A 230,686-nucleotide genomic window follows, 5' to 3' on the forward strand; every position below is an offset into this window, starting at 1 on the left:
TACATTCACCCGTGGTACCACCCACATTCCGGAAGCCTGAGCCTGTAGCCGTTCAGGTTATTGCTATTACGTCAGGATGTTTTCAATGCTACATCCAGATCAACAGCTCTTCCGCTCTACGTTTAACGCACGTCATGCGCAGGCCGGCTACTAAGATCCGCAGATTCTCTCTGCCTTGTTCGCCGTCTGTTCTCGGGGAAGTCATTCGTCCGCTCATCAAGAGAATCCTTACAGCCTTGGGGATTCCTCTCTGGTCATGTGGGTACGGAGTACTTGGTCCCGTCATCAAATCAGTCATATGTTTCAAAAAAACGACTTTTGTTGACTACAGTCAACGTATTATTTTCTGATTGTAATGAACCGCAGTACTAAAGTCAAGGGCTAACATCCTAAGATAGAAAAAAAACAGAAAAAAATAACCTGCACACGGTGTGCAGGTTCAAAGGATATATAAAAAAAGGGGGTCATGTCTGTTATTATAAACGCACATTGTTAAAGGCTTGTGTTACTAATATTACAGGAATATTACAAAAATGATAGCGCTTTAATATTGGTTTTTCCCACAACATCTTTTCTTTTTCGCCAGCACATTTGCAGTATGCAACAAATCTTCGCATATAATTAAAAGCCCTTACGTCTTCCCGGCAATTGAAGACCGGGCAACGTAAGAGCTAGCTTAATATCTATTGATTTAATCGAGTTCTTCCACATAGGCATGGTTAGAGCGAAGCTTATGAACAATCGCATCATAATCCTCATCTCTTACTTTGGCAGACAGAACATAATGCAGGTCACTATAATCGGCCGAAGTCACATCTGAGGCATCCAGCATATCTCCGTCCTCGTTCACTCTGTTGCGGGGATCGCGTTCAGTGTCACGATTAACATCAGTGACAACTGGAATTACATTTTCGCTAGCTGGAACCCCAGGAGCTGCCCCTACACCCATAGCACCGTTCGTGCCTACACCACCAGCCGTATTATAAGGAACCAGTGGAACCATAACTCGTGTATCCCTACCAATGGCAGCATCCAGTTGACCTACTTCAAGCTGCTCGGTATGGAACGTCAATAGTGAAGTTCTTGCACCCTCTGCTTCGTCCTCGGTTCGAAAATACGCCTGAATATGTTTTGCCATGTCAAACCCTCCTTTATGGAATGAAATATATCATTAGAATGCCATCAACGTATTCAGTTTACCCTTTAATGCTTATATTACTTTCATCAATTCACGAACAAATGCTGGTTCATCTTCAGGTGTACGGGAAGTAATGTAGTTCCCATCGACAACCGCTTCATGATCCTTGAAGTCGGCTCCTGCATTGACCATGTCATCCTTGAGTGGAGGATAAGATGTAATTGTTCGTCCCTTGAGCAGATCTGCGCTAGCCAAAATTTGCGGACCATGGCAGATTGCAGCGATTGGTTTGTTAGCCGCATTGATTTCCGTAACAAATTTCAGGATATTTGCGTCTGTTCGCAAATTTTCCGGCGAAGACCCACCCGGAATAACGACAGCATCATAATCTGATGCGTTAACCTCTGAGATCGCTTTGTCCGTCGTATAGGAAGCCTTGCCGCCCTTGCCTTGAAGCGTCTCACCCGCTTTTAATCCGATAATGTGTACCTCATGTCCGGCCTTCTTCACCTCATCGTACGGAACCTTCATTTCTGAATCCTCAAACTCATTCGCAAGCAAAAAAGCAACTTTACTCATGATCTATGGTCTCCTTTCCGTATTCAAATGTGATTAAACCTGAGAGATTAATTCTATCCTTGGCACTTCTTTTGTGCCTCGTTTTGTTATTACCCCAAGGAGTGCCTTTTATAACAATCCATACATTTTGAATTGATTTTGCGGCCTGCCTCCGAGATGAAATGTGAATCATACAGCAAAAAAACCCGGATTGTCAGACAACCGGGGTTTTGAGCATAACTATTTTGTTTTATTACATGGTTAAGCTATAGTCGTGGATGATGCTCCTGCCTGTCTTTATCTGATGTTTCCAACATCCACAATGTGGACACATGAGCAGCGGCAGAGCGGGCAAGTTGAAGTGACTCCGCCAGATTGCCAGGCATCATTAGCGGCTCGTTCTGGTTCTTGGTTACTTTTGCAGATTGGCGCATAATTAAGAGAAACTCCTTTGGTCAACAAAGTTACAAGTACAATGTAATACCAACGTTTACTTCTCTCTCATTATGACCCCTTCACTGCGCATTTATGCGAACCTCAGTCTCGCGAAGGACTTTCTAACATAAGCGTAACCGGTCCCCAGTTCGTAAACGTAACATCCATCATCGCTCCGAAACGTCCCGTTTCCACCTGAATCCCTTTATCCCGCAACAACTGATTAAACGTTTCATACAAACGTTCAGCTGCTTCTGGACGAGCCGCCGCAACAAAGCTTGGGCGTTTGCCTTTACGACAATCACCATACAGCGTAAACTGTGAAACGGACAGAACCGCACCACCTACATCTAGCAAGCTGAGATTCATCTTTTCCTGTTCATCCTCGAAAATGCGAAGCCCGCTAATTTTATCTGCCAAGTAAATCGCATCTTTCTCCGTGTCATCATGAGTTATGCCTACAAGCAGCATTAAACCGGATTCGATTCTGCCTGTCAATTCATCTCCCACGGTTACCTGAGCCTCTTTACAGCGTTGTACCAGCACTCTCATCTTACGGACTCCTTACTGCATAATTCGGTGTACAGAATAAACATCCTTCACCCGTTTGATTCGTTCCACAACGGCATGCAAATGATCTGTATTACGAATCAGAATGGTGACGTGCACCAATGCTAATTTATTTTTATCCGTCCGTCCGGTGACAGCAGATATATTTGTTTTACTTTCGGAAACAGCCTGAAGCACCTCGTTGAGCAGTCCATTGCGATCATGACCTGTAATCTCAATATCGACACTGTAGCTCGATTCGATATTCTCTTCCCACTCGACTTCAATTACCCGTGCTGCCTCTTCTCCATCCGCACTTGTAGGGATATTTGGACAGTCACTGCGGTGCACAGAAACGCCGCGGCCGCGTGTAACATAACCGATAATGTCATCTCCAGGCACAGGGTTGCAGCACCTCGCAAAGCGAACCAGCAGGTTATCAATGCCTTTGACACGAATACCGTTGGTTGGTCTGTTTCTGCGTTCAGGAGCCGGCTTCAGTTCACGCATCTCGGAATTCAGTTCCAGCAGATTGGATTCTTCCTGCTCTTTACGGAGCTTCTCCGTTGCTTTTGTGACGATCTGAGCGGCTGTAATCCCGCCAAAACCAACCGCCGCTAACATATCATCGATATCATTAAACGCAAATTTCTTGGCCGCTTCCATTAGCTTGTCATCAGTCATCCACGCAGAAGGATCAAGTCCCATACGTTTCAGCTCTCGCTCGCAGCTCTCCCGGCCTTTTTCTACGTTCTCTTCACGACGTTCCTTCTTGAACCATTGTTTGATCTTCGCCCGTGCATGGGAAGATTTCGCAATTTTCAACCAGTCCTGACTTGGACCATAAGAATGCTTGGAAGTTAAAATTTCGATAATATCGCCCGTTTTGAGATGATAGTCGAGCGGAACAATTCGGCCGTTTACTTTGGCACCAATGGTTCGATTTCCCACCTCGGTATGAATGCGGTAGGCAAAATCTAGCGGTACGGAGCCACTTGGCAATTCAATGACTTCCCCTTTTGGCGTAAATACAAACACCAGATCGGAGAAGAAATCCATTTTGAGCGATTCGACAAATTCGGAAGCATCCTGCGCTTCATTTTGAAGTTCAAGAATTTCCCGGAAAAAGGTGATTTTATCTTCAAACTGAGGCCCTGCCGCAGTTCCTTCTTTATAAGCCCAGTGTGCCGCGATACCAAACTCAGCTGTACGGTGCATATCCCAGGTACGAATCTGTACTTCGGTTGGCTCCCCGTTAGGCCCCACCACGGTTGTGTGCAAGGACTGATACATATTGGCTTTTGGCATGGCAATATAATCCTTGAATCGTCCAGGCATCGGCTTCCATAGTGTGTGGATAATGCCGAGCGTAGCATAACAATCCTTGATATTATCCACAATAATACGAATCGCAAGCAGGTCATAAATCTCGTTAAACTGCTTGTTCTTGGTCGTCATTTTTTTGAACACACTATAGATATGTTTCGGGCGGCCAGACAAGTCTGCTTGAATGCCCATCTCTTCGAGCTTACTTGTAATGCCGTCCATTACCGTGTCGATGTACTGCTCACGTTCTGCACGTTTCTTGTGCATCAGATTTGCAATACGGTAGTATTGTTGCGGATTCAAATAACGGAGGGCGATGTCCTCCATTTCCCATTTGATCGCAGAGATCCCCAAACGGTTTGCAATCGGACAGAAAATCTCCAGTGTCTCATACGAGATCCGGCGCTGGCTTTCTTCCGACTGAAATTTGAGGGTCCGCATATTATGCAAACGGTCAGCCAATTTAATCACGATGACACGGATGTCCTGCGCCATGGCGATGAACATTTTGCGGTAGTTCTCGTTCTGCTGTTCTTCCTTGGAGCGAAACTGGATGCGTTCCAGCTTCGTCAAGCCGTCAACAAGCATGGCACACGTATTGCCGAAATGAGTGCGGATCTCTTCAAGCGACACCGTAGTGTCCTCTACTACATCATGAAGAAGTGCTGCAATAATGGAGATGGTGTCCATCTGCATATTCACAACAATGTCGGCAACCGCAAGCGGATGCAGAATATACGGTTCTCCCGATTTTCGCGTCTGTCCGTGGTGAGCCTGATCAGCAAATTCGTAAGCTTCTCGTATGCGCACCAGATCGGGTTCTTTGATATACGCCCCGGCCTTCTCGAGTAATTGCTCTATGCCCATTCTGATCTGTTCCGTGTCCTTTCTATACAAAATGGAACCCGTGACAATACATCAACACAGGTTCCCCGTAAAAGTAATTTCCTATAATTATGACGCCTTGCCCGTTTCCCGTCAACTGCTGACGAATAAGAGCATTTATCCAATTTTTTAAAAGTCTCAGTTGTTATCCATTATTGCCGATATTTGCTGAAATAGAAGGGAAATTTGAGAAAATAAGTGATTTACAGTCCAATCCTGAAAATTGTTATTGCTAATTTGAAAGAAACTCTGTAATCTATTGAAAGTTTGTGTATCGGAAAAGGAGATGAGATTCGTTGCAACGCGAAATTCAAGTTAATCAGAAGATGCCTTTTGGCCCAGGTGCATTATTGAGTTTGCAACATTTGTTCGCTATGTTTGGCAGTACAGTACTTGTACCTAACTTGTTCGGAGTGGACCCTAGCATGATTCTGTTGATGAACGGAATTGGTACGCTACTGTACATTCTGATGTGTAAAGGAAAAATCCCCGCCTATCTCGGATCAAGCTTTGCTTTTATTGCACCGGTTATGGCTGTTTTGAAAGGCCATCCAGAGAATGGTTACTCCATGGCTCTCGCAGCTTTTATCGTAACAGGTGTTGTGTTCTGCCTCGTAGCACTCATCATTAAATATGCCGGCACAAGCTGGATTAATGTTGTATTTCCTCCAGCAGTAATGGGCGCGATCGTTGCCTTGATTGGTCTGGAGCTTGTACCTGTCGCCGCCGGAATGGCGGGTCTCATTAATTCTGACCCTGTGAACAACCCCGGTTGGGTTCCTCAAGCCAAACCTATTATTTTATCCATGGTCACGTTAGGAATTACCGTCATCGGTGCTGTAACCTTCCGCGGCTTTCCTAAAATTATTCATATCCTGATCGGTATTGTATCCGGTTATGCCCTCGGGTACTTTTTAAAAGAAGTGAACACAGATAAAATTGCTAACGCAGATTTCCTCTCTCTGCCAACCATAACTACACCTACATTTGATTGGTCCGTCATCTTCACGATTTTACCGGTAGCACTCGTCGTTATCGTCGAACATATCGGGCATCTACTTGTCACCAGTAGCATTGTGGGCAAAGATTTGTCCAAAGACCCTGGACTGCATCGTTCCTTGCTTGGTAATGGTGTGTCTACAATTCTATCCGGTTTCGTGGGGTCCACACCGAATACAACATATGGCGAAAACATCGGTGTTATGGCTCTGACTCGTGTCTACTCCATTTATGTTATCGGTGGTGCAGCGGTCATTGCCATCCTACTCTCTTTCTCCGGCACGTTCTCAGCACTTATTGCGAACATTCCAGTACCGGTTATGGGTGGTGTCTCCCTGCTTCTGTTCGGAGTCATTGCGGCTTCCGGTCTACGCATCTTGGTTGAACAAAAAGTGGATTTCGCCAAACCAACAAATCTGCTTCTGACTACACTCGTATTAGTTATCGGACTTAGCGGTACGGAAGTTTCCTTCTATGGTGTGCATCTGAAAGGCATGGCGCTGGCTACGATTGCCGGAATGCTTCTCAGTCTGTTGTTCAAATTGTTTGAGGTACTTGGTTTATTGAACGAAGACAGTAAGAAACAACCAATTATCGAAAAAACACCTGACTAAGCATCACATGAAAAGAATGCAAGTTCGCGTTTGCTTTATCTCAATATAGAGAACGTATTTCTTCTTCAAAAAAAGTAAATTCAAAAAGCCTGCCTCCCCAACTTAAGACGTTGGAGAAGCAGGCTTTTTGCTAATCATTAATGCTGTATATTATTTCCCGGGAAACTTGGGAAGTCAACTTTCATAACTCACAGCAACTCATAAGTTTTGATTTACGTTTAGTAGTTCATCAACGTAAATACACTCATATTCTCAGGCAATTTGCCGCGGCCATTCAGATCTGTCAATTCAATCAGGAATGCAGCACCTACCACATTACCGCCCAATTGTTCAATCAGATTAATGGAAGTTGCAATGGTTCCACCCGTTGCGAGCAGATCATCTGCGATCAGGACATTTTGCCCTTTCTCGATTGCATCTGTATGCATTGCAAGTGTATCCTTGCCATATTCGAGATCATACCCTGCTTCGATTGTCGCTCCAGGCAATTTTCCACTTTTGCGAATTGGAGCAAAACCAACGCCAAGAGCGTATGCCAGTGGGGCGCCCACAACGAAACCGCGTGCTTCAGGTCCAGCAATGACATCAATTTTCAGTTCAGATACCATCTGTTTCAGTTCATTGATCGCATTGCGGTACATTTCTCCATCTTTCAACAATGTTGTAATGTCCTTGAAGCTGATTCCCGGTTGTGGAAAGTCAGGAATGACACGAATATACTCTTTAAAATCCAAAATAATCTCCTCCTAAAATAAATACACAAACTTCCATCTAAGATACGCCCTTCATCCGGGATACCATCCATTGTGTCAGTTGAGGTGTAGCTGCATCTAGCATCACCTGTTCTGTCTCGGCCATGTTTTCCAGCGCCTGATAATGACGTGCTGAAGTTAAATCACGTTTTGGCGGGCTTTCCGCAACCACGATTTTGCCGTCCTTCCGAGTAATGAAGGCCAGCTCTTCAAAAACATCAAGCATCATCGTGATCATACGCGTAGAACAACCACACTGACGACTGAGCACAGGAGTTATCTCTTGTTCCTCCACAGGTTCCGCTTTCCATTTGAACACCAGCATATAAAATCGCTTAAACAGTTCTCTGGAAGGCATCTGAAGTCGGTCTCGACGGTTGCCTGATCCATGCAGAAGGATGATATTCTCGGCTCCGCTGAACAAAGCCAGCATTGCATCAAGTTGTTCCGGAGTTTCCGGCGTATCAAACACAAATAACGTCCGGACTTCTTCCTGCCCATACTGCTCTGCGGCAGCATTACACGGAAATAACCCGACCTTTCTATCATATACCCAAAGGCACGGTTCATACAATGAATTTCCCTCAGAAACATTGGTTTCTTTTCGAACAATGGCCCCAATCGACCCCGCTTTATATCGCAGATGTACATCAAGCGCACTCAGGAAGTGCTTCATTGCGATCTGCGGCTCAGCATGTCCACGCATATCAAACACTTGTGACCCAGGAACGTGGATGTCCTGAAGCATCATCTGTGGCTTTCTCATGCCATTCCATTCATTGATCGACAGTTCCCCCATCACATCGATGACAGAACCGGGGGAGAGAAATTCAGCCAGTGCTCCCTTACCAAAAGCAACAGTTTCCAACTGCTGACCGTCTTGTTCAAGAACCAGCTTCAAATGGCGCTTTTCCCGCCCCATGGTTCTGGTTTCCTTGACAGTCACCTTTCTCAATACAAAACGTGGCGATGGATTACTCATACCAAACGGCTGTAATCGGTCAATCTCCTGAATCACCTTGAGGGGCACATCACTAATTCTGCATTCATCATCAGCCAAGCGCTGAGGTACAAAGTCTTCTTCTGTTAGTACCGTCGCGGCATATTCATTTAAACCCGCCTCAAGCTCTTCCAATTGATCACGATGCAACGTCATTCCTGCAGCCGCAGGATGTCCACCATAATGATCCATACTATTTTTGTTCACGGTAAGTGCCTCATAAATATCCAGACCCTCAATGGAACGCGCGGATCCTTTGCAGATGCCACTCTCGGGATCAATTCCCAGAATTAGTGTTGGACGATAGTATCGCTCCAGCAACTTGGAAGCCACAATGCCGACTACACCGACATTCCACCCTTCACCCGCCAGTACGATAACATCCGGCACAGCTCCGGAACGTTGCTCAATTTTCTGCTCCAGTTGTGCTGTCGCTTCCTGTAGAATACCCTCCACGACTTGTTGCCGCTCTCGATTGAGTAGATCCAGCTGTCCCGCAAGGGTATGAGCTTCATCCAAATCTTCCGTCGTGAGCAGCGATACCGCTCTTCCCGCATGATCTAATCGGCCGCTAGCATTAATACGTGGAGCCATGGCAAAAGCAATGTTAATGGATGTCACCTGGCTTTGATCCACACCACTAATCTCAAGTAAGGCACTAACTCCAGGAAGTTTGGAACCTCTCATAGATTCAATCCCGTAACTGACGATCACCCGATTCTCGCCCTCAAGCGGCATCAAATCAGCTACCGTTCCAATCGCCGCAATCTCCATCCATTCACCTGGCACCTCACCGATCAATGCCTGAGCAACCTTCAACGCTACACCAGCCCCAGCCAGGCCCTTGAACGGATACGGACACCCCGGTAGTTTCGGATTTATCAGTGCGTACGCCTCTGGCAAAATCTCAGGGGGTTCGTGATGATCCGTGACAATCACTTCGATCCCCAGTGTCGCAGCATAAGCAATCTGTTCTACAGCACTGATTCCCGTATCGACAGTAATAATTAATGTAACCCCTTGCTGTTGAGCCCAGTCCAAAGCATGATTATGAAGACCGTAACCTTCATTCGAGCGATGAGGAATATAGATATCGTATGAGGCCCCCAAATGACGCATCAGATGGATCATGAGCGATGTACTGGATACTCCATCGGCATCATAATCTCCATAAATTAAAATATGTTCTTCTCGCTCCAATGCCAGCTTGATTCGAGGAATGGCCTCACTCATGCCTAGTAGCAGATAAGGATCGTGCATCTGATTCAAATCAGGATGTAAAAAACGTTCTGCCCCCTCTTCATTGTGCACACCTCGGCTTACAAGCAAACGTCCTACTAGAGGGGAAACGGAAAGCGCCTGCGATAGTGCCGCAGCCGCCTCCAGATTGATATGTGGTGTATTCCACCGATATTGCGAATATAGCAACGCTAACGCTCCTTTCCTGATCTACGAGATCCCAGCGCCATCACTGAATTAATGTCGCTTCATGATCAGGCAGTTCATGATTGGATTTATAAGGATATCCAGGGTCATAGGGTATAGCCTGGATCTGAACTTCTTTTACATGACTAAAACGTGTTAACAGCAATGTCTTGGCTCGGTTTGCAATTTCTTGCGCCTCCAATATGGAGATTCTGGGATTCACACTAATAACTAACTCAATGGTAACATCATGTTCCTGCTCCCGTGCAACCAAATGTTCAATTGTGATAATACCGTATACCCGTTGTACTGTTTCTTTGTAGTCCGTAGCATCCTCCTGCTCAAGTTCTTGAACAAGTGAACCGTAGACCGTGTCTACAATCATTCGATACCCTTTATACAAAATGAAACCGGAAGCAATAAGAGCAGCGGTTGGATCAAGATACAACAGCAGACTCAAACCGGTTTCTTCCCCTGCCATCGCGCCGATAATACCTATTAAAACCGCTAGTGAACAATATAATGCACGTCGGTGTTGCAAGGCATACGACATAGCTTGGGACTGATTTCGTTTACGGAAATATCGGTACTGAAATTGAAATATAGCTTCTTTCACAGCTAACGCAGCAACAGCTACCAAAAGAACAGACTTTCCAGGTGCTTCGAGTTCACCACTCGATAGACTGCTTAATGCGGAGATAGCCAGCTGTAGGCCTCCCATCAAAATAAGCACCGCTAGCAGAACCGTCATGCCCGGTTTCGCAGCCCTTGCATGTTCTCTTAGCCGCTCCTTTTGTATCTTGCCTTTGGGTTGTACAGATCGTGAGGGAAAAAGAGCAACCAGAGAAGAGGCAGCTTCAGAAGCAGAATACAAACCATCGGCCAATAAAGATTTGCTATTCGCCATGTACCCTACTCCTGTTTTGATGACTGCAAGTGCCAAGTTTCCGACGATCCCGCTCCATGTTGCCGCTTGTGCGGACCGACCAGCTTCTCTTGTCATGTTGATTCCCCCTTAATTCTGTACTTAACGTTGCAAAACCGCGCCTGGCAGACGCGGCTTTACATTCCGATGTTTAGTTAGAAGCTTTAGCCGCTGTTTTTGGCTTGTTGACCTGTTTACTTTTAAGTGTGAACCATAGCGGAGCCGCGATGAAGATGGAAGAATACGCTCCAAAAAATGTTCCGATCACCATCGCAAGAGAGAACATGCGAATGGACTCACCACCAAAGATAAACAAACAGAGTGAAGCGATAAACACAGTAAACGTTGTGTTTAGGGAACGAGTCATCGTTTGAGCCAAACTATGATTCACTACTTCACGAAGATCAGCTTTCGTTGATTTTTTAGCAAAACGAAGATTCTCACGAATCCGGTCAAAGATAACGATGGTATCGTTGATCGAGAAGCCGACAATTGTCAGAACCGCCGTAATAAATGTCAGATTAACTTCAAGTCTGAAGATGGAAAATACACTGATAACGACAAAAGCATCATGGAAAATGGAAATGACAGCAGCAACTGCAAATCTCCATTCAAAACGAATCGCAACATAGATCATAATCCCAATACTTGCTATAAGCACTGCGTAGATTGCGTTGCGTTCCAGTTCCTTCGCCATCTCAGGATCAACTGTATTGACCTCATAAGATGCTTTTGGATCAAGTTTACTAAATTCCTGCTTGAACTTACTTTCCTGATCTTCAACCAGAACATTGGAGAAACGAACATTTACCCGATCTGCGCCCGGCGTGATGTGCACATCACCCTCCTTGACACCCATGTCCTTGATGATCGGATTAATCTGCTCCGTTGTGATTGCTTTGGATACTGTGATATCCACATTGGAGCCTGATTTGAAGTCAACCGCATAGTTCAGTCCTAACCAGAGCACACTGACTATCCCCGCCACGGTTAGAATAATCGAAAAGATATAGGCAAGTTTACTACCTTTTATATAATCATAGTTCCAATTAAAGCGCACGAATTTCACTCTCCTTCACTCCGAAATACTTAGGCTTCTTGATCACGTTACCCCGTACAAGCAGGGTTAACAGGAAGCGAGAGAAGAAAATATTCGTGATAATACTCGTCACAATATCGAAAATCAGTACGAGTGCAAAACCTTTAACTGCACCAGTACCCAAGAAGAACATTACAGCTGCTGCGATAATGGTTGTGATATTGGAGTCAATAATCGTACGGAAGGAGTGTTTACCGCCAGCTTTAACGGATGACAAGATAGACTTGCCGCTGCGCATCTCTTCCTTAATCCGTTCGTACGTAATGATGTTTGCATCAACCGCCATACCTATACCCAGAATGAAGGCCGCGATCCCTGGGAGGGTCAGTACAAACTCTCCAAGATAGAAAATCGCAAGGACTAGCCAAGTATGGGTGATTAGTGCAAAACTCGCGATGATACCTGGTACGCGATACAATCCAATCATGAAGATCAGAATGATGATTGAGCCAATAAAACCGGCTTTGATCGTCTGATCCAAAGACAATTTACCAAGAGTTGCGCCTACGCTTTGGGAGTATTTCTCCGTAAGTTTCAGTGGCAGTGCACCCAGGTTAATAGTATCACGAAGCTGATTCGCTTCTTCACGTGTATAGGAACCTGAGATTTGAGCAGATCCGTCAGTCAATTGCTGTCTAACTTCTGGTGCCGAAAGCAATTGATCATCCAAATAGATCGCAAGAGGTTTATTGATCAGACGTTTTGTGATTTCAGAAAACTTGGCTTTGTCTTTTACTTTAATGTCGATCATCGGCTCATTTAATTGAGTGAAGACAACTTTGGCCGCATTTTCGACAAACTCATTACCGCGAAGCTCAATTTTGGAGTACTCGCCTTCTTTGTCATCCGGTGCTTTACTTCGGAATGTCAGAACAGCGGGTTCTTTCATTTTGGCTCTAACCTCAGCCTCATCTGTAACCCCTGCCAGTTTCAACCGAATCCGGTTGGTTCCTTCTGTAGTTACTTCCGGCTCACTTGTTCCGAGCGCATTGGCACGGCTTTCGAGGCTTTTGGCTGTTTGCACCAAAGAGGCTTTGCTAACTTGCTGCCCTGCTTCGAGCGGCTCTGCTTCATATAAGATCTCGTAGCCTCCCTTTAAATCAAGGCCCAAGCGTATATTTTTGAGCAGCTCCGGGCTTGTACCCACCATAACCCCTGTGGTGACAAGCACGACCAGAATGAAACTGATAATTCTTTTCATGCCGTTCCTAGATCCCCTTTCGTTCTCAATATTCCTATTATAGCGATGCCGTAAAAAGCAGTCAATTTTCAACAAAAAAGATCCCTTTCGATTAGAAAGTGGACCCCCGGTATGCAGACACCGTCATAAAGTTCATAAAGCTTGTTGCTTTCAGTGACAATATGTCGTTCACCAGTTGGTGAAGCGGTGGAATACCCTGTTTTTCGTATTTATGACTGACACAATTCCAGACATCTTGGCTGGTGACATATTCGTAACCGACAAGCCTTAATTCCTCCGCCTTACTTCGGCAGAGTATCTCTATTGACTGTTCCAACTCCACATCATTCATTTCTTCCAACGGGGAGCCTCCCTTCTTACATCCGAGCCTTTATGCGGCACCAATACTACATCATTCGACCTCACCCTTTCATATTCCTTCTTCTCGTTTATGGTTCTTTTTGTTAATCGTGTCCAAGTTGTCATGAGATGATGAAAGACCGGCATAGGATGAAGTACAACGGCTTTGTCCCATTAATGAGATAACCAGTACCTTCAATGAGGATAACCTGTACCTTCAACCGGGAAAGAGGGGTAGTTTTGAAGAAACAGACATTTATTCAGGGGGCCATGATCCTGCTCGCGGCAGGCATTATCAACCGGATTCTCGGCTTCATTCCACGAATCGCACTGCCACGAGTAATCGGTGCAGAGGGTGTAGGTATCTATCAACTGAGCTATCCCTTTTTCATCGTGCTGGTGACACTGATTACCGGAGGTATTCCTTTAGCTGTGGCCAAGCTTGTCGCCGAAGCCGAGACGGGTGCTAACCGTTATTCGCCACAACGTATTTTGCAGATCAGCCTTAGCTTCACGCTTACTCTCGGTGTCGTTTTTATGTTTTTATGCATCCTGTTTGCCCCTTGGATCACCCAATATGTCCTCACAGATGAGCGCGTATATCATACGTTTGTCAGTATGAGCCCCATGATTGCTATAATCGCAGTTTCAGCGGTGTACAGGGGGTATTTCCAAGGTAAGCAAAATATGATGCCTACAGCGATTTCATCCATTACTGAAACCATCATCCGTATCATGTTTGTGATCTGGTTTGCATGGCTTTTGTTACCTAAAGGGATTGAACATGCAGCCGCTGGGGCAATGCTCGGTGCTATGGTTGGGGAACTCGCCGGTATGCTGGTTCTGCTGTGGAATTATGCAAAGTTTAAAAAAGAATTGCCCCTTTCTCGTCGTAGTCGTATAAAGCAGGCTCCTTCTCCTTCATCAGAGTCTTTACAAGATGACCATTCCAAAGTGGTAGAGAAAGATGAGTTTTCTACAGCGTCTGCCCCTTCCCAGAGAGGATTGATCCGCCGTTTGCTGGCTATATCTGTCCCTGTTACAGCAGGTCGTCTTGTCGGTTCTTTATCCTATCTCGCTGAAACGATCGTGACAGCCCAGAGTCTCGCCATTGCCGGTATTGCTAAAGGGCTAGCTACAGCTCAATATGGTGCATTACAAGGAATGGTAATCCCACTGTTGCTACTTCCGGGAGCACTGACTTCTTCTCTCGCAACATCACTCGTGCCCTCTCTGTCAGAAGCTTCAGCCAATGGTGACCGTGCGCTCATTCATAAAAGAATGCACCAGGCTCTGCGGCTAGCTCTAGTCACTGGTGCACCCTTTTCTGTTTTTATGTATGTGCTTGCCGAACCGATGTGTCTGCTGCTCTATGATGATGCATCGATTGGAAGCATGCTAAAGCTGATGGCTCCTTTTGCCTTGTTTATCTATATTCAAGCTCCACTACAGGCTGCGCTGCAGGCGCTCGACCGTCCGGGTAAAGCATTATTAAACACGTTTATCGGTGCTGTCATCAAAATTTCATTAATTCTGATGCTGGCTTCGCAGCCCGAATACGGTATATTCGGTGCCGTTATTGCCATCTGTATTAATTCGATGGTTGTAACTTTGCTACACGCGGGCAGTGTGCGCCGGTTATTAAATTTTCGTTTCAAGCTGATGGATTGGGTCAAAACCGGAGCTGGCATGTTCATCATGGGTGCTGCAACCTTGCTTATCTATGAACACACAGCTGCGCTATTTCCGTTCTGGTTTCGAATGATCCTTGCGACTTCCGCCGGTCTGCTTGTTTACTTTATGGTCATGGGTTTGACCAAAATGATCGACTTTCATGATCTATCACGCGCTCCCCTCATTGGCTCATGGTTCAAACGTCGCTCTGGAAAAAAATAATTTTATTTTTTGTCTTCACGAGCACTTATATATAACTTGCCATTGTGATCAATTGAGCATATAAACACATCTTTAAAATCGTTAATGCCTTTTTGTTGAATTTGATTTTTTAACCAGAAACGTGTTTTCTCGATCATTTCCAAATTCTCATCCTGTACTTTCCCATCCATAATCAGGGGCACGGGTAAACCCTCATATTTGATGTTGGGGAAACCTTTCAGCTTAACATTTTCTTTTTGCCGTGCAGATGAATTGGAAGAACCGGAACCGGAACTGGAAGTAGAGCCATCAGAGCTCTGATCTTTCGGAAATACAGTCAATTTCCCGGTTGTTTCAAGGAGCGCAAAATCTACATCACCGATGCTGTCAATATTTTGTTCCCGAAGCTGCAGCAACAGATCATCCAGATTGTAACGTTGCTTGCGCATTTCATCACGATGAAGCTTGCCTTTGGAGATTAAAACCGTAGGTTTTCCATCGATCATCAGACGAAGCTTGCGGCTTTTCAACCCGACATAAGCCATCCCGATTTGCATAACAATGACGGTCAGCATCGGAGCAATACCATGAGATAGCGGTTTTTTGATATCCTCAATCACAAAAGCAGCCATCTCAGCAAGCATGATGGATACGACCAGATCAAACATAGATAACTTGCCGATCTCACGTTTACCCATCACACGAATAGCGCAATACACCAGGAAATACATGAGTATGGTTCGATATATGTGAGGGCCAAAATCAGTGAAATTCATAACAGGAACCTCCTTCGAATTTCAGCATTGTACAGAGATCTGAAGTGCAATCCCTATTTTGACCTGAACCTCACATGCTCATGCAGAAATAATCCGTTCATTTAATGGAAATCGGTTCATAAGTAAGAAGGCTTGACCATACACTGTAATAATTTCAAACTTGTACAAGGGGGTTGCTTTATGCAATTGATTCGCCGCTTATTCTCATTTCGGATGTCCAACCCAATTCTGTCTGGCCTCTGTCACGCTTTTGTCTGGATGTTTATCGGAGCATTAATACTTTCTTTCTTCCTGTGGATGAGCGGCATGCGAGAACAGGATCTTTCCACCTATACCTATGTTGTTCACGTTTTGTCATTGCTCATCGGTGGTTTCATTGCGGGAAAACGTTCGGGTGAGAAAGGATGGTATTACGGTGGCTTCACAGGGATCGTTTATGGGCTTCTCGTGTTGCTCATCGGATTCTTGGCACTCGACGCTTCATTTAACTGGAAAGACAGCTTGCAGCTCCTTAGCGCATTCTTTATATCGGCTCTTGGCGGCATCTTTGGAGTCAACACACAACGCTCATAATCAACTCACAAAAAAAAGAGAACCGGATCTACTTCAGATCCGATTCTCTGTTCGGGAATATGCCCGCGCATATTCTCATCATGTATACCATTATTCAGCCGTTTCACGACTTACAGCGCTGCTAATCGCATTACGGTCAAACGTAAGCTTGGTAACGTCATTTACACGCAATACCACCACGTCGTCTGTAATTTCAGCAATCGTACCGTGAAGACCACCGATCGTTACAATTTTATCGCCCTTTTTCAACTGGCCCAACATCGCATTACGTGCTTTTTGCTTTTTGTTCTGTGGGCGAATCATCAGGAAGTAGAAAATCGCGACCATCAATACCAAAGGTACGATCAACGAAAAAATTCCACCACCAGGATTTGCAGCTTGAGCAGTCATTGCTTGAAACATCAAAACTCCCCCTTATCGACTATACGTACAGTTACTGCTTGTTGCATAGGCTCCGCAAAAACCTCAATTAGAAACCTTTGTCATTGTCATGCAGACCATATTGATCGAAAAATTCATCCCGGAAATCAAGCAAACGATCTTCCATTATGGCTTTACGCACATTGCGCATCAAGTTCTGTAGGAAATGAAGATTATGGATCGTTGTGAGACGCAAGCCAAACGTTTCATCTGCTTTGATCAGATGGCGCAAGTACGCTCTGGAATAGTTGCGGCAAGTGTAGCAATCACATTCCGGGTCAAGCGGCCCAAAATCGGTTGCAAACTTGGCATTGCGAACGACCAGACGTCCCTGACTTGTCATCGTTGTTCCGTTACGGGCAATCCGGGTTGGCAACACGCAGTCAAACATGTCCACTCCACGAATCGATCCCTCAATCAATGCATCGGGTGAACCTACCCCCATCAAATATCTTGGTTTATTGGAAGGTAGCAAAGGCACCGTGTAATCCAATACGCCATACATCAAATGTTTCGGTTCTCCAACACTCAGTCCACCAATAGCATACCCCGGGAAATCCATGGAAGTCAAATCAGCCGCGCTTTGACGACGGAGATCCTCGTGCATGCCACCCTGTACGATAGCAAACAATCCTTGATCATGCGGACGGGCATGACTTTCAATACAACGCTCCGCCCAGCGAGTTGTTCTTTCGAGTGATTTCTTAACGTATTCGTATTCAGCTGGATATGGAGGACATTCATCAAATGCCATCATAATATCTGATCCCAGAGCATTCTGGATTTCCATAGCCACTTCCGGGGAAAGGAATTTTTTGTCACCGTTCAGATGGGAGCGGAAATGTACGCCCTCTTCGGTAATTTTACGCATCTCACTAAGGGAGAACACCTGAAAACCACCGCTATCTGTCAAAATAGGCCGATCCCAGTTCATGAACTTGTGCAGACCGCCAGCTTGACGGATAATTTCATGACCCGGTCTCAGGAACAAATGATACGTATTACTCAGAATAATCTGAGCATCCATTTCCTTCAGTTCTTCGGGACTCATCGTTTTTACCGTTGCTTGAGTGCCGACCGGCATGAACGTTGGAGTTTCAATAACACCATGAGGTGTATGCACACGTCCCAGACGCGCACCTGATTGTTTACACGTTTTGATATGTTCGTACGTAATTGCTGCCATTGGTTATAATCATCCTCTAAAAGTTAATCGGTTTATTAATAAATCAACATTGCATCGCCAAAGCTAAAGAAACGATATTTCTCCTTGATGGCTTCCTCATAAGCATGCATAATGTGTTCTCGGCCTGCAAGAGCACTAACAAGCATCACCAGTGTTGATTTGGGCAAATGAAAATTCGTTAGCATTCCGTCAATCACCTTGAAGGAGTAGCCAGGATAAATGAAAATGCTCGTCCAGCCGCTACTTTCCTGCAATACACCATCTTCAAATTTACTTCCTACCGTCTCCAGCGTTCTGCAACTGGTGGTGCCCACTGCAAAAACCTTATTACCACGCTCTTTCGTCTGATTAATCAGTTCAGCCGTTTCCTGTGATAAAGAATAATACTCCTCATGCATAACATGATCCTCAACCATATCAACAGACATCGGTCTAAATGTACCAAGCCCAACATGTAGGGTAATAAATCCAACATTCACACCTTTAGCCCGAATCTGTTCCAGCAACTCATCCGTAAAGTGTAAACCTGCTGTCGGTGCAGCTGCAGAACCTTCGTGTTTGGCATATACCGTCTGGTAACGCTCTCGATCATCCAGCGTTTCCTTGATATAGGGTGGTAGTGGCATCTCACCAAGGCGATCCAAAATCTCTTGGAAAATACCATTGTACTCAAACGTTAACGTACGTGCGCCCATCTCGCCTACTTCATTAATGACAGCCTTTAATTCATCGCTAAACACAATGACAGAGCCAGCTCTCAGCTTTTTGCCCGGCTTGACGAGTGCCTCCCACTTATCACCTTCGACGTTTTTAAGCAAAAGCACCTCGGCTTTTGCCCCTGTGTCCGCTTTAGTACCAAACAGGCGGGCAGGCAATACACGTGTATCATTCAGAATCAGTGTATCTCCAGGCTGCAGTACATCGATAATATGAGGGAAATGGTGATGGGCAACCTCCCCTGTCTCTTTGTTCAACGTAAGCAAACGAGAAGCGGTACGATCCAGCAACGGTGTCTGTGCGATTAATTCCTCTGGTAACTCAAAATCATATAAGTTCACATTCATGTTCTATTCATTCCTTAAGGCTTTGATATTCTTTTTCACTTTAATATAAGCTAAACTAAAGATTTTCACACGGAACACTACGATGACAGAACAACCTTCCCATCGCTGTTATCCCCGGATTTGTTTATCTCCCTTTCCCAAGGGGAAAATCCAGTGATAAAGGCGACCGCTTCGCTTTCTCAGTTTTTTTTCTGTCTTCTCCGTTTATGTGTAAATAAATATAGTCGAGCTTTATAAATCATTGTCTTTTATTCCTTAACAATAGTTGCGTTCTGATAATAGTGTTTCAATATCGTCTGGTAATCATACCCTTCGTCAGCCATACCCTTGGCGCCCCATTGAGATAAGCCAAGTCCATGTCCATTCCCTTGACCAATAAACATAAAGGTCTGACCTTGTGTAACGGCTCTCGCTTGACCATTTGCACTCATCACAACAAGTGCGTTGCTGGATGAGGTGCCCGTGCCTGAGGCAGACAATATTGAAGCCCCCTGTGATCCGGTTTTGCTGACTTTTTGACCGTCAGCGCCTAATACAGTATAACTTCCGGTCCCTGCAATATCAAATAAAGTGCTTGGTAATCCGCCGAGTGCAGAGCGGTACGTATCCGCATATTTAACAGTCAACGGTTGCCCGTTGGCCGTAACTTCCAGTGCTCGTCCGGAAGGTCCTCGCTTGGTTACTTCCAACGTTGATATGGAAGCTGGAGCGGCTACAGTTGTCTTACCTTGCAATGTCTTGACCAGTTGTGCCGAAGTAAACGGCCCTCTGACCCATGCATAATCATTGGATTGAGCCACTTTTGCCAATACAACAACTTCCGTTCCAGGATTGATTTTGGCAACTGGCTCAACATTGGATTGAATGAGCGGGATCGGTCTAAGATTTGTATTTTGAGCCGTTACGGTTGCTTTGGAGAGTCCAGCATCCGTCTTCGTTGTTAATTCTTTTACATTGTCCTCACGGATATATCCGCTCACACCTGAACTCATCAGCACATGATACCATGTATGCAGTCCAGCCTGCGCAGACAGATCGCCACGACTGTCCACATTTGTAAATACGCCTGCCCCACCGTTCCACACTTCAGAAGGATGAGCCGTTTGTCCTCCAGCATTAGATGAAAATACAGCTTCTACAATTTTGCCTTCGCTTTTGAGCACTTCTCCAGCCGTTGCATCCACCGCACTCGTTACTTTGTCGTTCTCAGAGTTCATTCCATTGTATGCCTGACTCAGTGTGGTATCCACAACATTGGCGATCTTGAAACGCTCGCCCTGCTGGAGCGCATAGGAACGGGCAGCCACCGCCTGCACTTTAAGTGCTTCCGTTGGCCAAGAAGAATACACTTCTGCGCCAACAACCGAGTACAAGTACTGTTCCAGTGGCACGACGTTAACTAAAGCTAGATCCCCATTAACGATGCTGATCTCCATATCTCCGCGATATGTACGCTGGGAGCGCTCTACAACTTTTATACCGTTGCCACTTCCTTGTATCATTACCTTGGAGTCATTGCCTGCAATCGTGTAATGTGGGGCCGTTTTAAAGGCATCCATACTCAATCCTGCGTCCTGACGAATAATCAAACCTGGACTGTTACCTACAGGAGAGAGGCTAATGCCAGATACACTGGATTCTACACGTTGCTTCAACGTAGATAACTCCGTCGCAGATATCGCTTCACCGACCCATACGGTATAGGTTTGATTGCTTCCATCTAGTTGCAATACAGGATAAGCTGTAAATCCCGCTGCAAGCAAACTTGACTGTGCTGCTTCTGCTTCCTGAAGAGAAGTGTAGTTCCCCGAAGACAGACGTTCGCTTCCGGTTACAACCGGTTTCTGTCCCGCTAATTGAGTCGCAGCTGTCTTTTGAACCCGAGCAACGGCTTGTCCTGCAAGTGCTGCTGTACCGTAATTGCCGGTGTATAGCTGATACAGTATTTTTCCATTAAATGTCACCGTATACAGCAAAGGTTTATCAGCCGTAGCCTGAAGCAATTTTGCTGCCGCTGCGGCTGTTGTGAAATCAGCAGTCTCCAATACTTTTACGCGGAATCCATCCGCACTAAAACGGGTTTGCCCCGATGGAAGAGTCACATTGGTACCACCACCAGACTGAATACTCCATGAACCTGCTGATTCAAGTGTAATTAGAGGTGTTGTTGATTTATATGTGCTCCCTAAATTCGCAAACATAGCTACTCGAATCAATTGCTCATTATCACCAGCCGCATAAGCTGGCACATGCAAGCACCCTACTGTCAACAGAGCAGCCGCCAGTACCTTCAATCGACGACTCCACTTCTTCGTGCGTATTGCTTTTCCCACAATCAGGCTCCTCTCCATACAGGTTCTTCACTTTATATCGGTCAGTTTTCACGGGAATTTCAACTTCCTGTTTAATATCTAGGAATTCCGTTCACTGTTTATAAACGGGTAATGTCGTCTTCTTCATCTATTCTCTCAAGGTTTTCGCATAGACGACGTGCAAAAGCCGAGTCTTACTTACCGTCTCTTGGCGGAACAGGCAAACCAAGATGATGATAGGCTAGATCAGTAACTACACGCCCCCTTGGCGTACGCTGAATCATACCGATCTGCAGCAGATAAGGTTCATACACATCCTCAATCGTCTGAGATTCTTCCCCAATTGTAGCCGCTATCGTATCCAGTCCAACAGGACCTCCCCGGAAGCTGTTAATCATAGACTTGAGCATCTTGTGGTCGATATCGTCTAACCCACGCGGATCAATCTGCAGGCGTTGCAACGCCTCTTCTGCCAGGGCTTGTGTAATAATGCCATCACCGCGTACTTGTGCAAAATCACGTACTCTTTTTAATAATCGGTTTGCAATCCGCGGTGTCCCTCGTGAACGCAAAGCAATTTCCTCCGCAGCATCCCCAACAATCTCTACACCCAGAATATCAGTGGATCGTGAAACGATATACGCAAGTTCATCAACCGTATAGAACTCCAAACGACTAATCACACCAAAACGGTCTCGAAGCGGAGCTGACAAAAGTCCTGCGCGTGTCGTAGCTCCTATTAACGTAAATGGAGGCAGGTCCAAGCGAACAGAACGTGCACTTGGCCCTTTGCCGATCATAATATCCAGAGCAGAATCCTCCATCGCCGGATACATCACCTCTTCAACGGTACGATGAAGTCGATGGATCTCGTCAATGAATAACACGTCTCCCTCTTGCAAATTCGTCAGCAGCGCTGCCAGATCACCTGGACGTTCAATTGCAGGGCCTGAAGTGGTTCTCAAGTTTACGCCAAGTTCATTTGCAATAATATTAGCGAGTGTTGTTTTACCTAGACCCGGAGGTCCGTATAATAGCACATGATCCAATGCTTCATTCCGCAATTTAGCGGCTTCAATATATATTTTAAGATTTTCCTTCACCTGATTCTGCCCGATGTATTCATTTAGATATCGGGGACGAAGGCTTAATTCGACGTTCTGATCTTCCATCATCAGGTTAGCGGATATAATCCGTTCATCCATGTTCTTCCCACCCTTTTCTTGCAGGTTACAACTCTAGTACGACGATACAAATGAATATAAATTAACCCGTAAATAACATTTGCAGTGCCCGTTTCATCAACACATCTACAGAATCTGCGGTCGTCACATCTTTTTTCAGCTTGAGCCATACTTTGTCCAGTTCACTATCCGTATATCCAAGCGCCTTCAGACCTTCACGCGCCTCATCCCATGAGGACCCACTTCCAACCTCCTCGGATGGTGGTGCAAAGAGACCCGTTTCATAGGCTGCTGTACCGAAACCATCCAATTTGTCCTTCAGGTCCAGAATCATACGTTGCGCTGTTTTTTTTCCGATACCTGGTAGTTTCGTCAAGAATGTCAGATTCTCCTGATAAATGGCTGTAACCACATGATCAGGTGTGCCACCGGCAAGAATACCTAACGCCACTTTTGGCCCAATTCCAGATACTTCAATCAATTTACGGAACAAACGCTGTTCCTCTCTCGTCACAAATCCAAATAACAGCATTGCATCTTCACGCACATGATGATGGGTGTACACGATGATCTCGCCTTCCTGCTTGGCAAACGCATAGGGGTTCGGACAGAACACACGATAACCCACCCCATGCACATCTAAAACAATATAATCACTCTCGACATGTATGAACTGTCCTCTTAGAAAATCAATCATTTTCGCAATACCTCATTCAACTTGGAATTTAATGTATAAGAATGTGCATGACAAACAGCAACAGCCAGCGCATCTGCAACGTCATCGGGTTTAGGCACAACCTGCAGACGAAGGAACATTTTGACCATCTCCTGCACTTGTTTCTTCTCCGCCTTGCCATAGCCTACAATCGCCTGTTTGATCTGCATCGGGGTATATTCCGCAATAGGCAGACCTTTTTGAGCAGCAGCAAGAATCATGACCCCTCGGGCCTGGCTGACAGACATCGCTGTTGTTACGTTACGGTTAAAAAAGAGTTTCTCCAGTGCGACCGCATCTGGCTTATACTTATCAATCAGTTGCACCATGCCTTCATATACGTGAAGAAGCCGATCCTCATCTGGTGTATGTGCCTCCGTCTGAATACATCCATATTGTACGGGCACAACCTTGTTCCCGATTTTATCTACAAAACCAAACCCCACAATCGCAATACCCGGGTCAATTCCCAAAAAACGCAAAACCATCTCTCCCTTACAAAAGCGAACATATGTATCGTTCATTTCATTATAACAAAAGATAGGCCTTGCGGCAGGAAAAACTTTGTCTATGCCAAAGCCTATCGTATTTCGTGACTTTTCTTCAAAATTTTCATTTTTATAGAAGAGTTAACTTATAAAAACGACAAAAAGGACATCCGCACGATGTCCTTCCGTAGCCATCTCTTCTATCCACTTATCTTCATACACGTTTCCCGAAGGTAACTCTACACCTTTGACTTAAAGGTTGTATTCCTTATACGGGTTGGCTTATCCGCCATTCCGAAGTAAATGATGCGTTTCATCCACAGCAAAGTCACTAAACGTCGAAATTACACTGTCATATTCATCTTTATCCTGTATTCGGATGCCTTCTTGCAATTGCTCCAGCACTCCTTCAGGCAATGAACTTTCCAATGTACCTACATCGAGTTGAAAAAACGTACGAATAACATTCTCTTCAGTGGGTTTGCCCTCATACAGATTGAGATGACCTGTAGCATCGATACTGATGTAGGCTTCTTGTTTACAAACAGGTGAAAGATCATCCACGCTTTGATTCAAATGTAACGTATCCGAGGAAGTAACCTTTGCTTCCCACTCTGGATGTTGAGCAAGCAGCACTTTTAATTGAGGGATATCCATTCTCCCCAGCTGTTCAGTTTCAACACCACAAATATATTTGGTTTGTAAAACAACACGTATTAATTGGTCTGCACCCGTTTCAAGTTGCTCTACAATCACCTGAATCTCATGTGCCGATCGTTGATCCTGCTTAACTGGGCCCATAACATTTACGGCTTCACCAAAATCGGTTGTTAGTAAACGCTCAACTGCTGCTGATATAGATAAACCACGGTATGCTAATATCGTAACGGCACATATAGCGGCAACCATCCAAAACGTTCGTTTCCATCGTCGCCAGCGTCTCTTTAATTGTTTTCGTAAGGTGAACCTGTTCACATAAACCCCTTCAATCACTTTTTTTAAACCTATTGTGACCTAATGGAGGAACCTTTATGCAAACCCACCTCTTTAAACTCTTGAAAGCCTTGACCTTGACAAGTTGCGGTAATCGAGAGATCAAGAGATCCAAATTTATGAAGTAAATATCTATTAAAATCAAAAAATCACCATCTGATTAGATAGTGATTTTTAGAAATCGGGATGACACGATTTGAACATGCGACCCCCTGGTCCCAAACCAGGTGCTCTACCAAGCTGAGCTACATCCCGTTATATATACCGGCGAGAGGACTCGAACCTCCACGGTTTCCCACTCGATTTTGAGTCGAGCGCGTCTGCCATTCCGCCACGCCGGCAAACTATGAAAATAATGGCGCGCCCTGAGAGATTCGAACTCCCGGCCTTTTGATTCGTAGTCAAACGCTCTATCCAGCTGAGCTAAGGGCGCAAAATATTGGAGCGGAAGACGGGAATCGAACCCGCGACCCTCGCCTTGGCAAGGCGATGCTCTACCGCTGAGCCACTTCCGCATGATAAAATTGTAAAGATGGCGGAACCGACGGGATTCGAACCCGCGATCTCCTGCGTGACAGGCAGGCATGTTAGGCCAACTACACCACGGTTCCAGATCACTTTCGGTTAGGAAAGCTACAATAATTGCGGGGGCAGGATTTGAACCTGCGGCCTTCGGGTTATGAGCCCGACGAGCTACCGGGCTGCTCCACCCCGCGTCATTATAAAAGATATATGGTGGAGGCTGAGGGGATCGAACCCCCGACCCTCTGCTTGTAAGGCAGATGCTCTCCCAGCTGAGCTAAGCCTCCGAAAATATGACCCGTAGGGGATACTCTCACTTCGTTCGAGACTGCGAAGCAGTTCCTAACGATGCTAATCCTCCGACGAACCTTTGGGATTCTCATCCCACTCTTTAGTTATTAAAAATAACTATGACCCGTAGGGGATTCGAACCCCTGTTACCTCCGTGAAAGGGAGGTGTCTTAACCCCTTGACCAACGGGCCTTAATGGCTCCCCGAACAGGACTCGAACCTGTGACAACTCGATTAACAGTCGAGTGCTCTACCAACTGAGCTATCAGGGAATAATATGCATTTGTGCTACAAATGCAACTCATCGTACAACGTCTACATGCAGAGCCTGTTTTCTATGTAAGATGAAAAAGTTCGCTTGGCGGCGTCCTACTCTCCCAGGACCCTGCGGTCCAAGTACCATCGGCGCTAGAGGGCTTAACGGTCGTGTTCGGGATGGGTACGTGTGGAACCCCTCCGCCATCGCCACCAAACGCGATTGGTCGAAGCATAGCTTCTTCCATATCAATCAGAACTGAAAATCATACACACATTCCGTGATGTACCGATTTTCACTTCATTCAGAGTGTTGTTCTCTGAAAACTAGATTCGAAACGAAACGCACGCGATCAAAACTTGCATATTGGATAAGCCCTCGACCGATTAGTACTGGTCAGCTCCATGCATTGCTGCACTTCCACCCCCAGCCTATCTACCTCGTCGTCTTCAAGGGGTCTTACATACTGGGAAATCTCATCTTGAGGGGGGCTTCACGCTTAGATGCTTTCAGCGCTTATCCCGTCCGTACATAGCTACCCAGCGGTGCTCCTGGCGGAACAACTGGTACACCAGCGGTACGTCCATCCCGGTCCTCTCGTACTAAGGACAGCTCCTCTCAAATTTCCTACGCCCACGACAGATAGGGACCGAACTGTCTCACGACGTTCTGAACCCAGCTCGCGTACCGCTTTAATGGGCGAACAGCCCAACCCTTGGGACCTACTTCAGCCCCAGGATGCGATGAGCCGACATCGAGGTGCCAAACCTCCCCGTCGATGTGGACTCTTGGGGGAGATAAGCCTGTTATCCCCAGGGTAGCTTTTATCCGTTGAGCGATGGCCCTTCCATGCGGTACCACCGGATCACTAAGCCCGACTTTCGTCCCTGCTCGACTTGTAGGTCTCGCAGTCAAGCTCCCTTATGCCTTTGCACTCTTCGAATGATTTCCAACCATTCTGAGGGAACCTTTGGGCGCCTCCGTTACTCTTTAGGAGGCGACCGCCCCAGTCAAACTGCCCACCTGACACTGTCCCCGCACCGGTTTACGGTACCAGGTTAGAACCTAGATACGATCAGGGTGGTATCCCAACGGTGCCTCCACGCAAGCTGGCGCTCACGCTTCAAAGGCTCCCACCTATCCTGTACAGATCGTACCCAAATTCAATATCAAGCTGCAGTAAAGCTCCATGGGGTCTTTCCGTCTTGTCGCGGGTAACCTGCATCTTCACAGGTATTAAAATTTCACCGGATCTCTCGTTGAGACAGCGCCCAAGTCGTTACGCCATTCGTGCGGGTCAGAATTTACCTGACAAGGAATTTCGCTACCTTAGGACCGTTATAGTTACGGCCGCCGTTTACTGGGGCTTCGGTTCACAGCTTCGGGATTACTCCCTAACCACTCCCCTTAACCTTCCAGCACCGGGCAGGCGTCAGCCCGTATACTTCGCCTTACGGCTTCGCACAGACCTGTGTTTTTGCTAAACAGTCGCTTGGGCCTTTTCACTGCGGCCCCCTCGTGCTATTCACACTACCGGGGCACCCCTTCTCCCGAAGTTACGGGGTCATTTTGCCGAGTTCCTTAACGAGAGTTCTTCCGCGCGCCTTAGAATTCTCTTCTCGCCTACCTGTGTCGGTTTGCGGTACGGGCACCTTCATCTGGCTAGAGGCTTTTCTTGGCAGTGTGAGATCATGACCTTCGCTACTGTAATTTTCACTCCCCATCACAGCTCAGCCTTACGGTTAGCGGATTTGCCTACTAACCAGCCTCACTGCTTGGACAGACATCCATCAGTCTGCGTCACTACCCTACTGCGTCCCCCCATCGCTCGTAACGATTTACGGTGGTACAGGAATTTCGACCTGTTGTCCTTCGACTACGCCTTTCGGCCTCGCCTTAGGTCCCGACTTACCCTGAGCGGACGAGCCTTCCTCAGGAACCCTTAGGCTTTCGGCGGATCAGATTCTCACTGATCTTTTCGTTACTCATACCGGCATTCTCACTTGTATAATGTCCAGCGCTCCTTACGGTACACCTTCAACCCTTATACAACGCTCCCCTACCCCTGATGCAAGCATCAAGCCATAGCTTCGGTGGTGTGTTTAGCCCCGTTACATTTTCGGCGCAGAGTCACTCGACCAGTGAGCTATTACGCACTCTTTCAATGGTGGCTGCTTCTAAGCCAACATCCTGGTTGTCTGTGCAACTCCACATCCTTTCCCACTTAACACACACTTGGGGACCTTAGCTGATGGTCTGGGCTGTTTCCCTTTTGACAATGGATCTTAGCACTCACTGTCTGACTCCCGGAAGTAAGTCTATGGCATTCGGAGTTTGACTGAGCTTGGTAACCCTTGCGGGCCCCGCACCCAATCAGTGCTCTACCTCCACGACTCTGTTTTCCGAGGCTAGCCCTAAAGCTATTTCGGGGAGAACCAGCTATCTCCGAGTTCGATTGGAATTTCTCCGCTACCCCCACCTCATCCCCGCATTTTTCAACATGCGTGGGTTCGGGCCTCCAGTGCGTGTTACCGCACCTTCACCCTGGACAGGGGTAGATCACCCGGTTTCGGGTCTACGTCCACGTACTATAGTCGCCCTATTCAGACTCGCTTTCGCTGCGGCTCCGGCTCTTCACCTTAACCTTGCACGGGAACGTAACTCGCCGGTTCATTCTACAAAAGGCACGCCATCACCCCTAAAACGGGCTCTGACTTTTTGTAAGCACACGGTTTCAGGTTCTATTTCACTCCCCTTCCGGGGTGCTTTTCACCTTTCCCTCACGGTACTGCTTCACTATCGGTCGCTAGGAAGTATTTAGCCTTGGCAGATGGTCCTGCCGGATTCATACGGGGTTTCACGTGCCCCGCACTACTCGGGATCCGTCTCGGAGGGAACAGACTTTCAATTACAGGGCTTTTACCTTCTTTGGCGGGCCTTTCCAGACCTCTTCGCTTAACCGGTTCCTTTGTAACTCCATGTGAGACGTCCCACAACCCCAAAGAGCAAGCTCTTTGGTTTGGGCTTCTCCGCGTTCGCTCGCCGCTACTGACGGAATCACTATTGTTTTCTCTTCCTCAGGGTACTTAGATGTTTCAGTTCCCCTGGTATGCCTCTACTTGCCCTATGTATTCAGACAAGAGTAACTGGATATTACCCCAGCTGGGTTTCCCCATTCGGACATCCCCGGATCAAAGCTTGCTTACAGCTCCCCGAGGCAGTTTCGTTGTTCGCCACGTCCTTCATCGGCTCCTAGCGCCTAGGCATCCTCCGTGTGCTCTTAGTAGCTTAACCATATGCTCCGGTTTCGTTCGCTCGCTTCCCTTGGTTTGGACTACGTCCAAAGCCAAAAGTCGCTCCCACCCGATACCATCGCAATTGCATTATCTACCGTTTTTATTGAAACTTGTTATACACAAGTTCAGCTAAAAAGGAATGTTCTAATTCGCGTTTGTTTCGTTTCGATATCTAGTTTTCAAAGAACAAGCTCCATAACTAGCAAGCTGTTTGAGAGTTTGAGCTCTCAAAACTGAGCAACGAGTGAGTAACTAGCCGACCTGGCTAGATTTTAGTTTTGAATGTCTTCATTGCAGAAGACGATTCTCCATAGAAAGGAGGTGATCCAGCCGCACCTTCCGATACGGCTACCTTGTTACGACTTCACCCCAATCATCTATCCCACCTTCGGCGGCTGGCTCCTTGCGGTTACCCCACCGACTTCGGGTGTTATAAACTCTCGTGGTGTGACGGGCGGTGTGTACAAGACCCGGGAACGTATTCACCGCGGCATGCTGATCCGCGATTACTAGCAATTCCGACTTCATGCAGGCGAGTTGCAGCCTGCAATCCGAACTGAGACCGGCTTTGTTGGGATTGGCTCCATCTCGCGATTTCGCAGCCCGTTGTACCGGCCATTGTAGTACGTGTGTAGCCCAGGTCATAAGGGGCATGATGATTTGACGTCATCCCCACCTTCCTCCGGTTTGTCACCGGCAGTCTATCTAGAGTGCCCACCCGAAGTGCTGGCAACTAAATATAAGGGTTGCGCTCGTTGCGGGACTTAACCCAACATCTCACGACACGAGCTGACGACAACCATGCACCACCTGTCTCAACTTTCCCCGAAGGGCACCTAACGCATCTCTGCCTCGTTAGTTGGATGTCAAGACCTGGTAAGGTTCTTCGCGTTGCTTCGAATTAAACCACATACTCCACTGCTTGTGCGGGTCCCCGTCAATTCCTTTGAGTTTCAGTCTTGCGACCGTACTCCCCAGGCGGAGTGCTTAATGTGTTAACTTCGGCACCAAGGGTATCGAAACCCCTAACACCTAGCACTCATCGTTTACGGCGTGGACTACCAGGGTATCTAATCCTGTTTGCTCCCCACGCTTTCGCGCCTCAGCGTCAGTTACAGCCCAGAGAGTCGCCTTCGCCACTGGTGTTCCTCCACATCTCTACGCATTTCACCGCTACACGTGGAATTCCACTCTCCTCTTCTGCACTCAAGTCACACAGTTTCCAGTGCGATCCGGGGTTGAGCCCCGGGATTAAACACCAGACTTACATGACCGCCTGCGCGCGCTTTACGCCCAATAATTCCGGACAACGCTTGCCCCCTACGTATTACCGCGGCTGCTGGCACGTAGTTAGCCGGGGCTTTCTTCTCAGGTACCGTCACCTTGAGAGCAGTTACTCTCCCAAGCGTTCTTCCCTGGCAACAGAGCTTTACGATCCGAAAACCTTCATCACTCACGCGGCATTGCTCCGTCAGGCTTTCGCCCATTGCGGAAGATTCCCTACTGCTGCCTCCCGTAGGAGTCTGGGCCGTGTCTCAGTCCCAGTGTGGCCGATCACCCTCTCAGGTCGGCTACGCATCGTCGCCTTGGTGAGCCGTTACCTCACCAACTAGCTAATGCGCCGCAGGCCCATCCCCAAGTGACAGATTGCTCCGTCTTTCCAGTTCTCTTCAGGCGAAGAAAACAAGTATTCGGTATTAGCTACCGTTTCCGGTAGTTGTCCCAAGCTTGAGGGCAGGTTGCCTACGTGTTACTCACCCGTCCGCCGCTAAGCATCAGGAAAGCAAGCTTTCCATCAACTCCGCTCGACTTGCATGTATTAGGCATGCCGCCAGCGTTCGTCCTGAGCCAGGATCAAACTCTCCAATAAAGATGAAATTCGTCAGCGTCGTTAAACGCTGTGAAACTCATCGGGGTATTGAAAAGAGCGATAAGCTCATTTTGAATCTGACGAGATCAAAATCTCATTTGTGTTCCAGTTTCCATACAGCCAGATGGCATGTATCAAAAACCTTCACGACATTCTGCAAGCAGAATGTTTACTCACTCGTTGTTCAGTTTTCAAAGATCAAACTTCTTTTTTTCGTCACCATCGTGTTTCAGCGGCGACTTAAATAATGTAACACATGGCCAAAATTAATGCAAGAGTTTTTTAATTATAGTTTTATTTCTACATAGCCTTGCATGTACACTTCAATTCAAAGCTAGTTTCAACCTGAAATTAAAGCGCATACATATTGTAACATATTTTTGAACGGGCTTTCAAACGTTATCTGCAATATTTTGTTTTTTTTCGACATCTCCATCATTTCAAACACATCGTCTATTCTCGTTGTAACTGCTCAAGCGAAAAGGCCAGTTCTAATTTATTAAACTGACCTTTTCGCAACAACCATCATTCTATTTCAGATTACCCTTAATGTTGAATCCAGGGATTACGACGTTTCTTGGCTGGTTTTTGTGAATTCGTGGACGTCTTGTGTTCTCTAGTAGATTTTCCAGATACAGATACCTTTGATTTACTTTTCGCAGGTGTCTTACTTGTTCTTCGTTTTGCCGTTCCATTTTTAGACGGCGTTGATTTCGGTTTCGCGTCAGACTCCAGATCAACCTCTTCAAAAGCGGCCTGACTTAAGTTCGCATTGTCACGCCCTCCTTTTTTCCCACTGTTGGCATCATGGACTTGAGAAGGGTACATCTCTCCAAAAGCACCAAGCGGAGATGGCGGAACCATATTTTGAGCCGGATACGGATTTTGATAAGCATATTCCATCGGATGATTTGGCATAACAGATGTGGACATTTCAGGCGGCATACCATTCGGGTGACCATACATTCCCCAAGCTGGTTCCTGATAACCATACGCAGGATAAGTATATTGAGGAGCATGTGTATGCGATCCACATCCGCATGGAGGGTACGGAAGCATGGAGTACGGAGAAATAAATGGCGGTTGATTGTTCATCTGGTTCGTTGCAGCTGCAATACTTGGGAAAGGACTGTTTATTTGAGCTGCTGGCGAAATTGGAAATGCATTATTCGTCATCTCAGGAGATATATTTGGCATTACGTTATTATGATTAAAAGTCTGTTCTGCTCCCATCCATGGGCTATTTGGCATGCTACCCATATTATATGCACCAACATCCTGAACACCAGGGAAAGGAGAGTTGTTGGCCATCCCTGCCGTATACATGTTGTTTTGCTGAACAGCGTATACCTCTTGTGTAGGTACAGGCACCTGCATATAAGGATGTTCCATCGGAGCATGGAGCATTTTTTGACCACAGCCACACGGCGCCTTAACCGACGGCTCGACATTCACAGCCGGTTCGATGTTAGGCATCACAGGCAAAGGCATCACTTCAGGTGAAAGATTAGGCTTTTGAGGTTTTATTGCTTCGTTTATAGGTTGGACTTGAACTTCAGGCTTCATCTCTTCTTTTTTGTCTGGTTTCTTCTCAGGCTTCATTTCGGGCATTACAGGTAATTGAGGCAAAGCCTCCAATTCAGGCTTGATATTAGGCTTAGCCGGTGTAACAGGCACTGGTGCCGGAACAGGTACTGGCGTTTCAACTGCCTGCGGCGGAGGAGCTGGTACAACAGGTGCCGTTTCTTCTTTTACACCCGTATACTCTTTCCCTTCAGGTGATAACTTTTCTTGCGCGCCCATATTCCCCATTTGAGTATTTGCTGCCTGATTACCTTGTGCATGCATGGAAGGAATATAGACGGTTTCTCCAACCAGAAGAGCATTTGGATTCTTTAATTGCGGATTCGCATTGATCATGTCTTTCAACGGAACTCCCCAAGCTTGTGACAGCTTCCATAACGAATCGCCTTGTACTACCTTGTGACTGTGCAGCACGCCCTCTGGCTTTGGTGTTACCGGCTGTGCAGGAATTTTGACCTTCATGCCAATATCCAACTTGTCGGGATCTGCAATCTGCGGGTTGGCCGCAATCAATTTGTCCAGCGCGACATTGTATTTTTGGGACAGCAGATATAAGGTGTCGCCTTTTTTCACCATGTGTATTTTCACAGGGAACTAACCTCCTAGACGTCATACTTGGGCAGTACATTCGCCCATACCGTTACTACATCCTATGCAGCAACCGGGCTAATGACATCATCTGAACAAAAAAAATCCTCCCGCCTTCTAAAATCCCACATACACGAGGCATGTTACATTTTATCGGACAAGGAGAATTCCTGTTATTTATTCAATTCGACGCAGTGATTTATTCCCACACCTTGTAGCCGTCTTTGTCGACAATTTGGCGGAAAGCTTCAAGCAATTGCAATGTAACCGGACCCGCTACACCCGAACCAATCGTTCTTCCGTCTACTTCGCACGCCGCAATAACTTCCGCAGCCGTGCCTGTGAAAAACACTTCGTCTGCAATGTACACATCATGAAGCGTGAAAGGCACTTCTTTTAACTCAATACCTAACTCCCCGCACAGATCAATAATCGCTTGACGGGTGATGCCTTCGAGTGCTCCAAGGTAACAAGGCGGAGTATACACCACACCATTTTTGATAATGAAAATGTTATCGCTTGAGCCCTCGGTTACGTAGCCTTGCGAGTTTAGCATAATAGCCTCACCTGCACCCGAAAAGTTCGATTGCAATTTGACAAGGATGTTGTTCAGATAGTTGAGGGATTTAATTTTCGGATTCAACGCATCCGGGATGTTACGACGCTGGGATACGGAGACGGCCTTCAATCCAGTAAGATACGCTTCTTCCGGATAGATTGCTAGCTGTTCTACAATAATGATCACGGAAGCTTTAGGGCAACGCGTCGGGTCAAGGCCCAGGTTCCCTGGTCCGCGTGAAACGATCAGACGAATATAACCGTTACGCATATCATTGCGGCGTACCGTTTCAGCCATCACTTCAAGCATCTCATCGTAGGACAGCGGAATGTTCAAACTGATGGATTTTGCCGAATCATACAAGCGATCCAAGTGAGCCTTACATCTGAAAATATTTCCATTGTAAATCCGAATACCTTCGAAGATCCCATCTCCGTACAAGAATCCATGGTCATACACCGAAACTTTTGCATTTTCCTTGGTTACATACTGACCATCCAAATAGATCCATTGTTCTGCCATGACTAACTGCACCTCCATTAAATATGCATTTCCTATATTTCCGGAACATAATGAACCTGTCCATTTTACAACAAAAATAACGGAAAAACTCTCTTATTTCACATAGACGCCGAATGATCTCTTTGCATTCATTATCCAACCACTACCGGTTATTTCCGTGAAGGGTATGTATAACATGGATAACTACCAAGAACACGAACCTGACAATTCAAAGCCTCGATTTCGGCCATGGCTGCCGTGAGCAATACGGAATCGACCGTTTCAATCACATCAATGTAAAAATAGTAACTGCCCAAACGTTTCTTCGTTGGACGAGATTCAAGACGGGTCAGATTCAGCTTTCTCCATGCAAAAGCCGACAACACCTGATGGAGTGCACCCGGTGCATCCTCAGGCAATGTAACAAGCAAGCTTGTCTTCACATGATCCGGTTCACGCGGAATATCGACCGGTTCATGGCCAATTAGTACAAAACGGGTGTAGTTATTGTCATGATCCGTCACACGTTCAGCCATAATATCGAGACCATGCTTTTGCGCAGCCAGCTTCGTGCCGATTGCTACCCAGCCCTTACCTGGATTTTTTTTCACGATCTCCACCGCTTCAGCTGTGCTGTTCACGCCTTCAAGATCTGCATCAGGTGAATGTTGCCGAATAAAATTCTGACACTGCGGGATGGCCACAGGATGGGATAGAATCTTGGTAATTTTACCAAAATCATATGTGCCATCGTCCGTGACAAATTCATTCCCATGTCCGATAACATTCTGGATGGAGGGATACACCCACTCCGCCTGCATTGGGATATCCACTTCATTGACAAGCCAGTCCATATGCAGACTAACGGAGCCTTCAATTGTATTTTCAATCGGAATCACACTGTACTGCACACTCCCGCTATCAACCGCACGAAAAATGTCCGAAATGAGTTTGGAGTGCTGCAAATCGAGGGCTTCCCCATCGAAAAGAAAATCGATTGCTTCGTGTGAGACTGATCCTTCTGGTAAAACTGCAATTCGTTTCATGCGTTAACTTCCCCTTTGATCCTGTCCAAAAAAGGACGTTCATCTTGATCCGGCAGTATGAGGGCGCCGTCCAGGTCCGGGTCCAGCCATAAGGCAGAGGCCGCGATTCCCTCCTGCTTCATAATACCCAGCAAGTACTGTTCCAGTTCTTCCTTCCGGGTATCGTGACGATCTACCAGTGTAAGAACAGTTGGTCCAGCTCCGCTTAGCGCAGCACCCAGTGCACCATGTTCAGTAGCATGATCTAAAATCTCCGTCATGCCGGGTACCAACGAGGCACGATAAGGCTGGTGAATCCGGTCCGACATCGCCTTTTGGATCATATCGAGTCGCCCGCTGGCTAATGCAGCAACGAGCAATGAAGAACGACTCACATTGTGTACGACATCAGGCATGCCAAACTGCTTGGGAACGATATCCCTCGCTTTAGATGTGGACAACTGGAAGTCTGGCACGATAACCAAAGCCTGCAAATCCTGGTGAGGCTCAATGCGAAGATAGTCGACGCGTTGACCATCCCAAGCTGCTGTAATGATACCCCCATATAACGATGCACCAACGTTGTCTGGATGTTTCTCCAGTGCTGTAGCCATGTCTAGCAGCTTATCATTAGATAACGGACTGCCGATCAATGCATTGGCACCAACAAGCGCACCAACAATTGCTGATGCACTGCTTCCAAGGCCTCGAGTGAGGGGGATGTCGGAATACATCGAAAATTCAAGCTCAGGCACAGAGACTCCTGCCTCACCAAATACCATTTGTGCAACTTCATAAAGGAGATTTGATTTATCTACAGGCAGACCTGTCAGATGTTCTCCAAAAAGATGGAATGTTGTCTGTGTTGCCGGTTTGATCTCAAGCCAGGCATACAGAGACAAGGCCATACCCAGGGTATCAAACCCTGGACCCAGATTGGCTGTGCTTGCCGGGATTTTTACGGTTACTTTATCACGCAAGCTCATACAGACTGTTGTTCCAGTTGGGCAATAGCTGCCATAACTGCCTCTTCTGTATCTTCAACGACCAGCGGCTCCACAGCAGCCGTTTTAATTGCTACATTCGGATCTTTCAGGCCGTTACCTGTTAACACGCATACAACCGTTTCTCCGCCTTTGAAGTAGCCCTCACTATGCAATTTGTACACACCAGCCACGGATGCAGCAGAAGCCGGTTCAGCAAATACCCCTTCACGTGCCGCAATGGTGCGGTATGCCGCCAAAATTTCGTCATCCGTAACGTAGTTAATCTGACCATTTGACTCTTCAGCTGCAGCCACTGCTGTTTTCCAGCTGGCAGGGTTACCGATTCGAATCGCTGTAGCTACAGTTTCTGGCTCAAGAATGGGTTCTCCCTTAACAATTGCCATAGCTCCTTCTGCCTCAAACCCGACCATACGCGGCAATGTGTTCGATTTCCCTGCCTCTTTATACTCTTTAAATCCTTTCCAGTATGCTGAAATATTACCCGCATTACCAACCGGAATAGCCAGAACATCCGGTGCATCTCCCAATTGCTCAACCAATTCAAAAGCAGCTGTCTTCTGTCCTTCAATCCGGTATGGATTCACAGAGTTTACGAGTGTAATCGGGTGTTTAGCCGTAATTTCACGTACAATCTCAAGGGCACGGTCAAAGTTACCATTGATCGCGATGACTTTGGCACCATAGATCATCGCTTGAGCGAGTTTACCCAATGCAATATTGTTATTTGGAATCAATACGATACAATTCAACCCACCACGTGCGGCATAGGCTGCAGCAGCTGCGGATGTATTACCAGTAGATGCACACATAATCGTACGGCTGCCTTCTTCCATTGCTTTGGCAACAGCCATAACCATTCCGCGGTCCTTGAAAGAACCTGTAGGATTCAAGCCTTCATATTTGAAATACAGATTCAATCCGAGTTCCTTCGACAGATTCTCTGCATGAATCAGCGGCGTATTTCCTTCCTGAAGTGTAAGCTGTGGCGTATTTTCATTGACTGGAAGGTGTTCTTTGTAAGTTTGCAGTAATCCTTGATATCTCATTGTAGGTAAACTCCTTTAGGTTTAATGATCTAGATTCATGAAATGACGATTTGCTTGCAAAACAAAAATATAAACTAATTATATTTTAAAATGACTCAACAACTAACCTTCTACACGATAAACACTCTTAATGCGGCGAATCACGTTGAGTGATTCAAAATGCTTAAGCACCTTGTCCATGCTCGCCTTACTTGCATTATGTGTAACGATAATGATCTCAGCGTCTGGATTGTGCTCATTCGGCTGTTGCACAACGGAAGCGAGACTGACTTCATATTCGGCAAAAATCTGCGTAATCTGCGCCAGCACCCCTGCTTTGTCGTCCACGTGCAGTAATATAAAATTTTTCGAAAAAATTTGCTCATCACTCTGCAGTCTCTTCTGTTTATACGGCACGATTGCTTTTACTCCGTTTACACCAAGCTTGAGGTTTTTCGTTACGGCAACAATGTCAGCAACTACGGAAGTAGCTGTTGGCAATTCACCCGCCCCTGCTCCGTAAAACATCGTCTCGCCTACCGCCTCACCGTGTACATACACTGCATTGAACACACCGTTTACCGATGCGATTGGGTGGTTCTTTCTCACCATCGTTGGTTGCACACTAATCGTAATCTCATCATCGATGCGATCTGCGATGCCAAGTAACTTCAACTCATATCCCAGTCTTTTCGCATACGTTATATCTTCACGCGTGACGGAGGAGATCCCCTTAACGGTAACATCCTTCAATTCCACATTCGTCCGGAAACCGAGGGTACCCAAGATTGCCATTTTTCGAGCAGCATCGAGTCCTTCTACATCTGAGGTCGGGTCTGTTTCCGCGTACCCTAAAGCTTGAGCTTCCGCTAGCACCTCTTCATAGGATGCGCCTTCCTGACTCATTTTCGTCAAAATATAGTTCGTTGTGCCGTTCACAATCCCCATAATCCGCGTGATCCGGTCCGAAGAGAAACCTTCAATCAGCGTGCGGATGATCGGGATACCTCCAGCCACACTGGCCTCATAAAACACATCACATTGCTTTTCCTGCGCTTTAGCCAGAATCTCTGAACCATGCAATGCCATAAGATCCTTGTTCGCTGTTACAATATGTTTCCCACGTTCCAGTGCTTCAAGAATATATTCTTTCGTCTGATCGATGCCGCCCATCACTTCAACGATAATATCAATGTCCGGGTGACGAATGACATCCCAAGGGTTCTCTGTTAGCTTCGCCCGGTCAATAGGAATAACACGATCCTTCTCCGTGTTCTTCACCGCTATCTTCTCAATGATAATTGGCGACCCCACCTGGCTGCTCAGATCCTCCTGATTCCCTTCCACAATTCGGACAACGCCCGTTCCAACCGTGCCCAGGCCCAACAATCCGACTTTTACCGGTTTCACTAACGACCTACCCCCTATTGTCTAATCCTATATTCTCTAAGCCCGATTAACCTTGGCCTACGATCCGTGTACGCTTCACCCCAGGCATATCTTGCATTCGATCCAGCATTTCTCCAATCTCTCCATGCAGATGCGTCGTTTCCACGGAAATGACAACATTGGCTCTGCCCTGAAGTGGAATACTCTGATTAATCGTAAGCACGTTGGCTCCATAACCTGCAAAATGTCCAAGCACACGAGACAGAATACCAGACTGATGCTCCAGGTCAATCGAGATCGTTACGATTCGCTCACGCTCCAGCTGATTGATCAGATGGATTCCATCTTTGTACTTGTAAAAGGCACTTCGGCTTAATCCAACCTGCTCGACGGCCTCATGCACTGTTTTAACATCACCGGAAGCAAGCAACTCTTTCACCTGCATCGTTTTTACCACAGCTTCAGGCAAAATATCTTCCCGTACTAAGTAATAGCGTTCATTCACAGAACGTCCTCTCCTCAAAGACTCATGTATTCATATAGTGGACATTATATAGGATGAATCACAAAAGGGCAATACGTGACATGTCTATTTTTCAAAAACTGTTTCTCACATTATACAGACTTCTCTCTCTCATGTCAGAAAACAAACAAAAAAAACGCAGCCTCACGGTAACTTCCCGCTTCACTGCGTTTCTCATTTTTATTAAGCAATCGTCAGCCGATGATGTTCACAATTTTTTTTGGCCTAGCGGCTTAGTAGTAACTGCTGCTTTCCACAAATTCAAACTCGAAATCTCCAATACGCACAATCGTACCTTCCACGGCACCGCGTTTACGAAGCTCATCATCCACACCCATGTGACGAAGTGTACGAGCCAACTTCAGAATAGCCTCGTGTGAATTCAACTGCATCCGTTTCATCATGCGATCAATCTTGACACTCTCCACAATGAATGTATCGTTCTCACGCACAATACGGAAACCTTCGTCCTCTTTTTTCTCCAAACTGTATACTTTACGCTCGGAAAGATCGGCTACTTCTTCTACCTCAGGCTCATCCGGAATCTGATCCAGCAGATCAGCCGCTCGGTACAACAGTTCCTGAATACCTTGACGAGTCAGCGACGAAATAGGCATGATTTCAATATCTGGCTTCACTTCACGAACCTGTTGCAAAAATTGCTCCAGATTAGCTTCGGAATCCGGCATATCCATTTTGTTCGCAGCTACAACCTGCGGTCTCTCGGCAAGCACCGGATTGTATAGTCGCAGCTCATCATTAATTTTCTGCCAGTCTTCGAAAGGATCACGCCCTTCAGAACCCGACATATCCACAACATGAATAATAACTCGTGTCCGCTCAACATGTCGCAGGAACTCATGTCCCAGTCCGACACCCTCATGTGCCCCTTCAATCAGACCCGGCAAATCGGCCATAACAAAACCGCGGCCCTCACCCACATCAACGACACCCAAGTTAGGGGTAATGGTTGTGAAGTGGTATGCCCCAATCTTCGGCTTAGCAGCAGATACAACGGACAGTAACGTAGATTTACCCACACTCGGGAACCCGACTAGTCCCACATCCGCCATGACTTTAAGCTCAAGCACGATATAACGCTCTTCGCCTTCCTCACCGTTCTCGGCAAGTTCAGGTGCCGGGTTTCTTGGCGTTGCAAAGCGGATGTTACCACGCCCGCCGCGGCCACCTTTGGCTACAACCACCTGCTGACCATGACGCGTTAGATCAGCTAACACTTCGCCACTGTCTTCATCCACGATCGTCGTGCCCGGCGGGATACGCACAATCATGTTCTCTGCATTCGCACCATGCTGGCTTTTGTTACGTCCCTTCTCACCACGTGGGGCTTTGAAGTGACGCTGATAACGAAAGTCCATCAATGTCCGCAGACCTTCATCTACCCGGAAAATAATATCGGCTCCCCGGCCGCCATCGCCGCCGGCAGGGCCACCCTCCGGTACATATTTCTCACGACGGAAAGAGACGATACCGTCTCCTCCATCTCCTGCTTTTACATAAATCTTCGCTTTATCAACAAACATTGGTTACCCCTTCTTCCTATATTCCACAAGGCATTCTGAATTGTACAAACGTATCCCCAGACGGAAGCTGCTCCGTTCTGACTTTTTTACCTTTGAGTACAGCTGTTAATTGCCGCAGCGTTTCTGGATCCGGGGTTTGATCTCCGTCCAACCGGACGACGACATCTCCGTGATCCTGTCCGAAGTTCAAGGTCAGTTTGCGTACCTCTCCCCAAGACGACCGGCCACCGCCATACTGATAGGCCCGAATTGCATCCGCAATCGCCCCCGTAAGCGACTCGCCATCCTCGGGAGAGACCAGAGCACTGAGCTGCAGCTCTTCTTCTACTTCCACATGCAATTCCAGTGCAGCTCCACTGGCCCGAAAAGATTGCAAATAAAAGACGAGAGAAGGTATACCTAATTTAGATATACGGCTTTCTTCCGTTACCCGCTCTTTTATTCTTTCCACACATTGCAGGGATTTATCAAGTTTGCCCAGCCTAAGATATCCATATAACACTTGGAGATCGTTCATCCAGTCATGCCGATGATGATTTAATGAAGCTATTGCTGTTTTTTCCATGGATTGAATGATGATTCTGCGTTCCGCCTCCGCCTGCTTTTTCATCGCATATCCTGATACTAACATCACTGCGACGGACCAAAATGCGCACACAACGCTCGCAAAAGACGCTGGATACAACATAACGAAAACCAAAGGAATCACAAGTGAACATGCCGCAATCCACGGCACTCTTTTCCAGGATTTCATGGCTTCTCCCCGTTCTACCAAACTAGGTTGGTTTCAACCCACCGTAACCAAGTATAACATGTCTTTTCTGCCAGTTCATTATCGAATAGTCGCAGAATGCAAAAAACCTCCGGCAAAAATGCCGAAGGCTCCTTAGGCGGAATGCCGATATTAAGCTTCTACTGCAGCTGCTACTGGAGCAACGTTTACAGGGTAGATGCTTACTTTTTTGCGATCGCGACCCCAACGTTCGAATTTAACAACGCCGTCGATTTTCGCGAACAAAGTGTCATCTTTACCGATACCTACGTTTGTTCCTGGGTGAATTTTCGTTCCGCGTTGGCGAACGAGAATGCTACCACCAGTTACAGTTTGGCCATCTGCACGTTTAACACCCAGACGTTGTGCATTACTGTCACGTCCGTTCTTCGTGGAACCTACACCTTTTTTCGATGCGAACAACTGAAGATTTAATTTCAACATGATTGGTTTTCCTCCTTCTTTGCTTATTGGTGTTGCTGTATTTGAATATACTTCCCGTATGACTCTGCAATATTAGAGAGCATAACTACCATGGATTCGAGCAACAACTGTACCTGAGAAAAAGTTTCCCCTTTTGCCAGCACCGGTAAAGAACCGCTTAAAAAACCATTCTTCATCTTGGCATCCATCTCGATACCAGTTAATGCTTCAATCGAGTTCACTGTACCTACTGTAACAGCAGATACCCCGGCACATACGATATCTTCTCCACGCTTGGCAAAATTGGCATGCCCTTCGATAGAAAAGCGTTCGATGTTCCCGTCCTCATCACGAAAGATTTGAACGATAATCACTTATCGCACCTTCTTACGCTTTGATTTTTTCGATAGTTACTTTAGTGTACGGTTGACGGTGACCTTGCTTCACATGGTAGTTCTTTTTCGGTTTGTATTTGTATACAACAACCTTTTGACCTTTGCCATGTTTCTCAACCTTAGCCGTTACAGTAGCTCCGGAAACCAATGGTGTACCTGCTGTCAAACCTTGATCGTTAGATACAGCCAGGACACGGTCGAACGTTACGCTTTCGCCGTCGTTCGCATTCAATTTCTCGATGAACAGAACATCGCCCTCTTGGACTTTGTACTGTTTGCCGCCTGTTTCAATAATTGCGTACATTTGCCTTGCACCTCCTCATGTCTCAGACTCGCCCGTTCTCAGGTGACAGTACCTTGCGGAACTGTTCTTAAACCTGGTCAGTGCGGTTACAGCATGTGCAAGACCAATAGGCTTAAACACATACTTGATGATTATATCACGCAGTATATTAAAAATCAATGCAAAGGTGAAATATATCTTTTCCCCGTGCCATGACAGGAAGAACAAGCTTCCACGTAGGGCAAGGTACTTTCTTCTCTTACTTTTTTGCGAGTCAGTTCAAGCAACCCGAGTTTCGTCCATCCCATTACAAAAGCTTTGGTCCGATCCTTACGTAGCTCCTGCTCCAGCACAGACGCTACATCATGCCGATTCGATGCCTCTTCCATATCGATGAAGTCAACGATAATCATGCCGCCAATGTCCCGTAGTCGCATTAACCGAGCAATCTCCACTGCAGCCTGCATGTTGGTTTCGGTTACCGTCTCTTCCAGACTATCTCCACCTGCTCCGGTATACTTGCCTGTATTCACATCAATCACGGTCAGCGCTTCGGTATGATCAATAACGATATACCCACCTCCGGGTAGCCAAACTTTGCGGGCAAAATCTTTGTTCAGCTGTTCCTGTACACCGTAAGCATCAAAGATAGATTCCGTTCCGGAATACACCTGAACTCGAGGCTCATGCCCTGGACAGATCTCTTCAAGCAACGTCCGTATTACGCGAGCCTGTCCTTCACTATCCGTGATCACCTCGTCACTACCAGGAGTATACACATCTCTAATCACTCGCTGAATCATGCTTTGGTCTTGGTGCAACAAGCTTGGAGAAGGCAAACTGTCTGCTTTTTCTCGAATCAGAAGCCACTGAGCTCGTAATGCCTCCAAATCAGTCTGAATCGCCTCATTCGCTTCTTCCGCAGATACGGTACGAATAATCAGCCCTTCTTCGTCCCGAAGCAACCGCTCTCCCATCCCTTTGAGGCGGGAACGATCCCCCTCCCGGGCAATCTTTTTGGAAACAGCCACATAACCCGCTACAGGCATGTAGACAAGCCAGCGGCCCGGAAGTGAATAATGAGTCGTCACCCGGGCTCCTTTGCTTCCTACCGGTTCCTTCAGAACCTGTACAATTAATTCCTGACCCGGACGCAGCAACTCCGAGATGGAAGGTTTTATTTTAGGTTGCTTCTCCAGATGGGGGTGGAGCACATCATCCACATACAGAAACGCATTCTTTCTCTGACCAATATCCACAAAGGCAGCCTGCATACCCGGTAACACATTCACTACCCGTCCCTTGAAAAAGGAACCTAGCAACCCGCGCTCGCGTGTACGCTCTGCCGTGAACTCCACAGCTTTGCCTTCTTCCAGAAGCGCCATTTGCATGAGGTTATGTTCATTATGTACAATCATTTGTTTCATGGCTTCACCTCTAGAAGACCCTTCAATTTATCCACATCCATTTCATATTATAGGCAATAACGATCATAAATGTATTACCCCGTTTGAGAGCAGGTTCATCAGTAGGCTTCACAATTTGTCGGTATTTTGTTGAAAGTACGAGCCAATCACTCTCTGTTCAGGCAAAACCGCCAGGATACGTCCCTGCTTATTCATCACGTATACCATATGGTACTGTTCCCTTTTTAATAGACGCAAAATAGTGTCCAAAGGTTTCGCTGGGAACGAGATTATCGGTTGGGCCAAGCCACCTGTAGTTGCATACCGGACAAAAACAGCTTCCCGGTTCATCAGAAAACGGATAAAACGATAAGGCACGTTCCGATAATCGGTAAAATTGGAGTAAAACAAAAAAAGGCCTATTAATAAAAGGTTCAACGGTAGCCCGTAATCGCCGGAAAGCCACCGGCTAATCGCAACCAAAATAACCCCTGCGCTACACAGGATACTGATGCGATAAGTCCACATGAGTGTAGTATAGTAAGGAGCCCACAGGCTGACAATCGCCTGAACGATCTTTCCCCCGTCCAAAGGCAGTACTGGCAACAGATTAAACAAAGCAATGAGCAGGTTGGCTTGGATGATATAATCCAGAAACAGTGGGTCCCCCAACTGAAATCGGCTTAGAAGCAGTACTATGCCAACCATCAGAATGTTCTGCAACGGTCCAGCCAAGGCAATGACAATCTCGCGGTAAGCCGTCAGTTTGCCTCCATCTTCAATAACAGCCACTCCCCCAAAGGGAAGCATCTGTATAGACAATACACGGCAGCCCAGAAGGGCCGCCGCGGCAGCATGTCCGCATTCATGAATAAATACGATGGCAAACAGCGTGATCAGTTCGATAAAATGTCCAGTTAGCAGGGAGGTCATCATGATGATGACAAAAAACGGATGAAGCGAGATTCGCACTCCCCACACCCTAATCAAGGGCAACGACTTCCGCAGGGTCTACGTACTCTTCTCCTTCTTTTATCGCAAAATAAAGCGTAGCAGGCTGATCCGTGCTTCCACCCTTTAAGCGTCCCACCACATTCCCCGCTTCGACCCAATCATTCACCTGAACGTCACTCTCGTTCATCCGGCCGTATATGGCGGTCACCTTACCAGCGTGCTGGATAACGACGGTATACCCGCTGGTTGCATCCCCCAGAACCTCAAGCACACGCCCGGCACCTGAGCTGACGACTTGCACGAGCCCTCCTGTAGTAGCGGCATCTGGAACAATCTCAATTCCCTTCATACTTAAAGCAAATGGCTGAACGACCGTACCTGAAATTGGTTTACCGAGAAGCTGCCGGATTCCTGAGCCGTTTACTACATCAGTGGTATGTCCAAGTACCGGCAGGAAAGAAGGTGTCCCACCGAAATTCCGTTCATACCATGCCGTAGCCGCAGCAAAATCCATGTCGTTATGAAGTACTTCAGCAATAACAGTTTTAGGTGCTATCGTCCATGATGCATTTAATTGAAACAGTCCCCACACGCCTGCAAATAGTACTGCACTGACTACCGTACGCCGTAGGAACGATCGAATCAAATTAAAACCAGAACGCCCTGTAGGGCCGAAATGTCCATTTTCCTTCTTCCACAACCATTCCGGGTCTCTTTCCGCTGGTTCCTCTACAAAAACAAACGGCTTCTGCCGGTTCGTTTCATCATACTCGCTATTTCTACCTTGATCTTTACTTCCGTCTATGCTTATGTCTGCGTTTCTCTCTCTTTCACTGCCCTGATCGCTTTCTCTTCCACGATCCCATCGAAAAACCGGCTTTTGTTCTTGCAACACTTCATGCACTGCCCCATCCATAAGCCGCCGTATCCGCTCTTCTCGTCTCTGTTTGATTCTCCGTTTTGTATTCATGCCATGTCCTCCCGCCGAGGCTTGTTTACTACATCCTATGAATCAACAGCAAAGAATATGAACAAGCCTCCATACTAACTGAACCGAAAATAAGCTTTAGCTTTAAATTACGAATGTTGTGTGTGGGAGTGTCACTACGGCAGTTTACCAAATAGCTGACCACGTAATTACACGTAATAAAGCAAAGCAATGCCTGTGAGCAGTGAGTAAACGAGGCATACACAAAAAAAACAGCCGGACACGCTGCCCCGGCTGTTACTTGAAGTTCAATTTAACGAAATTTATTTCACGCTCTACATACCCTTTAACCCATCCCGAAAAATTTCTTGAAACGGGAAAATGCGCCCTTCTTCTGCTCCATCTGCATTAATGGCACGGTATCCCCCAAAATTCGTCTTGCAATATTGCGATAAGCAATGGCTGCAAGTGAATCTGGGTTCATCACTGTAGGTTCGCCAGAATTGGCAGCCTTGATGACAAGTTCATCATCTGGCACGATGCCAATCAGGTCGATGTTAAGTACTTGTAAAATACCATCGATATCAAGCATGTCACCTGACTTCACCATATTGTTGCGAATCCGGTTCACTACCAGCTTAGGAGACTGAATGTGTGAACTCTCCAGCAAGCCGATGACACGGTCCGCATCACGCACTGCTGCATTTTCCGGTGTAGTGACCACGATGGCCTGATCTGCTCCTGCTACCGCATTTTTGAATCCCTGCTCAATCCCTGCCGGGCAGTCAATAATGACGTATTCAAAATCTTTTTTGAGTTCCAGGATGATATCTTTCACCTGTTCTGGCGATACAGAGTTTTTGTCTCTCGTCTGCGCTGCAGGCAACATGTATAATTCTTCGAAACGCTTGTCTTTTACCAAAGCCTGATTCAAACGGCAACGGCCGTCCGCAACATCGCACAGATCGTAAATAATGCGGTTCTCGAGTCCCATCACAACATCCAGATTACGAAGGCCGATATCGGTATCGACCAAACAAACCTTTTTGCCTAGCAGCGCCAGGGCTGTCCCGATGTTTGCCGAGGTGGTCGTCTTACCCACGCCGCCTTTACCCGAAGTGATCACGATCGCCTCTCCCATGAGCTACACTCCTTTAAACACATTAAAATCTCGGCGCAACCGAACGATATTGCTCATCTTGTCGATCTGCATCTGATTGTCCTGCAAATAAGCAAATTCCATTCCGGTTTCATGACTCTCCCATTCATCTGGAGGACGACTGATTACATCAGCAATACGCAACTGTGTTGGCGCAAATACCGATGCTGCGATAATAGCCTCTTCGTCCCCGCTGATTCCAGCATGAGCCATACCTCTGAGTGAACCCAAAACATATATATCCCCAGTACACGTCACCGTGCCCCCTGGATTGATATCTCCGAGAAACAGGAGATTCCCCTCATGATGAAGCACCTGACCTGATCGTACCATGCCGCACATCGTCACAATCGGCGGGGGACCTTTGACCTCCTGTACAAGTGCAGGCGAGTCAAAGGATCGGATCAGTAGATTCCCTTTTTGCTTCAATATATCCAGAATCTCTTCTTTCTGATCTTCCGTAATTTCTCGCGCTCCAAGCTTGATATCCACATGAACAATCGGTCCGGTCAAAATGTTTTGATGGCTGTGTTCCAGCTTATAGCGGAGCTCATAGAGCAATTCCTCGAATTCACATTGATCGTCCAACAGGAAAACCAAGCCGTCTCGGATGCCTTTAATCGTTACGTGATTCGATTTTACCGTCATAAGCCTGTCCCTCCCATCTCATTACATTTCGTGCCCCGGTTCCCAAGTTCCTGCTTCTCGCTCCATAAATGTCATCAGGAAGCTTCATCTGCTTTACTTTTAGGTGTGCCGATCTTCTCCAGCTGTTTGCGTAGAGGCACATAAATGATCAGGGTAAACACAAAGTGAACAAACAGATTAGGGATCATGTATTCAATCAGTGCCCAGTCAAAGGTCACATGATTGAGCTGGAAGAGCTTGTATAAGAAAAATAACATCGTATCATTCAGCAAACTTCCAAGCAGGACAACTGAAACCATGATGGGCATCGGTGCACGCGGTGCTTGAAATATAAGTCCCATCATATAAGCAGATAATCCCATGGAGAATCCGTAAGGGCCAATCATCTCCCCGTAGAAGACGACATCATGCAAGAGTCCAAATAATATGCCGAGCACAAGGGCTGTATGCCTGTGATAATACACAGCAAAAAATAAAATAACGATATAAACCAGGTTGGCTGATATACGCATTTGCCAGGCTGAAGGAATGATCTGCGGCAGAATCGTATCTTCAGCAATGAACAGAATGAACAGTAACAGAAACAGAACCTGTTTGCGCGTAACCATTATTGTTTAACCTCAGGCGGAATGATCACAATCAGTTCTTTCCAATCGAGGAAGTTGGCATAGGGTTTAATTGTAGCCGTCTGTGTTAAACCGTATTCGCTCTTCTCGACGCTTTTCACTTCTCCAATACGCATGTACTTTGGAAAATTGTTGATGATACCAGATGAGATAATTTCATCACCTTTTGCGATATTGGAATCCTCTGCAATCTTGGTCATCTTTAACATACCGCTCTTCGGATCATAACTCTCGATCATACCAAACACTTTCTCTTTGCCTACAGCCGTAGCCGCAATCGCATTCGATGTTGGGTCATTAGCATCCATTGAAGTTAGCAAGTTCACCGTTGATGTATACGAACTGACATGGCTGATCACCCCAACCAAACCTTCCTGTGATGTAACAGCCATACCTGGTTTGATGCCTGCATTCTCCCCGATGTCTATGTTAATCGTTCTACTGTTTGGATCGGAATTGGCACTTATTACTTGGGCAATTCGAGAACCATAGTTGTATCGATTCTGTTGTTCTTTTGTAAAATTGAGCGCTTGCTCGAGTTGCTTGTTTTTTTGCTCTAAGTCATTGTATTTCAATCGGTCACGCGTATAGTGTCCCATCGCGATGCGAAGCTCTTCATTTTCCTCGTATACCGCACGCATGTTCGCTACATCTTTGAAAAAGCCCGCTACATAAGAAGCGGGCTTGTAAAATACGTATTGTACAAATCCAACTGAATCCTTGAGGAATTTCTCCGGCCAGGATAAATTGGCTCGCGGACTAAGCGTAAAGCCCATCAGCGCGATAAATGTAACAAGGCCCACCAGCAAAACAAAAAGTCTTTTGTTGCCAAGCAGTTTAAACAGTTCCAACACCCTCTAACATCCATTATTCTCTTCCGAGCCCAGCCCGGCGGGGAGATATCAGACCTGAAGTCCCTGCGAGAATATCAATCGATCCTCCCCTGTTAAGCGGGTTATAGCTCTCCCGGGATATCCGGGTACTCTACATTGAAGTGTTGCCGCCCAATCAAGGATCAGACGGCAAGCAATCCATTAACGCTTGGAACGAACTGCTGAACTGCTTCTGCTCTTGAACATATGAATATTTTCCAGTGCTTTACCTGTGCCGATCGCTACGCAATCTAGCGGATTCTCCGCAACAATGACAGGCATTCCTGTCTCTCCAGCCAGCAGCTTATCCAGATTGCGAAGCAGAGCTCCGCCGCCTGTCAGGACAATTCCCCGATCCATAATGTCTGCTGCAAGCTCAGGAGGGCACTTCTCAAGTGTTACTTTTACCGCTTCAACAATAGCATTCACGGTGTCTGCCAGAGCTTCGCTGATCTCATCAGAAGTAATGGTAATCGTCTTCGGCAGACCTGTTACCAGATCACGTCCGCGAATTTCCATCGTTTCCACTTGTTCCAGCGGCATAGCTGAACCGATATCCATCTTCAACTGTTCGGATGTACGTTCACCGATCATCAGATTGTATTGGCGTTTGATGTACTGAATCACGGATTCATCCATCTCGTCACCTGCTACACGCACCGAACGGCTGGTTACGATACCACCTAGAGAAATGACTGCCACTTCAGTTGTACCGCCACCAATATCAACGACCATACTGCCTGTCGGTTCCCATACGGGCAGATCTGCACCAATAGCGGCTGCAAATGGTTCTTCGATCGTGTAAGCCTCACGTGCTCCTGCCTGTTTGGTCGCATCTTCAACTGCACGTTGTTCCACGGCCGTAATTCCGGATGGTACACATACCATCACGTTAGGATGACGCTGAAACATAGAGCGTTGCTTCTGTGCCTGACGAATAAAGTATTTGATCATCGTTGCAGTAGTATCGAAGTCAGCAATTACGCCATCTTTCATTGGACGAATAGCGCGGATATTGCCAGGTGTACGTCCAATCATTTTTTTAGCGGACTCACCCACAGCCTCGATACTTTTTGTATCCGTACGCAGTGCGACAACCGAAGGCTCGCGCACCACAATTCCTTTTCCACGTACATAAACCAGCGTATTCGCTGTCCCCAAATCAATACCCAAATCTTTCGTAAAACCACCAAACATGACGTATTCTCCTTTTCTGCCTCATATTGCTGCTCCTGTTTCATTACAAGAGCATAACTTTCATTCCCACGAAACCGTGGAGCTAATATTCGCATGTAGTATTTTGAATCTGAATCTGCAAAGTAAAGTGAACCTATCTTTGACGGACACGTCCGTTATCATTCATAGGAAAACATCAACGCCAACCATTATATTATACCAAGCCCTTCTCCTTCAAACTTACGTATGTTCCATCACCAATAACAAGGTGGTCCAGAACGTCAATGCCCACGATTGCGCCGGCTTCAATCAGTCTTTTGGTTATCTGAATATCTTCCGGACTAGGCGTTGGATCACCGCTGGGATGGTTATGTGCGCACACAATTGAGGCACTGCTACATTTGATGGCGGCACGAAATACTTCACGCGGATGTACAATTGAAGCATTCAGGCTGCCCATGGAGAGTGTTTCCTGAGCTATGATATGATTTTTGCTATTCAAAAAAAGACACACAAAATGTTCTTTCTGCAAATAACGCAGTTGTTCCATTAGAATATCCGCAGCATCACGCGGTGTACGGATCGATGTCGATGGAGCAAGCCGACTCTTGGCAATCCGATGGCCCAGTTCAATACCTGCTTTAAGCTGAACCGCTTTGGCTTGTCCAATGCCCTTCATAGCTGTCATCTCTTCAAGGCTCAGATCCATCAACGAACGGATGCCACCTGCTTGATTCAGTATCCGCTGTGCCATATGCATGGCGGATTCCTTTCTCGTTCCTGTTCGAAGTAATATAGCAAGCAATTCGGTATGACTCAAGGCGCCCGCCCCATATTCCATCATGCGTTCTCTCGGGCGATCTTCCTGGGGGATGTCGCGCATCATGTATTGAGGCGACTCCATACGTTCCCTCTTTTCACAGCATCCGTTTTGATTATGTTTGTGGCAACACGTACACGCCAAATCCCTCCAGCATGTCACTGAGCAGAGATAGTGGCAAGCCTACCACATTAAAATAACATCCTTCAATGCGGTCGATCAGTGAAGCGCCAATGCCTTGAATAGCATATGACCCTGCTTTGTCTGAAGGTTCTCCCGTCTTCACGTACGCACGAATCGTAGCTTCAGACAGTTCCTTCATCGTTACATCCGTCTGACGATAATGCACCACCGAATGTCCGGTAGCTGCATCGATACAAGCAACACCCGTAAACACACGATGTTCCCGTCCTTGCAGACGTGACAACATCTGCTCAGCATCAGACTCATCCACAGGCTTGCCCAGAATCTCATTGTCAAGCACAACAACGGTATCACTGCCGACGATAATGGCATCCTTACTGCTACCTTCCAGTCCACGATACACAGCAAGCGCCTTGCGAAGAGCCAATTCTTGCACGGTCTGTTCTGGGGTCCAGTCTGATGGTGTATTCTCATCGGCATAACTCGGTATAACTTCAAACGCTAAATGGAGTGACGCGATCAGTTCCTTGCGCCGCGGCGATGTGGAGGCCAGAATAATCGGGCGCTGTTCTGTGTTATTCGACATTAACGGCTCCTTATACTACGGCAACATCTGTCCGAATCACAATAATAGATGTCACTAGTTTATTTTTTTGGTCAACATTCGTCATTCTCCTACAGTCTGCGATACAGCCACACAGCCGCAATAATACCAATCAGACTCAGGAGGCTCATTTGAAATTGAAATGAAAGGTCATAACTGAAAATATCGAGATCAGCCTGGGGCGACCAGCGAATCGTCGTGACCTTGGTTAAAAAGGCTACAGCTTTAACAGGCTGCAGTGCCTTGGCGATCCACGCTCCGGCCATCCAGCCAAGCAGCAGAAACAATAATAACACGCCGAAGTTTTTTTTCATCGGTTAATCTTCCCTCGCCATTTTTTGACACCCACATTATTATACGGGGTTTTGTACGTCAATACAAACACAAATCCGGCAGGGGGAACTATTTCCAGTTCCTTGCCGGATAGGAGTTTTGAGGCGTTGTTATGGGAATAGGAGCTTTATTGCTTTATAGACTCAAGCCACTTTTTCTGTTGGAGCACATACTCCATCAAATCTGACTGTACCGCCCACATGTGAACAGCGTCCGGATTTTTATTATACTCTGCAATGGCTGTTATCGCACTGTTCATCGATTTCTCCATGCTGGTCACAACCGGTTGAACGTCTACCGCCATTCCAGGCGCAAGGCTTTTTATGCCGGTCAACCACGTTTGATGCTGCGTCTGTAGTGCTTCCATCATCTCTGGTGAAATGGCTGCTTGTACTGACTGACCCAATTGCTGGATCGAGAGTGTTGATAACTGATCGACAAGCGCGGAGCTGTTTTTGAAGAAAAGAGCAACGTCCTCCTGCTTATTACCAAAGATCGCCGGATCCACCGCCGGATTGACGATCTCTTTGACATATAATTCCACTCCCTGAGACTTTAGTCTGGTACTGAGGAGCTTGGCCTCCTCACGATCCGCTGAGATGCCGGCATATACGCGATTGCCATCTTCAGGGTCCGAACTCGCAGCCAAGCCCGTTTGGGTGAGTTCAAGCTTCGCTTGCTCCGCTCGTTCCGGGGAACTGAATACCCCGTATTGCAGGGCATAGTATGTACCACCTGCAGATGATACTTCAAGTTGCCCTGCAGTTCCAGCAACTCCGTCCTGACCTGACACAGTAGAAACACTCTGATTCACAGGTAGCATTTCATCCGGTTTTACCACGTTCTCCTTGTTAAAAAGGGACAAAATAACCATACCGAACAGAGCTCCGGTTACTAATGCCCCTGAAACAGAGCCGATCATCTTCCAGCCTCTGGGAGGACGATTTCGTTTATATGAATAGTTCTCCGATTCAACCATCCAGTTATGGCCCTGATCCAGATCTTGACTTCTTTCCGAATCAAATTCATATTTATCATCCTGCATATTCCGATCTGAGGCGTAGTTTGTATGGGGTGAACGGGAAGCATCTGCCAGAATCGTCCCTCCCCAATCCATAGGCATGTCCTCTACTGCCATTGATGAACCAGAGGTGTTGTTTGTGTCTGGTTCAGGCTTCGGCAACGACTGTACTGTATTAGGCAAATTTTCGTTCATTGTGACCAGTGTACTGGATGCCGTCATCCCCTGCTTTTCCAGCTTGTCCGACTCCTGATCTCCGAAGCGAAACGTCATTCTGGCGTTGCTCACCCGTACCCTCTCCTTTGTCCCATTTATATCATCTATATGTTGAGATGGAGGATAACATTCCACGGAATGATTAAATCTTCAGACTTTCTAATCATATGAATCCCAAGCCAAAAACGCCTGGCTCCATGAAGAAGACAGACGTTTTAAGTACGGTACCCGTTGATCAAAAGGTCCATGGAACATATACTCCGATGAGAAATCACAAGAATAGTAGCGATTGTTCCCCAATTTGTTGATCCCTAAGTTCAACTTGCATCATTTTGAAATCACAAAATTATTTCAAACCTTTGGCGAGTATATCGCCCACTTTCCAAATATCCCCTGCGCCCATCGTAAGCACAAGATCTCCTGGCTGTAGCCGCGGCTCTAGATCAGCCACAACTTCCTCTTTGGTCGGCAGGTATCTTGCTGATGCATTGCTGTTCTGTACGATCAGTTCAACGAGTCTTGCGGAGTGGACACCTTCAATCTGCTTTTCACCGGCAGGAGAATAGATATCGGTAATCAGCACCTCATCCGCCTCGGCAAAAGCCCGGCTGAACGCATCCAGCAGGAAAAATGTCCTTGTATAACGCTGAGGCTGAAATACAGCAATAATCCGTTTACCTGTCGCTTTCGCCGCACTGATTGTAGCTTCAATTTCTGTAGGGTGGTGAGCGTAATCGTCGATAATGAGCATATCACGCGCCTCACCCAACACCTGAAATCTGCGTTTCGCCCCATGGAATTGCACGATCGCTGCTGTAATCTTCTCAAACGGAATGCCTGCTTCAAGACAAGTAATAACCGTAGCCATCGCATTGTAGACGTTGTGTTTACCAGGTACTGACAACTCCACTGTTCCCATCGCTGTACCTCGATGATTCATGGTGAACGAGATACGGCGATCCCCGAGAACGATATCTGTTGCTGTGTAATCAGCAACCTGCTCGATGCCGTAAGTTGTAATGCGAGACTTGAGATGCGGCAAAATAGCCTGCACATTTTCATCATCAGCGCATACAATGGCTGTGCCCTCTGGACGAATCTGACTGAGGAACTGTACATAAGCTTTCTTTAGTTCCTCGAAGTCACTGTTATAATTCTCTAGATGGTCAGCTTCAATGTTCGTTACGATGCCAAGCCAAGGATGGTACTGTAAAAAAGAGCCATCGCTCTCGTCCGCTTCCGCGACAACCCACTCGCCTTGACCTGCTTTGGCATTGGTTCCCAAATTCATGATTTCTCCACCTATAATATAGGTAGGATCTATTTCACATTGCTCCATAACCAGTGCGATCATGGAAGAAGTTGTCGTTTTGCCATGCGCACCTGCAACGGCCACGCCTTTGCGCTCGTTTAACAAACGTGCCAGCATTTGAGCGCGATGAAGGATAGGTATGTTTAGCTGCTCCGCAGCTACACGTTCCACATTATCCGCAGGAGCTGCTGTAGAATAAACGACAAGATCCGCTCCGTTCACATGCTCCGCGGTATGTCCAATATATATTTTCGCCCCTTTGGCTGCCAACTTCTCTGTCAACTCCTGTGAAGCGACATCCGATCCGGTAACGGTATATCCCATCTCCAGCATAACCCGGGCGATGGCACTCATGCCATAACCGCCAATCCCTATAAAATGAACATGTTCCGATGTGTTTAACAAAACTTTCACCAACCTTTTTCAGAATCGGTTTGATGCAAAAGGGCCGCCCGCACGTCCGCAATCAGATAAAGCGTGCCGGAAACCACCCCCAGATCCTCCGCTTCCGTCCGTGACTTCAATAGATCAAGTGCCTTTGCCCAGTTCGGCTCGACGATGATATCCAGTTCCTGCTTCGCAATGGCGGGACGTACCCGTTCGACAATCTGCAACAATTCGGTTGCAGCCATTTTACGGCGGAAATCTGGCTCGGTCAGGATCAGCGTATCCACTAGTGGCAGTATATGCTGCAAATATGCTTCGTGATGCTTATTCGCCAGCATACCCATCATCAAAATTAACTTTTTTTGAGGATAACCGTCGATAATGCTCTTGGCAAGCGATTCTGCCCCTTCAGGATTATGCGCTCCATCGAGTACAATCAGTGGATTGTCACTGACTTTCTCAAATCTTCCCGCCCAGAAGGCATTCTCAAAACCAAGTTTAATATTGTCTTCATCCAGCATAAATGCCATATATTGTCTTAGTAATTCAAGAGACATTAATGCAGCAACAGCATTATCACATTGATATACACCTTGCATACGAATGTGAATATTCAGATCACGGAATGGACCGGAGAACTGAAGCGTTTGTCCATCCTTGCTACTTTCAAGCCTTTGGTATGAAAATTGGTCCCCAGCCAAGTACACCGTTGATCGCAATCGCTTCGCTCTCTCCTGAATGACCTTTACGGCTTCAGGTTGTACGGCACAGGTTACAACGGGTACACCCGGCTTAATGATGCCCGCCTTTTCATGTGCAATCTGCTCAACGGTATCTCCAAGGATATCCGTATGATCCATACCGATATTGGTGATGACGGACACAACGGGAGTAACAATATTCGTTACGTCCATCCTTCCCCCAAGCCCAGTCTCCCATACTACAATATCGGGGTAACACTCTTCCGCGTAATATAGCAGTGCCAGTGCCGTCGATACTTCAAACATCGTCGGTGAGCCGAGCGGTGTTGACGCCATTTCTTTTACGAGAGGAAGCAAACGATTCGACAGCTTTAACAATGTCTCTTCTGGGATGTCTTCACCGTTATATTGAAAACGGTTTGTAAACTTGGTGATATAAGGTGATGTAAACGTTCCAACGTCATATCCCGCTTGAAGCAGTACTGACGTCAAAAAAGCGCAAGTCGAACCTTTACCGTTCGTTCCCGCGACATGAATGAATTTGAGCCGTTGGTGCGGATTGCCAAGCTGTGACATCAGGCTTTCAATACGTTCAAGCCCAGGCCTGATACCAAAAGGAATAAGGCCATTGATCCAATCCACGGCCTCGTCATACGTCTGTAAAGGAGTAGCTTTATCTGTCCCGTTTAATTCCGTCATCTGATTCACCTTCAGTTCCCTGTTTGATTGAAGATTGAAAAAAGCAGCCGGATGGCGCCAAAAGCGTTCCATCCGACCCTTTTTGATATTAACCTTTGAGCTCTTTGATTCGTGCGATGACTTTATCCCGTTTATCCGAATAATCCGCTTGTTTGGCGCGTTCTTCCTCGATAACTTTAGCAGGAGCCTTCGCTACGAATCCCTCATTCGCCAGTTTTTTCTCCACACGGAGTACTTCACCTTCAAGGTTCTGAAGTTCTTTCTCCAGACGAGCTACTTCCTGCTCAATATCAATCAGACCTGCGAGCGGCAAGTACAATTCCGCTCCCGTGATGATCGCTGTCATGGCTTTGTCTGGTGAACTCAGATCCAATCCGCTCTCGAATTCGGATGTATTACAGAAGCGTTTGATGTAATGACTGTTGCGTTCGATAATACTAGATGCTTCCTCACTGTTCGCTTTGACCATTAATTCGATCTTTTTGCTCATCGGCACATTCACTTCGGCACGGATGTTCCGAACAGCACGAATGGTATCCATCAGCAAGTTCATCTCCGCAACAGCTCCCGGATTCTCCAGCGCAGGGTCGTATACTGGCCAGGAAGCAAGTGTAATGGTCTCTCCCTCATGAGGCAGATGTTGCCAGATCTCTTCAGAGATGTATGGCATAAACGGATGAATCAGGCGCATGGTCTGATCCAGCACGTAGGCCAGCACCGATTGTGTTTTCTTTTTCGCAACCGGATCTTCTCCGTAGAATGACAGCTTGGCGAATTCGATGTACCAGTCACACAGATCATCCCAGATAAAGTTGTACAATACACGCCCTGTTTCCCCAAACTCATACGCATCGATTAGACGCGTAATATCTCGGGAAGTTTCGTTGAGGCGGTGCAAAATCCAATAATCCGCTGTTCCGAGCTCACCGCTGATGTCACGATCTTCATAAGTGAAACCTTCCAGATTCATCAACGCAAAGCGGGAAGCATTCCAGATTTTGTTGGCGAAGTTACGAGCCTGCTCGACCCGCTCCCAGCGGAAACGCAAATCCTGTCCCGGAGTACTGCTGGTCGAGATCATGTAACGCATCGCATCTGCACCGTACTTCTCGATAACATCCAGCGGGTCTACACCGTTCCCAAGAGACTTGGACATCTTACGTCCATCAGCGTCACGTACAAGACCATGCATCAGTACATCCTTGAACGGAATTTCATCCGTAAATTCCAGGGCAGTGAAAATCATACGCGCCACCCAGAAATAAATGATGTCATAACCTGTAACGAGTACATTTGTTGGATAATAACGCTTCAGATCATCTGTATTTTCAGGCCAGCCCAATGTAGAGAACGGCCATAGTGCCGAGCTAAACCACGTATCCAGAACGTCCTCATCCTGTTTCAACTTGCGCCCTGCATATTCAGGCAATGTTGTTGGATCTTCTGCGGATACAATCACTTCACCTGTTTCTTCGTCGTACCAAGCAGGAATACGATGTCCCCACCACAGTTGACGGGAAATACACCAGTCACGAACGTTTTCAATCCAGTTCAGATACGTTTTCTCAAAACGATCCGGAACAAAGTTAACCCCTTCGCCGCTTTGCTGCTTTTTGATTGCTCTCTCCGCGAGTGGTTTCATCTCTACGAACCATTGTGTGGACAAGTAAGGCTCCACTACTGCTCCGGTGCGCTCACTGTGTCCAACCTGGTGCATATGATCTTCAATATTAATCAGGACACCTTGTTCTTTCAGATCAGCCACGATCTGTTTGCGGCATTCGCTACGATCCAGCCCCTGATATTTGCCAGCTTCCGCATTCATTGTTCCACTTTCATCCATAACGGTAATTTGAGGCAAGTCATGACGTAAACCTACTTCAAAGTCATTCGGATCATGCGCAGGTGTGATTTTCACTGCACCGCTACCGAACTCTTTGTCTACGTAGTCATCCGCAATGACTGGAATCTCACGACCGATGATAGGCAATACGAGTGTTTTACCGATCATGTCTGCATAACGTTCATCTTTAGGATGAACGGCAACAGCAGAATCACCCAGCATCGTTTCCGGACGTGTCGTTGCCACAGTAATGTGACCACTCCCGTCTTTGAGCGGATAACGCAGATGATAGAGATGACCCTGAACTTCCTTATATTCAACCTCAATATCCGAGAGCGCAGTACGATTCACCGGATCCCAGTTAATGATACGTTTACCGCGATAAATAAGTCCTTTCTCATATAACTGCACAAATACTTTACGCACCGCTTTGGATAGACCTTCATCCAGCGTAAAACGTTCACGGGAGTAGTCGAGAGACAGACCCATTTTGCCCCATTGCTGACGAATGGTTGTAGCGTACTGGTCTTTCCAATCCCAGACTTTCTCCAGAAACTTCTCACGTCCCAGATCATAACGCGTTAATCCATCTTCACGCAGCTTCTGTTCCACTTTCGTCTGGGTCGCAATACCTGCGTGGTCGGAACCTGGCAACCAAAGTGCGTCATATCCCTGCATCCGTTTTGTACGAATAAGGATATCCTGTAGGGTAAAGTCAAGTGCATGACCGATGTGAAGCATCCCCGTTACGTTCGGAGGTGGAATTACAATGGTATATGGCTCGGCATCCTTGCGTTTACCCGCTTGGAAATACCCGCGCTCCGTCCAGGTGGAGTACCATTTATCTTCTGCCGCCTTCGGGTCGTAAGTCGTCGGCATTTCAGTTGTTGCTTTTTTTTGTTCAGACATGTTTCATTCCTCCGTTACGTCATCTTCATCGCTAAAAAAACAAAAAAACCTTTCATCCATCAAAGGACGAAAGGTTAGCTTTCGCGGTACCACCTTTGTTTCACGCTGATAACAGAGATCATGGTTCATGCTCTCAATCGGACGGCGTGACACTTCAAGCAGATAACGGCTGCAACCGGCCTATCCTACCTCCGAGGTTAATGAATGTATTACATCCACCTCCAGTACTCAAACAGGCAACTCCCGGGCGACTTCGATCAGTTGGTTCCTGCGGAATCTCACAGCGCATCGATCCCACTCTCTGAAAGGTCATACTGTCTACTACTCCCGATCCACGTCATTATTCAAAAAATCCTAAACACATCATACCTTGCTCGTGCGTGATAGTCAACCTGACAACAGCGGAACGAGGTTATTAGACAACCAAAATGTTCAAAAACAGGTACAACCCGCAATTCCTATGAGGAATTACGGGCTGTTTTATAGGATACGGTATCCTGAACCGAGTGACTAAGGAATATATAGAATCTGTCCTTCTTCAACAACCTGTTCAGTTAATCGATTATATAACTGAAGCTCCCTGGTGCTAAGCTGATATCTGTCTGCAATGGCATCGAGTGTTTCTTCGCGCTGTACGATGCACAGCTTGACTTTGCGGAATGGCGTCTGATCCACAATCGTACCCAGGAACAGATTTTTCCATTCTACATCTTCTGCCTGACGATCCTCTTCCGAAACAACTCCATCTGAAACCTCCTCACTGCGTTCACCCTCAACTCCACGGACTGCCCGGCCGGATGATAACAGAGAAGAAATGCCCACGCCTTCTTCTTCTCTTCGTGACGATTCTTTCTTGCTACCAAAAGCAACCTTAAGCTCTGGCTTGTCTTCCGCCTCAGCTATTGCCTCAGGGAGGAATTCCTCATTCTGTAACAGCGAGGCTTCCTCTGCCACTTCCAGTGAAGGCCGATCTTCTTCGGGCTGAGCCGGTTCAGATCCAGCAAATACATCTTGCCAGTTCTCTGTCTGCGGCTGTGCCACAGCATTCGAAATGAACTGCTCTCCTTGCGAACCACCTGACCGCGCTTCTTCAAAGTGCCATACCTCAGGCGTAGTTTCTTCAAGAGGTTTCCATGCTGCTTCAGAACGCGCCTGCTCAGAAGCCTCTGAACTCCATAATCCTGAATTTTCGGATACACTATTTACCGAAGGTTCAGACCATGCTGAGGCTTCATCTTCTATCGGAAGCAATGGCTCCGCTTCAGGATAAGAAGCTAGTCTGTCAGCCGTTTCAGCCATGAATGACGAGATTGGAGAAGGGACTTCATGCATTTCATGTGATGCCTGTGATGGTACAATCCCCTCATCTGAATCAGGCAATCTATTTTCATCCGATTCATCCGTTGAAGCAACATCAGATGGTAGTGGCTCGGCAGATGACTGGTTCCAGTAGGCTTGCGATAGTTCTTCATACCCTGATTGCTGTTCTATTCTTGGCAACAAATCAGCAGATTCCGGAGAACCATATGCAACAAGCTCAGCCGCATTCGCCAGCTCTTGCTCTTCGTTACGCAACCCGGCTTGTTCCGACAGCTCCAACAGCTCGGACTGCTCTGTCTGACTCAATTCGTTCTCTCTGCTGTCAGGCTGAGCCTCGGGGGAATGAACAACCGTGAATTCATCTGCCGACCACACTTGTGGCTCTTCTACCGGGAAACCTTCAATCCCTCGCAGGGACAATACACCTGTAATGTTCAGACTTCGGCTAGATAACAGGTCTACATCGAAATTTTCAATCTCGATTGAAATATCATCAATGGATCTAACCCGGTTCAATGGCACGGTAATTTCGACTGGAATAAAATGCTTTAATTCCTCCGAATCCTCGCTCTCCCCCCGGTATGTTCCTGTAAGTAGCAGATGCCCCCTCAAGGTGGCATGGTCGTCCTGTCCAATCACCTGAATACGCGGATAGAGTTCAATTTCCTCCAATTCCTCAATGGCAGGCACTCCCTCAGACAAATGAACGCGCTCATAAATATCGAACCGCAAACCGTATGGTTGATTCAACAAAGGTGGCGTCCTCCTTTCGGCATATGTTCACCATGATCCTTCTCATGGGACTGATCCATGGTCCAATCCTTCGTTACCCATCTATATGCCTGAACTAGGGTGGGCATGCCACCTTTGTTAAAAAAGCCCGTTCTGTTTGCTACACTTTTTAAACACCTTAGAAAGCCAAAAACAAAAAAACAGACCCAGTAAATCAGGTCTGTCCTTCTACGCTATGACTCTCCCTCGCTGCCAATTGTTCAAAATCCGCTGGCCAGGGGTCTTGTACTTCAATTAAGGCTCCGGTTAAAGGATGGTTAAAGCTCAGCACTTCGCCATGCAATGCCTGCCTGCCTATGATGTCCGAACGCCCCCCGTACAGTTTGTCACCGACAAGAGGGTAGCCAGCATAGCTGAGATGCACGCGAATCTGATGTGTACGCCCTGTTTCCAGCTTCAGACGTACCAGCGTTGCCCTCTCCCATACATGCACGATGTCCACATGAGTAATTGCATCCTGGCCTCCTTCGGAGACACGTCTGCGTTGCTTGTGGTGCCTGTCCTTACCAATCGGCGCATCAATCTTGCGGAGATCACTGGGTACTTGTCCGCCTGTGATAGCAACATACTGACGATCAATTGCTTTGAGACGCATCGCTTCATCCAGTTTCGCGAGCGCAAAAGCATTTTTGGCATATAAAACAGGACCGGTCGTATCTTCATCCAGACGATGAACATGACGTACACTGGTCTCGATCCCATTGATCTCATAATACGAAGCTACCGCATGATCCAGCGTAACGACCTGTTCTTCACGACTTCCATCCGGATGAAGCTTCATACCGGCCGGTTTGTGCACGACGAGACAGAAATCATCCTCATACAATACATCCAGATCAGCCCAGCGTGTCTCCACACCCAGCGGTTGCACAGCAAAAAGGGCCAGCCGAAGCCGGTCCCCTGCTAGCTGTACTCCCTGGGTTGCCTTGAGCTGACGCAGCAACTTCTCCGGGAACTTGAGTTCAGACAGGAGCCACTGTTCAGCAGCAGCTTGTCTGTCCTCTTTTCCAGTCACCGCCTTGCCTGGCATCAGCTCAAGCCATTGACCGCGACGTTTCCAGCTTTTTATACTCATAGCGACTGCAAAGCCTTACGGTTGGCCTCAATGGTATCCTCGATATCCTGCTCCGTATGCACACCGGACACAAACATCCCTTCATACTGGGACGGCGCCACGCTAACGCCTTGATCAATCATCGCTGCAAAATAACGGCGGAACTGATCCAGGTTGCTTTCTTTGGCAATATCATAATTCGTTACCGGTACAGCACTGAAGAATGGGCACACCATTGAACCGACACGGTTAATTGTTACCGCCACACCTGCTTCTGTTGCATTTTTCTCGAATCCAGCCTGCAAACGTGCAGACAACATCTCCAAACGATCATAAACTTCCGGTGTCAAAAGTTTCAACGTCGTATAACCTGCAGCCATAGCCAGCGGATTACCACTTAGTGTACCCGCCTGATAGATTGGGCCTGTCGGCGCAATCTGTTCCATCAGATCCCGGCGACCGCCATATGCTCCTACAGGAAGACCGCCGCCGATAACTTTACCCAGACACGTTAAATCCGGTGTAACGCCAAAACGACCTTGTGCACAGTGAAGTCCTACACGGAAACCCGTCATCACCTCATCAAAGATGAGCAGGCTTCCATACTCCGTAGTCACACTACGCAATCCTTCCAGAAAACCGGCAGCTGGAGGTACGACACCCATATTGCCAGCAACTGGCTCCACGATTACACCCGCAATTTCTTCTCCGTATCGTTCAAAGGCAAGACGCACGGACTGCAAATCATTGTAAGGAACCGTAATTGTATTCACGGCCACACCTTCGGGCACTCCAGGACTGTCCGGCAGTCCAAGGGTGGCTACCCCTGATCCAGCTTTGATCAGCAAACTGTCGGCATGGCCATGGTAGGAACCTTCAAATTTCAAAATTTTACTACGTCCCGTTGACCCGCGCGCCAATCGAATGGCACTCATCGTTGCTTCCGTACCGGAATTCACCATGCGCACGATATCGATGGAAGGCACACGCTCGCACACCAGCTTTGCCATCTCTGTCTCAAGCAGGGTTGGTGCACCGAAACTTGTGCCCTTAAGAGCTGTCTCCCGGAGTGCTTCCACAACTTCAGGATGAGCATGTCCCATAATCAGCGGGCCCCATGAACCTACGTAATCAATGAACACATTGCCATCAATATCGTAGATTTTGGAGCCCTCACCGCGTTCGACATAGATCGGTGTGAGTCCGACAGATTTGAATGCCCGAACCGGACTATTCACTCCTCCAGGTATGTACTGCTTGGCTTCCTCAAATGCGCTGCGTGAGCGCTCATCATTGCGACGATTGCCTTGTTGTGCAGTCAATGAACATCCTCCTTATTGTAAAGGCCTCGCTTGCAGAGAGACTGATGCATTTAATGACTAGATAAGTTGAACTAAAGATGTTTACACAGACACTCCGATGACAGAATAACCTTACAATCGCTGTTATCCCCAGATTTTTTGATTTTATTTTTCATAAGGGGAAAATCCGGTGATAAAGACTGAGCCAATGCTTCCGAAGTAGCTTTCTTTCAGAAAGCTTTCAGCTCCGCTTTTCCAGGTTTTTTCTGTCCTCTCCGTTTCAGTGTAAATGATCTGTTCAACTTATATAGTCTGCCGCACCACTCTCTTAAAAAAGCAAGGCCTATGGGTTTTATTGGCATAGATAAAGAACATATATGGTTACTCGTTGGTAGTCATTGGTTTACTTTTCAGCCAGCCATCTTGATGCATCTTTGGCGTAATACGTAATAATCATATCTGCCCCGGCACGTTTCATGCTGAGCAAGATTTCCATGGCCACCTTTTTCTCATCAATCCATCCTTGAATTGCGGCCGCCTTCACCATTGCATACTCCCCGCTTACATTATAAGCAACGAGCGGAAGATCAAACTGATCCTTGATGGTACGCATAATATCGAGATAGGAAAGTGATGGTTTCACCATCAGCATGTCCGCTCCCTCCAGCACATCCGTTTCCGCTTCGCGCAACGCTTCTCGAGCATTCGCCGGGTCCATCTGATAGGATTTCCGGTCTCCGAATTGCGGTGTGGAATCTGCTGCTTCACGGAACGGGCCATAAAATGCTGAAGCGTATTTGACGGAATAAGACATAATCGGAATATGATTAAATCCATTCTCATCCAGCCCTGCACGAATAGCCTGTACAAATCCATCCATCATATTAGACGGTGCGATAATATCTGCGCCTGCCTTCGCTTGCGATACGGCCGTTTTCACCAGCAGTTCCAAGGACTCGTCATTCAGAACATCGCCGCAGATATGTCCATCAATCTCCGTAGTGTGCACCATTCCGCAGTGACCATGATCGGTGAATTCACATAGACAAGTGTCTGCAATCACCAGCAATTCGGGGTACCAGGATTTGATCAATCTCGTCGCTTCCTGCACAATGCCATCCTCTGCAAAACCAGATGAACCTACACTGTCTTTTGTTTCCGGAATCCCGAACAGCAGTACAGCCGGAATGCCAAGCTCTGCGATTTCCGTGACTTCTTCCTGCAGACGGTCCAGCGAGAAACGGAATACACCCGGCATCGATTTAATCTCGGACTTTACATTTTCACCGTATGTGACATAGATCGGTTGAATAAAATCATCCACAGTCAAGTGTGTCTCTCTTACCATGTTGCGAATACCTGCCGATTGACGTAAACGGCGATGACGTACGATTGGAAAACCCATCTATCTTTTACCTCCTAGAATTTCATTTTGTAAAAAGGGAAGCGCGCTGGTTCTTCTCGAATTCAGCACGCTTCATATGTTCAGCCGAAGCTAGTCCAACTTAATTGTTGACAATACCGACACTGCCAGCACGTTTCCACTCACACAAAACATCGATCAAGCTAGTCATTGTCGCTTCTTTCGCCATAAGAGTAACCTCCAGTCCGGCAGCCTCCGCAGTCTTCGCGGTAACCGGACCAATACAAGCAACCTCTACTCCCTTCAGCAACGGCAACGGATCTTCCACACCCATTCGTTTCAGCATCTTCATGAAGTTTTTCACGGTGGATGAGCTTGTAAAGGTCACTGCATGAATACCGCCCTCTTCAAGAAGCTTAAGTAATTCATCATCATCCTCACCTGCAAGAATGGTGTCATAGATGATCGCCTCGGTAACGTGCAGTCCGCGTGCTGACAATTGCTCCGGCAACCACGACCGTGCGAGATCACCGTGTGGAATCAGCACGTTCTGGCCTGCCTTCAACTCACTTTCAAATGCTTCGAGCATGCCTTCTGCCTGAAAAGGCCCTTTGACAACTTCGGGTGCAATACCGTGCTTGCGCAGTGCTTCTGCCGTAGATGGTCCTACTGCTGCAATTCTCGCCTGATGAAGCGAGCGAATGTCCTTACCTTCGTTTTCCAGATGACGGAAGAAAAACTCCACGCCATTGACACTTGTGAAAAAGACCCAATCAAACGTATTTAACGCATGTAGTGCATCTTTGACACTTTGTTTGGAGGATTCGCTGGACGGCATAACCGTCTCAATGACTGGGAACTCATAGGGTTCACCACCGAGTTCTTCAATGCGATTCACCAGTTCACTCGCCTGACTGCGAGCACGGGTAACCAGAATTCGTTTGCCAAACAGCGGCAGCACCTCTGCCCATTTCAATTGCTCCCGCTGGTTGACCACATCTCCAACAACGATGACAGCTGGTGGCTGAAAATTCGCCGCAATGACTTTGGCTTCGATATCTTCCAGCGTACCCGTGATGGTATCCTGTTCTGCCCGAGTTCCCCAACGTACAAGCGCCACAGGTGTGCTAGCCGGACGGCCATGACGAATGAGCTGTTCGCTAATATAGCCGATCTTGGCAACCCCCATCATAAACACCAGTGTGCCCGTAGCGTTGGTTACTTTATCCCATTGAATACTGCGATCCAGCTTGTCCGGGCTTTCATGTCCGGTAATGATCGAGATGGAGGAAGCATAATCCCGGTGCGTCACCGGAATACCCGCATATGCCGGCACGCTGATGGCTGCGGTTACTCCAGGTACAATCTCAAACGGAATACCGTTTTTGTGCAGCAACTCTGCCTCTTCCCCTACCCGTCCGAATATGGTCGGATCTCCGCCTTTCAAACGCACGACCACTTTGCCTTCAAGCGCCAAATCCACAAGTAGCTGGTTAATCTCTTCCTGTTTCATCGTATGTCGATCCGGTCGTTTCCCCACATAAATTTTGACCGCACCGGGTTTCATCAGTTTCAACAATCGCGGACTCGCGAGTCGATCATAAACCACGGCGTCAGCCTTGCCTATGCTTTCCCAACCTTTTACCGTAATCAGCCTTGCATCCCCAGGACCCGCACCTACCAAAAAGACTTTCCCCGCCATGCCTTCATCCCCTAACTTCTGCCAGTATCTGTTCAGCCCCGCGATCAATTAACTTCCAAGCCACTTCTTCTCCCAGGCGAACCGGATCTTTGCCGCTCAATGTTTCTTTCAAAATCAGCCTGCCATCCGGCATCCCAACCATTCCCGTTAATTGTAACTTGTTTTCACTGTTCAGGGAATCATCTCCTGGCATCCACACCGCATGTGCGCCAATCGGCACCTGACACCCTCCGTTTAACACACTCAGGAAACGACGCTCTGCCATGACCGGCGCAGCTGTTGCTGGATCGTTATAGAGGTTGAGCAAATGTAGTAGCTCCTCGTCATCCTCACGGCACTCAATGCCAAGAGCTCCTTGGCCTACAGCAGGAAGGCAGGCTTCCTCAGACAAATATTCGGTAATTCGATCCTCCCAGCCCATCCGATACAAGCCTGCTGCTGCCAAAATAATGGCGTCCAGGCCTTCGGTTTCAAGCTTCCGCAGACGTGAGTCGATATTGCCACGAATCGATTCCAGCTGAAGATCAGGTCGGTACGCCTTCAACTGACTTGATCTCCGCAGACTGCTTGTTCCAACCCGGGCACCCTCTGGCAGTTGATCCAGCGTAAGTCCGCCGCGAGAGACTAACGCATCCCGAGGATCAGCTCGACGGGGAACGGCACCGTTAACAAGCCCTTCAGGAAGCTCGGAAGGCATGTCCTTCATACTGTGCACGGCCATATCGATGGTGTGATCAAGCATTGCCTGTTCAATCTCTTTAACAAACAAACCTTTACCACCTACTTTGGACAAAGTCACATCCAGAATGAGATCTCCCTTTGTCACGATCTTATGTACCTCAAAGTCAAAAGCTAAACCTTCCCGCTCACAAATATTGCGTAAGTCCTGAATCACATAGCCGGTCTGGGTTAGTGCCAGAGCGCTTTGTCTGCTGCCCACTTTAATTGTCCGCATATCTACATTTCCTCCTGATTACGGGATATCCAGTTCCCGATTTTTTCTTCGCTCCACCACTCAAACTGACCCGTTCGTATCGTATCCAAAATGTCCATTTCCGTTAGACGGCGCAGTAGCGTACTTCTTACAGTTGGAGGCAGCCCGCGAGATTTAATCTCCATTCTCATCTGATGTAAAAAATCAAGATACGTCTCGTATTCATCTCCAAACTGTTGTTCAAGCAAAGCACGAATCTCGGCCGCCGCGGCAGGTCCTGCACCGGCAGTCGAGATGGCAATGCTTAACCGCCCTCGTCTAACCACACTCGGCGTAATAAAACTGCTATTACCGGAAGACATCGCATCGTTCACCAGTATTGCCCCAGCTTCAGCTTCTTGAACTACTGCTTGATTAACATGAGGATCGTCCGTTGCTGCATATACGAGAAAGGCCCCCCGCAAATCTCCATTGCGGTAGGACCGGGCTATCCATTCGATTCGGGATTCCTGATGCAATTGTTCGAGAGTGGGCGTAAGCAGAGGGCTGACGACCGTAATTCGGGCCTCAGTCTGCAACAATCCTCTTACTTTACGCTCAGCAACACGTCCTCCACCGATCACGAGAACAGATTTGTCTGAAGTATTTACATAAATCGGCGTGTAGTGTTCCATATCCTTCACTCTCCCGTCCAGCGATGAAACGCCGAATACGCATTGGATAAAAAGCTCATGATGACAAGTGCATATCCAATCAATGTCCATCTGGACATGATCATCATCGAAAATTGCTTTCTTCTCTTGACTACGAAATAACCAACATAGATGGCAATCGCGAGACCCGTCGCAATCACCTTCAGATCAAGCAACAGATGCCACCGTCGTTCCGCAACGATGGACAATACAGCCAGTACAACGGATACTCCCAGAAGCGGAGTACCAATCAATGTGGCACCATCCATATATTTTCCAATGACCTCCAAGCTGGGTAAACGCCGTACCGTATCATTCCATTTTTTGTTTTTCAACTTATGGTGCAAGAACAGGTACAACAACGCAAAGACCGAAGCAACCGTTAAAGCTGCAAAGCCCAGATTAGCCAGTGTAATGTGCATAATTAACAAACCGTGAACCGTCTGCCAGTTGTGCAACGAGATTTCGCCCGCTGTAAACCACAACCGGTTCAAAACCGTTACCGAGAATCCAACGATATTGAGTAGCAGGATAACAAACTCTGAGCGTTGAACCCGGGTCATAATCAATGACATCAGCACAATGCTGAACGAAAAAATAAACAAAAAATCAAATGTAGTATAGATCGGGAAGTGACCTTCAGCCCACATTCGCATGATAACATGGGTCACTTGCAGTCCCCAAACAACAACAAGAAACCCTGTGCCTGTCCGCTTCGCCCCCGCATTGCGTCGAATGCAGTCCGAGAAATAGAACAGTAGGCTCAGGGCATACATATAAATTAAAGCTTCATAGACTTGTTCAGCAAGGGTCAAGTTGCCCACCTGCCTTATACGCCTGCCGGGACATAAGCCGGCACGGGGTCTTGCCGGTTTTCGTTCAGGTGAATCGCTGGTTTGCCCAGAGCTGTTGCATCGCTCTGATTCACTTTTTCTGCAGCCATTTCCACTGCATCCTCCAGCGCGAAAATCTGCGTAAACATGCGCAGTGCTTCATCACCTTGCTTCGTACCTGCCATTTCCTTGATCCGATTAATCGGATCGGTTGTCATTTGGTTGACAATGCTTTTGGTCAAACGACGAATGACTTTACGCTGATGCTCATCCAGCTCCGGAAGCTTGTTGAACAGACTATCCATTGTTTCTTCATGAATGGATACGCCTTTCTCTTGCAACGCCCGAATAACTGGGCGAACGCCGAGTGTTCTGAGCCACTGGTAATAATCTTCCATCTCCAGTTCAATCATTCTCTCAATCTTCGCAGCTTCGACCTTACGCATCTCCAGATTGCTCTCCACAATGCCTTCCAGATCATCAATATCGTAGAGAAATACGTTAGAGATTTCGCCAATTGCCGGATCAATATCGCGTGGTACGGCAATATCAATCAGGAACAGCGGACGTGCTTGCCGGCGCTTCATGCTCTCCCGGACAATACCTGCATCGAGAATATAACGTTCTGCTCCTGTAGAGCTGATGACGATGTCTACTTCACCCAGTCTCGTGAGTGCCTGCTCCATCGTACACGGCGTTCCCCGGAATTTGCTGGCAAGTTCCTCGGCTCTGGCGAGCGTCCGGTTGGCCACGATAACTTCAGATGCACCGTTAGCATACAGATGTTTTACGGTAAGTTCGCTCATTTTGCCGGCACCCAAAATAAGTACCTTCTTGTCTGTGAACATACCAAAAATCCGCTTGCCCAGTTCAACCGCAGCATAGCTGACAGAAACGGCACTCTCCCCGATGGAAGTTTCCGAATGTGCCCGCTTGCCCAAGGTAACCGCCTGTTTAAACAATTGGTTAAACCAAGTTCCGGTAGCTTTCTCTTCCTGTGCTTTGAAAAAAGCCTGTTTCACTTGGCCGAGAATCTGAGTCTCTCCAATGACCATCGAATCCAGTCCGCAAATGACCCGGAACAGATGGCGCATGGCTTGATCATCCTCATATATATATAAGTGTTGCGTAAATTCTTCCCGCGGAACGTTAAACCATTGCTCCATGAATGTTCGAATAAAATAACCGCACATGTGAAGACGGTCGACCACAACGTACAATTCCGTACGATTACAAGTGGCTACGATTACACCTTCCAATACACTCTTGGTCAGCTTGAGCTGCTGCAGCGCTTCAGACAAGTCCTTTTCTGCAAATGTGAATCGTTCTCTGACCTCTACAGGCGCCGTGCGATAATTCAAACCAACAACAACGATGTGCATTGCAAGTTCACCTGCCTAATAAATTTCCAATCAAAGTGCTTACTGTATATCTCTATCCAGTTCAGATTGACATAGTTAATTATATCACACATCAAGTCCATCACTCGCCCATTTTTATGAAATGTTTATGAAATCAACATGATGATTATCATATGCATTGTGATATATTGTAGTGTCTCACGAATGTACACCCTTATTCGTTATATGGAACGAATAGTGAATATTTGAGAAAACGGAGATTTCTGCAAACCTGTTCAAGACTGCTTATAACAAATAGTCATGGAATCATTCCATGACTATCTAGGTGCGGGATACATGATGTGTTTTTCAAATATTATAGGTTAGTAATTGTCATCCCCAGCTGTTTGAACAGTTTCTCCAGCCTCGTGATCCGCCTCTTCTTCAACTGGTGCGTATTTGTCTATGCGGGCGTGGCGGGTAATAATATCCCACAGTTCTTCCTTGCCCAGACCTTCCTCGGATGAAAAAGGGACAAACAAGTCGCCTGATCGAAGACCCAGTGCTTCCTTGATGACTTTAATGTGCTTGGCTCTGCGTGTCTTGGGAATCTTGTCCATTTTCGTAGCCACAACGACCAGCGGCAGACCATGATGGCGTAGCCATTCATTCATCATTTTGTCATCCTTGGATGGCTCATGTCTCATGTCCACCATCTGCATCACAAGCTTCAATTCATCCCGTTGTAGCAAGTACTTTTCCATCATTTTACCCCAGGCAAAACGTTGCTCTTTGGATACTTTGGCGTACCCGTAACCCGGAAAATCGACAAAATACAGATCCTGATTGATCTTATAATAGTTCAGTTGCTGGGTTTTACCCGGAGTTGAACTTGTACGCGCCAGATTTTTACGATTGATCAAACGGTTGATCAGTGATGACTTGCCCACATTGGAGCGCCCCGCCAGGGCAATCTCCGGCAGACCGTCATCTGGATATTGTTCAGGCCGAACGGCACTAATTATAAATTCAGATTGATTGACTTTCAAATTGCATCTTTCCTCTCTTGAACTCCTGTCTTGCAAGCATAACATTTCCACATTTTCATCCCGTATTATGCCATCATTCCTTCTATCATATCAAAAAAAACCTCTCCTGTACCCAAAAAAACAACTTTTGTACTCGAAAAACATCAGATTATCACGAAAAAAACCGTTCAAGCGGACGCCGAAGCCCCCGCCGAACGGTCTACTCTCCATTTAATCTTTGCGGATAAGTGTCGGTTACAGATGAATGCCTGCCTGTTCCACAAGAGCATGCTGCAACACCTGATCCATATGAGCTACGGGCACAAATTCCACATCTTCCTTGATGCTATCCGGAATGTCGCGCAGATCTCTTTCGTTATCCTTAGGTAACAATATTTTTTTGTAACCCGCACGGTGGGCTGCAAGTGACTTTTCTTTCAAGCCGCCAATCGGCAACACCCGTCCGCGTAATGTAATTTCACCTGTCATAGCAATGTCTTTCGACACATGTTTATTCGTCAGAGCTGAGATCAAGGCTGTTGCCATCGTAATGCCGGCTGATGGGCCGTCTTTAGGGATGGCACCTTCCGGTACGTGGATGTGAATGTCGTTCTTCTCATGGAAATCAGACGCAATGCCTAGTTGTGCTGCTTTCGAACGCGTATAACTGAAAGCTGCCTGAGCAGATTCTTTCATAACGTCTCCCAACTTACCCGTAAGCGTCAGCTTGCCTGTTCCCGGCACCACGGTTACTTCGATCACAAGCGTGTCTCCGCCCACCTCAGTCCATGCAAGCCCGGTCACCGTACCAATCTGATCTTCCAGCTCAGCCATGCCATAGCGGAATTTGCCCGGACCGAGATAGTCCTTAACATCATCCGGCAAGATCACAATCTGACCCTCTACACCGGATACGATATTTTTAGCCGCCTTCCGGCAAAGTGATGCCATTTGCTGTTCCAGATTTCTCACACCCGATTCACGCGTATACTCACGAATGACTTTTAGCAAGCTATCCTCTGGCACTTCCAGTTGGTCTTCTTCGAGACCGTGATCCTTCTTCTGTTTGGGAAGCAAATAGTTTTTGGATATTTGCAACTTCTCCAGCTCGGTGTAACCCGGAATATTCAGCATTTCCATACGATCCAATAATGGACGCGGAATGTTGTGCACCGTGTTCGCAGTAGTTATGAACATAACGTTAGATAAGTCAAAAGGCAACTCCACAAAGTGATCACTAAACGTATTGTTCTGCTCCGGATCCAACACCTCCAGCAATGCAGACGAAGGGTCTCCACGGAAGTCTGAAGCCATTTTGTCGATCTCATCCAGCAAAAATACAGGGTTAAGTGATCCTGCTGTTTTCATCCCCTGAATAATACGTCCAGGCATCGCACCTACGTAGGTACGGCGGTGTCCACGAATCTCTGCTTCATCCCGCACGCCACCGAGGGAGATACGCACAAATTCTCGACCGAGTGATCTTGCGATTGAACGGGCCAGAGAGGTTTTACCTACCCCTGGAGGGCCAACTAGGCAAAGGATCGGACCTTTGAGTTTTTTGACAAGTTTCTGCACGGCCAGATACTCCAATACACGTTCCTTGGGTTTCTCCAGACCGTAATGGTCGGCGTTTAGCACATCTTCGGCCTTCTGGATATCCAGATCATCATCCGTCACCTGGCTCCAAGGTAACGCAAGTAGCCAATCCACATAGTTGCGGATGACACCACCCTCGGCAGAACTTGCAGGCATTTTCTCCAGTCGATCAATTTCCTTCTCGACCTTCTCCTTCACCTTGTCCGGCAGGCCCAGACTTTCCATCTGATTACGAAGTTCTTCCACTTCGCCCGCACGGCCCTCTTTTTCACCGAGTTCCTTCTGAATCGCCTTCATCTGCTCACGCAAATAGTATTCTTTCTGGGTTTTCTCCATCTGTTTCTTCACACGTTGGCTGATCTTGCGTTCAAGCTCCAGCACTTCACGCTCATTATTCAGGATGTCCAGCAGTTTCTCCAGACGTTCCCGCACGTCGATGGTCTCCAGAATTTCCTGTTTGTCCTTGATTTTCAGAGACAAGTGGCTTGTAATAACGTCCGCAAGACGCCCCGGTTCTTCAATGTCTGATACGGCAGCCAGTGTCTCGGGGGTTACTTTTTTGGACAGATTGATATAATTCTCGAACTGGTTCAGAACGGTACGCATGAGGGCATCTGTCTCGGGATGAGCGTTCTCTTCCTCAGGCAGTTCTAGCGCCAGCACCTCGTAGTATTCTTCGTTGTCCGTATATTCAATAATTTCAGCCCGTTCCAAGCCTTCCACAAGTACTCGGATCGTTCCGTTGGGTAGCTTTAACATCTGTCTTACCTTAGCTACGGTTCCAATGCGGAAAATATCCTCTCGTGTAGGTTCCTCAATATTTACCTCGGCTTGGGAACATAGGAGAATCAAATGTTCTTCTACCATCGCTTTTTCTAAAGCCTTGACCGATTTCTCCCGGCCCACATCGAGATGCAGCACCATACTCGGGTAGACGAGAAGTCCTCTTAAAGGCAGTAAAGGAAAACGACGACCTTTCGATTTGCTCGGTCCCATCGCTTTCGCACCTCCAATGGCTCTCAGGTTGTAGTCATTCATTATTCTATCAAATGTTCACATAAAAAACCAATGAAGGGAAGCGCTTAGCAGCTTCCCGAATCTGTAACTCGCCCTGGACGAGGTGACTCTGCCCTTAAAAAGGAGGCGGATGCGGGAGGAAAGATCTCCGGTTTAGGTAATGCCGTCTCTTCTGCAACTACCTGCTGTTCCACTTGTTGCGCTCCCGGTTCCCAACCAAAGACTTCACGGAATACATCCTGAACCGTATCTACTGGGATCACCCGCAAGCCATCCAGATTGTCAAAAATGGACTGCCAATTCTCCGCCGGTATAATGACCGTCTTCGCCCCAGCCTGGAAAGCCGCCTCCACCTTCGCCAGTACACCGCCAATCGGTTTAACGCGGCCATGGATACTAATCTCGCCTGTCATAGCAATCTCGTGGTCTACAGGGCGTCCTTGAATGGCTGAAGCGATTGCTGTAGCCATGGCAATTCCGGCCGATGGACCATCAATCGGCGTGCCTCCCGGAAAATTCACATGTAAATCATAATCACTCGTGCGGATACCCATCGCTTTCAAGACGGTTAACACATTTTCAACCGAACCTTTAGCCATACTTTTCCGCCGTAGTGTACGGGAACCGCCTCCAATCTCTTCCTCATCCACGACGCCTGTGATGTTGATGCGGCCCTGGTCTTTCGGTGCAGGAACCGCTGACACCTCAATCTCCAAAATGGTACCCATATTCGGTCCGTAAACAGCGAGCCCATTGACAAACCCGACCTGCGGCTGTGAAGGCACCTTACGATCCGGCCTTGGCTGGATCTGACTGCTCCCGGCAACCCACTCGACATCAGAAGCCTGAAGTGTCTCACGCTTTTCAGTGAGTGCAAGTCCAGCGGCTAGCTGAATGATATTGACCGCTTCACGCCCATTGGTCGCATATCGCTTGACCACATCAACGGCATCCGGACAAGGACTGAACCCGATTTTCTGAACAGCATCTTCCGCAATCCTTCCAATCTCCTCTGGTAACAATGGACGGAAATAGACCTCCATACACCGTGAACGTAAGGCAGGAGGAAGCTCATGCGGGGAACGTGTCGTTGCTCCAACCAGACGAAAATCAGCAGGCAACCCATTCTGGAAAATATCATGGATATAAGCAGGAGTATGCGTGTCTTCGGAGTTATAGTACGCACTTTCCAAAAAGACCTTGCGGTCTTCCAGCACTTTGAGCAGTTTATTCATCTGAATGGAATGTAATTCTCCAATTTCATCAATAAAAAGCATACCACCATGTGCCTTGGTCACCGCACCCGGCTTCGGTTGAGGAATTCCCGCCACGCCCATAGCTCCTGCTCCCTGATAGATCGGATCATGAACGGAACCAATGAGTGGGTCCGCAATACCTCGCTCATCAAAACGAGCCGTTGTGGCATCCAGCTCCGTAAATTTAGCATCGGCTTTGAAGGGAGAAGTCGGGTTTTTCTTCGCTTCTTCCAGCACTACCCTTGCGGCTGCTGTTTTCCCTACTCCCGGCGGGCCATATATAATCACATGTTGCGGATTGGCACTACATAAAGCGGCCTTGAGTGCACGTAGTCCGTCTTTTTGCCCAACAATATCGTTAATGGTGGCTGGACGTGTCTTCTCCGCTAGTGGCTTCGTCAGTGATATCGAACGTAGCTTGCGCAGCTTCTCCAGTTCTTTTCGCGATTCACGCTCAACAGCAGTTCGATTCGTTTTCTGGCCTCGTAGCAAGTTCCAGAAGTATAATCCGATCACCACGCCAAAAAATAACTGTATCAACATGAATACCATGCCAAACTCACCCATATCTCAACATCCTCCTGTTCTGTCCTTCTTCTCATCTGTAATCATGCTAATACTTGGTAGTATAGCCTTTTCGACGAGACGTAAACGGAACAAGACGAATTTGTGCTTGATAATTTATTCATGAGCAAGCAAAAAGCCCGCCACGTATGGCAGGCTTTCACATTACAACTATTTAAACGTATCACTATCGCTTGGATGATAGGAGCCATTTCTTTTTGGGAACACTTGTACAAAAAAATTAGTGCGAACGCCCAGGGATAACCCCTGTTTCTTCATAAGCTTCAACAATTTTGTCGATTTCTTTTTTCAATTCCTCTACCATAATCTCTTCCGGCACTTTACGGATCATTTGTCCATGACGGAATAAAAGACCTTCTCCACGGGCACCGGCAATGCCAATATCCGCTTCTTTGGCTTCTCCTGGGCCATTTACCGCACAGCCCAGTACAGATACTTTGATCGGCACCTTAAGCTTGGAGATATACTCTTCCACTTCGTTGGCGATGGAGAAGAGATCAATATCCAAACGCCCGCAAGTTGGGCAAGAGATCAGTGTAGCCGCATTGGAGATGAGTCCAAAAGTTTTGAGCAGATCGCGCGCAACTTTAATCTCTTCTACTGGATCGGCACTAAGCGAAATACGCATCGTTGAACCAATTCCCATAGAGAGCAGTGCGCCCATACCCGCGGAACTTTTGATCGTGCCTGAAAACAGAGTTCCTGCCTCGGTAATGCCGAGGTGCAACGGATAAGGAATAATCTGAGCTGCCTTTGTATAAGCTTCAATAGCCATCGGTACATCCGACGCTTTAAGTGAAACGATGATATCGTGGAAATCCAGTTCTTCCAAAATACCAATGTGGAACAGCGCACTTTCGACCATAGCATCCGCAGTAGGATAGCCATACTTTTCAAGCAGATGATTCTCTAGTGAACCCGCGTTTACCCCGATTCGAATCGGAATCCCCTTTTCCTTACACGCCTTGACGACCTCTTCGACTTTAGCACGTTTACCGATGTTACCTGGATTGATCCGAACTTTATCAATGCCATTCTCGATAGCAAGCAAGGCAAGCTTGTAGTTAAAATGAATATCTGCCACGAGCGGGATGTGAATCCGCTTCTTGATTTCCTTAATCGCTGCCGCAGCTTCCTCATTATTCACCGTTACACGTACCACTTGGCATCCGGCTTCTTCCAATCGCAAAATCTCTGCAACTGTCGCTTCAACGTCTGCTGTTTTGGTCGTACACATACTTTGAATAATCACTTCGTTACTGCCACCAATTGTCAAGTTCCCTACTTTTATGGGACGGGTGTCCTGTCTTAAATACATGAGTGATTTCTCTCCCCACAACGTCAAAGCTCCACTCTGACAAAAGACCATATATACGCCTTCTGCCCAAGTGGAGAACTGACAAGTCTTATTTCAAAGCTCAGCTGAAAGAATTCCAATTAGGCACTCTCTTCCTGCTTATCGTCCTTTGATTGGCCAAGTTCAGGCACAACTTTTTTCTCAACAACTTCTTCAGTAATGACACAGCTGGTCACGTCTTCACGTGAAGGAACTTCATACATGATTTCCAGCATGATACCTTCAATGATTGCACGCAAACCACGTGCACCCGTGTTACGCTTGATTGCTTCTTTGGCAATCGCCAGCAATGCACCCGGTTCAAACACCAGATTCACATTGTCCAGCTCAAGCAGTTTTTGGTACTGCTTCGTCAGCGCATTTTTCGGTTCGGACAGAATCCGTACCAATGTATCCTCATCCAGCGGCTCCAAAGTAGAGATTACTGGCAGACGACCTACGAATTCCGGAATCAAACCGAATTTCAGCAAATCTTCTGGCAACACCATACCGAGGTACTCACCCGGTTTCAGATCTTTTTGCTCCGTTGCGGCGTTAAAGCCAATAACTTTTTTACCGATCCGGCGTTTGATCATTTGCTCCAGACCATCAAAGGCACCACCGCAGATGAACAAGATGTTGGTTGTATCAATCTGAATGAACTCTTGATGTGGATGCTTGCGACCACCTTGTGGCGGAACCGAAGCAACTGTACCTTCAAGAATTTTCAGCAAAGCTTGCTGAACACCTTCACCGGACACGTCACGAGTAATGGACGGGTTCTCCGATTTACGTGCTACTTTATCAATCTCATCAATATAGATAATGCCGCGTTCTGCTTTTTCTACATCATAGTCAGCCGCTTGGATCAGCTTAAGCAGAATGTTCTCGACATCCTCACCCACGTATCCCGCTTCTGTCAATGAAGTTGCATCCGCAATAGCAAAAGGAACGTTCAGAATTTTCGCCATCGTTTGTGCAAGCAACGTTTTACCGGAACCCGTAGGCCCTAACAGCAAAATGTTACTCTTCGACAGCTCTACATCTTCAATCTTGCTTTGAGTATTAATCCGTTTGTAGTGGTTGTATACAGCTACAGACAAAGATTTTTTTGCTTGTTCCTGACCGATAACATATTGATCAAGAATATCACGGATTTCTTTTGGTTTCGGAATATCTTTCAGGTCTACTTCTTCATCGTGACCGAGTTCTTCCTCTACGATTTCGGTGCAAAGTTCAATACATTCATCACAGATGTATACGCCTGGTCCAGCGACCAGCTTGCGAACTTGCTCCTGAGATTTACCGCAAAAAGAGCATTTCAGCTGCCCTTTCTCATCGTTAAATTTAAACATGAAACCACCCCTTTAGGAATTGATCGGTCTGCTGAGCACCTGGTCAATAATGCCGTACGTTTTTGCTTCTTCCGCACTCATGAAAAAGTCACGGTCTGTATCCCGCTCAATTTTATCAAGGGGCTGACCTGTACGATCAACATATATTTGATTCAGTTTCTGACGAGTTTTAATGATCCATTCTGCGTGAATTTTAATGTCCGCAGCCTGTCCTTGAACGCCGCCAAGCGGCTGGTGAATCATGACTTCACTGTTCGTAAGCGCATATCTTTTGCCTGGAGCGCCCGCGGTCAGCAATAAAGAGCCCATGCTTGCTGCCATGCCTACGCAAATGGTCGATACATCCGGCTTGATAAATTGCATCGTATCGTATATACCCATCCCTGCCGTAACAGAACCACCAGGTGAATTAATATACAAGCTGATATCCTTCTCAGGATCGTCGGCTGCCAAAAACAAAAGCTGAGCTATGACAAGATTGGCTACATCGTCATCAATCGCACTGGTCAGAAAAATAATGCGATCCTTCAGCAAACGTGAATATATATCGTAAGAACGCTCGCCTCGATTGGTTTGTTCAACAACCATTGGCACCAGACTCATGAGACCAACCTCTTTTCTACATGTAATTAGACATAGGCTGACTGTAAAGCAAACCCAAAATCATTTTAACATGTTCCTGTGACAATGTCATTTTTCAGAAAACACGTTATCTTAGGGATATTTACGATTTAGCCTGATCATATTTAACCATGTTTTCTATGTATGTGCAAATTACATCCATCCTATGCCGTCTTGGTGTTTTTTTATTTCCGTCCAAGAACAAAGGTTTGAAATCAACGGAAAATGGGCACCTTGCAATAAAATGAATGAGAATCCATATCAACACTCATTTTTCTATAAAATGGATGTCGCAATTTAAAAATAAGGCACGCAATGACTCACGTGCCTTATCGTTTATATAGCTGTCAAAATCACACAGCTTGTCTTATTTTTCGTCAGCTTCTGCAGCAGCTTCTTCGGCTGGAGCTTCAACTGGCTCAACAACTTTGCTGTTCTCAACGAGAACTTCGATTGTTTTGCGCAATTTAACTTCATCACGAAGGCTGTCCAGGGAACCGTTACCTTCGAGGATGCCACGGATCTCTTCAGCAGGACGCTTGTAAGATTCAGCCATTTTCTCGAGTTCTTGGTTCACTTCTTCATCAGAAACTTCGATATTTTCCGCTTTTCCTACTGCTTCAAGCACCAGGTTGTTGCGAACACGTTTCGAAGCATCGTCTTGCATTTGTGCTCTCAGGTCAGCTTGAGTCTGACCGGAGAAGCTCATGAACATTTCAAGGTTCATGCCTTGGCTGCGAAGACGGTTGTCGAAATCGCGCATCATGTTCTGTACTTCGCTGTCAACCATTGCAGCAGGGATGTCCACTTCAGCGTTTTCAGCTACTTTTTCTACAACTGCGTTTTCCTGTGCAGCTTTGAACTCATCTGCTTTACGGGAATCCAGTTGTGTTTTGAGGTCAGCTTTGTACTCTTCCAGAGTATCAAATTCACTAACATCTTTAGCAAACTCATCATCCAGTTCTGGTAGTTGTTTGCGTTTGATTTCATGAACTTTCACTTTGAATACTGCTTGTTTGCCAGCCAGCTCTGTTGCATGGTAGCTCTCTGGGAAAGTCACTTCAACGTCTTTGAAGTCACCAGTGGACAGGCCCACTACTTGCTCTTCAAATCCTGGAATGAATGTGTTGGAACCCAGTTCCAAGGAATAACGCTCAGCTTGTCCACCTTCGAAAGGTACACCATCAACAGAACCGTCGAAGTCGATTACAGCAACATCGCCGTTCGCTGCAGCACCTTCGTCAACTACAACCAGTTCAGCATGACGCTGTTGCAAACGCTCCAGCTCTTCTGCAACTTCTGCATCCGTTACTTCACCTTTAGCTACAGCAACTTCGATACCTTTGTAGTCACCCAGGGTAACTTCTGGTTTCACGGTTACTTTCGCTTTAAATTTGAAGGATTGTCCTTTACCGAATTGCTCGATGTCCACATCAGGACGATCTACCGGGAAGATATCCGTTTGATCGATTGCTTCTGTATAAGCTTCTGGAAGCAAGATGTCGATTGCTTCTTGATAAAGGCTTTCCACTCCGAAACGAGCTTCAAAGATTGGACGTGGCACTTTACCTTTACGGAATCCAGGTACGTTTGCTTGTTTTACTACTTTATTAAAAGCTTTGTCGAGTGCTTCTGTTACGCGCTCTGCACCGACTTCAACCTCAAGAACCCCAAGGTTCTTCTCTATCTTTTCCCAAGTTGCTTTCATTGTATACTTTCCCCTCCAAAATTCACATGTTCACGTAGGCGATCACGTACAAAATAACCATTTTAGTATAAACAAGTTTACATTCTTTTTCAAGGGGAATCCCTTGATACGGTTTAAGGTAAACGTTTCCGCCTCTTAATGACCGTCCAAACCGGCGGAAACAAACTGTTTCATAGAGCGATATGCCTGCTCTAGTCGAAACCTCATTGCACCTGTCACAGCGTACATCGAGCGCGTATTTTCCTCATCGTGCGAGCCACCCAGGCTGTCTGCAACCGTCATATGTAGCGCGGCCGCCCAAATATCCGCCATATCATCATTTTGCTCGAGCATGGACTGGTAATCCCGGGTTCCATAAACCGCCATAACATATTGTATCCACAGTTCCTGGGCAAAATAAAAGAGCGTAGGTTCATGAACCTCCGTCTGGTCTGCTACTCGTTCCAGAATCTGCACAATCTGAAGTGGGAATTCTTCCGGTTTGAGTGGAACGTTAGCGATATCAACCTCTACTTCTTCGTCACCTCTAGTGAAATGAATGATGTCTTGTACCCCTCGACGACGCAGGGTTTGCATGACTCTGAACTGTAATAGTGGATGAAGCACCTTCGTTTGCAGCCACCTAATCAGTTCTTCATCCACTTTCGGAACGTCCAAAAATGCCAGTTGTTCGAGAGCCAGCATTGTCTGTTCAGATAGCGGGCCTTCCATAACTGTCCCGAGCAACTTATCTGCGTAACCATCGTCCTGAGCAAGTTTCGACTTGGCGTGTTGCCTTGCCATCTCCTCTTCGCTGATGTCTTCTTCCTCTTCTTCTCGAATGGTCTGCATTTCTGATTCTTCATATTGAGGGAAAGCAGCCTGCAACCACTCCAGCAACGCTCTCCACTCGTCATAGTGACGTTCTTCCTGTCCTTGGCATTGCAACAAAAAGCGGAGCAAGTCCATTGCTTCACCGTAACGTTCATTTTCAAGCATAACTGTCAGCTGTATCTGGTAATAGTCCAGCGTTTTTGGAAACAGCACAATTTTGTTGTTTTGCTCGGTTTCCGGGGTTGTGGATTCCTTGATAGGAGCACCTCCTCTTTTCCTGAATCTCCGGCCCATATCGACCGTGAATAGATATATATCAAGGAAATACGGATCTATTTTCTGATTTCTTCTGATATTCTAACATAACCTTAATTAGAAAGAAAAAAACGTTGCGGCCGCCAAATATCATATATGAAAACAAGCTTAAAATAAAACGTTTGATATATTTTTTTACTTATGATATAATCATTTTTGCTTGAAAAATTTCCATGTCTCAGTAGCTCAGCAGGATAGAGCAACGGCCTTCTAAGCCGTCGGTCGGGGGTTCGAATCCCTCCTGGGACGTCAAAAAAGGAAAGCTTCCTCCGGGAAGCTTTTTTTGCGTTCTGGGGATGAGAACCTCGGGCAGTTCGTTGAAGCATTAAGTTCGATAGCATCCCCCTGAAATCTAATAAGCCATTTCACAACACTTAATTCAACTAGTAACATTAATTTAAAGCTATCAGGACGAGAAGGTATCTGTTAAGTTTTGCTTTCCATTGCTCCATATGACACAGAATGTTATGCTTGCTTAATGAATTGTGCCAATTCATACATATCAACTTCCTATAGAAGCTGTACTTCGTCGGTTTAATAACTGGCTTTAAATATTTATATAGAAACAGGAGATTAATGATGTCCTCACCTACACAACAACAGCATTCCGTCCCTGCCGGGGGAGAACAACAGTCCCAACAAACCCCTCAAAAATTCGGGTTGTTACTCGCTGGAATTATTGTCATTGCCGCTACGATGCGGTCCCCCATCACAGCCACCGGTCCTGTCGTGGAATTAATCCGTTCAGACACCGGTATCGGACATACGATGGCTGGATTACTAACGTCACTGCCTTTGATCGCTTTTGCAGCTGTCTCACCTTTTGCTCCGCGTCTTGCCAAACGTTTTGGGCTGGAGACTGCACTACTGCTTGCTGTCATTATTGTTACCAGCGGAATCACCTTGCGGCTACTCCCTTCTGTTTTGTCTCTTTATGCGGGAACAGCGCTTCTAGGATGCGGTATCGCCCTTAGCAATGTACTGCTGCCAAGTCTGATCAAACGTGATTTCCCGTTACGAGTCGGCATTGTCACTGGACTGTATTCCGTTTCGATGAATATGTTCGCCTCAATCTCTTCAGGTATTAGTGTACCCGTGGCAGAAGCCTCCTCGCTTGGTTGGCGGGCTTCATTAGGGGTATGGGCCATTCTATCCCTACTGGCTGTCTTTCTATGGCTTCCGCAGGCACAGAGGGGGCGCAAACAGATGCTCTATATCACTTCCCAGAGCGAGAAGGCACCCACACGTCTACGCACTTCTTCTCTTGCTTGGTTCGTGACGTTGTTCATGGGCATTCAGTCGTTAATCTTCTATACAACGATAACTTGGCTTCCCGAGATCCTCGCGGATCAAGGTTTTAGCGCTGCCTCAGCTGGCTGGATGTTGTCTTTGATGCAAATGGTTAGTGTACCTGCTACCTTCATCGTGCCGATTCTGGCTGGAAAAACACGAGATCAACGGCTACTCACCACCTTAACGTGTTTATGTCTCATCGTCGGATATGCGTTACTATTCAGCACTGCACCTGTTCTCGTCACCACCGGGGTTGCGCTAGCCGGGATTGGTGCCGGGGCCTCCTTTGGTCTGGTCACGATGTTTTTTGTCCTTCGCACACGTCATGCGCGAGAGGCAGCAAGTCTTTCGGGAATGGCTCAATCCTTTGGATACATGCTTGCTGCAGGAGGCCCTTTACTGTTTGGTTTAATGCATGACTGGACCCATGGATGGTCTCTCCCTCTGCTCGTACAGGTTCTTCTTGCGATCGGACTGCTTATGACAGGACTCCAAGCGAGCAAAGACCGAACTGTTTCTTAGTTTTATAAAAAAAAGTTCACCAGGAGATCGGATAGCTATCCTTCCCTGGAAACAACAACAAAAAACGGCCTCCCCCTGTACGCTTAACAGGGAGAGGCCGTTTCTTATCCTATGTCCCGATTACCGGCTTTACGCCGGTCAGGGGACGAGGCACTACTTTTCCCAAACTATCTGCTTGAAGTAAAAGCTTTAGCTCAAAACCGATACTTTTACCTCATTACCATAAATGCGTACTGCCCTTACTTCACCTTCACCGTAATGGTATTGGTGGTTGTCACCCCTGCAGCGTTAACCAGCTCGGCACGGTACGTATACGTACCAGATGCTTTGCCTTTCACCGCGGTTATAGCAAATTGAGGCAGAGGTGTTGTCGCTTTGAGTGACTGTGTATCGATCAACTCATCATTCTCGTAAAGACGATACTCTGTTGCGTTTGTTCCCCACCACAAGTTCATCATCACTTTGTAATTGCCGTCTACATCCCAGTTATCATGGGAGAGTACTGCTTTGCCAGGCAATGCATCGGTTACTCGTACAGTCAGCGTCTGACTGCGCGTCACGCCTTTGTCATTGGCCAGCTCGGCAACATACGTGTAGGTACCATTGGTTTTACCTTTAATTTTCGTTTGAGCGAACTGAGCCCAAGGTGCATTGTAAGTCAATTTTTGCGAATCAACCAACACGCCATCCTCATACAGTTTGTAACTCGTCGCATTCTCACCCCACCACATGTTCATGGACACCGTGTAATCGCCCCCTAACAGACCATTCACAAAGCCGTTATTGTGGGACAAACTAGGTGTTCCAGGCGCTTTCGTAGCCGGAGTTTCAGGTTCAGTCTGTGCAGATTCCACTTTAATGGTAGTGCTAGCCGTACCAACAAGACCTTGCTCATCTTTTACCATTGTTTCCACCGTGTACGTTCCACCTTCAACACCTTCCAATGGGAATTGGAAGCTACCGTCCGCCTGAACATTAAACGTGCCTTCTTTCAATGTTGAGCCATCTTCTTTTTTCACCACATAGGATGCTTTAAGCGCTGTCGTCGGATCAAATGTAATGCTCCACCCTTTAGCCAGTGCAGGCGCAACGCGGAAATACAAATCATCCACCGTACCGCCAATAACAATAGCATCCTCCGCTTTGAAGTCCAATGATTGCGGAGCAGTTACTGCTGGAGCTGTCTTTTTAACCAAAAACGGAGGTGTATCTTCTTTGTAGGTCTTGCCATCCGTGCCGATGGTCGTGATATCTACGGTATACAAGCCATCTGCAAGTTCGGTTACTTCTTCCGTTGTGTAATCCGAATACTGACCATCCCAAGCCAGCGTGTATCTGGCATTTGCGTTGAAGTTATAGTAATTACCAAAGATCGAGCCAATGTATCCATCTTGATAGTGACCACCTTCAGGATCAAGGCCGTTATAAATTTCAATGAGTGCAAACGTCATTGGATTATGGAATTCCATTGCAACGTTCAGTGTATCCAGGGAACCGTCTGCCTTCAACGGATAATAGAACGGATTTTTCGCAGTTCCTTTTACCGTTTCAATATATTTCACACCGCTTGAAGTCACATTAAAGTGAGCCACATACGGCACTGTAAACGTGTTGGTTCCATTTGTAATTTCAATGTAGCCCTGTGCCTCGGTTAGTGCAGTGACACCACGAGGAACCGTAACCGTTACAGCGAGTTCTTCTTCCCCATTCAAAGTGAATGAAGTTTTATCAACGGCAACAGATACCCCAGGCACGGTACGAGTCGGATTGACATTCACCGTGTACTCGCCACCGCTTCCGTTCAAGGCCTGAACCTTGATCGTTTTGGTTACTGTTTTCTCATCCGTACTTAAGAAGTTACCGTAGTTAATGCTTCCTGTGATGTTTTCTTTCTCAACAACCGATCCACTCTCGGTATACTGAGTCACATCCATGACTTTGACAAAAGCGACAGGATCAATGGATTTCACCGCTTGAATGCGGCCTGCACCTTGATCAAACACGTCATATTTAGCTGTGTCCATGATTTTGGCATTATTCATCAAAGCAACTTTGACATCAAAAGGTGTCCAGTCCGGGTGCTTTTCAAGCAACAGCGCAGCTAGACCCGCTACATGCGGTGCAGCCATACTTGTTCCACTTTTGCGATCGTACGATTGAGCATAATCGGCACCTGGCTCATCTTTACCATAAGCAGGGACGGTGGATAGAATATTGGAGCCCGGTGCAACAACATCCGGTTTGATATCCAACGTTACTTTTGCAGGCCCGCGGGAACTGGAAGAACTCATCTCATCCCCAGGTGTTTGACTGCGCTCAAAATCACTGAAGCTTACTTCAACAGGTTGCCCCGCATCCAGTTGAGCTTTAATGACTTCACCATCTTCCTTCGACATGCTCAGTGTCGGAATCAGGTCGAAGTTATCACCAAGACTTACGCCAATCGGACCAGGAATATTGTTATACACAATAACTGCCACGGCTCCTGCCGCTTTGGCATTGGCAATTTTCTCGACAAAAGCAAGTTCTCCGCGTTGAATCAACGCGACTTTGCCTGTAAAATCTTTACCTTCAAAGTCAGCTGGTTTACCCAAAGCTGCAAATTCAACATCATATCGACCTGTCAAAATCGCTTCAGGATCAGCCGCAAGACTCCATCCCATCACATCCAGACGATATACAGATTCGGTAACAGATAAGGATGTCACTTCGTCCGCTGTTTCATTGCCAGCATTGGCTACTGGAGCTTCAGCTTGATCAGATTCAGGCTGTGCTGATGCAGCATCTTCAACTCCGTCTTCCGATGTAGTCGCTTCCGCTCCACCTTCTGGCGCGATTACTGGTGTAACGGCAGGTTCCTGCGTTTCAGGTGCATTCCCCAATTCCGGAGTTTCCTCACCTTCTTCACCGATCCAGAAATGTGTATTCGCCGTAATGACCTGACTAGGCCCTGTGGAGTTACCTACGGTAATTGCCATAGCCGAAGCCCCCGGTGAACCCAAGGTATAACGATTAGGCCCGCTGTTACCACTGGATACAACCGCAGTTACACCAGACAGCATCGCGTTGTTCAATGCAACCGAAGTGACATAGCTCGGATCATTACCTTCAGCACCAAGCGACAGGTTGATGACATCCATTCCGTCCGCTACTGAGCGGTCAATTCCGCCGAGTACCCAAGACGTCTGTCCACTGCCATAAGGTCCTAAAACGCGGTAAGCATAAATATCCGCTTCAGGAGCAATCCCGATGACCCCATAGTCTCCTGCTTCACGAGCAGCGACCGTACCTGAAACGTGTGTACCATGAGAAGTATAATAAGAGCTTCCTCTTTCATTAAGCTCAGGCTGGCCTGATGCTTTCCATTCCTGATAGGTCGCTTCATATGGATCATCATCGTTATCTACAAAATCCCATCCACCTTTATAAGCATCGCGCAGATTCGGGTGATTGTAGTCAATACCGGTATCAATAACGCCAACTTTCACACCTTTTCCTTTGTACCCCAGATCCCATACTTCAGGAGCTCCGATAAAAGGGGCTGTATCTTTCATGTGCGGATTCACTTCGCCTGTGTCAGGCGCAAGCGTCACTTCATAGTCAGGATATACACTGACTACACCTGGTATTTGAAGCAATTGTCCCAATTGGTTCCCTTTTATTTCAAGGGCTACACCATTAAGAGCATATGCATAATTGTCCAGCACTTCGTGTTTGATTTTTTTCTGAGTGAGGCTATGTACAAATGACTGTTGTTGGTTTTCAACTTGAGTCACAGCCTTTGTTTCCATAGAGGAGGTAAATGATCTTCCTGAGAGGGTTGATTCGCCTTGAGCTACAGCAACAGGTTTGTTAGAAAGCTCAACAATGACTCGTGTGTTCTCTCCGCCGAGACCATTCAGGCTTTTATCCAAAACTGGATCGGCAGCAATTCGAGCTTCCCTATTGGCAAGCACTTCTCTCATTTGCTTTGCTTTGGTGCTGTTTAATGTGTTATCCAGTTGAATTACGGAGTCTGCAGAAGCAGCTCCAGCTGCAGGCAGGATAAGGGAAAAAACCATAAGGACACTCATTAACATAGATATCAATCGTTTATTCAAGGCTATGCCCTCCTTCTTCGTGTAGATGCCTCACCAATGGGATCTTGCTGCCAGAAGCACTGCAATACTTTCGACCAAGTTCACCGCCAATCTGCAAGATGTTTGACCCCTGGTAAATTATTCTACCAAAATATCACAAATTCCTTCTAATTACTTACATTTTGATATAGAAATTACTTATATGGGTCTTTAGTAGGGGGAATATTCGCATTTGTATATTTTTGTCGTTTGGATATTTAAATTTTAAATTTCCAATATGAAAACAGGAAAAAACCACGCTTTTCTGAACGAAAGAAAGGCATGGTTTTCTATGATTTCCATTGCGGATTTTCAGTTTTGATTGGTTTTATACGATTTTCACCGATGTAAGAATGGGAGAGAATCGTTACCAGTTGAGTGATATAAATTCATATAACATTAAATTTAAGCGATTCAATGTTTAAACTTCGGGTTTGAATGCCTCAATACGAATACGTTTGTAATCGGCATAGATCGCATCGTTTTTCCACAGCTTAGGAATCACGATCTCGCTAATTTCCTGACACCATTCCTTCACCTGCTCAGAACTGAAACCCTCAAAATAGTCATCTCCAAAATGAGCCAACCAGCCTATGATTCCATCTTCCCCATCTGCTAGTTTGGTAGGACGGTCATAGTGATAGGCCTGACGAACCACAAAGCCTCCGTCTTCCAAAAGAGTGCTGTATTGTGCAATCGTCGGAAAATACCATGGATTACGTTCGGAAGCCTTGATCCCTGTATGCCGTTCCAGCACTTCCTCCAGTGCGTTAACGATGATCTGCACATTCCCTTTACCGCCAAATTCAGCCACAAATCGTCCTCCAGGCTTCAGTGCATGCCACACACCGTCTACGACATTTCGAGGCTTTCGCATCCAGTGCAACGCAGCGTTAGAAAAGACCGCATCATATTGATGCTCTGTTTCGAACTGCTGACCATCCGCTTCCCAGAACTCCAATTCCGGAAACTTTTTTTTCGCTTGAGCAATCATATCTGAGGAAGCGTCTATACCAGTCACTGCTACCCCGTATTGGGAAATCTCATGCGTTAAATCACCGGTTCCACAGCCAAGGTCAAGGATAGATTCTCCTTCTGTCGGACGAAGCCAGGGTATGAGACTTTTTCCATACTCCGATACAAAAGCCAGTTGATTGTCATACTCTTGCGCCTGCCACTGATTAATTGATTTCATCTCCTCCACCGTCGCTTTCACTGTTGATATCCTCATTGTGGCACAGATTTTCTTATTGATAAAATATATATATTCTATTTCACTTATAGGAAAAACCAATTAAACAACAATATTGTAAGCAGAACCAATGCTTAGCTCGATGAAGGAAAAAGATGAAGGAGAAATATGCACATCACATGAATCCTATCGATGTGGATGTTCCGACGAATCGCCCGAGGTTCTCATCCCTAGAACGCAAAAAGCTTCCCGAAGGAAGCTTTTCTACTGACGTCCCAGGAGGGATTCGAACCCCCGACCGACGGCTTAGAAGGCCGTTGCTCTATCCTGCTGAGCTACTGAGACAAATATGTACAATAAAATTCGGCACGATCTCTATTATACTCCGATTTCTATTTTTAGCAATAGTTTTATTAAAAATTAATAATGCATCCCAATAACAACCAGTATCGTATGAGTATGTATACTTAGACAAAAAGCCGAATAAGCTAATCTTTTTGAGGTAATATTGAAGTAATAACGAGAACTATTAATAGTACCCGTACCAAGTGTATACTTATTCAGCGCTCTTCCATCTGGGTAATCTGTTGCATACATACATTATGAAATTCTATTGAAGGAGAGAATATTTATGAGACAACTTTTATCATCACTATCCTATTTCAGCATTTTTTTTGCCCCGTTTCTGTTTCCCATTATTGTATGGATTGTGGCGAGAGATGAATACATTGCAGGACATGCGAAGCGAGCACTTTTCTCCCATGTCTTCCCTTTCCTTGCGGCGATCCCGCTACTGTATTTCTTCATAACAGCCCACAGCTTAGCATCAGCGATCGGGTTTGTCGTTCTGTTCTTTGTCATATACGGCTTGAGTTTTGTATACAATGTGGTAAAAGGAATTCAAGTTCTACGTGAATATTACTGATAATACTGAATGTTACTAATACTAGCGCATCGATATCAAAATATACCCTATCACAAACAACCCGCTATGATGTTACGGCGGGTTGTTTGTCTATCAACACTACTCTTTATTCTGCATACGTTACGCTACGTTGTTTTCTGTTACTCGAAACTTCCTCTACTTCACATCCCATTTCTTCACTACCCTAACACTTATCACTTGTACAATTGTGCTATCTGATTACCCCTGACCAATCAGGTACCGTTGCAGCGTAGGGCCAAGCAATCCAAAAGCAAACAAATTACTTTGAAATTGAGTTTTATCCTCTTCTGCCGTAATGCCCTCGCTATTTTCAAATGCCGTTTCCGTCGCATCTTCAAAGGCGGTATGCATGTTGTTGTTATACCAGTCAATGGCTCCATCCGAGTGATTCCGCACAATACGTACCACTTGCAGTTCATTGGCGGGCTGAGTACTAGCTACATATACAAGTAATGATGGATCTCCCGCATTGCCAGGCTGTACTTCAACCTCTGCACAAGATAACCCGTCCACTTCCGTTAATCTGCGTATTTTAGCGTCCTGAATGGCATACATCGTCATCTTCTCCTTTTGTTCTGATCATTTGCAATTGTATTAATTGCTTCGTTTTCATCATGTTGCTCACTCTGTTCATGTCGTTTGTTCAATCTGGTGCTTGGTCTCTGGCGTTCCCAACCGGTAAATTTCCCGGTATACCTGTTGCAAAACAGTTTCATAAGCACGATTCACATCATGTTCTGGCGTGTCCGGCCAAGGAAATACCATTCCTGGAAAAGCTTCTTCTTCCTTTTCCTGCATAAGATATAGCAATCCCAGTAAATGTTCGGCTTCCTGCGGCGTTGCCTGAATCACCCATTCATATGACGTTACAGACGAATCCGGTATGACAGAGCGGCCCATGACGGACACATAATAGTTGGTCCTGTCCATTGCATGCACTCCCCTTCACAGGCGCTTAAAGCTGTTATCCCTACATGTAGTTTCGGAAGAGGACAGACATTTTATGCCTGCATTCGGCATATATTTGTTACGACCTCTGACGAAAAAGACAACATTTGCTAACTGCTTTCGATTTTTGGAAGCATACGGATGAATGACTCGATCAAGAAAGGATGAACAAACCATGTGCGGTATAACCGGCTTCGTACAGTGGAATCGGGATTTGACACAGGAATCGGAGTTGCTCGTTCGGATGACGAATAGCTTAACGAACCGTGGCCCCGACGCTTCGGGTACATGGATTTCCAATCCCTGTGCTTTTGGACATCGCCGCCTCAGCGTAATGGACCCGGAGAACGGGGCACAGCCCATGCATGCGTTACAAGGAGACACCTCCTATACCGTTGTGTATAACGGAGAACTATACAATGCACCCGAATTAAAAAAGGAGTTGCTTCAGCGTGGGCACCATTTCCGTACCCAATGTGACACAGAAGTTCTGCTCGCCTCGTATATCGAATGGGGACCGGTATGTGTTGAAAAGTTTAACGGTATCTTTGCTTTTGCAATATGGGACGGCGGAAGAGAACAGGTCTTCTTAGCCCGTGACCGGCTGGGCGTCAAACCTCTGTTTTACAGTAATGCAAAAGATACACTTGTATTTGGTTCAGAACCCAAAGCGTTGCTCCTTCATCCGGATGTGGAAGCTGCAGTAGGACCCGAAGGACTCGCCGAAGTATTTATTGTAGGACCTGCACGAACACCAGGACATGGTGTATACTCTTCACTTCATGAACTGAAGCCCGCTCACGCCATGATATACAGCCGGAATGGGATCAAGACCTATGCCTATTGGAAGTTAGAATCCGTGCAACACGAACATAATCTGGAAGAGACTGCAGTTGAAGTACGCCGTCTGTTGCAGGATACGCTAGAACGCCAGTTAGCTTCCGATGTTCCTGTATGTTCTCTTTTATCCGGCGGCCTTGACTCAAGTGCTTTATCAGCTTTGGCTGTCGATTATTATAACCGAACAGGGCAAGGTCAAGTGAGTACGTATTCGGTTGATTATGTGGATAATGCGAAACACTTTCAGGCCCATTCCTTTCAGCCCGGGGCAGATGGCCCATGGATTCAGCGGATGGTGGATGAGCTCAAAACCGATCATCACTGGATCGAGATTGAAAATGGTGAACTCGTTCATGCACTGACTCAAGCTATGCTGGTAAGAGATTTGCCGGGTATGGCAGATGTCGATTCATCCTTGTATCTATTCTGTAAAGAGATCAAAAAAGGAGCAACTGTCGCCATCTCCGGCGAAGCTGCTGACGAGGTATTCGGCGGATACCCGTGGTTCCACCGAGATGAAATGCTGAATTCAGGTACATTCCCTTGGTCCGTTGCACCCGACATGCGAGCAGGGCTGTTATCCCCAGACATTCGGGAGTGGATCAGACCGCTCGACTACCTTGCAGACCGATACTCGGATGCCGTAGCAGAGGTTCCGCTACTGGAAGGAGAAACGGGGAAAACAGCTCAGATGCGTGTTATGTCTTACTTGAATATTACCCGCTTCATGCCTACCCTGCTGGATCGCAAAGACCGGATGAGTATGGGTGCTGGTCTGGAAGTCCGCGTTCCTTATTGCGATCATCGGCTGATCCAATACGTGTTTAACATTCCCTGGGAAATGAAAATTACCGGCGGAAGAGAGAAAGGAATTTTACGAAAAGCGCTTGAAGGTGTCCTGCCTGACGATGTGCTGTATCGTAAGAAGAGCCCCTATCCCAAAACACATAATCCTCAGTATCTTGCAGCAGTCAAGCAGCAGGTCCTTGAAATACTGGATGATCCAACATCACCAATACTGCCTCTTATCGACAAAGTACAGATTCGAAATCTCGCCTCTTCACCAGATGCTTCATCCAATCTGCCGTGGTTTGGACAATTAATGTCAGGGCCCCAGTTGTTCGCTTATCTGACTCAAATCAATAGCTGGCTGAAAACATATAACGTTGCGATCCGATAATTCAATTCGCCCTCTTTCACGTACAACTTTAAGCACTGCAATTCCCTGTAAGCTATCCTGATAATTAGAGTGTTCATCCACAAAACCGCAATAAAAAATGCCCCGTACCATTAACATGGTCCAGGGGCATTTCTGATATTTACCTTTCTCAAATTAAGAAACTTTAAAACGAGCAACAGACTGCTGTAACATCTCCGCCATAGATGAAAGATCATTCGCAGCCGATGCAATCTCCTGCATTGCAGACAATTGTTCTTCGGTTGTTGCACTTACTTCTTCTGTGCCCGCTGCCGCGTTCTCCGTTACGTCCATGATTGATTTCATAGACGCATTAATCTGCTCTACACCAGCATTCATCTGTTCAATGGAAGCAGACACCTCCTGCGCTTGTCCCGCAACACCACTAACTGAACTTCGAATGTGGTCAAAAGTAGATCCTGCCTGGTTCACTAATTGAATTCCCTCTTGCACCTCAGAAGATACCACACTCATCGAATGCGCAGCATTTCTCATGCCTGTCTCAATGGAAGAAACAAGTCCGACAATCTCTCCTGCAGACTGTGCAGATTGCTCTGACAATTTTCGAACCTCGGTAGCCACGACCTGGAATCCTCTTCCGTGCTCTCCAGCTCTCGCAGCTTCAATGGCTGCGTTAAGAGATAACAGATTCGTCTGGGCAGATATTTCCGAGATCGCGTCTACCATTTTCACAATATCTGTCGAGTGCTTACTGAGTTCTTCAATAACTCCTGCAAGGCTCGAAACTGTATTCTGAATGGAATTCATCTGACCAACCGCTGTGCGAATGGATTCACTACCCGATATCGTTTGGGCAGAAGCTTCAGCAGCCTGCTCGGAAACAACAGTTGTATTTTCAGCCACTTGCCGGAAACCGGTAACCAGTTCATTCATCGTCTGGAATCCTTCACTGACCATACGAACCTGGGCATCCATCCCTGTTGCGATCTCACCCATCGTAGTGGCTACTTGTTCATTAGCTATAGCCGTCTGTTCGGTACTTGCCGTTAATTCTTCCGACGAAGCTGCTACACGTTCTGCACCATCATTCACTTGATGAATCAGAGAACGCAAATTGACGGACATCACATTAAATGCTTCAGCCATCTCCCCGATCTCGTCTTTGTTACGAACCTTCAATGTTGCCCCTGTTAAGTCACCTTCCGCAATACGGCTAGCGGCTTGTGCAACAGCCTGCACCGGTTTGGAGATCATTCGGCCGATGATAATTGCGATTGCTAAGCCAATAAGAATAGAAACGACACCTAGGATAATGATCAATCGAAGAACCGTAGCTGTCTGGACATTGGCCGCGGCGATTCCTTCATCCATTGCTTTTTGCTGATGATTTTCCATCGACTCGACAATGTTTTCAAATTCAGTTATAAGCGGCGGGACGGTATTCTCCATTAACCCGGATATTTCCTCCACATTCCCTTGCTTAGTCAAAGACATTATATTTTTGGCAATGTCATAATATTTGATCATCAATTCGCTCGAGTCTGCCAGATATTGTTTCATATTGGAACTCGTAACTGTCGCTTTTAGATCTTCGCTCAATTTTATGTAATCTTCATACGCTTGCTGAAATGCGTCCTCATTCCCCTGGTCAGGTTTCATGATGTAATTTCTCAAAGCCACTTGTTGTGATTTCAGGTCAATCGTCATATTTTTAATTTTAAGCAATTTGCTTGTTCTATCATTGATTAAATCGGTGAATGTTTTCTCCAAACTCACAAATTGAAAGTATGAAATAGCTGTAACCGCTATCAACAACAATAGAACGGATGAAAAACCGATAAGTAACTTTTGACTGATGGATATCCTTTTCACGTTGAGTTCCTCCCGAATTTCAATACAAGTATGTAAGATGATATATTTTTTTCATATTCACCCCCTAAACTAGACTAAAGACCTATAATATGATATAAAACAATATAATAATTATATATATCATTTAATAAACGGGTCTTTATTCCTAATTAATACTAACCCAAAACCACCAAAACTTGAATCAGAAATTATTTTGAATTTGCAATAAAATAAGTCAAGACCTATTTATCAAGGGTTTTCGAATTATTTCTTTATTACAGAAAATAAAAAAAACACCTTCCAGTACACTTGCAAACAAACCTTAAGGTTTGAGGCAAGCACTTACTGTAAGATGAATTTATTGATGAATAAAGGTCGGATTCCGTTCCAGTAGCCCTGTGCCAAATGTTTCTCTGAACGGGGAATCCTGCATATGAATATAACCGATGTAACAGCCGCATTTTTTCATGCCACAAGGACGATCTTTAGCCAAAGCCTGCAAGCCATCACGATAGAGGTGACCGATGATCCGTCGATCCTTATAACATCTTTTTACATGACCCGAGCCTTGAACATAAAACACATCCGTGCCTGCAGCACAGCGCTTGCCCAAACTATCATAGTCCTGCAGATTCCCCTCAAAGAAAGGGTCAATGTCCTTGAGAAACTTGATTTCGTCCGGGGTGTAGTAGTTCGGCCGATCTTTGAACGCATTGATCCACATATACACATCGTCAGGTAGGGCATTCCTCATGGATTCTATGGCTGGAAATGCACTGCGTAGTCCAACCGTGCCGACGCTGAAAGACAGCCCCATCTGCCGTAATGTCATACATTGGTTCACAAAGGAAGTCTCTTTGGTCTCGCGAGGGTGATACGTTGCCCAAAAGGCCGCTTTGTCTACATGCAACTCACTTGCCCAATCCAGTTTCACAGAAAGGTTCGTCTGAATCGCTACCTTATCCACATGAGTCATATGTGACAATTCAACCATCGCTTCCCGATACCAGCGCCGCACCAAAGCTTCTCCGTAGGGGTTAAAGAATATCGAAAATCGATGCCCATGAATCTCCTGTTCTCTGACCCAGTTTACAAATTGGCGTAGCTGCTGTTCGTCCACATTTAACGTTTCTTTGGAATCCACTGTTTTGCTGAACGGACAATAGGGACAGTCATAGTTACAAGAGGATAACTTCCCCCGGTAATATAAGGTCGCTCTCATGAGAAAACAAATCCTTCCATCTGCTCACGAATATCCGCAGAAATAAGCCAGTCTCCAATGGCATCGGAATATCCAAGTCCATTCTCTGTCAAACGCAGTACTCGCTCATTTTCTTCGACATCGAAGCATGCCATCTCTTCGACCAACAATTCGTTCAACCAAGGGTAGTCAGACATCACATCTGTTCCGAACCTCTCCTGGTAAGCGGACAACATGAGTCCTTCCCGATGTAGCAGCGCTTTTAATATAAATCGGCGTTTCTGCTCTTCGCGGCTTAACACAATGCCATAATCAGCCACATCGTAACGCTCGGTGCCTACATAATCAGCAATAATGCTTTGTGTTGCCTTATAGGTCACACCGTATTTAGATGCATAATGGACCTCGCTCGTATAGGAACGGGCACCACATCCCAGACCGACCATGCCCTCTTCCTGACAACTGTACGGTAAAAGTGCTTTGGCAGAAGACTGCTCCTTGGCAAATCTGCGCATCGAATATTGGGTGTACCCTTTGCTTTTTAAAAGTTCACGTGCAGCTTGGTAAAGTTGCATTCGTATATCGGGTCCTTGACGCTGAATATCCTCTGGCTTTACGATCGTGTTTTCCCGTGTGTATAGAGGATAAATAAATACTTCGCCCGGATCATAAGCCAGGACACGTTCAAGGGAATAGATCCATGTCTCCTCGGTTTGACCCGGTAAACCATAGATCAGATCCAGATTCAACAGCGGAAAATCATAACGGACCAGCTTCTCCAGAGCGCGTTCTACCTCTTGTGGTTTTTGCGGACGATAGATGGCGGAAGCCTCTGCTTCAATAAAACTTTGAATCCCCATACTCACCCGATCCACGCGCCGTTCCTTCAAGATGCTCAATTTGCCATCCGTAACGGTGTCAGGCGATGTCTCCACCGATATCGAAGCTTGAGAAGCATCCAGTCCCATCGTATGTTCAGCAATGTCAAACAGACGGCTAAGTTGAGACTCATTCAGCAATGTCGGTGTTCCTCCACCAATTGCAAACCTCGAATACGGTCTACGTGAAGTCACTGGCGCCCACTGCTTTGCTTGACGTTCAAGTGCGTCCACATATTGTTCATGGCTGTCCTGCCGCTTGTCCGGCAGTGTGAACAGATTGCAAAACCCGCAACGAGCAGCACAAAAAGGGATGTGCATGTATAAAAAGTAAGTCTCCGTGTCTTCCTTCTCCCACAGAGATTGTAGCGGAATGGGCGGATTCAGTTCACGATATGCTGTCTTATGCGGGTAAGAGTACAGATAGGAACGATAAGGGAATGTCAGCACATCACGAAGACTTGCTGCTGGATCGGAGCCAGACTGCGTGGCACCTGCTGTAGTTCGCTCTGCATACTCACTCATCGGGCTTCCCTCCTTATAAAATAAATTCACGGTACGGCACCGTCCAAACTACATCATGCGCCAGTCGGTGTCCGTGATACCCATCTTCACCATAGGCGGTACCATGGTCAGAAAAAGCAAGGCAGAACGTTGGCCGTTCGCGCGCTCTCATCGCTTCAAACAAAGGTCCTAACGCCTTGTCCACATATCGCAATGCGGCTCGCTGCGTATCTACCGAGTCCTCCCGGGCTCCCTCAACGAAGTATCGGTTGGGGCCGTGAATGGCAGAAACGTTCATGAAAAGAAAAAGCTTCTCGTCTGGCCCAGTCTGATCAAGTAACTTTAAGGCATGGTTGACTTGATTCTCTGTTGACCTTGGATTGGTAACCCCAAAATTCATGCGCCAATAACTTTGCTGAAAATAACCAGGCAACACTTTGGCGAGAGGATTCTTTTTCGTAAAAAATATGACGCCACCGATACAGATCGTTCGATACCCTTCAGCGGCAAAGCCGGACACGATATCCGGCGTATCAAACAACCAAGTATGAGGATGAGTTTGAAGTCCCGTATTTCGAGAATGGAACAACCTTACATGCGATGCTTTGTCTGTATTGGCAGGTGTGGGCATAAAACCGCCAAAAAAAGCATGGTGAGCAGCATACGTAAAGCTCCCCGGGGTATGCCGTTTCTCCCATGAACCGGAGCCACACAGATTGGGGCAATGCTGTTCTTCCAGCTTGGCAACATCATATCGTAACGTATCCAGTGTAATCATCAATATATCATGGGAGCCTACAATGGTGTTCATATCAGGCATGTCTAACAGGCTCCTTTCGCAAAAGCTTCATCTCCCATTCATACGGGGTCAACTCTTGATGTCTGACTCGGTATAACAAGTCTCCGAACGGGTTCACGTCCAGCACGTACGCTCGTGGTTCCATGCCACTGGTAAGCATCACATCAATGCCTGCCGACCATGAATTGGGAAAAGCCAGCATCGTATCACGAGCTACTCTCTGGATCATCGACATATGTGGGTCGGGCAGACCAGCTTCCGCCGGTAGCATGCGCTCATTCCGTAAATGAAGATTGGTGATTGGTGTACGGCTAAGACGCATGACTGCATGACCGGCCTGTCCTGCCATCACAAGTTGGCGAATGTCATAAACACGTTGATCCAGCATAGCTTTGGGCATCCACCGTTCTATCTGAGCTCCTTCAGCACAAAGCCAGTCCAGCAGCGTACGAATTTCTTCAGGATGTGTATACTTTTGCAGTTTACCTTCATTGTAAAAGAGCGTTTGACCCTGGCTGGTCTCCATACCTACGGTTGTCACAGCAATCTCTGCACCTGTTCGCGGATTCACTTGATATGCAACTACTCCAGAAGCAGCCGAGCCACAGGCTAGCTTAATAAAAACGCGATGCATCCGTGATGCATCCATCGCTGCTCGCAACTGTTCCCAGCACTGAATTGGCTCGGAAGAAGGTAATATCGGTGGCACCGAAATTCCTTGACGCATGAGGTGAAGCTGGCATTCTCTTTTATCAAACATCATGCCAATCTCATCAGGATCATTCCAGAATTGCACACCAGGCCATACTTCACGCGCTTCTTGGGCGATTCGGTCAAGACAAACCTTCCAGCCTCTGAACCATTGGGCAGGCGCGTAAATTCTGCCCCATTGTTGCTCTAATGTGAGCGCTGCTTCGGCAGAGAAAGATTCACCTGGTGACCGTTTCACCGAAGATATCGCTTCATTTGGCGAGCTAAACTTCCAGCCCTCAAAACTCGGCGATGGAGTGCTCAATACTGTACCGTCAAAGCCTTCGTAGTCGGTTGCCCCGAGATGTAACAGCCCGCGTTCTACCTCCCAATCTTCCCCGGGAGCATCCAGTCGAATCAGCGGACTAGGTGAGATGAATTCCACAAGTTCGGCAAGACCGCCTCCCCGTCTCCAGGTTCGAAGAAGATTCTCATAAGACAACACCGTCGCAGGTTTCATCCCCATTTGTCTTCTGGCTTCTTGTATCCCTGCCGTTCGTCGATTATCTGGATTGCTAATTAATAACAGATCTTTTTCATGCCACATCATTTATTCTGTCAGCATCGGGAAACGCCAGTCATCCTCATCACTTTCCTGTTGGTCACTGACATCTACCGACATGCCTGATTGCTTAAAGCGCTCCATCATTTCGTCCGTCATGAAGTGATAGCTTAGGTTCAAATGTTTTAATTGTTTGATTTGTTCGCTGGCAAGCAGTGCCTCTGCACCTTCATCGGATAATGTGCCTTCGGAGAAATCAAGTATCTGAATCTGTTCCAAGATCGATGCATCTGCAGTAGCCTTGGCAATCTCATCCTGTATTTCGCTGTCCTTCAAACCAAGGTACTCCAGTTTAGGGAAACGTCCTTTTTCAAGCAATGGCAGTACGTCCTCTAATGAACCGTCAAATCCGTAGTCTTCCACACCCAAATACAGTTCAAGCTTGCGCAATTCGGGAAGTTCAGCGGAGGCAATGGAATGTAACACTTTTTTCGGAAGACCACCACAGATAATCACTAACTCTTCCAGCTTGCTGTGCTGAAGAGGCTCAAGTTCAAGTCCGCTACTGCCTTTGATCACAAACGAGGTCAAATTCGGAAAAGCTTGCAGAATTGGCGCAAGATTCGTCTGAACAATCCAGGAAACTTCGCACTCTTCGGACTCCATATCTCCGATAAACAATTGTTTTAGAGCCGGAAAACTTGGTGCAAGCTGAATTAACGTATCTTTGAATTCCTGAGGAGAATTTTCATAAGCTTGTCCCCAATCTCCAATGATCAGACTTTCCAGCGTAGCCGCTTCCGGTTTTGCTGCCAAATCTTGAAGAAGTGTCTCCATTCGAATACCTTCTTCATAGTCATCGTAATTTACAACCAGCTTCACTTCTTGCATGCCAAATCCCTCCCGTATAAGGTGTATCATCTTTCACTAATCTGAATGTTAACCCATACCCGGCATGACTTGCAACTTCTTCCAACCCCAGTCCCAATGCCATTCCCAATCGTGCAAACCACCTCCTGTTCGGTATAGGAAAAAGAACATACGTTCCCCATATCTAAATTCCTTAATCAGTCATGATATCTAGGTACATGGAAGGACCACACTTTGATTAGCTTAACAACGCATATCAAAAAGACGTTAACAGAGTAACAACCTTATCCTATCCCATAGGAATGAAAGTTGTTTCCATTAACGCCTTGATGAATTCAATGCTCCACTTGCTTGCTTCATGCAATCAAGAAAGTCAATCGATTCAGCGCACTAGCGAAGCATGTAGCCTACCTCTTCTTTTATGCTTGCAAGCGGGAAACCAGTGCTCGCAGTGCATGACCCCGATGACTGATCGCTTGTTTTTGTTCCAACGTAAGTTCTGCCATCGTTTTCTCATACTCCGGCACATAGAAGAGGGGATCATATCCGAAGCCACCCTCGCCTGCAGCATCAGCTGTAATCCAGCCATCAGCCGAACCCTCAGCTTCATACTTATCTCCACTTGCTGGATCGTAAAGCACCAGTGCGCACACAAATTGAGCAGGACTTAACAACGGTTGCTGGGAATCCTCACCTGATTTTAACGCAGCAAGAGCATCCAGTAGCTTGGCATTGTTCTGGGCGTCAGTCGCACCTTCACCAGCATATCTTGCGGAATAAACACCCGGTTCTCCGTTCAGCAAATCTACACAAAGTCCTGAATCGTCTGCCAGAACAGGAAGCCCGAGCGCATCACCAACGGCCTTTGCTTTTTTCCACGCATTCTCGGCAAAGGTAACACCATCTTCCACGACATCCGGCAGCTCCGGATAGTCAAACATGCTTTTGACCTCTTTGCCCAGCGGAGCAAAAGCATGCGCGAATTCACGCACTTTTCCTGCATTGCGGGTGGCAACAATGATAACCGGGCTGTCCAGACTCATCTTAAGCCTCACCCAATCCACGTGAACCAATCTTCAGCGCAATCGGTCCAAGAGCTTCTTTTTGCCGCTCGATCATTTCCAAAATTCCCTGTTCGCCAAGTTCCAGCATCGCGTTCAATTCACGGCGGTCAAAGGGTGCTTCCTCACCTGTTCCCTGAAGCTCCACGTATTTCCCGCTGCCCGTCATCACCAGATTCATGTCCACTTTGGCTTTGGAATCCTCATCATAATTCAGATCCAGTACCGGCTGTTCTCCGACAACACCTACGCTCACGGAAGCAAGGAAATCCGTGATCGGGAACACCTGCAGTTTATGTTGCTGCGCAATTTTGTTCACAGCGAGCGCCAGCGCCACAAATGAACCGGTAATGGATGTTGTGCGTGTGCCTCCATCTGCCTGAATGACATCACAATCCAGCGTAATGGTACGCTCCCCAAGTGCCTGCAAGTTCACTACCGAACGAAGAGCTCGGCCGATCAGTCGTTGAATCTCCATCGTGCGTCCTGTCAGCTTGCCGCGATTCGCTTCACGCTGGTTTCGAGTATGAGTAGCACGCGGAAGCATAGAGTATTCCGCTGTAACCCAGCCTTTGCCCTGTCCTTTCATAAAAGGCGGAACACGTTCCTCCACCGTTGCCGTACAGATTACCTTTGTATCACCGACTTCAATCAATACAGAGCCCTCGGCGTATTTATTCGTGTTAATTGTTAAATTCATCGGGCGTAGCTGTTCGCTAGTTCGTCCGTTAGATCTCATATTTTCTGCCTCCTACGACTTAAGCATCCTGTAATGTTGAACTTCTTCTCTCTTGCAGCCATCCTTTATATTTTACCAAAGAGTTCAGTTAAAAGCACCCTCGGGGCTCTCTTATCTGTTAAATCGGAATTTCGTTAATGTATTCTGGCTTGGACACCGGCGCACTGTAATCCCGGTTATCATCACCTTTGACCGTTTTCTGCCCGTTCCATTCAATCTGCACTTTGGCGTCTTTGCTGGCTGTATTCTCCGCGGTTGTCAGGACAACGGACTGTAACAACTCACTAGGTACCATATCCCCTTCTGTAAACATATCATCCTTCAGCGCAACCGTTACCGTGCCATCCTCAGATGTCTTAACCGACTGCAATTCCGTTCCACCTGTCATCACTTCTTCCAGTTCTCCATCCTTGGCTGGTCCCTTGATCAACTCGTTTAAAGCGGCCTGAACGCGGTCTCCACTTGGAGCAACTAGCCGTGTAACTGGAACATAATATTGCACACCAGCAGGAGAAGCGGCTGAAAAATAAACCGTCACAGGACTGCTGTTCGTTGTGAAGGATTCACCTAAATCCAGATTAATGCCTACCGCGCGATTCAACGGCTCCGGAAGAGGTGTACTATTGACAGGCATTTGACTCAGCTTTTTGCCATCCACCCAAATCTGTACATGGTTTACCTCAGGCGTTCCTGTGAGCGTCCACGTCACGGCTTCCAGCATTTTACGCTCATCTTTGGCATCATATTTGGCAAAGTTACCCGAGAACTCGACAACAGCCAGCTTGTCATCCGAGTGAATGGTTACATTCTGCACTACCGTTCCCTGTGGCAATACACCCTTGAAGCCTTCAGGTAACATTCCAGCATATGCTCCGCCTGTAACCAAAGTATCCAGAGCTGTCTTCGGGCTACTTACATCGGTTCCGGATGGAAGGGTTAACGAGACTGGAGCGAGCATCCCTTGCTGGTCTTGTAAATACACCGTCGTGAGCGGAAGCGTTGCGAGCTTTCCATTACCTTCAGCGGCCTGAATCATAGCGGCTTCCTGAATACGTGGCGGCGGATCAATCGCTTCTGAAGATTGGGCACCGAACATTCCACAACCAGATAATACGACAGGAATGCCAAGCAAAGCCGCTGCCGAAGCCTTACGTAAAGATGGGATTTTTCTCATGATTCACGTTCCCCCTTATCATTTTTACAGTTTGTACTACCATGTATACGAGCCTTCGTTCAAAAAATAACTACTTTTTGCACAAGCTCCTGCTCAATCTGGCAATCTTCATGTGATACCAACATAAAAGCAACGCGATACGGTTAATAACGTATGTAAGTAAGATGTATGCAATCATCAATATATAAGTTGAACGATTCTTTTACACGTTAACGGAGAGGACAGAAAAAACCTGAAGAAGCGAAGCGTTCGCCTTTATCAGCGGATTTTCACCTTGATAAAAGGTAATTAAAAAATCTGCGGATAACAGCGATCGGAAGGTTCTGCTGTCATCGGAGTGTTCCCGTGTAAACCTCTTCGTTCAATTTATATTTACACCAGAGGAGGATTCGCCCATGGAACATCCGGAGCAGGAAAAAATCCCTTACAGTCTGAATAGCCGCAAAGTTGCTGAAGCAACAAGGGAATGGTTACACAAACGGGGCGTCACGATCCCTGAGATCGCAGAACTGGTCATGTTGCTTCAGAAAAAGTACTATCCTGGACTGACGATGGAAGAATGCATCGAGAACGTGGAGATGGTTTTGAAAAAACGTGAGGTTCAGAATGCTGTCCTGACAGGTATCCAGCTTGATCTGCTGGCAGAACAAGGACAACTGATCTCTCCTTTGCAAGAGATGATTGAGAACGATGAAGGACTGTATGGCGTAGATGAAATTCTCGCCTTCTCGATTGTGAATGTATATGGCAGTATCGGATTTACCAATTACGGTTATGTGGACAAGCTGAAACCTGGGGTATTGGAACGTCTCAATGACAAAAGCCTGGGACCTGTGCATACGTTCTTCGACGATATTGTCGGGGCCATCGCTTCAGCCGCGAGTAGCCGGATTGCTCACCGCAAACAATCCGAGATGGAAGAGGCACTCGGAGAAAAGCCAGTCAGCGACGACAAGATTTAGTTTTAGATGGGTAGTCGAAGAAAAACGAGTCAAAAAAGCGGCCAGTGCAGGCCGCTTCTCTATTTCATATGGCTAATTCATGTTGCAACACCTATTTGAGTTGCTCTTGCCCCAAAGGCACAGCCAATCCGTAGGTTTCTGCCCATTTTCTATCTTTCATCGATTCTGATTCAGTCCGTTTGGGTCCAATCGTGATCTCCGGTCCTTTTCGCTCTCGCATCAGACCACGCAATACCGTGATACCAACAATGCTGATTCCGGTAAATACATACATCAGACGCATGATCACGTGACCCGAATCACTTCCCGTTACCATGCCATGGATCATTAACCCGGCAAATACCGGATAGGATAACATGTGGATCATAAACCACCATTTGCGCCCCAGCTTGGTGCGTAGATCACTGGACAATAACACGATCAGCAAGCCGTAGAAAGCTAGCGTGCCCAGCCCCGTGCCAATCGGGTGCACTGACGCTGTAAAAGGAATCAACAGTTCTCTCCAGGTAAACGGGCTGTAGCGATCAATAACCAATGTGAGTGCATGTGTGATGCCAAGTCCAAAAGCAAGCCAAGTTGTTCGTGTATGCCACTCAAACATGACAGCTTTGGGTCTCCCCTTGGCGATAGGCATCCCTTGAGCAATGCCTAGAAATACACCAGCAAAAAGCAGTACATATGCAGCTATCCCACTTATACGAATGATATTCCACGTTGGCAGGTAATCTACAATCCACTGTGCCATAACCGGTTCCCCCAAATCTATAAGACTTGTTCCCGTTCCTATTCGATCAAGCTAAAACGATGATCCGGGTCGAAGCCAGGCCAGCGCTCAGCAAGTGTTGATGAATTTCCTCTAAAATAAACGTTTGCCTCTCGAGTGATCCAAAGAACATCATGTCGGTCATAATGTCGATTAAGCCAGTTCACTGCTTCCGCACTTCCCAAGATTGATACAGTCTTGGCTATAATTTCGCACTGCGAAGCATGCTGACCAACGACGGTACATTGTAAAATGTCTGTGTCCGCCGGTTTCATCGTCCGGGGATCGATAAGATGATGTGCTGTGTAACCCTTGTCATCTTGCCACTGTCTACGTGTAATCCCTGATGTGGCGACAGCCCCTTGTTGTAGGCGTACCGCCCCCGACACATCTTGCATCTGTGGAAACGGACTGGTTACCTCCAGCGTCCAATGAGGATGGTCTGTTGTACCCCATACCTGAATGTCACCGCCTGCATTAATCATTCCCGCAGGAATGTTCATTCTCTTCTGTAGCCAGTCCGCGATACGTTCTACAGCCCAGCCTTTTACAATACCGCCAAGATCCAGCTCCGTTCCCGGGTCGAGATGCACCATCCGGCTCCCTTCCCGCTGTATCCAGCTTGGACGACTGTAGTCATATGGATCTTCCCTCATGCCAGCGGCTTCCGACTTTAATATAGGTAATAGACGCTCCAGCAAAGGCCGCTGGGATGCTCGCTGATGTATCTTTTCAAAGCTTGTATCATATCCCGATGAACGAAGAGCTTTCATGATGCCGGGTTGGAAGATGCCTTCCGTTTGTCCGATATATCCATATGCTAAGCTGAGCACCTCATCCATCGCAGCCGAGACAGAGATCCATCCTTGACTCTCATTCAGACGAGTTAATTCACTGTCAACCACGAAACGGCTAAAACGCTGCTCCTGTGTTTCGAACCAGTTTTTGACGAGGGAGGCGGCGTGTTCCGCCTGTTCTCTATCTGCCAGAAACTGCACTTCTACCTTCGTGTTCATCGCGTGAAAATAAAATCGGAGGGGACGTACAGCCTGCTCTGTGCGGCTCATGATGCACCTGTGCGTGACTGATAATTGCCATGATTGCTTTCAGAGCCCGAGCGCAGCGAATTGGCCTGATTCTGATTTGACCCAACCGAGTATCCGTCTGTACCCCAATTGTACTGATCCGTACCGTCTGGAGACCATTCATCCATCACATCGTCACGTGAATCCACCCGTGTGGAAGCTGTTATTCCAGTGTCTGTCCCATTCGCCGCCGCATAAGCGACGTCAAATGCATCCGAGGTTCTTACATATTGAAAGAGTGCAGCCACAGTTAATGTAGCCGCAGCCGAAGCTTGCCATTTCCGCCATTGGTTCCGTTTACGTCTTGTCATCGCTTATCCCTGCTTTCCATAGCGAAGTTCATAGTTGTATGATAGGCTCCCTGGCTTAAAAGAAGCTGAATAAACGGTTAACCGCGCCTAAAGCTTTTTGTTTTTTCTCACAAAAAAAGCCCCGAACAGGTAAATCCTGCTCAGGGATAGGGATAAGATCACTATTGAAAAAAAGCTATTAATATCTGTGCCAACTGTGTTTATATGCAACCTATGACTACTAGCTAGTTAAATGTTGAAAATAAATGATTCCGTCAGCCTGTTGTACCTGTCCCGCCAAACCACGCCGAGTTAATTCCTGCAGATGCGCCAGTGTTTCGCTCATGGCAAAACGTAATTGATGTATTCCAAGCCGATCACCAAACAAATGCAAGCAGATATCATATGCATGAGCAGGGCCTTCCTGCATACGTTCCGTCAGTTTGCCCAGACGCTCTTCATGGTGAGCAAGCAATTCGGCGGTGCGTTCCGTAAAACGGGTAAACGGATTTCGATGACCCGGATATGCACGTTCCACTGTAAAAGTGCTTAGACGCCGCAATCCGTCCATGTATGACAGTAGAGGTTCTGTATCACTGCCCGGTTGCAAACTGATATTGGGCGAAATTTGGGGTAAAACAGCATCTCCGCACAAAATCTCTCTTGATTCAGGAGCATAAAATGAGAGATGACCCGGGGCATGTCCGCCCGTTTCCACAGCGGTCCATGCTTTTCCACCCATATGCACGGTTTCACCATCTGCAACGATGGTTACCTCCGGAAGCGGTGTAATTTGTGAGATAAATGTTTTCATATGTTCCTTAATCTCAACCGTTTTTTGTTGCGGCATACCATGAAGCAGGTAATACTCCGGCAGTCTCTCTTCAATGCTCGCCCCGGTTCCCCACATAAAATCTGTCTCCTGGCGGGAGCGTGCTGACATTAACACGGGTGCACCCGACATCTGCTGCATCCAGCCGGACAATCCCAGATGATCAGGATGATGATGGGTCAGTAAAATCTGATGAATATGTTGAAAGGTCAAGCCGAGTCCGGCCAACGCTTCATGCCACTCCTGCTCCGTCTCCGCGGTACGCGGTCCTGGATCAATAATGCTGACCTCGCCATCCTGTTCGGTTAAAATATAACTGTTTACCCATCGAAGTGGAAAAGACATCGTGATTTGAATACGGTGCATTCCCTCTGGCATAGATAACGATTCGGTTCTTGTACGTTTCATGGTCTTTCCCCTCTCTCGAGTCAATTAGTCAGTAGGACGATGTCCTACAAAGATCATGCGCGGCGAAGTCTGCTCGTCATACTTCTCTTCATCGTATCCCCCGTGAACCTGATCAACCTGAAGATCTGCATCCTCCAGCATTCCACTCAGTTGCTCACGCGAGTAAAGCTTGACACTTTCCTTATAGATTCGCGGTTCAGTCCCGGCAGAGATGTCCGTAATATGTATTTCCTTTTGCACAAACCCGTCTCGTATCCTGCGATATTCCTCAATCCGTTGCCCTTCATCTCCACGAACAGAGTGCTGTACCAGATGTTTTTGCACGTAGGCTGTATTGATAAAATCAAGAATGAAACTGCCTTCCGGTTTCAACATTCGATGAATGGCACGCAGAACCTTCAATTGTTCAATATCCTCGGGGAAGTATCCAAACGAAGTGAACAGGTTAACTACAGCATCGAATCCACCGCCAAGAGGGATTTTGCGCATGTCGGCATGACACCATCTAACCCGATGATCGGCATCCAGTTCTCTGGCTTCACGCAGAAGCACATCGGATAAGTCTACTCCCGTCACCTGGAAGCCAGCGTCCGCAAGCGCAAGAGAATGCCTGCCCATCCCGCAGCAGAGATCGAGCACTTCTGCACGAGGGCGAAGCTTCAGCCAGTTAATCATCTTATGTACTTCCTCATAAGCACCATGCACATCCCGGTGTTTGTATACGAGCAGATAATCTTCGCCAAAACTCTTTTCGTACCATGCCGTCATGTCAATCTTCGCCCTCCGTATCATAAGTTATCCTTATCCGCATTGAGCAGATTTTGCTGGCTAGAACACCCCACGCTAAGCTAAAACTAGTGTCTGTTTTGAATCATTTCGAATTATTGTAACGCTTTAGAACCCAAACTCAAAATGATCGTCTGCCACCCTCATTGAACGCCTCTACAACGCAAGATATAATGTTAGACATATCATGCTCCTACGAATCGGTTAAATACATACAACAGGAGGTGTTCTTATGATTCGTATCGGACTTACGGGATGGGGCGATCAGGAAGACCTCTATCCAAACCGTACCCAAGCGAAGGACAAGCTTCGTCTGTACGGACAATATTTTTCCACGGTGGAGGTAGACAGTTCCTTCTACGCCGTGCAACCTCGCGACCGGATGGCCCGCTGGGCTTCGGAGACTCCTGAATCATTTTCATTTATCGTGAAAGCCTATCAGGGAATGACGGGACATCTACGTGGCAAGCCGTATTTTACCAGCACGTCCGAGATGTACAAAGCTTTTCGTGAATCGCTTGAACCTGTGATCGAAGCAGGCAAGATGCAGGCTGCCTTGTTTCAATATCCGCCTTGGTTTGAGTGCAACCGGGACAACGTCAATGAACTACGGGAAGTAAAGCTCCGTATGGAGGGTATTCCATGTGTAATCGAATTTCGTCACCAAAGCTGGTATGCGGACAACATGCGTGAGCGCACGCTTCATTTTCTAAAAGAGCAAGGATGGATTCACAGCGTCTGTGATGAACCACAGGCAGGGCCAGGTTCTATTCCCATTGTGCCCGTCGCAACGGATTCCCGGATGACACTCGTTCGCATGCATGGACGCAACGTATCCGGCTGGCAACAAAACGGCGCACCAAATTGGCGTGAGACACGTTATCTGTATCGCTACAACGAACAGGAGTTGTCAGAATGGAAAGTTTATCTGGAACAGCTACAGGAGCAGAGTGAAGATGTGTTTGTTATTTTTAACAATAACTCTGCCGGAGATGCAGCAACCAACGCCCAGATGATGATGGAACTGCTAGGTCAACCTATCAAACCATTTCCCGACCGCACCGAGCCGGAGAAGAAAGAAGGACCTGAGCAACTGGAGTTGTTTTAAACAGAAAAGATAGACAGTACATTGGGACTCACCTATAGTTAAATCAGTTAGTGTTCATATCAGAACTCAAATATTTAAAATAAACAACCTAAAAAGGTGCCTCCGTTGAGGCACCTTTTCTTGGCTCCCATACAACGAATCATATGAAAGCCAATGACATGGTAACTATACTACGGCTCATAATCCCAAACACTGATGTAACGAAAAGATCTAACCTTCAAAACCTGAGCGGAATACTTCTTTTCCTTTTGCATTGAAAATAACATAATGACTCTTCTTCCCTACCGGAAACCCGCTGTACATTCCGTCACCAAGGTAGTTTACCATGGAATAGGCTGGGAATATCCGTTTACCCGTTTTAATATTGATTGACGCCGAGATTGAACCATCCTTGGCTTTTAATGCATATTGAACTGTTGCGATCGGATCAATGTCGTGATAATAGTCGGTGCGATCAAGATCAATCATTTCGTATTTCACATCCATCACCATGTTCCCTCGACTATCCACAATCCCATAGCTTTTATTTAACTTTACTCGGTATAGTGGATTCTTTGTTGTCAATTTCTCAATCTGGTTATTCATGTAATTCGTTCGCTCAATAAGTGGAATCATTTCATCGTATTTCGCAGCTAGTATGGACTCACCACGAGTTCCGATCAATCCATATTTACCATTCTTACGAATGACAGCACTTCCCGCTTGAAAAAGATTGGCCTCTTCGTACTGAGCGGGTATTTTAATGTCTCCATTCTTCGAAACATATCCCCATTTTTGATTAACTTTCACAGCCGCCAGATCCTCTGAAAAAGCCTGCATGTCTGTATAACTGGACTCAAATAGTAGGGTTTGATCCTTTTTATAAAAAGTCCACCCGGAACTTTCATCTTTTATATCTCTTACCGCGTAACTTCCATCTCCTGAAAGAATAACCTTTTGGTCACTTTGAGGTTCTACAATCATATGCCCAGATACATCCACGATGCCTTCGCCATTTTGCTTTATTTTCCAAAGTCCACTCTGTGGCTCGCCTAACTTGGAATAATATTCATTGAACGAAACAATTAAGCCATCTTGCCTAACAATAGCGCTATGGTTATCGCGGCGGAGCCCCCAATCTAACGTATTACCTGTAAATTCAAGTTTGTTTTTGAACTCTGCAGGTACCACGAGCTGCCCCTTATAATTCATACTTCCCCACAACCCATCGATCTTTACAGGAAATACCCCGGATTTACGATAATCTATTCTATAATCCATTTCTTCGATGTTAAATGTCGTTAGTAATTTCCCTTTGGTATTGATTAATGCCCACTTACCATTCTTTTTGACCATTGCGACTTGATTGTAAAAGCTTGTTCCCTCTTCATATGAAGGAGAAATAACAAATTTGCCTTTCGTATTCATGTAACCAATCTTCCCATTTTTCTTAGCGATTGCGAGCCCATAATCAAACCAACCAATATATTCAATGCTTTTGTCCTGAAATATCACTTTACCTTTATTATTTATTAACTGATTTCTATTTACGACTGCTACACCCTGGTTGAACGCATCTCTTGCTAATTGAAACTGTGGCTTAATAACAAATTTCCCTTCGTAATTGATGAATCCCCACTGCCAGTTTTGACGAACCGGGATGAGTCCATTATCTGCTCGGTCAGTGAACCACAGATGGCTCAATCCCACATGTTCCTGCGCCTTGTCCCACTCATGATAAACTGGCTCGTTTGCTGCTAGCGCAACCCTCGGTATCATAAGTACTGACGCAATGAGTACCAAGAATGAAATGCCCAGAATTGTAGTGAATCTCTGATATGCTGGTCTTTTCTTCAACACTATTCCTCCATATAAAAGTAATGTTCTTACTCTTTCATTAATACATAAGTAAAAAGAACTATCAATATGGGAACCCAGCATTAGGAAGCATTTTTTTAACCAATGTTTTATTAACATGGCAAAATGGATTACAATAGATTGAAAGCAGATTTGAAGGAGGCCTTTTTCAATGAACGAACAAGCATATTTTGAGCAAAACCGGGACAAACATCTGGCAGAACTGAACGAGTGGTTATCCATTCCGAGTATTTCCGCCATTTCTGAGCATAAAGAAGACATTCAACGTGCGGCACAATGGGCAGCGGATGCACTTACACGTGCGGGTATGGAAAATGTCGAGATTATCCAAACAGCTGGTCATCCCATTGTTTATGCAGACCACCTGCACGCACCGGGCAAACCAACAGCCCTGATCTATGGACACTATGATGTACAACCTGTTGATCCGCTAAATCTGTGGGAGACACCACCTTTCGAACCCACGATTCGTGACGGGAAGCTGTATGCTCGGGGTGCAACGGATGATAAAGGACAAATTTTTATACATATCAAAGCCGTTGAAGCACTGATTGCGGAAAATAAAGAGTTGCCGATCAACATCAAATTCTGCATCGAAGGCGAAGAGGAAATCTCCAGCCCGAACCTGCCAATCTATCTCAACGATAATACGGACAAACTGAGAGCAGACATGGTGTTAATCTCGGATACATCTCTTTTGGAAAAAGGAAAACCTGCCATCTCCACGGGCCTGCGCGGCCTGTGCTCGATGCATGTGGATCTGTTCACCGCCAATACCGACCTGCACTCCGGTTCCTTCGGTGGCGGTGTACCGAATGCGCTTCATGCCCTCGTCTCCCTGCTGGCATCTTTGCACGATGAGCAAGGCCGCGTGAGCGTGGATGGATTCTATGACGGCGTTCTACCGTTGTCTCCTGAGATGAGAGAAGAATTCGTGAAGCAAGGCTTCAATGAAGAACAGCTTCGTCAAGATCTTGGACTGGAGCAATTGTATGGCGAAGAAGGGTATTCCTTTGTGGAACGTGTCGGGGCGCGCCCAACCCTCGAATTGAACGGCGTATGGGGCGGTTTCCAGGGCGAAGGCAGTAAAACCGTTATTCCAAAAGAAGCTCACGCTAAAATCACTTGCCGTCTTGTCGCTGACCAAGATCCGCAACATGTGCTTGATTCGATTGAAGCTCACCTGCGTGCTCATGTACAACCAGGGGCGACATTGCAGATCAAACAGATTGAGAAGGCTTTTGCGTTCAATACCGATCCGACCGATCCGATCCTGCAAAAAGCCGCAGACGCTTACGAAAAAGTATATGGCGTGCGTGCTCTCTTCACCAAAGATGGCGGCTCCATTCCAATCGTTGAGAAGCTTTCCCGCGTGCTTGGCGTGCCTGCCGTGATGATGGGCTTTGGTCTGCCAGATGAAAATCTGCATGCACCAAACGAGCACTTTAATCTGGAGAACTTTGATAAAGGGTTGCTGACGGTCGTGGAATTTATGAAAAGCTTGGCTTAAAGGTTAAAACGAATATGGGGCGCGCTTGTGGAGACGTTCCGGTGGCGAATCGTTCTTTCGATCGCTGTTATTCCCAGATTTTCTTTGTTTCCCTTTCCGAAGGGAGAAATCCGGGAATAAAGGCGAGCGCTTCGCTTCTTCAGAATCGATTTCGCCCCCTCCACTACGTTATGCGCGTTCCTATAAGTCGTTTTAAAAACGTAATCTAGCTTTTTCGGGGATGAGCACAATAACACAGGGCGCGCTTGTGGAGACGTTCCGGTGACGAATCGTTCTTTCGATCGCTGTTATTCTCAGATTTCTTTGTTTCCCTTTCCGAAGGGAGAAATCCGGGAATAAAGGCGAGCGCTTCGCTTCTTCAGAATCGATTTCGCCCCCTCCACTACGTTATGCACGTTCCTATGAGTCGTTTTAAAAACGTAATCTAGCTTTTTCGGGGATGAGCAAAATAACACAGGGCGCGCTTGTGGAGACGTTCCGGTGGCGAATCGTTCTTTCGATCGCTGTTATTCCCAGATTTCTTTGTTTCCCTTTCCGAAGGGAGAAATCCGGCAATAAAGGCGAGCGCTTCGCTTCTTCAGAATCGATTTCGCCCCCTCCACTACGTTATGCGCGTTCCTATAAGTCGTTTTAAAAACGTAATCTAGATTTTTCGGGGATGAGCACAATAACACAGGGCGCGCTTGTGGAGACGTTCCGGTGACGAATCGTTCTTTCGATCGCTGTTATTCTCAGATTTCTTTGTTTCCCTTTCCGAAGGGAGAAATCCGGGAATAAAGGCGAGCGCTTCGCTTCTTCAGAATCGATTTCGCCCCCTCCACTACGTTATGCACGTTCCTATGAGTCGTTTTAAAAACGTAATCTAGCTTTTTCGGGGATGAGCACAATAACACAGGGCGCGCTTGTGGAGACGTTCCGGTGGCGAATCGTTCTTTCGATCGCTGTTATTCCCAGATTTCTTTGTTTCCCTTTCCGAAGGGAGAAATCCGGCAATAAAGGCGAGCGCTTCGCTTCTTCAGAATCGATTTCGCCCCCTCCACTACGTTATGCGCGTTCCTATAAGTCGTTTTAAAAACGTAATCTAGATTTTTCGGGGATGAGCACAATAACACAGGGCGCGCTTGTGGAGGCGCTCCGGTGGCGAACCGTTCTTTTGATCGCTGTTATTCTCGTTTCAATAATGTAATAACGTAAAAACGATGGCCTAAACGGTCATCGTTTTTTTATTTTCTGTATTTTGCAGTGATCATTGCAATACCATATTTAGGTAAAATGTGGTAGCCTTCTTATGTACGTTTTCAGTAGTACACTCAAGTCGTATGATGACCACAATCTGAATGATTCTGAATGATGAGGTGAACGGTAATGTCTGCTTCCCATTTGACCAAAACCGCGCTGGCTCATTCGCTTAAATGCCTGATGGAACACACGCCGCTCAATAAAATTACAGTGAAGCATCTGGTGGATGGCTGCGGTGTAAACCGGCAAACGTTTTATTATCATTTTCAGGATATCTACGCCCTGCTTGGGTGGATTTACGAAACGGAAGCGGTGGAAAGTATCCATGAATACCGTAGTTATGATACGTGGACAGAAGGGTTCTACAAAATTTTCTGTTACATCGAAAATAATAAGGCCTTTTGCTGCAATACCCTTGAATCCCTTGGACGTTCTCATCTGGATGGTTATCTCTATCAAGTGACGCATGATCTGATTATGGGTGTCATTGATGAGCTTGCTTGCGGAGTCAAGGTTCGCGGAGAGGATAAAGAATTTATTGCTAATTTCTATACACTGGCTTTCACGGGTCTCATTATCCAATGGATGCGGAATGACATGAAAGAACCACCCAAACACATCATCGACAAGTTGAGTGAGCTGATTGAAGGAAATGTAGTCAGAGCACTGCATAAGTATGAGCATAAGTATCAGCACTGATTAAAGGATAAAGAACTAATAGGAATGTAGATAAGGCACGTAACAAGCGGCCATCCCGTTAAGGATGTGCGGCTTGTTTTTCTATGATCGCAGATAGCATCAAGTCATCGCTCGATCTACTGACCTAAAACTAGACATTTTTCCAAAAGTGACTAAAAAACAGACAGCTATCTTCTTTTGATCATACCTTCTTTCCCGGTACAGGTTTACATTGGAAATGTGAAGAATACACCATCTTTGGGAGGCGATTGATCGTGAAAAAAGAACATGGCTCTAAACAGGTTTATTTTGTCGGCGGCGGTATTGCTTCTCTCGCGGGAGCAGCTTATTTGGTCAGAGACTGTGATTTCCCCGGCGAAAACATTCACATCATTGAGGAGATGCCGATTCTCGGTGGGAGCAATGACGGTGCAGGTAATCCGGAACAAGGTTACGTCATTCGCGGTGGACGGATGCTCAACGATGAGGCATATGAAAATCTATGGGAGCTTCTAGCAACCATTCCTTCTATCGAACGTCCGGATATGTCGGTCAGAGAAGAAATTACGGCCTTTGATAACGCTAACCCCACACATTCCAATGCACGGTTAATTAACCGTGATGGTCAGGTCGAAGACGTGTTGTCCATGGGGTTCGATATGGCCGATCGGCTGGCGATGGGCAAACTCATCATTACTCCTGAAGACACGCTGGGTAAATTGCGGATCAACGACTGGTTTGCACCCCACTTTTTCCATACGAACTTCTGGTACATGTGGGCGACGACGTTTGCCTTTCAGCCTTGGCACAGTGCGGTGGAGTTCAAACGATATATGCTTCGATTTTTCCACGAGTTTCCACGAATTCAAACGCTCGAAGGGGTCACACGTACCCCCTACAACCAATATGACTCCATCATTCTGCCGTTGCATCGATATTTGGAGCCGTACGGCGTAGATTTCACGCTAAAATGCACCGTTACGGATTTGGACTTCAAAGAGGGCGACGGAATTACGGTCACAGGTATGCATGTGCGGCGGAACGGTATCGAGGAAGTGATCGACATTCATGAGGATGACCTGGTCATTGTTACGAACGGCTCGATGACGGAAGGTGCTGACCTTGGTTCGATGACTTCCGCTCCCAAACTGAATGGCAAGGGTAGCTCTTGGAAGCTGTGGGAGAACATTGCGGCGAAAAAACCGATGCTAGGCAACCCTTCTTCGTTCGATGATCACGTCGATGAGTCCAAATGGGAATCATTTACCGTCACTTTCCAGGATTCCGTTTTCTTTGATCTGATGGAAAAATTCACACGCAACCGCGCGGGTACTGGAGCCCTTGTTACATTCAAAGATTCGAGCTGGTTCATGTCAGTGGTGTTGGCCTTCCAGCCGCATTTCCGGAATCAGCCTGACCATGTCAAAGTCTTCTGGGGCTATGGGTTATACCCTGACAACGTAGGGGATTTTGTGAACAAAAGAATGTGTGATTGTACCGGTGAAGAGATTATGCAAGAATTGATTGGCCATCTTCATTTTCAGGAGCACCAAGAGGAGATCATGGCTACAGCCAACTGCATCCCTTGTATGATGCCGTATATCACCGCACAATTCATGCCAAGGCTGAACAGTGACCGCCCTCAAGTCGTGCCGGAAGGTTCAACGAATCTGGCATTTATCAGTCAATTTTGCGAGATTCCTGATGATGTCGTGTTCACGGAGGAATATTCAGTTCGCGCGGCACGCATCGCCGTCTACACCTTACTTGGCATCAACCGTCCAGTTGAGCCGATCCATCAATATCAGTACGACGTGCGAACGCTATTCAGCAGTTTCGTGACTTCGTTTCGATAGTAATTGAATATAAAGTTTAGGTGTGATTTGGATTCATTTCTATGACTGTAAATATAAAAAATCAAATAAAAATATCAAAAGAGCCCTGTCAGAATTAAAATGTACTCTTAGTAAAGGACATTATAATTCTTTGACAGGACTCTTTTTCGAAATGTATCTTTTGGAAAGCTGACTTGCTACTTGTATCAACCATACAGAGGGTGAATTTGAATCATTGCATCCGTCTTACGGGCGAAACGTAGTAAATTTCAGCATGTGCACCTGCTTGGAGAAATGAGCGATCTCCTGATCTACCCCTCTCGTATCAGTTCCCGCCATTGCCTGATTAGCTCGTAGCGTTCTGCGCGTATTTAACATACCTTCGATGAGTTTCATGACCGTATTGCGTCCACGATGATCCACAATCATGTATTTTTTACGCTCATCCAGTTCAATCCATACGATGTTATTAAAGGTTGTGAACAGATGTTTGCGGTACTGTTCCATATCCGTCTCATTGTAATGCTCACCATAAAAAGCATAATATCCGTGAATGTGCAGCTTCTCCGCCAGCACGGGGATAAACGGATCATGTTCCAGCATGGCGTTACGTTCCATGATTCATGCCTCCGTTGATGATCCGCAGATCTCATTTTTGAGATCTATTTTAACATATTGTTCAGCGTATTTCCTCTCAACAGCTGATCCTTCTGCCCTTTACCCACACCGTATCAATCTCCAAATCCTCATTCAGCAAAACGATATCTGCCTGTTTCCCCTTCGTCAGGGAACCCGTTCGGTGGTCGATACCCAGCAAACGAGCTGGCGTCAAGCTGGCTGCTCTAGAAGCAGCGATCAGACTAAGCTCTACTTCCTGCACAAGATAACGGAACCCACGAACCATAGTCAACGTGCTTCCTGCCAGAGCGCCGCCTTCTTTCAAACGAGCTTCGCCGTTCTTCACAATAACGGGCAGATCACCGATCTTGTATTCGCCATCTTCCAGCCCTGCCGCTGACATCGCATCGGTAATCAGCACCAGCTGATCGTTGCCTTGTTTCAGTTGAGCAAGGATCGAAATCGCGGCAGGATGCACATGAATACCATCGGCAATGACTTCGGCGCTAATACGCGGGTCACTCAGCACGGCTCCTGCTGTTCCCGGCTCACGGTGGTGTAGCGGTGTCATCGCGTTAAACGTATGCACGGCATGATGCAATCCGGCCTCCACTGCGCGCTGTACGTCATCGTAAGTTGCATCTGTGTGACCGAGCGCAGCCGTTATCCGCTGTTCCCGTAGCCAGGAGATAACCTCCAGTGCACCTTCACGTTCTGGTGCCAACGTCACCTGACGGATGAGACCGGGATATTGCTTTTCCCACCCTTGTAGCCAGCTAACGTCAGGAAGCACGATATGATCCGGATTTTGTGCCCCAGGCCACTTTGGACTAAAAAAAGGTCCCTCCAAATGCACGCCTTCCAGCTGAGCGTACGGCATTTCATCCGAACGGTAGCGATTTACTTCAGCCAAAACATGATCCAGACGTTCCTTCGGAGCCGTCATCGATGTCGCCAGCATCGCGGTCGTCCCCTGTGAACTATGAAATGAAGTGATCTTGTCCAATACGTCAGGACTGGCATCCATGAAATCTTCCCCGTTACCACCATGGACATGGATATCGATAAAACCAGGCACGATTAAGCCTTTCCCTTTGGCAGGAATCGCTCCCGCTTCTTGCCGAAGGGATTCAGGCAGACCTTCCGGTATGCCGGCATATACGATTTTCCCAGCGCGCCAGGCAATCAGACCGTCTTCCAGCAGCTCATCGGCAAGCAATAGTCTGCCGCGGAGCAAAGTTATCTTTTTCTCACCTTCAGCCTCACTGACTTTAGGATTAGTTTCGGTCATCTAACCAGCCTCCCTGCCGCTCGATCCAGCAATACAACCACGTTCGGATGACATTGCAGCAGAGATGCCGGGCAGGATGTGGTAATCGGACCCATGAACGCTTCGCGAATAATCTCCGCTTTCTCTTCTCCACGGGCAATGAGCAGGATCTGTTTTGCTTTTAAAATAGAACCGACCCCCATCGTAATCGCTTGCGCCGGAACTTCCTCGATGCTGTCAAAAAAGCGGGCGTTCGCCTTTCTGGTCTCTTCCTTCAGACCCACCACATGGGTGCGCCCCGTCAATTCCGTTCCAGGTTCATTAAAACCAATATGGCCGTTATGTCCGATCCCGAGCAGTTGCAGATCCACAGGCCCACGATCCTCCAAACGTAGCTCGTAATTCACACATTCTTCCTCCAAATCTACTGCCTCGCCATTCGGCACATTCGTGCGGGATAGATCGATGTCGATATGATTAAACAGCTGCTCATTCATAAAACTGCGGTAACTTTCACGATGCTCTGTAGGTAAACCTACATATTCATCCAAGTTAAAAGAAGAGGCCTGGGCAAAGCTCACTAATCCTTTTTGATACAGCGTAATTAACTGTTTATAAATACCTACAGGTGAACTACCTGTTGCAAGTCCGAGTACGGCACGAGGTTTCGTCTGTAGCAAGCTGGCGATCAAGCCTGCACCTGTCGCGTTCAAATCTTCTTCATTTTCAAAGATACGAATATTCATCTGTCAAGCACCTCCGGTGTGATGGAAACGATAGGACTGCACATTGTGATACGACTGCTCAAGTTTAGGTATAAATTGATCAAAATCTGCACTGACCATGCCTGTGAACAAAATATCAATCACATGTAGCAACGCAATGCGTGAAGCCATGTCCCCGCGCCGCATCCCTTCTTCGAGAGAAGATGTGAAAAGCGGGATATCCGATACGGTAGCGAGTGAATTACTGCCATATGACGTCAGCGAGATGGTGGAAGCTCCAGCCTCTTTGGCACAGGTCAAGGCATCGATCGTCTCTGGTGTTTCACCTGAATACGATACGGCCAGCGCCACATCTCCTTGCCCAAGCGAGGAAGCGGATGTAATCTGCATATGGGAATCGGAAAAGGCAGTACAGCTTTTGCCGATCCGCACCAGCTTCTGATAAAAATCCTGTGTAACAATGGACGAAGTCGCCACGCCGTACAAGTCAATACGCCGGGCCTGGCACAACAGCTGCACCACTTGTTCCAGCCTGCCCAAATCCAGCAACCGTGTGGTATCCGCAATAGATGCGAGATGATTCGCTTCAATCGCCTCGACGATTTTGGATAACGGGTTGCCTGCAACAATATCCTGATAGGCCGTTTCATTCGGTGCGTGCGACAGTTCGGCGGCGAGTTTCATTTTGAGATCGGGGAAACCTTTGAAATGAAATGATTTGCAAAAACGAGTCACGGTCGCCGCGCTTGTCCCGCTCTGTTCAGCCAACTGGTTGATGGTCATGCCCGGTACGTCCGATGGCGATTGAATAATCACCTCGGCGATTCGTCTCTCCTGAGAGGGCAAATTGTGCAATTCTTGCTTCAATGCATGTAAGATGGCTGCCATAAACACCTCTTTAATATGAAAATTATTTTTATTATTTTATATTTTAAAAAGAAAATCATTTTTATATTCTTATTTTAAGCAAGGCGCTCTGGCAAAGCAAGAGGATTTTCGCTGGAGTTGATATAAGTCCATTATGTTAATCAATCAGGCTTAGTCACACCTTCAGTTCATTTGAAGTTTTCACACAGTCTGCTAAAGTTAATCGTATGTAATTTAACAACAACAGAACAAATGGATGAGTCTATATGTGATGATACTTTCAAGGATATAAAAAGGGGAACTGCTCATGAATCGTAGACAGCGTAATAAAATCGTCCCAAACATTTGGATCATTGCCGCCAAGCGTAGTGACACCGACCACAATTATTTTGCCATCTACGCCATTGACTGGAAACGAGGAGCCCGCTTGAGCTGGGAAGGTTGGACACGTTACGAAGATTTTTTGCAATTTCGTGTGCCGGTCAAACGAAAAGTTGAAGGAAGCGCCAACTCATCACAACCTGCCGCTAAAATCGCCAAAAAGGCATTGTTTTTGCATTTAAATGAGGCACAGTATGCTGAATTGGAGCAGTTATTTTATCAGCCTTTTTCGAGAAAAAGATGGAATGATTTTATGAAGGAACATACGCGTAAAGACAAGGTTCAATTGAAGTGTCAAGAGATGGAGGGTGACGCGCTGAACGCTTTATAGTGTACTTGGTAGACATGACATTTGTTAATGAAAGGATGGAGAAAAACGTTAAAGTGTACCACTAAAAAGGAATTTATTCCATTAAGGGTTTAAACGTGTTAACATAATGAAGCATTACTTTTTTACTAGAAAATAGTACATAAGACTCAGGAGGTTGTTATGGGAACCCTATCACAACAGAAAGCGAAAAAGGAAATCAAGAAAGTAGACAGACTTGGCAGAGCAGTAGTATCCTTTATATTTAGTTTTATTGGACTAGCCTCCCTCGCTTTATTTCATAGGGCAATGGAAGCAAATAAGTATAATACAAATGGGAACGGAATAATGATCACAATGGCAATAGTTTTATTGATTAGCGGAACAAGTTTTTTTCTTGGTATAAGCGCAAGACGCTCAACATCGGGAAGAGGCTTGGCTATTGCGGCAATTACTATAAGCTCAATTCCACTGGCTCTAATGCTTTTCTTAATAATAGGTACAATACTTTCAATATTTTTAATGAACTAAGAGACTAACCTCATAGATTGAAAAAATCAAAACACCTTCAAGAGAATGCAGCCATGTCGTAAGTATGCGGGCAAATCTTGGAGGTGTTAAACTAATCTTAATATAACAATTCCTTATACAAAACATCAAAACATCAATACTAACATAAAAGCCTTTCCCCATGCTTCATACTGAAGGATAGAGAAAGGCTTTTGTGTTACCCTCATTTTTAACTGTAATTCGCAGGCTAAATCTTAAGTTCTCCGAGCTTGATTAGCTCTACAACTGCCTGCGAACGACCCTTAACATTGAGTTTCTGCATCACATTGGAGATATGGTTACGCACCGTTTTCTCGCTGATGAATAACTGCCCTGCGATGTCACGCGTTGTTTTGTCCTGAACCAGCAATTCGAATACTTCGCGTTCACGGTGGGTTAACAAAAATTTGCTTTTATGATGATCGATACCCTTCAATGTTCACCCCTCCTTGCTCGGGTTGTGTTGGTGTAACAAGGTTAAGGGGATACAGTCAACTCATCTTATGTAAGGTCAAGGGCGTTGGTTCAGTTTTAGAAGAAAAATGGGCTGTATTTCGATTATGGTTTGTCTATATTGTCTGCATTCATTTACTTATCACAAAATATGCCCTTGCATTGGGTATCCCCTCCGCAAAGGCACAATTGTTCATTCCACCGTCCTACCGATTCATGCGGTTCATCATGCCGCCGTCATTGTGGTTACGGTTCATGACGCCATCACCCAGGATACCGTCACGGTTATGGGTATCACCTGCGTTCGTTGGGAAAATGCGCTCCACCATCGACTGGAACGTATCAATCATACCGCTGACTGGCTTACCATTGCGCAGATCAGTTGCATAGTTCTCCACCTGACCTACGAAATCCGGGTTAGCAGACACATATACGTTCTCCACGTTTGGTGCAAACTGCTTGATTTTGGCTGAAATTTTACCTTTGATTTCCTCAGGTGTGTTGTCATCCGAACTGTCCATCATACGTGGACGCTCGCTTCTTGTGCCATACTGACTTTCGTTCATTGGGCGGGCTTTGCCACTATCCGTCAAACCGCGCATCATACCGATTGTTCCCGTGCCCATCGTGCCATAGATGCCACGGTCATTGCCCATATGGCTACGGTCAGTTGCTGTACCCGTATTAAGCCCCGGAGCGATTCCGCTTGTGCTATATGGCGACATCGTGCCCGATCCGCCGTGAACACGCATCCCGCCCATATCCTCATTCATCAAGCCACCACGCATCGTATCACTGGCATGGTTACGCATCGTGCCGTTCAGACGACCGCTCGGTTGACCTGTCGATTTGCTGCCCAGCTTGCCTGCATGTCCATGAGCCAGACGCACAGCAACATAAGCATTACGGTCGGTTAACATGACATGAGCAGACTCGACTTCCTTCATTTCAGTAATGCGCTTTGCCAGTTCATCACTGGATCTCAGGTCTGTGACATTGTGCATCCGGTAACTTCTTGCGCGAATACCATCCATACCGTTGGTTTCAACGCCGTAACGATTGATACCATGGGCTTGCTCACGAACACTCTGGGTATGCATGTTATTATCGCGATTCCCACAACCCGTCAAGCCGGCCATTACAAAAATTGCAGTAGATAATGATAACGTAATCGCTGTTGCCTTTTTGACTGTTGGCATGTAATGTTCATCCTCCAATGTGGTTGGTTTGGTTCACATAGATAGGATGCGCGTATGGAGTTACCTATATGCTGAAAGGATATGGCACTTTAACCCGCCAAGTTAGCTCATTTTATAGGTTTATGTAATTCAACATTGTACTTTTTCCCATGCAAAATAAAAAATAACAGTGTTGCATATATAGCAACACTGCTCTGTTCTGACTTACCTCACTTCTTCGAAGATGTCTCGGACGTATTAGGCTCTGAAGACACAGTGGAGGTTTTGAGCTTATCCGCATCCTTCTCCACTTCTTTCAGACCAGCCGCATCCATCGCATAGGCCCACTTTTCATCAGGAGTAATCACCCAGATCGTATCTGGCTCCGAAGAGGTCGTCAGCAACCGATACACCGTAGTCGTCTCTTTTCCGTTCACTTGTTGCTGGACTGACAAAGTGGAGCGAGGAATCGCATCTTTTAATTCGGACGCCTTACGAACGTCATCGGCGGTAGTCAAATTTTTAATTTGACCGATCAGCGATATCGCATCTTCTGCCTTAATGGATTTTCCATTGATGGTCCACGTATGTTCAGACGCCGTATCCCCTTCTGCTGATGCCTTCAACATCCAGCTCGATTCTTCGCCTTCCCATTCCAGCGTACGCACATTAGATTCATCCATATTAAATGGAGTTGTATCCAGCAGTTGGCGGCGTGTGAGAGCAATGTTGGTCACCGCATCATTTTTCACAGCAACCACCGCTCCTGAATTCACCTGAACATAATGTGCATCCCCCGCAGGTAACTGGTTACCAATAGCAATCTTGAATTCACGCCCATCTTTCACTTTAATATCCAGACGTGTAGCCGCAGTGCCCAAGCCGTACTTCTCAACATCCTTTGGCGACTCTTCGACAACCATCTCCTGGTCAGCACTACTCATCGCATCGAGCCAACTACCAACACTGTACTCATTAAGAGGATAGTTCATCGGCTCAGTCATATGCCAGATGCCGTCCTTTAGTTCTAACGTTGACACAGCATCTGAATCTGTACCTGTTCCGGACTTATCTTCAGTCCCCTCATGCAGTGTAATCGCCTGAATATCTGCTGATGATATACCAAGAAGTTTGGCCTGCACGGCCTCTTCTTCTCGAAAATAATTCTGATTGGCCGCATACACCCAGCCTGCAATCAATATAACAACGACCACCAACGTTGGTATTAATTTTTTCATACCCGTTTGCGCCTCCACCATAAGAGTACACCGATGATCACAAAGATAAGCGGGAATGCCACAATCGCTACAAAAAAGATCGTTCTGGCCTGCTGACCATTCAGATACGCTATCTCATAACCAGCCTGTACGCGTGGACGAATCGTCAGACCGTCTTGTTTTTCACTCAAATAATTCACGGTATTCAAAATGAAATCCCGATTGCCGCCACTCGCAATTTCCGAATCCTGCATGAAAATGGACGACCCCAGAATGACGGCTTTGGGCTTGCCATCCAACGTATCCGCGGCATAACCGAGTTCGACAGGGCCCTGGATGTCCACCTCCTTGTCATTGTTCGTTTCATTTTGCAGCAAACCGCTAATATTGGTCTCTCCGTAGCTGTCATCCGAGGAATGCATTAACGGAGACAGCTTGTATTTGTCCTGCTCCTTGCTGGTTAGTGCAATCGACAGAGACAGCATCGGGTACAGCTTGTTCTGAGCAAGCTTGTCTGTGATCGCATGACTTCCGTACTCAGGGGACACCCACAGCGGGCCCATTGTACTGGCTTGATTGTTATCCACCATAACCGCATGCTCATCAACTACACCGTAATCTGCGATCAACGCATCGATATTTTCCCAACTGGACTTCATATCTTCTGCAAAACCGAGGGATAATAACAGCTTACCTCCACTGCTCATATATGTCCGTACGGCCTTAAGCTCAGCATCACTCAGATCACGCTGTGGCCCAATAATAGCGAGTACATCGGCATCCTCAGGTACTTTGCCAGCCTGATTCAGTTGCAACTCCTCTGTTGTGACATTATTCTGTTCCAGTGAAGAGCGTAAAGTGCCCATCTGATCCAGACTTAGTTCTTCATGTCCGGTCAGGAATACCATTTTTTTCGTCTCCGTAGAGGAAAGGTTCATCAGTGCCTGTGTTAATTTCTCCTCACCCGTAAACTGGTAAGACCCGTCGCTACCGTCCCCGTTCGCAGTGAACAAGCTGGCAATATCAATGACCTTATGCCGGTCTCCTTGCTCCAGCACAATCGAGCTACCTGTGATCCCGTATTTGGAGGCAAGCGCAGGTTCCTGCGTCAAGTTGTACTGTTTCATTTTCAGCTTACTGCTGCGTTTAGTATATTCTTCAACCATATCCGCCACTTCGCGGTTCAGGACGGTATTGTTTGCATTTTCAACCGTTAACACGAGAATGTTGACATCATCTTTGACATTTTTGATCGCCGTTAGGGACTGGTCGGATAGTGTATATTGTTTATTCGAGGTCAGGTCGAGCTGGAAGCCGCCAAGCGAATTCAGGAACAGGGTTAGCAAAATAAAGATGCCAATCACCGCGACGGACAAGACGGTACTGTTGGTATGACTTAACCATTTTTTCATCTTCTCACCTCCACCGCTTCCGTTCCACAATTTGAATACTTAACAATAAAAACACACCCGTAAGTGTGACATAATATAGAACATCCGGTCCGCTCAGCACACCTTTGGTAAAGTTGTCAAAGTGCTTTGTCAGCGCAAACGGATCAAGCCATTTCTGTAAAGTGGACCCCGTATTACCTGCGAATGAATCAAGCATCCACAAAACGAGCAACATAATAAAACCCGCCACCGCAGACACCATCTGATGCTGAGACAACGTAGAAGCAAACACTCCAATCGCCATCATACTGGCGCCGAGGAAGAACAATCCAAGTGCAGACAACCAGACAGATGTCAGATCCAGCTTCCCGTAGAAAGACATGATGAATGGATACACTAGACTGCACAGAATGAGCACGAGCAAAATGGCCAGTGAAGCCAAATATTTTCCGAAAATAATCTCGGTCACTCGTGTCGGTGAAGTCAACAGTAACTCGTCTGTTCCCTGCCTGAACTCCTCTGCAACGAGTCGCATCGTTAACAATGGCACGACAAAAAGTAGCATGGACAATGTATCACCCAAGACCAGGCGATAGTCTACAATGCTCGGCTGAACATATACAAAGCTGGAGTAAAACAACAGACTCGTCATCAGCACGTATACGGCAAAAACAAAATAAGAGGTTGGTGACAGGAAATACGCCTGTAGCTCCTTGTTACAGATTGCCAGCATTCTTCTCATTGGCTTCCCTCCTCTGAACCCGGATTCGAGACCTTGGGATCAGATACGTCCTGCGCGTCTGCAGCATCATAGTTTTCTGGTTCGGACGTTGTTAACTTCAGGAATATTTGCTCCAAGCTCAGGTTTTCACGTTTCATCTCCAGAATTGGCAAACCTGCACCCGATAACAGATAAAACAGCTCTTCCCGGAAATCCTCGGACGTTTCCCCGGTGAGCCTTACGTGAACAGTAGAAGCTACATGAGATGTTGTATCGCCTGCATCTGGTGTATCGGTTGTCTCTGCTACTGAAACTGCTATATCATCTTCCCCTGCTAGTTCACTTGCAGTTGCTTCCAGATTACTATCAGAGGATGAAGACAACGAAGAGGTTGATGATAATGGAATAACTTCACTTTTTGCCTTCTCCCAAGGATTCAGCACCTGTAGCAGTTGTTGCTCCGTTGCTTTGACTTCAAGGGACACTTTGAAACGCTCTCCCACTGCAGACCCAAGTTCCTGCGGAGATCCATCGAGCACAAGCCTCCCTTGATTAATAATCAGCATTCGGTTACATAGTGTGCTTACCTCAGGCAAAATATGCGTGCTAAGTAATACGGTATGATTTTCACCCAGTTCCCGAATCAAATCTCTAATCTCGATAATTTGGTTCGGATCAAGTCCAGAGGTAGGTTCATCCAGCACCAGCAGGTCTGGCTTATGTATGATCGCTCCTGCTAATCCCAGCCGCTGTTTATAACCTTTGGATAATCCGCGCACCAGTTGTTTTTCCCTGCCCTGCAATCCCAGCCTGCTGACCATCTCACTAATCCGAAGTTTGACCTCACGCGCCGGAACATCCCTCAGATTAGCCACAAATTTAAGATATGACTGCACCGTCATATCCGGATAGAGCGGCGGCGTTTCTGGAAGATACCCAATCTTCGAGCGAACACTACGCCCCTGATCATGCACTGATACACCATCGACCAGCACCGAGCCTTCACTGGGATGCAAATACCCTGTAATCATTCGCATCGTCGTCGTTTTTCCAGCACCATTGGGTCCCAGAAATCCAACGATCTCGCCTCGCTCCATGGTGAAGTCCAATTGGTGCACACCGCGCTGGCCCTCGTACACTTTGCTCACCTGTCTCACTTCGAGCACGTCCTTCATCCTTTCCCGTTAAAAATACCCATGTAGCGCGATTAAACACAACACGGGAAGTTATTTGTATGATATGGGATGTACGCTAGCCTCAGCTTAAGATCACTTAAAATAAAGCTTAATTTTTTTTGTCTAAATTGTGAACTTTCAACATTGTACCCACACCCCGCCCTTGGGTCATACGTAACATACAGTACAGGAGAATGAGCTCCTGACCAAAAGTCAGAGGGTGAATCGTGTGAAAGTATTGTTCACGTTTTATGTTCCCAGCGGCGGTGTGGATACGCTTAACCGACTGCGAACCGCTGTATTGAAACGTCATGGCATAGAGGCACATCTATTGTATTTGAATACAGGTTCAGGCTTGCAGAATAACAGCGACACTCGTATTTTCACCGCATCCAGTGACCAGGATATTCATCATCTAATCCACAGTCAGCACTATGATGCCATTATTACCACTTCGGATATTGCCATGCCTGGTCGTTTGAGAGGTCTGGGTTACAAAGGCCGGATAATTTTTGAAGCACAAGGTCTAGGCACGCGAGAACAAGCACTGGAAACCATTGAAATGGCCGTCCCCTACCTTCAAGCTCATTGCGATGCTGCTGTAATACCCCCAACCGATCATCTACTGGATATGTTCATCCATATTTGCCCTTGGCTTCATCGTTTTGTCATCCCCAACATGCTGGATACGGATGCTTTTGCCCCGATCGCTGTGGACACTCCGCCTTACCCGGTTCTTGCGTGGGTCGGACGTCTGGAGCACAACAAAAACTGGCGTGAGTTCCTGGAAATTTCCCATGCGATTATTAAAAAGAAACCAAAAGCCAGGCTGTGGCTCTTCCACGATCCCACCTTGGCTAATCCGGAAGATGAGGTCATGTTTCGGCATCTGCTCGCCGAGTATGGATTAGAAGATCGCATCGGGATCTTTGTGAACGTTCCCCACTCGGAAATGCCAACCTTCTATTCCATGGTTGCTGCTTCAGGAGGGATTATGTTATCCACTTCTTTACTCGAAGGTTTCGGTTATGCCGTAGCCGAAGCCATTAGCTGTGGTTGCCCTGTACTCAGTACAGATTCGGATGGCGTTCGTTCATTTATTACTCACAACAAAACGGGTAAATTCTATCCGATTGGCGATGTGCATGCCGCAGTAAACGAGGCAATGGATCTAATGAACAACAAGAAACTTCGGGAATATATTCGTATCCAGGGAAGACAGCATCTGAGTATATCCTTTTCACCCGACCGATACGCAGCCTCTTTCCGCGAAATGATGACGGCTTTGAGAATTTTTCATTGAACGACTGATTAACTTGAACTATGTATGATTTACACGGACCACTCCGATGACAGAATAACCATCCAATCGCTGTTATCCCCAGATTTTTTGGATTCCCTTTTCCAAAGGGAAAAATCCGGTGATAAAGGCGAAGCAAATCCTTCCGAAGCAGCTTTCTTCCAGAAAGCTTTTAGCTCCGCTTTTCCAGGTTTTTTCTGTCCTCTCCGTTTCTGTGTAAATAAATTAGTGCAAGTTATATCGAGAATTGGGTAATCAAAAGGCAGTCCAGAGCATACGCTTCTGAACTGCCTTAAATTTGTTATATATTGGAAATCTATTAATGTCCCATCATCATCGCTGGGTCAGGGCTATCTCCTGTCTGCAATTCCGGTTCCGGTTCAGCCGTACGCTTCGGTTTACGCAGAATCAGACTAAGCACACAACCGAACAGCGCAATACACGCCGCGAGGAGAAACGTATCATTGAATCCGCTCACCAGTCCGTTAACGATATCTGCTTTTTCCGTGCCCATTGTGTTGCTTGTCACACGAGAAGTAAGGAATCCCGTAAGACCCGCTACCGCAAAGGAAACAACAACCTGCTGCGCAGCAGCAGTTAATGGTGTCACACGGGCCACCAGTTTACGCGGTGCCGCATTCAATACGTGTGTGTTCAGTGGCATCATGGACAAGCCCATACCAAATCCCATCATAAGCAAGACGGTAATAATAAGACCTAGCCCTGTCGTAGCTGTAATCGAGGACAAAATAAACAACGCTCCTGAAATAATCCCCAGACCTACAAAGGCCAGTGGTCTTGCTCCAATTTTGTCAAACAGTCGACCGCCCAGTGGCATGGAAATCCCGGAAGCCAGCGCTTGAGGCAGCAGGATTAGTCCTGTCTCGAGTGCCGTGTATCCTTTGATCTGCTGCAAGTAGAGCGGGATCAGAATCATCGAGCCGAACAAAGCCACTTGGGCTACCCAAGCTAGGACAATACCTCTGGAGAAGTCGGAAGAGGTAAACACCCGAAGCTCAAGCAACGGATTTTTTTGACGAAGCTCTACGATAATAAACAGGATAAGCGCTACTCCGCCAACAATAACGCCCGTAAGTGTTGTCGCAGACGTCCAGCTCGTGCCGCCTTCACTTACACCATACGCCAGCATGGAGAAAGCAATTGGTGCAAGAATCATTCCCAGCAAATCCAGAGCAGGTGTAAGGCCACGGTCGGTATCCGGTAAGAATCGAACACAGAGAATGAAAGCCGCAATACCAATCGGCAGGTTAATCAGGAAAATCCAGTGCCAGCTGACCGATTCAATAAACCAGCCGGACAATACCGGACCGAGCGCAGGAGCAAGCAGCATCGGAATACCGAGCATCCCCATAATGGAACCTCTGCGTTCTGGCGGAGCCAGACGAAACACCATGGCCATCCCGATTGGAGCAACCATACCTCCGCCAAGTCCTTGAATGACACGAAATAGAATCAACTGCTCTGGTGATTGAGCAATCGAACACAATACAGAGCCAAGGGTAAACATGGCAATCGTAAATAAAAATACTCTTTTGGCCCCGAAACGGTCGGTCAGCCATCCTGCTAGTGGAATTACAGCGGACAAGGCGAGTGTATACCCTGTAACTGTCCATTGAATGGTTTTCAGGTCTGTCTCGAAGTACTGTACCAGATTTGGAATAGCTACGTTAACGACCGTGCTGTCCAGAATGACCATAATCATGCCGACGATAATCGATAGAAGCGGCAGAATAATCGTCCTGATTGAAAATTCTTCTGTCTCCTGTGGTACTGATGTTTGTTGTTTCACGCACTCACTCTCTTTTCCGGCGTCGCAATGGCATCAGGGTGACCCGGCCTGCGTACTGCCTATAATGACGGTTGTTTCAAACCATCGTTTTAAATCATTGTTTTAAACTTTCGTTTTATACTGGTTTAATTTTAATGAAAATACCTTTGCTGTCAAGCTATTTTTCAAGGCACCGTTTTATATAAAAAAACGACAAAAAAAGAAGCAGGCCTCTCGCCTGCTCCGTATCGTTGTGTACACATTAATCAGCAAGTTTGATCATCTGATGCTCCGACAATACGCCGATGAGCTGTCCATCCCCGCTGCGACAGTAGATTCGAATCAACAGATGGTTTGGTACTGAACTATTACTTATGATTTTCAACTCACAGATTTTGCCAGACACATTCAGATTATGAATGACATAACTATTTGCTGCCGTCCCGGAGCCTGGGTTTACATGAAATAAGTTTCGGTACATTTCTCCGTAAATTCCGCCTACTCCAACGTATATATCTGTTCCTTCCCCATCTCCAACATAAGCAACTTCCACATCCATATATTTCACAGGAATAAACGTCTGAAGCAAATTCTCATGCATCTGGATAATATATACGGCCATCTTGTATCCCTCCTGCGGAGCCTGAATTCTTCGCAATTCTCCCTGTAGACAGAATATGTTTCTTCTCGTCCATTGGCATGTACAGTCACCTAATTTTAAGGATTGCAACGGATGCCCGACCTGAACTCCCGTTTATTTCATAGAATAACAGGATAGGAGTTCGGCCTGTGCAGGCCGCGACAAGGAGGTCATTATGAGAGTTCTGCTCGTTACGTATTGGGAACTTACACATATGGGAGGCATCTGGACATATATTAAACAACTCGCCGACAGACTCGGTGCCCTCGGTGTTGAAGTGGATATCATGGGCACAAACAGCGCCAAAAATGAAGTATATGTTCGTAATCTCAATCGTTCTTTCTCGAAAGATCTGGTATGGCCCATGTTGCAAGCCAAGCTTAACCCAAACGACCTTCCACAATTCACAGCTGACTCACTGCTGGCTTATTACGAATTGAACAGATATGCTTTTGAGATGGCTGCTTCCTATCTTGGCGTGGAACAGTATGACGTTATTCATGCTCAAGACCCTGTTGCAGCTGTAGCGATCAAACGGATTATGAAGCGAAACATACCGCTCGTTACAAGTTACCATGGAGCTCTTGCTCGCGAAGCGTTCTACGATGAGCAAAATTCCAATCCACAGTTAACACTATCTGCCTATTTGCAATCCAAACGCGGACGTTATTTCCTCTCACTGGAGCAACGCAGCGCGGCGCAATCTGAATTGATTCTGGTGTCGAGTCACTGGATTAAAAGCACGGTGACTGAACTCGGCGTGCCGGAGTCCAAATTCAGACAAATTCCGTATGCTGTCGATCTGCCGAATTATCGTAAAGCTGCCGCTGCCAGGTTCCCTCATCGCGCACCTGCGGGCAAGAAGGTTATTGCTTTTACCGGAAGACTTGAATATATCAAAGGGGTTCATGTGCTGATCAAGGCGCTCGCCAGCCTGAAGACCAAACGTTCGGATTGGGTGTGCTGGATTGCAGGAGAAGGCAATCTGCTGGATGAGTTACGTGGTCAGGCTTCTAACGCTGGTATTGCCGAAGATATTATATTCTGGGGCAAGCTGGACAACATCCCTTCTTTTCTCAAACATGCGGACATTTATGTGCAGCCAAGCCTTCAGGACACACAGCCTTTTTCTGTTACCGAAGCACAGCTTGCAGGCGTTCCCGTCATCGTCAGCGGCACAGCGGGCATGCCCGAAATGGTTGAACCGGGGCACACCGGGTGGGTCGTTCCCACGCAAGATGCCGATTCACTCAGCGAGCTGCTGCATGCGCTGCTTGAGGATGATGCAACTCGCAAAAAGGTAGGAGCCGCCGCCAAATCATGGGCTGAACAGCATCGCTCCTTGGAAGAAATGGGATTACGTACACTGGATGTATATCAAGAAGCGATCTATAGAGGAGGACTCCGGGCATGACCTTGCTTGTTCCAAGTGATCTGTATAATCGCTGGTTTTCCGTTCCCGTCTCCACGCCCCACATTGAGGTGGATTACGAGACGATGAACGCACTTATGCAAAAGCTTCCGAAAGGATATGTGTTTCCCGATCCGGTATCCATGGTTATTTTGAATGAAAAGGACTAAAAAATTACTCTCCGAGTAGCCTCTTCAAGGCTAATGTGCAAGCATTACAAAAAGAAGCCACAGATCTAAATCTGTAGCTTCTTTTTTTCATAATCTACTCATACCTCAACTTTTTTCTAATTAATCGGATGCCAACTTCGAATACATATACAGATCATTAAACGTATCCCTCGAACCTGGTTCTGCTCCACTTCCTGCTCTCTCGTAACCTCTCAACGTTCCTTCCCGCGTGAAATCTAGCTTCTCCAGCAGTTTAATAGAGCTCACGTTACGGGGATCAACTTTTGCCTCAATCCGATTGAGTTTCAAAGAAGAGAAGCCGTGAGTTAATAGAGCAGATACAGCCTCCATTGCATACCCTCTACCCCAGTAAGCTTTGGCCAGATCGTACCCGATCTCGGCTCTAGCTTGTTCATTATCAAGATAGTTATAACCGCAGGAGCCCATGATCACACCCGATTCCTTTTCAATAATGGAGAAGCGGATAGCCTTTTTTTCCTTAGCCAGATCAGCGAGCAACTGAATCATCTCCAGCGCTTGTTTTTCATCCGAGAACGGGGAAATATTCATAAACATGGCGACCTCTGGGTCAGACCATACCTGAAAGAGCTCAGTCGAGTCGGAAGCTTTCATTTGACTTAATTGTAGTCTTGTCGTGTGTAATTCGGTAATCAATACGTTAACCTCCATTATTATTATTTAATAGTCCGGTTATCCAATATTGATATCTGCGCATCATTCAGTCCCTTCTATGTACAAGTCACCGTTCATTATACAGGAATTTCGCTATCTCATCCTTTTCAAAAAAAGAGCGAATACCTGAGTAGCATCTTCCACTGCTGCTCAGGTGTTCGCTCCTCATACTCCGTATTTTAGCTAATCATCCTGCTGATCCATGTTGCTCTGCTAGATAGACCTACAATTGCAATCGTCCATCATTTCCAATACCCGCCAACGTGCAACAAATTAAGCAAGATTGGACGGTGTTTCTCCTGAACACGTTCCATCTCCGCGACCAGTTCCTTGAAATGACGTTTCGTACCCATCGACTCGTGCAGCCGGTAACACATCAGTGGTTCATTAAAGTAAAACAGCTCATACATCGGGAATAATCTCAGCCACATCTCATAATCATGCGTATACCGAAAATCCGTGTCGAACACCCCAAAGCGCTCAAACGCCTCCATCTCCACCATTACCGTACATCCATTAATCGGGCAGCCTTCCATCAGCACCTGCAACATTTCCAGACGGCTTCCCACCTCAGGCTGCACCGTATCCAGCCATTCGCCATGTTCATTGATGTAATGATACGCCCCATGACAGAACGATGCTTGGACATCAAGCATAAACCTCAACTGTTTTTCCACCCGATTCAGCAGCATCACATCATCCGAGCTGAGCCAAACAAAATAGTCTCCTGTTGCATGTTTGATGCCTTCGTTAAGTGCGGTCGCTGTGCCGCCATTCTCTTTGCGAATATAATGAATCTCTTCCATAAACGGCTGTAGCCGCTCCACATGTTTGGTCGACCCATCATCCACCACGATCACCTCAATATGCGGATACGTCTGGTGAAGGGCACTGTGAACGGCCTGCTCGATATACGGACAATTATAAAAAGGAATCACGATCGAAACCTTCGGCTCCATCCGGGCATCCCCTTCCTCCTCAAATCTGTGCAAAGCAAACTCTTGCGTCTCCTCCAGTATATGAAGGTTTCAACCCGCAGTATCGGGCATTCACAGCAGGGTGAACGTACATTTTGCAGCGTATTGCAGAACCGTCACAGCCTTCGGCATCCTCATGCATATAGAGCTCATGATTATGCGTACGTCCCATATCCTAACCTCTCTCTTACCAAAAGGCTGCGCCAAAGAAGCCGCTAATCAGCACGCTACGCGGCTTCATAACGGCCCCTTACGCTACCCGCCGAGTGCAGCAATACGCTGCAACAACGGTTCGCGATACCTCGACCAGACCATGGACGCTTCTCTGCCGATCACGTCCGCATGACGCACCGATCCCATCCCCCCATGCCAACGATACGCCGTTAGCGGCTCATTCAGGTACGGGAAGCGATGACCATTAAGCAGCATTCGCAGCCATAGATCCAGATCATGCGTATAAGGCAACAGTTCATCAAACAGCCCTACGCCGCTGAATAGATCCTTACGAATCATGACCGTGCATCCGTTGACCGGATTACCGCCATTAAAACGGCGTAGACAATCCAGTTCAGACATCGGCTCAGGCCCGCCATGCATTTTGGTCACCGCCGAATGTTCATTGATATAGTGAAAATTCGTATGGGAGACCAGAACATTTTCACGTTGCATGAATTCAAGCTGGTAACGAATTTTATCAGGATAAAAGAAATCATCTGAGCTCAGCCAAGCCACATAATCCCCCGAAGCATGCCGAATGCCGTGATTCAGTGCAGAGGCGGTGCCGCCGTTGCTTTTGCCAAGTACATTAATCCATGGGAGATAGGGCTGGAGCAGCTCCGCATGTCTTGTGGAGCCGTCGTTAACAACGATAATCTCGACCTCTGGATAGGTTTGATCCAGTGCACTCTGAATTGCCATTGGCACATAAGGACAATTGTAGAACGGAATCACAATCGATACACGCGGATTCATCCTGTTGTCCTCCCTTGTTGGGTACGAACATCACTCAAAATATCGCGTAGTGATGCCTCAAATGAGATCTGCGGTTGCCAGCCCAATTTGCGCAGTTCCGACATTTCCTCTTGTTTCCCTGCTCCATCCGGCCCAGATGAAGTACCATCCCAGCGGATCGGTACTTTGGCTTCTGTCATCGATATCAACAGATCAGCGATCTCGCCAAGGCTCCGTTCCACCCCGGACACCACCGGATATACGGTTCCGCTGGTGCCATGCACCAGTAAGGTAGCATACGCGCGAACCGCATCCCGCACATCCAGAAAATCACGTGTATTATCTCGCCCGGATAGACGAAACGCTTCTGTTTTGCCCGTCTGCTCACAAGCAACCACATGGCGGGCAAGCAGAGAGCAGATGCCCGTAGAGGGCCCGGCACCAATCAGATTACCCGGTTCTGCCAGCATGATCTGCTGACCGAACAGGGACTTCCAAGACAGTGATACCATCTCTTCCAGCGCCTTGCTCAAGCTGTATGGATGTGGTGGCTGGGGTATGCGCCCAGGTTCCGGTGTGTACTTGAGTCTGGACCCTACAATTACCGTTCTCGCCTTCGGACAGATGCGTAGAGCATCCAGCAGGTATAGCACCGCCATTACGTTCGTTTCGAGCACTAACAGTGGATCAGCCCAGGAATCCGGTACCGAGTTTTTGCCAGCGAGATGAAGCACATAATCCGGCTCGATCTCCTGAATCAGTTCACGAACTTGTTCCTTATTATTGAGATCACAGACATATACGTCCACGTTTTTACCAAACGAATATACATCCGGCCGCCTTACAACGGCCACAACATCCGCACCGGCACCTTGAAAATAGGTTACAGCATGTCGTCCTGTAAAACCGGAGGCGCCTGTAATTAGTACTTTTTTGCCCGTCAGCTCTGCTCCATCCATAATGCCAGCTCCTTCAGCATAGTTGAATAGTCCGGCAGGTTTGTCTTCACATCCTCACGGGTGGATACCAGCGTGCGATCCTGAACCATGCTATCATCCGGTATAATCTTCACATCCTGTTTGTTCCAGACCTGCTGGAACAACACAAGCAGATCATGTTTGCTGAGTGGTGAAGGATGAGCAAGATGGATCAGGCCACTGACTGGAGAATCCAGATAATGGTCTACCCATTTGGCAAGTTCAAGTGTGGTTACGCCATTCCAGAAGACACGTGTGTACCCGCCAACTTCACCCGTGCTGGACATAAACCACTGCATCAGACCGATACCACCCTGCCGGATTTCAGGTCCAATAATGGACGTCCGTATCGTCAGATGCCCTTCATCCTGCACCTCACCGAGTGCTTTCGTAATCGCATAGGAGGACGTACCGTCCGTCACATCATCCTCCCGATATGCTCCGCGATCACCGCTGAATACACAGTCTGTGCTGATATGGATTAGACGTGCACCAATGGAATCGGCCATCCGCCGCAGACGATGCGGCAGAAAACCGTTGATATGATAGGCACCAATTTTATCTTCATCCGCGAAGCTGTTCAGCACACCAACCGCGTTAATGATGACGTCCGGGTGCACCGCTTCTACAAGCCTGTCGACCATGAAGCTGTCATTCACATCCAGGATCAACCCATTCGGGTCAGTCACGTCCCGCGTGGTGTAGAAGACGCTGTGCACACCTTGACGGCGGAAATAGTCGACCAGAATATGGCCGGCCATTCCGTTTCCCCCAAGAATCAGCAGCTTCATGATAGAAACCCTCCGCGCTTCAGAATTTCACGAATCTCTTCTTTGGTCATAAGTTGGTGCTCGGAACTAAAGCTGCTGTATGGCACCGGTGGGCAGTTGGTGTAATGTTCACGTAATCCTGGGATGCCGAGCGTAGGCAAAATCACCAGATACTGTTCGTCGTAGACAACCGTCGTCATGCTCTCGAATTCACTCATCAGAATTTCATGGATTTTCTCACCTGGACGAACGCCGCGTTCTACAATCGCTACGTTTTCCACACCGGAATCTTCAATGAGAACCTCGGCAAGATCGACAATCTTGCATGTTGGCATCGTCATAACAAAGATTTCGCCGCCAACACTTTCTACCGAGGCTTTGAACAGAAGTTTGATCGCGTCCTTAAGTGTAAGGAAGAACCGGGTCATGCCCATATCCGTAATGGATACCTGGCCTTTTTGGCGAATCTGGTTTTTGAACAGATGCACTACACTGCCGTTGGTGCCGAGCACATTGCCGCCCCGTACCGTGACAAACTTCGTATCACTATGAAGCAGGTTCGCATAAACAATCAATTTCTCACCGATCGCCTTGGTCATTCCATAGAAGTTCGAAGGATTGGCCGCTTTGTCGGTCGAAATATAGATGACTTTTTTCACTTTATTTTCAATCGCCGCTTCAATGACATTCTGTGTGCCGATCACATTTGTTTTGAGTGCTTCATACGGCTGGTCTTCACATACCGGTACATGCTTGAGTGCAGCCAGATGGAAAACATAGTCCACATGCTGGCAGGCCGCCGTCAAGGCATCCTTGTCACGAATATCACCAATGCGGAAATGAAGGCGCGGGTCTTCAAAATCACGACTCATCGCTACCTGACTGGACTCGTTGCGAGAGTACACAATAATTTCTTTTGGCTGCTGGGGCAACAGTTGAGCGACAAGCTCATACCCCCATGATCCCGTACCGCCAGTCACGAGTATACGCTTATTTTCAAACATGCATTTTCCCTCCAAGCAGAAATTTGACCACTTTACTGGACACATCTGTTGCCTTGTAACCTTGCGGACAATCCCAGTCATTTGGCAGTTTGGTCATCACGTTCACACAATCCGCAATGCGCGCGGCATCCAGGCCGGAGACCACATTGCTGCCACAGTCTACCGTTTCCGGACGTTCTGTCGTGCGACGCATCGTTACGGTAGGCACCCCCATGATGCAACATTCCTCCTGAACCGTTCCGCTGTCTGTGAGCGCACAGCGTGCATGTCGCTCCAGCATGACAAAGTCGAAAAATCCAAACGGCTCATGGAATTCCACCAGCGGATGCATCTCCAGCTGCAGATGTTCGGCAATGCGAATCGCTGTTCGCGGATGAATGCTGCATATCACGCGTTGCCCATGTTCCTCCGCGACTTGATTTAGCCCTTTCATAATCTCCAGCAGATGAGGAGGGTGATCGACATTTTCAGCTCGGTGAGCGGTAACGAGAAAATATTGTCCGGGCTTCAGCTTGAGTTTTTTCAAAATTTTGCTGGCATTGACCTGTGGACCGTAATGTTCCATTACCTCGTAAATCGGATTGCCCGTAAGCACAATGCGGCGGCTAGGCACACCTTCACTGACAAGATGTTTCTTACTTTGTTCGGTGTAAGGCATGTTAATGGTCGAGATCGCATCAATCACGCGGCGGTTTTTCTCCTCTGGTACATCCAGATCGAAGCAGCGATTGCCAGCCTCCATATGAATTACCGGAATGCCCATACGTTCAGCAAGTACCGCACACAAAGCGCTGTTGGTGTCTCCAAGCAGGAGCAATTTGTCAGGCTTCTCCTGCTGAATTAAATCTTCCATTTGAGTAAACATGGAGGAGAGCTGTCGCCCCAATGAGGCGGCTTCATCCTGAAGAACGTAATCCGGGGCACGCAGACCCATTTCCTTGAAAAAAAGACCGCTGAGACTTTCTGTGAAGTTCTGTCCCGTGTGCACCAGAATATGTTTGGACGCATACTGGTCCAGCTTGGAAATGATCAGGCTGAGTCGAATAATCTCAGGTCTCGTACCCAGCACCGTCATGATCTTCATCGTCATCCCTGCCTTCTGTCGTGTGTTAGAAACCCCTTTTCTTGTATTAAAGTCCCTCTCTTTTAACGTGTATTATGAACCTTGTCTATTACCGTGACTTGGAACCTTTGCGTGCCGTCCGGCTACGTCGTTTGTTCCTGGAAGAGCGTCTGCGAGTGGACAAATTCGAGGCAGATGTGTGCCGCCTTTTGACTTTACGAGTACGAGCCGAACGGCTCTTCTTCCCGGTTTGAATCGTTCGTTTCAACTCTTTGAGCTTGCGGCGAGAAGCGGGAATCTTTCTTTTACGGCGTTTACCTACAAGAATTTCTGGCTCAGTCCGTTGATCTTCTTCGCGGGGTTTCCCTGCCCCCTCTCCCTGCTGTGTTACGGTTATCGGAGGCAACGAAGAACGAGGAAGAAGCTGTACAATACTCTCTGGAAGCAACAACGTTCGAATAAGGGCCGGATCGGGATTCATCACTGTACGCAGTCCGCCTTCTCCCCACGCCAGCACAGGACCACTCGGTGGCTGGATATATGTGAACCATCCGGGAAAACGCAATAACCACTGTGTGACCATCGTATGCAACTTCACCCGGTAGGTTTCGATTCCGTACAGCTTTTCCGCTTCTGTCCGGTTACGCCATCCGGTATCGGAAGCAAGCTCGGAATCATTCAGCAATGTCGTAGCCAGCGTAACGAGTGCATCACTATCCCCGGGCGGAGCCAGAAATGCACCGCTGCCTACGGATTCCATCAATTCACTGAGGCCACCCTGGGCAAAAGCGATGACTGGTTTGGCAAAATAAAGCCCCTCTAGCGCAGTCATACCGAAGCCTTCTTTTACCATGCTGGGAATGACCACGATATCCATTGCGGAGTAGGCCAACGATACATTTTCCTCAAACGTGGTAAACGTAAAGCGCCTTGCATACCCGGAGCGTTTCACCTGATAAACACATTCGTCGTAATACTTTTTGTCTGACGGTGCGCCTATGATCCAGAAGCGACAGCGTGAATGGGTCTCACACAGCTTCAGTGCCATATCAACAAAGGGCTTTAAACCTTTGGCATCATATATAAAGGAAGAAATATAACCGATACAGGTGTGCGAAGACTTGTATCTAAGCTCCTTACGTTTTCGCTCACGCAGATGAAGCCAGCGGTCCGGTGCAGGCAGAGCAGGCTCCCATGTCGGAGGAATAATCGTCACCCTGTCACTCATACCTGCTTGTTTGAACGGTAACGCTGCCGTCTCGGAAATTCCGATAATCCAGTCTGCATACCGGCCAATCATCTGGATCGCTTCAGGTGTGTGCTCATTCGTTTGAATAATCTCGGTAATTTTCCAGATGACTGGAATCCCGAGCGATTTTGCCGCTACAGCAGGCATGACATTCACGCAGGTATTAGTCAAAACCATATCCGGCTCGTGACTTCGGATCAGCCAGAGCGCATCCTGAAATGCCGGAGTGTGCCGCAGATGTTCCGCATCTTGTGCAATCCCCTGATACGGTGTGTACACACCATGAAGCATCGGCAAATTACATATATGAACCTGAATGCCAAACCTTCGTGCGAGCCCGGTAAGTTTCCCTTCCTGCGGCGCAACAAGCACACATTCAAAGATCGTGCCAATCTCTCTCATAAAATGAAGCAAAAGCTTCTCCGCTCCTGTAATACTGCGGGTATTACACACATGGGAAAACAGCATTAGTTTTGGTTTCATTGCCATGGCCGCACACGGACCCCGTATACAACAGACAAGCTGATACGGGGCACTGTGCACACCTCCTCCTGGCCGAGATTAAGGGAATATAATGCTTAGCAACTCATTGATTCTTCGATCATACGTGTGATCTTTTAATGTCCGTTCAAGCCCACGCAGGGCAATCTCACGCCGCTCTTTCTCATGTGCGAGGTAATAATCGACTTTCTCAAGCATTTCTTGCGGTGAAGAATACGTTTCGATCTCTACCCCTGGTTTATAGAAACGCGCCAGATCGTCGCGTGCATCGGTTAACTGCAATGTTGTGCTGGCGGCAATCTCGAACGTTCTCGGGTTTGGTGAGGCTGGCGGAATTTTGATCTGATTATTGTTGACTGAGTCATCCTCATGGGAGCGATGCAGATTGATAACGATTTTGGTGCCGTTGTACACATCATTTGTTTCTTGAGGACTCATCCAGCGACCCAGCTCAATTTTCTCGCCATAAGCCGTATAGTCAGGCAGTCGATCCCACCAGATGCCGTTAAAGACCGTATTATGTGACATGAGTTGCGGCATAATCGGGTTGAAGAAATATACGCGGTTCCAGTATGCCGAGCCGATAAAGCTGACATCTCTTTTCAGTGGGGAAGGGGTTGTGATTGGGAAGTAGTGGTTCGTAAAAGCGGCAAAAGGCATATAATGCACGGATGCGCAGCCATGCTGGCGATACAGTTCTACACAATTCAGTTCCAGTGTGAATACATGATCATAATGCTTCACGATCTCCAGAGTCATATCCGTATAATACGGATCGTCTGTGAGCCAGATCGCCGTCTGAATACCCGCTTGGCGTATGGCATCGATCTGCTCGATAGGGATATCCATCCCGTCCAGCACAAGCACCAGGTTTGGACGGGTTTCCAGTGCCACTTGAGAGACCGGCTGGCGAGGATCAGACAGCGTCACCTGAGCAACCATCCCCTGTAGCGTAGACATAATGGCTTCATCGAGCGGAGAGTAAGGGAAGCCTTTACCCGAAGAAACATAGAGCACATGAAGTTGCCGGAAAGGTAGCGGCTCCTGAGCACAATTTACAATATAGTTGGCGCGGCCCCGCAGATACCCTTCTTCTTTGCCTGCGTCAAATCCGGCCTGCCTTCCATTTTTACGAGCCTGATCTGCCAGGCTGAGTATAGGTGGTTGATGAACCTTTCTCGTTTTACGGTGTTTGATAGACATACCGCCACTCCTTTTTATTTGGGATAACGTTGCTTCCTGAGGTTGCCCTTCCACTGAAGAGACACTACAGATGTCCTAACAACTCGGTAATGCGGCGGTTAAACGTATGACGATTCATGGTAGTGAGCAGACCTCGCCAAGCGAGAGTCTGGCGTTCTTCTTCATGATGCAAGTAATAGTGGATCTTGCGCTGCAATTCTGCCGCTGAGGAGAACGTTTCAATGTCATACCCTGGCTGATAATAACGGGGCAAATCTCCGCGAGTGTCAGTAATCTGCATCGTGCCACAGGCACCGATCTCATAGGTGCGCGGATTGATCGATCTCCCCTGTAAATGATGGGTGTTTCGATTATCCTCACCATTCTCGCAAGTTCGGTGTACGTTAATCACGATTTTGGCGCCATTGTAATAATCAACCGTTGCCTCCGGGTCAATCCATCCTTCGTGAATGAACTGCCCCAGTACATCCAGCCGTGCCAACCGATTCCACTGACTTCCGGCAATGAACACTTTTTTATCCGCAAGGTAAGGTGCAAGCTGATTAAACAGATCAATCCGGTTCCAAAATCCAGTGCCAATAAAGCAAACATCGTACTGATATTGCGGCTCGGTGCGGCGCGGATGATACATGCCTGGATTTACTGCCAGTGGCATGTAAATGACCCGCCTTGCTCCCTGGTTTGTGTAGAAGGGCACAGCTGCCTCTTCATGAGTAAACACGATGTCGTAATGCTGACAGATGGTCGCGGTATCCTCCGTGAAATAGGGATCATCGACAAACCATACCGCCGTCCTAATCCCCAGTTCACGTATTCCCTTCACCTGCTCCAGGTGATTCTCGGGAAATACGTGCAGACCGTTCATCACAAGAACAACATCAGGCCGGTGTTGGCTGGCTTCTTGCAACATCGCTGCTGGCGATCCAACAACGCATTCTCGAACCGACTGTTGCAGTGCCAGAATGACACCCTGATCAATGGCATCGAATCCCTGCGGGATATACAGTACCTTCATGTCCCGCAGGGTCGGTTCGAACGGTTGCACCCGCTCCATGATGGCCTGACAGCCGCCAAACCTGCGGCCTTCTGCATATCCGCCGCGGTAGGCCGCCTCCGCTTCAGTCAGCGGGCGGTGTCTTCGTTTTGCCACATTCTTCACCCTGTCTTCCTTCAAGGAGATCTCATTCCTGACTCTCCACGAGATTGGTCTTCCCTCTAAAGGATATGCCTCGGGGTCAGATGCATCATGGACGGGTGTCCTGCAAGGCTCAAAATTGGCGTCTGCCCTCCATGTTCGCCTGCACGGGCATGTCCGCTACTGCGGTCATGCAAATAGCCCGGAGGGATCTGTCCCTCCGGGCTGTAGCCTTAACCTGTATATTCTCCATAAGCAATCATCGAGATATGGTTGTCATTCGCTTTTTTCTTTAGCCGAACTATCCGGATCATCTGTATCTTTTATAGCATTGTCGGTATTAGCTATGTCTTGAACAACTCCATCGATTACTGCGCTTTGTATGCCAGTTGATGTCCGTCCTCGAATCCCTTGGCGAAACCCGCGTTGAATCCCTCGTTGTACGCCTCGTTGTATCCCTGACTGTACGCACTGTCCGGGTTTGGATCGGTAGGGGTAACCGGGGCGACAGGTCGAACAAGTTTTTTGTTCCGGTACCTCTGCACCGTACGTTTCTTTTTTTTCAGCCACGCGCTACGTCCTTTGCCAGTGCGCTTGTGAACGACACGTTTAGATTTCAGCGCACGCAACTTGCGGATCTTACGCAAGCGGGCACCACGCGCTAATAAAGCACGTTTGGATTTTAATCTGGACTTCTTTTTTAACATATCAGCATTCCTCCTGTAGGTCCCCGGCGGTACGAACGACACATCCGGGGTCTTTGAGCCAAGGCAGACCCGGCTCCCCATGGCGAATTCGGGCCAGCCTGATCCCCGTGATCATACGAGACATCTCTTCCTGATAACGACTAAGCAGACGTATATTCTCCGCGAGACTGCGGGCGGATACTTCCGAATGAGAAGACACACTGGCTACACTGTCCAGAATGCGGGCGAGCGCCTGCTGGCTATGTGCAATCGATTCGATGAGTGCCAGTTTGGCCTCCTGCTCACGCTGCAACAGACTCATTTTCCCAGATCCCCGAGATCCATGCCGCCAAACATGCCCCCGTCCATTCCGCCGCCATCTTCGCTGTCATTCTGGACCATCACGGCTTTAAGGTTGTTGCACAGTCCCGTTTCCATGCGCGTTAATCCTTCCAGCAATTCCACCAGTTGCTCATGCATTTTAAGGGGTTCACCAACCTGATCGCCATGAGTTAAAAAGCTGTCCCCGTTCAGATGATTCAGCGTCCAATTCCGTACTTTTTCCGCCTCAATGGCTTTGGCTTCCAGAATTAACGCAATGTTCCACTGCATTTTGGCTGCAGCATCCAGCATTAGAATGAGACTTTGTTCTCTGCTCATGTTTCATCACCCGCCTTCCGGGCCTATTCTTCCTCTTGTACCGCGATCTCCCGCATAACCTGGGTCAGCGTCTCAGCCACAGCTTCTTCCAGATCCGCAAGCCCTCCCAGGTAGGAGATAATGCTTTTGTTAATCTGTCCCGAGCTGTCCAGCAAACCTTCAACCCCATCCAGTTCCGGCTCGTTATCCGGCAAATGGTGGATGATCTCCGACATGCGCACAGCAACCTGACGTTTGGCGTCCAATACCCGTGCAATCTGCTGGTGGGAATGCGCGATATGGTTAATAATTTCATCGATTTTGCTCTGCATGGTGCTCCTCCTTTCGGTTAAGGCCTGCTTCACCCATAGAAAAAAACCGGCCTATCAGCATTTGCCTGCTACAGCATATGCCGGGCCGGGAGCGTCAGTTACTCCAGCTTGCGCCTATATCGTTAAATTGCATAATCCCCATATCCTATGAATTACTTGGCTTCGATGTCCTCAAATTACATACTTCTGCCAGGAAAATAACAGCTGAGGAAATGACTAGGGCAAACTTTTATTCATAAGCAAAAAAGCCACTCTCCTGGACTGAACAGGAGAATGGCTTTGTTCTTGAATTGGGTAATTCATCGTTGTACTTCAAAGTAGTATTTCAATGTTGTTTACTTCGTGCTATCTGCGACTTGCCCATTTGATTTTACGTGCCACTTCCACTCGCTGTAGTTGCAAAACACCAACACGTTCTTCAAACTTCTTGCGTTCATCCACAGAATGAGCGGCGTGGATCTGATGACACAGACCTGTTAGTTTGCTGTTGATATAATCGAATCTCATCCATAATTCTTCTTCAGGAGTATGTTGCTGCTCCGGTGCCGTTTGAAATATTTTGAGTTGCTGGATAAGGGACTGGCGCCATTCCTGATCTTGAATTTGGATGGCAAAATGCAAAAGATCCAGATAATCATCGATTTGCAACGATATGTCGCAATCAGGTTTAGTCTTCATCGTCGTCTCTCCTTATTTCAATGCTTGGCTGGAATCAGTTACCTCCTATTTTACAGGAACAAGCCCATGGAAAGCGAGTGCTGAAAGGTAAAATTTCGGGAAAATATTTGTTTTTTTTCGCTCAAAAGGGCTTTACTTTTCCATAATGATGATTTTCATCCCTTTTGAGGACATATGTCATCAGATTCATAATAAAAACCCGCAATCCGAGAATAAATTCTCTTAGCGGGTTTTATATCATTTTGCCTATTACAGCAGATTATTACCAATGATTCGCAAGTTATTTAAACTAAAAGGATGCTTTGCTATCGCGCTGCTGTCTCGTCATAAGTAACATTAGAAAAGAGATGATAACAATCGATATCGTCCAAGCCCAGGCCATCGTCTGATTTCCTGAATCCACAGCGACATAAATGGCCGTTGGCACCGTCTGTGTTTTGCCTGGAATGTTGCCAGCGATCATCAATGTTGCGCCAAACTCCCCCAGTGCACGGGCAAAACCCAAAATAAAAGCTGTCATCAACGCTCTGCCTGCCAGTGGCAACGTAATGTAGCGGAAGACCTGCCATTCATTAGCTCCAATCGATCTGCCTGCATCCTCCAGGTCTCGATCCACCCCGTTAAAACCGGATTTCATCGTCTGATACACCAGTGGGAAGGCCACAACGACAGAAGCAATGACCGCAGCCCACCACGAAAAAATGACAGGGGCCGAAAAGATCGCCTCGATCCAGCGTCCAAGCAGACTTCTGCGACCCAAAATAACCAGTAGCAAGAATCCAACCACCGTTGGAGGAAGCACAAGCGGAAGCATCAGAATCGTTTCCAGAAAAATTTTGCCGCGAAATGTAGTACGTGACATTTTCCAAGCGACAGCTACCCCCACCACAACCGCTATAACGCTGGATAACAGCGCCACCTGAAGGGACAGACGCACCGGGGGCCAGAACACGGACCAATCGATCGCGTTCATATTCATTTCGGAATCGAAAATCCGTATTTCGCAAAGATATCCAGCACTTCAGGTGTTTGCAGATAAGCATAGAACTGTTCAGCTTCCGTGCGATGTTTCGTACCTTCAATGATGCCTAGCGGATAATTGGCAGGTGTGTAACTGTTTTTATCTACTTCAAACGCAATCTTTACCTGCTTGGAAGTCAGCGCATCGGTTTTATACACAAAACCTGCATCCGCATTACCTGTTTCTACATATTGAAGAACCTGTCTTACGTCTTTGCCTTGAACAAGCTTCTTCTCAAGCTGATCCCAAAGCTTCGCATTGGTCAAAGCTTCCTTCGCATAAGTACCTGCAGGTACGCTCTCTGGAATGCCAATGGCTACCGTTTTGATGCCATCATTCGTTAAATCCTTTTCACTGGCTACTGCGCTTGTCCCATCCGCCGGTACAATAGCTACCAATGAATTTTGAAGCAGGTTCTTCTGGTCGCTTGAGGCAATCAGGTTCTCATCAACCAAGGCTTTCATATTTTTCGCAGACGCGGATACAAAAATATCTGCCGGTGCTCCCTGCTCAATCTGCTGCTGTAATGCACCGGACGCTCCGAAGTTAAAGCTCAGGCTGATATTGGGATTGGCTTGTTCAAAATTCGTCTGGATCTCCTTCATTGCATCGGTCAGACTTGCTGCAGCGGATATCGTCAGCTCGACTTTTTCCAGTGGCTCAGTCGCTGCCGGTGTTGTCTTTTCACCGGATGCCGCTGGTGCAGAAGCTGCTGGTTGAGTTGCGGAAGAAGCCGCATCTTGCTTGTTTGTGTCTGTGTTGGCTCCGCAACCAGCCAGTACAAGCGCCAGCCCCAGTGACATAGTTCCAAGTACATATGTAATTCGTTTGTTCATTTGTTCTCCCCCATATTTATGTTTAATATCATGTTTAGTTATAACTAGATATAATTGATTATAACTAATTATACACAGAACATGCGAAATAGGAAGGTGACATTAATCACATTCTACATCCGAGACAATATGTCAGCTTTTTATTGTGCGTTCTAAGGTTTATGCGTGTCTTCAAATAATGGTATAGTACAAGAAACGCCATTGTATCGATGGGAATAAGAATTAGTATATGAGTGGACTACACATATAGGGTTTTAATATAAAATTTTAACGCCTTTATAATATAGAGGGAGGTTCTTCACTAATGACGGAGGAGCAATCCTACACAACCGAAGAAATAGCCAAGCTGCTTAAAATATCCAAACTAACTGTCTATGATTTGATCAAAAAGGGAGACCTTGTCGCCTACCGAGTGGGCAAACAGATGCGCATCGATGCTGCCGATCTGGATGCTTACAAACGCCGTTCCAAGCAACTCCAGTCCCCGGCACAGGCGAGGCCAAATGTCTTGCCTGGGACGACAACAACCGAGCAACTATCGACCGAGGCTGTCCAGAAGCATAGCCCAGTTGCTGGCTTATCCACAGTCACGGATCAAAGCGAGTCTCAGCATGCGATGACATCTAATCATAGGATAGCGTCCCCTTCTCCAATGATTGCTGCACCTTCATTCGCTAGTTCTTCGGCTAGCTACAGTCAGAACATCGCGGGTGCGGCGCGACATCTCGTTATAACGGGTCAGGATGTCAGTCTGGATATTCTGATGCGTCATATGGAGAAGCAATCCCGAGACATTCGTCCTCTTCGCTCCTTCATGGGTAGTCTGGATGGGCTAATCTCGATGTATCGGGGGGAGTCCGACCTGGTCAGCACTCATCTGCTGGACGGAGACACGGGGGAGTATAATCTTCCCTATATCCGCAAAATTTTAACAGGCTGGTCCTATGTCGTTGTCAATCTGCTGTCTCGCCCTGCCGGTCTATATGTTCCACGCGGTAATCCCCGTCAATTGAACGACTGGACCGATCTAAACCAATCCAACCTGCGCCTCGCGAATCGGGAAAAAGGTTCTGGCGCCAGAGTGCTGCTGGACGAGCAGTTACGGCTACACGGGATTTCTGCTGCCGGACTACTCGGATATGATGTGGAGGAAACAAGTCATATGGGCGTCGCAGCCAAAGTCAGCTCCGGCGAAGCCGATGTAGGTGTCGGCATAGAGAAGGCCGCTCGCCTTGTCGGGCAAGTCGATTTCATTCCTCTCGTGCAGGAGCGCTACGACTTGGTCATGCTGAGAAAACAGGGGAACGAGGCCTGGATTGAATCCGTTCTGCACATCCTCCGATCTCCAGAGTTCAGACAAGAACTGCGAGCATTTGAAGGATATGACGTATCGCGTACGGGCGAAGTGTTATTCGAGGCATAGCTGTGGGAGAGGTGCGTAGCTTGGAGTGTGTACGAATGAAGGAGGAGTTGTGAACGGGGATAGAGGGGGAAGGATGGCAGTGTGTAGATAGTAGCATGGTTGTACGGTCTACGGTGGCAGGAAACCCGTGTACTCTAGTACGTTCAATGTCTTCTCTTCAACAAATGACTGCTACTCCACCTGCACTTCCTAACGCTAACGATCACCAGAGAGCTTATTCGGCTGAAAATTACCGATTTCCCCACCAAAATCGCTAATTCTAGCAAAATAACGCTTCTACGGATCGTTAGAATTTCAAACCCGCTTTTTTGAGATGAATAGCGTTTCTGGGGATCGTTAGAATTTTGGACTAGAAAATTTCAGGTGCACGAGTCGGGCCTACTGCAGCAGTTTCATTCACATACTCCACTTGTTCGCACCATCAGCTGTTCCACCTACTCTCTCACTTCTCTTCTTTCTACCAGCCTGTTCCAGTGTCTAACATTATGGTGTTACATCTCCGTATGTGCAGTCTTCCACGATAAAACAAAAAAAGGACCCCAATCGTTGTTCACGATTTCGATCCCCGTATAGCCAATGCGAGCTTCTCCAGTTATTTTAGTTAGTTCAGTTATTTCAGTTATTTCAGTTCTATTACCAAGCGCATCATTATTTGTTTAATCACGTTCGCGCCAAAACATCCCGGATTCATCACGTTCCACTTGCTCCAACGCATCCTCGAAATTGAAACATGGCACAACAATGTCCGCCGGACTCCAGCTGTGCTGATCATCGCTAGCGTACACCTTCCACCGGTTTCCCTCCCAGTAAAAGCGAGCGATCGGCATTCGCTCCCACTGATGTCGTTGTCCAGCAGGACGTTCTTCATTGAGAATCAACTCATTATCCTTCATTTCATAGGTTAACTTCACCATCGTCCGTAGCTCTGCCGGTACTTTCTCATGGACATAACCGTTCATCAAGGATACAATACGCCGCTGCGTAAACATATCCAACATGGGAGAGACCTCCTTATCGAGTACTCCGCTTATCATCTTACCAGCTGGACTTGGTAACACCCGGAATCTGACCTTGATGAGCCAGTTCACGGAATTTGATCCGGGAAACTTTGAATTTGCGCAGATATCCACGCGGACGACCAGTGATCTCGCAACGACTTTTTAATCGCGTTGGTGATGCGTTACGGGGCAACTTTTGCAGCGCCTCATAATCACCTTTTTCCTTCAGTTCCCGGCGTAGATCCGCATACTTCGCTACGATTGCCTGACGTTGTTTCTCACGCACGACCTTTGATTTTTTAGCCATCTTTCTACAGCTCCTTATCCTCTTAAGTTTTGTATAGTATTTGATTAATTCACACAGCCTCGACAGGCCACGGTAACGGATTTTCAAAATGTCCCCAATCCGCCAGCATCTCTTCATCGCTGAGCAGACATTGATCCAGTTCATCTTCAATGATGGAACGCTCCATATCAATGCCGATCATGACCAGTTCCGTTTGGCGATCGCCCCACTCGGCATCCCATTTTGCAACCACATCCGGCTCTGTCCGCAAAATCTCTTGCTTGTCCGCTTCCGACAGTGCGGCAACCCAATGTCCGGCAGGCCCAAACTGAATGGATGGCCCCGCCTGACTCAGACTGGCAGCCACATCTCCTTCAGCGGCAAGCCATACCAGCCCTTTGGCACGTACAACCTCTTCCGGCCAGTAGCTCATGAAATCAGCCAGACGGGAAGGATGGAACGGCTTCCTGCGGCGGTACACAAATGATCCGATACCGTATTCTTCGGTCTCAGGCGTGTGGGACTCTTTTTCCAACTCCTGAATCCACCCGGCCGACATGCTCACTTTCTCAAAATCAAACCGTCCCGTATTCAGAATCTCTACCGGATTCACCTGTCCGTTCACCGTACGAATGATTTTGGCACTCGGCTGCAACTTGCGGATAATACCCTCCAGTTTGTGAAGTTCCGTTTCTTCCACGAGATCACACTTGTTCAGCAGCAACACATCACAGGTTTCGATCTGATCGATGAGCAAATCCACTACATCACGGGTATCGTCTTCCCCGGTTGCCTGATTCCGATCCAGCAAGCTTTGTCCCGAAGCATAGTCATGCCAGAAACGGTTAGCATCAACGACAGTAACCAGACAATCCAGCTTCGCCAATCGTGTCAGATCAATACCTGTCTCTTCATCGGCATATGTAAATGTCTGTGCCACCGGAACAGGTTCACTAATGCCCGTCGACTCGATCAGGATGTAGTCATACTTGCCTTCGTTTACGAGCTTCTCGATCTCCTGCATTAGATCATCACGGAGAGTGCAGCAAATGCAGCCGTTAGACATTTCCACCAGTTTCTCTTCGGTACGAGAGAGTGTAGCCTCCCCTTTCACCATCGCCGCATCAATGTTGACCTCACTCATGTCGTTCACGATCACAGCGACTTTCAGCCCTTGCCGATTGTGCAACACATGATTCAGAACCGTCGTTTTGCCTGACCCAAGGTAACCGCTGAGAACGGTCACCGGTATTTGCTTTTGTGTCATATAGATCTACTCCTTATAGGTACAGTTCACCTTGATCGATGGATTTCCAAATTTAATAGTAATAATTACGATTAACAACAATGACTATAATCCTGCTTGGCTTCGTTGTCAAATCTTTTTTCGTATCTCGTGCAAAAAAACAATGAAAAAAGCTTATGAATCCCCTGCACATTCGCATCCATGATGCGCTTCGCAGAAGAACCATAAGCTTTAACTGTACCGTCTCATTTATAGCTCTACACCTAAATCTACATCGTACCTCTGCCTTTCCTTCAGCCTTCCAACTCAATTCACTGATGTAGAAATAACCTTATTCCCGGCTTCCATCCGCTGTCTGAAAAGCACCACGACAATCAATGCGGCAACAGAGAGCATCGTACAAACGGTAAACATCACGGAATAAGAGCTAATCTGTACCACAACGCCCATCGCCAGCCCGCCCAGTGAAAAACCGAGATCATACGAGGACATAAATATGCCCATAAGCACATACCTCGAATCCGCAGGCAATACAAAGGACAAATACGTGGTCAGCGTTGGATACAATAAAGCTAGGGCAAAACCGCTAAACACCGCAGAGATATACACAAATGGCCCCAGCATATCCATCAGGCTAAGCAGCTGTGTCCCCAGTGCCGCAGATAACATCAGACCTGCCATAAGCCACGTATTCCAGCTGCCGTCTGACGGTATTTTTTTGCGCAAAATGAATCGGCACAGGAGCACCACGAGACCCTGAATCGTCAAAAAGATACCCGCGCTCGCCATACCAGTCGATACCATATATAGCGGAAGAAAGGTCGCTGTCGCACCAAATACACAGGATGCAAACAGCATCACCACACTGCTGACGAGCAGGGGTGTACTGCGCCAGATGCCACTGAACGAGCGAAGCATATCCCCCAGCGTATACGTTTTGTTCTGCACCGTACTCTGTGGTAAATCCACCTTGTATCCGAGCAACAAGGGGAGTGCCGCCAGTCCAATCATCAACAGCGTGAACGCCAGCTCACTGGCGTTTTGCCAGATTTGCACGGCCAGAATCGGGATGACTAGCGAAGGCACCATCGTAAACAGGGTGTACATCGCCAGGCCTTGCGCACGATCCTTATCCTCCAGTCTTTCTACAATGCCTGCCTGCATCGTCATTGAGAAAAATGCGGTCGCCACGCCCTGCAATGCCCGTAGCCACAGGTACGTTTCCACCCCGGACACGATAAACAGTAGCAACGTCCCGGCATGTAACATCAACAGCCATCGCATAACCCGGAGCGGTCCATATTTGCCCAGCATCTGTGCAGCAAATGGTCGCAATAGCATACAGGTGAACATGTAACTGCCCATCATCAGACCAATTTCAGCCTGATTTAACCCGGCGGCTTCACTACGCAAAGGCAAAATAATCGTTAACGCCGCATTCGCCGCAAAAAATAAAAAAGCCAGTATGTAAAACCCGATAAAGGAAAACGATACCGGGTTTAATTTTCCACTGGATGTTTTCGTTCTAGAATCTTTCAATAGATCATACCTGCTTTCTCTAACACGTACCCACATTCTCTGGCCGTCAGCTCATGAGGTTCTGGTAGTCGCTTTACGCCGTTCATAGGCAAAAACGATCATTACCGCTCCTAGAATAGCACAGATCGTGTACATAAATGAATAGGACGACAGATCAGCAATCGGTCCCATGACCACACCCCCGAGCGAAATGCCCAAATCAGCCGTCGCAATAAACAAACCCATGAGTACATTGCGGTTCAGCTGAGGCAAAACAAAGGACAGATACGTCGTGAGTGTTGGATACAAAATGGCTTGAGCGATTCCCATCAGAACAGCACCCAAATAAAAGAAGGGCATGCCTCCCGTAACCGAAAAACTCACACACTGCGCCGCAACTGCCAGCAACAGCATCGTGGTCATCATAAACGGTGAATGCCACTTCCCGTCCGAAGGAATGCGTTTGCGGAGTGCGATTCGAGCCAGCACCACTGTACCCGCCTGCAACATCAAGTATACGCCAGCATTGCCGCCAGGAACCTGACTTGCATACAGCGGAATAAATGTAGTGACCGCGCCAAATACCACCGATGCACTCAGCATCAGCACACAGCAACGGAACAACAATGGATTTCTCACCAGCTGTCCGAAGGACTCCCACATACTCACGTTCTGCCCGGATACATCTGCAGCCGTCTGTGTCCTCTCCTTATTTTGTTCCATCTTGGCGGTATATCCAAATACCCCCGTACAAACTGCAATCCCGATCAGCACCACTGTAAAATAATCCATGCCTCCGGTCTGCCAAACGGCTAAAGCCAGCACCGGGCCAACAATGCCCGGAATGTAGCTGAACAGCGAATAATAAGAAATGCCCTGAGAACGGTCTTTCTCCGGTAGTGCATCAATGATGCCCATCTGTAGCGCCATGGAAAAAAAGGCTGTCGATACCCCTTGCAAAATACGGGCAAGCAGATAACCGCCAAGCCCTGTAAACGTGTAGAGGATCAGTGCAAATCCATTGATTATCAGAATGATCCGCAGGATTTTGATCGGCCCGTGCTTTTGAATCATTTTACCTGCCCACGGTCTGAAAAACATCGTGGTAAACATATACGCACCCATAATCAGCCCGATCGTCGTACTGCTCGCACCCAGGAATGCCCCCTGCAACGGAATAATCACATTCAGAATGGCATTGGCACTGAAATAGAGCAGCACCAAAATGTACAAACGCAAAAAAGGCCATGACATTGCCCCACTCACAACGGATATTCCCTCCTTTCAATCACAACCTTCTCCCCCACTTCTCCACGCTATAGTGAAATGAGATGGCTTAACAATTGTTGAGCATAGTCAGACTTTACATGTTTTAACTGATCAACCGAAACCGTTTCTTCAATCTGGCCTTCTCTGAAAAAAACAAACCTGTCGCAGATATAGGCTGCCGCCTGAATGTCGTGCGTAATGAAGACATAACTCATCTTGTACAGGCTTTTCAATGATTTCAGCAACTGCAAAACCTGAATCTGGACCGACACATCCAGCGAGCTGACGGCTTCGTCCAGTACAAGGTACTGCGGCTCTGTCGACACTGCTCTCGCGATGCAGACTCGTTGTGCTTCCCCGCCGGACAGCTCATGTGGATACTTGGGTCGGTACGATGAGTCCAGTCCAACTTGGGCAAGCAATATATCTACTTTTGCATGAATCTGTTGTCCTTGTGCTGACTTTTGGAGTGCCTTCATCGGCTCCATAATTGCATCCTGCACCGTAAGGAACGGGTTGATGGATGAGGTATAGTTTTGAAAAACTGCGCTGATGCGGCCCATCCGCACGCGCCGGTCTTTCACATCTTTTCCCTCCAGCCGGATGGCCCCGCGATCCGGGCTTTCCAGTCCCAGCATCAACCGACCCAGTGTAGATTTGCCGCTGCCACTCTCGCCAATAATGCCGAGGCATTCACCATGCCGGCATTCCAAGGTCACCTTTTTCAACACCTGCTGTCGATGCTTCGAGAATAATCCGCCTTGTGCATATGATTTTTCAACCTGCTCTACCGTTAGCATCTATGATCCCTCCTGCATCAATGCTTTGAAATGATTGCTCAGTTCCAGCCGGGTAGATACGAGATAACGGGTATAGGCATGGGTAGGCTCCTGCAAAACAGACTGCATGTTACCCTGCTCAACAATTTTCCCGTCTTTCATAACCATCACATCATCTGCAATCTTCCGCACAACGCCGAGATCATGGGAGATAAAAATCATGGAGCATCCCATACGTTCTCGCAGCTGAATCAGTTGCTCCAGCACTTCGTACTGGGAGATCGTATCCAGCGCCGTGGTTGGCTCATCCGCAATAATTAGATCCGGTTCGAGCACAAGTGCGAGTGCAATCATAATTCGTTGCAACATGCCGCCAGACAGCTGATGTGGATATTTGTTCAGAATGTCCATCGGATTTCGGAGCATGACACTTTCCATTGCGAGCCGCATTCTCCGCTCTAGCTCACGGGTATTCCAATGGTAATGCGTCTGCAACGTCTCCCGGATATGTACACCGATCATACAGGAAGGATCAAATGCACTCATGCCCTGCTGCAAAATCATACACAGCTGCTTGCCTCGTCGACGCCGCATCTCCTTTTCGGAGAGCTGATTCAGATCTGTGCCCTGAAACAGCATCTTTCCCGATTGGCGCATATTGGGCTTATTCAGCCGCATCAGCGCTCTGCATGTGACGGATTTGCCGCTGCCGCTCTCCCCAACAATCGCCATGCAACTTCCCTGCCGCACCGAAAATGAACTGTCATGAATAATGGCCTGATCTGTACGCGTATCCCACACTTTCAGATGCTCAACCTCGACTATATTCATAGGTTGCCTTTCTCACCTCTCTTTCACGAGATTTATCCGGCTTGCCTGGAGAGGTCATCAATTTCGGGTCTAGTGCCACCTGAAGTGCATCCGATAAAAAGTTAAAAGCCGATACCACAACAACGATCGCAAGCCCCGGTGCAAGCATCAATTCAGGTCTGGAAAACATGACTTCTCTCGCCTCATTCAGCATCATGCCCCACTCTGCATGGGGTGCCTGAATGCCCAGACCAAGGAAAGATAGCCCCGATACCTGAAGCATCATGGAACACATTGCACCACTGGAGATTACCGCGATATCGGCAAAGGTTACCGGAATGATGTGACGTGTAATAATCGTGCAACTGGGTATGCCGGAAGCTTTGGCGAATTTCACATAATCCATGTCCGAAAACTGCATAACGGAAGTACGAATGACACGCGCAAACCAGGCCCATTTCATGCAGACAAAGGCGATCAGAATATTTTCCAGTCCCGCCCCCAAAATGCCAACCACCGCCAGCGTCATCACATACCCGGGAAAAGACAGCATAATGTCACAGATCCGCATCAACCACGCATCCACTTTACCTTTGAAATACCCTGCGGCAAATCCCGCCGCCGCACCGATCAGTACCGAGAAACCGAGTGCCGCCAGCACCCATAACACACTCGGACGGATACCGTAGATCAGTCTGGATAAGACGCATCGGCCAAGGTGGTCATTGCCTAACAGATAAGGCCAGGAAGGTGAGGCATAGCGTAGTTTCATGTTGACAGCTCCAGGGTCATGAGGTGCAACGAGAGGTGCACAGATTCCCAGAACAAGGGTCACGACAATAACGGCAAGAGAGGTCACGGCGAGTTTGTCACGGCTCAGATTTTTGAATAGTCGCATCAGATTTCCTTTCTTAAACGAGGATTAAGCGCGGCATTGATCAGGTCCGAAAGCATGTTAAATACCACAAACGTTACCGCCAAAATAAGCACATAGGCCTGAATGATCGGAAAATCCCGGCTCAGAATCGACTTTACACTTAGCCGGCCAAGCCCCGGCCACGCAAATACATTTTCAATAACAACGGTACTGCCCAGTACAATCGGAATCGCCATGCAGAAGATGGACACCGCGACTTGCAGGGAGTTACGCAGGATGTGCAGCATGACCTTCCGCTCGCTAAGGCCGCTCGCGCGCGCATATAACACATAATCCTCATTCATGTTGCTCAGCATCGCACTGCGTACCGCCCGAAAATAAATGCCCGTATAACTGACCGTGATCACCAGCACAGGCAGAATGTAACTACGATAAGAATCCATGCCGCTGGTCGGCAGCAGGTCTAGTTTCACCGAAAAGTACCAGATCAGGATGGCCGCAAGCCAATAAGACGGCATCGCTGTCAGGAAAAAGGAGACGCCTCTGACCGATTGATCAAGCAACTTCCCTTCTTTCAAAGCACATAGTACGCCAAGTAATATGGATAACAGGATGATGAACACGGATGACACCAGCGTAAGCTTTAACGTGTTCAGTAAAGCCGGCCCGATTAAAGACCACACCGACTCACTGGACACGTAAGAATATCCGAAGTCAAACTGTACAACGGCCGCCATCCAGTCCATATAACGAACGAAGAAAGGCTGGTTAAAACCCAGCGCTTCATTCGTTTGAGCGATCAGTTCATCGGTGATCTGCGGTACATCCTGAGCCTGTAGGACAACGACTGCCGGGTCGAGTGGAGAGAGATTGATCAACAGAAAAGTAATCAACGAAATGACGACCAGCAAAGGGATGGTCAGCAGCAGTCGTTTGGCAATATAACTTCCCATATCCCTCCCCCTCTACTCGAATTTCATCTTTTCAAACGGCAATTCATACTGTGTCTGTTTAAAGGTAATGCCTTGCAGACGTTTCGGAGCAACAATGGTGACACGCCCGTTCGTAAGCGGGATGAACACCGCTTCATCATGTACTATGTTTAAAATATCCGCATAAAGTGCTTTTCTCGATTCTCCATGTTGAAATGCGGTTGTTGAGTCATCGTCGGTCGAGCTCATCACCTGATCGATTTTCCGATACAGTTCATGCGCTTCGGCAATGCCACTTGTTGTATGTTTGTACGCCGAATCCGATGTAAACGCGGTGATGGTGCTCTGCGGGTCATACGCTAGTCCCCAGGTCTGGTTGAACAACAGGTCATATTCCCCGGTCGCTCTTCGGTTCGCAATGGAAGAGGACTCCTCACCTGTCAGATCAAGCTCCATACCGATCTCTTTCATCGCATATTGGATGAACTCCGCCTGCATTTTCTGTGAGGATGAATTGCTGTCGTAATACAGCTTCATCGCTAAAGGTTTGCCGTTCTTTGTACGCACCGTCTTGCCCTCTGCCAAAGTCCAGCCTGCCTGATCCAGCAGACGTTTAGCTGCTTCCGGATCATACGTTCGAACCTTTAGATCGACATTGGCGTAGTTCACATTCGATGAAAACAACGTACTTGCTACCGTCTGCGTGCCATTAAAAATATCCTTGCTGATCGTCTCCCGATCGATACCGATCCATAACGCTTCCCGCACCGCTTTTTCATGAACCGGGCTGTTCTGCTTGCTGCTATTCGCCACAATCATCGCCGTGTTCATCGCATCACTTCGCACCATCTGATACTCACCGGATGTAGCGAGTTGATCCATCGCTTCTACATCAATGCTGTCTGCCCCGCGGTCATCCGTGAAGACAAAGTTGATCTCCCCTTTTTGCAGTGCCAAATAGGTTGTTTCTCCAGCGGGGAGCACTTTGGCCGTAATTTTCTGAATGGCAGGTATACCACCCCAGTATTCCGTATTGGCTTCAAAGGTGGCGTTTTCTTCGACCTTGTGCCCCGTCAACTTGTACGGCCCAGTCCCATGGAAACCGTTCACCCCGTCCTTGGTTCCACCCTTTTTGAAATCCTTTGGTGAGATGAAGACATACGGCCTGGTCATGGACAACTCTACGAGCGTCGGATAATAGGCATCGGAAAGATCCAACTCCACGGTGTATTCATCCTTCACTTTGACATCCTTCAGCTTCGTGGAGAGCTTGATCCAGGCATGTTTCTCGGCATTGGCCTGAACCGCTTCGATATTCTGTCTGACCGCTTCGGCGTTAAATGGCTCGCCGTCATGGAACTTCACCCCTTTGCGCAGATGAAAGGTGTACGTTTTGCCATCCTTGGAGATGTCCCATGATTCAGCGAGCAATGGTTTGATTCCCTCAGCCGTGTTCTCGACCAGAGATTCGTACACCATGCCTTGCGCAGGCATCGAGCCTGTGTACAGATGCGGGTTCATATCGTTAATATCTTTCGCGGAAGCATAGATAATTTCATTATTGATCCTACCGACTGATGATGCGGCTTCGGTATTTTCCTTTGTGGCACGCTGAGCACAGCCCGATATCATCGCAATGACAGCAACCAGTGTTATAATGCGTGTAAAAGTACGCCTTTTTCTCACCATAGTTCCCCCTGATAAACAAATAAGATTCAAGCAGATCATTGCTTGTTACTCCATGCCACTTCGATTGCAGTACCATCTCGCAATACGGCTTTCTTTCAGAAAACTTTGAACTCTGCTTCTTCAGATATAACTAGACCTTACCGCCCGTAAGTCCGTTACAGATCATGCGAACATCCTGCCCAAACGACTGGATCACAAACGCGGTCGACAAACGCTGATCTGGATGTGTACGCGTCACTTCCTGAAGCTTTGCTTCATATGTGGCAATGAAATGATCTATCGTTGGACAGGCGACATTCACATGTCTCGCGATGCCCTGAATCATTTTGATGCGGTAATAGTCTTCCTTGGGCATTCTCGGAACGTCGAGTTCACCCTCGCGGTTTATAAATATTCGGCGGAACGGAACTGCGGAGAAGTCAAAATATGTGCCGTTAGCATCCGGTTCCGAGAACGGATCAATCAATAATGAGGCGTACCGTATGTATAATAAAAACTCCTGATGGATAGCCTCGAATTGATCAAATTGCTCGATATCCTGACGTGATAAACTCTCTGATCGAACCGGATAATTGTCATCCGTCATAAACTGCAGCAGGTTTAATCCCTGAATATGAAGTCTGTCTGTAATCTGCCGGATCTCCTGCCACTGTGACCGCATACTGCGAATGAGCGCGGGTGTAATCGGCCCTTCGGGATAAAGCTTGTAAACATACTTTTGAACACGTTGCTCACCAAAAATCACTTCTAGCGAAAAATCATTCATAAAAAGCGGTGGATGAACGTAGAGCGAAATATTTCTTGTTTCGGCTTCCAGTGGGGAAGACATGACGGCGAGTGAAATATGCAACCGCTCAAATAACTCGCTTAATTGCTGTACATAGGTTGAAGAGGGAACCGTGGAGCCGATGTAAACCTTCCTTTTGACTCCCGTGGTGATCACTTCATTGGACGGTTGTTCATGCACCCAGCGGGTATCGCCCAGATAGGTGGAGAAGCTGATGATTTCCGGGGATACATTCCGCTCAAGCAAATACTGGCTCACCAGAAGACTGGAACCGAAGGTTGGGGAAACCAAAACAACGAATTTCAGTTGTTTAACGAATTCATCATTGATTTCTTGGAGTACATCGATATAAGCATCGGTGGTGACTGCCAATATCAGCGTATCCCACTCCCCTTCAAGGGTGTTGTATCCCTTAAACACCTGATCCACCGTACATTCCCCTGCCAAGGGTCGATGGTTCTCATTTTGAATCGTCACCTGAACGTGTTGCTTGCTCTGTTCCAGTGATGCAAAGAACGATGCTGACCGCACCGATTCCCTACCCGCCATACCCACGTGACAGCCCAGATGTATTTTCAAAGTTACCGCAAGCTGAATGGACACAGGACCCGTGCCGCATAACAGAACTCTTTCAACGCCGCTCATATATACCTCCCTGTAAAAAATCATAGACCAGATTACACTTCACTCGACTTCTTACGCCTTCTGGTACAACGCGATATCGAACACATCATGCGGGCGCAAAATGTTGTCTGCGAGCCTCCATTTACTACCGTCCGTCTCTTTCATAGGATAATTAAACAGTGATTTCAACTCATTGCCGTACCGCATAGCTACAACGACTTGTTCATTGGTCAATGCATATAATTGATCGAGCAAGTCATACTTGTTAGCCACCGTGGAGCTGAAAATAACATGTGTCGCCTGCCTTGTATACGCCAGATCCTCCAGCAGTTGCTGCTCTAAACAAATGTTCAAGCCAGCACCGAGCTTCTCTATAACTTTTCTCCCCAGCGTAATCGCCTCTGCGTCAATATCAATGCCAACGACCTCCGCTCCGGTACGTTTAGCGATCAGTAAAGGGGTCATCGGAAACGAACCGGAACCCACCAGCAGCACTTTGGATTCAGGTGTCACCTGAAAGCTGCCAAACTCTTTGTCGATGCACTCTTCGATATTTTTAAAATAATCCGCAATCTGCACTTCTCCATCCTGCAGCTTCAATGCCCGATATTTCTCCATAATCGCGACACACTGAGCGGACTTTTGTCTTAGCGCTTGAACTAACGGATCAAGCTCCTTCAGTTCTGCTTGCCTCAACATCCCCCAAGCGATCTTGTGATCAGGGTCGGTCACAAACCGTGAATACCCGTTAATCACCGCTTCCAGTTCCGCGCTGTGCTCAAGCGTCTGATCATATCTAACCGCAAGCTTGCCAAATTGTTCGGCAAAAACACGTAGTCTCGTTTCCAAGTGGATCAACGTGATCATTCCCTCTCCTCCTCACCTTGTCATGGTCAACCATCATACATCTCAGTCTCAGGTACCTGCTCAGACCTCTACAACGCTCCTGCTCTGCTCCTGTAAGGTATCAATAAAAGCCGTGCCATAGGCAACAATGCCAACAGTTCCCTCAATCGTTATGGCCTTCACCCCTTGGCTCCCCCACTGAGCGGTCACCTTAATTGCACCTCCAGGTTGCTTGACCAACTGGGTGACTTCGCTCTGCCTAAGCCAGGCCTGATAAGCTCCTAAAGAGGCCGTACCTGATCCGCACCCTCTCTCCCAGATCAGACTATCCAGCTGCGGGACATAAATGAGGGGCGCCATCTCTTGCGTAGCAGGGTGATATAACAACACACCGATCATTTTGTCTCCCATCGTGAGTCCAAGTAACCGTGCAAGGTGTTCTGCCTTTCGCTTCATCAGGTCATCAACGTGTTGTACTTCAATCACGATGTGAATGAATTCGGCATACCGGACAATGATTATCTCCAGCTCCATACCTTCAAACGTAATCTTCCGCCGCTCGATCTGATCGGGAACAGGCATCGTAACCCGGCAATCATACCGATGCTCTCGCCGCTTCACCTGACAGCTGATCAAGCGCTCTGTGCCTGAAACATCCAGCTTGATATTCATGGACGCTTGCTTCTCCAGCCCTGCTTCTGCTGCAATATGAGCTGCCAGCGCCATACAAGCATTGCCACAAAACTCTCCTCCTGCCATCTCCAGGCGGGCAACGGCTTCTGGTCTTCGTGTCTGCTTGATGAACCCGACTTGTTCAGCGTGAACATGATCATAAGACATCAGGCTGGAAGCGATATCACTGTAATGTTCGGATGCGTGATCCGTTCTCACCAGAAGGGTCATGTTCTGTGTCGGACTACATTTGATAAAATCAATCTCTTGTTTCATCGCGGCGGCGGCTCCTGTTCTTTGGATTCGAATTGAAGTTCTCCGTTGCATATTTCGACATTAATAGTAATAATTACGATTAAAGGACGAGAAAAATATAGCACACTCATTGGGGGTCGTCAACAAATATTTCCATCTATACCTGTTGTACAACCGGATTTTATGCGTACACTCCGGTGTTAGAATAACCGAAAAGTTCCTGCGGATTGCCCGATTTTTTGAACATAAAACAAAATAGAGCTGACGACTAGCGCCAGCTCTGAAACAAATGTTACAGATCGAGAATAGGAATATATTTTGAATTCAAATTAAACGTCCAACTTTTTTCAACATCACTGCCATTTAGGCTTGCAGACGTTTCAAAGCCTGTTCAGCCAGCCCTGCCAGCAGATGTGCACCAATTGGCAAAGCCTGCTCATCTACATCAAAGCCCGGATGATGCCACTCGTGCGGGCCCGATGTCCCGAGAAAGAGGAACAGGCCCGGCACTTCTTTTTGATAAAAAGAAAAATCCTCTCCTGCCGGCGAAGGCAGTGGTCTGACACGATTCAACCCAAGTTCACTCACGACTTGTTCTGCGTCCAATGCCAGCGATGCATCATTGACCACAGCAGGTGGCCCTTGAATCCAGCGTACCGTCGCCGTTGTGCCGTAGGCTGCAGCCACACCAGCTACGACCTGGTTGAAACGTTCCCGGATACGGGCGCGCACCTTCTCGTCAAATGTGCGCACTGTGCCGTCAAGTATCGCTTCCTCCGGAATAACGTTCCAGGCTGTACCGCTGTTTATTTTCGTAACGCTGAGTACAGCACTCTCCTGAGCACCTACATTCCGACTGACAATGGCTTGCAATGCGGTAACGATATGTGCAGCAACCACAATCGGATCGATGCCTGCTTCAGGTACAGCCGCATGGGTGCCCACCCCTTGCACTTTAACGACAAATCCATCCGCTGCCGCCATCAATGCACCTTCGCGAATACCCACTGTGCCTACTCGCAGATCCGGTTTATTGTGTAAACCAAATATAGCCTGAACATCGGCGAGTGCGCCGCTCTGGATAACTTGGCGGGCACCTGTTGCCTTCTCTTCTGACGGTTGAAAAATCAATCGCACCTTCCCGGGCAAACTGGATTCACGCTGTCTCAGCAACCGTGCAGCTCCAATCAAAATAGCGGTGTGCGCATCGTGCCCGCATGCATGCATTCGGCCCGCAATCTGCGAAGCAAACTCCAGCTTGGTTTCCTCCTGAATAGGCAAGGCATCAATGTCCGCTCGTAGCGCTACGACAGGGCCACTTCCCTGCCCTACCTCAGCAACAAGCCCTGTTCGCAGTTTATACTCATCGGCAAGGCGAACGCCTTCCTCCTCCAGCCAGCTGCGAATGGCTGCTGTTGTTTCCTTTTCCTCACCAGAAAGCTCCGGGTTGCGATGAAGATGCCGTCGAATTGCGGTCAGATGTGCCGCGAACTCCTGCTTTTGCTCGCTCTGCTCAACTTGCTGTTGCTCTTCCTCCGGCTGCAAAAGCTGTTCTCTCGTCTGCTCCAGATCACTTTTCATCTTGAGTCCTCCTTTCATGCTTAATTTATCCAATCTATAACGGTGAAATCTGATTCGCCTTGTCAGTCCATCTATAATTGCCGTAACAGTTCTCCAAAAGGCTCTGCAAATGGCGAATATTCTTCTTTTAAGGTCACCACACTGATCTGTAGCGACACTCCTGCCACCTCATGGACTTGAATCGGAAACAGTTCTTGACGCTGTACCTCTTTCTTCACCGTTAACCCTGGTAGAAAAGCGATGCCCGCACCTTGCATAACCAGTTTTTTGGCTGTTTCCGAATTATCGACATGATATGTAATATCCGGCGGGTACTCCAGGGAGTCGAAGGCCCGGTGAATGCGAAGCCAGTCCAGTGAACCACACTCGAAAAAGACCAGCTGTTCATTCCGGATCGCCTCCATGCTGACATGTCCGCTTTCAATGAAAGGATGTCCTCTGTACACGTATAGCTGTATCGGATCTTCGTAAAAAGCAACGGTACGGATCGCAGGGTGCATGACCTTGCGTACAAACGCCAGATCAATCTCCTGACCGAGCAGTTTGGCAATCAGTTGATCCGTTGTTGCTGTTGTCAGTTTAATGTTGACTTCGGGGTACGACTCCTTGATTCTGGGCAGAAAATCGGGGATGACATAATTGGACACCGATACTGTGCTTCCGAGGCGCAGTGCCTCAGGTGTCGTTCTACGCTGCTGAATTTTCTGTTTCCCCTTCTGGATCACTTGTAACACCTGCTGCGCATACGGTAAAAATTTGCGGCCTTCATCCGTCAGCACGATCTGCTTACCTAGTCGGTCAAACAGCTTGCTTCCCAGCTCCCTTTCCAATGATTGAATACGTGCCGTAACCGAAGGCTGGGACAAGAAGAGTACTTCAGCCGCCTTATTGAAGCTTCCGTAGTGATTGATATATACAAACGCTTCAATGTTCTCTATATTCATGGGCGCCTCCGCATCTACTTATTTTTCCTATATAAAAACTTGGTTTTAGGATATCGTAATCCCATCCTTTTCCAGTGTCAATCGTAATTCTTCCAGAGAGCGATCTAACCGTGCGGTAATATCTGCTGCAAGTGTAAATGTTCCATCCTCATTGCGTTCAATTCCCTGATCCACTGCGTATACACCGCCAAGGATATATCGTCCGCCGAGTGCGGTAAGCACAGGCTTCAAAGCATAATCAATAGCAAGCAAATGCGCAATTGAACCGCCAATGACAAGAGGCAGAGTCACCTTATCCCGAAGTCCTTCTTGTGGTATCAGGTCGAGAAACAGCTTGAGCACGCCCGAATAAGCTGCCTTATATACCGGAGTAGCCACAATAACGGCATCCGCTCCATCCACAATGGCAAGTGCATCCTGAATGGCCTGGCTGTCGAACTTTGCCTGTACCAGATCTTCAGCGGGCAAATCGGTCACCTGAATCACTTCAACGGAAATACCAGCTTTGCTTAACGTATGGCTGCTATAATCCGTTAGTCCTGTCAATCGTGAACGCTTGGACGGGGTTCCGGCGATAATGACAACATGTGACATATTATTTTCCTCCTTGGAATAGCGGTCAAGCCGCTCCTTTTACTTTGCGATCAAGCCTGTCGCGAATATCGTCTCCAATCAGATTGACAGCCAGAACAAACAGCGTAATGGCCAGACCCGGGAATGTGCAAATCCACCAAGCTACTGTCAGATAACCTCTCCCTTGAGACAGCAATGCACCCCAATCCGGAATTTCTTTCAGTACCCCGAGCCCAAGGAAACTGAGTCCAGACCCAGTCAGGATGGATGTACCTACACCCAGCGTTGCCATTACGAGTAGCGGAGACAAGGAATGTGGCAGGACATGTTTCCAGAAAATGCGGGCATTGGAACTACCCAGGGAACGCGTGGCTGTAATGAAAGGCAGATTTTTGACAGACATCACCTGACCGCGCATCACCCTTGCATAACCTGGTATCGAAGCTACTGCAACAGCCAGTGCAATATTTAGCAGTCCTGGCCCAAGCGCCGCAGCAACAGATAAGGCGAGCAATACGCCTGGTACGGCCATAAGAATATCCACCGCCCGCATCGTTACCGTATCAACCAGTCCTCCTGCATATCCCGCAAGGATGCCAATAGCACTGCCGACGAGACCACCAACAAGCACGGAAGCAAAACCGATCAGCAAGGAATCCCGGCTCCCATGCACAACCACACTGAAGATATCTCGGCCGAAATAGTCTGTACCGAACAGGTGAGAAGCAGAAGGAGACTGCAGAATGGCATCCGTCATCATCTGTGTTGGATCATAAGGCGCAATCCAGCCAGGTACGATGGCACAGGCCACAGTGAAGATGACGATGAGCAGGGCGGTATACAAAAACAATTGCGATACTGCGGATGAAACACGGCGCTGCCAAGGCAGGCGGTTCCATCTCCACAGGCGAGCTTTCCCGACAATTCCGGTACTTCCGGTACTTCTGGCATTTCCTGCCCATGTCTTTTTGTGTCCCGTCAAAGGTTTCATGCTCATAAAAATTAACGCCTCCTTCTCCTGCCTCTTCACATTTTGCAAGTTCCTGATGCGGTGTTCCTGATCTGGATCATGTACGAACAGCTCGCCGAACCCGAGGATCAATGTACGAATACGAGATGTCAACAAGCAAATTCAACACGACATAGATGATGGATGTAAAAAACACAACGCCTTGCACCACCGGCAGATCCTTAGCCATTAGCGCATCGGCAATAATACGACCAATTCCTTGTCTGGAGAATACCGTCTCTACGACCACGGTTCCTGCCAACAAATCCCCGATTAACATACCGATGACGGTTACGGCAGGGATCAGTGCATTACGCAGAGCATGACCATACATGATAGCCCGTTCAGACAATCCTTTGGCCCGTAAAGCAACGATAAACGGCTCATTTATCACTTCAAGCATGCTGTTACGCACCATGCGCACAATAAATCCTGCACCGACAAGTCCGAGTGTAGCTGCCGGAAGCACCAAGGAACTGAATCCGTCCGACCCCATCGCAGGGAACCAGCCGAGCTGTACGGAAAACAACAGAATAAGCAGAATGCCGGTCCAGAACGTTGGCATCGAGATGCCGAACAATCCAACGAGCCTAGCCACAACATCAATCACACCATTCCGGTGAATGGCCGACAGAACGCCAAGTGTAATTCCGATGGTGATGGCGATCAGCGAGCTGAGTGCCGTCAATGCCAGCGTTGCCGGGAAATGTTCCAGAATTTTGGGCAGTACCGGATCGGAGTTGACCATGGATTGACCAAAATCCCCGCGCAGCATATCGCCAAAATAGTTCGCAAACTGGATATAAAAAGGTTGATCCAGCCCAAGCTGTGCCCGGAGATTAGCAATCATCTCCGGGGTAGCCGAGGACGGGTCCAGCATTAACAGCACCGGATCACCCGGCAGAAGATACATGATGCAGTACACCAGCACCGAAGCTCCAAATATAACGAGAAGCGACGTTGCTAACCGTGACAAGATCAGTTGAATCATACCGGAATGGCTCCTTTCTGAAACCGGAACAGGCTGTACGCCATGTTGGAATGTTGAGACTGGATAATGCAATTTGCATTATGGCTGGATACGTACATCATTAAAGAGTGGATAACCGAGTGCATCGAACTTGATGCCTTCCACGTTTTTGGATGCAGCCACAGTATACGGAAATACGTAGATTGGCAAAATAACCGCTTGTTCAATGAGATATTTCTGAATCTGACTGTAGATGTCTACCCTTTTCGCCGAATCCGTCTCTACCGCTCCCTGCTCCAGAAGTTGATCAATCTTTGGCTCAGATAAACCGGATAATGTCGGACGCTCCCCTTCCGCACTGGTGTGATAGAAGGCGTACAAGGCATTCGGATCGGAGTTGACCTGGCTGTTACCATACAGATCATAATCCCAGTTCTGATAGATCACAGTAGCAATGTCTTTGGTAATCACCACTTCTACCGCAATGCCCAGCGGTTTCAGCTGTTGCTGGATGATGGCAGCAATGTCATTGCGTTTCTCCCGGTTAGGGGAGCCATCTACATAACGCAAAGTCAGCTTCTTCCCGTCTTTGACACGAATCCCGTCAGCCCCCTTAACCCAGCCCTGCTCATCCAGTAGTTGGTTAGCTCGGTTGATATCTGGTGTGATGCTTCCTTCAAGCGACTTGTCATAGCCGAGAATGCCCGGAGACAATGCAGACCATGCGCGCTCGTAGTTACCCAGATACAAGGTTTTCACAATGGACTCTACGTCTACAGCGGATTGTACCGCTTGCCTTACTTTTACATCATCCCAAGGTGCCTTGCGCAGATTGAAAAAGAGGGTGTATGGCAGTCCAACCGTGTTGGCTTGCAACAATTGCTGGTTCGGATCACTTTTAAGCGCAGCGATATTTTGCGGCGGTACGGTCTCTGCGGCAAGCACCTGCTTACTCTGCACACTTCCGATACGTGTTGCTTCTTCCGGTACAATCTTAAACGTGATCGTATCGATATGCGGAACACCTTTGTTTTCGACCGTTTCCGGGCCCCAGTTGTAATCCTTGTTTTTGGCCACTACGATATCCGCGTTTTCATCCCATTTCACAAAGGTATACGGGCCTGTGCCCACCGGATTTTTGCCCAGTTGGTCCCCATATTTCTTCGCAGCCGTTGGAGACACGATTCCCAGTAATGCCTGACTCAAGTTGCCGAGAAACGCTTGCGAAGGTGCATTCAGATTAACTTTGATCGTATACTCATCAATGACCTCGGAGGAGCTATAAGGTCTAATCAGGGCAAGGGAATTGGCAGCTTTGGTGGCAGGATCAATGACCCGATCCAGATTGTACTTCACCGCTTCGGCGTTAAACGGAGTTCCATCATGGAATTTCACGTCTTCACGCAGCTTGAAGGTATAACTTTTGCCATCCTTCGATACACTCCATTCCTTGGCAAGCCAAGGTTTGATAGACCCATCTGGCAGCTGCACCACCAGATTGTCGTAGATCGTGCGAATCGCTCGTACGGCTACAGCAAGACCGCTACGATGCGGATCGAGTGTATCCGGTGAAGTCGCCAGTGCAAAGGTGAGGTTACCCCCTTCCGCTTTACCAGCCTGACCCCCGCCGGCGGAAGCCTGTGCCGCACCGCTGGTTTTGCCTCCTGATGTTGCTCCGCATCCGGACAAAACCATCACCAATGCTACTGCCAACGCCACCACTTTTGTCCATGAGATAGACCTGTTCATATCGCTTCCCCCTCTGTGTATACAGGTGTCATTAATGTGTTACGCCAAGCAAATTTGTATATATTTTATATTCCCTATGAGAAAAGTAGGTTTTAAGGAAAAAAGGATTCATTAACTTTATTAACGCTATGATCCAGATGCATTTGTGCTTCATTTTAACGATGAACTGTTCTTGTATTTGATCCGAATGTATTGGATTGTGAGTACAGGTTAGAGTCACCGCGTTTAAGTTAACATGAATTACAACAATTAGATGATGTTCGATTTAAATGACATTTGACATTCGATTAGATGACGTTTGACTCTTCCTGTGTTCTTGCTACTGTATAACGGTTTACAGGCACCTGGACACCCAAATTGCCACGCAGCGTATCATGCTCATACTCCGTGCGATAGAGGCCGCGTTCCTGCAGAATAGGTACCACCAACTCGACAAAGTCGGACAATCCGCTAGGCAACTCCGAAGCAATAATGAATCCGTCTGCCGCTTCTGCCTCGAACCATTCCTGAACCTTGTCTGCGACCTGCTCCGGCGTGCCCAGGAATTGACTTCGTGGTGTTGCAGCCCGCAAAGCGACTTCGCGCAGCGTTAACCCCTGTTCTTTGGCATCTTTTTTAATCTTGTCTGTTCCACTGCGGAAGCTGTTGCTGCCTATGCCATCCAGTTCAGGGAATGGTTCATCCAGCGGATATTGGGAGAAATCATGATGCTCGAAGAAACGTCCCAAGTAGTCCAACGCTTTATCAATGGTTACCAGGCTTGCGATCTCCTGATATTTCTGTTCCGCTTCCTCTGCCGTCCGTCCCACAATCGGGTTAATGCCTGGCAAAATAACAATATCTTGTGCTGAACGTCCATAGGAAGCTGCCCGTGTTTTGACATCCTTATAAAACGCCTGTGCATCTTCAATGTTATCGTGTCCAGTGAATACGGCATCGGCTTCTTGTGCCGCCAGTGTTTTGCCATCCTCTGAGGAACCTGCTTGAAAAATAACCGGCTGTCCCTGCCGTGAACGAGCGATGTTCAATGGTCCCTGCACAGAGAAGAACTCCCCTTCATGGTTCAGCGTGTGTAGTTTCGAAGGATCGAAGAACACACCACTGTCCTTGTCTCTTACAAATGCATCATCTTCCCATGAATCCCACAAGCCTTTGGTCACTTGTAAATATTCCTTAGCAATACGGTAACGTTCCGGATGTGTTGGATGATTGCTTTTGCTGTAATTTTTTGCGGTACCTTCCAAGGGAGATGTCACCACGTTCCAGCCTGCACGACCATCACTGATCAGATCAAGCGAACCGAACTGTCTGGCGACTGTAAAGGGGTCACTATAGGATGTGGAGAGTGTGCCCACAAGTCCAATGCGTGAAGTTACCGCAGCAAGAGCGGAAAGAATGCTGATCGGTTCAAAGCGATTCAGGAAGTGAGGAATGGATTTTTCCGTAATATACAGGCCGTCTGCAATGAATACCAGATCAAACTTGCCCTCTTCAGCCTTCAGCGCCTGGCGTTTGTAAAATCCAAAGTTGACACTGGCATCGGATAGAACCTCCGGGTGTCTCCAGGTTGTGTTGCTTCCCCCAACACCATGAATGATCGCTCCAAATTTCAAACTTCGTTTTGCTGTCATGTACACTCCGCCTTCCCTGAAATAAGGTAATTTGATGGTACCAAAATGTGGCATATCTGAACCAATGATTGAGCATTAAAATTAAAAATTATTATTCCTATGAGTTTGGTTTGTTTTAATTTCACACAGCTTATCACTGCCCCGGCGAACCGGTCAACGGTGCTTCTAATAGATTTTTTCTATATGGCACCCATGTAAAATAATCGCTATGCTCCTGTTGCATTAGCCTTGTTAGACTTAATCCATTCCGTTCAGACAGCATTGCTTCATCCTGCCGCATTGTTGGGATGATGACATCGACATACCTCCGATTTCCACAATATAGTTCCAGATCATCAGACAGACCGGAAAGACCTATACCCTTAATTCCAATCTGTTAAATAAGAATTATGGCTATAAATGTACTCCCGTCCCTTTGCATCGTCAATGGTTCTGCTAATAGAACAATCCTATAACAGAATAGAAAAAAATAAATTTAAATTTTGAGTTATCCATTCAGTATCAATTTTGATTCAAAAAAAAGGAGTGAGTTTAGACTCACTCCAATGCTTTTAACTTCTCCTCAATCATCTTTGCTTCTTCTAGATTTGATGCGGGAGCACTTATAACTAACGTTTCATTCTGATATTTTTCATTCGTTAATTTCGTGTATAGTTCAGGTTCTGTAATAATAATTGCGAATTGATTAGCCTGTTTATCTAAATAAATATCTCCTAACACGGTTCTCTTTGCGCCTTCATAAGATATTAACAAAGATTTATGCATGAAGATTACCTTTTCGAAAGTACAATCATTGATAGATAAAGATCCCTCAAAAGTATTTTCATTTTTGTTAAAGATTCCATTTAAACTTACTTTTACTTCACTAGCAATCTCAGAGTTTTCGCTAAACATGTAGGATGGCGATTTAATGTCTATTTTTTCATGATGATTACACCCGGATAGAATGAATATGAATAAGAAAGTAATAAAAAGTACTCTTTTCATTTTCGGCCTCCAAGCTTATTAACACGGGGTAAAAATAGCACCCTATAATTATGTTAGTATTTAAATTTCCAATATATATTTACAGGTATAACAGCCCCACTCTGGTAACCATAATACAAGGGGGACAATGTATTTTTTGCAAGTGAAGATAATCTTGCTTCGTCATAAAAGTAATTACCAGCTTGTCCTGAGATTTGTCCTAAATCAAAATTCCTTGGTGTATATCGTGTCGAATTTTTGTAATAAACAACATTAAGTTGTGCAGAAGTATTTTTCTTAGTTGATGTTGCCATTGGAGTCCATACATATTGAAAACCATTCCACTGATACACATCTACATATTTATATATTATTACATAGTCGTGCAGTGATCTAACAATAGTATTTTTATAACTGTCGTACTCATTCTCTTTAATGAATAGATCTATAACTGTCATAAATGCACCTACATAAGGATGAGTCATACCTGCTCCAATTTGAATAAGTTTGTTTCCCATTTTATTTAAATCGCCTTGCTCATTCCCATACAAGGTTTGTGCACCATAAGAGTATTCTGTACGCAACCTAGTATCTCCAGGAGACGCCATTATAGCTACATTATGGTCTAAATTATCTATATTAGATATACTGTACAACTTATTTTGATACTCAATTTCTGTGTATACTGAATAATCGCTCATAAGTTCCATTATATCTTCTATTTCAGACTGAGTCTTAGCATTGTCAAGTTTACTTTCATATTCAGCAACGTTTAATTGCTTCCCTTCCTGTATTGCCTTTTCCTTTAGAAATTCTTTGGTTACAGTAAAGGACTCAGTTAATGGATCATATGTGGAATCCTCAGCGCTTACAGGTGACACTTGTAATACAAGTATAAGAGACAATAATGAACCAATTAGTCTTTTTTTTATTTTCAAATTTACACCTTCCTCTCTTTATTCCTTTATTTACCTTATCATGAAAAAGATTTATCATCAATATTTTTGGGTATTAATCCATTTTATTGAAGTGTACTATCTATTTCTTAGTAATAAATCTTCTAATTCTCACAGTAACCCTCCCCATAGTTCCTATACAATCATTAAATCATGACAGATACAATGTAACTTAACAAAAAAAGGAAATAATTCAGGCTTTTCATCCGCTCAATGCCTTACTAAAGTCGTAAGGTACTCCTGTCTTTATAATCTTTCCAGAGTTCCCCTCATGCTTCTGTAACATATACTTCTTCATTTCTATTGACTTGCCTCAAATGTCATCAGCTTAATTATGTAGCCCTTGTACGGGAAACCTCATGCGGAATAAACAGATTTGTGTGAACGTTCAGCCTAAAAGTTTCGTAGGTGCTGCGTTGTTCATTCCGCATGTTTACATGTTGCTTCAAACCACGAGCGGTGGCCATCACAAATCCTTGTTCAGCAACTGGGGCGGAGCAATAATCGGCCATCCTTCCGGGATTGAATGGAGTTGTTCGGTTGATATTTGATGCACATGTCTGGAGCTTATTCCCCAACGTTCCGCTGCATAGGTGGATACAAACTTCCTGCGTTTACCTTCGGTGACCAGATACCAAACTTCCGGTGTATCAGCAACAGATACAATACTTAAGTCAGTAGGTGCCACGCCAGGATCGAGAGGGATTACGGCAAGAGGAACGTCCGGTTCAAACGATCCGTTCCGAATATCTCCAGCGGACACCAGCGGTTCACCCGCAGGTATGCCCAACAGATCAGGTTTGGCGACCAGCACCGGCGAGATGCCGCGCGGAACAGGAATGTTCAGCTTTCGGCGCTGACCGCTTCTTAGTACATAGACATCACCCTTCAGATCAACAAGAAATGCACCTTCGGGATAGAAATCACTGCTTCGTCTGAGCGGTGATGTTGCAGGACTGTTTACAGAAGAGGAACCTGCGGCCCTCTGGCGTAAATCACCTTTTGCCGCTAACGAAGATACGTTCGCTTGAGATCGAGTTTGAGGGTCTGAGTGCGGAGTCTGTGCCAGCCTGGAGGTTTCCGCGATGAGCGCTTGGGGATCTCCCCATTTTTGACTGTAAAATTGTTCATTTCCCTTGTTCACTGTGTTAAAGTCCTGCTCTCCGAGCGCTTTCATGCTGACACTTCCAAAATGATGAATAAAGGCGTCACCTGCTACAGCAAGTCGGTATCCCAACATCCGCACCCGTACAATCCAATCGTCATCCTCAAAGTTACCTACGGCGTAACCCTCATCCAGATACCCTACACGCTCAAACAAATCTCTGGAAAACAGCCAGCAGAATCCGACGAGCCGATCCGTCACTCGATGTTTCTCCGGGTCGGGACGATTCCGGTTCGCAGCGAAAGACCACATGTCCTCTACTTCACGATAAGGCACTTCAATCTGCTGATCTCCGCCAATGTAGTTCGTTACAGGTCCTACGACACCAATCTGCGGATCGCTGTTAAGGCACGTCATCATATTCTCCAGCCAGCCCGGGGTAACCAGGGTATCATTGTTCAGCACAACGATATGCCGTCCCTTTGCCATCATCAGACCCTGATTAACGCCTCCGGCAAATCCCCGATTCTTCTCCAGTGCAGCAACCCTCACCATACCGCCTTTGCGAAGCAGTGCATCGGCCGTACCATCTTGAGAAGCATTGTCTACAACGATGATTTCGTAAGGAGCGGGGGTATGTTTCTCAATGCTTGACACACATTGCAGTACATAATCCCGCTGATTGTAGGTGGGAATGATGATGCTGACACCTTCAAACACAATTCCGAATGAATTCTGTCCCTGAAGAACACCATCTTCGTAACCTCGGTTATATCCTTGCTTGTATAACTTGGTGTTTCGAAGAATACGATGACTCCTTTTGCCTTTCCGTGAAGCATTACGCCGATTACGGCCATCGGCTGCATGAAGAAGAATCTTAGCAGATGTCCCCGTACGATGAGGATAGGTGCCCGACGATTTTGTACCTTCTCTAAGCGGACTGCTCTGCTGTGAACTGCTCTGATTATTTTTTCGTACACGATGAGGCTGTATTTCCGATTTCTTCATGTTGCTTCCTCCATTCCACTCGTGCCAGAGGCAGGGTCCCGGTGATCCTGCCCCAGACAACTCACTAGAGTTGAAGCTCCCCTGTCACTAATTTGTCTGCCAAATGTCCGAAATCGAAGGCAACGCTGCCCAGTTCTCCAGCGATACGCCTGCATAGCACCACCGCTGGAATGCCCGCTGCGACCAGAGCCGTATCAAAGGTTTGCTCAGACGTTAGCTGCATTACCCTCGGAATATCTGCCATGCCTGCTACCGCAGGGATGATGCCTGTAACCTGCACCCCATGCAGTTGTAACAAGGCTCCAAGCTCTACCGCCTGGCTGCCGATCAGCAGCACACGCCGTCCTTGCAAGATCGGCAGCAACAGACGAGACTGATGCAGACTGTAATTGATGGTGGAACTGGTCAATTTCAGACTAGACCAATCGATTCCGAAATGGCGCAACACCGGGAATAATAGTCCCTGAAACGTCGGAGCACGTGAGATGGGCACACCCACCCAGTCTGCACCCCGAATCGCTTCCGCAAGCGTCGCGCGGATGTCAGGAGTGGAGCATGGCACCCCTGCATAAGGCAGAAACGGTGCCAGCTCCTGCACTTCTGCAGCTGGCAGCACGGTGTCTGCTGCCAGCGTAAGCAGTTCGCCATCCCCGAGGCGAACGACAGACAGGGGGCGCTGCGCATCCAGCGCCGCCATGATGTGACCAGCCATTTCATGAGGGCTGGTTAGCCGGGTCAGGCTGGGCGCATACTGGCGGAAGCCCGCCGCGATCAAATCTGCCGCCGCGACAGCGGGCAGAATATGATCCGGCGGGATGTGCTGCGCCACCAGCGCCTCGCCCCCGGCGAATACGCCGTCGCGGTAACCCGCGGCGTAACCGCCGGGCCCTGCCGCCTGCACGGCATGCTCCGCAGCCAGCGGCGGCACGCCGTTTGCGCTGTCCGCACTCGCGGCAGCGCCTTCCCGCCCCGCGGGCACGACGACACCCTGCGGGTGTGTCGTCTGGCGCGGGGCGGGGCCAGCACCGCTGGCAGGCATCGCCTGTGGCGAGCTTGCGTGCGGTGCTGGCTTGGGCGCACGGCGCATCGCCGTGCGCTGCTTGGCGCGGGCCGCGGCGCGCCGGCCCAGCGCAGAAGCACGCCTGCGCTGGACGGGGCCTTGACGCAGGCGGCTCTGTGCAGGCGGGGCAAGCGCTGCCCCGCCTGCCCTGCTCGCTCTCTCACCTGCGGCTCTGCTGCTTCTTCGCGCTTTGTCCGTCTTTCCCACTCCCCGGGCCCTCGCTGCTTTGCCCACCCTAATGCCGCCTCCAGGCCGACTTGCTTTGCCCACATTGCCCACATTTCCAATCCGATCTGCTTTGCCAGCGACTATCACACTTCCAGCCGTACTCGCTTTCCCAACTCTTTCAGCCGTACTTGCCTTGCCCCTACTCAACACAACTCCAGTCCGGCCTGCCTTACTTATCCTGATCACACCACCCGTACTGCTACCGCCTTTGCTGCTCCCTGCTCTTACGGTACCTTTCACATGCCCCACTTCCCTGCATTATTCACTTGCACCGCTCTGCCTCCACTCTTCACACCACTCGCATGACCCAGACCTCTTCTATTCTCTACTCTCCCCCTACCTTACACATCCGACATCACTTCCCTGTAATCTGCCCCTTTTTGCCTGTGCGCCCTAAAACACCTCACACGTTATTCTCCTGCCTGCGTAGTCTTACTTCGCCCCGGCAATACCACTGCTCTCACACGATTTCCCCTGAGCATATTAGAGAAAGACCGCGGTCGTTGCACAAAACGCCGGAGCTTACTTCAAGGCTCCGGCGAGGATTCTGTTTCCATCATCTGTTTCCATCATCTGATTCAATCATCGGTTTCGATCCACGCAACGCACCGCGGCTGTATCATGTTATTTCCGGTTAAGGTAGCTGCCCTTTCATGCGTACAGCTGCCTCCTGAAGCGATTCAAATGTGCCGGCATCGCTCCAATATTTTTGCAAAATGTCATACTCCAATCCGCCGCCGGAGGCATAATGGTTGTTTACATCGGTGATCTCCAGCTCTCCACGTGCGGATGGTACAATGTTATGAATCAGGCTAAACACATGGTCATCATACATGTATATGCCCGTTACACAGTAAGAGGTCTTCGGCTGACTTGGCTTTTCTTCAATGTACGCGATACGTTCCGGATGGTGTTCATCAAAGACAGGCACCCCGTAGCGACGCGCATCGTCCACTCCTTTAAGCAACACTCGCGCCGTACCCGCAGGTTGCTGCATATATCGCTCTACATACGGTTTCAAATCATCGCTGAACAGATTATCACCAAGAAGCACCACAAATTTTTCGCCCGGAAGAACAAACGATGAGGCCAGATCAAGCGCTTCGGCAATACCGCCAGCCTTTTCCTGAATACGATACGTCAGCCTGACCCCATGATCCGCTCCGCCACCAAGATACTCCGTATACAAACCAGCGGAATGTTTGTTGATAACAATCAGAATATCCTCAATCCCTGCCTGACGAAGCCTGTCGATACCATACATAATCATCGGATGTTTACCGACGGGAAGCAGATGTTTATTGATAAGCCGGGTCAGAGGGTACAGCCTGGTTCCTGTGCCACCAGCAAGAATTACACCTTTCATTCCTTGTTCCCTCCTTCATCGGATATGTCCATAAATTCACGCGGATCGACTTGCCATTTATTGATGAAAATGGAACGGTTACGCTCCAGCAACTGTTTCCATTCCGTATGATCTGTCTTTTGAAAACTCGCACTGCCTTGATGATGTACAAGGACATCACCGCATACTAACAAACGGAAGCCCTGCAACCTAGCTCGATAACAATAGTCGTCATCTTCATAGTGGCCAGGGGAATACGCTTCGTCAAGCCAGCCTACGGCCTCCAGTACGCTTCGTTTCATCAGCATACACAGCCCTACGATTCGGCGTACTTCCTTCCACCTGGACACATCCGAAACATTATTGGCAGCCGCTAGCTCCTGAAAATGTGGCACATCCCGAAACGTCATATGCACCTGCTGAATACCACTGGCATAGTTCGTGACTGGCCCGATGATGCCAACATCATCTTCACTGTACAGTGCTGTGCGCATATTTTCGAGCCAGCATGATGTAACGGTAACATCGTTGTTCAGCAAGAGTAATTCATCCCCGCACGCAGCCCGAAGTCCAGCATTACAAGCGGCAGGAAATCCCCGATTTTCGGGTAAACGAACAAACCGGATGCGTTCCTTGGCACAATATTCGGCAGTACCATCCGTCGACCCATTATCTACAACGATGATCTCATACGATGTTGCTTCTCCTGTGTATGTTCGGATAGCCTCGACACAAGGCCTCAGCAACGAGAGTCCGTTATACGTGGGTATAATGATGCTGGTCAGCGTCATCTCACATTCCTCCTGTACGCTACCTCTGCACGGGAAGGAAGGTTGGTCCGAAGGGCATATTCACTCGTACCCATCCATGTTGCCAGTGCTTCCAGGTGATCCCCAAGAATCAATCTGGCAACACCATTACCACTACCCGTGTTCCCGGCTCGCAGTCGGTTCGAGCGAATGACATCCACTTGGCATGGAGCGGATACCTTAAATCCCTGCTGGATTGCAAGCATCTGCGCCTTCGGCGGAACGGCCAGCGAAGCAGATTTTACAGCCTGAATCATTCGCCTAGATAGGGCATGGGGCACAGCGGTCATCGAATTCGAACCAAGGTCCCGCCGACCTAATGTATGGTTCAAATAAGCTTTGATTCGGCTGACTTCGTCCTGCTTGGAAAAAGGAGGAAGTAAAGAAGTCAGGTCATTTAACGCTACATCCTGCCCCCGGTCAATCGCGAACAGGAACGGCGCCAGTTGTTCCGCAGGTATAACCATATCTCCATCCACAAACAAAACGCTCTCCGCATCAGTCATTTTGGCTCCAAGCGCCCGCCCCACATCATGCCCGGCTCGTTCCGGTTCATACACGAGTGTAATGCCTGAATGTTGAAGCACGCTTTCCAGGCTGTTATCCGTCGTGCCGTTTAATATAACTACAATATCGCGGAGGGGTAGACGCCCTAGTTGTACCAACACTTGCCCCAGTGTGCGTTCCTCATTACAGGCACAGACTACGGCAGCAGCAACATGTCGGAGGGGTAGCGGTACAATCTCTGGTGAATGGCCGGAGGACTTCGCATAGCCTTGAATAAACGCCCTGCCTGCCTGCAATGCAGCTTCGTAGCTAGTCTGTTCCGGCAGATTCGCCGCGTGTACTTGCCACGCATCAGAAGCATGTTTATTCAGGTTGTCGGAGTCTGCCCTGAATTGGTTGCCTGCAAGCTGACCTGCTCGCCAAAATGAACGTAGATCCGGAATCACCTTCCGGACATTCCGCCGGCTCCGCCCGAGATGCCGGGTACGTGGCGCGCGTTTCCCCACAGCCTGCTTTCTGCTCCGGGGTCTGCTCGCCGCCATTCGCTTGGCCCGCGCCCATCTCTTTGCCCCTACTCCTGATCGTGTTTTTATCGCTGTCACCTCCGCATGTTGCCGTTTCTATCACATAATCCCTCATTTCTTAAAACTTCCTACTGAGCCAGACTGCGAACACGCTGTAGATCAGGGTAACCCCCCCGTGGTCCCCGTGTATCTGTAATCCAGCGGATCGCCTCCAGATGGTCGTTCAGTACGACTTGGCTAAGTAGATCAGCACCGCCTCTTTTCCTCGTGCGCACAGCATTCCATTTCCCTACAGGCACATGATGAACAGCCTGCACCCGAAGGCCGCCAAATATCGCTTTGGCATGAGCAAGTGGCGGAATTTCCAGCGAAGATATGCCAATGATCTCAAGTGCATTCCGGCTGAGCGCATGAGGAATGGCTGTCATAGAAGCACCACCAAGATCAGATCTGGAGAGCAGACTGTTCAACATATGTTTTGCTTCAACGACCGGATGAACAGGGCTCCGTGTCACCGGACCGTTGTAATTGTTCAGTGCAACATCAACTCCATTTAGCACAGCCTGAACGTAAGGTGTCAGGTGTTCGGCCGGGATCGGAATGTCTGCATCCGTGAACAGCAAAATCTGCCCGCGGGCTGATGCTGCCCCTACTCTTCGTCCTGCATCATGTCCCAGCGCTTCAGTATAGTGGAGTACCCGTGCCCCGGCCCGTTCAGCTTCATTGGCTGTGCCATCAGTTGACCCGTTTACAATAACCAGCACTTCTGCATCGCGGCATATACGTGTCGCTTCACGGACTACAGCGGCAATGGTGCGTTCCTCGTTCATCGCTGGAATAATCACCGATAGCAAAGGTTGCCGGAGAACTTCTCTGTCTTGCTCAGTAACTTCTCCAATCATCTCATGTGCTTCTCTTCGATTGTTCGCATGAAATGAGTGGTTAGGAGGCAAGGAGAAAACATAGGTCTTTGTACCCTTTTTCCGTCTCGATCGGATTCGTCTTTTTTCAGATACCCGTCTGGTACGCTTTTTTCTTGTTTTTGTTGCAAAACTGGCTCTATTACGTTGTTTCCGCAACAAATTCACCTCCCACAATCCATCCTGATCATGCCAAGGGAGTACACGTTATTCTATGTATTCGTGGAGCAGTGGAAACGGCGTATGTCCTTATTTTACTTAGGTTCTGGGCAGGAGTGTAAGTACACCCATCCTGTGAACCGACAAGAATCGTCAATATTTTTAAAAATGACATCTCTTCCCTGTCCTTAGACACAATTTTCGAAAAAATTTAAAATTGTATCTTTTCCAATCTTTTACACTGTGATACTATACGATTCAAGCCACACAATTTACATTTTTAACCTTGTTGAGAACTCACGTTCCCAAAACCTCTTTCTGTCCTTTTATTGACCTTCGGTTAGTTCAGACGTTTGATCTCCTCCGTTTTGTACACAAACAGACCTTGAACTTGAAAGGAGTGATGCCGTTCCCAACCCGGCTTCTTCTTCCCGCATTCCACACACGGATTGAACATCCCGGTTCTCCGTAGAACCTTCGGTTTGCCGCAATCACTAGGGGGACAACCCCTGCTTCTTAAACATACTTCTGTTTGAGCCCCTCACTCCGCCCTGCCAGATGCAGACGGAAATCCATCCGAGTTAGGCATAAACCCTTTTTTTCCAAAAAATATGATGAGAATGGGAGAGTTAACAATGAAATTTGCCAAAGTTATGCCAACAATTCTTGGAGGAGCTCTTTTGCTCGCTTCCGTATCCTCTGCTGCTGCAGCGCCATCTGATCTATCCATTCCGCTTGAGGCTCCTTATGCCTCCGAGGAGAGTATCCTTTTGAACAACAATCCTGACGAAACGATCTATAATTATCTTGGTCAACAGGAACAGTTCCTGAACTCTGACGTCAAAGGCCAGCTCAAAATCATTAAACGTAACACGGATACTTCCGGTGTAAGGCACTTCCGTCTGCAACAGTACATCAAAGGTATTCCGGTCTACGGTGCCGAGCAGACCCTCCATCTGGACAAAACGGGAGCTGTGACTTCTGCTCTTGGTGAACTTCCGCCTGTTGAAGAACAAGCGATTCCTAATGACGGAATCCCTGGTATCAGTGCAGAGGACGCGATTAAAGTGGCCTCGGAAGAAGCGACATCCCGGATCGGCGAGTTAGGTGCACCGGAGCTTGAGCCAAAGGCTGAACTCCAAATTTATCATCATGAAGATGACGGTCAGACCTATCTGGTTTATATTACCGAAGTGAACGTGCTTGAACCTGCCCCGCTGCGAACCAAATATTTTATTAACGCCGTGGACGGAAGCATCGTATCCCAGTTTGATATTATCAATTTTGCTACAGGAACAGGTACCGGGGTGTTTGGTGACACCAAAACGCTGACCACAACGCAATCGGGCAGCACCTACCAGCTGAAAGATACCACTCGTGGAAAAGGCATTCAAACGTATACAGCAAACAATCGCTCCTCTTTACCAGGAACATTGTCTACCAGCTCTAATAACGTGTGGACGGACCGTGCAGCTGTTGATGCACATGCTTATGCTGCTGCTACTTATGATTTTTACAAAAATAAATTTAACCGCAACAGCCTGGACGGCAACGGTCTGTTGATTCGCTCCACAGTACATTATGGCTCCAACTATAACAATGCCTTCTGGAACGGGGCACAGATTGTATTTGGTGACGGGGACGGCTCACTGTTCGGTATCTTCTCCGGGGATCTCGATGTTGTGGGTCATGAGCTCACACATGGAGTGATCGAGTACACGGCCAATCTGGAATACCGCAACGAACCAGGAGCATTAAACGAAGCGTTTGCTGATATTATGGGTAACACCATTGAGAGTAAAAACTGGCTGCTGGGTGACGGCATCTATACTCCTAACATTCCAGGAGATGCATTGCGCTCTTTAGCCGACCCTACCCTGTATAACCAGCCTGACAAATATAGTGACCGTTACACAGGCAGTGCAGATAACGGCGGTGTGCACACCAACAGCGGTATTATCAACAAAGCGTTCTACCTTGCAGCCCAAGGCGGTACACATAACGGTGTAACGGTTAGCGGCATCGGCCGGGATAAGGCCGTACGTGTTTTCTATAGCACGCTGGTGAATTACCTGACACCAACATCGAAATTCGCAGCTGCCAAAACAGCAACGATTCAGGCCGCCAAAGACCTTTACGGTGCGAATTCTGCCGAGGCAACTGCCATCACCAAAGCCTATCAGGCTGTAGGACTATAATCGTTAACTGATCGTGTGTAGCATCTGCGACCTTCACAAAAAGTGAAGCCGAACTTATTATTTCCCCTTCTATTCTTGTGTTAAAAAGTAGCCTCGTTCCGGCACCCCTCATGTCCGAACGGTCAGGCTTATCAAATAAAAGCGGTGTCCGGGACATACTCTGGACACCGCTTTTGTATATTTTTATGCCGATGGCCCCGCTGCGATCCAGGACAACAAACCATACGTATGCTTGCAATCCGCTGTCCGCGTTACTTCCAGCACAGCTTCATCCTCACTCTGGGATAACAGCGACACCTGAAATCCACGGTCATTGCTCATGGCTACAATGACATAATGCTCCGAATCAAACGCCTCTTCGAAAACGATCGTCACTTCGGTACACGTTTCATTCTCCGGCAGAACAAAAGCTTCCATGCCAAACTGCTGCACAGCAGGCTGTTTACTCACGCTACGTACCGGCTGGAATGCCAGATGTCCGGCTTGAACAGCACCAGTCTGCAACTGTTCACTGCCTACAGAACCATCACACAAATGCTCTTGTGTTACCGACTGAGGCTTAAGGGTATAGGAGACTGGCACCTCTGTATCAGCCCCTTGAGGGGTGATAGAGTTGGATAAGTCTGTGTCAGCTACATCCGGCGATAATGTATTTTCTCCATCCGATGCATCTTCAGCTTCAGTGATTCCCGTAGCAGACTCGCCTTCCGTTAATACGGCATCTACTTCCGAATCATTGTGTAGCCCAAGCAGCTCTTGAAGATTCAAATTTCCGGCTTGGAACTCAGCAGGCGCATCCGGCGACGACTCCGCGTCATCTCCCCAGGTAAACAGACCTTCGTTAGGCAGGCCAACCGACTGTATAAACTGTTGTACTTCCTGCATGGCTTCTTGCCTTTTGAACTCGGCAAGCTGTTCCAGCGTTTCTGCACTGACCTGACGAATTGCATTCCAGATCTCTTCACTTAGATGTGATGTGCCCACGATTCCATCATTTAAGTGACTGGACGTGATACTTTGCTCACTTAACTTGCTGCCATCAATAGCACGATCAGCGAGATGCACAGACGATATCGTGCCCTCTGTCAGTTTACTGCCGTCCACACTGCCATCCGCCAGTTTAGATGCCGTGACTGCACCATCTTGCAGATGAGCTGTGCTTACAGCTTCTTCGGTCAAATGGCTTGCCGTGATGCTTCCATCCTCGATATGATCCGCACGGATTGCACCTTCTGCGATATGTGCAGACTGCACACTCTCATCGGTCAAATGAATGCTGGATACCGCACCCTCTGTCAGTTTACTGCCGTCCACACTGCCATCCGCCAATTTAGACGCAGTAACTGCATCATCTTGCAGATGAGCTGTGCTTATAGCTTCTTCGCTCAAATGGCTCGCCGTGATGCTTCCATCCTCGATATGATCCGCACGGATTGCACCTTCTGCGATATGTGCAGACTGCACACTCTCATCGGTCAAATGAATGCTGGATACCGCACCCTCTGTCAGTTTACTGCCGTCTACACTGCTATCCGCCAGTTTAGACGTAGTAACTGCACCATCTTGTAAGATGACGGAGCGGACAGACTCTTCCTCCAGATGTTCAGTTCCAATACTCCGCTCCTGAATGTGGTGGGAGAAAACAGCCCCATCCTGGATATGACGAGATTGAACTGCACCTTGCTGCAGATGTGTAGCGCCCAGAGATTCCAATTGCAGATGCAATCCACTGATCAGCCCTGGCTGTAAATGTGCTTCTGTTACACAGAGCGGAGCCAAATGTTCTGTATGCACCGCTCCGGCCATCAAATGATTGGAAGATATCGCCTGCTCGGTAATATGCTCACTCCGAATGACCTCTTCTCTCAGATGAGCGCTATGGACAGACTGAGCAGTCAAATGATCTGATTTTATACTGCCTTCAGCGAGATGCATGGAATCAACGGATGCTCGTTGCAGATGCTCGCTGCCCACTGCCCCGTACTGTAATTCCTCACCAGATACCGAGTCGGTGGCCAGTTGTTCTGTCGTCACTGTCCTTTGACGAAGCTTGCTACCGGGGATGCTGCCGTTTGCAAATAATTCTGGCGTACGCACCTCATCGGATAGATGCTCCAGCGAGATCGTATGCTGTTTCAGGTGATATCCACGAATTGTTTCAGCAGGGATATGTTTGGCAACGATGCTTTCAGCCATAATCTTGGCGGAAGTGATACTGCCGTCAGCCAGTTTGGCCGAGGTGACCGATAGATCAGCCAGCTTATCTGTAGAGACACTTTCCGGTGAGAGTTTAGGTGATGTCACAGCATGATCTGTAAGATGTGGTGGAAAAATGGAACCGCCTGCCATCTGTGCTGAAGTCACGCTGCCCGGAGCTATTTTGTCCGTCGTAATTGCCGCACGTGATATGGCATCGGTCTGAACGCTGCCCGGCTGCAGGTGAGGGGCACCTACGGCATGCTCTGTCAGGTGCTCGGCTTTCACTGCATACGGCCTTAGTGCTTCGGAATCCACACTGCCGGGAGCCAGATGAGCCGTTGATACGGCTGCTTTGGCCAAGTGGGACGAGTTGACCGTACCTGAGGCTATAGCTTTGCTTGTAACCGCACTTGGAGCGAGTTTATCAGCCGTGACACTCTCTGATGCCAGCTTTGCGGTTGTGACTGCTTCATCCTGCAATTGGAATGATCCTACAGAAGATTCAGCCAGATGTTTTTCCAGCACAACACCTGAAGCCAGTGCATCCGCAGACACACTTCCCTCGGATAGATGTGTTGTCTCGATGCTTCCACTCGCCAAATGTATGGAATGAATAGCCCCATTATCAACATGAACCGGTGTAATGCCTCGATTGGCAATATGTTCTCCGCGAATCGAGCCTTTAGCCAGATGTTTCCCGAGCACAGCTTCATCGGATATTTTGGAAGCGACAACGCTTTGATCTGCCAGTTTCGAAGCCGTCACCGCCTGCTCCAGCAATTTCGCTGTTCCCACCGATTGATCTGCCAACTTGCTGCTAATGATCGCTCCATCGACCAGATGCTCACTGCCGATTTCGGCATTGCCGATCTGTTCGCTCCCTACAGCAGCAGCTCGAATCTGTACTGATCCGATCGAACCATCCACCAGATGTCGTCCATTCAAGGCATGTTCGGCAATATGCCGTGTATGAATCGAGCCATCCTCAATCTGTTCGCTGCCGATGCTGCTTGCCAGCACTTGATTACGTCCAACAGAACCTTCAGCCAAATGAGACTGTTTCACCGAACCGGCCTGAATATGGCGTGTATCAATAGATTGCTCTTCAATTTTGCTACCTGTCACCGCTCCATCACGAATCTTGGCACTGGTGACCGCATCATCCGCCAGTTTAGAGGTATGGACAGCCCCACCAGCTAAATGACGGGTCTCGATCCCGCTAATCGCAATTTTTTCACCAGTAACAGCTTGATTCTGGATTAATTCCTCTGTGACAAGCAGGCGACTCAGATGCCTTGTGCCGATGGAGCCATCCGCTATTTTGGCTGCATCAATGACCTGATTGCCCAGCTTCTGTGAGGTAATGCTACCATCCCGGATTTTGTCTCCAGCGATGGATGCATTTCTGATTTTGTGACCTGATACAGAGCCATCAATCAGATGTTCCTCCGCAATCGAAGCCTCAGCCAGCTTAGCAGAAACAATCGCACCATCCGCAATATGAATACTTGTTACTGCATAATCCTGAAGCGCCTCGCTTCCTACAGCTCCTGATTTCAGCTTGGAGGCGTCCACCGAAAAAGGAGCCAGCTTACTTTCCGTGACGGCGAACTCACTGAGGTCATCTGTATAAATATACTGTCCTTCATAGCCTGGCATCTGGTTCTGGTTTAATTGTTCAAAACGCAGCTTGCCTGTTGAACGGCCTGGGTTATCCTGTTCTTTCACTGGAAGGTGGGCAATGCTTCTGATCTGAAGTTCTTTTTCTGCGCTTTCCTTTTCCACATTATTTTTTTCTGCATTTAATGGGGCAATTTGTTGCGGCTGCTGGGGCTGTTGCTCCTGCACTATGTCTTGCGCTTCCACCACAACTTCAGATTTATTGACCGATGCATCTGGCGTCGTCTGATCAGATGTCGTTACGGTATCAGCAATAACTTCCTTGGAGGCAACTCTATCCGAAGTCGAAACCTCCTCTTTTTTCACTGTTTTTTCTGGCTTGCTGAATTCCAGTCGCCGATCCATCAGATCCAGCTCCCTGAATTTGGGACTGATATGACGCACTTTAGGCGTCACAACCTTTTTTTTGCCTTTTTTACTCATGAGGCCAGCTCCTTCCCCTAACGTTCATCTCCGGCATCATATGCTTTGAGCTGGGCATCTGCCACTTTTATGGCCCTACTTTTGCACATCCTTGATCAGATTCCTGTCTACTCAGGTTAACGTTACATCTCCCCTGGCGTAATTAGGCTGAACGAAGTGAAGAGAGAAGGCGGCTGTCCACGCCCCGCATCCGCTCGTTTCATAAGATAAGATGTCTGGACATCAACGGATGTATAAAAGTGCCTCTGCACACCGGTCTGCGTTATCGCGATGTTAAAACCATGCATTGACAGGCCGGCATACTGAAAAAATTCATGGTTGCGCGATAACAATGAAGGAGGAACGGTCATGCTCCAAGAAACGATCGGCATTATGTTCGATTCACGCATGTACCGGGGGATACCGGCCGGAAGGACCGGTCAGGAATCACTCGCAAATTATGAACAGGCTGCAGCCTGTTACGGATTAACGCCTTGCTTTTTAAGGCTGGAGGATATCGATCTGGATCGTAAAACATGTCTGGCTTATGTGAAAAAAGAAGGTCGTTACGTCCGTGAGCGTATACCGCTTCCTTCCGTAATCCATAACCGTGCGCTCCAGCTTCGCCGTGCGGAACAGCGACTGATTACACGTTTGCTCCTGCAAGGCATCCAGGTGTATAACGTGCGTAATCGTTATCGGAAGGACCATGTGCATGATATGCTGCGGCAAGACTTTTTTTTAAAAGATCATCTGCCACACGCAGTCAAAGCAACGCCCGAATCGCTCACTTACATGATGGAACATCATAAGGATCTCGTCATTAAACCGTGTAGCGGCAGCATTGGTCATGGCATTATGCGTCTCTTCCAGCAGGAGGGACATTGGAGACTAACCTGTGAAACGAGGGCATCGCGTAAAGGCTGGGCCACCTTCAAACTGAACCGGGGACAGTTGCCTTCCGCTACACTAAGGCGGATATTCCGTCATGCTTACCTGATTGAAGAACGGATTCCACTAATTCGGCATGAGGGAAGGCCCGTTGATCTGAGAGTATCCGTGCAACGCGGGGGAGATGGGGTATGGAGTGTCACTGGCATGTTTGCCAAGGCAGCTCCGGCGCATACGTTTGTCACAAACATCGCGCAAGGCGGCAAAGTCATGACTGTTCCTGGAGCACTTGGTCTGGCCGAACCGAGTACGGAGCTATTCCAGCTGCAAGCCCGAATAACTATGGTCGCCCTTCGTATTGCTCACACGCTGGCTTCCAACTTGCCTCATCTGGCTGATCTGGGCCTCGACCTCGGTGTGACCCAAAACGGAGGCATTTACTTTATCGAATGCAATGGCAGGGATCAGCGATATGGGTTTCGTAAAGCTGGCATGCAGGAACATTGGCAGATGACATATAACAAACCAATGGCGTACGGACGTCTGCTCGTCAATCACAACTTCAGCATTCCAAGACAGCCACAAACCTATGATCGTGGATTGTATTGATTTCATTCGTGATTTGTGTCAATATTATGCAGAATGGCCGCTTTTGCGGCCTTGAAGTTTGTATTAACCCTAAGGGGGATATTCATGGCAAAAACGCTGTTGCGATTAATGACTGAGCTTTCTTCGCGCAAATGGATCTCCCGGACCGTGGGAGCTTTCTCCAAAAGCCGGGGAAGCAAAGCATTTATCCCTTATTTTGTCCGGACCTACAACATCCCTGTACAGGAAGCCGAGAAGGATTGGAAAGAATATCGTTCCCTGAATGATTTCTTCACTCGCAAATTAAAACCCGGGATGCGCCCGCTAGACCTTTCGGAACATGCATTGATCAGCCCTGTCGACGCTAAAATTACGGCAGCAGGCCCGATTTCTGCAGGAACCATTCTGAATGTAAAGGGACAAGATTATACACTTGCTGAATTGTTAAACCACTCTCCACATCTGGAGAAGTACAAGCATGGTTATGGTTTTGTGCTCTATCTCAGTCCGCGCGACTACCACCGCATTCATGCACCTGTCAGCGGTCGTAAGATGGAGAGCGAACATATCAAAGGCAAAGTTTATCCTGTGAATGATTTCGGACTCACCCATATGAAATCCGTGCTCAGCCGCAATGAACGGCTTATTACGTATATTCAGCATGATTATGGTGAAGTAGCTGTCGTCAAAGTGGGTGCAATGAATGTCAGTAGTATTCAATATGCCGATATTGACACCCAGACTTGGGCTCAGGGAGATGATCTGGCCTATTTCGAGTTCGGCTCTACTGTTGTACTGCTTATGCAGACCGATACCTTCGAACCGCTCCCTGATTTGAAACCTGGAGATTCCGTTAAAATGGGAGCTTTACTTGGTCGTCTGAAACCCAAACAACCCTAATTTCATACGTAAATAAAGAGGATGGCTCAGCACCTGCAATCAGGTGTTATGCCATCCTCTTTATTCTCTATCCTTCATTTGCCTATAATTCATGATATGAAATGTTACCATTCTAAATTGCTAACTAAATATCATTTCATGTATACATGCATGGCGTTGCCTCTCTCCGGCAGGAACGCCAGTTCATTATAAGGTGTAGCCATCTCTCCAAACGTTAAAACCATACATCCTGCAGTTCTTCAACGGGTTTCAGCCGGCGCAGGCGTTTCCGAAAAATACTGCATCCCTTAATGGAATTTCTACGGCTACGAACCCGTCTTTTTCCGTTCATCATCACATGTTCCTCCTTGTAAGGTCATCTGGAATGCTAGTTACTTACCCTGGCCATCCAGCATTGAAACGTTGTGATGTTTGCAAACGAGACGCTGACATGGTTTTAACGAATCTCTGACGGACTTTTGCCCGTATATTGCTTGAACTGACGACTGAAGAAAAAGATATCCCGATAACCCAGTGCATCCGCAACTTCGGTCACGTTCATACCGGTATGCACCAGAAGATGTTCTGCCCGTTCAATACGCATACGAATAATATAGGACTGTACCGATGATCCGACAAGTTCCTTGAACTTGATTGAGAAATAACGCGGCGACAGACCGGCTCGCGCGGCCAGATCCTCTACGCGATGTGTAATTCCGGGATGCTGGCGAACATAATTCGCTACCTCCTGAATCACATCGGACAACTGATTACTTACCTTTTTCTCCACAGGTTCTTCCGTATCCGCACGCAGTAAATGGATCATCAACTGCTTCAGAATCAGCCTGCTCTCTTCATCACGTCCATACACATCGGACAAAAACAGCCTTACGTAACGTGCAAGTAAATGCTCAAACTCCACAGTCTCCTGCACTTCACGGTAAGACTGAGGCACATCCACAACAGGCTCGTCCACATCGAAATGAATATATGTAAGCACCAGTGGTTTCTGCCTGTTATGCGTTGCGCTTGTATGGTCTCCCGGACGAAACAGGAAACAGCTTCCTTTGCCAACCTCGTAAGGCTGATCATTCAGAATAACCGTGCCTTCACCGCTCCACACGTAAAATAAATCATAATTTTGCATCGGTTTTTCTCGCTTCTGCCACTTCCAGCCCGGTTCACAGACTATTTTGGCGACAGCGGGCAAAATTACAAATGATGACGGCGATGCCTGCAGCATGTCGCCACTCCCCCTTGACAGTTAATCTCTTTAAACACTTATCCCATTATACAGCGGAATTCACTGAAACGAAAATGTACACTTCTCCCACGCGGCTTGCATCCGCCGTATCCCTTCACGAATCTCCGCTTTTTCCAGATGAGCAAATCCGAAACATATTGCAGCATGCCCCGGAGTTAAGCGGTACTGCTCCACATCCCGGAACAAAACGCCCTCTTTATGAACCTCTCTGGTAAACCGTTCATAACTTGCTTGGTCCCCGTTCCAGATCGCATAAATGGTCAAACCGGCATCACCTGGTTGCATGGTGAAGGCTTGTGGCAGCCAACGATTCATCTCCTCCACAAAAAAGTCATGCCGATCCCCATATAGCCGGGTTAATCGACGTAAATGCCGCATATATCCACCTCGTGTCATAAATCTGGCTAGTGCACGCTGTTCCAGCAGCGCGGGTGACACCGGTTCATACAGAGCTTTGGCAGCCAGAAGTGGCTCGACCAGACTGCTTGGCAATACCGCATAACCGAGCCGGAACGAAGCAGGCATCGTTTGGGAGAAGGAACCGATGTATATCACGCGTTGCTCACGATCAAGCACCTTAAGTGGTTCAATCGGTCGTCCGCCCCAGCGGAATTCACTGTCATAATCATCTTCAACAATAACGGCATTTTGTTTTGATGCCCAGTTCAGTAAGGCCCGCCTTCGTTCCAGCCCTAGTACCGCTCCGGTCGGGAACTGGCGAGTCGGCGTGACAAATAACGTTTGTGCCTGCCAATCTTGCGGGATAATACCTCCTTCATCAACCTCAGCTGGTATCACTTCACCACCGCAGGATCTGACCGCATGCAGAATGCCTTGATAACCCGGACTTTCCAGCACCACCGGGCTTCCCTCGTGAATGAGTAATTGGGACAACAGCGTAATGCCTTGTATCGATCCACTGAACAGTACGATCTGGGAGGCTTCCGTTTGAATGCCACGTGTCCAGCGAAGATGTGCGGCAATCGCTTCCCGTAGCTCTGGATCACCGGCTGCACCATCTACATCTCGCCAGCCACTGCGATGAACCGCAGCGAGCGCACTTTTCCACTCGGCTTTTGGAAAATGTTCTGGCAGCAATCGCTGCATCCGAAAATTGACGACGGATTCCTGTTCCAGTTGAACCTCTTCACGTGAACGTTTGTGTTCTGCGGTTAATTCGCCAAGACGCTCTCCCCATGGAGATAAAGACAACACCGCTTCGCTATGATCGTTGTGATGCACGGACAAGGATTCCGTAACATAGGTTCCTTTTCCCGGATAAGCATGGACATATCCATCCGCAAGCAACATATCGTATACCTGGGCTACCGACCCGCGTGACATGTCGTACTGTTTCGCCAGTAAACGCGTAGAAGGCAACCGTGCTCCTGCTTCCAGTGTACCTGAATGGATCGCATCCCGCAGTGCGTGATATAACGCTTGATATTTGTATCGATATTGAAGCTCATAAGAATCAAGTGGCAGCCATAATTCCATGTGGTTCTCCCCCTTAACATGTCTTCTTGATCTTTACTTCTATGTTTACTTCTATCTTTTCCTAGTCTTGCTTCCTGCTTAAGATCATCTTTCATCCCAATTGGCCTATAAAAATGAATGTAAATTGGATCTATTTTACTGTCAATATTCGTTTTATGGTTATCTTCATGAAAAACAATACTGCAATCCTATTTCTGACATGTTCTAACGGTTTCTACATTCCGACATGTTCTAACACTTACTAAAACAATGGGGGAAATCACATGAGACGCAAAGAATTTTCGGTAGAAGAGGAACAGGAAATCATTACATTTTTGGACCAGTGCTCTTTTGGGTTTCTGGGTACCGTCAGCCCGGATGGAGAACCGAGAGTGACACCGCTGAATTTTGTATATATGGATGGTTGCTTTTATTTGCATGGAAGTTTAGCCGGGGAAAAAATGAAACAGATCAAACAGCACTCGTCCGTCAGCTTTACCGTGGCGGAGGAATTCTCGCTGATTCCTTCTTTTTTCAGTGATCCTGAACTGGCTTGTCCTGCAACCTCGTTTTTCAAAAGTGTCATGGCCTCCGGTCTGGCAGAGCGTGTAGAAGATCTTGATATTAAAGGCAAGGTACTGCAGCGGTTTATGGAGAAACTCCAGCCGCAAGGCGGTTATGTACCGATTGATGCACAAGACTCCCGCTACACCGGGCGACTCAAAGCTGTTGCTGTAGTTCGAATCGTACCGGATCGACTCAGCGCCAAGTTTAAATTCGGGCAGAATCTGACGCCTGAACGATTTGATCATATCAGCGGTGAATTGCATAAACGAAACGAAGGCCGGGATCATGAAACGGCTGAAATGATGCGAAAATATTGTCCGTACCATCAGGAGTAACACGCCAGATCCAGCCTTAAATTCAGGCTAATATTGCATTCTGACCCCGCGCAACAACGCGGTGAAGTGATATAACTGTCATATTGCGTAATTTCCGTGACGGGGCCATGTCAAGGTGTTATAATGTTAGGCAGTGAATCACAAAGACTTGGAAGGATGAAAAAAATGAATCCACTGGCTGAACAGTTGAACGAAAGTATTCAGGCCGGCAGCAGTCACGTCTACTCCATGCTGTCACAACTCGGCAAAGAAATTTATTTTCCAAAAGAAGGTATCTTAAGTCAATCTGCGGAAGCAGCAAGCTTGGCCAAGACCTATAATGCAACGATCGGTATCGCTCTGGAGGGTGGAGTGCCTATGCATCTTCCGGTGATTCAGGAAAAGTTGTCCGCATTCCAGCCGAAGGATCTGTATCCTTACGCGCCTCCTGCAGGCAAACCTGAATTAAGAACCGTTTGGAGAGAAAAGATGCTGAGAGAAACCCCTTCACTGGAAGGCAAATCTTTCGGAAACCCGATTGTAACGAACGCACTAACTCATGGACTCAGCATCGTAGCCGACCTGTTCACTGAAGAAGGGGACGCTGTTATATATCCGGATAAAAACTGGGAGAATTACGAGCTGACTTTCGGAATTCGTCGACACGGCCAGTTGATTCATTATCCATTGTTTGATGATCAATTGAACTTTAACAGCAACGGACTGCTTCAGGCGTTGCTTGCACAGAAGGACAAAGGGAAAGCCATTGTTTTGCTGAACTTCCCGAACAATCCGACAGGTTACACGCCAGGCGGCGCAGAAGCAGATGCCATCGTAGATGCCATTCGTCAAGCTGCAGAAGCCGGTGTAAATGTTGTTGTGGTTACAGATGATGCATACTTCGGTCTGTTTTTTGAAGATTCCATTCATGAGTCTCTTTTTGGTAAACTGGCCAATATTCATCCACGTGTATTAACGGTGAAGATCGACGGAGCAACGAAAGAAGAATTCGTATGGGGCTTCCGTGTAGGATTCATTACATTTGCTCATGAAGATGCTGCTGTTTTGCATGCATTGGAGCAAAAAACACTTGGTATTATCCGTGCAACGATTTCCAGCGGGCCACATCCTTCACAGACTTTTGTTCTGGATGCGCTGAAAGCACCGGAGTTTGAAGCACAGAAACAAGAAAAATTTGAGATTATGAAAGGCCGCGCCAACAAAGTTAAAGCAATCCTGGACAGCGGTAAGTATGGAGACGTATGGGATTATTATCCATTCAACTCCGGTTACTTCATGTGTCTGAAGCTGAAACAAGTCGGTGCTGAAGCACTCCGTAGCCATCTGTTGCACCAATATGGTGTGGGCACGATTGCACTCGGTGAATCCGATCTGCGGATTGCCTTCTCTTGTATCGAGGAAACAGGTCTGCAAGAACTGTTCGATACGATCTACCGCGGCGTTCAGGATCTACAGACGACTTAGCATATAAGTAAATATAACCTTCTAACTTTAGACGGTTTCAAAAATAGAATCCTTTGCGGCACATTGCGAAAGCTAATGTCATCGCCGAAGGGTTCTTTTGTTTTCTGGACAGAAGCCCAAAACATATATACACGGGCAGAGGCCCAATCAGCCTAACGCTATGGCACATAATATACGATGTACGCAAGGGCGTGCCAAACCATCACTCGAAAGGGGTATGACCCATGTCCCAAGTTGAAGATACAAGAGGCAGATACGGATACTGTGGCGTTGGAGGATTCACAAACATTGGTGCCATTCTCGTACTGTTCATCCTGCTCGTCATCATCACAAAATCCTTCCTGTACTAATACGCCTTCGCTATGTATACGCGCAAGACATCATGAGTTTACATCACACATCAAAAAGAAGGGTATTTCGGGACACAGCCCGAAATACCCTTCTTCTCTTGCTCCTACGTATAATTCACTTGTGATGAATAGACCTGAAGGCTTAGCGAAAGCTTAGACTACTTTGGTTCTTCTACTCGTCCTCTTCCTCTTTGAGCCATTTGCTACCCTGCGAACGACGCATCAGCACGATGACAAGTACACCAAGTATGAGTGCAATGCCTGTGATACTCAGTCCTTCCATTCCTGCTGCCAGCATCGGCAACCACATGAGCAATGCGGCTATGGCATGCAGTTGGAAGATGAAACCGAGCACCTGTGAACGGCGGCTCTCTCCTGAGATCGGATAAATCATGATCCAGAAGGATTCACCGTGACTGCGGCGCAGTACCCCCAGTTGAATGCCTGTAAGTAGCAGGAAGAACAGATATACCCCGATTCCGAAGTAACTGCCTGCCGTCCACCAGGAAAGCAACATACCCAGGATGATCAGACGCAGAACAATGGTGAATACTTCCGTTCGAATAAATGTCTTGGTCATGAGATATCGATAAGCCTGTCCCGCATTCCATGGAAGACCATTGCCCCATTTACTGAGCCAGCGGCGAGAGTTCACCTTTTGCCCGGACGATGGCACATCGACAAACCAGCCTAATGTACGCATGACTCTGCCTGCTTGTGTCTGCTCCACCTGAATCAGACGTTCCCAAGCGACTCGGTGTTTGACAGGTACACGCAGTGCAACGATATAAACAGCGGCCAGTAGCAACAGAAACCAAAGGCTTCGTAGCGGCGGTTGCCATAACCAGGCTGCAACGGCAAGGATAGCTATGGCCCAGCGGAGTATCCGATATCCTTTGGACGCCCCAGCTTGAACCATCCTCAGTTCTTGCCATGCACCGTAACTGGACAATACTTTCCATAACACGAGAAACAACATGGACCAGCCCAGTGGTTTGGCATCTACATCTGCCCTTACATAGAGTGGCCACAAGGTAAGAAATACAAAAAGTAACAACAGCATTTTATAAATTACGCCACGCACAAAGCTGTTTTTCAAATAATCCTGCATCCGGTACTCCTGCGGCCGCAAGAAGACAATATCTGCCGGAAGCAGATATGTACGATAACTGCTAAACAGTGCAAGCGGAGCCAGCAACAATAAAGCAATCCAGCGAATCGGAAATCCCGCAGGAATATTCTGTACAAAGGATGTATACCAAGCGGAGAAAGCGATGACGAGAAACAGAAATACCATCGCTACACCGCTCTGGATGACATAGCCCACATAAGGTAAAATTCCATTCCAAAAACCTGTCCGACGTTGCTTCCATAACAGCTTGAGATCCATACTAATCCCTGCCTTGCACGAGGGAATAGAACATGTGCTCCAGCGGTGTGTCAGGCTCTCCGAACTCCGTACGCAATTCGTTCAGTGTTCCTTGAGCAATGACATGTCCACGATGCAATACAATGAAGCGATCACAATAATTTTCAATCGTGGACAAAATGTGTGAACTCAGCAGAATAGAAGACCCGGCTGCTTTCATCTCCAGCATAAAATCAAGCAGTGAGCGAATCCCCAGCGGGTCGAGCCCCAGAAACGGTTCATCAATAATGTAGAGTGGCGGTCCTGCCACAAAAGCACACATAATCATGACCTTTTGGCGCATCCCTTTGGACAGATGTGTGGATAGACTTGTGCTTTTCTCATTCATGCGGAACAAGTTCAGCAGTTTCTCTGTCCGTTGTTTGAAATCCGCCTCGGACACATTGTACGCCCTCGCCGTAAATTCCAGATGCTCCATCACGGTCATTTCATCATACAATTCGGGAGATTCCGGTACAAAGGCCATCGCAGATTGGTAGATCTGTGCATCCTCATCCCGTTTTTTGCCCATTACCCGAACTTCTCCCTGTTGCGGAGTCATCAGACCGAGAATATGTTTCATCGTTGTACTCTTGCCAGCACCGTTTAATCCAATCAATCCGACCATTTCTCCGCGGCCTACTTCCAGATTCACGTCATGAAGCACTGGCCGTTTGGCACTGTAACCACCACTAAGCCCGCTGATTTGCAGCACAGGCGATTGAACATTTTCCATCTATCCCTGCACCCCTTTCATCCGATTATTCCTCAGAGCGCGGCGCTCTGTCTTTGCTCCACTTGGGTGCTCCCTTGTTTTTGCGGTTCTGGTCGCTATCTGTGCGGCCTCCATTGCTACTCGGCTTGCCGCTTGCGGGACGCTGACCCGAATTCGAAATGGTTGCTCTCGTCCCTGGTTTCCGGTTCCCCTGAGCTGGTTTGCGATCACGGGACTGTCCCGGTTTCCGCGAGAACGAATGCCCTTCAGGACGCGTATCTGGCCGCGGATCAGCCACCAACACTTTACCGCCGAACAGCGTACGCTCCTGCAATTCAATGCCGAGTTCGCGAGCGAATTTACGCATGATGAAAATTTGCGTTTCATCGACGATGGACAATACAATTCCTGAACGTCCCATTCGGCCTGTCCGGCCTGCACGATGAACATAGTGTTCTGAGTCAAAAGCAGGGTCATAGTTGATGACCATTGGCAAACCTTCAATGTCCAGTCCTCTTGCCGCCACCTCGGAGGCGATCAGCAATTGAATTTTGCCGTTACGGAAGGCGGCGAGTACGTTGCTGCGAGTCACTTTGTCGGCATCTCCGTACAGCGCAGCTGCGGACAGCCCGAGGTGATTCATTTTTGCCTCAACCTCACCGATGTCCTCCGTTGCATTCACAAAGACGATAGCGCGATCCGGGTTATACTGTCTAACAAGACGACGCAACATATCGATCTTGTTGCGGCTCTCTTCCACAAAATAATAATGTTCAAGTCCGGCAGCCGTCGCACGATCCGGTTCAATACCGATATGAACAGGCTCTTTCATCTCGCGCTTTGCAAGTGTAGCCGTATGTTCGTCAATTGTAGCTGACAGGAAGATTAATTGACGGTCGCGCAGCGCGCTTTTCAGCACAAATTCCACGTCACTTACACCGCCGAGCTGAAACACCTGATCCGCTTCATCAATAACAATCGTCGATACATTGTGCATTTTTAGCTTTTTAAGTGTGATCAGTTCCTTCAACCGTCCAGGTGTACCAACAACCAATTCTGGATGTTCACGCAATTTCTCAATCTGACGTTTCACGGCAGCGCCGCCAATCAGACCTTGCACACCGATGCCACGACCCGTACCGTAACGCTGAGCCTCACGTACGATTTGCATTGCAAGTTCCTGCGTTGGTGCAATAATCAGTTTTTGGGTTCCTTTAATATCACTTTTAATGGATTGTAGTAGTGGTAGCAGGTATGCCAGCGTTTTGCCTGTTCCCGTCTGCGACTTGGATACGACATCCTTGCCTTCCAATATAACTGGAATCGTCTGTGCCTGTACCGGGGAAGGTTCGTTAATGCCGTGCTCAGCTAGCAATGCTCCCAGATCCTCTGCTACGCCAATTGATGCAAAAGTTTGATTCGTCATGTATTCCATCCTTTAAATTTATTCGTTTTGATGATTTACAGGCTCAATTTTTTCTTTACACTAAACACTTCGATAGCAGAATCACATTCCGATCACTGTTATCCCCAGATTTTTTCTCTCCCTTATATTAAGGAGAAATCCGGTGATATGCGTATGCTTCCGATGCAGCTTTCTTTCAGAAAGCTTTCAGGCGACCGCTCCGCTTCTCCAGGTTCTTTCTGCTCTCTCCGTTATCGTGTAAATATATCATTTCGCCTATAAACCTGCTTGTACGCTTAAAACAAAGCCTGTCATCACATTATCTTTCATTATATGCGAAAAAAGCCCGCTTACCAAATCTTATTGCCGAAATGTTCAAGTCTGCGCAAAAAAAAGAAAAGCCCCTCGGCGGAGCCCTTCTTCATCCGATATATAGTGCACTCGTTACATTCTACTTCTGATTCATTACACCGTGTGACAAGCGGTCAGCCAGTCTAGGGAACAACTGATACAGCCAAATGCCCGCTGACGCCAGCCGTGGCAGATTCACTTCTTCCTTACGTTTCTTCATGGCGCGAATCATGTGGCCCGCTACATTCTGTGGTGTCAGCATCAGCCAGCGCACATTGTTTACGTAATTCCCTGAAGGATCGGCACGATCAAAAAACGGTGTATCAATGGGACCTGGATTAATCGTCGTCACTGTGATGCCCGTCTTGCGCAGTTCCTGACGTAAGGCATTGCTGAATCCAAGTACAGCATGCTTTGTAGCCGTATAAGAGGCTGATTTGGCAGTACCGATTTTGCCAGCCATCGAAGCAACGTTTACAATTTGACCTTTGCCCCGTTCCAACATATGTGGAAGCACTGCTTTGGTACAGCGGACAATGCCCATATAATTCACGTCCATCATCTCATCGAATTCTTGTACAGACATGTCTGTCATGGCAGCAAATTTTCCGTATCCGGCATTATTCAGCAAAATATCGATTCGTCCGTATTTATGTAACATCGCATCTACAGCCGTCTGAACCTGCTCACTGTCTGTAACATCCAGCGTAAGCAGTTCATGCCGCCCCTGTAGTGAAGCACCAATCTGATCCAGCTTGTCCCGCGAACGGGCAGCCAAAATCGGGATGGCTCCTTCCTCGATCAGCATTTGCGCGCAGAGCGCACCGATTCCACTCGATGCTCCTGTTATAAAAACAACCTGATCTTTCAGCATGGTTGATGTCCTCCCGTAATAAAACACATTGGGCCTCATGAAGGCCTATGCTTCTATTTTACGAGATCATCACCTGAATATCCATCTGTCCAATCCCATCCATCAACAAAGGAATACTAAGCGCCTTCGTTGCAGTAAATGTGGCTAAAATTTCAGATTGCATAACCTGAGGAGGCGTAATATCCACGACAACGCCTTGGTTGGACAGGATTGTACTTGCATTACCACTGATCATGTTACCGAGCTCCGAGATCGCACTTTTACTCATATCGTCCATCTCGGTGATGACAAAACCACCCATCATAGCTGAAACAATTTTCAAGGCCACCGTTTCTTGTATACCAAAAACAATATTTCCGCTCAACTGCCCCGTCATTCCAATCACGATCCAGACATGGTCAGCAATGTACTCTACATTCTTGACGCCAAGATTCCCGGTGGAAGGCGAAACCTGGATGAGCTGTTCAAAAACGTTGCGTGCAGATTCCAGGAATGGGTTAATTACTTCCGCTTTCACTGTATATGTCCTCCTCACACTGGGTTATTGGTCACACACCAAAAGTCCCATATTCATTAAATTTATTATACTTTATCACGTACGAGAATTCATTAAGAATTCAGGAAACCTTGTGTACTATAATTTATCGTCATTAGAATAGCAAATGTTTATAGCTGTTTTTGTCGCTTTACACTTTTGGAAAGAAATATTATTCCCTCATTGACACTGTAAAAAGAAACTAGGACTTTTATACCGGTTATGTATATAGTTAAAATTTTAAATTTTAGCTTGGTTCACATTTATTCCATATATTTAGTCCGTTAGTCTACTTTCAAATAGGCATCTGCCCTTCATTGCTCTGATCTCCGTAATCCCCTATAATTTAAGATAAAAGAAACATAACCCGTCACGGAATTCACTGCATGACACATAACATACAGAGGATATTTTGTTGCAAGGAGGCCGTATATGAACATCAGCCAACTCGAAACGCTGATTACTATTTCCAAAACGATGAGTTTCCGTAAAGCGGGAGAACTTCTTAACTTGACACAGCCGGCTGTCTCCGCTCAGATCAAAAGTCTGGAAGATGAATTCAACACCGTGCTTGTCGATCGGAACCAGCCAGTAACCCTCACAGATCGCGGACAGGTTTTTCTGGAACATGCTGAACGGATGCTCGATATTGTAGACGAGTTGAAACAAAAGCTGTCCGACCTTGATGAAACGCCACAAGGACGTATTGTACTCGGAACAACAACGTCCATTGCGATTCAAATATTGCCCAGGGTGCTCTCTTACTTTCAGGATCAATTTCCACTCATTAAAACAAGCATACAATCTCTGCCTTCCGCGCAGATTTATACACAGGTCGAGAATGGTCTGGTGGACATCGGAATTGGATATCTGACAGAACGGAACCCTAACCTTAGTACATCCGTGCTATACTACGATACATTTGAACTTGTTGTTTCCCCTTCCCACCCGCTGGCGAAGAAAAAACATGCCGCGGTTGATGTACTGCGGAGCACACCTCTGATTCTCCTGTCCCCGGATACGGTTGGGCGTCGGTTTACGGAAGCCGTTTTCAAAAAATATAACATCGAACCCAATGTTGTCATGGAGTTGTCGAGTAGTGAAGAAGTGAAACGAATGGTGGAGATTGATCTCGGTGCAGCCATTATCTCCAAACAATCCGTTGCACAAGAGCTGCGGCAAGGTACACTCCGAATGATTCCTTTAAGTGAGCTTGAGGTCAGCCATCCTGTAGGTGTCATCTATAAATCCAGTCGTTATCTGAATTCCGCGATGCATCAGTTTCTGAGTGATCTCAAAGGCATGCCAGAGACTCAATTTATTAGCTCGGAATAAAAACATAGGCTAAGAAAGGGTAGGGATTCCATATGAAATTTGATCTTCATACACACCATTACCGCTGCGGTCATGCGGACGGCAACATCAGAGATTACATTGAAGCAGGCATTGAGGCAGGACTTCAGGCTATTGGAATCTCGGATCACACCCCTTACTTTGGCAGTGAACTGGAGCAGGCGCATCCACGAATTGCGATGGGTAAATCCGAATTACAACATTATGTAGCTGAAGTGCTCGCGTTAAAAGAAGAATATGCCGGAAAAATTGACGTTTTGCTTGGAATCGAATCCGACTACTTTCCAACACATGCTGAATTGTACCGGACAACTCTGGGACAGTACCCGTTCGACTATATTATCGGTTCCGTGCATCACACGGAGGATATCAGTATTTTCAACAAAACTCGCTGGAACGGACTAAGCAATGCTCGCAAAATTGAAGTGAAAGAAGGCTACTATGCTTTAATCGCAGAATCGGCCCGTAGCGGCATGTTCCAGATTCTTGGGCATATCGATGCGATGAAAGGCAATTATCCACCGTTCTCCGAAATTATTGCAGACCATGCGATTGACGAAGCTCTCCAGGTGATAGCCGGTGCCAACGTTGCGATTGAGATCAACACCTCGGGCAAAACCAAGCTTAGTGGCGGTTGGTACCCTTCCGATGCTATTCTGGAGCGTGCCAATCACTACGGTGTAAAAGTGACATTTGGTTCAGACGCTCATATCCCGGGCCGGGTAGCAGACGAGCTTGACCTTGTGCGCACACGTCTGCGGGAGATCGGTTTCACCGATTGGGTGTATTTCAAACAAAAGCAAATGCAAATTGTTCCTCTATAAAAGCTGGCGAAACACAAAGATCCCCACGTAGCATGAACTAAGCGTGAGGATCTTTTCTTTTCTTTTCTTTTCTTGTTTTATCTGATTCCCTAGTAGATTGAGCACAATATTTCTATAAAAAAAATGAACCCGCTCATCGCGGGTTCCAACAGCATTATCTATTATCAAAAAGGGGGTCATGAGATAAGTTTACCCCTTGTCTGTTAGAGTTCAATTGCAACTATATTTCAATTGTGTAACAAATGATTGAAGTTCGTTTCAGTTACCTTACCCTCTATTACGTTATGATATTCCCGGCTTGTTCGATGCCAACTTATGAAGCTGTTCGAGGTACAGATCATGCTGGAACTGTTCCCGGTACATACCATACACCTTAACATCCATTGAACTTTCGAATGCGTTGTCTTCTCCATCGTTCAGTCCATATGACGGAAGAATCCGCTCATAAGTCATGCCCATCTTAAGCAGTACCCGTTCAGAAGAAGCGTTGGCCTCATAACAGCGTGCTTCAACTCTCCACAGATGAAGCTCATCAAATCCGAATGTCAGCAGGCGATGCACCGCTTCTGTTGCCACGCCTTTCCCCCAGCACGTCTTGTCCACGATGTAACCGATCTGTGCAGTCCCTTTTTGATCATTCCAATGCTGAAATGAGGTAATGCCGATCACTTGCTCTCTGCCTTTCCAACAGATGCCGTAATGCAGTGAATCCAGCTTGGCACTGCTGCTCCGAATCTGGTTTAACAATTTTCTCGCCCGAATGGGTGGAGGCTGGCTCCCACGATTGACGTACCGAATCACTTGAGGATCAGATAAGAGCTCAGATAAAGTGATGTAATCATTTTGACGTAATGACCGAAGTACAAGACGCTCTGTCCATAAGGCTGGTAGCCCTTGGATTAGCATATTTCGATTAAGCATGACAATCACTCCTTTGCCTAACGGGCTTTAGTCCGGTAAGACAAGCAAGCTCTAAGGATGATCCGGCATGATACTACTGATTGAATGACATAAATTGTAGTATGTCCTGTCATTGTTCAGCTTTATTCGGTCATGACACTCCATTTACTCTTGTAATCCACGATAAATGCCTGAGCGTATTTCACGAATATATGCCTCAAGCGCCGGTATTTCTGCTTTTTGTGCGATACGTACTTCATGTTCAATGTCGTAAGGAACCCGAACAAACTGAAGATTAAACGGTTTTTGACTATCATCGCCGTATTCCCCTTCAAGAATGCAATATGAAGCCTGCGGAAAATCGAGTGGATTTCCTACGCTGCCTGTATTAAATAGCATTTTTCCATCCAAATATTGCAGAAACGCATTATGCACGTCACCATAACCCACCACGTCAGCCGCTCCAGCCTCTGATTCGTCCGTCGGAGGATCAAACATCGCCAATCGCTTCTCCATCTCATCCCATGGCTGTACACGGTGATATACACTTTGCGGTGAAGCATGAACTAATCGAACAGTGCGTCCGCTTAATTTGAATTCATAACTGAAGGGAAGGCTCGCCAAATAAGATACTCTGTCTGCTCCCAGTCGCTCAGCTTGCCATGTGAAATCACGGACATCCTGATTGACTGCGATCAGTTCATCCCAGTTGCCACGAATGACCACCTCACATGTCGCTCTGACCTGATCCACCACTTCAGCTGGTTGAGGTCCTTTGCCGACAAGATCACCCAGACAAAATATCCTGTTCAAACCACGATGCTGAATATCTTTCATCACAGCTTCCCAGGCAGTCATGTTGCCATGAATGTCGGATACAATTGCTATACGTTCCATCTGGTTACCCCCCATTCATGTTTTTTAAGCCTCATCTTTCACTTACATCATCCCGGCTTAAATGAAGCACGGTTAGTTCAGGTCTGCATAGAAAACGAATGGGAAGCTGCGTCATACCAAACCCCCGATTCACGTAAACGGGCATCTGGGGCTTAGATGTATAATGCAATCCCTGAACATATTTACGTGAACCCCGCGGAGTTGTCATTGCACCGAACCAGGGAAATCGAACTTGACCACCATGACTGTGACCGGAGAGTTGCAAACCAAATCCATGCGGAGCAGCATAATCGGCATAATCCGGTTCATGCATAAGTAGCAGTTTCCATACACTCTCACTTAACCCTGTAACGGCCTCGTCCAAGTCGGGCTCTCCTGTTAACGCATCATCCAGACCTACTACTGCAAACTTCTCATTTCCACGTTCGATAACGATATGCTGGTTGAGTAAAAGGGTAAAGCCCGCTTCACGGAACATATCTATGACGTCCTGCTGTTGCCGTCCTCGATAATCGTGATTCCCGAGTACCGCAAACTTCCCATACCTTGCTGTCATAGAGGCCAGAATCGGTACACACTCACGCATCGGCTCGGATTGTCTCTCAACGATATCTCCGGTAAAACAGATGAGGTCCGGTTCCTGATCCTTGATCTGTTCTGCCAGCTTGCTCAACTCTCTTCGTCCTGTATGGAAACCAAGGTGTACATCACTGAAATGAACGACACGCAGTCCATTAAACGCTTCAGGAAATGAAGGGAACTTAATTTCAATATGATTGACTTGTAGACGCCGAGGCTCCCAAAGCGCGTATCCCAGTGTCAGCACACTAGCTACCACAGTCATCACATGTTTTCGTAGTTGGAACATTCGACGAGAAGGGTCATGATCCTTTTCTTTTCCAGGAAAAAGAGGTGCATTCGAACGGTTTGGCCCGTTCGAGTGTCGGGACGGCGAGTTGCCGCTGTTCAACCGTGGTGTCTTTCCCATCATTCCCCTCCTCGGATCAGTTATCTTAAAAGTTGTTATAGGTAATATCCATCCCTGTAGTATACCATATTCTGCCTAGGATGCCTGCTTTCTTCGGTTGATGACAAAAGAAGCCGTGACCCGCCAAATTCTGCGCGGGATCACGACTTCTCGAAGAAGCAGAATGAACCTCTGCCTCTCGTTTACAGCATTATACACCCAGCCAACGTTTGAACATATGCTTGGTGGTTTGTTTATTCATCTCAGCGATGGACGTTGTGAGCGGGATGCCTTTTGGACATGAACGCACACAGTTCTGCGAGTTTCCGCAACCTTCAATACCGCCATCGTCCATCAACGCTTCCAGACGTTCTTCTGCGTTCATCTCACCTGTAGGGTGAGCGTTAAACAGACGTACCTGAGACAGCGCAGCTGGACCAATAAAATCAGTTTTTTCGTTAACGTTCGGACAAGCTTCGAGACATACGCCACAAGTCATACACTTGGATAGCTCATAAGCCCACTGACGTTTCTTCTCAGGCATCCGAGGCCCTGGACCAAGGTCATAGGTACCATCGATTGGAATCCATGCTTTAACGCGCTTCAGAGCGTTAAACATCCGCGTACGGTCAATGACAAGGTCACGTACCACCGGGAAAGTTTTCATGGGTTCAATGCGAACGGGTTGTTCAAGCTTGTCGATCAAAGCTGCACACGCTTGACGCGGTTTGCCGTTAATAACCATGGAGCAGGCGCCGCACACTTCTTCAAGACAGTTGGATTCCCAACAAACCGGCGCAATGGATTTACCATCCTTATTTACCGGGTTCCGCTGAATTTCCATCAGAGCGCTGATGACGTTCATGTTTGGACGGTACGGAAGTTCAAACTCCTCGGTATACGAAGATGACTCCGGGCTGTCTTGACGGGTGATAATAAACTTGACGGTTTTACTCACTGTTGCTTGTTCCGCCATATCGTTGTCCCCTCCTCTGGTGACGATGATTGTATTGCTGGTGCGCAAAGCTGGATGTTTGGGTGCTCGGGTAGACGCTCCGGTCGCGGAATGCCCTTTGGATCGCTGTTATCCCCGAATTTCTTTGATCAACCCTTCACAGAGTTGAAATTCGGTGATAAAGGCGAACGCTTCGCTTCTTTCGGGCATTTCCGCTCTCTTCGCTACTCCTTGCACCTCGTGCTGCTTTGCTGGAAACTGCAATCCATTCATGCTGGATTGATGTAATTTTTTTGTGGAAGCCTGCTAATGCTGGGCTTCCTTGAAATGAACGAAGGTGCGCAAAGCTGAATGTTTGGGTGCTCGGGTAGGCGCTCCAGTCGCGGAATGCCCTTTGGATCGCTGTTATCCCCGAATTTCTTTGACCAACCCTTCACAGGGTTGAAATTCGGTGATAAAGGCGAACGCTTCGCTTCTTTCAGGCATTTCCGCTCCCTACGCTACGACTTTGCACCTCGTGCTGCTTTGCTGGAAACTGCAATCCATTCATGCTGGATTAATGTAATTTTTTGTGGAAGCCTGCTAATGCTGGGCTTCCTTGAAATGAACGAAGGTGCGCAAAGCTGGATGTTTGGGTGCTCGGGTAGACGCTCCAGTCGCGGAATGCCCTTTGGATCGCTGTTATCCCCGAATTTCTTTGATCAACCCTTCACAGAGTTGAAATTCGGTGATAAAGGCGAACGCTTCGCTTCTTTCGGGCATTTCCACTCCCTACGCTATTAGTCTTTTGAGTAGTCCCGGATACGTGGTGGAATCAGGGATACGTCGACTGGCTCGTACGAGATTTGCGGGCCTTCTTTCGACCAGCTCGCGATAGTCGTTTTCAGGAACTCTTCATCGTTACGCTCTGTGAATTCCGGTTTGTAGTGCGCTCCGCGGCTCTCGTTACGCAGCAATGCCCCAAGTGTCATCGCTTCAGAAAGCTCAAGCATGTTCCACAACTGGCGGGTAAATGCCGCACCCGGATTGTTCCAGCCGGAGTTGTCGTACATGTTGATTTTGCTATAACGCTCTTTCAGTTCCTTGATTTTGCCAATGGTTGCTTCAAGTTTGTCATTGTAGCGAACCACCGTCATGTTGGCTGTCATCCACTCGCCCAGCTCTTTATGAATCACATAGGCATTTTCCGTACCTTGCATTTTCATGATGCCTTCGTATTTGTCGGTTTGGCGCTTGGTATAACCATCGAATACAGAAGAAGAGATATCAGCGGATGATTTCTTAAGTCCTTTGATATATTCTGCTGCCTTAGGTCCTGCCACCATACCGCCATAGATTGCGGATACGAGTGAGTTTGCACCCAAACGGTTTGCACCGTGATATTGATATTCACATTCGCCAGCTGCAAACAGCCCTGGAATGTTTGTCATTTGATTATAATCTACCCACATGCCACCCATGGAATAGTGAACGGCCGGGAAAATTTTCATCGGGATTTTACGCGGATCGTCACCCATGAATTTCTCATAGATTTCAATGATTCCGCCCAGTTTGACATCCAGTTCCTTCGGATCCTTGTGAGAGAGATCGAGATATACCATGTTCTCGCCGTTAACACCAAGTCCCATGTCTACGCAAACGCTGAAGATTTCACGTGTTGCGATATCACGCGGAACAAGGTTACCGTAGGATGGATATTTCTCCTCAAGGAAGTACCAAGGTTTGCCGTCTTTGTATGTCCAGATCCGTCCACCTTCACCACGCGCAGATTCGGACATCAGACGTAGCTTGTCGTCTCCTGGAATCGCAGTCGGGTGAATCTGAATGAACTCACCGTTGGCATAATTCACACCTTGCTGATATACCGCGCTTGCAGCCGTACCTGTATTGATTACGGAGTTTGTTGTTTTACCGAAGATGATACCCGGACCACCGCTTGCCAGAATAACGGCTTCGGCCGGGAACGTTTGTACCTTCATCGTTTTCAGATCCTGGGCTACGATACCGCGGCATACTCCTTCATCGTCCACAACGGCTTGCAGGAACTCCCAGTTCTCATACTTGGTTACAAGACCCGCTGCTTCCCAGCGGCGTACTTGCTCATCGAGTGCGTACAACAGCTGTTGACCTGTTGTTGCGCCGGCAAATGCCGTACGGTGATGCTTCGTTCCTCCAAAACGGCGGAAATCAAGCAAGCCTTCCGGTGTACGGTTGAACATAACGCCCATCCGGTCCATCAGGTGGATGATGCCAGGTGCTGCTTCACACATCGCTTTAACGGGTGGTTGGTTGGCAAGAAAGTCTCCGCCGTATACCGTATCGTCAAAGTGTACCCATGGGGAGTCGCCTTCCCCTTTCGTATTTACCGCACCGTTGATACCGCCCTGGGCACATACGGAGTGGGATCTTTTAACAGGAACCAGTGAAAATAAATGAACATGGACTCCGGCTTCAGCCGATTTGATCGCCGCCATCAAGCCTGCGAGACCGCCGCCCACAATAATTACATTCGATGATGCCATTGCTAGTTCACTCCCTTAGTAAGTAAGCGTTATTCATAAAATTTAAGATCAGTAAATGTTAGACCAAAACGGATTTTACCGCGTCAATCATTGAAGTTGCTGTTTGGAAATCCACGTTCCGGAAAGCAAACAACGAAGCGATAAACATGATAGATACGAGTACGAACAAGCTCATGCACACATACGAAGATACCCGTTGTGCACGAGGTCCGACCGTAATTCCCCAGCTAACGAGGAACGACCAGAGTCCATTGGCAAAGTGATATGACGCCGCAACCACACTGATCAGATATAAAATAAATGTTACCGGATTCATCACGATGTTATGGATAACACCGCCCAACTCTTCGTGAGTTACGTTGCCGAGAGCCACTTGTACACGCGTCTCCCATACGTGCCAGATCACAAATACAAACGTGATGACACCACTGATCCGCTGCAACGTATAACGCCAGTTACGCTCGTTGCCGTAACGACCCACGTTAGGCTTGGCCTGATAAGCAATGTACAGACCATATACACCGTGATAGAACAGCGGCAGCCAGATCAGAAACGTTTCCAAAACAATAACGAGCGGCAGGCTGTTCAAGAAGGCAACCGCACCATTAAAAGCTTCTTTGCCGCCTTCAACTGCTGAGAAGTTCGTCACCAGATGCTCTAGAAAAAACAAACTGAGCGGAATGACGCCAAGCAAGGAGTGCAGCTTTCTCGAGTAAAACCCTTTCATAAAATGTCGATCCCCTTTCGCTAAATACAACGTTTTCATAAATCCATTCTTATATCATGACACGAATCCTTCTTACATGGGAAGGTTCGACAAATTGTTCCGTTTTGATCAGGTGTGAACAACTTGTGTCACAATTCATGTTACTCCTTTTTTTCTTATAAGGGAATTGCAATATAATTATTAAATGTTATAACCTATAGGTATAAGTGTTGAAACAAAGGTTTTGTAAGGGTTATACCATTGAAACTATGATTTTCCTAACCTATATAACCATTCAAACAACGAGACTAAACGCCATACAATAAGGCAAACAATTAATCAAGGGCAAGAATCACACTCATAATGAAGAGAGGTTTGTGTTCATGTTCGAAGAATTAAACGCATTCGCAGCGGTTGTAGAGCAATCCAGTCTAAACCGTGCATCCAAGCTACTGAATCTGTCTCAGCCTGCACTCTCTCGTAAAATCTCCAAGCTGGAAGATGAACTGGGCGTATCCCTCTTTCATCGCCGCGGCAAACGATTGGAATTAACCAGCGTAGGCCAACTAGCTTACACCTTCGCCGTCGAGCAGAAACAACAGCAACAGAAATTTCTCACCATGTTATCTCAATACAAGGACGAAGAACAGAGCATTATTACGTTAGGAGCGAGTTTGACGACACTTCAGACCACCTTACCTCCACTCGTCAACGCTTTTATGGAGAAGCATCCTCATGCAGAATTAAAGCTGCTAACAGGCAAAACCCATGAGATCGTTTCTTTTGTTCGTGATAAAAAAGCCGATGTTGGCATTGTAGCCTCGTCCATTAGCGAAACGGGACTAAACTGTGTTCCACTATTTGACGATCACCTGGAGCTGGTTGTGCCGCTAACGCACCCGCTTGCGGGCAAGGAAGCAGGTATGGAGCATCTGCAGGATCTGCCGATGATTACGTTCTCCAAAGGAACATGGTACCGTAAACTGACAGACGATCTGTTCCAGCGTTGCACCGTAATGCCTGACATTCGCATGGAGATTGATTCATTCGAAGCCATTATCCGTCTTCTGCCGACCTGTAAAGCCGCTGCCCTTCTTCCCAAATCTTATCTTCGTCCACAGCTGCTGGCAGATAACGATCTCGTTGCCGTGCATTTACCTCAGTTGAAACAGACCCGAAGAACAACTTGCATGATCTATGGGGAAAAAGAAAACCTCAGCGAAACCGCCAGACAATGGGTCAGGGAGACTGCTGCATTTTTTACAGCAAAGGCGTCATTGCCCTCACGAAGGACAACAACGCCTTGATATAATCCAGAAGAAGCAGCTTACTGCTCAGCTCTCTTGACTAATAACTTCTTCTTCAAATCGGTCGATATCACCATTATTGCCGATAATGACCATAATATCCCCCATTTGCAGGGAATCCATCGCCGTCGGGGCAATAATCACCCCGGCTTCTTTTTGCAGGGCTACAATGCTACAGTTAAAGCGTACACGCGCATTCAAGCTAGCGAGTGTTTTATTGTGGAGACAGGAAGGTACCTTCATCTCTACAATACTGTAATCATTGGACAATTCGATGTAATCCAGCAGGTTTGGTGTAACCAGTTGGTGAGCGACCCGGATGCCCATATCCCGTTCAGGGTAAACGACACGGTCAATGCCCAGCTTATCAAGTGCTCGTCCGTGAAGAACCGATATAGCTTTGGCTACAACCGTTTTGACTCCCAGCTCTTTGAGCAGAATGGCAGTGAGGATACTCGTCTGAATATCGTCGCCAATAGCAACGATGCCGCAGTCAAAATTACGAATGCCGAGGGAGCGTAGCACCTCTTCATCCGTAGCGTCCGCCACGACAGCGTGAGTGACCAGGTCACTCATGTCTTCGACAAGTTCCTCATTTTTATCAATGCCAAGCACCTCATAACCTAGTTCCATTAATTCCTGTGCCAGACTGGAGCCAAACCGCCCAAGTCCAATGACCGCAAACTGCTGTTTTTTCATCGTTCTTCACGAACCCCTCTATCCTAATAATTACTAACCAATTATCATTTTGCCTTCCGGATACCTGTATAAATCCTTACCCTTTTTCTGCCCCAGTGCATACGCAAGTGTAATTGGTCCAAGCCGTCCTGCAAACATGGTAAAACAGATCATTAACTTGCCAAATGTGGTGAGTTTAAGCGTCAGGCCAAGAGAGAGCCCTACCGTACCAAAAGCAGATGTCGTTTCAAATAATATCATTAAAAAATTACTGTCTTCTGTCGTACTCAGCACCATCGTCACCGTAATAATGAACAACAGCGCCAGTAGCGTGATGGTGAGTGCTTTGAAAATACGTTCCTGCACAAGCCGATAACGGAAAAAGACGATATCCTCCCGACCGCGCATCATGGCAATGACTGCCCCGGCCATAATCAGAAACGTTGTTGTTTTGATGCCGCCCCCGGTTGACCCCGGTGATGCACCGATAAACATCAATATAATCATGAAAAATTGCGTGGCCTGCCGCAGTCCGGCAATATCGACCGTGTTGGCCCCGGCTGTACGCGGTGTTACCGATTGGAAGAACGAGCCGAGCAACTTGCCGCCCCAGTTCAGACCACCTAGCGTTCGTGGGTTGCTGAACTCGAATACAAAAATGACCAGCGCACCAAACATAATCAATAAGGCCGTCATCAGCAAAACAACTTTGGAATGTAAGGATAGCTTCCTCGTTTTATGATATTCCACCAAATCGGACAACACCACAAAACCGATCCCACCCGAAACAATCAGAAACATGGCGGTAAAATTAACAAGCGGATCGTAGACATAGCCCGTTAGACTGCTAAAATGACCAAACATATCAAACCCGGCATTGTTAAACATAGAGATGGCGTGCCAGTAACCGTAATACATGGCCTGCCCGATCGGCATATCAAATGACCAGCGCAGTGTAAACAATGTACCGCAAATCCCCTCCAGAATAAGCGAATAAATCACGACTTTGCGAATCAGCCTCACAATGCCTTCCATTGTGCTCTGATTCATTGCCTCTTGTAAGATCAATCGCTCCTTGAGCGATATTTTCCGTTTGAACGCAATCGCAACCAGCGTAGACATCGTCATAAAACCGAGACCGCCGATCTGAATCAGAATCGCAATAATCACCTGACCCAGCACTGAAAAATAGGTTCCTGTATCCACAACAACGAGCCCTGTCACACACACAGCCGAAGTTGCTGTGAAAAGTGCATCGATAAAGGCCAGGCTGTCGCCGCTTCGGCTGGATGCCGGAAGCATCAACAGCAGTGTACCCAGCAGAATAATGCCAGCAAAACCTAACACCAGAATACGGGGCGGCGATAATCGCATCCATTGAACATTTGCTTTCACTTCAGTATCATCCACCTCTGCTAAAAAAGAAAATAACTCCACCCTGTGGAGCTCATGTATGATTCATAAAAAAACATCATATAATTGGAGTTGATATGCATCCAACTAGAGTTAGTATACTCTTTTACAGGATGCCTACTCTGGATGTCCACTCGTTATCTTTATTAGCTCTTTCCGTTCTATTCGTTCCCTTGTTAGACCCGAGACATGCGGATTTTTGCATATTTGCTTCAAAATTATAAGCGCTGCAACGAATGCGCACAAAACGATTTTTGGGTAAATAACTTCGAATTCGTTCAAAACGGGAAAAAAGTTCAAGCCCGGACAGCATGATCGGATTTTTTCGATCATTTTCATTCGTTTTCAAAGATTTACACCTGTTTTCGCCCTGTCATTGGCATTGAGGACATGCCCTGTGCTATCTTTACAGTACGATGTAATTGAAAAAAGGAGGAACACCATTCCATGAATCCCTTAGGGCAGCCTTTACAGCTTAAGGCTAACTTCAAACGTTTGGGGTTGCTTGCGGTGATCGGCCTGATTTTATTTTTTGTCTTTCAGATCTTTCCTGCGACTTCATCACAAACGACAGAAATTTCGTCAACATCCTTCATTAGCAAGGATCAAGCGATCCAATCTGCACGTTCATTCGCGGCTTCCGTTGATGACTATACGCTCCAAGGCAATGCCAGTAAACCCCTAGTAACGTATCAGACCCATTCCGATATTTACGGTTATATGGCAAAGACGAAACAGCTTGCCACGTACAATAAAAAATGGGAAACAACCTATCCTTACGATGTATATCGAGTGCGTTTGCTTGATCAGGACAGTAGGGGTTACCTTAACGTTGACGTACATATGAAAACAGGCAAGGTAGTTGCCTTCAAGCGGATATTGCCTTCCTCCCTGTATACAGCCGTTGAATCAGAGCAAGAACAGGGCATCAGAAGAACTTCAGAGTCGCTTGCAGAAGGCAATATACCATTGAACGAAAAAGAAAAACTCGCGGCTGGAGTTTTGAAAGAATTCGGATATGACATCCCAACACTTCAACTGGATACACGAGATGGCGAGCCGGGTCTGAAGTACACGGATGCAAGTAAAACGATTGGCAACTCCAAGCTAGAATTGAATTTTACATTTGAAAATGGGGCTGTCCGTTCGTTCGATCCGGAGTTCTCCGTACCGAAATCCCACACGGATTATGTTAAAGACCAGACCCAATTAGCCAATTGGTTAACTTACGGTGGTTACGCTTTTCTGACGTTTGTTCTTGGTGTGCTTGCCATTATTTATAGCATTCTGGCTCGTGCAAATACATCGTTCAAACGAGGCGTCGTATTGTCACTGGTGTACTTTGCTGCTTCTATGATTGGTACACTGAACATGTTGCCTCTCTTCCAGGCACAAGGACTTTCAAGCTTCATGTTAGTGTTCCTTATGCTCATTCAGACCGGCATAACCATCGTGATGAGTGCTACGATCTATCTATCGCTTGTCGCTGGTGACGGCATGTGGCGCAAAATCGGATTTAATCCATGGCCTCGTGCCAAGGAGCCGGGTTACGGCAAATATGTGTTGCAGAGTATGTACACGGGTTATCTATGGGCATTCATTCTGCTAGGTGTACAATCCGTTCTATTCTTTATTCTTGAACGTAGCATCGGCACATGGTCCACCACCTCAGCAGATCAATCGACATATAACATGACGTATGCCTGGATCTTTCCGATTATGGCTTGGATGGCTGGAATCGGGGAAGAGGCCGTATATCGACTGTTCGGTATCCGCATGATGCAAAAAGTTGTGCGTAACACGTTTATCGCCTGTCTGATCCCTACAATTATTTGGGCACTTGGACACACCTTATATCCAATCTATCCAGTCATTACACGACCGATCGAACTGACTGTCATTGGACTGTTGTTCAGCCTAGTTATGTTGCGTCACGGCTTCATTGCTGTTGTTTTTGCACATGTCATCTTTGACAGCCTATTGATGGGGCTCAGCTTGATTTTCATGGGAGACGCCCTGAACATGGGTGCCGGAATCTTTTGGATTGTATTGCCTGCTATTGTTGGATACGTGGTCTATCGTTTCAATCCAAAACAAAAAGAGAAGCCGTATGTCACGACTCCTCATCACGAAGTGCTGCAATAATCTGAGTAGCTAGTTTATCTCCAATAGATAGAGGCCGGAAGTCTTCGACGCTGGCCTCTTTTATTTTGCGTAAAGAGCCAAAATGCTTCAATAGCAACTTACGCCGCTTCTCCCCGATGCCTGGAATGGCATCGAGTCTAGACGTAACCATCGATTTGCCGCGCTGCTCACGGTGAAATGAGATGGCAAATCGGTGAACCTCTTCTTGAATCCGCTGTAACAGATAAAACTCCTGACTGTCCCGCGGCAGGGCAATCACCTCTGGCGGATTACCAATCATCAGCTGTGATGTTTTGTGTTTGGCATCCTTCACCAATCCACACACCGGAATGAATAGCCCAAGCTCGTTCTCAAGCACGTCTACAGCTGCGGAAATCTGTCCTTTACCTCCATCGACTACAATCAAGTCAGGCTGGGTCAAGTTTTCCTTAAGCACTCGCTCATAACGGCGACGGATAACTTCACGCATCGTTTCATAATCATCCGGCCCCTCGACAGAGCGCACTTTATATTTACGATATTCCTTCTTGTCCGGTTTACCGTCGGTAAATACAATCATGGCAGACACCGGATTCGTACCCTGAATGTTCGAGTTATCGAAAGCTTCGATTCTTCTTAACTGCTCCAGACCGATCCAGCGCCCCAATCCCTCGGAAGCCTTAGATGTTCGCTCTTCATTACGTTCAATGAGGCGGAACTTCTCCTCCAATGCCACCCGTGCATTGTCGAGTGCCATCGTGATCATCTGGCGTTTCAGTCCGCGTTGCGGGATATGCACTTTAATGTCCAACCATTCTTGCAGAGAAGCAGCCATCTGCGACGGGTCCTCCATCTCGGATGGCAGTTTGGCATTGGATGTTTCCTGCAATCCGGTAGCATTGCTCTCTTCTTCCTCGGTTACCTCCGCCCCATAAGCTGCAAGTGTCTCGGCAACAACTGGCTTCGAAGCAGCGGTCTGATTCATCCCGACTTGTAATTCCTCTTGCGTGGATTCAACCGTTCCCTCAGAATGTTTATCCTCGGATATATTCGCATGATCCACTTTTGCGGGATCGCTTGTTTCTTGCCCAGAGAGCAGTTCTTTCGGCATCTCCGGTAGCAAAATTTCCTGTGGCAAAGCCGGGTTATCACTATAATACTGGGTTACATAGGACATGAAATCATTGTAAGCCTCACCGTAGAACGGGAAGGTGGATACATGGCGTTCAATCATTTTCCCCTGACGCATATATAGAATCTGGACACACATCCAGCCTTTATCAATCGCAAATCCAAAGACGTCACGGTCTCTGGCATCCGCCATCGTAATTTTCTGTTTTTCCATGATCGCATCAATCGCAATCACCTGATCACGCAGCTCTTTGGCACGTTCAAAATACAAATCTTCAGCGGCTTCCTGCATTTTACGCTGCAAGTCCTTTTTAATCTCCTCATGCCCGCCGCTCAGAAATGATCCGATCTCCTGCGAAATCTCGTCATACTGCTCTTTGCCAACTTCCTTCACACAAGGGGCAAGGCATTGGCCCATATGGTAATACAGGCAAACTTCCTTCGGCATTACACCACATTTGCGGAGCGGATACATCCGATCCAACAGTTTTTTCGTTTGGTGTGCCGCATACGAGTTCGGATACGGTCCGAAGTATTTGGCTTTATCTTTCAGCACACGGCGGGTCACTTCGAGCCGCGGATGCTTTTCATTCGTTATTTTAAGATAAGGAAACGTTTTATCGTCTTTAAGCAATACATTGTAACGGGGCATATGTTTTTTGATCAGGTTACACTCCAGAATGAGTGCTTCCATGTTGCTACCTGTCACGATGTATTCAAAATCACGGATTTCGGATACAAGACGCTGTGTCTTTCCGTTATGACTGCCAATAAAATATGAGCGCACGCGGTTTTTGAGCACTTTCGCTTTACCAACGTAAATAATGGTGCCTTCACTGTTTTTCATCAAATAACAGCCCGGCAGGTCTGGAAGCAATGCAAGCTTGTGACGAATCTGCTCCAGTGCCTTCTCCTGTGCGTCTAACTCCTGCATAAATGGATCCATAATTCGGTGGGTCCTCCCTTCCGAAAAAAGTAAAAGTCATGGTTACACAAAAAATTCACACCGACCACTCCAATGACAGAACAACCTTTAATCGCTGTTATCCCCAGATTTTTTTGATTCCCTTTTTAAAAGGGAAAATCCGGTGATAAAGGCTACAGTAGATGCTTCCGATGTAGCTTTCTTTCAGAAAGCTTTTAGCTTCGCTTCTCCAGTTCTTTTCTGTCCTCTCCGTTAATCATGTAAATTTCCAGTTTCATTTTATATTCAATTATATAATATAAATCATTTATCACATCATTTATATATTACTTTTATATTGTCCTACATATCACTTATCGACGCAAAACGCCCCCGGCATGTAAACCGGAGGCGATGTGTCAGCCTGCACTTAATTATGTTGTGACTTGCTGCTTATTGATGTTTTTCGATGATTCCTTTGAGAGCTTCTTTAGAGTTCAGACCAACCACTTTATCAACCGGTTGACCATCTTTGAAGAAGATCAGTGTTGGAATGCTCATTACGCCAAAGCGGGAAGCAGATTCTGGATTCTCATCCACATTTACTTTAGCAATTTTTACGGAATCGCCAACTTCTGTGGACAGCTCTTCCAGGATTGGAGCGAGCATCTTGCAAGGACCACACCAAGGCGCCCAGAAATCAACCAGAACCGTTCCTTCTCCTTCGACTTCCGTGTTAAAGGATTGATCGGATACGTTAACAATAGCCATGAAATTGTCCTCCTTATATATACTTACGGTTTTATTTTAACCTGTAACGTCGTGAACGACACTTCCAGTATAACACATGTGCGTTAGACATGTGAAATGAACAGATAATGTTCATCTTCCCAACATGAAATCTTCACAATTACAGGTGAAGCCAGTCGTCTGCAAAATCTTTACAAACGCTTTCTTTTCCAAGTATACTAAAATTACTCCGGATTGTAGCCCTGCTTGCAGGCCAAGCTGTCAATCCTCAAAGGAGGCAACACAATGGACGCTAATATTCGGATGACCGACCCGCGTGAACATGTGAACGAGGAGCCGCGTAGCGATCTCTTTGATCTGATTATGGGCGTTGTCGGCATGGGCGGCCTGATGACTGTTATCTTTTTTGGTATGGTAATTTTTAAATTCCTGACCGAATAGGATATTCAAATCAGTTTCAGGCTCCCGCAGACCAGAAAAGCCCGGTTCTCGCATTATTGCGAAAGCCAGGCTTTTTTTGGTTCATCTATATCTTAGCTCTTCCCTCGTTGATTCTCGCCCCGAACCTGAATAACATCCACAAATGGACGAATTCGATCCATCAAACGTTGACCTTTGTTCGATTCCTCGCCATCCCGGTTCGTAAAGCTCAAGTGTTTCTCAAGCCCTTCCAGGTTGTAATTGGACGTATAGAACGTTGGCTTGCGATTCATTCTATAGTTAAGAATAGAGCCCATCACATGATCCCGTACCCATGGGTTCAGGTTCTCTGCACCAATGTCATCAAAGATGAGCAGATCACAGCTTTTCAGAACATCCGTCATTTCCTTGAGCTTCTGTCCTTCACTGATCATGGATTTCAAATCCTCCACGAAGTCAGGCATATAAATAATGACACCTGTATGACCCGCAACCGCGAGTTCATGTAGCAGATAACACATCAGAAACGTTTTGCCGGTTCCAAACGAACCTTCCAGATACAACCCTTTCGTCGAAAGTCCATTGTCCTTGGTCTCGCTAATATAACGAAGCACACGGTTCACCGCTGGCGCACGCATGCGATCTTTGCCCATAATTTCCACATCATTATATCCAGCGCTTAGAGCACGCTCATCCACATAAAAACTGCGAATCCGCTGTTTGATGATATGTTCATTTTGCCGGGCGATCTGTTTGGAGCAAGGTGCTTTGATATCTATAATTTCGGGTTTACCGTTGAAGTTCTCTACTTCCAGTTTGCAGAAATGACCCTGAAAATCGTTGGGACAGTTGTCGAGTCCCGGACAATTCGCGCAGTTCTTCGAATCTTTAGCATACTGAAACAACTTGCTCAGATCAGGCATGAGCTGTGTATCTTTCAGTTCAGGATGACCTGCGCGGAACTCGCGCACATATGGGTCTTCCAACAAATCCGCCATAATTCGCCGCGACTGCTCACGAAACGAAGGGTTCAGCTGCTGAAGCAGTCCTCCCAAGGATTCCATGACTTCAAGCCCCCTTTTAAAGTATTAATATTTATGAAAACATGAGACAATTTCATCTCCAAATATTCAATCATTTGTACTGTTCATTCTATAGAAAAGCACACAATAACTCAACTGATACATTTGGAAAAAAAACCTCTCCACATTATACGTGTATTCATTTAACCCTTATATTCTGGATGTGCATGTCTGGAGCACCCGAATAAATAACATTTGGAGCTTAAAGATGTGGTGAATTTAAATGGTGGAACAAAACCCGAGACAATCTGTTCGAGAATATGTTCATACTCCTTTTTCTCCATTTGCAAGCGAGTCACGTATGCCACTTTATCACTTTCTGTCCAATTCTCATCGCAATCTTCTGCCTGTGCTTCCTCAATATCATCTTGTTTTAACCGAATACATTCTTCTGCAATTTCAACTGCACGTTCCATTGCATTCGTCTGAACTAGAGCATATATATATCTACACACCCAGTCGGGCGATTTAGAATACGTGTCCCATGATTTTTCAAACCAATGCACCGCTTCGGAAAAACAAGCAAGCTCCAAGTACAGTTCTGCCACATGTACCTCTCCGACAAAATCATCATCACTTTCCAAGAAGGCATCCAGTTTGTGTTTTGCTTCAATGGTATGTCCCAGCTGAATTAAACAGTGAACATGACTATACATGGCGTAATCAGAAGGCCCAGCACTTTTCAAAAATAAAGCTGAAGCCTGTTCCAACTCTCCGAGATGATATTTGGCAATTGCTAAGTTATTGTATGCCTCTTTGGAAGGCTCCACAGCAATAGAGTCTGATAGTACAACCGCGGCTTCTTCCCATCTCTCCATCTGAACAAGTAATTCACCAAGCAGACTGTAGGGAAAATGAGAGGTTGGTTTCAACGCCACTGCTTCCTGAGCCAATTCAATAGCTGCTTCGATATCCCCCTCTTCGTGATAATAAATCCAGGCCAGATTCGTCAAGGACTCAACGTCCCTTGAATCGTTCAATGCTTTCTGAAATAAAGCCAACGCTGCATCATAATCATTATTTTCAAGGTATTCGATGGCTTTCTGATTCGTGTTCAACGGATCTGCCCCTTCCCTCTGAATGACTCGTGTCCCTAGCTTTCGGACTCCACCACACACCTATTGAGTAAAAAAGCGAGTCACCTCTCCCAAGGGACCCGCCTGTATCGTACAACTATAACGTTCCTTTATAACGTTCCTTTTTGCTTGCTCGCCTGCATCTCCTGAGCAAATCGCATCATCTCTTCAAACTCTTCCTCCGAAACGTTATCCCCATCATGGCTTATGTCTTGTACAATCGGAATTTCGGGTTTGGCTTTGGTTCCTTTACCGTATGTACGGGTACGGGTTCCAGCTGCTCCTGCAGCCTGCTTACCTTTGACCTTCGCCTGATCACGAATATATTGCACAGCCTTCTCATACGTATTAACCTGCTTCAGCAGCATATTGGAGGCAATCGCCTCAACAAAATTACGATTAATCCGTTGCTCGCCACCCGATACAAGCAATGCCATCAGATAATGAATCAATACGTTGATCACTTCACCAGGTAGCTTGTAACTCAGATCAATTTTTTCGAAAATATCAACCAGATTATCCGGTACAGCCCCCGGGAAAAATGTCTGCAACAACCGAGTGTACGGCTCGTTACGAAGCATCATATTGTATTGATGAATGTCACACTTGGTTGCAAATTGCGGTGGCACCTCGACATAATACTCCATCTGAACAACATGCTCCACTGGAGGTTCACCGGAGTCATTATATGCCTGTGGCTCCTCCATATGCTGGCGAAGAGCAACCACCTTGGCGGCTTGCACTGTCTGCTGTTCCTGACGTTTCTTCGTTTGTCTGAATTGCATGCTCGCCTTGTGTTGAAGATCATCCAGCAATAGCTGTCCTTGCGGGCTAAATACACCATCCTCGTCCAGCAGTCGGCACACATCTTGCACGCTAAGACTAAACTTGTTCACTACAAAATTGACGATCCCGAGCTGTTCATGATCAAAACGAAGTTGTTCCACATAACGTCGGTTTACCGACTCACGCGGGAAGCGTAAAATAATGTCCGCATAATTCAGTGCATTTTCTTCCACAGCATCATTCGTGCCTGTTCGCTGTGCCGATGTGGATACTTCGGAGAGTGCCTGCTCCAGCTCGTAATCAATGACATGCGTGTTAAGCTCAAATATATCGTAAAAGGGAACTGAAATATTTTCTTTATTGGCTGCAACGTAAGGTGCATCCCCATTTTCAACTGCCGAAAAGCCAGCTCGTAGCGACAACACAGCAAACTTGCCTATTTTGTCCCGTAGCAACAGTGTCAGATGCTGTGTGCGGAAAAACTCTCCTGGCGAGAGCGGCGGCTGCAGTTCATACTCATAGATGTAATCATCATTCTCTGGAATATAGACCCGCGATGTCTGGAGAAGACCTACTGCCTCCAGCTTGGACGCCTGTTCAACCAGATATTTACGTCCTTTCTCGCTAGGCTCCAGCCCCAATGTCATGAACAGCCTTCGTTGCTGCTCAAGTGGGGAATAACCGACCTGTTCTCCGGGGAGATGCTGAAATAACAGCCGATACAAGCCAACCGCAAAAGCACCTACCATAGGCTGGTAAGCTCCTGTGAGCATGCGGTCGTCCAGGGCGCTTAATCCAAACTCCCTGTATACGCAGTAGCGATGATGTTCCGTATAATGATGCAAATTCTTCATGCGCATAGCCTGATCTCCTTCTTCCCCAAAGGTTGTTTTTCTATTCTATCATAAATGTCCGATCCTCAAATGCTCAAAAACAGGTAAAAAACCAACCCGTTCTCTCTCCGTTTCGTCCTAGGTCGACATCGTTCACGTTTTCGCAGAATTGGGCGAATTTTCAAATGAATAACGACAAAGAGTCGCTAGAATACTATAAAAGCTACAGAGCGAGATTACAAGCGATAATAGTTTAAATCTATTCATCTTATGCTTATGAAAAAAAGCGTACAAACATTCCCGTACCCCGTTCGTCACAACAAAAAAGCCTTCCCTTTGCACGCGTAAGCGTTTGCGTCAAAGATAAAGACTTTTCCAAGTTATTGCGGCAGATGCCTTCACTTTCCAGTCATCAGAACATCCGATATCCGCCTAAACGCAGTTTCTGAATCGTCCATCCGCTGATTATCGCACCCGCGAGGCCTGCAACCCCTGTCATATAATCGACCAACTGGAACGATCCAAGATGTGACACGAGCGTAGATGAATGATCCCATAAGGAATATACCACCACAGGCAAAATAACGATGACGAACAGATAGGAAGGAAACCAGGTGGTCTTCATAAGCATATTCAAAATGAAACCGATACCAAACATCATCACAAAAAATAATACCATTAATACAAGCACAGGTATAAACTGCATCGGCTGACGTTCACCTCTTCTTTCACACTTTCGGTTTTCCCTTCTGGATAGTAGTAAGTTTACCGCAAAAAATGTGGCGAAGCAACGAACTTTCTGGACAAATCTACCGATTTTCACGAGAAGATCATTTGCCCTCCTGCTTCATATTGGGATACAATATAACGATAAAGCACTAAACCATCCCTTACCGGGATTTGGAAATATAATCCGCAGGAGGAACAATATCCATGAACGAAGCCGCATCAACCCTGGAGGGCTGGTATGCCCTGCATGATTTTCGCTCGATGAACTGGACCGCTTGGAAAGCAGCCGACGATGAAGAGCGTGCTGTTGCCCTGGACGAGCTTCAAGAGTTTTGGAATGATTGGAAAAAAGTCGAGGAGGCTTCCCAAGGCAGCACTGTAGTTTATACAGTCGTAGGTCAGAAAGCTGACTTTGTGATGATGCATCTGCGCGAAACGCTGGAAGATCTGAAGGCAGTAGAGAACGCCTTCAACAAAACAACGTTTGCCAAATACACGACTAAAGCTTATTCATATGTCAGTGTAGTTGAACTGAGCAACTATCTTGGCAAAGAGGGCGAAGATCCGATGCAAAATCCGGAGATTATTGCCCGTCTTAAACCGGTTTTACCACAGCGCCAATACATTTGTTTCTACCCAATGAACAAAAAGCGTGAGTTGAACGACAACTGGTACATGTTGTCCATGGACGAGCGCCGCACCATGATGCGCAGTCACGGCATGATCGGCCGCAGTTATGCGGGTAAAGTGAAACAGATCATCACGGGCTCTGTCGGATTTGATGATTGGGAATGGGGCGTTACGCTGTTCGCTGATGATGCGCTTCAATTCAAAAAACTCGTGTACGAGATGCGCTTTGATGAAGTAAGTGCACGCTACGGTGAATTTGGCTCCTTCTATGTAGGAAGCTTGCTGAACGAAAGCACACTGGAAGAGATGCTGAAACTGTAATTTTGTATACATGCAAGAATCGTCCAGCCTTCTATTGAAGCAGGCTGGACGATTTTTTTTCGTTACAGCAAAAAATTGCCGCCGGACGTATTGCTCCGCGGTGATTTTTTGGTGATTAAGAATTATATCACTTTAAGCTTGATTTAGATTTATTTTAGTTAATCTAATTGTTTACACCAAAACGGAGAGGACAGAAATAAAATGGAAAAGCGAAGCGGTCGCCTTTATCACCGAATTTTTCCCTTTAACAAAAGGGAATCAAAAAATTTGGGGATAACAGCGATTGAAAGATTATTCTGTCATTGAAGTGTATAAGTGTAAACTATTCTTTTCAACTAACTGAAGTCTCAATCCTGCTCCTCTTCATCAACTGCTTTCAGAGATTCGAGGAATTCAGCAGTTGCACGATCACGGTCACGGCTCTTTTCCTTCAGCCGTTCAATCGCCGGCAGGATGAGAATATCTACTTCTTTCTGAACGATATAGGCCAGGTCATATTGATTCTGTTCCTCCAGATACCCGCCGACCTGCATCAAGTCGTTGTAACGATCCAGTTCCTCACGGGTTAACAGACCACGAACCTGCACACTGCAATGTCTCATCCGAAAAACCGTCCTTTCCTCAGGACCAGCGGAATACCTCCGATGATAAACAAATAGCGCATATCCACTAATTTTTTCAATTGTGCTGCCTTCCAGCCCTTGTATTTCTTATCCCCAACGACAGCAATCGCTTCCCCTTTACCCAAAGAGGCAACAGTACCTTTGCTGGTGAATTCAAAAGGCTGAGGCTGCTTGTTGCGAATGGCTGCGACAATATTTTTGGCACAGTTCACACCTTGCTGCATCGCAATCTGTGCTGTTGGCGGATAAGGTCTGCCCTCCTTGTTAAACACAAGGGAGTTGTCTCCGATCACATACACATGTTCATGCCCAGGAGCACGCAAATATTCATCCACCTTTACACGACCACGCATCACTTCAAGCCCCGCCTGTTCAAGTAAGGAATTCCCTCGAATGCCTCCTGTCCATACGACTGTCGCAGCGTCGATTTTCTCGCCTTCACCAACGATTACGCCATCAGGAAGACATTGCTTGATCGGAACACCAATTTTAAACGTAACCCCTTTTTTCTTCAGTACGTTCATCGCATGCTCCACAAGTTCCGGATCGAACCCCGGCAATGCGGAAGGCGCAGCTTCAACATTATAGATGTGTACATGCTTCGGGTCCACGTCAAATTCTTTGCACAGCTGCGGGATACGATCAGCAAGTTCTGCAACAAATTCTACGCCGCTAAAACCTGCTCCCCCTACAACAAACCGAATACGGTTTCGTTTATTGTCGTTTTTGTACATTGCGAATTGATATTCGATATGTTCCCGAATCAGCCTCACAGAGTTGATGCTACGAATGGTCATCGCGTGTTCCAGCATACCCGGTATACCAAAAGTTTCCGGCTCTCCACCTAGTCCAATAATCAGGTAATCATAGGACAACGTGCCATCCTCCAAAATGACTTTACGATCCTGAAGCCGGATCTCCTTCACGGATGATTTTACCAGATCAATCTTGAATTCATCGATCAGTTTGGAAATAGAAACTCTCGCATGCTCTATTTTATCCGTACCGGCTGCCGGCATATGTAGATGGGTTGTAATATAGTGATAATCATGCCGATTCACCAATGTGACGTCAGCTTCATTATAGTTGAGTTCCTTCTGCAGCCGCTGCGCTGTCAGAATTCCGCCATATCCCGCTCCGAGAATGACGATTTTGGGAATGCTGCTCATATCTGTACTCCTTCCGGTTTCGCTCGCATCCTTCCTGATAATTGAGGTGGAATGCAAAATGCTCTTACTTACAAGTATTGCTCAGGTCTTATCCAATATGACGACAAATGTAAAATTCGTAAGTGTATATTAACTTCTGTACGTATAATATCGACGATTATAGTTGTGAAATTAACCACAAGTTTCCACAAAACGAGGTTGTTTCTTAACCTGATATTATGACTCTAATTTTGACAAAAAAACACATAGTACAGGTCAAGGATATCTGTATTTCTCGTAAAGATCAAGGTTTTTTTTGTTATTTTTCATAGCCTTTCATTTCCAATTTCATCCTATTCTCACCAGAACTTCATCATTTATTCTCAGATTAGTGATCCAGCTAACTTTGCAACCCAGATTACACCGTTTATAATAGGAAAGACAGTTTGGCACCCATGCAGATTATGTGACGTAATTTGCAAAAAATAATCACTGTTCTCTACCTATTAAAATAAGAAAGGTGTTGTTGATTTTTGACTGCACAGACGTCCGGTCATGAAATGACCGATTTACTTATTATCGGCGGCGGTCCTGCGGGCCTGTTCGCTGCATTTTATGGAGGTATGCGTCAGGCTTCCGTTACACTGGTTGAAAGTATGCCACAGCTTGGTGGACAGCTCGCTGCCCTCTACCCGGAAAAGTACATTTATGATGTAGCCGGTTTTCCGAAAGTTACTGCTCAGGAACTCGTGAATAACCTGATCGAGCAGATGAGCCACTTTAACCCGAACATTCGCTTGGAAGAAAAAGTGGTATCGGTGGAGAAAAAAGAAGAACAGCATTTCATCGTAAAGACAGATGAGAATGAATATCATGCCAAAGCGGTTATTATCACGGCGGGTGTTGGTGCATTTGAACCTCGTCGCCTTGAACTCGAAGGTGCAGCGAAGTTTGAGAAAACCAACCTGCATTACTTCATCAGTGATTTAAACGCTTTTGCCGGTAAAAAAGTTTTGATTAGCGGCGGGGGAGATTCTGCTGTAGACTGGGCTCTTATGCTTGAGCCGATTGCTGAACAGGTTACTCTGATTCACCGCCGGGACAAATTCCGTGCACATGAGCACAGTGTGGAAAACCTGATGAACTCCAAAGTTAACGTTGTGACACCGACTGAAATTACGGAACTTCACGGAGATGACACCATTACCAAGGTTACTCTTGCTCATGTTAAGACGAAAGAAACACAGGAAATTGAAGTGGATGATGTCATTGTTAACTTTGGTTTCGTATCCTCCCTCGGTCCAATTGCTGAATGGGGTATCGAAATTGACAGCAATTCCATCGTTGTCGACTCCCGCATGGAAACGTCTATTCCGGGTATTTTTGCTGCCGGCGATATTACGACGTATCCAGGCAAGCTGAAACTGATTGCTGTTGGCTTCGGCGAAGCTCCAACTGCGGTAAATAATGCAAAAGTATACTTTGATCCGGATGCCAAATTGTCTCCTGGACACAGCAGTAATATGAAACGCTAATTCAAAGAAATCACATAATATGGTACAAAAAAGGGTATCTTACTCCTGAGCAATTTCATGATCAGGAGGGATACCCTTGTCTTATATATGCCCGCTGTGTAACGGTCTGGTTGTACCGGAGCAGGCTTGTCCCCACTGCTTTCAGGGACTGTCAGAATGCGGCAAATTAGACGACTACACCGGACCATACAGCCCCTACGAACTTCAAGCTTCCTCTGACATGGCAGACGAAACCGAGAGCGTTTGCAATCACTTGATGTATTGTCACCATTGTCAGACAAGTATGCTACTGCCTGTCTCTTTATGGGACTTGTCCGGAAACCTGTAACATTGCCTGCAATGAGGATCTCTAGTGAAGTATGGCAGATACGTCAGTACCCAGTTTGCGCTTATGGATTTCTGCCAATAGCAGCGCGATGAAATCTCTTTCGAGATCCAATTCGATCGCTTTATGGTAGGAATCCAACAACATCTCATCGGATAACATAGCCATTTCCCGCCACAACCTTTCCTTTATTTTCCTCAAAACTATCATATCAGAGATCGGACAAGAGAACAAGCGTTCTTGTTATCCACAACGACGTGTGGAAATCCTGTGTATAGTTTGTTGATAATTGGAAAAAACATAGAATATATATCAGTGGATAATGTGGACATTAATTATACACAGGATAGATAACATCTCTATGAAATTCGGGATTCAAAGAAAATTTAGAGCAATTTTCATATTTTCCACGAACGCTCCGAATGTATTACCCAAAAGTGAAAATTTTCAAACGCTTTTCATCCAATTTCTCTTGTATATACTATCGGTTTTTCTCCCGTTTTCTTTAACGTTTCCAGTAATTTTCATTGAGGTCTGGTATTCACTTCCAAAATCCATATTCTGCCCGAATGATCCAGTCCATAATCAAATCCCAACTGTCCTATGCCAGGGAACTGACTTTCCATGATATGTGTGCAAGTCAATGTTAAAGAACGCATCTCCTGCCGCTTGTATCGATTAGCAATGTGAGGCAGGGATAAGGCAAGTGCTCTTTTGCCTGACAGCATGGTTCCCCCCTTACTCAGATTCGTTACACACAGACCTGGACGTGCAAGTCTTCCAACCAAAGAACGAAATACCCAGCCCTGTCCCGTCTTCACTACCTTAACTCTGTAATCCACAGGTCTTCCATGAATGGTTGCGAGATGAATTCCTTGTTGAATGATATATCTTCGCTTGGCCTTTACCCTTACAAGGGAGCGATACATCTTAGTAAAGCTTGCAAAAGAACGAGTAACTTTCATATGTGTATATCTAAAAGCCCCGCCGCTGCTGGATACCCGGATCACGCCATACCCACCGCCTCCAACAACGGGTTTAATATATACCATTCCATAACGTTGCAGCATGTACAGCAGGTTACCTGAATTAAACACTTTTGTTTGCGGGATATGAGCAGCAGCTACCGGATATTTCATCAGTGCAGCAGTTTTCCGCCATTTGCTTGCTAACTGTCTCGACATAGGTTGATCTCCTCTCTCCAAACCATGATCCTTCTTTATACATACTCACTCCAAGCATGGTTTTCTTGGATGATTGTCCAAGGCAAAGGCCCCTTTTCTGTGGAACATGTCCTGCTATGCTAAGCGGATTCCAGGACAAACGCCGGTTTACTTTTCAAACGGTTCAATCTGTCGTATGCTACTAAAGAATGACTTGTTTTGGCTAAAAATGAGGATCTAAGGAGCGTTCAAAAGACATGGAAGCATTTTTCAAATCACTTTATGGCGTGGCCTATTTCGCAATGTCCATTGTATTGGTCGCGGTGACGGTACTTCTCTTCGTGATCGGTATTCGTCTGTTTATCAAAAAACGCAATCGTGGCTTTGCCGTAAGTTGTATTTTATTTGCCTGTTTCATCGTCTTTATCATCGTTGTAATGTTCACCACGCCCTTCTCTGCCACGCCTCCAGGCTCACCGGAAGCCCTGACTGCCCTGTTACATTACGGGTAACCGACCTTTGTAGAAGGAGATGCTTATGACACGAAATAATAAAACACTTGGAATTGTTGATATTGGCTCAAACTCCATTCGTCTAGTGATCTATGAGGTGAGTGAAGACGGAGCGTATCGCATTATTCATGAAGACAAATATGCTGCCCGGCTAAGCGGGGTTGTGGAATCGGATGGCAGTATCCACAGATCATCTCTATCCACTGCCATAACCGTCCTTCGGCAATTTAAAGCCACCTGTGAGACTTATCAGACTGAACTGATTCGGGCGGCAGCAACTGCCGCGATCCGCAATGCGACCAACGCGGAGCAGATTATTGCATGGCTGGAAAATGAGACTGGACTTACGATTGAATGTGTCTCGGGAGATCGTGAGGCCTATTACGGATTCCTGGGCGTGATACAGTCGATTGACCTGACCGACGGTTTTGTCGTTGACATTGGAGGGGGCAGTACGGAGATCACCGTGTTCCGCAATCGCGAAAGATTGCACAGTGTCTCGTTGCCAATCGGTGCCGTGAATTCACATGCCCGTTATGGAGGCGAGGATCAATGGACCGAGGCCAATGAACAATCCCTTTGCAATGAAGTTATTGAAGCATTACAGGGACAGACTTGGACTCAGGAACATCCCGGTTTGCCACTCATTGGACTGGGTGGTACAATGCGTACACTCGCAAAAGTAGAACAAAAGCGTACGCAATATTCTTTGCCGGTAACGCATCACTATGAAATTGGAGAGGAAGCGATGGATAATATCGCCCTTTCCTTGCCCTATCTTACTTCCGCTCAACGCAAAAAAGTGCCAGGTCTTGCTAAGGATCGAGCTGACATCATCGTACCAGGCGTATTGATTCTGCGTACCGTCTTCCGCATGATCCAGGGGGATCGTTATGTGGTAAGCGGAGCAGGACTTCGCGACGGGCTTCTGAGGGATTATCTCGCTGCTGGTCAGCCTTCCACACCTGATGCATTAAAGGATAGCATCCGTAATTTCCTTTATTACGGCCCACCGATCCCGGAGAAACGTCTGAACCGGATTCATCAGGATACGGTTACCTTATACACCGCTTTACAAGAGGCTACGCCTGATGCCTCTGATGAGCGAATTTTGTACACATCCTCTATGCTTCATATGGCTGGCAAACAAATTAACTATTTCCGGTACACGCAACACTCGGCATACTGGATTATGAATGCAAGCATTTACGGTCTGTCCCACAGGGAAACAATATTAAGTGCCATTGCAGCCGACTATCATCCGAAAAAAAGAACGCCTCAACTGCTACAGAAGCATGAGGACATTCTGAAAGATTCGGATACACAGCATGCTCACCGCATCGGCTCGTTACTGCGTGCGGCCGAAGCGATCAATCGTGCAGAGAGCATTGCCGCCATTCACGCGGTCAAAGAAAAAGACTCGCTGCAGGTCACGTTGACCTGTACAGACGAG

202 protein-coding genes, 11 tRNA genes, 3 rRNA genes and 2 other annotated features (1 of these 218 running past the window's edge) are annotated in these 230,686 nt (G+C 47.2%); of the genes, 36 read left to right on the forward strand and 180 right to left on the reverse strand.

The annotated features are described in order from the left end of the window. Positions 1–691 precede the first annotated feature (691 nt). The 5 genes from ACT89M_RS22090 to ACT89M_RS22110 form a co-directional block, all read right to left on the reverse strand. Positions 692–1,138 carry a hypothetical protein gene (locus ACT89M_RS22090; RefSeq protein ID WP_090915576.1) on the reverse strand — a complete coding sequence of 149 codons (447 nt, stop codon included), beginning with the start codon at positions 1,136–1,138 and terminating at the stop codon, positions 692–694. Between the two features lie 72 nt (positions 1,139–1,210). Next, on the reverse strand, positions 1,211–1,717 hold the full coding sequence (locus ACT89M_RS22095; RefSeq protein WP_154983395.1) for a type 1 glutamine amidotransferase domain-containing protein: 507 nt from the start codon (positions 1,715–1,717) through the stop codon (positions 1,211–1,213). Between the two features lie 245 nt (positions 1,718–1,962). Further along, entirely contained in the window at positions 1,963–2,130 is a 168-nt protein-coding gene (locus ACT89M_RS22100; RefSeq protein ID WP_487344833.1) for a hypothetical protein, read from the reverse strand. Between the two features lie 103 nt (positions 2,131–2,233). Further along, entirely contained in the window at positions 2,234–2,683 is a 450-nt protein-coding gene (gene dtd, locus ACT89M_RS22105) for a D-aminoacyl-tRNA deacylase (protein WP_154958002.1), read from the reverse strand. Between the two features lie 12 nt (positions 2,684–2,695). Further along, on the reverse strand, positions 2,696–4,873 hold the full coding sequence (locus tag ACT89M_RS22110; RefSeq protein ID WP_090915582.1) for a RelA/SpoT family protein: 2,178 nt from the start codon (positions 4,871–4,873) through the stop codon (positions 2,696–2,698). A gap of 314 nt (positions 4,874–5,187) precedes the next feature. On the opposite strand from ACT89M_RS22110, the gene uraA reads away from it, so the two are divergent. Continuing rightward, positions 5,188–6,504: a uracil permease gene (uraA, locus tag ACT89M_RS22115; protein ID WP_154983397.1), complete on the forward strand. Its 1,317-nt coding sequence runs from the start codon at positions 5,188–5,190 to the stop codon at positions 6,502–6,504. Positions 6,505–6,722: 218 nt separating this feature from the next. Here uraA and ACT89M_RS22120 read toward each other — a convergent pair whose 3' ends face one another. From ACT89M_RS22120 to ACT89M_RS22145, 6 genes are all read right to left on the reverse strand, one after another. Then, positions 6,723–7,238, reverse strand: coding sequence for an adenine phosphoribosyltransferase (locus tag ACT89M_RS22120; RefSeq protein ID WP_090915586.1), 516 nt, complete (start codon positions 7,236–7,238; stop codon positions 6,723–6,725). 37 nt (positions 7,239–7,275) lie between these two features. Next, complete coding sequence (gene recJ / locus ACT89M_RS22125) at positions 7,276–9,684, reverse strand: single-stranded-DNA-specific exonuclease RecJ (protein ID WP_154887493.1); 2,409 nt, start codon at positions 9,682–9,684, stop codon at positions 7,276–7,278. Between the two features lie 40 nt (positions 9,685–9,724). Beyond that, positions 9,725–10,684 (reverse strand): cation diffusion facilitator family transporter, encoded by a 960-nt coding sequence (locus ACT89M_RS22130; protein ID WP_154887491.1) that lies wholly within the window; start codon positions 10,682–10,684, stop codon positions 9,725–9,727. Positions 10,685–10,757: 73 nt separating this feature from the next. Continuing rightward, on the reverse strand, positions 10,758–11,666 hold the full coding sequence (gene secF, locus ACT89M_RS22135) for a protein translocase subunit SecF (protein ID WP_154887489.1): 909 nt from the start codon (positions 11,664–11,666) through the stop codon (positions 10,758–10,760). Further along, on the reverse strand, positions 11,656–12,906 hold the full coding sequence (secD, locus tag ACT89M_RS22140; RefSeq protein WP_154887487.1) for a protein translocase subunit SecD: 1,251 nt from the start codon (positions 12,904–12,906) through the stop codon (positions 11,656–11,658). The genes secF and secD overlap by 11 nt, the downstream gene beginning before the upstream one ends. A 91-nt stretch (positions 12,907–12,997) precedes the next feature. Continuing rightward, on the reverse strand, positions 12,998–13,237 hold the full coding sequence (locus ACT89M_RS22145; protein WP_090915725.1) for a post-transcriptional regulator: 240 nt from the start codon (positions 13,235–13,237) through the stop codon (positions 12,998–13,000). Positions 13,238–13,485: 248 nt separating this feature from the next. Between ACT89M_RS22145 and ACT89M_RS22150 the strand changes: the two genes are divergently transcribed. Continuing rightward, positions 13,486–15,141: a putative polysaccharide biosynthesis protein gene (locus ACT89M_RS22150; RefSeq protein WP_487344834.1), complete on the forward strand. Its 1,656-nt coding sequence runs from the start codon at positions 13,486–13,488 to the stop codon at positions 15,139–15,141. Positions 15,142–15,143: 2 nt separating this feature from the next. Here the strand turns inward: ACT89M_RS22150 and ACT89M_RS22155 are convergent, their stop codons facing one another. Continuing rightward, positions 15,144–15,896, reverse strand: a complete 753-nt coding sequence (locus ACT89M_RS22155) for a DUF421 domain-containing protein (protein WP_308723453.1) — start codon at positions 15,894–15,896, stop codon at positions 15,144–15,146. Between the two features lie 180 nt (positions 15,897–16,076). Between ACT89M_RS22155 and ACT89M_RS22160 the strand changes: the two genes are divergently transcribed. Beyond that, a complete protein-coding gene (locus ACT89M_RS22160; RefSeq protein ID WP_154887481.1) occupies positions 16,077–16,469 on the forward strand; it encodes a TIGR04086 family membrane protein in 393 nt (130 codons plus the stop codon). A 90-nt stretch (positions 16,470–16,559) separates the two neighbouring features. Here the strand turns inward: ACT89M_RS22160 and yajC are convergent, their stop codons facing one another. The 64 genes from yajC to ACT89M_RS22480 form a co-directional block, all read right to left on the reverse strand. Beyond that, positions 16,560–16,871, reverse strand: coding sequence for a preprotein translocase subunit YajC (yajC, locus tag ACT89M_RS22165; RefSeq protein WP_154888523.1), 312 nt, complete (start codon positions 16,869–16,871; stop codon positions 16,560–16,562). 67 nt (positions 16,872–16,938) lie between these two features. Then, on the reverse strand, positions 16,939–18,075 hold the full coding sequence (gene tgt / locus ACT89M_RS22170) for a tRNA guanosine(34) transglycosylase Tgt (RefSeq protein ID WP_090915605.1): 1,137 nt from the start codon (positions 18,073–18,075) through the stop codon (positions 16,939–16,941). Positions 18,076–18,110: 35 nt separating this feature from the next. Continuing rightward, the gene (gene queA / locus ACT89M_RS22175; protein ID WP_253491758.1) at positions 18,111–19,139 is read right to left on the reverse strand and encodes a tRNA preQ1(34) S-adenosylmethionine ribosyltransferase-isomerase QueA; all 1,029 of its coding nucleotides are present in this window, start codon (positions 19,137–19,139) and stop codon (positions 18,111–18,113) included. A gap of 248 nt (positions 19,140–19,387) precedes the next feature. Continuing rightward, the gene (locus ACT89M_RS22180) at positions 19,388–21,472 is read right to left on the reverse strand and encodes a SpoIID/LytB domain-containing protein (RefSeq protein ID WP_308723452.1); all 2,085 of its coding nucleotides are present in this window, start codon (positions 21,470–21,472) and stop codon (positions 19,388–19,390) included. Positions 21,473–21,645: 173 nt separating this feature from the next. Next, positions 21,646–22,656, reverse strand: coding sequence for a Holliday junction branch migration DNA helicase RuvB (gene ruvB, locus ACT89M_RS22185; RefSeq protein ID WP_154887474.1), 1,011 nt, complete (start codon positions 22,654–22,656; stop codon positions 21,646–21,648). A gap of 61 nt (positions 22,657–22,717) precedes the next feature. Further along, a complete protein-coding gene (gene ruvA / locus ACT89M_RS22190; RefSeq protein WP_154887473.1) occupies positions 22,718–23,332 on the reverse strand; it encodes a Holliday junction branch migration protein RuvA in 615 nt (204 codons plus the stop codon). After that, positions 23,329–23,832 carry a crossover junction endodeoxyribonuclease RuvC gene (ruvC, locus tag ACT89M_RS22195; RefSeq protein ID WP_090915614.1) on the reverse strand — a complete coding sequence of 168 codons (504 nt, stop codon included), beginning with the start codon at positions 23,830–23,832 and terminating at the stop codon, positions 23,329–23,331. Before ruvC ends, ruvA begins: the two co-directional genes overlap by 4 nt. Before the next feature lie 288 nt (positions 23,833–24,120). Further along, on the reverse strand, positions 24,121–24,747 hold the full coding sequence (locus ACT89M_RS22200; RefSeq protein WP_487344835.1) for a BofC C-terminal domain-containing protein: 627 nt from the start codon (positions 24,745–24,747) through the stop codon (positions 24,121–24,123). A gap of 265 nt (positions 24,748–25,012) precedes the next feature. Continuing rightward, positions 25,013–25,086, reverse strand: a tRNA-Pro gene (locus ACT89M_RS22205). A 7-nt stretch (positions 25,087–25,093) separates the two neighbouring features. Then, positions 25,094–25,172 (reverse strand) — tRNA-Leu (locus tag ACT89M_RS22210). Between the two features lie 15 nt (positions 25,173–25,187). Further along, positions 25,188–25,264, reverse strand: a tRNA-Arg gene (locus tag ACT89M_RS22215). A gap of 7 nt (positions 25,265–25,271) precedes the next feature. Beyond that, positions 25,272–25,346 (reverse strand) — tRNA-Gly (locus ACT89M_RS22220). Between the two features lie 18 nt (positions 25,347–25,364). After that, a tRNA-Asp gene (locus tag ACT89M_RS22225) sits at positions 25,365–25,442 on the reverse strand. A 31-nt stretch (positions 25,443–25,473) separates the two neighbouring features. Next, a tRNA-Met gene (locus ACT89M_RS22230) sits at positions 25,474–25,547 on the reverse strand. A 17-nt stretch (positions 25,548–25,564) separates the two neighbouring features. Continuing rightward, a tRNA-Val gene (locus ACT89M_RS22235) sits at positions 25,565–25,640 on the reverse strand. A 124-nt stretch (positions 25,641–25,764) separates the two neighbouring features. Further along, positions 25,765–25,836 (reverse strand) — tRNA-Glu (locus ACT89M_RS22240). 4 nt (positions 25,837–25,840) lie between these two features. Beyond that, a tRNA-Asn gene (locus tag ACT89M_RS22245) sits at positions 25,841–25,916 on the reverse strand. 84 nt (positions 25,917–26,000) lie between these two features. Next, a 5S ribosomal RNA gene (gene rrf / locus ACT89M_RS22250) occupies positions 26,001–26,117 on the reverse strand. A 149-nt stretch (positions 26,118–26,266) separates the two neighbouring features. Continuing rightward, positions 26,267–29,194 (reverse strand): 23S ribosomal RNA (locus tag ACT89M_RS22255). A 316-nt stretch (positions 29,195–29,510) separates the two neighbouring features. Further along, positions 29,511–31,066, reverse strand: a 16S ribosomal RNA gene (locus ACT89M_RS22260). The 16S, 23S and 5S rRNA genes sit together here with 9 tRNA genes alongside, the layout of an rRNA operon. 546 nt (positions 31,067–31,612) lie before the next feature. Next, positions 31,613–33,238: a LysM peptidoglycan-binding domain-containing protein gene (locus ACT89M_RS22265; protein ID WP_154890956.1), complete on the reverse strand. Its 1,626-nt coding sequence runs from the start codon at positions 33,236–33,238 to the stop codon at positions 31,613–31,615. Between the two features lie 199 nt (positions 33,239–33,437). Further along, on the reverse strand, positions 33,438–34,319 hold the full coding sequence (ilvE, locus tag ACT89M_RS22270) for a branched-chain-amino-acid transaminase (RefSeq protein ID WP_090919067.1): 882 nt from the start codon (positions 34,317–34,319) through the stop codon (positions 33,438–33,440). A 149-nt stretch (positions 34,320–34,468) separates the two neighbouring features. After that, positions 34,469–35,344 carry a prephenate dehydratase gene (gene pheA, locus ACT89M_RS22275; protein ID WP_154890957.1) on the reverse strand — a complete coding sequence of 292 codons (876 nt, stop codon included), beginning with the start codon at positions 35,342–35,344 and terminating at the stop codon, positions 34,469–34,471. After that, entirely contained in the window at positions 35,341–36,309 is a 969-nt protein-coding gene (gene thrB / locus ACT89M_RS22280) for a homoserine kinase (RefSeq protein ID WP_154890958.1), read from the reverse strand. Before thrB ends, pheA begins: the two co-directional genes overlap by 4 nt. Next, the gene (thrC, locus tag ACT89M_RS22285; protein WP_090919073.1) at positions 36,306–37,376 is read right to left on the reverse strand and encodes a threonine synthase; all 1,071 of its coding nucleotides are present in this window, start codon (positions 37,374–37,376) and stop codon (positions 36,306–36,308) included. Before thrC ends, thrB begins: the two co-directional genes overlap by 4 nt. 102 nt (positions 37,377–37,478) lie before the next feature. Beyond that, a complete protein-coding gene (locus ACT89M_RS22290; protein ID WP_154890960.1) occupies positions 37,479–38,765 on the reverse strand; it encodes a homoserine dehydrogenase in 1,287 nt (428 codons plus the stop codon). Positions 38,766–38,811: 46 nt separating this feature from the next. Beyond that, complete coding sequence (locus tag ACT89M_RS22295; RefSeq protein ID WP_110898886.1) at positions 38,812–39,249, reverse strand: ACT domain-containing protein; 438 nt, start codon at positions 39,247–39,249, stop codon at positions 38,812–38,814. Positions 39,250–39,500: 251 nt separating this feature from the next. Continuing rightward, positions 39,501–40,811 carry a GTPase ObgE gene (gene obgE / locus ACT89M_RS22300; protein WP_154890961.1) on the reverse strand — a complete coding sequence of 437 codons (1,311 nt, stop codon included), beginning with the start codon at positions 40,809–40,811 and terminating at the stop codon, positions 39,501–39,503. 16 nt (positions 40,812–40,827) lie between these two features. Next, on the reverse strand, positions 40,828–41,565 hold the full coding sequence (locus tag ACT89M_RS22305; protein WP_154890962.1) for a Spo0B domain-containing protein: 738 nt from the start codon (positions 41,563–41,565) through the stop codon (positions 40,828–40,830). A gap of 150 nt (positions 41,566–41,715) precedes the next feature. Beyond that, positions 41,716–42,027 carry a 50S ribosomal protein L27 gene (gene rpmA, locus ACT89M_RS22310; RefSeq protein ID WP_017692622.1) on the reverse strand — a complete coding sequence of 104 codons (312 nt, stop codon included), beginning with the start codon at positions 42,025–42,027 and terminating at the stop codon, positions 41,716–41,718. 23 nt (positions 42,028–42,050) lie between these two features. After that, the gene (locus ACT89M_RS22315) at positions 42,051–42,380 is read right to left on the reverse strand and encodes a ribosomal-processing cysteine protease Prp (RefSeq protein WP_090919083.1); all 330 of its coding nucleotides are present in this window, start codon (positions 42,378–42,380) and stop codon (positions 42,051–42,053) included. Between the two features lie 13 nt (positions 42,381–42,393). Continuing rightward, a complete protein-coding gene (gene rplU / locus ACT89M_RS22320) occupies positions 42,394–42,705 on the reverse strand; it encodes a 50S ribosomal protein L21 (protein ID WP_090919085.1) in 312 nt (103 codons plus the stop codon). Positions 42,706–42,719: 14 nt separating this feature from the next. Beyond that, positions 42,720–42,803, reverse strand: a sequence feature (ribosomal protein L21 leader region). 57 nt (positions 42,804–42,860) lie between these two features. Next, on the reverse strand, positions 42,861–44,111 hold the full coding sequence (locus ACT89M_RS22325; RefSeq protein WP_090919087.1) for an Rne/Rng family ribonuclease: 1,251 nt from the start codon (positions 44,109–44,111) through the stop codon (positions 42,861–42,863). A 108-nt stretch (positions 44,112–44,219) separates the two neighbouring features. Next, the gene (locus ACT89M_RS22330) at positions 44,220–45,080 is read right to left on the reverse strand and encodes a M50 family metallopeptidase (RefSeq protein ID WP_154890963.1); all 861 of its coding nucleotides are present in this window, start codon (positions 45,078–45,080) and stop codon (positions 44,220–44,222) included. Continuing rightward, positions 45,073–46,014 (reverse strand): M23 family metallopeptidase, encoded by a 942-nt coding sequence (locus tag ACT89M_RS22335; protein ID WP_154890964.1) that lies wholly within the window; start codon positions 46,012–46,014, stop codon positions 45,073–45,075. The genes ACT89M_RS22330 and ACT89M_RS22335 overlap by 8 nt, the downstream gene beginning before the upstream one ends. Before the next feature lie 304 nt (positions 46,015–46,318). Then, positions 46,319–47,113, reverse strand: a complete 795-nt coding sequence (gene minD, locus ACT89M_RS22340; RefSeq protein ID WP_090919093.1) for a septum site-determining protein MinD — start codon at positions 47,111–47,113, stop codon at positions 46,319–46,321. A 3-nt stretch (positions 47,114–47,116) separates the two neighbouring features. After that, on the reverse strand, positions 47,117–47,779 hold the full coding sequence (gene minC, locus ACT89M_RS22345) for a septum site-determining protein MinC (protein ID WP_090919095.1): 663 nt from the start codon (positions 47,777–47,779) through the stop codon (positions 47,117–47,119). Positions 47,780–47,853: 74 nt separating this feature from the next. Beyond that, on the reverse strand, positions 47,854–48,387 hold the full coding sequence (locus tag ACT89M_RS22350) for a rod shape-determining protein MreD (RefSeq protein ID WP_090919098.1): 534 nt from the start codon (positions 48,385–48,387) through the stop codon (positions 47,854–47,856). Next, positions 48,387–49,259, reverse strand: coding sequence for a rod shape-determining protein MreC (gene mreC, locus ACT89M_RS22355; protein ID WP_090919101.1), 873 nt, complete (start codon positions 49,257–49,259; stop codon positions 48,387–48,389). Before mreC ends, ACT89M_RS22350 begins: the two co-directional genes overlap by 1 nt. Positions 49,260–49,439: 180 nt before the next feature. Next, positions 49,440–50,474: a rod shape-determining protein gene (locus ACT89M_RS22360; RefSeq protein WP_090919103.1), complete on the reverse strand. Its 1,035-nt coding sequence runs from the start codon at positions 50,472–50,474 to the stop codon at positions 49,440–49,442. A gap of 193 nt (positions 50,475–50,667) precedes the next feature. Then, entirely contained in the window at positions 50,668–51,357 is a 690-nt protein-coding gene (gene radC / locus ACT89M_RS22365; RefSeq protein WP_154890965.1) for a RadC family protein, read from the reverse strand. 31 nt (positions 51,358–51,388) lie between these two features. Next, entirely contained in the window at positions 51,389–52,003 is a 615-nt protein-coding gene (locus ACT89M_RS22370) for a Maf family protein (protein ID WP_123064555.1), read from the reverse strand. 89 nt (positions 52,004–52,092) lie between these two features. Continuing rightward, positions 52,093–52,335 carry a DUF4321 domain-containing protein gene (locus tag ACT89M_RS22375; RefSeq protein WP_090919108.1) on the reverse strand — a complete coding sequence of 81 codons (243 nt, stop codon included), beginning with the start codon at positions 52,333–52,335 and terminating at the stop codon, positions 52,093–52,095. A gap of 146 nt (positions 52,336–52,481) precedes the next feature. Further along, positions 52,482–53,663, reverse strand: a complete 1,182-nt coding sequence (locus tag ACT89M_RS22380; protein WP_154890966.1) for an SPOR domain-containing protein — start codon at positions 53,661–53,663, stop codon at positions 52,482–52,484. Positions 53,664–53,937: 274 nt separating this feature from the next. Continuing rightward, positions 53,938–55,257, reverse strand: coding sequence for a UDP-N-acetylmuramate--L-alanine ligase (murC, locus tag ACT89M_RS22385; RefSeq protein WP_244159299.1), 1,320 nt, complete (start codon positions 55,255–55,257; stop codon positions 53,938–53,940). Between the two features lie 56 nt (positions 55,258–55,313). Then, positions 55,314–56,690: a bifunctional folylpolyglutamate synthase/dihydrofolate synthase gene (locus ACT89M_RS22390; protein ID WP_308723113.1), complete on the reverse strand. Its 1,377-nt coding sequence runs from the start codon at positions 56,688–56,690 to the stop codon at positions 55,314–55,316. 88 nt (positions 56,691–56,778) lie between these two features. Beyond that, on the reverse strand, positions 56,779–59,442 hold the full coding sequence (locus ACT89M_RS22395; protein WP_154890967.1) for a valine--tRNA ligase: 2,664 nt from the start codon (positions 59,440–59,442) through the stop codon (positions 56,779–56,781). Between the two features lie 59 nt (positions 59,443–59,501). After that, positions 59,502–59,786 (reverse strand) — a binding site (T-box leader). Positions 59,787–59,952: 166 nt separating this feature from the next. Beyond that, complete coding sequence (locus tag ACT89M_RS22400; RefSeq protein ID WP_308723112.1) at positions 59,953–61,515, reverse strand: LysM peptidoglycan-binding domain-containing protein; 1,563 nt, start codon at positions 61,513–61,515, stop codon at positions 59,953–59,955. A gap of 193 nt (positions 61,516–61,708) precedes the next feature. After that, positions 61,709–62,629 (reverse strand): RluA family pseudouridine synthase, encoded by a 921-nt coding sequence (locus tag ACT89M_RS22405; protein ID WP_154890969.1) that lies wholly within the window; start codon positions 62,627–62,629, stop codon positions 61,709–61,711. After that, entirely contained in the window at positions 62,626–63,930 is a 1,305-nt protein-coding gene (hemL, locus tag ACT89M_RS22410) for a glutamate-1-semialdehyde 2,1-aminomutase (protein ID WP_154890970.1), read from the reverse strand. The genes ACT89M_RS22405 and hemL overlap by 4 nt, the downstream gene beginning before the upstream one ends. Positions 63,931–64,312: 382 nt before the next feature. Then, positions 64,313–65,314, reverse strand: coding sequence for a porphobilinogen synthase (hemB, locus tag ACT89M_RS22415; RefSeq protein ID WP_090919123.1), 1,002 nt, complete (start codon positions 65,312–65,314; stop codon positions 64,313–64,315). A gap of 100 nt (positions 65,315–65,414) precedes the next feature. Beyond that, positions 65,415–66,974, reverse strand: coding sequence for a uroporphyrinogen-III C-methyltransferase (gene cobA / locus ACT89M_RS22420; RefSeq protein WP_090919126.1), 1,560 nt, complete (start codon positions 66,972–66,974; stop codon positions 65,415–65,417). Between the two features lie 4 nt (positions 66,975–66,978). Further along, the gene (gene hemC / locus ACT89M_RS22425) at positions 66,979–67,929 is read right to left on the reverse strand and encodes a hydroxymethylbilane synthase (RefSeq protein WP_154890971.1); all 951 of its coding nucleotides are present in this window, start codon (positions 67,927–67,929) and stop codon (positions 66,979–66,981) included. A gap of 2 nt (positions 67,930–67,931) precedes the next feature. Next, positions 67,932–68,582 (reverse strand): precorrin-2 dehydrogenase/sirohydrochlorin ferrochelatase family protein, encoded by a 651-nt coding sequence (locus ACT89M_RS22430; RefSeq protein ID WP_154890972.1) that lies wholly within the window; start codon positions 68,580–68,582, stop codon positions 67,932–67,934. A gap of 5 nt (positions 68,583–68,587) precedes the next feature. Beyond that, positions 68,588–69,415 (reverse strand): cytochrome c biogenesis protein CcsA, encoded by an 828-nt coding sequence (gene ccsA / locus ACT89M_RS22435; protein ID WP_373323281.1) that lies wholly within the window; start codon positions 69,413–69,415, stop codon positions 68,588–68,590. A gap of 14 nt (positions 69,416–69,429) precedes the next feature. Further along, positions 69,430–70,815 (reverse strand): glutamyl-tRNA reductase, encoded by a 1,386-nt coding sequence (gene hemA, locus ACT89M_RS22440; protein ID WP_154890973.1) that lies wholly within the window; start codon positions 70,813–70,815, stop codon positions 69,430–69,432. Between the two features lie 341 nt (positions 70,816–71,156). Further along, on the reverse strand, positions 71,157–71,822 hold the full coding sequence (gene yihA / locus ACT89M_RS22445; RefSeq protein ID WP_222592188.1) for a ribosome biogenesis GTP-binding protein YihA/YsxC: 666 nt from the start codon (positions 71,820–71,822) through the stop codon (positions 71,157–71,159). Between the two features lie 234 nt (positions 71,823–72,056). Further along, on the reverse strand, positions 72,057–74,396 hold the full coding sequence (lon, locus tag ACT89M_RS22450; protein ID WP_090919136.1) for an endopeptidase La: 2,340 nt from the start codon (positions 74,394–74,396) through the stop codon (positions 72,057–72,059). Between the two features lie 86 nt (positions 74,397–74,482). After that, positions 74,483–76,240, reverse strand: a complete 1,758-nt coding sequence (gene lonB / locus ACT89M_RS22455; RefSeq protein ID WP_090919138.1) for an ATP-dependent protease LonB — start codon at positions 76,238–76,240, stop codon at positions 74,483–74,485. 238 nt (positions 76,241–76,478) lie between these two features. Beyond that, complete coding sequence (gene ispG, locus ACT89M_RS22460; protein WP_308723111.1) at positions 76,479–77,576, reverse strand: flavodoxin-dependent (E)-4-hydroxy-3-methylbut-2-enyl-diphosphate synthase; 1,098 nt, start codon at positions 77,574–77,576, stop codon at positions 76,479–76,481. A gap of 119 nt (positions 77,577–77,695) precedes the next feature. Continuing rightward, a complete protein-coding gene (gene clpX, locus ACT89M_RS22465; RefSeq protein ID WP_090919142.1) occupies positions 77,696–78,949 on the reverse strand; it encodes an ATP-dependent protease ATP-binding subunit ClpX in 1,254 nt (417 codons plus the stop codon). A 12-nt stretch (positions 78,950–78,961) separates the two neighbouring features. Continuing rightward, entirely contained in the window at positions 78,962–79,552 is a 591-nt protein-coding gene (gene clpP, locus ACT89M_RS22470) for an ATP-dependent Clp endopeptidase proteolytic subunit ClpP (protein WP_090919143.1), read from the reverse strand. Between the two features lie 385 nt (positions 79,553–79,937). After that, entirely contained in the window at positions 79,938–81,278 is a 1,341-nt protein-coding gene (tig, locus tag ACT89M_RS22475; RefSeq protein ID WP_154890974.1) for a trigger factor, read from the reverse strand. Positions 81,279–81,413: 135 nt separating this feature from the next. After that, positions 81,414–82,385 carry a hypothetical protein gene (locus tag ACT89M_RS22480; RefSeq protein WP_373323280.1) on the reverse strand — a complete coding sequence of 324 codons (972 nt, stop codon included), beginning with the start codon at positions 82,383–82,385 and terminating at the stop codon, positions 81,414–81,416. 196 nt (positions 82,386–82,581) lie between these two features. On the opposite strand from ACT89M_RS22480, the gene ACT89M_RS22485 reads away from it, so the two are divergent. Together ACT89M_RS22485 and ACT89M_RS22490 are read left to right on the forward strand one after the other, a co-directional pair. Next, positions 82,582–82,655, forward strand: a tRNA-Arg gene (locus ACT89M_RS22485). A 330-nt stretch (positions 82,656–82,985) separates the two neighbouring features. Continuing rightward, positions 82,986–84,221 (forward strand): MFS transporter, encoded by a 1,236-nt coding sequence (locus tag ACT89M_RS22490; RefSeq protein WP_154890975.1) that lies wholly within the window; start codon positions 82,986–82,988, stop codon positions 84,219–84,221. Positions 84,222–84,460: 239 nt separating this feature from the next. Here the strand turns inward: ACT89M_RS22490 and ACT89M_RS22495 are convergent, their stop codons facing one another. The 3 genes from ACT89M_RS22495 to ACT89M_RS22505 form a co-directional block, all read right to left on the reverse strand. Next, positions 84,461–88,321: a S8 family serine peptidase gene (locus ACT89M_RS22495; RefSeq protein WP_154890976.1), complete on the reverse strand. Its 3,861-nt coding sequence runs from the start codon at positions 88,319–88,321 to the stop codon at positions 84,461–84,463. Between the two features lie 439 nt (positions 88,322–88,760). Next, on the reverse strand, positions 88,761–89,555 hold the full coding sequence (locus ACT89M_RS22500; RefSeq protein ID WP_308723109.1) for a class I SAM-dependent methyltransferase: 795 nt from the start codon (positions 89,553–89,555) through the stop codon (positions 88,761–88,763). Between the two features lie 247 nt (positions 89,556–89,802). Next, a tRNA-Arg gene (locus ACT89M_RS22505) sits at positions 89,803–89,876 on the reverse strand. Positions 89,877–90,162: 286 nt separating this feature from the next. Here ACT89M_RS22505 and ACT89M_RS22510 point away from each other — a divergent pair. Next, a complete protein-coding gene (locus ACT89M_RS22510; RefSeq protein WP_145335335.1) occupies positions 90,163–90,456 on the forward strand; it encodes a magnetosome magnetite crystal formation protein family in 294 nt (97 codons plus the stop codon). Between the two features lie 219 nt (positions 90,457–90,675). Here ACT89M_RS22510 and ACT89M_RS22515 read toward each other — a convergent pair whose 3' ends face one another. After that, the gene (locus ACT89M_RS22515) at positions 90,676–91,032 is read right to left on the reverse strand and encodes a hypothetical protein (protein ID WP_253491729.1); all 357 of its coding nucleotides are present in this window, start codon (positions 91,030–91,032) and stop codon (positions 90,676–90,678) included. Between the two features lie 75 nt (positions 91,033–91,107). After that, on the reverse strand, positions 91,108–91,407 hold the full coding sequence (locus ACT89M_RS22520) for a hypothetical protein (protein ID WP_090919156.1): 300 nt from the start codon (positions 91,405–91,407) through the stop codon (positions 91,108–91,110). A gap of 193 nt (positions 91,408–91,600) precedes the next feature. Here ACT89M_RS22520 and asnB point away from each other — a divergent pair, with 193 nt between their 5' ends. Continuing rightward, entirely contained in the window at positions 91,601–93,445 is a 1,845-nt protein-coding gene (gene asnB, locus ACT89M_RS22525) for an asparagine synthase (glutamine-hydrolyzing) (protein ID WP_308723108.1), read from the forward strand. Between the two features lie 153 nt (positions 93,446–93,598). Here asnB and ACT89M_RS22530 read toward each other — a convergent pair whose 3' ends face one another. From ACT89M_RS22530 to ACT89M_RS22570, 9 genes are all read right to left on the reverse strand, one after another. Next, complete coding sequence (locus tag ACT89M_RS22530; protein ID WP_308723107.1) at positions 93,599–95,296, reverse strand: methyl-accepting chemotaxis protein; 1,698 nt, start codon at positions 95,294–95,296, stop codon at positions 93,599–93,601. Positions 95,297–95,633: 337 nt separating this feature from the next. Next, entirely contained in the window at positions 95,634–96,497 is an 864-nt protein-coding gene (locus ACT89M_RS22535) for an STM4011 family radical SAM protein (protein WP_090919162.1), read from the reverse strand. Then, positions 96,494–97,879, reverse strand: a complete 1,386-nt coding sequence (locus tag ACT89M_RS22540; protein ID WP_154890979.1) for an STM4012 family radical SAM protein — start codon at positions 97,877–97,879, stop codon at positions 96,494–96,496. The genes ACT89M_RS22535 and ACT89M_RS22540 overlap by 4 nt, the downstream gene beginning before the upstream one ends. 13 nt (positions 97,880–97,892) lie before the next feature. Continuing rightward, entirely contained in the window at positions 97,893–98,678 is a 786-nt protein-coding gene (locus ACT89M_RS22545; protein ID WP_154890980.1) for an STM4013/SEN3800 family hydrolase, read from the reverse strand. Further along, on the reverse strand, positions 98,671–99,957 hold the full coding sequence (locus ACT89M_RS22550) for an STM4014 family protein (RefSeq protein WP_154890981.1): 1,287 nt from the start codon (positions 99,955–99,957) through the stop codon (positions 98,671–98,673). The genes ACT89M_RS22545 and ACT89M_RS22550 overlap by 8 nt, the downstream gene beginning before the upstream one ends. Continuing rightward, positions 99,958–100,800 (reverse strand): STM4015 family protein, encoded by an 843-nt coding sequence (locus tag ACT89M_RS22555; protein ID WP_154890982.1) that lies wholly within the window; start codon positions 100,798–100,800, stop codon positions 99,958–99,960. Positions 100,801–101,198: 398 nt separating this feature from the next. Continuing rightward, entirely contained in the window at positions 101,199–101,822 is a 624-nt protein-coding gene (locus tag ACT89M_RS22560) for an XTP/dITP diphosphatase (RefSeq protein WP_154890983.1), read from the reverse strand. Position 101,823: 1 nt separating this feature from the next. Then, positions 101,824–102,579, reverse strand: a complete 756-nt coding sequence (gene rph, locus ACT89M_RS22565; RefSeq protein ID WP_090919178.1) for a ribonuclease PH — start codon at positions 102,577–102,579, stop codon at positions 101,824–101,826. 118 nt (positions 102,580–102,697) lie between these two features. Beyond that, positions 102,698–103,753, reverse strand: coding sequence for a GerMN domain-containing protein (locus ACT89M_RS22570; protein ID WP_090919181.1), 1,056 nt, complete (start codon positions 103,751–103,753; stop codon positions 102,698–102,700). Positions 103,754–104,148: 395 nt separating this feature from the next. On the opposite strand from ACT89M_RS22570, the gene ACT89M_RS22575 reads away from it, so the two are divergent. Continuing rightward, the gene (locus ACT89M_RS22575; protein ID WP_090919184.1) at positions 104,149–104,715 is read left to right on the forward strand and encodes a phosphatidylglycerophosphatase A family protein; all 567 of its coding nucleotides are present in this window, start codon (positions 104,149–104,151) and stop codon (positions 104,713–104,715) included. A 91-nt stretch (positions 104,716–104,806) separates the two neighbouring features. On the opposite strand, the gene ACT89M_RS22580 is transcribed toward ACT89M_RS22575, so the two are convergent. The 5 genes from ACT89M_RS22580 to ACT89M_RS22600 all read right to left on the reverse strand — a co-directional run bounded on the left by ACT89M_RS22580 (position 104,807) and on the right by ACT89M_RS22600 (position 108,861). Then, a complete protein-coding gene (locus ACT89M_RS22580; RefSeq protein WP_154890985.1) occupies positions 104,807–105,460 on the reverse strand; it encodes a ferric reductase-like transmembrane domain-containing protein in 654 nt (217 codons plus the stop codon). Between the two features lie 38 nt (positions 105,461–105,498). Beyond that, on the reverse strand, positions 105,499–106,494 hold the full coding sequence (locus ACT89M_RS22585; protein ID WP_308723106.1) for an FAD:protein FMN transferase: 996 nt from the start codon (positions 106,492–106,494) through the stop codon (positions 105,499–105,501). 47 nt (positions 106,495–106,541) lie between these two features. Beyond that, positions 106,542–106,874, reverse strand: coding sequence for a hypothetical protein (locus tag ACT89M_RS22590; protein ID WP_221791489.1), 333 nt, complete (start codon positions 106,872–106,874; stop codon positions 106,542–106,544). A gap of 220 nt (positions 106,875–107,094) precedes the next feature. Beyond that, on the reverse strand, positions 107,095–108,093 hold the full coding sequence (locus ACT89M_RS22595; protein ID WP_154890988.1) for an MBL fold metallo-hydrolase: 999 nt from the start codon (positions 108,091–108,093) through the stop codon (positions 107,095–107,097). 24 nt (positions 108,094–108,117) lie between these two features. Next, the gene (locus ACT89M_RS22600; RefSeq protein ID WP_154890989.1) at positions 108,118–108,861 is read right to left on the reverse strand and encodes a class I SAM-dependent methyltransferase; all 744 of its coding nucleotides are present in this window, start codon (positions 108,859–108,861) and stop codon (positions 108,118–108,120) included. A gap of 250 nt (positions 108,862–109,111) precedes the next feature. Here ACT89M_RS22600 and ACT89M_RS22605 point away from each other — a divergent pair, with 250 nt between their 5' ends. Next, positions 109,112–109,987, forward strand: coding sequence for a DUF72 domain-containing protein (locus ACT89M_RS22605; RefSeq protein WP_154890990.1), 876 nt, complete (start codon positions 109,112–109,114; stop codon positions 109,985–109,987). A 210-nt stretch (positions 109,988–110,197) separates the two neighbouring features. On the opposite strand, the gene ACT89M_RS22610 is transcribed toward ACT89M_RS22605, so the two are convergent. After that, entirely contained in the window at positions 110,198–111,823 is a 1,626-nt protein-coding gene (locus ACT89M_RS22610) for a WG repeat-containing protein (protein ID WP_308723105.1), read from the reverse strand. A 172-nt stretch (positions 111,824–111,995) separates the two neighbouring features. Between ACT89M_RS22610 and ACT89M_RS22615 the strand changes: the two genes are divergently transcribed. The 3 genes from ACT89M_RS22615 (at position 111,996) to ACT89M_RS22625 (ending at position 117,127) form a co-directional block, all read left to right on the forward strand. Next, positions 111,996–113,354: a dipeptidase gene (locus tag ACT89M_RS22615; protein WP_154890992.1), complete on the forward strand. Its 1,359-nt coding sequence runs from the start codon at positions 111,996–111,998 to the stop codon at positions 113,352–113,354. Positions 113,355–114,719: 1,365 nt separating this feature from the next. Next, complete coding sequence (locus tag ACT89M_RS22620) at positions 114,720–115,292, forward strand: TetR-like C-terminal domain-containing protein (RefSeq protein ID WP_090919210.1); 573 nt, start codon at positions 114,720–114,722, stop codon at positions 115,290–115,292. A gap of 254 nt (positions 115,293–115,546) precedes the next feature. Continuing rightward, positions 115,547–117,127, forward strand: a complete 1,581-nt coding sequence (locus ACT89M_RS22625) for an oleate hydratase (RefSeq protein WP_308723104.1) — start codon at positions 115,547–115,549, stop codon at positions 117,125–117,127. 225 nt (positions 117,128–117,352) lie between these two features. Here the strand turns inward: ACT89M_RS22625 and ACT89M_RS22630 are convergent, their stop codons facing one another. The 4 genes from ACT89M_RS22630 to ACT89M_RS22645 form a co-directional block, all read right to left on the reverse strand. Continuing rightward, the gene (locus ACT89M_RS22630) at positions 117,353–117,724 is read right to left on the reverse strand and encodes a hypothetical protein (protein WP_090919216.1); all 372 of its coding nucleotides are present in this window, start codon (positions 117,722–117,724) and stop codon (positions 117,353–117,355) included. 76 nt (positions 117,725–117,800) lie between these two features. Next, positions 117,801–119,015: an N-acetylglucosamine-6-phosphate deacetylase gene (gene nagA, locus ACT89M_RS22635; RefSeq protein ID WP_154890994.1), complete on the reverse strand. Its 1,215-nt coding sequence runs from the start codon at positions 119,013–119,015 to the stop codon at positions 117,801–117,803. Then, positions 119,012–119,740 (reverse strand): glucosamine-6-phosphate deaminase, encoded by a 729-nt coding sequence (gene nagB, locus ACT89M_RS22640; protein ID WP_090919223.1) that lies wholly within the window; start codon positions 119,738–119,740, stop codon positions 119,012–119,014. The genes nagA and nagB overlap by 4 nt, the downstream gene beginning before the upstream one ends. 3 nt (positions 119,741–119,743) lie before the next feature. After that, positions 119,744–120,607, reverse strand: coding sequence for a MurR/RpiR family transcriptional regulator (locus tag ACT89M_RS22645; protein ID WP_154959632.1), 864 nt, complete (start codon positions 120,605–120,607; stop codon positions 119,744–119,746). Between the two features lie 286 nt (positions 120,608–120,893). Here ACT89M_RS22645 and ACT89M_RS22650 point away from each other — a divergent pair, with 286 nt between their 5' ends. Next, positions 120,894–121,298, forward strand: a complete 405-nt coding sequence (locus ACT89M_RS22650) for a hypothetical protein (RefSeq protein ID WP_154890996.1) — start codon at positions 120,894–120,896, stop codon at positions 121,296–121,298. 159 nt (positions 121,299–121,457) lie between these two features. Beyond that, positions 121,458–121,805, forward strand: coding sequence for a hypothetical protein (locus tag ACT89M_RS22655; protein ID WP_154890997.1), 348 nt, complete (start codon positions 121,458–121,460; stop codon positions 121,803–121,805). A gap of 226 nt (positions 121,806–122,031) precedes the next feature. Here the strand turns inward: ACT89M_RS22655 and ACT89M_RS22660 are convergent, their stop codons facing one another. The 6 genes from ACT89M_RS22660 to ACT89M_RS22685 all read right to left on the reverse strand — a co-directional run bounded on the left by ACT89M_RS22660 (position 122,032) and on the right by ACT89M_RS22685 (position 127,949). After that, positions 122,032–122,259 (reverse strand): helix-turn-helix domain-containing protein, encoded by a 228-nt coding sequence (locus ACT89M_RS22660; protein ID WP_090919235.1) that lies wholly within the window; start codon positions 122,257–122,259, stop codon positions 122,032–122,034. Positions 122,260–122,482: 223 nt separating this feature from the next. Continuing rightward, positions 122,483–123,475 (reverse strand): YhcN/YlaJ family sporulation lipoprotein, encoded by a 993-nt coding sequence (locus ACT89M_RS22665; protein ID WP_308723102.1) that lies wholly within the window; start codon positions 123,473–123,475, stop codon positions 122,483–122,485. A 209-nt stretch (positions 123,476–123,684) separates the two neighbouring features. Then, entirely contained in the window at positions 123,685–124,692 is a 1,008-nt protein-coding gene (locus ACT89M_RS22670; protein ID WP_487344836.1) for a DUF4340 domain-containing protein, read from the reverse strand. Further along, positions 124,689–126,083, reverse strand: coding sequence for a GldG family protein (locus ACT89M_RS22675; protein ID WP_308723100.1), 1,395 nt, complete (start codon positions 126,081–126,083; stop codon positions 124,689–124,691). Before ACT89M_RS22675 ends, ACT89M_RS22670 begins: the two co-directional genes overlap by 4 nt. 4 nt (positions 126,084–126,087) lie before the next feature. Then, positions 126,088–126,804, reverse strand: a complete 717-nt coding sequence (locus tag ACT89M_RS22680) for an ABC transporter permease subunit (RefSeq protein WP_154891001.1) — start codon at positions 126,802–126,804, stop codon at positions 126,088–126,090. Continuing rightward, the gene (locus tag ACT89M_RS22685; RefSeq protein WP_341181237.1) at positions 126,801–127,949 is read right to left on the reverse strand and encodes an ABC transporter ATP-binding protein; all 1,149 of its coding nucleotides are present in this window, start codon (positions 127,947–127,949) and stop codon (positions 126,801–126,803) included. The genes ACT89M_RS22680 and ACT89M_RS22685 overlap by 4 nt, the downstream gene beginning before the upstream one ends. A 238-nt stretch (positions 127,950–128,187) precedes the next feature. On the opposite strand from ACT89M_RS22685, the gene ACT89M_RS22690 reads away from it, so the two are divergent. Continuing rightward, positions 128,188–129,261 (forward strand): glycosyltransferase family 4 protein, encoded by a 1,074-nt coding sequence (locus tag ACT89M_RS22690; RefSeq protein WP_186811753.1) that lies wholly within the window; start codon positions 128,188–128,190, stop codon positions 129,259–129,261. Positions 129,262–129,577: 316 nt separating this feature from the next. Here ACT89M_RS22690 and ACT89M_RS22695 read toward each other — a convergent pair whose 3' ends face one another. Beyond that, positions 129,578–131,068, reverse strand: a complete 1,491-nt coding sequence (locus ACT89M_RS22695; protein WP_308723098.1) for a DHA2 family efflux MFS transporter permease subunit — start codon at positions 131,066–131,068, stop codon at positions 129,578–129,580. Between the two features lie 241 nt (positions 131,069–131,309). Then, positions 131,310–131,669, reverse strand: coding sequence for a hypothetical protein (locus tag ACT89M_RS22700; RefSeq protein WP_253491655.1), 360 nt, complete (start codon positions 131,667–131,669; stop codon positions 131,310–131,312). 193 nt (positions 131,670–131,862) lie between these two features. On the opposite strand from ACT89M_RS22700, the gene ACT89M_RS22705 reads away from it, so the two are divergent. Together ACT89M_RS22705 and ACT89M_RS22710 are read left to right on the forward strand one after the other, a co-directional pair. After that, positions 131,863–133,101, forward strand: coding sequence for a glycosyltransferase family 4 protein (locus tag ACT89M_RS22705; protein WP_308723097.1), 1,239 nt, complete (start codon positions 131,863–131,865; stop codon positions 133,099–133,101). Continuing rightward, on the forward strand, positions 133,098–133,268 hold the full coding sequence (locus tag ACT89M_RS22710) for a hypothetical protein (protein ID WP_167375712.1): 171 nt from the start codon (positions 133,098–133,100) through the stop codon (positions 133,266–133,268). Before ACT89M_RS22705 ends, ACT89M_RS22710 begins: the two co-directional genes overlap by 4 nt. Positions 133,269–133,388: 120 nt before the next feature. Here ACT89M_RS22710 and ACT89M_RS22715 read toward each other — a convergent pair whose 3' ends face one another. The 17 genes from ACT89M_RS22715 to modA all read right to left on the reverse strand — a co-directional run bounded on the left by ACT89M_RS22715 (position 133,389) and on the right by modA (position 147,983). Next, positions 133,389–133,943 carry a GNAT family N-acetyltransferase gene (locus ACT89M_RS22715; RefSeq protein WP_154891007.1) on the reverse strand — a complete coding sequence of 185 codons (555 nt, stop codon included), beginning with the start codon at positions 133,941–133,943 and terminating at the stop codon, positions 133,389–133,391. Between the two features lie 260 nt (positions 133,944–134,203). After that, positions 134,204–134,920, reverse strand: a complete 717-nt coding sequence (locus ACT89M_RS22720; RefSeq protein ID WP_154891008.1) for a glycosyltransferase — start codon at positions 134,918–134,920, stop codon at positions 134,204–134,206. 273 nt (positions 134,921–135,193) lie between these two features. Beyond that, positions 135,194–135,910, reverse strand: a complete 717-nt coding sequence (locus ACT89M_RS22725) for a glycosyltransferase (RefSeq protein ID WP_154891009.1) — start codon at positions 135,908–135,910, stop codon at positions 135,194–135,196. After that, positions 135,907–136,848 carry an NAD-dependent epimerase/dehydratase family protein gene (locus tag ACT89M_RS22730; protein ID WP_154891010.1) on the reverse strand — a complete coding sequence of 314 codons (942 nt, stop codon included), beginning with the start codon at positions 136,846–136,848 and terminating at the stop codon, positions 135,907–135,909. The genes ACT89M_RS22725 and ACT89M_RS22730 overlap by 4 nt, the downstream gene beginning before the upstream one ends. Beyond that, positions 136,830–137,657: a dTDP-4-dehydrorhamnose reductase family protein gene (locus tag ACT89M_RS22735; protein WP_308723096.1), complete on the reverse strand. Its 828-nt coding sequence runs from the start codon at positions 137,655–137,657 to the stop codon at positions 136,830–136,832. Before ACT89M_RS22735 ends, ACT89M_RS22730 begins: the two co-directional genes overlap by 19 nt. Then, the gene (locus ACT89M_RS22740; RefSeq protein WP_090919276.1) at positions 137,654–138,640 is read right to left on the reverse strand and encodes a polysaccharide biosynthesis protein; all 987 of its coding nucleotides are present in this window, start codon (positions 138,638–138,640) and stop codon (positions 137,654–137,656) included. The genes ACT89M_RS22735 and ACT89M_RS22740 overlap by 4 nt, the downstream gene beginning before the upstream one ends. Further along, entirely contained in the window at positions 138,633–139,724 is a 1,092-nt protein-coding gene (wecB, locus tag ACT89M_RS22745; RefSeq protein ID WP_090919756.1) for a non-hydrolyzing UDP-N-acetylglucosamine 2-epimerase, read from the reverse strand. Before wecB ends, ACT89M_RS22740 begins: the two co-directional genes overlap by 8 nt. An 88-nt stretch (positions 139,725–139,812) precedes the next feature. Continuing rightward, positions 139,813–141,435 (reverse strand): glycosyltransferase family 4 protein, encoded by a 1,623-nt coding sequence (locus ACT89M_RS22750; RefSeq protein WP_154891012.1) that lies wholly within the window; start codon positions 141,433–141,435, stop codon positions 139,813–139,815. A gap of 78 nt (positions 141,436–141,513) precedes the next feature. Next, positions 141,514–142,656: a CgeB family protein gene (locus ACT89M_RS22755; RefSeq protein ID WP_244159292.1), complete on the reverse strand. Its 1,143-nt coding sequence runs from the start codon at positions 142,654–142,656 to the stop codon at positions 141,514–141,516. Positions 142,657–142,720: 64 nt separating this feature from the next. Then, positions 142,721–143,815, reverse strand: a complete 1,095-nt coding sequence (locus tag ACT89M_RS22760) for a CgeB family protein (RefSeq protein ID WP_154891013.1) — start codon at positions 143,813–143,815, stop codon at positions 142,721–142,723. A gap of 344 nt (positions 143,816–144,159) precedes the next feature. Further along, positions 144,160–144,498 carry a hypothetical protein gene (locus ACT89M_RS22765; RefSeq protein ID WP_154891014.1) on the reverse strand — a complete coding sequence of 113 codons (339 nt, stop codon included), beginning with the start codon at positions 144,496–144,498 and terminating at the stop codon, positions 144,160–144,162. A gap of 1 nt (position 144,499) precedes the next feature. Next, the gene (locus tag ACT89M_RS22770; RefSeq protein WP_154891015.1) at positions 144,500–144,799 is read right to left on the reverse strand and encodes a hypothetical protein; all 300 of its coding nucleotides are present in this window, start codon (positions 144,797–144,799) and stop codon (positions 144,500–144,502) included. Then, positions 144,796–145,137 (reverse strand): alpha-helical endospore appendage domain-containing protein, encoded by a 342-nt coding sequence (locus tag ACT89M_RS22775; protein ID WP_145335438.1) that lies wholly within the window; start codon positions 145,135–145,137, stop codon positions 144,796–144,798. The genes ACT89M_RS22770 and ACT89M_RS22775 overlap by 4 nt, the downstream gene beginning before the upstream one ends. A 23-nt stretch (positions 145,138–145,160) precedes the next feature. Continuing rightward, positions 145,161–145,448 carry a nucleoside-diphosphate sugar epimerase gene (locus ACT89M_RS22780; protein WP_090919291.1) on the reverse strand — a complete coding sequence of 96 codons (288 nt, stop codon included), beginning with the start codon at positions 145,446–145,448 and terminating at the stop codon, positions 145,161–145,163. 345 nt (positions 145,449–145,793) lie between these two features. After that, positions 145,794–146,126 (reverse strand): hypothetical protein, encoded by a 333-nt coding sequence (locus ACT89M_RS22785; protein WP_090919294.1) that lies wholly within the window; start codon positions 146,124–146,126, stop codon positions 145,794–145,796. Between the two features lie 289 nt (positions 146,127–146,415). After that, the gene (gene modB / locus ACT89M_RS22790) at positions 146,416–147,105 is read right to left on the reverse strand and encodes a molybdate ABC transporter permease subunit (protein WP_186809759.1); all 690 of its coding nucleotides are present in this window, start codon (positions 147,103–147,105) and stop codon (positions 146,416–146,418) included. Beyond that, a complete protein-coding gene (gene modA, locus ACT89M_RS22795) occupies positions 147,102–147,983 on the reverse strand; it encodes a molybdate ABC transporter substrate-binding protein (RefSeq protein WP_253491634.1) in 882 nt (293 codons plus the stop codon). The genes modB and modA overlap by 4 nt, the downstream gene beginning before the upstream one ends. A gap of 304 nt (positions 147,984–148,287) precedes the next feature. On the opposite strand from modA, the gene ACT89M_RS22800 reads away from it, so the two are divergent. Continuing rightward, positions 148,288–149,406 carry a substrate-binding domain-containing protein gene (locus ACT89M_RS22800; RefSeq protein ID WP_154891017.1) on the forward strand — a complete coding sequence of 373 codons (1,119 nt, stop codon included), beginning with the start codon at positions 148,288–148,290 and terminating at the stop codon, positions 149,404–149,406. A 656-nt stretch (positions 149,407–150,062) separates the two neighbouring features. Here ACT89M_RS22800 and ACT89M_RS22805 read toward each other — a convergent pair. The 28 genes from ACT89M_RS22805 to ACT89M_RS22940 form a co-directional block, all read right to left on the reverse strand. After that, positions 150,063–150,404, reverse strand: coding sequence for a DUF3024 domain-containing protein (locus ACT89M_RS22805; protein WP_487344837.1), 342 nt, complete (start codon positions 150,402–150,404; stop codon positions 150,063–150,065). A gap of 37 nt (positions 150,405–150,441) precedes the next feature. Beyond that, a complete protein-coding gene (gene rpsN / locus ACT89M_RS22810; RefSeq protein ID WP_090919307.1) occupies positions 150,442–150,711 on the reverse strand; it encodes a 30S ribosomal protein S14 in 270 nt (89 codons plus the stop codon). Between the two features lie 49 nt (positions 150,712–150,760). Then, a complete protein-coding gene (locus tag ACT89M_RS22815) occupies positions 150,761–151,957 on the reverse strand; it encodes a GTP-binding protein (RefSeq protein WP_308723094.1) in 1,197 nt (398 codons plus the stop codon). 285 nt (positions 151,958–152,242) lie between these two features. Continuing rightward, positions 152,243–153,475, reverse strand: coding sequence for a staphylopine family metallophore export MFS transporter CntE (gene cntE, locus ACT89M_RS22820; RefSeq protein ID WP_261769388.1), 1,233 nt, complete (start codon positions 153,473–153,475; stop codon positions 152,243–152,245). Positions 153,476–153,526: 51 nt separating this feature from the next. Then, on the reverse strand, positions 153,527–154,720 hold the full coding sequence (gene cntE / locus ACT89M_RS22825) for a staphylopine family metallophore export MFS transporter CntE (protein ID WP_154891021.1): 1,194 nt from the start codon (positions 154,718–154,720) through the stop codon (positions 153,527–153,529). Positions 154,721–154,770: 50 nt separating this feature from the next. After that, positions 154,771–155,523 carry an ABC transporter ATP-binding protein gene (locus tag ACT89M_RS22830; RefSeq protein WP_154891022.1) on the reverse strand — a complete coding sequence of 251 codons (753 nt, stop codon included), beginning with the start codon at positions 155,521–155,523 and terminating at the stop codon, positions 154,771–154,773. Beyond that, positions 155,524–156,333, reverse strand: a complete 810-nt coding sequence (gene cntD, locus ACT89M_RS22835; protein ID WP_154891023.1) for a staphylopine uptake ABC transporter ATP-binding protein CntD — start codon at positions 156,331–156,333, stop codon at positions 155,524–155,526. It lies immediately after the preceding gene. Continuing rightward, complete coding sequence (gene cntC, locus ACT89M_RS22840) at positions 156,314–157,210, reverse strand: staphylopine uptake ABC transporter permease subunit CntC (protein WP_154891024.1); 897 nt, start codon at positions 157,208–157,210, stop codon at positions 156,314–156,316. Before cntC ends, cntD begins: the two co-directional genes overlap by 20 nt. Further along, on the reverse strand, positions 157,210–158,142 hold the full coding sequence (opp1B, locus tag ACT89M_RS22845) for a nickel/cobalt ABC transporter permease (RefSeq protein WP_154891025.1): 933 nt from the start codon (positions 158,140–158,142) through the stop codon (positions 157,210–157,212). The genes cntC and opp1B overlap by 1 nt, the downstream gene beginning before the upstream one ends. A 12-nt stretch (positions 158,143–158,154) precedes the next feature. Further along, positions 158,155–159,810, reverse strand: a complete 1,656-nt coding sequence (cntA, locus tag ACT89M_RS22850) for a staphylopine-dependent metal ABC transporter substrate-binding lipoprotein (protein WP_487344838.1) — start codon at positions 159,808–159,810, stop codon at positions 158,155–158,157. Between the two features lie 130 nt (positions 159,811–159,940). After that, the gene (locus tag ACT89M_RS22855; RefSeq protein ID WP_341181241.1) at positions 159,941–161,242 is read right to left on the reverse strand and encodes an opine metallophore biosynthesis dehydrogenase; all 1,302 of its coding nucleotides are present in this window, start codon (positions 161,240–161,242) and stop codon (positions 159,941–159,943) included. 51 nt (positions 161,243–161,293) lie between these two features. Further along, positions 161,294–162,088 (reverse strand): methyltransferase domain-containing protein, encoded by a 795-nt coding sequence (locus ACT89M_RS22860; protein WP_154891027.1) that lies wholly within the window; start codon positions 162,086–162,088, stop codon positions 161,294–161,296. A gap of 60 nt (positions 162,089–162,148) precedes the next feature. Next, entirely contained in the window at positions 162,149–163,015 is an 867-nt protein-coding gene (locus ACT89M_RS22865; RefSeq protein WP_253491593.1) for a histidine racemase CntK family protein, read from the reverse strand. 342 nt (positions 163,016–163,357) lie between these two features. Then, a complete protein-coding gene (locus tag ACT89M_RS22870) occupies positions 163,358–164,575 on the reverse strand; it encodes an amidohydrolase (protein WP_487344839.1) in 1,218 nt (405 codons plus the stop codon). A 71-nt stretch (positions 164,576–164,646) separates the two neighbouring features. Next, positions 164,647–165,519, reverse strand: a complete 873-nt coding sequence (locus tag ACT89M_RS22875; RefSeq protein WP_487344840.1) for a LysR family transcriptional regulator — start codon at positions 165,517–165,519, stop codon at positions 164,647–164,649. 45 nt (positions 165,520–165,564) lie between these two features. Then, positions 165,565–166,113 carry an NADPH-dependent FMN reductase gene (ssuE, locus tag ACT89M_RS22880; protein WP_090919343.1) on the reverse strand — a complete coding sequence of 183 codons (549 nt, stop codon included), beginning with the start codon at positions 166,111–166,113 and terminating at the stop codon, positions 165,565–165,567. Between the two features lie 25 nt (positions 166,114–166,138). After that, entirely contained in the window at positions 166,139–167,089 is a 951-nt protein-coding gene (locus tag ACT89M_RS22885; RefSeq protein WP_487344841.1) for an ABC transporter permease, read from the reverse strand. A 70-nt stretch (positions 167,090–167,159) separates the two neighbouring features. Then, on the reverse strand, positions 167,160–168,092 hold the full coding sequence (locus ACT89M_RS22890; RefSeq protein ID WP_154985039.1) for an ABC transporter permease: 933 nt from the start codon (positions 168,090–168,092) through the stop codon (positions 167,160–167,162). A gap of 78 nt (positions 168,093–168,170) precedes the next feature. Then, positions 168,171–169,820, reverse strand: coding sequence for an ABC transporter substrate-binding protein (locus tag ACT89M_RS22895; protein ID WP_487344842.1), 1,650 nt, complete (start codon positions 169,818–169,820; stop codon positions 168,171–168,173). Between the two features lie 287 nt (positions 169,821–170,107). Then, the gene (locus ACT89M_RS22900) at positions 170,108–171,451 is read right to left on the reverse strand and encodes an LLM class flavin-dependent oxidoreductase (protein ID WP_154985041.1); all 1,344 of its coding nucleotides are present in this window, start codon (positions 171,449–171,451) and stop codon (positions 170,108–170,110) included. A 537-nt stretch (positions 171,452–171,988) separates the two neighbouring features. After that, positions 171,989–172,438 carry a hypothetical protein gene (locus ACT89M_RS22905; RefSeq protein ID WP_154891035.1) on the reverse strand — a complete coding sequence of 150 codons (450 nt, stop codon included), beginning with the start codon at positions 172,436–172,438 and terminating at the stop codon, positions 171,989–171,991. Positions 172,439–172,491: 53 nt separating this feature from the next. After that, positions 172,492–173,355: a hypothetical protein gene (locus tag ACT89M_RS22910; RefSeq protein WP_154891036.1), complete on the reverse strand. Its 864-nt coding sequence runs from the start codon at positions 173,353–173,355 to the stop codon at positions 172,492–172,494. Between the two features lie 484 nt (positions 173,356–173,839). Beyond that, positions 173,840–175,486, reverse strand: coding sequence for a glycosyltransferase family 2 protein (locus tag ACT89M_RS22915; RefSeq protein WP_308723088.1), 1,647 nt, complete (start codon positions 175,484–175,486; stop codon positions 173,840–173,842). 64 nt (positions 175,487–175,550) lie between these two features. Then, positions 175,551–176,315 (reverse strand): GT-D fold domain-containing protein, encoded by a 765-nt coding sequence (locus ACT89M_RS22920; RefSeq protein ID WP_308723087.1) that lies wholly within the window; start codon positions 176,313–176,315, stop codon positions 175,551–175,553. Positions 176,316–177,408: 1,093 nt separating this feature from the next. Continuing rightward, positions 177,409–178,140 (reverse strand): sugar phosphate nucleotidyltransferase, encoded by a 732-nt coding sequence (locus ACT89M_RS22925; RefSeq protein WP_154959666.1) that lies wholly within the window; start codon positions 178,138–178,140, stop codon positions 177,409–177,411. Next, positions 178,137–178,910 (reverse strand): glycosyltransferase family 2 protein, encoded by a 774-nt coding sequence (locus tag ACT89M_RS22930; protein WP_154959667.1) that lies wholly within the window; start codon positions 178,908–178,910, stop codon positions 178,137–178,139. The genes ACT89M_RS22925 and ACT89M_RS22930 overlap by 4 nt, the downstream gene beginning before the upstream one ends. Next, complete coding sequence (locus tag ACT89M_RS22935; protein WP_308723086.1) at positions 178,907–180,037, reverse strand: glycosyltransferase family A protein; 1,131 nt, start codon at positions 180,035–180,037, stop codon at positions 178,907–178,909. The genes ACT89M_RS22930 and ACT89M_RS22935 overlap by 4 nt, the downstream gene beginning before the upstream one ends. A 50-nt stretch (positions 180,038–180,087) precedes the next feature. Then, positions 180,088–180,861 (reverse strand): glycosyltransferase family 2 protein, encoded by a 774-nt coding sequence (locus tag ACT89M_RS22940; protein WP_308723085.1) that lies wholly within the window; start codon positions 180,859–180,861, stop codon positions 180,088–180,090. Between the two features lie 812 nt (positions 180,862–181,673). Between ACT89M_RS22940 and ACT89M_RS22945 the strand changes: the two genes are divergently transcribed. After that, a complete protein-coding gene (locus ACT89M_RS22945) occupies positions 181,674–183,236 on the forward strand; it encodes a M4 family metallopeptidase (RefSeq protein WP_154891040.1) in 1,563 nt (520 codons plus the stop codon). A 183-nt stretch (positions 183,237–183,419) separates the two neighbouring features. Here the strand turns inward: ACT89M_RS22945 and ACT89M_RS22950 are convergent, their stop codons facing one another. Continuing rightward, positions 183,420–187,538, reverse strand: a complete 4,119-nt coding sequence (locus ACT89M_RS22950) for a WIAG-tail domain (RefSeq protein ID WP_308723084.1) — start codon at positions 187,536–187,538, stop codon at positions 183,420–183,422. 348 nt (positions 187,539–187,886) lie between these two features. Here ACT89M_RS22950 and ACT89M_RS22955 point away from each other — a divergent pair, with 348 nt between their 5' ends. Continuing rightward, positions 187,887–189,017 carry a YheC/YheD family endospore coat-associated protein gene (locus ACT89M_RS22955; protein ID WP_154891042.1) on the forward strand — a complete coding sequence of 377 codons (1,131 nt, stop codon included), beginning with the start codon at positions 187,887–187,889 and terminating at the stop codon, positions 189,015–189,017. 84 nt (positions 189,018–189,101) lie between these two features. Next, positions 189,102–189,896, forward strand: a complete 795-nt coding sequence (gene asd, locus ACT89M_RS22960; RefSeq protein ID WP_090919382.1) for an archaetidylserine decarboxylase — start codon at positions 189,102–189,104, stop codon at positions 189,894–189,896. A gap of 436 nt (positions 189,897–190,332) precedes the next feature. On the opposite strand, the gene ACT89M_RS22965 is transcribed toward asd, so the two are convergent. Together ACT89M_RS22965 and pdxR are read right to left on the reverse strand one after the other, a co-directional pair. Then, positions 190,333–191,118: an AraC family transcriptional regulator gene (locus ACT89M_RS22965; protein WP_090919385.1), complete on the reverse strand. Its 786-nt coding sequence runs from the start codon at positions 191,116–191,118 to the stop codon at positions 190,333–190,335. Between the two features lie 60 nt (positions 191,119–191,178). Next, positions 191,179–192,636: a MocR-like pyridoxine biosynthesis transcription factor PdxR gene (gene pdxR, locus ACT89M_RS22970; protein WP_154891043.1), complete on the reverse strand. Its 1,458-nt coding sequence runs from the start codon at positions 192,634–192,636 to the stop codon at positions 191,179–191,181. A gap of 263 nt (positions 192,637–192,899) precedes the next feature. Between pdxR and ACT89M_RS22975 the strand changes: the two genes are divergently transcribed. The 3 genes from ACT89M_RS22975 (at position 192,900) to ACT89M_RS22985 (ending at position 195,331) form a co-directional block, all read left to right on the forward strand. Continuing rightward, the gene (locus ACT89M_RS22975; protein WP_308723082.1) at positions 192,900–193,517 is read left to right on the forward strand and encodes a pyridoxamine 5'-phosphate oxidase family protein; all 618 of its coding nucleotides are present in this window, start codon (positions 192,900–192,902) and stop codon (positions 193,515–193,517) included. Positions 193,518–193,682: 165 nt separating this feature from the next. Beyond that, positions 193,683–194,981, forward strand: coding sequence for an aminotransferase class I/II-fold pyridoxal phosphate-dependent enzyme (locus tag ACT89M_RS22980; protein ID WP_154891110.1), 1,299 nt, complete (start codon positions 193,683–193,685; stop codon positions 194,979–194,981). A gap of 224 nt (positions 194,982–195,205) precedes the next feature. Continuing rightward, positions 195,206–195,331, forward strand: a complete 126-nt coding sequence (locus tag ACT89M_RS22985) for a YjcZ family sporulation protein (RefSeq protein WP_308723081.1) — start codon at positions 195,206–195,208, stop codon at positions 195,329–195,331. Between the two features lie 172 nt (positions 195,332–195,503). On the opposite strand, the gene ACT89M_RS22990 is transcribed toward ACT89M_RS22985, so the two are convergent. From ACT89M_RS22990 to ACT89M_RS23010, 5 genes are all read right to left on the reverse strand, one after another. Continuing rightward, positions 195,504–196,721 carry an ABC transporter permease gene (locus ACT89M_RS22990; RefSeq protein ID WP_154891044.1) on the reverse strand — a complete coding sequence of 406 codons (1,218 nt, stop codon included), beginning with the start codon at positions 196,719–196,721 and terminating at the stop codon, positions 195,504–195,506. 1 nt (position 196,722) lies between these two features. Then, the gene (locus tag ACT89M_RS22995; protein ID WP_090919407.1) at positions 196,723–197,475 is read right to left on the reverse strand and encodes an ABC transporter ATP-binding protein; all 753 of its coding nucleotides are present in this window, start codon (positions 197,473–197,475) and stop codon (positions 196,723–196,725) included. A gap of 25 nt (positions 197,476–197,500) precedes the next feature. Beyond that, the gene (locus ACT89M_RS23000) at positions 197,501–198,880 is read right to left on the reverse strand and encodes a DEAD/DEAH box helicase (protein WP_154891045.1); all 1,380 of its coding nucleotides are present in this window, start codon (positions 198,878–198,880) and stop codon (positions 197,501–197,503) included. A gap of 430 nt (positions 198,881–199,310) precedes the next feature. After that, positions 199,311–200,084 (reverse strand): SDR family NAD(P)-dependent oxidoreductase, encoded by a 774-nt coding sequence (locus tag ACT89M_RS23005; protein WP_090919414.1) that lies wholly within the window; start codon positions 200,082–200,084, stop codon positions 199,311–199,313. Between the two features lie 58 nt (positions 200,085–200,142). Next, a complete protein-coding gene (locus ACT89M_RS23010; RefSeq protein ID WP_090919417.1) occupies positions 200,143–200,601 on the reverse strand; it encodes a chemotaxis protein CheX in 459 nt (152 codons plus the stop codon). 450 nt (positions 200,602–201,051) lie between these two features. Between ACT89M_RS23010 and ACT89M_RS23015 the strand changes: the two genes are divergently transcribed. Both ACT89M_RS23015 and ACT89M_RS23020 read left to right on the forward strand, forming a co-directional pair. Beyond that, positions 201,052–201,954: a LysR family transcriptional regulator gene (locus ACT89M_RS23015; RefSeq protein ID WP_090919420.1), complete on the forward strand. Its 903-nt coding sequence runs from the start codon at positions 201,052–201,054 to the stop codon at positions 201,952–201,954. Between the two features lie 32 nt (positions 201,955–201,986). Further along, the gene (locus tag ACT89M_RS23020) at positions 201,987–202,796 is read left to right on the forward strand and encodes a histidinol-phosphatase (RefSeq protein ID WP_308723080.1); all 810 of its coding nucleotides are present in this window, start codon (positions 201,987–201,989) and stop codon (positions 202,794–202,796) included. 282 nt (positions 202,797–203,078) lie between these two features. On the opposite strand, the gene ACT89M_RS23025 is transcribed toward ACT89M_RS23020, so the two are convergent. From ACT89M_RS23025 to sdhB, 4 genes are all read right to left on the reverse strand, one after another. Further along, positions 203,079–203,717, reverse strand: a complete 639-nt coding sequence (locus ACT89M_RS23025) for a GNAT family N-acetyltransferase (RefSeq protein ID WP_487344843.1) — start codon at positions 203,715–203,717, stop codon at positions 203,079–203,081. A gap of 144 nt (positions 203,718–203,861) precedes the next feature. After that, positions 203,862–204,593 (reverse strand): metallophosphoesterase family protein, encoded by a 732-nt coding sequence (locus tag ACT89M_RS23030; protein WP_154891048.1) that lies wholly within the window; start codon positions 204,591–204,593, stop codon positions 203,862–203,864. A 31-nt stretch (positions 204,594–204,624) separates the two neighbouring features. After that, positions 204,625–205,584: a metallophosphoesterase gene (locus tag ACT89M_RS23035; RefSeq protein WP_253491533.1), complete on the reverse strand. Its 960-nt coding sequence runs from the start codon at positions 205,582–205,584 to the stop codon at positions 204,625–204,627. Between the two features lie 187 nt (positions 205,585–205,771). Beyond that, positions 205,772–206,536, reverse strand: coding sequence for a succinate dehydrogenase iron-sulfur subunit (gene sdhB, locus ACT89M_RS23040; RefSeq protein WP_090919432.1), 765 nt, complete (start codon positions 206,534–206,536; stop codon positions 205,772–205,774). Between the two features lie 90 nt (positions 206,537–206,626). On the opposite strand from sdhB, the gene ACT89M_RS23045 reads away from it, so the two are divergent. After that, positions 206,627–206,803, forward strand: coding sequence for a hypothetical protein (locus ACT89M_RS23045; RefSeq protein WP_487344844.1), 177 nt, complete (start codon positions 206,627–206,629; stop codon positions 206,801–206,803). Between the two features lie 99 nt (positions 206,804–206,902). Further along, a complete protein-coding gene (locus ACT89M_RS23050; RefSeq protein WP_186809762.1) occupies positions 206,903–207,298 on the forward strand; it encodes a hypothetical protein in 396 nt (131 codons plus the stop codon). Here ACT89M_RS23050 and sdhA read toward each other — a convergent pair. Both sdhA and ACT89M_RS23060 read right to left on the reverse strand, forming a co-directional pair. After that, a complete protein-coding gene (gene sdhA / locus ACT89M_RS23055) occupies positions 207,295–209,037 on the reverse strand; it encodes a succinate dehydrogenase flavoprotein subunit (RefSeq protein WP_154891050.1) in 1,743 nt (580 codons plus the stop codon). The two genes, ACT89M_RS23050 and sdhA, sit on opposite strands and share 4 nt — an antisense overlap. Positions 209,038–209,095: 58 nt before the next feature. After that, entirely contained in the window at positions 209,096–209,764 is a 669-nt protein-coding gene (locus tag ACT89M_RS23060; protein ID WP_090919438.1) for a succinate dehydrogenase cytochrome b558 subunit, read from the reverse strand. A gap of 362 nt (positions 209,765–210,126) precedes the next feature. Between ACT89M_RS23060 and ACT89M_RS23065 the strand changes: the two genes are divergently transcribed. Further along, complete coding sequence (locus ACT89M_RS23065) at positions 210,127–211,050, forward strand: LysR family transcriptional regulator (protein ID WP_154891051.1); 924 nt, start codon at positions 210,127–210,129, stop codon at positions 211,048–211,050. Positions 211,051–211,077: 27 nt separating this feature from the next. On the opposite strand, the gene ACT89M_RS23070 is transcribed toward ACT89M_RS23065, so the two are convergent. The 3 genes from ACT89M_RS23070 to ACT89M_RS23080 all read right to left on the reverse strand — a co-directional run bounded on the left by ACT89M_RS23070 (position 211,078) and on the right by ACT89M_RS23080 (position 213,490). After that, positions 211,078–211,749 carry a potassium channel family protein gene (locus tag ACT89M_RS23070; RefSeq protein ID WP_154891052.1) on the reverse strand — a complete coding sequence of 224 codons (672 nt, stop codon included), beginning with the start codon at positions 211,747–211,749 and terminating at the stop codon, positions 211,078–211,080. A gap of 33 nt (positions 211,750–211,782) precedes the next feature. After that, positions 211,783–213,102 carry a TrkH family potassium uptake protein gene (locus tag ACT89M_RS23075; protein ID WP_373323279.1) on the reverse strand — a complete coding sequence of 440 codons (1,320 nt, stop codon included), beginning with the start codon at positions 213,100–213,102 and terminating at the stop codon, positions 211,783–211,785. A gap of 145 nt (positions 213,103–213,247) precedes the next feature. Then, on the reverse strand, positions 213,248–213,490 hold the full coding sequence (locus ACT89M_RS23080) for a hypothetical protein (protein ID WP_308723077.1): 243 nt from the start codon (positions 213,488–213,490) through the stop codon (positions 213,248–213,250). A 98-nt stretch (positions 213,491–213,588) separates the two neighbouring features. Here ACT89M_RS23080 and ACT89M_RS23085 point away from each other — a divergent pair, with 98 nt between their 5' ends. After that, positions 213,589–215,286 (forward strand): CPBP family intramembrane glutamic endopeptidase, encoded by a 1,698-nt coding sequence (locus ACT89M_RS23085; RefSeq protein ID WP_308723076.1) that lies wholly within the window; start codon positions 213,589–213,591, stop codon positions 215,284–215,286. Here ACT89M_RS23085 and uvrC read toward each other — a convergent pair. Next, on the reverse strand, positions 215,255–217,342 hold the full coding sequence (gene uvrC / locus ACT89M_RS23090) for an excinuclease ABC subunit UvrC (RefSeq protein WP_308723075.1): 2,088 nt from the start codon (positions 217,340–217,342) through the stop codon (positions 215,255–215,257). The genes ACT89M_RS23085 and uvrC overlap by 32 nt on opposite strands. A 411-nt stretch (positions 217,343–217,753) precedes the next feature. After that, positions 217,754–218,071, reverse strand: coding sequence for a thioredoxin (gene trxA, locus ACT89M_RS23095; RefSeq protein WP_090919457.1), 318 nt, complete (start codon positions 218,069–218,071; stop codon positions 217,754–217,756). A 264-nt stretch (positions 218,072–218,335) separates the two neighbouring features. Between trxA and ACT89M_RS23100 the strand changes: the two genes are divergently transcribed. Continuing rightward, positions 218,336–218,491, forward strand: coding sequence for a YqzM family protein (locus tag ACT89M_RS23100; RefSeq protein WP_090919461.1), 156 nt, complete (start codon positions 218,336–218,338; stop codon positions 218,489–218,491). Between the two features lie 92 nt (positions 218,492–218,583). On the opposite strand, the gene dnaI is transcribed toward ACT89M_RS23100, so the two are convergent. The 4 genes from dnaI to ACT89M_RS23120 form a co-directional block, all read right to left on the reverse strand. After that, on the reverse strand, positions 218,584–219,534 hold the full coding sequence (gene dnaI / locus ACT89M_RS23105; protein WP_308723074.1) for a primosomal protein DnaI: 951 nt from the start codon (positions 219,532–219,534) through the stop codon (positions 218,584–218,586). A gap of 161 nt (positions 219,535–219,695) precedes the next feature. After that, positions 219,696–220,610, reverse strand: a complete 915-nt coding sequence (locus tag ACT89M_RS23110; protein ID WP_308723073.1) for a tetratricopeptide repeat protein — start codon at positions 220,608–220,610, stop codon at positions 219,696–219,698. A 128-nt stretch (positions 220,611–220,738) separates the two neighbouring features. Further along, a complete protein-coding gene (locus ACT89M_RS23115; protein WP_090919486.1) occupies positions 220,739–222,274 on the reverse strand; it encodes a replication initiation and membrane attachment family protein in 1,536 nt (511 codons plus the stop codon). Between the two features lie 385 nt (positions 222,275–222,659). Next, positions 222,660–222,953, reverse strand: a complete 294-nt coding sequence (locus tag ACT89M_RS23120) for a YuiB family protein (RefSeq protein WP_090919489.1) — start codon at positions 222,951–222,953, stop codon at positions 222,660–222,662. Positions 222,954–223,180: 227 nt separating this feature from the next. Here ACT89M_RS23120 and hemQ point away from each other — a divergent pair, with 227 nt between their 5' ends. Continuing rightward, positions 223,181–223,927 carry a hydrogen peroxide-dependent heme synthase gene (hemQ, locus tag ACT89M_RS23125; RefSeq protein WP_090919493.1) on the forward strand — a complete coding sequence of 249 codons (747 nt, stop codon included), beginning with the start codon at positions 223,181–223,183 and terminating at the stop codon, positions 223,925–223,927. Positions 223,928–224,274: 347 nt separating this feature from the next. Here the strand turns inward: hemQ and ACT89M_RS23130 are convergent, their stop codons facing one another. Both ACT89M_RS23130 and ACT89M_RS23135 read right to left on the reverse strand, forming a co-directional pair. Next, positions 224,275–224,529 carry a hypothetical protein gene (locus tag ACT89M_RS23130; protein WP_090919495.1) on the reverse strand — a complete coding sequence of 85 codons (255 nt, stop codon included), beginning with the start codon at positions 224,527–224,529 and terminating at the stop codon, positions 224,275–224,277. Further along, the gene (locus ACT89M_RS23135) at positions 224,526–225,719 is read right to left on the reverse strand and encodes an NAD(P)/FAD-dependent oxidoreductase (protein WP_154891059.1); all 1,194 of its coding nucleotides are present in this window, start codon (positions 225,717–225,719) and stop codon (positions 224,526–224,528) included. The genes ACT89M_RS23130 and ACT89M_RS23135 overlap by 4 nt, the downstream gene beginning before the upstream one ends. Before the next feature lie 512 nt (positions 225,720–226,231). On the opposite strand from ACT89M_RS23135, the gene ACT89M_RS23140 reads away from it, so the two are divergent. Then, the gene (locus tag ACT89M_RS23140) at positions 226,232–227,233 is read left to right on the forward strand and encodes an NAD(P)/FAD-dependent oxidoreductase (RefSeq protein ID WP_090919501.1); all 1,002 of its coding nucleotides are present in this window, start codon (positions 226,232–226,234) and stop codon (positions 227,231–227,233) included. A 76-nt stretch (positions 227,234–227,309) separates the two neighbouring features. Then, positions 227,310–227,561 carry a hypothetical protein gene (locus tag ACT89M_RS23145; RefSeq protein WP_139168882.1) on the forward strand — a complete coding sequence of 84 codons (252 nt, stop codon included), beginning with the start codon at positions 227,310–227,312 and terminating at the stop codon, positions 227,559–227,561. A 21-nt stretch (positions 227,562–227,582) separates the two neighbouring features. Here ACT89M_RS23145 and sda read toward each other — a convergent pair whose 3' ends face one another. Together sda and ACT89M_RS23155 are read right to left on the reverse strand one after the other, a co-directional pair. After that, entirely contained in the window at positions 227,583–227,726 is a 144-nt protein-coding gene (gene sda, locus ACT89M_RS23150; RefSeq protein WP_024632651.1) for a sporulation histidine kinase inhibitor Sda, read from the reverse strand. A gap of 356 nt (positions 227,727–228,082) precedes the next feature. Continuing rightward, positions 228,083–228,742 (reverse strand): YheC/YheD family protein, encoded by a 660-nt coding sequence (locus tag ACT89M_RS23155; protein WP_308723072.1) that lies wholly within the window; start codon positions 228,740–228,742, stop codon positions 228,083–228,085. Positions 228,743–228,978: 236 nt separating this feature from the next. Between ACT89M_RS23155 and ACT89M_RS23160 the strand changes: the two genes are divergently transcribed. Next, positions 228,979–229,233, forward strand: a complete 255-nt coding sequence (locus ACT89M_RS23160; protein WP_308723071.1) for a hypothetical protein — start codon at positions 228,979–228,981, stop codon at positions 229,231–229,233. Positions 229,234–229,258: 25 nt separating this feature from the next. Then, positions 229,259–230,686: the 5' portion of a Ppx/GppA phosphatase family protein gene (locus ACT89M_RS23165; RefSeq protein WP_308723070.1), read on the forward strand. 102 nt of this gene lie beyond the right edge of the window; only the first 1,428 of its 1,530 coding nucleotides appear in the window; the start codon lies at positions 229,259–229,261; its stop codon lies beyond the right edge, outside the window.

The organism is Paenibacillus sp. NN59, from assembly GCF_057597225.1.

Coding starts and splice junctions, on each gene's coding strand:
- ACT89M_RS22860 (WP_154891027.1), bottom strand. CDS start 162,088: ATGATCACGTTGATCCACTTGGAAACGAGACTACGTGTTTTTGCCGAA.
- ACT89M_RS22985 (WP_308723081.1), top strand. CDS start 195,206: ATGTCCCAAGTTGAAGATACAAGAGGCAGATACGGATACTGTGGCGTT.
- ACT89M_RS22750 (WP_154891012.1), bottom strand. CDS start 141,435: ATGAAACCAAAACTAATGCTGTTTTCCCATGTGTGTAATACCCGCAGT.
- ACT89M_RS22775 (WP_145335438.1), bottom strand. CDS start 145,137: ATGAGCAGAGAACAAAGTCTCATTCTAATGCTGGATGCTGCAGCCAAA.
- ACT89M_RS22095 (WP_154983395.1), bottom strand. CDS start 1,717: ATGAGTAAAGTTGCTTTTTTGCTTGCGAATGAGTTTGAGGATTCAGAA.
- ACT89M_RS22560 (WP_154890983.1), bottom strand. CDS start 101,822: ATGAGTCTGGACAGCCCGGTTATCATTGTTGCCACCCGCAATGCAGGA.
- ACT89M_RS22535 (WP_090919162.1), bottom strand. CDS start 96,497: ATGAGAGCGACCTTATATTACCGGGGGAAGTTATCCTCTTGTAACTAT.
- ACT89M_RS22735 (WP_308723096.1), bottom strand. CDS start 137,657: ATGAAGCTGCTGATTCTTGGGGGAAACGGAATGGCCGGCCATATTCTG.
- ACT89M_RS22490 (WP_154890975.1), top strand. CDS start 82,986: ATGTCCTCACCTACACAACAACAGCATTCCGTCCCTGCCGGGGGAGAA.
- ACT89M_RS22940 (WP_308723085.1), bottom strand. CDS start 180,861: ATGATTGGAGAAGTTACTGAGCAAGACAGAGAAGTTCTCCGGCAACCT.
- ruvB (WP_154887474.1), bottom strand. CDS start 22,656: ATGGATGAACGGATTATATCCGCTAACCTGATGATGGAAGATCAGAAC.
- ACT89M_RS22480 (WP_373323280.1), bottom strand. CDS start 82,385: ATGGGCCGGAGATTCAGGAAAAGAGGAGGTGCTCCTATCAAGGAATCC.
- ACT89M_RS22975 (WP_308723082.1), top strand. CDS start 192,900: ATGAGACGCAAAGAATTTTCGGTAGAAGAGGAACAGGAAATCATTACA.
- asd (WP_090919382.1), top strand. CDS start 189,102: ATGGCAAAAACGCTGTTGCGATTAATGACTGAGCTTTCTTCGCGCAAA.
- ACT89M_RS22870 (WP_487344839.1), bottom strand. CDS start 164,575: ATGAAAAGTGATCTGGAGCAGACGAGAGAACAGCTTTTGCAGCCGGAG.
- ACT89M_RS22865 (WP_253491593.1), bottom strand. CDS start 163,015: ATGAAACAAGAGATTGATTTTATCAAATGTAGTCCGACACAGAACATG.
- ACT89M_RS23085 (WP_308723076.1), top strand. CDS start 213,589: ATGAATCCCTTAGGGCAGCCTTTACAGCTTAAGGCTAACTTCAAACGT.
- modA (WP_253491634.1), bottom strand. CDS start 147,983: ATGAACAAACGAATTACATATGTACTTGGAACTATGTCACTGGGGCTG.
- ACT89M_RS22945 (WP_154891040.1), top strand. CDS start 181,674: ATGAAATTTGCCAAAGTTATGCCAACAATTCTTGGAGGAGCTCTTTTG.
- ACT89M_RS23155 (WP_308723072.1), bottom strand. CDS start 228,742: ATGTCGAGACAGTTAGCAAGCAAATGGCGGAAAACTGCTGCACTGATG.
- ACT89M_RS23100 (WP_090919461.1), top strand. CDS start 218,336: ATGGACGCTAATATTCGGATGACCGACCCGCGTGAACATGTGAACGAG.
- hemA (WP_154890973.1), bottom strand. CDS start 70,815: ATGCACATCGTTGTTGTTGGTTTGAATTATCGCACGGCGCCTGTAGAG.
- trxA (WP_090919457.1), bottom strand. CDS start 218,071: ATGGCTATTGTTAACGTATCCGATCAATCCTTTAACACGGAAGTCGAA.
- lon (WP_090919136.1), bottom strand. CDS start 74,396: ATGGGACCGAGCAAATCGAAAGGTCGTCGTTTTCCTTTACTGCCTTTA.
- ACT89M_RS22350 (WP_090919098.1), bottom strand. CDS start 48,387: ATGGTTACGCGCAAACAGGTTCTGTTTCTGTTACTGTTCATTCTGTTC.
- ACT89M_RS22620 (WP_090919210.1), top strand. CDS start 114,720: ATGTCTGCTTCCCATTTGACCAAAACCGCGCTGGCTCATTCGCTTAAA.
- ACT89M_RS22890 (WP_154985039.1), bottom strand. CDS start 168,092: ATGATTCAACTGATCTTGTCACGGTTAGCAACGTCGCTTCTCGTTATA.
- ACT89M_RS22630 (WP_090919216.1), bottom strand. CDS start 117,724: ATGGAACGTAACGCCATGCTGGAACATGATCCGTTTATCCCCGTGCTG.
- ACT89M_RS22705 (WP_308723097.1), top strand. CDS start 131,863: ATGAGAGTTCTGCTCGTTACGTATTGGGAACTTACACATATGGGAGGC.
- ACT89M_RS22925 (WP_154959666.1), bottom strand. CDS start 178,140: ATGAAAGGTGTAATTCTTGCTGGTGGCACAGGAACCAGGCTGTACCCT.
- ACT89M_RS22390 (WP_308723113.1), bottom strand. CDS start 56,690: ATGACGGAATTAAACGGGACAGATAAAGCTACTCCTTTACAGACGTAT.
- ACT89M_RS22405 (WP_154890969.1), bottom strand. CDS start 62,629: ATGAGTATAAAAAGCTGGAAACGTCGCGGTCAATGGCTTGAGCTGATG.
- ACT89M_RS22305 (WP_154890962.1), bottom strand. CDS start 41,565: ATGAAATCCTGGAAAAGAGTGCCGTGGATTGCGGCATGTTCACTTGTG.
- ACT89M_RS22655 (WP_154890997.1), top strand. CDS start 121,458: ATGGGAACCCTATCACAACAGAAAGCGAAAAAGGAAATCAAGAAAGTA.
- ACT89M_RS22675 (WP_308723100.1), bottom strand. CDS start 126,083: ATGAAAAAATGGTTAAGTCATACCAACAGTACCGTCTTGTCCGTCGCG.
- ACT89M_RS22110 (WP_090915582.1), bottom strand. CDS start 4,873: ATGGGCATAGAGCAATTACTCGAGAAGGCCGGGGCGTATATCAAAGAA.
- ACT89M_RS22650 (WP_154890996.1), top strand. CDS start 120,894: ATGAATCGTAGACAGCGTAATAAAATCGTCCCAAACATTTGGATCATT.
- asnB (WP_308723108.1), top strand. CDS start 91,601: ATGTGCGGTATAACCGGCTTCGTACAGTGGAATCGGGATTTGACACAG.
- ACT89M_RS22895 (WP_487344842.1), bottom strand. CDS start 169,820: ATGAACAGGTCTATCTCATGGACAAAAGTGGTGGCGTTGGCAGTAGCA.
- queA (WP_253491758.1), bottom strand. CDS start 19,139: ATGAATGTGAACTTATATGATTTTGAGTTACCAGAGGAATTAATCGCA.
- ACT89M_RS23115 (WP_090919486.1), bottom strand. CDS start 222,274: ATGCGCATGAAGAATTTGCATCATTATACGGAACATCATCGCTACTGC.
- ACT89M_RS22090 (WP_090915576.1), bottom strand. CDS start 1,138: ATGGCAAAACATATTCAGGCGTATTTTCGAACCGAGGACGAAGCAGAG.
- ACT89M_RS22545 (WP_154890980.1), bottom strand. CDS start 98,678: ATGCCTGATATGAACACCATTGTAGGCTCCCATGATATATTGATGATT.
- ACT89M_RS22590 (WP_221791489.1), bottom strand. CDS start 106,874: ATGACAAGACGTAAACGGAACCAATGGCGGAAATGGCAAGCTTCGGCT.
- ACT89M_RS22995 (WP_090919407.1), bottom strand. CDS start 197,475: ATGGAAAATGTTCAATCGCCTGTGCTGCAAATCAGCGGGCTTAGTGGT.
- ACT89M_RS22665 (WP_308723102.1), bottom strand. CDS start 123,475: ATGCCAACAGTCAAAAAGGCAACAGCGATTACGTTATCATTATCTACT.
- ACT89M_RS23000 (WP_154891045.1), bottom strand. CDS start 198,880: ATGACGAATCAAACTTTTGCATCAATTGGCGTAGCAGAGGATCTGGGA.
- rpmA (WP_017692622.1), bottom strand. CDS start 42,027: ATGTTGAAATTAAATCTTCAGTTGTTCGCATCGAAAAAAGGTGTAGGT.
- wecB (WP_090919756.1), bottom strand. CDS start 139,724: ATGAAGATCATGACGGTGCTGGGTACGAGACCTGAGATTATTCGACTC.
- ACT89M_RS22510 (WP_145335335.1), top strand. CDS start 90,163: ATGAGACAACTTTTATCATCACTATCCTATTTCAGCATTTTTTTTGCC.
- ACT89M_RS22130 (WP_154887491.1), bottom strand. CDS start 10,684: ATGACAAGAGAAGCTGGTCGGTCCGCACAAGCGGCAACATGGAGCGGG.
- rplU (WP_090919085.1), bottom strand. CDS start 42,705: ATGTACGCAATTATTGAAACAGGCGGCAAACAGTACAAAGTCCAAGAG.
- hemC (WP_154890971.1), bottom strand. CDS start 67,929: ATGCGGACAATTAAAGTGGGCAGCAGACAAAGCGCTCTGGCACTAACC.
- ACT89M_RS22515 (WP_253491729.1), bottom strand. CDS start 91,032: ATGTATGCCATTCAGGACGCTAAAATACGCAGATTAACGGAAGTGGAC.
- sdhB (WP_090919432.1), bottom strand. CDS start 206,536: ATGGCGGAACAAGCAACAGTGAGTAAAACCGTCAAGTTTATTATCACC.
- ACT89M_RS22585 (WP_308723106.1), bottom strand. CDS start 106,494: ATGAACACGAAGGTAGAAGTGCAGTTTCTGGCAGATAGAGAACAGGCG.
- uvrC (WP_308723075.1), bottom strand. CDS start 217,342: ATGGATCCATTTATGCAGGAGTTAGACGCACAGGAGAAGGCACTGGAG.
- pdxR (WP_154891043.1), bottom strand. CDS start 192,636: ATGGAATTATGGCTGCCACTTGATTCTTATGAGCTTCAATATCGATAC.
- minD (WP_090919093.1), bottom strand. CDS start 47,113: ATGGGAGAGGCGATCGTGATCACTTCGGGTAAAGGCGGCGTGGGTAAG.
- cntC (WP_154891024.1), bottom strand. CDS start 157,210: ATGCGACTATTCAAAAATCTGAGCCGTGACAAACTCGCCGTGACCTCT.
- dnaI (WP_308723074.1), bottom strand. CDS start 219,534: ATGGAATCCTTGGGAGGACTGCTTCAGCAGCTGAACCCTTCGTTTCGT.
- ACT89M_RS22670 (WP_487344836.1), bottom strand. CDS start 124,692: ATGAAAAAATTAATACCAACGTTGGTGGTCGTTGTTATATTGATTGCA.
- ACT89M_RS22200 (WP_487344835.1), bottom strand. CDS start 24,747: ATGGTTGCCGCTATATGTGCCGTTACGATATTAGCATACCGTGGTTTA.
- ACT89M_RS23050 (WP_186809762.1), top strand. CDS start 206,903: ATGCCCTTTGGATCGCTGTTATCCCCGAATTTCTTTGACCAACCCTTC.
- ACT89M_RS23065 (WP_154891051.1), top strand. CDS start 210,127: ATGTTCGAAGAATTAAACGCATTCGCAGCGGTTGTAGAGCAATCCAGT.
- ACT89M_RS22430 (WP_154890972.1), bottom strand. CDS start 68,582: ATGGAACACTACACGCCGATTTATGTAAATACTTCAGACAAATCTGTT.
- ilvE (WP_090919067.1), bottom strand. CDS start 34,319: ATGGCAGAACAATGGATCTATTTGGATGGTCAGTATGTAACCAAGGAA.
- ACT89M_RS22375 (WP_090919108.1), bottom strand. CDS start 52,335: ATGAAAAAAAACTTCGGCGTGTTATTATTGTTTCTGCTGCTTGGCTGG.
- ACT89M_RS22605 (WP_154890990.1), top strand. CDS start 109,112: ATGATTCGTATCGGACTTACGGGATGGGGCGATCAGGAAGACCTCTAT.
- lonB (WP_090919138.1), bottom strand. CDS start 76,240: ATGGGTGAGTTTGGCATGGTATTCATGTTGATACAGTTATTTTTTGGC.
- ACT89M_RS22990 (WP_154891044.1), bottom strand. CDS start 196,721: ATGGATCTCAAGCTGTTATGGAAGCAACGTCGGACAGGTTTTTGGAAT.
- ACT89M_RS22595 (WP_154890988.1), bottom strand. CDS start 108,093: ATGAAACGTACAAGAACCGAATCGTTATCTATGCCAGAGGGAATGCAC.
- ACT89M_RS23135 (WP_154891059.1), bottom strand. CDS start 225,719: ATGAGCAGCATTCCCAAAATCGTCATTCTCGGAGCGGGATATGGCGGA.
- ACT89M_RS22615 (WP_154890992.1), top strand. CDS start 111,996: ATGAACGAACAAGCATATTTTGAGCAAAACCGGGACAAACATCTGGCA.
- hemB (WP_090919123.1), bottom strand. CDS start 65,314: ATGGGTTTTCCAATCGTACGTCATCGCCGTTTACGTCAATCGGCAGGT.
- ACT89M_RS23060 (WP_090919438.1), bottom strand. CDS start 209,764: ATGAAAGGGTTTTACTCGAGAAAGCTGCACTCCTTGCTTGGCGTCATT.
- ACT89M_RS23025 (WP_487344843.1), bottom strand. CDS start 203,717: ATGCTTAATCGAAATATGCTAATCCAAGGGCTACCAGCCTTATGGACA.
- ACT89M_RS22885 (WP_487344841.1), bottom strand. CDS start 167,089: ATGAGCATGAAACCTTTGACGGGACACAAAAAGACATGGGCAGGAAAT.
- ACT89M_RS22100 (WP_487344833.1), bottom strand. CDS start 2,130: ATGCGCCAATCTGCAAAAGTAACCAAGAACCAGAACGAGCCGCTAATG.
- ssuE (WP_090919343.1), bottom strand. CDS start 166,113: ATGTCACATGTTGTCATTATCGCCGGAACCCCGTCCAAGCGTTCACGA.
- ACT89M_RS22335 (WP_154890964.1), bottom strand. CDS start 46,014: ATGAATACAAAACGGAGAATCAAACAGAGACGAGAAGAGCGGATACGG.
- ACT89M_RS22550 (WP_154890981.1), bottom strand. CDS start 99,957: ATGATGTGGCATGAAAAAGATCTGTTATTAATTAGCAATCCAGATAAT.
- ACT89M_RS23160 (WP_308723071.1), top strand. CDS start 228,979: ATGGAAGCATTTTTCAAATCACTTTATGGCGTGGCCTATTTCGCAATG.
- rpsN (WP_090919307.1), bottom strand. CDS start 150,711: ATGGCTAAAAAATCAAAGGTCGTGCGTGAGAAACAACGTCAGGCAATC.
- ACT89M_RS23030 (WP_154891048.1), bottom strand. CDS start 204,593: ATGGAACGTATAGCAATTGTATCCGACATTCATGGCAACATGACTGCC.
- ACT89M_RS22815 (WP_308723094.1), bottom strand. CDS start 151,957: ATGACACAAAAGCAAATACCGGTGACCGTTCTCAGCGGTTACCTTGGG.
- ACT89M_RS22800 (WP_154891017.1), top strand. CDS start 148,288: ATGACGGAGGAGCAATCCTACACAACCGAAGAAATAGCCAAGCTGCTT.
- ACT89M_RS22905 (WP_154891035.1), bottom strand. CDS start 172,438: ATGAAAAGAGTACTTTTTATTACTTTCTTATTCATATTCATTCTATCC.
- pheA (WP_154890957.1), bottom strand. CDS start 35,344: ATGAAACGAATTGCAGTTTTACCAGAAGGATCAGTCTCACACGAAGCA.
- minC (WP_090919095.1), bottom strand. CDS start 47,779: ATGACGGTAAAATCGAATCACGTAACGATTAAAGGCATCCGAGACGGC.
- sda (WP_024632651.1), bottom strand. CDS start 227,726: ATGGCTATGTTATCCGATGAGATGTTGTTGGATTCCTACCATAAAGCG.
- ACT89M_RS23045 (WP_487344844.1), top strand. CDS start 206,627: ATGCCCTTTGGATCGCTGTTATCCCCGAATTTCTTTGATCAACCCTTC.
- ACT89M_RS22965 (WP_090919385.1), bottom strand. CDS start 191,118: ATGCTGCAGGCATCGCCGTCATCATTTGTAATTTTGCCCGCTGTCGCC.
- sdhA (WP_154891050.1), bottom strand. CDS start 209,037: ATGGCATCATCGAATGTAATTATTGTGGGCGGCGGTCTCGCAGGCTTG.
- ACT89M_RS22930 (WP_154959667.1), bottom strand. CDS start 178,910: ATGACGCTGACCAGCATCATTATACCCACGTATAACGGACTCTCGTTG.
- ACT89M_RS22325 (WP_090919087.1), bottom strand. CDS start 44,111: ATGAAACAAATGATTGTACATAATGAACATAACCTCATGCAAATGGCG.
- ACT89M_RS22360 (WP_090919103.1), bottom strand. CDS start 50,474: ATGTTTGGTGGTTTTACGAAAGATTTGGGTATTGATTTGGGGACAGCG.
- ACT89M_RS23015 (WP_090919420.1), top strand. CDS start 201,052: ATGAACATCAGCCAACTCGAAACGCTGATTACTATTTCCAAAACGATG.
- ACT89M_RS23120 (WP_090919489.1), bottom strand. CDS start 222,953: ATGCAGTTTATACCTGTGCTTGTATTAATGGTATTATTTTTTGTGATG.
- tig (WP_154890974.1), bottom strand. CDS start 81,278: ATGAAAGCAACTTGGGAAAAGATAGAGAAGAACCTTGGGGTTCTTGAG.
- thrC (WP_090919073.1), bottom strand. CDS start 37,376: ATGAGATATCAAGGATTACTGCAAACTTACAAAGAACACCTTCCAGTC.
- ACT89M_RS22740 (WP_090919276.1), bottom strand. CDS start 138,640: ATGTTTGAAAATAAGCGTATACTCGTGACTGGCGGTACGGGATCATGG.
- ACT89M_RS22730 (WP_154891010.1), bottom strand. CDS start 136,848: ATGGATGGAGCAGAGCTGACGGGCAAAAAAGTACTAATTACAGGCGCC.
- nagA (WP_154890994.1), bottom strand. CDS start 119,015: ATGACCGAAACTAATCCTAAAGTCAGTGAGGCTGAAGGTGAGAAAAAG.
- ACT89M_RS22160 (WP_154887481.1), top strand. CDS start 16,077: ATGCAATTGATTCGCCGCTTATTCTCATTTCGGATGTCCAACCCAATT.
- obgE (WP_154890961.1), bottom strand. CDS start 40,811: ATGTTTGTTGATAAAGCGAAGATTTATGTAAAAGCAGGAGATGGAGGA.
- ACT89M_RS22700 (WP_253491655.1), bottom strand. CDS start 131,669: ATGGCCGTATATATTATCCAGATGCATGAGAATTTGCTTCAGACGTTT.
- ACT89M_RS22950 (WP_308723084.1), bottom strand. CDS start 187,538: ATGAGTAAAAAAGGCAAAAAAAAGGTTGTGACGCCTAAAGTGCGTCAT.
- ACT89M_RS22370 (WP_123064555.1), bottom strand. CDS start 52,003: ATGTCGAATAACACAGAACAGCGCCCGATTATTCTGGCCTCCACATCG.
- tgt (WP_090915605.1), bottom strand. CDS start 18,075: ATGGCAGCAATTACGTACGAACATATCAAAACGTGTAAACAATCAGGT.
- ACT89M_RS22785 (WP_090919294.1), bottom strand. CDS start 146,126: ATGAAGACTAAACCTGATTGCGACATATCGTTGCAAATCGATGATTAT.
- thrB (WP_154890958.1), bottom strand. CDS start 36,309: ATGAGCTTGCGTGATAAAGTAACCGTAAAAATCCCGGCAAGCACAGCC.
- ACT89M_RS22725 (WP_154891009.1), bottom strand. CDS start 135,910: ATGAATCCGCGTGTATCGATTGTGATTCCGTTCTACAATTGTCCTTAT.
- ACT89M_RS22575 (WP_090919184.1), top strand. CDS start 104,149: ATGGAACATCCGGAGCAGGAAAAAATCCCTTACAGTCTGAATAGCCGC.
- ACT89M_RS23035 (WP_253491533.1), bottom strand. CDS start 205,584: ATGATGGGAAAGACACCACGGTTGAACAGCGGCAACTCGCCGTCCCGA.
- clpP (WP_090919143.1), bottom strand. CDS start 79,552: ATGAGTCTGGTGCCAATGGTTGTTGAACAAACCAATCGAGGCGAGCGT.
- ACT89M_RS22770 (WP_154891015.1), bottom strand. CDS start 144,799: ATGAGTCTGTTGCAGCGTGAGCAGGAGGCCAAACTGGCACTCATCGAA.
- ACT89M_RS22580 (WP_154890985.1), bottom strand. CDS start 105,460: ATGGCACAGTGGATTGTAGATTACCTGCCAACGTGGAATATCATTCGT.
- ACT89M_RS22915 (WP_308723088.1), bottom strand. CDS start 175,486: ATGAAGAAATCGGAAATACAGCCTCATCGTGTACGAAAAAATAATCAG.
- ACT89M_RS22900 (WP_154985041.1), bottom strand. CDS start 171,451: ATGACAGCAAAACGAAGTTTGAAATTTGGAGCGATCATTCATGGTGTT.
- modB (WP_186809759.1), bottom strand. CDS start 147,105: ATGAATATGAACGCGATCGATTGGTCCGTGTTCTGGCCCCCGGTGCGT.
- secD (WP_154887487.1), bottom strand. CDS start 12,906: ATGAAAAGAATTATCAGTTTCATTCTGGTCGTGCTTGTCACCACAGGG.
- hemQ (WP_090919493.1), top strand. CDS start 223,181: ATGAACGAAGCCGCATCAACCCTGGAGGGCTGGTATGCCCTGCATGAT.
- ACT89M_RS22830 (WP_154891022.1), bottom strand. CDS start 155,523: ATGCTAACGGTAGAGCAGGTTGAAAAATCATATGCACAAGGCGGATTA.
- ACT89M_RS22805 (WP_487344837.1), bottom strand. CDS start 150,404: ATGTTGGATATGTTTACGCAGCGGCGTATTGTATCCTTGATGAACGGT.
- ACT89M_RS22540 (WP_154890979.1), bottom strand. CDS start 97,879: ATGAGTGAGTATGCAGAGCGAACTACAGCAGGTGCCACGCAGTCTGGC.
- ACT89M_RS22980 (WP_154891110.1), top strand. CDS start 193,683: ATGAATCCACTGGCTGAACAGTTGAACGAAAGTATTCAGGCCGGCAGC.
- ACT89M_RS23075 (WP_373323279.1), bottom strand. CDS start 213,102: ATGCGATTATCGCCGCCCCGTATTCTGGTGTTAGGTTTTGCTGGCATT.
- nagB (WP_090919223.1), bottom strand. CDS start 119,740: ATGAATATTCGTATCTTTGAAAATGAAGAAGATTTGAACGCGACAGGT.
- opp1B (WP_154891025.1), bottom strand. CDS start 158,142: ATGGGAAGTTATATTGCCAAACGACTGCTGCTGACCATCCCTTTGCTG.
- ACT89M_RS22710 (WP_167375712.1), top strand. CDS start 133,098: ATGACCTTGCTTGTTCCAAGTGATCTGTATAATCGCTGGTTTTCCGTT.
- ACT89M_RS22955 (WP_154891042.1), top strand. CDS start 187,887: ATGCTCCAAGAAACGATCGGCATTATGTTCGATTCACGCATGTACCGG.
- ACT89M_RS22765 (WP_154891014.1), bottom strand. CDS start 144,498: ATGTTAAAAAAGAAGTCCAGATTAAAATCCAAACGTGCTTTATTAGCG.
- clpX (WP_090919142.1), bottom strand. CDS start 78,949: ATGTTTAAATTTAACGATGAGAAAGGGCAGCTGAAATGCTCTTTTTGC.
- ACT89M_RS23005 (WP_090919414.1), bottom strand. CDS start 200,084: ATGCTGAAAGATCAGGTTGTTTTTATAACAGGAGCATCGAGTGGAATC.
- ACT89M_RS23070 (WP_154891052.1), bottom strand. CDS start 211,749: ATGAAAAAACAGCAGTTTGCGGTCATTGGACTTGGGCGGTTTGGCTCC.
- cntD (WP_154891023.1), bottom strand. CDS start 156,333: ATGAATATAGTCGAGGTTGAGCATCTGAAAGTGTGGGATACGCGTACA.
- murC (WP_244159299.1), bottom strand. CDS start 55,257: ATGAGTGCCATCGCCCGGGTTATGCTGGAGATGGGATATACCGTTACC.
- ACT89M_RS22720 (WP_154891008.1), bottom strand. CDS start 134,920: ATGGAGCCGAAGGTTTCGATCGTGATTCCTTTTTATAATTGTCCGTAT.
- ACT89M_RS23020 (WP_308723080.1), top strand. CDS start 201,987: ATGAAATTTGATCTTCATACACACCATTACCGCTGCGGTCATGCGGAC.
- cobA (WP_090919126.1), bottom strand. CDS start 66,974: ATGGCGGGGAAAGTCTTTTTGGTAGGTGCGGGTCCTGGGGATGCAAGG.
- ACT89M_RS22645 (WP_154959632.1), bottom strand. CDS start 120,607: ATGGCAGCCATCTTACATGCATTGAAGCAAGAATTGCACAATTTGCCC.
- ACT89M_RS22755 (WP_244159292.1), bottom strand. CDS start 142,656: ATGTCTATCAAACACCGTAAAACGAGAAAGGTTCATCAACCACCTATA.
- ACT89M_RS22875 (WP_487344840.1), bottom strand. CDS start 165,519: ATGAATATAGAGAACATTGAAGCGTTTGTATATATCAATCACTACGGA.
- ACT89M_RS23130 (WP_090919495.1), bottom strand. CDS start 224,529: ATGAGACATTGCAGTGTGCAGGTTCGTGGTCTGTTAACCCGTGAGGAA.
- ACT89M_RS22155 (WP_308723453.1), bottom strand. CDS start 15,896: ATGAATTTCACTGATTTTGGCCCTCACATATATCGAACCATACTCATG.
- ACT89M_RS22600 (WP_154890989.1), bottom strand. CDS start 108,861: ATGACGGCATGGTACGAAAAGAGTTTTGGCGAAGATTATCTGCTCGTA.
- ACT89M_RS22555 (WP_154890982.1), bottom strand. CDS start 100,800: ATGCAAGAAGTGAAGCTGGTTGTAAATTACGATGACTATGAAGAAGGT.
- ACT89M_RS22855 (WP_341181241.1), bottom strand. CDS start 161,242: ATGAGCGGCGTTGAAAGAGTTCTGTTATGCGGCACGGGTCCTGTGTCC.
- dtd (WP_154958002.1), bottom strand. CDS start 2,683: ATGAGAGTGCTGGTACAACGCTGTAAAGAGGCTCAGGTAACCGTGGGA.
- ispG (WP_308723111.1), bottom strand. CDS start 77,576: ATGTATTTAAGACAGGACACCCGTCCCATAAAAGTAGGGAACTTGACA.
- ACT89M_RS22570 (WP_090919181.1), bottom strand. CDS start 103,753: ATGAGAAAAATCCCATCTTTACGTAAGGCTTCGGCAGCGGCTTTGCTT.
- ruvA (WP_154887473.1), bottom strand. CDS start 23,332: ATGATTGATTTTCTAAGAGGACAGTTCATACATGTCGAGAGTGATTAT.
- ACT89M_RS22520 (WP_090919156.1), bottom strand. CDS start 91,407: ATGGACAGGACCAACTATTATGTGTCCGTCATGGGCCGCTCTGTCATA.
- rph (WP_090919178.1), bottom strand. CDS start 102,579: ATGAGATCTAACGGACGAACTAGCGAACAGCTACGCCCGATGAATTTA.
- ACT89M_RS22780 (WP_090919291.1), bottom strand. CDS start 145,448: ATGCAGAGCAAAATCGATGAAATTATTAACCATATCGCGCATTCCCAC.
- ACT89M_RS22395 (WP_154890967.1), bottom strand. CDS start 59,442: ATGTCTGAACAAAAAAAAGCAACAACTGAAATGCCGACGACTTACGAC.
- ACT89M_RS22145 (WP_090915725.1), bottom strand. CDS start 13,237: ATGAATGATGTGGAGTTGGAACAGTCAATAGAGATACTCTGCCGAAGT.
- cntA (WP_487344838.1), bottom strand. CDS start 159,810: ATGGTGAGAAAAAGGCGTACTTTTACACGCATTATAACACTGGTTGCT.
- yajC (WP_154888523.1), bottom strand. CDS start 16,871: ATGTTTCAAGCAATGACTGCTCAAGCTGCAAATCCTGGTGGTGGAATT.
- radC (WP_154890965.1), bottom strand. CDS start 51,357: ATGGAGTCGCCTCAATACATGATGCGCGACATCCCCCAGGAAGATCGC.
- ACT89M_RS22680 (WP_154891001.1), bottom strand. CDS start 126,804: ATGAGAAGAATGCTGGCAATCTGTAACAAGGAGCTACAGGCGTATTTC.